Genomic DNA, 229,430 nt, shown 5'->3' on the forward strand with positions numbered 1-229,430 from the left:
GACGCCCGCCGACTATGCACGGCAGCTCGCTGCCACAGCGATATCATCAACTCACGGGCTCTAATCGAAACGCTACTCAACGCGGGGTAACGTCGGGCGCACAAGACCTCGATCGAGACTACCTCGGATACGAACAGATCGTTTTCTGGCTGAGGCGGTTTCCGCGCGATGCGCTTGAAAGCCGGCTGGTCTTCACGTCGAACCGAACGGAGTCTTGGCAACGCGGCACATCCTTGGTGATGGGCGGCGTAGAGAAGCTAGGCATTTTGCCGGTGATCGTAGCCCTATACCTCCAGTTCAAGGACACGAGTCGGATCTGGCCACCCGACATCACGGTAGCCGGAGGCCTTTTTGCGTTGCTGATCATCGGAATCTACGTCATCGGGATGTGGGCGGTCAGTCGCAGGCTCCAGGTCGCCCGTTTCGAGCGGCTGCTAAAGGTGGCACTCGATCCGACCTTCAAAGTCGCGGACCACGATTCCATCGCTCATGCAGACCGACAGGGATGCGAATCTTGTTAGGCGCCTACAGCGCGAGCACCCTGTGGCCCTAACTCATCAATGGTGAACAGCGTGATCGGCGCCGACCGTGGCAAGCAGCTCGAAAGTTACGTGCAGCAGCTCGTTGATTCCGGGCATTACAGCTCAAAGAGCGAGGTCCTATGCGAGGGCGCGCGCTTGGTGCAGGATCGTGAAACGACGCTCGCCGCGCTGGACGCGTCCATCAGACGGGGTATCGCTGATGCCGACGCAGGGCGTACGAAACCGGCTGAGGTGATCTTCCGCAGGCTGGCGAAGAAGTACGGCACGTGAGGGCTTGGATCATGTAAGCGAGCGTGATCTCGAGGGCTGCCGGGATTGCTGGACCACCCGAGTGATATGAATACGGCGCCCAATCGCATCACTGCGATGCGATCAGCGGCAGTCGCGCACGTTTCCTTGCAGCAAAAAAACCGCACCGGCGCATGTCGCGCCGGTGCGGCGAGTCGTTGCTACTTCAGCGCAGCCGCGCCTTCAGTTCTTCGCTGGCCTGGTGCAGGGCCGCCCGGGTGCCCGGCACCTTCGACAGGGCATTGAGCAGGCCGAAGTCGTGGATCATGCCGTTGTAACGGGTGACGACGACCGGGACGCCGGCGGCGTCGAGCTTGCGGCCGTAGGCCTCACCCTCGTCGCGCAGCACGTCCTTTTCCGCGGTCACGATCAGGGCCGGCGGCAGGCCAGCGAGCTGGTCCGGCGTGGCCTGCAGCGGTGAGGCGTAGATTTCCCGGCGCTGACGCGGATCGGTGGTGTACGCGTCCCAGAACCACTTCATCATGTTGCGGGTGAGGAAGTGGCCTTCGGCGAATGCGTCGTAGGACGCGTTCTCGAAGTTAGCATTGGTCACCGGCCACAGCAGGACCTGGCCACGCAGCGACGGTCCCTTCTTCTCCTTGGCCATCAGCGCGACGACCGCGGCCATGTTGCCGCCGACGCTGTTGCCGGCCACGGCGAGCCGCTTGCCGTCCACCTGGATCTGCGCGCCGTTCTCGGCCACCCAGCGGGTCGCGGCGTAGATCTGGTTGATGGCGACCGGATACCGCGCCTCGGGCGACGGGGTGTAGTCGACGTAGACGGCCGCGGCACCGGAGCCGGCGACGAGGTCGCGGATCAGGCGTTCGTGCGTCGGGTAGTCGCCGAGAATCCAGCCGCCGCCGTGGATGAACATGAAGGCCGGCAGCAGGCCCTTGGCGCCGGACGGGCGCACCACGACGAGCTTGAGCGGCTTGCCGTCGACGGTGATGATCTTCTCGCTGACGTCGGCCGGCGGCAGGTCCGCGCCCTTCTGGGCGTTGACCAGCACCTGACGGGCATCGGCCGGCGACAGGGTTTCGAGCGGCTGGCCGCCACCCTGGGCCAGGGCCTCGAGAAAGGCCTGGGTGTTGCGTTCGACCCCGGGGCTGCCGGCGGCAAACGCGGGGGTGGTGAGGACGGCCGCCGTGGCGGCCAGCAGCGTGGACTTGATGGACATGGCGTGACTCCTGTTCGGTTGGGGGCGGGAATCGCCCGACGGAGGTCACTTTACGGACGCCACAGATCTATAGATCATTAATCGTCCATAAAACATGATTGAGGATACAGAAATGGCGGCTGCCTGCACCGATCGGCTCGACGCGCTGCTCAACCACTTTCCGGTGCGGGCGCACCTGTTCCACGCCGGCGCGCTCTGCGGCATCACCGACTTCGACGCGCCGGATCACGGCGGGCAGTTGCATCTGGTGCGCGGTGGCGCGCTGGACGTGGTGCATCCCGGCTCGCCACCGCTGCAGATCCGCGAGCCGAGCCTGCTGCTCTACCCGCGGCCGATGGCGCGTCGCTTCATCTCCGATGCGGCGGACGGCGCGGTGACCACCTGCGCCAACCTGCATTTCGAGGGCGGCACGTCCAATCCGATCGCCGGCGCCCTGCCCGACGTGCTGTGCCTGCCGCTGGCCGGCATCGACGGGCTGGATCGCACCTTGGCACTGCTGTTCGAGGAGGCGCGCAGCGAATACTGCGGCCGGCGCGAGATGATCGACCGCCTGTTCGAGGTGGCGCTGATCCAGGTGCTGCGGCACCTGATGGAAACCGGCCGGCTCGAAGGCGGCATGCTCGCCGGGATGTCGCACCCCAAGCTGCGCAAGGCGCTGGTGGCGATCCACGAACAGCCGGCCGTGGACTGGTCGCTGGAGCGGCTGGGCGAGATCGCCGGCATGTCGCGCAGCGCGTTCGCCACTGCCTTTCACGACACCCTGGGCTGCACGCCCGGCGCCTACCTGCAGGCCTGGCGCGTGCGGCTCACGCAGAAGGCGCTGCGCAAGGGGCAACCGCTGAAGCTGATCGCCGCGGACGTCGGCTACGGCAGTGAGGCGGCGCTGTCGCGCGCCTTCAAGGCGCAGAGCGGCATGAGCCCGCGCGAATGGCGGCAGTCGCAGCCGGCCTGAGCGCAGCGGCGACGCAGGCCGGTCCGGCCATCAGTCTGACAATACTGTCCATTTGACATTATTTTTGATTTACACATTGTCTTTGTATCTGCTATATCTCCGGCACAGCCATCTGAGGAGATTGGCATGTCCCGGGAGATCTACACCCACTGCCACTACTGCGCGTCGCTGTGCGGCGTTGCGGTAGAAGTCGACGACACCGGCCGCGACATCGTCGATATCCGGCCCGACCGCGAGAACCCGTTCTCCTGGGGCGATTTCTGCCGCAAGGGCAAGGCGGCGGCCGGCATGCGCAACCATCCGCAGCGCATCACCACGCCGATGCGGCGCGTGGGCGACCGTTATGTGCCGGCCACCTACGAGGAAGCCATCGCCGACATCGCCGAGCGCATGAACCGGATCATCGAACGCCACGGTGCGGACGCCGTCGGCTCGTATCACGGCAATCCGCTGGGCCATAACTTCGGCGACTCGAACCTGCACAGCGGACTGCTGGCGGCCATCGGCACCGGCAACCGCTTCTGGGTCGGCTCGCTCGACCAGAATTCGCTGCACGTGGTGCAGGAGGAGATGTTCGGTTGCGAGCTGATGTCCGTGCCCACGGACATCGACGCCTGCGAATGCTTCCTGCTGATCGGCATGGACCCGGCGGTCAGCAAGTTCGGCTGGATCGAGGTGATTCCCAACGGCTGGAACCGGGTACTCGCCGCGCGCGACCGCGGGGCGGACCTGATCGTCGTGGACCCGCGCGTGACCAGCACGACGCGCGAGGCGCGCACGCACGTGCTCGTGCGTCCCGGCGAGGACTGGGCGTTCCTGCTGGCGCTGATCCGCATCATCGTCGACGAAGGCTGGAACCGCGCGCCGGAAGCGGTGCCGGTCAACGGCCTCGACGAGTTCTTCGCGCTGGTGCGCGAGGCGGACCTGGATGCCCTGTCGGCGCGCTGCGGCGTGCCGATACCGCAACTGCGCGACGTCGCGGAGCGTTTCGCCAAAGCGAACACCGCCGCCTGCGTGACGCACACCGGGCTTGCACATTCGGGCACCGGCACTGTCGGCGAGTGGCTGAGCCAGCTGCTCAATCTCATCACCAACCGCATGGACATGCCGGGCGGCAAGCGCTACGAGCGCGGCTTCGTCGATCTGCCGAAGGCCTGGGCGATGATGGCGCCCAAGTCCAAGCACCGCTCGCGCCTGCGCGACCTGCCGACGGTGGCCGGCTTCCACACCGTGGCCGAGATGGCCGACGAGATTCTCACGCCAGGCCCCGGACAGATCCGGGCGATGCTGATCTGCTCCGGCAACCCGGTAGTGTCCGGCCCCGACGGCGACACGCTGGACCGGGCGCTGTCGGAACTCGACCTGCTGGTTGCGGTGGACATCGTGCAGCGCGAGAGCCATCGCCATGCGCACTGGCTGATTCCCGGCACGCACTGGCTGGAGCGCGAAGGTCTGCATCTGGCCTTCGGCAGCATCATGGACCAGCCGTTCGCGCAGTACGCGCGGCGCGCCGTGGCGCCGCCCGAGGGCGTGCGCGAGGAATGGCGCTTCTTCGTCGATCTGGCGCTGAAGATGAAGCGCCCGCTGTTCGGCATCCGCGGCGTGAACGCGATCGTGCGCGCGAGCCGCGCGCTGGCGAAGCTGCTGGGCCTGAAGAAGTTCGAGTTCGGACCGGCGTGGTTCGAGTGGCTGATGGTCACCGCGGGCCGGCGCGTGAAGCTGCGCGACATCAAGGCGCGCGCGCACGGCCACCTCTACGACCGCAAGCGCTATGGCGACCTGGCCAAATCCCTGCGCACGCCGAGCCGCAAGATCGAATGCGCGCCGCCGGCGCTGATGGACGAATGCCGACGGCTGCTGAGCCTGCCGCCGCCGGCCTGCGACCCGGACTACCCGTTCGTGCTGCTGAGCCGGCGCAACCGCGAATCGATGAACTCCTGGATGAACGAGAACGCGCAGCTGTTCCAGCAGCATCGCGGCAACCAGGCCGAGCTGCATGCGGACGACATGCAGGCGCTGGGACTGGAGGACGGCGATCGCGTGCGCGTGCGCTCCGCGGTCGGCGAGATCGAGCTGACGGTGACGACGGGCAACGGCGGGCTGCCGGGCATCGTCACGATTCCGCACGGCTGGGGATCGCGGGTCTTCGACGCCCGCACGCCCGGCCGCTTCAGCCAGTGGGGCACCAACCGCAACCGTCTGGTCGACAACCGCGCCATCGATCCGCTGTCGCAGACCCCGCTGCTGAACATGACCCGGGTGCGCATCGAGCGTCTCGACGCGACCGCCGACGCCGGCCCGGATGCCGGCACGCAGGCGGCATCGCAGGGTGTTTCCGAAGGCGCGTCCCGCACGGTGGCCGCCGCATGAGCTACGTCATCGTCGGCTCCTGCGTGAACGACGCCGTGTGCACCGAGGTGTGTCCGGTCAACTGCATCCAGCCGACGCCGGACGCACGCGACTTCGCCACGGCGGAAATGCTCTACATCAACCCGGCGCTGTGCATCGACTGCCATGCCTGTGCCGAGGCCTGCCCGGTGGACGCGATCTACCCGGCGGAGCGCCTGCCGCCGGAGTGGTCGGCGTATCGCGAGATCAACGCCGCGTTCTTCAAGCCGGAGGCGCGCTCGTGAGCGCGGCGCCGCGGCGGCTCGACGTGGCCATCGTCGGCGCCGGCCCGTCGGCGCTCTACACCGCGGCGGCGCTGGCGCGGCTCGACGATCCGCAGGTGCACGTGAACCTGATCGAGCGCCTGCCGGTCATCGGCGGACTCGCCCGCTCCGGCGTGGCGCCCGACCACTGGACGCGCCGCCAGGTGATCGACGCCTACGAGACGCTGGCGCGCAGCAGCGGCCGCCTGCAGTTCTTCGGCAACGTGGACGTGGGCCGCGACATCACGATCGCCGACCTGCTGGCGCATCACCACGCGGTGATCCACGCAGTGGGCGCCTCGGGCAGTCAGCCGCTGGGCATTCCCGGCGAGGATCTGGACGGCTGCCACGCGTCGAGCCGCTTCGTCGGCTGGTACAACGGCCACCCGGATGACGCGGACCTCGAGGTGCGGCTCGACCACGAGCGGGCGGTGGTCGTCGGCAACGGCAATGTCGCGCTGGACATCGCGCGCATCCTGCTGCGCGCCGATGCCGACTGGGACCGCTCCGACATCGCTCCGCATGCGCGCGCGGCGCTGGCGGACAGCCGCATCCGCGAAGTCTGCGTGCTCGGCCGGCGCGGACCCGGCCAGGCCGCCTTCACCAACCCCGAACTGCTGGAACTCGCCGCCCTGCCTGACGTGCATCTCGATGTCGATGCGGCGGAGCTGACCGATGCGCCGTGGACCGACACCGGCTTTGCGGCCACGCTGCGCCGCAGAACGCTGGAGGCCTGCGCACGCGCGCCGGCGACACCGGATCGCAAGCGGCTGCGCCTGCGCTTCTGCGTATCGCCGGTCGAGATCCTGGGGCAGACGCGGGTCGAGGGCGTACGCCTGGTACGCAACCGGCTGGCCGTCACCGACGACGGCCGCGTGCGCGCCGAACCGCTCGGCGAGACCGAGGACCTGCCCGCCGGCCTGGTCGTGCACGCCGTGGGCTACCGTGCGCAGCCGCCGGCCGGCCTGCCCTTCGATGCGCAGGCGGGCGTCGTCCCGCAGTGGGAGGGCCGCGTGCTGCGGTCTGCGCACGGCGAGGTGATGGCCGGCCACTACGTCGTCGGCTGGATCAAGCGCGGGCCGCGCGGCGTGATCGGCAGCAACAAGAGCTGTGCCGCGCAAACGGTGCGCGCCCTGCTCGACGACTTCGCCGCCGGACGGCTCGCCGCGCCGGAACGGCCGGCCGCATCGTTCGAGGCTTTCGTGCAGAGCCGGCAACCGGAGCGGGTCTGCTATCGCGGCTGGCGGGCGATCGACCGTCACGAGCGCGCGCAGGCCCAGGCCGCGCAGCCGCGCCGCAAGCTGAGCCGCGTCGACGAGATGCTGCGCGTGGCGCGCATGTGACGCCGGTCGGGGTGGCGCGGCCGGCGCGCCATCGCCGACACTGCGCGGGCACGACACGCCGGAGCGCCGCACCGATGACCCGCTACGACCACGTCCCTGCCCGCACGGTCCGCTTCTGGGCCTGGCTCGATTCCGGCGTCACGCTGATGCTGGCGCTGCCGCCGCTGGCACCGAAGTTCATCGCGATGCTGTACTGGGCCAACGGCCTGATCGGCGGCACCGCCGAGGCACCGGCCTTCGAGCCGATCCATTACCTCTTCGTCTACCTCACCGGCACCCTCGTCAGCGTCTGGGTCATCGCGCGCCTGCTGCACCCGATCGGGCTGTTCGCGGTGATCGACGGCTGGGGCCGCCTGTACGTGGCGCTGGCGCTGGCCTGGGTGATTCTCGGCATGGGCGGACCGCCGATCCTGTGGCTGTTCGTGTTCACCGAGGGCGCCGGCACGGTCGGCCAGTTGCGCGCGGCCTACCGTCGGCCGAAGGCCGCGCTGCCCGGGACCGGTGCCGAACCGGCCGCCTGAGTTCCTTACGCCCCGGACCAGCGGGTCGGGAACAGCGCGCCGCTGCCGTCGAAGCGCGGCTGCAGCACCGCCGGGTCATCCGGCAGGTCGACGCAGCCGTCGATACCCGTCCGTGCCTCGCCACCGTTCCAGCGCAGGCCCAGGAACGGCAGACCCAGACGGTTGAAGGCATTGACGAGGCAGACGCGCGTGTCGCCGTCACCGCGCACGAGCTGTGTCGGCAGGCGGCGACGCGGATCGACCGCGGCCTGACGCGCGCGGATCACGTCGGGCTGGTCGGTCTGGGCGCCGTCGATGCCGAGCGCCCGCCCCAGCTCCCATTGCGCGGCTTCGACCTCCGGCCCCTCGTCGTAGGTGTGCGGCACGACGAGCATGCAGCCGTCGTGAATCGCGGCGATGTTGCCGGCGGTAAAGCGGTCGAGCCGCGAACCGAAGACCGTGGACTGCGCGGTCTGCGCGTGCAGATCCTCCGGCGTCTCGCTGCCCGAAAGGTTGTGGATGAAGCGGATGTCCGGATCGAGCGCGCGCAGTCCGGTCGCGCCGATACCGCTGGCGGCGTAGTACGAACGCTCGGTCAGGCCGTACTGCTCGACGAGGCGCACGAGCCGGGGATAGTCGAGAACGAATTTCATGTCGAGCTCGACGCCGCCACCGACCGACGCGGCGAGTTCCAGCACCTCCTCGAGCCGCGGAATGCGCGTACCGGCATAGGGGCCGCCGGCCCAGGGCGCGAAGTCGGCGGCATCGAGGCGGCTCAGTTCGGCCCAGGTCTTGGTCGCGGCGGCGCCTTCGCCGTCGGTGGTGCGATCGACGGTGTCGTCGTGCAGCGAGAACAGCACACCGTCGAGCGAGGTGCGCACATCCACCTCGACGGTATCGGCGCCGTAGGCAAAGGCATGCCGGTAGGCCCACAGCGTGTTCTCCGGCGCGAGATACTGCGCACCGCGGTGGGCGGAGACGAAGGGCGGCGTCGCGCCGGCATCGGGTGTGCCGGCATCGCGCCAGTGCGCCGGTTCCGGTGTCTGTGCGCAGGCTTCGTCCGGATGCCGCAGCCGCGTGCGCGCGGCGTCGGCCACGTCGCCGCGCTGGCGCCGCAGGAAGGCGGACAGACCGGCGAGATCGTTGGTGTTGAGATGGTCAACGCCGGCGTTGTACAGGCGTTGCCATACCGCCTCGCGCGCGGTGCCGGGCGCATCCGGCGTCGCCCAGAAACGCAGCCGATACCCGGCCGCTGCCGCCTGCGCCGTGATCGCGTCGAGCTTGGCCGATTCGTCCGCAGGCATTGCCCCGTTGCCGTCCCAGCCGAAGTGCGTGGTCCAGTTGTCCGAGATCAGCGGCACCAGCGTGGGCGGCGGCGGATCGTCGAGATCGGACAGCCGGCCGTCGATGAACGCGAGCCGATGATCCGTCTGCGCGAGCGTCGCCGTCGGCCGGTTGCCGGAGAGCACGATCTCGACCGCGCCGGGCACGACGGCGCCGTGGTCGTAGACGCTGAGCATCGGCGCGTAATCCGCCAGCGTGGCTTCGAGCGCGGCCCAGGTCGTCTGCGCCTCGGTCTTGATGTCGACCAGCAGCTGGAACGGCCGGGTCTGCTGCGGATGGATCGCGCCATAGCGCTCGAAGCGCGCCATCAGCGGGTCGAGGTAGAGCGTGCGCAGCGTGCGTGCCGCACGGATGTCGATCGCGTCGTGCGCGACGTAAAGCTCGCTGCCGCCGAGGAACCACACGTCGGCCTCGACACTCATGAAGCCATGATCGAGCGCATCGGCCAGCGGTCGCGGATGCTCGTAGTCGTTGTGCGCGTGGGCCTGATCCAGCGGCGCGGCGGAGGCCTCGGCGCCGGGCGTGGCGGAACCCGGCGCGGAAACCGGCGCCTCCGAGTCTCCGAGACAGGCCGTCAGCGGCAGGACCAGGGCAACGAGCAGCGTCCGGACAGCGATGTTCATCCGTTTCTGGCGGTGAGGAGCGGGCCGCGCAGTCTAGGAAGCGAAGGTTGCGGTTCGGATGCAGGCGTCGGCCCAGCGCCCGTGCCGTGGTTTCCGGCCCGATCGTCCCGCCGGGCGCGGCCGGGCTGCGTACACTAGGCGCCTCGCCTCCAGAGCCTGCCCCCGAGGACTCTTGAACATGTGGTTGGCTGCCATCGTCTTCGTCTTTGCCATCGCCGCGCTGCTGCTGGCCATCCGCCTGCTGCGGCAACTGCCGGACGACACCGCACCGGCGGAGCGCTACCGCAGCCGCGGCCCGCTGCTCAGTGCGGCGGAACGCTCGTTCTTCGGCGTGCTGCAGCAGGCGGCGGACGACGACAAGCTGGTGTTCGCGAAGGTGCGCGTCGCCGACGTGCTCAGCCCCGAGCGCGGTCTGCGCGGCGGCAAGTGGCAGCGCGCCTTCAACCGCATCAGCGCCAAGCATTTCGACTTCCTGCTGTGCGATGCCGCGGAGGTCAGCCCGATGATCGCGATCGAACTCGACGACGCCTCGCATGCCGGCGACAAGGCGCGGGCGCGCGACGCCTTCGTCGATGCCGCCTGCGCCTCGGCCGGGCTGCCGGTGCTGCGCATCCCCGCGCAGGAGGCCTACTCGGTCCAGGACCTCGCGGCGCAGATCGCCGAGCGCCTGCGCCCCCCGGAAGCGACCCTGCCCAAATCCGTGCCCACGGGCCGCAGCCAGCGCATCGAGCCACGGCTGTAGTCATGCGGCGTGTCGGGCGCCGCCCGACTGCCCGGCGGGCCCGTTCAGGCGCCAGCCAGCGCCGGCGCGGCTCAATGGTCGCCACGATGCACGATGGGGTGCAGCCGACGGAGGCCAACCAGCGATGAGCGGCCACATGACCACGCAGCAGTTCCTGATTCGCGATATCGATGCGCATGTCGCCCGCCCGGCGGTGGCGGAAGCCGATGCGCGCGAGGCACAGCGTGCGCTGCGCTCGCGGTATGCGGCACTGATCGCGCGGTTCTCCGACGCGGCGGAACGCGACAGCGAGGAAGGCGACATGGCGCGCCGGCGCTACGCCAAGATCATGGCGATGGACAACGCCCACCCGCTGCGCGCGGCGCTGAGCATGCTGCGTCACGGGCAGACGCTCACCGGTGCCGAAGTGGCGGCGATCGTCGTCGGCGCCGAGCGTGGCGAGGCGATCACCGGCGCGGTGCGCATGCTGATCGACGCGCCGCAGCAGCTGCCGGCACCGGAAGTGGCCGAAGAGATCCGCGCCTACGTGGCCGCATCAGACAGCCCCGCGTTCCACGAACTGCAGCGCGCGCTGCGGCATTGATCCGCTGACCCGCTCCACGATGCGTTCGTAGGAACGCCTTCAGCCGCCCCTGCGGGCTTCGCTACTCGACGTCGTCGCAGCTCCACTCGTTCTCGGGCTGCTGCAGCACCTCGATCATGCGCGCCGGACGGTCGCTCATGATGCCGTCGACGCCCATCTGCAGCAGCTCGACCATCTCGTCGCAGTCGTCGATCGTCCAGGCATGCACGGCCAGGCCGGCGGCATGGGCATCGTCGACGAAATCCTCGCTCAGGACGGTCAGCTCGATCGGCTCGGGAATCTGGCCGATGCTGGCGGTGCTGCGCGGTACCTGGAATGCCTGGTGGATGGCCAGCGGCAGCATCGGCAGCGGACCGCTGCTGGTCAGCAGCAGCGCCGCGACCTGCACCGTGGGCACTGAGGTACTGACGCAGGGCGCAGAGAGCTTGAACAGCGTCGCGGTGTGGTCGAGGAAGCTCGCGACCATCACGTCGGTGGCGCGGCCGTAGCGCAGGAGCAAGGACGCGACCTGTGCCTCGTAGGAACCGGTGCCGCTGACGCTGGGCTTGAGTTCGACATTGAGCAGGTGGTCCGGGAAGGCGCGCAGCGCCTCTTCGAGCGTCGGGATGCGGAAATCCTCGGCGCGATAGCCCGGCGGCGGCGCGCGCTCACCGGTGGCGATCCCGCGGAAGGCGTAGGCGCTGTCGGCGGCATCGTGCGGCGTACCCTGCCCCGGCACGAACCAGTACGCCGCGTCCAGTGCCTGCAACTCGGCGAGCGTCATCGACTCCACCGTGCCGCTGCCGTTCGTGGTGCGATCGACCGTGGTGTCGTGCAGCACCACCAGTTCCCCGTCCGCAGTGGCGTAGACGTCCATCTCCAGCACGTCGGCGCCCAGGCGCGCAGACTCGCGGTAGGCATACAGCGTGTTCTCCGGAAACTCGCGCACACCGCCGCGATGGGCGAAACCGATCGGCCGCCGCTCGAGCCACGGATTTTCGGTCGGCGGCAGCAGGCAGGGCATGTCGTCGTTGGCGATGATCCCCTGGGCGCTGCCGTCGGTGATCGCGGCGCCGCGCGCATCGTGCAGGTCGACTGCGAAACGCCGCGCCGGCGCGTCGGCATCATCGCCGATCAGCGTGATCCCGATGCTGCGCACGCGCTGGCCTGCGGCGAAGGCGAGCGTGCCGGACTGTGCGACGTAGTGCTGGCCCGCCAGCGCGTCGAGATCGCGCGTCGACCACGCCACCTCGGCCAGGCCGTCCGCAGTCCCGGAACGCACGACATCGAAGCGCAACACGCCGGGTTCGCCCGCCGATCCCTCCGGCGCCGCAGCGTCGAACACGTGCAGGGTCGCTTCGGAAAGCGCACTACCGGAACCGCCGTCGCCGCAGGCAGACAGCATCAGCGCCGCACCCAGCAGCGCGCCACGTGACATCGACATGTGCTCTCCCCCGACCGGTCGGTTTCGTTACGGCGCGGATTCTCGCAGCTGCACCACGCGCCCGTCTTCGGCATGGAGCACGGTGATGAAACCCTCGCCCAGGCGTCCGGCATACGCCCGCCCCGCCACCAGCCACAACTGCCCACGGCGGAACGCGCGGAACGGCGCCTGGTTCGCCGCCTGCTCGGCACCGTAGACCTCGGCCCACACCGCTCGCGCGGCGGCGATCGCCGCCCTGCCGTCGGCGAGCGCGCCACGCGGCGCGACATCCGCCACGGTCTGCTGCGCATCGACGTTGGCCAGGTAGTAGTCGGCCCACGGCAGCCATTCGGCGTTGTCGGCGGCATCGCTGAGCAGGCGCGACGGCCGCGCCTCGCGCAGGTGAAGATCGTAGGGCGGCGCCCAGGTCTCCGGCAGCGGCACCGCCCGCTCTCCGAGCAGCCGGTTGAGCGCCGTGCGCGCATCGCGGGCGACGTCGATCGGCGATGGCGGATCGGCCGGCCGCAGGTAGACGATGCGTTGCTGCCCGTCCGCCACAAGGAACCACGGCGTGCGCTCGATGCCGTAGCGGTCGATCAGCGCATCGCCATCGAGCAGCAGCGGGAAGCTCAGGCCGCGCTCGCGCATCGTCGCCACCGGGTCGCCGTTCTCCTTGATGTTGATCGTCCACAGCTTCACGCCGCGGTCGCGGTAGTCCTCCCAGATGTCCTGCACGTACGGCTGCAGCGCACGGCTGTACGGACACCACGACGGCCAGAACAGCAGCACCGTGGGCTGCCCCTGGGCATCGGCGGGATAGGAGACGGTCTCGCCGTCCGGCGTCTTCAGCGTCCACGCCGGCGCCCGCGACGCCGCGAGCGAGGCGGCCGGGAGCGTCAGCAGCAAGGCCGCCGCCGCGGCGAGCAACACCTCAGTGTGGTGCCTTGCTCGCATCGAACTCGCCGACGTGGGTCGCGAACGTCCAGTGATAGCCGTCCGGGTCGACGAAGATCGCGATACGGTCGCCCCAGAACTGGTCGGCCGGGGCCTGCTGCAGGTCGGCGCCGGCGCGCAGCGCGCGCGCCGCCAGCGCATCGACGTCCGCCACGTAGACGTAGAGCGACAGGCCGAAGCCGCCGCCGACCTCGACCGGCGCCCGCATCTGCGGGTCCATGCCCTGCGGCGCGAACATGATGCAGGCGTCCCCGAGCCGCATGCCGGCGTGCATGATCTGCCCGCTGTCGTCGCGCATCAGCTCGCCCTCGACCTTGAAACCGAACGCCGCCTCGTAGAAGGCGACCGACGCCGCGGCGTCACGCACGGTCATGTACGGCGACAGCGCCGGCCAGTTCGGCGGACGACCGTCCTTGGTCCTGGACGGCTTCTTCGCCGCCGGGCGCTTGCGGGACTTTGCCGGCCTGACGACCTTGGCGGCCGCCTTCTTCGCCGTGCGCGCGACCTTCTTCACGACACCGGCCGCCTTCTTCACCGGCGTTCTCGACGGCTTGCCTGCCGCCGACTTGCGCGCGGTCTTCGATGCCTTGACCGCCGTGCGCTTCTTCGCCGGCGCACGCTTGCCGCCTTTCGCCTTCTTGCCGGCCATGGACGACTCCTGCTGGAAACGGGACGGTCAGCTTAGCGCGGCAAAGATGAAGGCCACCACCGCAGCCACGGGCCCGGCGCTAAGATGCACGCCCCTTTTTGGTCCGCCGCACCGATGCAGCTCGCACTCGCCCCGATGGAAGGCCTGGTCGACGACGTCATGCGCGACGTGCTCACGCGCGTCGGCGGCGTGGACTGGTGCGTGACCGAGTTCGTGCGCGTGACCGACCGGCTGCTGCCGGCACGCTGCTTTCACGCGCTGGCGCCGGAGCTGCGTCGCGGCGCCCGCACCGCCGCCGGCACGACGATGCGCGTGCAGTTGCTCGGCTCGGACCCGGTCTGCCTTGCCGACAACGCGGCGCTGGCGTGCACGCTGGGCGCACCGGCGATCGACCTCAATTTCGGCTGCCCGGCGAAGACCGTGAACCGCTCGCGCGGCGGCGCCGTGCTGCTCGACGAACCCGAGCTGCTGCACGCGATCCTGCGCGCGGTACGCGCCGCGGTGCCGGCCACGATCCCGGTCACGGCGAAGATGCGGCTCGGGTACGCCGATACGCATCGCGCACTCGATTGCGCCCGCGCGCTCGTCGACGGCGGCGCGCAGCAGCTCGTGGTACATGCGCGCACCAAGCTCGACGGCTACCGGCCGCCGGCGCACTGGGAGTGGATCGCGCGCATCCGCGACGTCGTCGACGTCCCGGTGTTCGCGAACGGCGAGATCTGGAGCGTGGACGACTGGCGCCGTTGTCGCGCGGTCAGCGGCGCACACGACTTCATGCTCGGTCGCGGCCTCGTCGCCTGCCCCGACCTGGCACTGCAAATTGCTGCCGCGCAGGCCGGGCGCGCGTACACGCCGATGGACTGGCAGGCGCTGCACCCTTGCGTGCAGGACTACTGGCGGCAGGTCCGCGCCAAGCTCGCGCCGCGCTTCGCGCCCGGCCGCATCAAGCAGTGGCTCAAGGCGCTGTCGCGCAGCTACCCGCAGGCCGCCCGCCTGTTCGACGCCCTGCGCCGCGAGCAGGACTGCCGCGTGCTCGACCGCGCGCTGGGCATCGACGAAAACCTGCCGCGCGCCGCGTGAACAAAAAAAGGCCCGGGGGAGTCGACCGGGCCGGAGTTGCAGCATCGAAATGCTGCTCAGGGCACGCAGGGTTTCAGAAAGCCATCCATCCTTCTTCGTCGAGCGGCAGGTCGAGCTGATCCGGCCGCGCCCAGCCGATGCGACCGCTGGTCAGCGACAGCACCTGCTGGCGCCACGACCAGCGACCGTCGCTCGGTCCGATCAGGCGCAGGCCGGACAGCACCAGCAGCGGCTTGCCGCGCAGGCCGTCGTGGACGGCATTCATGTCCGCGTCCGGACGAAAGCGCAGGCGCACGCCGACCGGCCACTGACTGCGGGGACGGGTCGGGATCTGTTCGGTCGCGGGGACGATCTCGGGCTGGGCCATCGTAATGCTCGGCGGGTTGACGACGATGACATTGTCTCCGGGCCGGCCACGCGGCGGTTCCGTGCACACCCGGAAAACAGATGTAAGCCTTTGCCGACAGCTGGCATCGGTCCTGTCCGTCAGGGGTCAGGGCTGCCGATAGAATGCCGTCGGGCCTGTCGGAGCGACGCATCATGGAAGACTGGGTATACCGCGCGCTCGAGAAGTGGCCGAACGTGCCGGCCCTGTTCGGCTGGCTGGGCCTGGACCGGCGCGGCCGCTGGACGATCCGCGGCGAGATCATCAGCCGCCCGCAGATCATCGACACGATCAACCCGAACTACGCCGCCGACGAACACGGCCGCTGGTACTTCCAGAACGGACCGCAGCGCGGCTACGTGACGCTGGAGTCGGCGCCGCTGGTGCTGCGCACCGATGGCGCCGGCCGGCTGATAACGCATACCGGGCAGCGCGTCGACCGCGCCGAGGCCGGCTGGCTCGACGAGCACGGCGCGCTGTGGCTACGCACCGCGCACGGTCCGGCGGTGCTCGAAGGCGAGGACCTGCACTGGGTGCTCGAGCGTCTGCGCGGACCGCGCACGCCGGTCGACGAGGAGCTGCTCGCCGAAGCGCTGGCGCTGCCGTCGGGGGCGCAGACGACGCTGTCGCTGCGCTTCGACGACGGCACGCTGGCACTCGGCCGCCTCGACTTGGAGGCCGCGCCGCAGGCGCTCGGCTTCGTGCGCGAGCCGCAACCGTTGAGCGGCGAGTAGGAGCGCCTCTCGGGGATTCAGCCTGCCATGTGCGCGGCGATACGTGCCGCCAGTGCGTCCAGCCGTTCGCGCCGCGCCGTCGTCTCGGGCCGCGGAATCAGCAGGGTGCTGACGTGCCAGATCATCCGGCCCAGCGTGCGCACGGTGTCGCCGCCGTAACGCGGAATCATGTGGATGTGCACATGCGGCACGGTCTGGCTCGCCGCCTTGCCGTCGTTCAGCAGGAAATGCTGCGCCTTGCTGCCGAGTCCGGCGCGCTGGGCCGCGCCGACGCGACGCGCGACGTCCCACAGGTGGGCGCGCACGACCGGATCGAGCGCGTCGATCGTGGTGACCGACTGACGCGGAACGACCAGCACGTGGCCGGCGGTGATCGGGTTGATGTCCATGAACGCGACGCAGTGTTCGTCGCGGTGGGCAAAGCTGGCCGGCAGCCGGCCGGCGATGATGGCGTCGAATACGGTCATGGGCGCTCCTGTCGATCGCGGATCGTCGGCCTTTAGCGCTTGCGCAGCGCTTCCATCAGCGCCGCGCCGAGCGCGCCCTGCGGTGCCGCGGCCGGCGGCTTCTGCGGGCGCGCATCGCGCCGGCCCGCGGTCCTGCCACGCTCGCCGCCGGAAGCCGGCCGCGCGCTGCCGTCATCCTTGCGCATCGACAGCGCGATGCGCTTGCGCGCGAGATCCACATCGACCACGCGCACCTTGACGATGTCGCCGGCCTTGACCACGTCGTGGGGATTCTTGACGAAGCGGTCGGCAAGCTGCGACACGTGCACGAGCCCATCCTGGTGCACGCCGATGTCGACGAAGGCGCCGAACGCCGCGACATTGGTGACCGTGCCTTCGAGGACCATGCCGGGCTTGAGGTCGGTCAGCTCGTTCACACCGTCGGCGAAGCTCGCGGTGCGGAACTCCGGCCGTGGATCGCGGCCCGGTTTCTCCAGCTCGGCGATGATGTCGCGCACCGTCGGCAGACCGAAGCGCTCGTCGACGAACTGGCGTGCATCGAGCTGTCTGAGCGCGGCGCCGTCGCGCATCAGGCTGCGCACATCGCGACCGCAGGCCTTCACGATCTTCTGCGCCACGCCGTAGGCCTCGGGATGCACCGACGAGGCATCCAGCGGCTCGTCGCCGTCGCGGATGCGCAGGAAGCCGGCACACTGCTCGAAGGTCTTCGGCCCGAGCCGCCCGACCTCGAGCAACTGCCTGCGCGAGCGGAACGCTCCCTGCGCATTGCGGTGCGCGACGATGGCCTCGGCCAGCGACGTGCCCAGTCCGGAGACGCGCGCGAGCAGCGCCGCGGAGGCCGTGTTGAGATCCACGCCGACGGCGTTGACCGCGTCTTCGACGACGGCGTCCAGTGCCTTCGCCAGCCGGTAGGCGTCGACGTCGTGCTGGTACTGGCCGACACCGATCGACTTGGGCTCGATCTTCACCAGCTCCGCCAGCGGGTCCTGCAGACGCCGTGCGATGGATACCGCGCCGCGCAGCGAGACGTCGAGATCCGGGAACTCCGCCGCCGCGAGCGCGGACGCCGAGTACACCGAGGCACCGGCCTCGCTGACGACGAGCTTGAGCGGTCGCGGCTCGGGCAGCAGCGGCAGCAGGTCGGCGACGAGCTTCTCGGTTTCGCGGCTCGCGGTGCCGTTGCCGATGGCGATCAGGGCGACGCCGTGCTTCGCGATCAGGCGCGCAATCTCGGCCTGGGCACCGCGCACGTCGTTGCGCGGCTGGAACGGATAGACCGTCGCCGTGTCGACGAGCTTGCCGGTGCCGTCGACGACGGCGACCTTGACGCCGGTGCGGATGCCCGGGTCGAGGCCCAGCGTCGGCTTCGAGCCGGCCGGCGCGGCGAGCAGCAGGTCCTTGAGGTTGCGCGCGAACACCTCGATCGCCTCGGCCTCGGCACGCTGGCGCAGCTCGCCCATCAGGTCGACCGACAGCGTCGTGTTGAGCTTGACGCGCCAGGTCCAGCGCGCGGCATCCATCAGCCAGGCCTCCGCGGCACCGCCATCGGCGCGCGCACCGACGACCTCGGCCACCATGCGCTCGACCGGCTTGTACGGCGCCGGGTCGTCGGCGTCGACCTCCAGCTCCAGCATCAGGATTTCTTCGTTGCGGCCGCGCATCATCGCCAGCGCGCGATGACCGGCCACCTTGTGCCAGGGCTCGCGATGATCGAAGTAGTCGGAGAACTTGGCGCCCGCGGCCTCCTTGCCTTCCCAGACCTTCGAACGCAGCACCGCGTGCATGCGCAGGTAGCTGCGCAGGCGTCCGAGCAGATCGGCATTCTCCGCCAGACGCTCCATCAGGATGTCGCGGGCGCCCTCGAGCGCGGCCTTGGCGTCGGCCACCTTGTCGTTGACGTAGGCCGCGGCAAGCTCGGCCGGAACGCAGGAACGGTCGGCGAGCACGGCGTCGAGCAAGGGTTCGAGGCCGTTCTCGCGGGCGATCTCGCCGCGCGTGCGGCGCTTGGGCTTGTACGGCAGATACAGGTCCTCGACCTCGGCCTTCGTCGTCGCGGCACGCAGCCTGGCCTCGAGCGCGTCGCTGAGCTTGTCCTGACTGCGGATCGACTCGATCACCGCGGCGCGCCGGTCCTCGAGCTCGCGCAGGTAGCCGAGCCGGTCCTCGAGCTGGCGCAGCTGGGTGTCGTCGAGCCCGCCGGTCGCCTCCTTCCGGTAGCGCGCGATGAACGGCACGGTCGCCCCCTCGTCGAGCAGCGCGACCGCGGCCGCGACCTGACGCGGCTGGGCGGCGATGTCCGCGGCGATGGTGCGGGCGATCAGGGCGGCGGTTTCGGCGGCAACGTCGGTCATGCGCAGATCGGGGGACGGAGGAGGTGCGGGCCGCGACGATAGCCAAGCGCCCCGGCGCTGCCAATCTGGCGCGCGAGGGAAAAATGTGCGTATCGGCGACAAGTCGGCGTCAAAGGAATACGATCGGTCGCGGTCGGAGGAGAGACGAACATGAGCGCGACCAAGCGCCTGAATCCGCTGGACTGGACCTTTCTCGCCGCGGAGACGCGCGAGTCGATGATGCATGTCGGCTCGATGATGCCGTTCTCGCCGCCGCCGGACGCACCGGCGGACTGGCTGCGCGGGCTGATCGACGAGGTGCGCACGCAGGCGCGGGCCTATCCGCCGTGGAACCTCAAGCTGCGTCATCCGAACCTGATCGCACACCCGCTGCAGGCCTGGGTCGAGGACGAGCACTTCGACGTCGAATACCACGTGCGCCGCTCGGCGCTGCCGGCGCCGGGCGACGAGCGCGAGCTGGGCATCCTGGTCTCGCGCCTGCACAGCCATGCGATCGACTTCCACCGCCCGCCGTGGGAGGTGCATTTCATCGAAGGCCTCGAAGGCGGCCGCTTCGCGATGTACTTCAAGGTCCATCACGCGCTGGTCGACGGCTACACCGGCGTGCAGCTGCTCTCGCGCAGCCTGTCCCACCGCGCGGACGAGCGCGACACGCCGATGTTCTTCACGCGCAAACCGCCGGCGCGCGAAAAGCCGGCCGCGGCGACGCCGGTGCCGACGCTGTCCGCATTGCTCGCACTCGCCCGCGAACAGGCGGGCAGCACGCGCACCATCACCCGCGCGCTGGGCAACACCCTGAGCCGCAAGCGCCGCGGCGCGCTGGTGTCGCCGCTGCAGGCGCCGAAATCGATCCTCAACCAGCGCATCAGCCGCAACCGGCGGTTCGCGACGCAGCAGTTCGACGTCGCCCGCCTCAAGAACGTCGCCAAGCGTCTCGACGGCACGCTCAACGACCTCGTGCTCGCCCTTTGCGGCGCCGCGCTGCGGCGCCTGCTCTGCGAACAGGGCGAGCTGCCCGATGCACCGCTGACGGCGATGCTGCCGGTGAACATCCGCCCCAAGGACGATCCGGGCGGCGGCAATGCCGTCGGCGCCATCCTCGCGTCGCTGGCGACCGATGTCGCCGATCCGCTCGAACGCTTCGGCGCCATCGTCGCATCGACCCGCGTCGCCAAGGACCAGCTCGAAGGCATGACGCGCGCGGCGATCATGCAGTACAGCGCCGTGCTGATGTCGCCGATGCTGCTGTCGCAGATTCCCGGTGCCGTCGGGCGCGTGCGCCCGGCGTTCAATCTGGTCGTCTCCAACGTCCCCGGGCCGACGAAGCCGCTGTACTTCCGCGGCGCCCACATGGACGCCTACTACCCGCTGTCGATCCCCTTCCACGGCTACGGACTCAACGTCACCGTGATGAGCTATCTCGAGACGCTGAACTTCGGCTTCATCGGTTGCCGCGACACGATCCCGCATCTGCAGCGCCTAGCCGTCTACAGCCTCGAGGCCCTGGAGGAACTCGAAGCCGCGGCCTGACGGCTCGGGGCGACCGCTACGCGGCTCGCGGCAGCGTCAGCGCATCGAGCGTCACATGACCCTCGAACGCGCCATGGCCCTCGATCTTCTCGCCGCGTTCGATCGCCTGCGCGAAGCGCACGCCCGGATCGTCCGCCAGCCGCTGCAGGTAGCGGCCCAGCCGCGGAAACTCCGCGTCCACGTCGAACAGGCGGTGGTAGCCGATCCAGCGGCCGAGGCCCGAGAGATAGGCGTCGGCCAGCGAACGCTCGCCGAGCAGCCAATCGCGATCCGCGAACAGACCGTCGAGGTAGCGGCACTGTCGCGCCACGTCCTCGCGGCCGATGCGGCGCAGCAAGGCGGTCTGCGATTCGTCGAAGCCGCCTTCGTCGTAGAGCAGCCACAGCGGAGCGAACGCCGCGAAGAAGTCGGTCGCGAGGTAGGCCAGCATCTGTGCGAGGCGATCATGGGCGCGCGTCCCGGCACGCACGCCGCCGCGCCCGGCCAGGTGCAGCAGAATCGCGACGCTCTCGCTGATGGGCGCGCCGTCCGCCGTCAGCAGCGCCGGCGTTTTCAGCAAGGGATTGATCTGCGCGAAGCGTGCATCCCAGGGGTGCTCCAGCATCTCGATGCGGCACAGGCGGTATGGCTGGTTCAGCCATTCGAGTGCGACGATGGAGCCGAAGGAACAGCCTTGCGGCACGCCGTAGAACAGGACAGGGGTCATCGGAACGTCTCCAGTGGTGGTCGGATCGCCAGTGATCCGGGGCCTGAAGACCTTAGGGCCGATACAGGTCAGAATCCGCCCTGATTCGGAGACACGCTTCGCCGCGATGAGCCGCCCCGCCACCCGCGTTCTCGCCCTGCTCGAACTGCTGCAGTCGCGCGGCTTCGTCAGCGGCCGCGAGCTTGCGCAGCAACTCGACATCGACGGACGCACGCTGCGCCGCTACATCGGCGCACTTGAGGAACTCGGCATTCCGATCACGACCGAGCGCGGGCGCTACGGCGGCTACGGCCTCGTCGCCGGCTTCAAGCTGCCGCCGCTGATGTTCAGCAACGACGAGGCACTTGCCCTCGCACTCGGCCTGCTCTCGGCGCGCGCGCTCGGACTCGCCGACGCGGTGCCGGCAACCGCCGGCGCACTGGCGAAGATCGAGCGCCTTCTGCCCGACGACGAACGCCGACAGTTGCTGATGCTCGAGCGCAGCGTGGCCCTGGATCTGCCGCAGTTCAGGCCGCGTCGCAATGACGACTTGCTCAGGCGGATCGCGGGCGCCGCGCAGGCGCAGAGACGCGTGCAGGTGCGCTATGTCGCGGATCGCGGCGAGACGACCGAGCGCATGGTCGATCCTTACGCGCTGGTGTTCCGCAAGGGACACTGGTATGTCACAGGCCATTGTCATCTGCGCAAGGGCCTGCGCTCGTTCCGCCTCGATCGCATGGCCGCGGCGCAAGTCCTGAGCGCGCGCTTTCGCCGCCCCGCAAGCTTCGATCCCGTGCGGCACCTGCGTCTGAGCATCGCCACGCTGCCTCGCGCCATTCAGGTCCGGGTGCATCTGCAGGCCACCGTCGAAGCCGCCGCCTCCGAGCTCGGCGAAAGCCTCGGCGTGCTGGAGCCGGTCGCGACCGGCGTGCGGCTGCACGCGCGGACCGACAGCCTCGACTACTTCGCACGGCAGCTCGCGCGACTGCCCTTTCCGTTCTCCATCGATGAGCCCCAGGCGCTGCGCCGCGCGCTCACTCGACACGCGCGGCGCCTGCTGGCGGTCGGCAGCGACGATCCGCCCGCACTCCTCCCACGGTCATCCGAACGCACGAGGCCATGACGGCAAGCAGGTCTCACGATCCCTGACAGAACGATGGTTTCGGGGGAGAACGCATGACCGATGGCGATGCGCCGCGCATGCCGCAGCGCCGCGTGGTGCTGAAGGCGGGCGGCACGGCCCTGATGGGCGCCTGGCTGCTGTCCGGCTGCGAGTCCTCGCAGCCGGTGGATGACCGCCTGCGTGGACCGGACCGGCCGACACCGCGCGCACGCTTTCTCACCGACGCCGAGCTGCGCACGCTGCGCGCGCTGGTCGACCGGCTGATTCCGGCAGGGCTGCAACCGGGTGCCGCCGCCGCACATGCGGAAGAAGCGATCGACGCCCTGCTCGCCGCATTCATGACCGATCCGCCGCTGATCCACGCCGGCGGCCCCTACTCGGATCGCGCCGGCGGCACGCGCAACGACTTCGAGCGCTTCATGCCGCTCGACGACTACGAGGCGCTGGCCTGGCGCATCGTCATCGAGGGCTCGCTGGGACGGCCGGAGCGCGAGTTCAACGGTCCGGTCGTCGGCCTGCAGCAGATCTACCGCGACGGCCTTGCGCACCTGGAGGCGCGCGCGGCGCAGCTCGCAACCGGCGTGTTGCCCGCGGCGCTCGGCGACATCCTGCGCGAACGCCTCGGCGACACGCCGCTGTCCGACGTGCTCGATCTGGTCAACTCGCTCACCGGCACGGAAGGCTTCGCCGATCTGCCGGCGCTGCTGCGCGACGTGATCGTGCTCGACTACAGCGATGCCCAGGTACAGGCGCTGATCGACGTCGCCTTTCCCGGCACTCTCGACGGCACCTACGGCGCACCCGAGTACGGCGGCAACCGCGATCTCGTCGGCTGGACCTCGACCGGCTGGCCCGGCGACGTCCAGCCGCGCGGCTGGACCGACAGCGAGGTGATCCACCGCGATCCGCCCGGTCCGTTCGATGCCCTGCTGCCGCCGTCGTACGGCGGTGTCGATTTCGGTCCGCCGGCTGCCGGGGTCAGGGCAAGGCCGGAGTTCGAGCTGCCGCCGCTGCTGATCGCCGCCGGCGAAACCCTCGCGGCCACGATCATGAACGCCGAAGGCTCGCTCGCCGCCCTGCAACGCCGGCTCGCGGTGCAGGACCGCGTGCGCCCGGAGTGGATCTGGAGGGCGGCCCATGGCTGAGGCCGTCATCATCGGCTCCGGCCCTGCCGGCAGCATCGCCGCCCACGAACTCGCCCGCCAGGGCTGGTCGGTCACCGTGCTCGAACGCGGCCGCAACCTGCGGCCGGGCTTCGGCGAGGTCGAGAGCCGCGACCTGGGCACGCTGTACGCGAACGACGAGATCAAGACCACGCGACATTTCGGCTTTCCGCACCCGCGACTCGAGCCGGTCACCGGCCGCACGCAGAGCGAAGCGGCCGACGGCGTCGCGCGCAGCGTGCAGGGCACGCATGTCTCGCTGGGCGCCGCGGTCGGCGGCACGTCCCTGCACTACAACGCCAAGTTCCCGCGCTTCTGGCGGCAGGACTTCACGCAACGGTCGGATCTGGGCCCGGTGGACGGCGCGCAGGTGGCCGACTGGCCGATCAGCTACGACGAACTGGCGCCGTATTACGACGAGGTGGAACACACCATCGGCGTGCAGGGCGACGTGAACCAGATGCCCGCGCGCACACTCGAACAGGCGCCGCGCGCACGCCAGTTCGTGATGCCGCCGAATCCCACCGGCTACGCCGCGCGCCTGCTCGCGCGCGGCGCGATGAACGTCGGCTGGGAGCCGTTCCCCTACCCCGCAGCGGTGAACTCGCAGGTCTTCGACGGCCGCCCGGCGTGCAACTCCTGCGGCCTGTGCTCGTCATTCGGTTGTCCGATCAACGCGCGCGGCGATGCGATGGTCAGCTACCTCAACCCGGCCGTGCGCGGCGGCCGCGTGCGCGTGATCGAGCGCGCGCTGGTGTATCGCATCGACACGACGCCCGACGGCCGCCGCGCGACCGACGTGCGCTACTACGATCGCGACGGCCGCGCCCGCAGCATCAGCGCCGACAAGGTGCTGCTGGCCGCCAGCCCGGTGCAGACCGCACGCCTGCTGCTGCTGTCGGCGAATGGCGCGCATCCGCTCGGCCTGGGCAACGGCTCCGATCAGGTCGGCCGCAACATGATGTTCCACTACTTCACGCTCGGCGCCGCGGTGTTCCCGGACGACGTGCAGCCGTACCGGGCGCAGAGCACCACCGCGGAAGTCGACAACCTCGTCGGGCCGTTCACCGGCCCCGAGGTGCAGGCGCTCGGCGTGCCCTACATCAAGGGCGGCCTGATCCAGGTCGGCGGTTCGGTGCCGCTGCTGCAGGAGGCCTACCAGTACGCGGGCTTCGGCATTCCGCCGGGCGCGGCGCACAAGGCGGCGGTGCAACTCGGCCTGATCCGCAAGCGCATCGCCGCGATCCAGTTCGTCGGCGAGGATCTGGCACAGGCGAACAACCGCGTCGATCTCGACCCACAGGTGCGCGACTGGCGCGGCCTGCCGGCGCCGCGCGTGACCTGGGCACCGCACGCGCACGAGCGTGCCGGCGCCACCTACACCGCGCCGCTGCTGCTGGCGATGCTGCAGGCGACGCCGGGCGCGATCGCCTCGCTGGTGCTGCCGGACCCGCTGCTCTCGGACAGCCCGACGCTGTCGGCACACCATGCCGGCACCGCGCGCTTCGGCAACGATCCGGCGACCAGTGTCTGCGACCGCTGGGGCAAGCTGCACGAATGCGACAACGTGCACGTGGTCGACGGCTCGCTGTTCCCGACCTTTCCCGGCTTCAACCCGACGCTGACGATCCTGGCGAACTCGCTGCGCATCGCCCGCGCGATCGGCGCCGGCACGACCTGATGCGGAGAACCCGATGTCCAGAACGATGTCCGGCGTGATGCCCGCAGTGACGCGCACGCGCCTGATGTGCGCCCTGCTGCCGGCCCTGCTGGCGACGCCGCTGCTCACCGCCTGCGGCGACAGCAGCGACGATGGCGGCGCCGGTGCCGACGGCGATTTCCGCGTCCTCGTGTTCTCGCGCACGGCCGGTTTTCGCCACGACTCGATCGAGACCGGCGTCGACACCGTGCGCCAGCTCGGCGCGATGCACGGCTTCGGCGTCGATCACACCGAGGACCCGGCGGCGTTCAGCGCTGATAACCTCGCGCATTACGCGGCCGTGCTGTGGCTGAGCACCACCGGCACCGTGCTCGACGAGACGCAGAAGGCCGCCTTCGAACAGTACGTCCGCAGCGGTGGCGGCTACGCCGGCGTGCACTCGGCCTCGGACACCGAGTACGACTGGCCGTTCTACGCCGAACTGGTCGGCGCCTACTTCCACAGCCACCCGGTGTTTCCGCTCGGTGCCGAGGGCGGCCCCGGCGTGCAGCCGGGCGATCTGCACCTGGAAGCGCCGGATCATCCGGCGGTCGCGCACCTACCGGTGCCGTGGACGATCAGCGACGAGTTCTACTCGTTCCGCACCAATCCGCGCGGCACGGTGCGCGTGCTGCTGAATATCGACGAGGACAGCTACGACCAGGACCCGAACACCACCAACATCAGCGGCGGCACGTTCATCATCGGCGAGACCGGCACGATGAAAGACCATCCGATGAGCTGGTGCCACGACCGCTTCGAAGGTCGCGCCTGGTACACGGCGCTGGGGCATTCGACCGCCCTCTACGCCGACGCCAACTTCCGCCGGCACCTGCTCAACGGCATTCTCACCGCGGCACGACGCGTGGCCGCGGATTGCGTCCCGCGCGAGGACGGACCGCTCGCCGAGCGCGACACCGGCCCGGCCTTCCCGCCGCTGCTGCCCTAGCAGCCGCGCGCGGGCTCCGGCGCGGCATTCGGCGCGGACGGCTAGACCTGCTGGCCGCGCCGGTAGACGATGCGGCTGCGGCCGCCGTCGCAACTGCCGACGACTTTCTGCCCGCTGCCGACCCGATCGGCCGGCACGATCTCCAGTGTGTAGACCTGCACGCCGTTGGCATCTATCTTCGCGGCGATCTCAGCCTTGAGCGTCTCGCAGGACTTGGCCCCGTGCGCCGCCGTGGTTGACGCGATCGACAACACCGCTGCGAAGATCGCCCGCCCCCGGTCGCTCATCCCGATACTCCCGCTCGCCCCCCGGCAACCCCGCGCCGCCGGTTGACGCCACGCTAGCACGACGCCGGGCGTCGCCCGCAACCCTCCCGCAGACGGGTGATGCGGGGCCGGCGGCGGCGTCCGAGCATGCCGGCACAGGCATTGGTATCCGGAGAACGCAACATGGGCATCGGCCCGGAACAGGTCGCGGCGCGCGCAGCGGCGATGCAGGCCGCTTTCGTCGAGGCCGCGGCGCGCAACGAGTGGGAATGGATCGCGGACGCCCTCTACGCCGAGCGCTGCGAGTACGTCTGCGAGTACGCCGGCACGATGCTGGTGCGCGCGACCTCGCGCGACGAGATCCGCGCAACCCACTATGGTCGCGACATGAAGGTCGGCTGGGAGGGCTGGAGCTTTCCGATCGAGCGCTACGCCACCCACGGCAACCGCATCATCACGCACTGGTGGAACCGCGGCCCGGGCCAGCGCGCAGACGGCAGCTACTACCAGACGCCGGGCGTGTCCTTCATCACCGTCGGCGACGACGGTCTGTTCACCGAGCAGCTCGACCTGTTCGACCTCGCCCACCAGATGCACCTGTGCGACGAACTCGAGGACGCCGGCCTGCTGTCGCCGACGCTCAAGGCCAACTGGGTCGTGCCGATGAAGCGCAAGCTGATCGCGATGCTGGAACGCAAGCTGCCGGACTGACCGTCCCGCGCCACAGCCGCGTTCAACGCGGCTGCAGTGGCGGGCGCCGGATGGTCTCCTGCAGGTTGGCCTTGACCGCGCGTGCGTCGAAGGCCTGCACGTCGTCGGCCGGCTTGCTGCCCTTGCGCAGCTGGATGTCTGCCGTGGCGCGGTAGGCCTCGCCGCGGCCACTGCCGACCGGCGTGCTGGTGCCGACGCTGATGCCGAACCCGCCGCTGCCGCCGAAGCGAAAGCCACCCAGTCCGATACCGACGGTCGGTGCGCTGCCGGCTTGCTGCGTCCCCTGGGTCGAGCGGTCGACCATGACGAAATAGTCGTAGCCGTTGTCGAGCGTGATCTCCGCGGCGCGATAGAGCACGTAATCGGTCACGGTCTCATAGTCGGTCCGCGTGTTGCCGAAGAAGCTCACGCGGTAGCGATCCTCCTCAAGCTTCTGTTCGGAGTAGCCGTAGCCGTTCTTGACCGGCTGGTAGGGCGTCGCCTGGGTGGCACAGCCGGCAAGCAGCCATGCAACGGCAAGGAGCGGCAGAAACGAACGGCGCATGGTGATCTCCGGTCAGGACGCACGACGGCACGGACCGAAGAGTACGCCTTGGCGCCTCAGGGCACCCACAGGTCCGGCGGCGGCGGGAGCACTGCCTGCGGTTCCGGCACGACCACTCCCGATCCGCGATCGGCCGTCTCGATGCGCCGCATGATCCAGGTGCGCAGCGTCGCGCGGTTCTCGCCGATCACGGGATGCTCGGGCGCCAACCGCGCGGCACGGTCGAGCAGGTCGAACGCCGCGAAGACATCGTCCTCCCGCGCGCGCGTCACGGCAAGGTTGTTCAGCGCGATCGCATCGTAGGGATTCGAGCCGAGGCGCGCCTCGAACTCGGCGATCGCGCTGTCGACGTAGCCGGCCTCCAGCAGCGCGGTGGCCTCGTCGTCGGCATGGGCCGCCGTCGCGGCGAGCAGACACAGCCCGAGCAGGCGTCCGGTCATGGCAGGGCTCCACGGGTCAGGTCCGGCGCCAGCAGCGTACCCGGCTCCGCGCTGCGGTCGGCGAAGTCGTAGCGCAGGTAGAAGTGCACCAGGCTCTCCTCGTAGTCGCGCGCATTGTCGAGCGACAGGACGCCGCCGACGCTGAGCTTGGGGTTGACGCGGTACTGCAGCGCACCGCCGAACTTGTAGGCGAGGCCGGAGTTCTTCTGCGATTCGTAGCCCAGCGGAATCTCGTTGGTCGGTTCGAACTCGACGATCTCCTCGAGTTCCTGCTGCAGCGACGCGCGGCCCGGGAACAGCGGCGCACCATCCTCGCGGAAGGACTGCAGGCCCAGCGCCGCCTCGAGCCGGTAGTCCAGGCGCCCGCGATGGCCGGCCCAGGTCAGCGGCAGCGCCACCGTGGTGAAGAACTGCGGGCTGAAGTAACCGCCGTGACCGAACGTGAAATGCCGCAGGTTCTTGTCGTAGCCGAAGCTCGTCAGGTTCACGCCGACGGTCAGGTCGCCATGGCGAGCGCTCTGCACGACGCGGAAGAACAGGCCGCCGCCGAACTCGAGCACCGAGTTCTCCTCGACGTTGCGGCCGCTGAGCCCGTAGTACGCTCCGTTGACGTAGAGGCCGTAGCTGTCGAGGTCGTAGGCGTAGTCGAGACGCCCGCCGGTGCGCACGACGCCGCCCCAGCTGCGTCCGGTCAGCGGATCGTAGGCACCGGCGTACGAGACGTAGCTGTCGGTGACCGCGCGCCGCGCGAACTCGGCCGACAACTGCGACGCCTCGCCGAGGCGCGTCTGCCAGCGCAGGCCGCCGACCAGGCTTTCGACCTCGAAGCCCAGCGGCGTGGTACCGATATCGGCGCTGAACTCGCCGACCCGGTAGCTCAGCGACACGGCCACGCCGTCGGCCGACTGGTCGAGGTCGTCCGACTCGCCGTTGATCAGCGCCAGCGTGCCGAAGCGCAGCTTGTTGCGCTCGCCGGACACCTCGCCCGCGTCGAGCACGACCGGCTTCACGCGCAGCCCCAGGCGTCCCAGTTCCCATTCCGGGCCGACGAGATCCAGCGGCGTCTCGATGGCCAGCAGGCGCGACAGGCCGGATTCGCCGCGCCGGCTGCGGCTCGCCAGACCGGCCGATGCCCACGCTCCGACACTGGCCTCCAGCCGTCGCAGTTCCTCGTCGATCGTCGGCGCCGAGGCGCGCATCGCCGGCCGGCCCGGCCACGCAGCCGTCGCGGCGCCGTCGTCGAGCTGCAGGCGCAGCGGCGGCCTGCTGCCGGCGCGCATCGTGGACGCCGGCGACCTGGGCTGGTCGAGCGTCGCATCGAGACGGTAGCGCCGCCCGCTCAGCGGCATCGGCGCAGGCGTGGGTCCGCGGTCGCCGGCACGCGGCAGCAGCGGCCCGACGCTCTCGGCGCCGTCCTCGCGCAGCAGGTCGAAGACCGGTTGCGGCAGACCCTCGCGCGCAGCGCCGTCGCTGCCGATGAGCATCAGTTCCGGTACGGCGGACTCGCGCCGCACGCGATCCTCCAGCGCCGTGGCCTCGCGCAGCAGGCGCAGCGACTCGGCGCGGCTGCCGCGCTGTTCGGCCAGCCGCGCCGCCGCGCGCACGAAGGCCGGATCGTCCGGCCAGCGCTCGCGTGCGGTTTCGATCCACGTCGCCGCCGATTCGCGATCGTTGGCGGCCAGCGCAGCATCGATCGCATTGGCGCGCGCCACCGGATCGTCGGGCACGCTGCGCACCAGTGCGCGACCGATCGCCAGCGCCTTGTCGGTATCGCCAGCCGACGTGAACAGCCGCGCCAGCGCACTCTGCACGCGCGGCTGGTCCGGGTAGCGCAGCACGACTTCGCGGAGCTGGGCATAGGCCTCGGCGATCCGTCCGCCTTCGCGCAGCCGGTCGGCCAGCTTGATCCGGTAGCCGACGATCAGGTCTTCCAGTTCCAGACGCTGCGCCGCGCTCGTCCTGCCGGACTGGATCAGATCGGTCGTCACCGCCTCGAACTCGGCATCCTGGTTCAGCTCGAGCAGCAGGGCCGCATACTGGATCGACTGCCCGGCCGACGGCGGTCTCTGCGCGAAAGCGCGGCGCAGTGCCGCCACGGCGCGCGCCGGATCGCCGAGCGCCTGCCAGCCCTGGGCGATCGCCGAGGCGTGTTCGGGCCCGTTGCCGGCGGCGGCGATCGCCGCATTGAGGATCTCGACCGCGCGGCCGGGTTCGCCCAGCACGGCCGCCTGACCGGCACGCTGCAACTGGTACTGGATCCATGCGCGCCGCTGCAGGGACACCGCGTCGGCGCTGCGCGCCGATGCCGGCAGGCGTTCGAGCACGATCAGCGTTTCGTACCAGCGCTGCGCGTCGGCGAGGGCATAGGCCTGCGCGAACAGCGTGTCCGGGTCGCCGCCGTCCGGCGTTTCGCTGAGCGCCTGCAGCAGCGAGTCCGCCTCTGCCGTGCGTCCGATGTCGCGGTACAGGCGCGCCAGGTCCAGGCGCACCCAGGGGCTCTGCGGGTCGGCCGCGAGCGCCTGCTGCAGCAGCGCCTGGGCGCCGGCGCGATCGTTCCGCTCCAGCGCGCGCGCCGCCTTCGTGCGCAACAGCGACACGCGGACCTCGCGCAGCATCGTCGGATCGCGTCGGTCGGCTTCGGCGAGCAGAACGTCGAGTTCGGCCTCGCGATCCTGCGCCAGCAACAGGTCGGCGTACTCGCCGATCAGCGCGGCATCGCCCGGCGCCGCCCGCAGACCTTCGCGCAAGACGCGCTCCGCCTGCTGCACGTCGCCGGATTCGCGCAGCGCCTCGGCCCAGTCGCGGCGCACGTCGGAATCGCCGTCGGGCCGCTGTTGCACCGCGGCGGCGAACAGCGTCGCCGCCTCGCGCCACTGGCCGGCCTGGCGCGCGGCGCGCGCCTGTGTCACGCGCCGCCAGTACCGGCTGGTGTCGATCGCCTCGGTCAGATTGCCGCGCAGCGAAGGACGCGCCGCCACCGCACGGCCGAGCAGCGACTCGGCCTCGGCGAAACGCTGCTGGCGCAGCCGTACCAGACCGAGCCCCGCCAGGCTGTCCGCCTCGCGCGGGTGACTACCGAGCCGGTTGGAGAAGAAGGTATCGGCGGCGTCGAGATCATTGGCGTCCAGCGCCTCGTATCCCGCACGCAGGATCTCGGCGCGCTGCACGTCCGCCTCCGCGCGACGGCGCGCCTGCGCCGTGGCGTCGAGCCCGTCGAGCTTGGCCGCGATCTCGGCATCGTTGCCGGCCGACTGCAGGTAGCGCTCGTAGGCGGCGCGGTCCTGCTCGCCCGCCTCCAGCCACAGCAGCGCATTACGCAAGGCGACGCGCGCGTCGGCACGTACCGGCGACGGACTCTCGCCGAGTGCCTCCAGGCGACGGATGGCGTCGCGCCGCGTCGCCGCGCGATAGCTGAGTACGCGTGCATGCGCGAGCGCCGCGCGCCGGTCGTCGGGACGCGCGCCGCTGAGTCGCGCCAGCGCCTCGCGCGCGCGGCTCCAGCCTTCGTCGGTGCCGGCGAGCGTCTCGTAGTACTCCACCGCCAGCTCGGGTGGCGGCTCCCCCTGCGCGTCCAGCAGCGGCCGCCAGACGGCGATCGCCTCGGCGCTGCGTCCGGCGCGGGCGAGACTGCGTGCCTGCGCAAGGACCGTCTCGCGATCCGCGCCGGCCGGCAGGCCCTGTGCCCGGCGTTGCAGCGCCGCCGAGTCCGGCGCCACCGCACGCAGCCGTGCCTCGTATTCGGCCGCACGTTGCGCGCTGCCCTGCCGGGCCTCGAGGTCGATGAGCCGCTCGAGCGCCTGCACGTGGTCGGCGTCGGCTTCGATGACCCGCGTCCACGCGTCGCGGGCGAGGTCGGGGCGGTTGCGCGCTTCCCAGAACTGCGCCTGGCGGACGAGCTGCTCGACGGCGGCGGCATCCACCGCCGCTGCCGGCAGCGGTGCCGCAGCAGCGAAGGCCAGCGCCGCGGCGATCAGACTGCGCTTCAGCGCTTCCATTTCGGCACCAGCCTCCCTTCGCCGTCAAAGTGGTACTGACCGTCGTCGTAGCCCTTGCCGAACAGCACCAGGACCTGGTCGTAGTATCGCGCGGGACTGCCGTAGACGCCGTCCTGCCGTGCGGCGACGACGCGCGCGCGGGCACGCTCGAGCTGCGCCTGTTCGCCGAGCGCGCGATAGAACGGCAACAGTGCCGCGTCGAAGCCGACCGGACCGTCACCCTCGATCCAGGTGCTGCGCGCCGACCATTTCTCCGGCACGCGGCCGGCCTCTTCGGTCAGCACCGCGAAACCGGCGACGGCGGGCTGCAGCGCCTTGAGCGCCGGGTGCCCGGCCGGCCCGAGTCCCGCCCACAGATAGACGCGGATCGCGTCGTAACTGCCGACGCCGCCCTTGTCCGCATCGATCTCGTGCCGGCGCTCGCGGTACTGCGACCAGTCCGGCACGCGGCCCAGCGGCGAGAGCTCGGCGAGCATCGCCGGGAACTGTTCGACCATCGCCGACCACGGTCCGTCCGGATCGACGGCGTGAAAACGCAGGAACTGCGCCGGCATCGTGTACGAAGGATTCAGGCGCACGCGATCCTCGAGGCGAAAGCCGTCGGGCGCCGGCAACAGCAGTGCCGTGCCGTCGGCGCGGCGCTCGACCACCTGCCGGCGCACCAGCGCCAGGATCGCCTGCGCCTCGGCCGCGTACTGCGGTTGCTGCCACAGACGCGCCGCCTCGAGCAGGCTGTAGGCGATCCACAGGTCGGCATCGGTCGCCGGGTTGGCGTCGAGAACCTTGCGGGTGCCGTCATCCGCGGTGCCCCAGAGCCACGCCGGCAGCTTGCGCGACAGGTCGCCGTCGGCGAGGTTGCGCTCGGTCCAGCGCAGGATGCGCGCGAACGCTTCGCGGTCGTTGGCCACGAGCGCGAAGAACAGCCCGTAGGCCTGCCCCTCCGAAACCGTGCGCGCGCCCGTGGTCCAGTCGATGACGCGGCCGTCGTCGCTGACGAAAGCGGTCTTGAAGGCCTGCCAGTCCGGCCAGCCTGCGTCGGCGGCTCGCGCCGGACGCTCTGCGCAGGCGGGCTGCGTCAGCAGCACGCCCAGCAGCAGGAGCAGTCGCAGCCGCATCGGCGCTCAGGCACCCGTCTTCGGCTGACGGCCTGCCGCATGCCGCCGCAGCAGCCGCGAGGCGATCGCCGCGAACAACAGCGCGATGGCCAGCGCCAGCGGCACCAGCAGATACGGGTGATGCCGCATCCAGCGCGTGAGCGCATACCACCAGGGCAGACGGCCGACGCCATAGCTGTCGCCGACGCGGTAGCCGCTGACCTGCTGCGGCGTCACCAGCACGAGCCCTCCCTCGATGTACTGGTTGCGTCCGGGATCGGTCAGCGCCAGGGCGACATCGCGCGGGTCGGCGGCCGCCGTCGTCCGCAGCGCCACGATGCTGCGACCGCGCTGCCACGGCGATTCGAACTGCTGCAGCGAACCGAGCGCACCGCCGGACTGCACGAGCACGCGGGCCGCCACACGCTCGGCGTCGCGCAGCAGGCGCCCCTCGATGCGTCCCTGCAGCGCGGCGAGGCTCGATGCGGTCCGCAGCTCGGCGCCGTCCGCGTGCAGCTTCAGCACGCCGGCTTCGTCGAGCGCCGGCGGCAGGGTCGCCGCGCCGGCCGGGGCAATCAGCACGAGGTCGCGGTCGACCGCCTCGTCGAGCACGGACAGCGGCAGCACCTCGACGCGCGTCGCTGCATCCTGCGTCCAGCGGCCGATATGGCCGAGCACGATCAGCGCGGCGGACACTTCCGCCTCGGTGGGATTCTCCGGCAGCGCGAGCGCGGTCTGCGAGAGATCCGCGAACTTCGAGTACGGGAAACCGCCGTTGACGAGCTTCTCGAGGGCCGGCATCTCGGCGAAGTGCGCATGGCGGGCGATCTTCAGCGCGCTGCGCGGATCGATCCCGCCCTGCAGCGTCGCGGCGCGGAAATCCTCGCAGGCCTTGCTCGTGTCGCGCAGGAACTCGAACTGCGCGACGAGCCGGTTGTTGCCGCGCAGCAGCTGCGGCGGCACCTCGACGTCGAGCGCGCGGCTTTCGGTCTCGGCGCGCCGTTCGCCGCCGGCATCGAGCAGCGTCGAACCCAGGTACTGACCGTTGAGCAGCAGGTTGAGCGAGGACTTGGGATTGCCGGCGCGGCTGGCGCGGTAGTCGAGATCGACGAACGCACCGCTACGACCGAGGAAGAACACGTCCGGGGGCAGTGCGAACTCGTAGACGATCGGACCGGGCGCGAGACCGGCGACCGTCGACGGACCGAGCAGATAGGGTTCGAGCGCGAACGGCCGGTCGAGCGCCGGCCAGCGCCGCGAGGCCCAGGCCGCCTGCGGCGGCGGCAGCTCGATCCGCGTCAGGCGCGCGCTGTCGCCGCGCATCAGCACGTGGCCCAGCGCAAAGCCCTGCGCCAGTTGCACCAGTCCGGCTTCGTCCGGCGCCGAGAACACGAGTAGCCGGCCATCGGCATCGCCCGGGTTGCGGATCGCGCGCAGGGCCGGCTCCGTCCCGCCGAGCTGGAACAGCACCGCGTGCCCGGCGGGTGCCGCACCGAACTGCACCGGAAAATCCGCACCGCGATAGTCCGCCTGTGCGCCGAACCAGGCCGCGACGATGCCCGCGGCGCGCACCGTCTCCAGACCCGGATCGCCCGGCAGGACAAACGGCAGGCGCAGGCGACCGCGCTCGGCGGCGTCGAACCACGGCGCGGGCATCTTCTCCAGCGTCGGCGGCAGATCGAGCGTGCGCAGGCTCAGCCGCAGCACACTGTCGTTGGAGATGTCCGCCCACAGCGTCGAATGCGTCGGGTCCTCGCACTCGCCTTCCTTCGCGTAGTGCGCGACGAAGTCGAAGCGGATCTGGTTGCGGCTGACGAGCAGCAGCGGGTCCAGCGAAATCGTCACAACCTTGCCGGACGCATCCGCGGCTTCCAGCGGGCGTGTCCAGATGATCTGGTCGTTGACCGCCACGCTTAGATGGCTCAGGTCGAAGCGCAACGACGGCGAGTGCGCGATGCGCAGTTCCAGCTCGGCGCGGGTCACGATCTCGTTCGCACGCAGGTCCAGCGGCAGCGATGCCTGTCCGAACACCGTGCGCAGACGGATCGGGTAGTCGACGCCCAGATCCTCGAAACGCAGCTCGACCTCGCGTTCGCCGGCCGGGCCCTGGGCGATCGCCGCCTGCGCGCCCGCGGCCAGCAGCAGCCCTGCGCACAAGGTCCGCATGGCCGCCTTCTCGAATGCTCTGTGAATGCTCATACCGGTTTTCGAATCTGTGTGTACGGTTCGCTGCCCTGTCCGCCGCGTCGCGGTCGATCCGCCGCGGCACCTGCGCCCGGAGGCCGGTGCCGCGCTGGTTCAGCCATCGCCCTGAGTCGCTGTTCCCTGACGCCGCGGCGATACAAGCCGGACGATTTCGCCGCCGAGCCACCGCGTGAACTTGAAGCCGCCGAGCAGCCCGAAGCGCGCCACCTCGCGCAGGGCGAGCAGCGGCCGGTCGACGGCGCGCATGTCGCGCCACTGCAGCCAGGCGTCGGCGCGGCCGTAGAGCGCATTCACCAGGGCGCTCTCCTGCTCGATGTTCATCTCGCCGATCTCCATCGCCAGCATGCCGTGCCCGGCGCGGCGCACGGAGCCGTCGAGCCAGACGTCGGAGCGCTGCGGAATCAGCACGACCTGCACCGGCTCGCCCGGTTCGACGTTGAGCGCCTCCGGCAGGTCGAGCGCGATGCCGCGATCCGAGACGTCGAGCGTCGACACCTCGAAGGTCTGCTGCGCGCCGCGCCGGCGCAGCAGTGCCGGCAAGCGCACGCGCACGCGCACCGAGTGACGGACCTGGCGGCGCTCGGAAGCCACCGCCAGCGCACAGCCGATGATCAGCAGGTTGTAGAACGTCCAGCCGACGTTGAGCAGCACCGTGTCGGCATGCTCGGCGTCGGTGAAGAAGCGTACGAGGCCGACGGCGAAGCCCAGTGCGTTGAGCAGGAACAGGAAGTAGTAGGGCCGCGCGATGTCCTTGTCGAAGTAGTCGCGGTTGACGATGCCGCCCTTCGCGGTCACGTTGAACTTGCCGAGCCGCGGATTGATGAAGGCGAGCAGCGTCGGCCACAGGATGAACAGGGCCAGCACGGTCTCGTAGGCCTCCGACCAGAACGAATGCCGGAACCTGCCCTGCACGCGGCTGTTGGTGATGGTCGCCAGCAGCACGTGCGGCGCTGCGTAGGCCAGCACCATCCAGCCCTGCGCGGCGATGATGTCGGCACCGAGCAGCAGATAGCCCAGCGGCGACGTCAGGAAGATCAGCCGCGGCAGGCCGTAGAAGAAGTGCATCATCGCGTTGGCGTAGCAGATGCGCTGCCCCGCCTTGAGTCCCTTCATTAGGAAGGGATTGTCGACGCGGAAGATCTGCGCCATGCCGCGCGCCCACCGGATGCGCTGGCCCACGTGCGCGGACAGCGACTCGGTCGCCAGGCCCGCCGCCTGCGGAATGTTGATGTAGGCGCTGGTCCAGCCGCGCGCGTGCATGCGCAGCGAGGTGTGCGCATCCTCGGTGACGGTCTCGGTGGCGATGCCGCCGATCTGTTCGAGCGCGGTGCGGCGCAGCACCGCGCAGGAGCCGCAGAAGAACGAGGCATCCCAGAAATCGTTGCCGTCCTGGATCAGCCCGTAGAACAGCTCGCCTTCGTTGGGCACCTTGCGGAAGGTGTTGAGGTTGCGCTCGAACGGGTCCGGCGAGAAGAAGTGGTGCGGCGTCTGCACCAGCGACACCGTCGGGTCGGCCATCATCGTGCCGACGGTGAACTGCAGGAAGGAGCGCGTGGGGATGTGATCGCAGTCGAAGATCGCGATCAGCTCGCCATGGGTCTTCTTCAGTGCGGCGTTGATGTTGCCGGCCTTGGCGTGCTTGTTGTCGGCCCGGGTGACATGCACGACGCCGACGGTCTCGCAGAAGGTGCGGAACTCCTCGCGACGGCCGTCATCGAGCACGTGGATGCGCAGCTTGTCGCGCGGCCAGTCGAGCGCCAGCGCCGCCAGGACCGTCGGCCGCACGACCTTGAGCGGTTCGTTGTACGTCGGGATGAAGACATCGACCGTCGGCCAGCTCGACTCGTCCTCGGGCAGCGGCACCGGCTTGCGCCCGAGCGGCCACGCCGTCTGCACGAAGCCGAACAGCAGGATCACGTAGGCGTACAGCTCGGCGAACACGAGGCCGGATGCGAGGAACAGATCCCAGCCGTCGAACTGCGGACCGATCGGCAGCGTCTGCGTCAGGCGCCAGTAGAGATACCGGCTGCTGGCCAGCAGGGAGACGACCATCAGCGCGATGAGCATCTGCCGGCTCTTCGCGTGCCGCATCAGCAGCGCAGCGCCGATCATGACCACGGCACACAGGGCCTGCCATTCGAGCGCGAAGGGCGTGACCACCACCACGTAGGCCGGCACGGCGAACAGCACGGCCAGCAGCAGCCAGCCGACGCCGGTCAGCCGGCCGCCGCCATCGCGCGGTGCGGGCATGCGGATCAGCCGCCGCCTTGCTGCGGATCGATGTCCAGCGCCGCGAACAGCTCGCGCAGGGGCCGCGCGTTGCGCGGCAGACGATCAGCGTGGACGGCATGCCGCTCGGGCAGGTCCAGGACCAGCACCGGCGAGCGTACGTGGCTGGCGATCGATTGCCGTCGCAGGCGCTCGAAGGTGAAGGCCAGCGGGCTGCCCGCAGAGACGCTTCGCAACCGGCTCGTATCCGCAGCCGGCTGCGGTTCCGCCGCCTGCGGTCGCGCGGCGGTCGCGGACGGGTCGGGCGCCGAGGGCGCCGGCCGGTGCTCGGCGGGCTGGTGCTCGGCCGGCTTGCGCGCAGCACCGAACTCCCGGTAGCGCATGCCGCCGAGATCGAGCTGATTCACCAGCGAGCCGACGTCGTCGAATGCCTTGTCCTGCTTGCCGCTCATGCCTGTTTCCCTATTGGCCGAAACTCGACTCGTGTGCGAGCCGGAAGCGCATCACCTCGGCGGACCCGGTGCCGCCGAGAATCTGTCGCACGTCGAGGCGCTCGCCGGCACCGAGCTGTCGCATCCACTCGGCATACATGCCCTCGAAGAAGCCGGGGGCCCAGGGCACGCCGCCGTCGCCGAACCACCGCTGCAGCGGCGCGCAGCCATGAAGGATGTCGACCGCGCCGGTGCCTTCCTCGATGCTCATCCAGCCCCAGTCCAGCCGGCCGAGCACGTCGTTGGCGAAGGCCTCGAACTCGACCAGCGTGCGAATCTCGCCGATGGATTGCTGCGTCCCGAAGCGCCGGCCGGCCAGATAGGCCAGCGCGCGCAACTGGCCTTCGGGCACCTGCGTCGCGAGTTCCGCTGACAGCGCCCGCAACAGGGGCTCGACCGTCTCGGACGGTCGGCGCTGCTTCAGGTAGTCGAGACTGCGGGGGTCCATCTGCGAACGGGCTTCCTCGGGCATACTGCCGAATATGAAGCATTTTCCGGAAAACTGCTCGCAAAGGCATCGATTTCGTATGGATAAGACATACCGCCCTCGACGGGATCAGTGTCGTCCTTGGTAAATTCCATCGCCCTGCCGAGAGCCTTCGCATGCGCCCGACGTCCCGAACCAAGCCTCTGTCCGCCCTGTTGCCGGCGTTGCTGCTGACGGCCTGCGGTTCGCAGATCGACTCGATCGACGTGCCCGTCGTGCGCCCGCCGAGTCCGGCACCGGCCGGCATCTACACCGGGACACTGAGTTCGGTTGCCGCCGCACGTTCGATTCCGGTCACCGCGCTGGTGAATGCCGAGCGCATCTTTGCCTTCGACGCCGACGGCGACTTCATCGCCGGCGGGCGCTACGAAACCGGCGACCGCGATCTGGCGTGGCAGGCACGCGCGTTCGAGCGCAGCGAACCACCGCCCGCGGAGGACGAAGAGGAAGCCTCCGAGCAGGTGCGGATTCTCGCGATCACTGCCGAAGGCGGTTTCGATCCCGAGGAGCGCATCCTGATGAGCTATGCCGCCAGCGTCGAGGGCAGCAGCGGCGTCGTCGACAGCGGCAACATCTCCTGGGGCTATTCCGAAAGCCAGTACGAGCGACGGTCCGACCTGCCGCTGGTGGCCGGCACCTGGGTCAACGAGGACGACTTCGGCACGCCCACGGCCAGCTTCGGCATCAGCGAGGGCGGCGACCTGTTCGGCCAGGATGCCGACGGCTGCAACTACAGTGGCCGGCTGTCGCTGATCGACCAGCCGTACAACCTGTACGGCGCATCGCTGCAGGTGCAATGCGCGGGCTCGGCCACCGCACGCCTCGAATCCGGGCTCGCCACGCTGCGCCACGACGGCGACGACGTCACGCTGGTCATCGTCACGACCAGCGCCGCGAACGCTACGCTGTTCCAGCTCAATCCGGGCTGACTGCGCGCCCGCTCCGGCATCCGCTCCGGCAGGCGACTGCATCCGCGCAGCGGCCGCGCAACGTAGTGGTGGGCAGCCACGACTTGCGGCCCCCGCAGCGCTTGAGCAAGCTCTTCCGATGCAGCACGAAACCGACCCGCCGGCCGCGGACGACATCGCCACCTTGCAACGCCGGCTGGCGATGGAACCGCGACTCGCCTACGTCGACCTGAACCGGGATCGCGCCCTGGCGCAGGCGCTCGGGCGCTGGCCCTGGCTCGAGGCCGTGCGCGAACGCCACCGGCCGGAGCCCGGGACGGGCCCGGCATGAGCACAGTCGCCGGCATCGGCATCGACGGGCTGCCCGCACCGCTGGGGCAGGTGCTGCCCGGCCACCTCTACGCGCTGTCGGCGCCCGACCAGGCGCTCGCGACCGCGCTCACCGTCGGGGCGACGGGCGCCGCGCTGGCGACCCGGCGGCGGATCGCGCTGGTCGTGAGCGATCCCGAATCCACCTGCGCCGCCCTGAGCGCGGCCGGACTCGACCCGGTGCGCGCGCACCGGCGCGGCAGCCTGCGCGTATTCGGCTGGACACCGCGCAGCAGCCGGGCGGCACGCCTCGGCCCCGCGCAGCTGCTCGACGAACTCGACGCCTTCGGCTGCGGCGAGAACGCGCTGGTGTGGCTGTGGCCGGCGCATCCGGCCTTCCGCTGGGACGATGGCGCCGCCCTGGCCGGGTTCGCCCGGCTCTATCAGGCATGGGCCCGTCTGTGCCGGACCAGCATGGTGCTGCTGTTCGGCGGCCAGGGCTCGGGCGAAGGCCATGCCCAGCAACTCGCCGCGCGGCATCCCGCACTCGGCGGGCTCGCGCTCCTGCATGGCGACGCACGCGATGCACTCTGGGAGACCCGCCAATGGAGCGGAACGGACCCGCGCCAGACGGCGGGGCTGTTGCGGCTGGGCCTCGGCAGCGATGGCCGGCTGCGCTGCGAGCCGGACCTCGTTGCCGAAGCCGAGAACTGGCGGCGACGGATGCTCGCCGCGGACGATCGTCACGACGTGCTGATCACGCGCACCGCTGCCGGAGACACGCCGTCGCCGTCGTGGACGGTGCTGGACGACGATGCGACCGTCGAACGACGGATGGCCGGCGCGGTCGCCGCCAGTGCCGTCTTCGGCATCGCTTCGGGCAGGGAGCTGCGGACGCTGGCGCGTCGGCTGCACCGGCTGCGTATGGCCTGCGGACGCGGCGTGCGCCTGCTGGTCTGCGAGCAGGGCTTTCGCCTGCGCCACGGGCAGGTGCGGCTGCTGCTGTCACTGGGTGCCCACGCCATCGTCACCCCGCCGCAGCGTGTCGAGGCCGTCCTGACGCAGCTCGACGGCATCCCGTACTCGCGTCCCCTGTCCGACGACTTCGAGGCTGCCCTGCGCACCGCCATTCCGCCGCCGCTGGGCGGATTCCGCGAGCCTGCGGCGTTCGCCGTGCAGGCACGCGCGATGGCCTTGCAGGCACGCGACGCCGGCCTGGAGTGCGTCCTCGTCGGCCTGTCGCTGGCTCCTTCCACCGACGCCGCCCACGCCCGGGCGCAGTGTCGGCCGACGCGCACGGGCGACCTGTTCAGCATCGACGGCGACACGCTGCACCTGCTGCTGTACGGCTGCTGGCCCGGAGACGTCGACGCAGCTCTCGGCCACATCCTGCAGGCGCCGGTGGAGCAGCTGTTCGACGGCCAGCTGCGCCTGGCCGACACGCCTTCGATTCTCGCGGCACTGGAACGGATCGCGGCGCGCGCCGCCACGGCGACGCACAGGCCCGCAGTCCGCGCCGAGCCGGGCATGCGCAGCCTGCTGCAGTCGCCGCTGGCACTGCAGGAGAGCGCGCGGTGACGACGGCCATCGTCGTCTTCGGCCTGGTTCTCGGGCTGGCGGGGGGGCTGGCGCTGCACGCGCTCACGCGCCCCCGTCGCTGGCATCCCCGGCTCAGACGGCTTCGCCGGTATCTGCTCGGACGCGCCTGGCGCCCGGTACTGCTGATGCCCCATGTGCCTGCGGAGCCGGCGCCCGCCTCGCCGCCCGCACCGTCGGCCGACACCGCAGGAGCACGGACATCGTCCTCGTAAGCCTCGTGGCTGCCACCGGCGGCTGTGGCCGCAGCACGCTGGTGGCCGGGCTCGCCGATGCCCTGCACCGCCGCGGACGCGCGGTGCTGGCGCTGGACCTCGATCCGGCGAATGCGCTGGCCCTGCATCTGGGTGCGACCGCCGCACCGGAGCACGGCATCGGCCACGCGCCGGACGGCGACTGGCCGGCGACGGCACTGTCCAACAGCGACGGCGTGCGCATCCTGCCCTTCGGTACGCCGCCGCTGCCCATGCTGCTGCGCTTCGAGCGCGAACTCGCCGAACGGCCGGGCTGGCTGCGCGAGCAACTGGGACGCCTGGCCGTGCCCGACGACACGATCGTCCTCGTCGACACGCCGCGGCTGCCTTCCGTGCTCGCGCTGCACGCCGCCGGCGCGGCGGATCACGTCCTGGTGGTCGTCAGCGCCGAACCGATCGCCTACGCGACGCTGGACCGCGTCGAGCGACTGCAGGCGGCGAAAGCACGCTTCGTCGTCAACGCCTTCGATCCGCAGCGCCCCTTGCAGCAGGACCTGCTGCTGCTGCTGCGCGACCGGCTCGGTGCGCGCCTGCTGCAGGAGGTCGTGCACCGCGACACCGCGATCGCCGACGCGCAGGCGCGCAACCGGGCCCTGCCGGTCGACGCCCCGTACAGCCAGGCTGCCGAGGACCTGCAGCAGCTGTGCACGCGCCTGCTGCATCGGCTGGGGGCCTCGGCGCCATGACCGTCGTGCTCCGCGCCATGGCGACGCAACTCGGCGTGGCCGATCCGCGAAGCGCCCGTGCCTGGCTGCTGCGCCTGTTCGTGCTGCCCCCCGAACAGACGCGCGAGCTGCCGGGCTGGCTGAAGGCAGCAGCCATGCCGCTGCTCGTGTGGTTCGCACGGCCGCTGGGCGTCGAGTCGCCGTGGACCCTGCGCAACTGGCTGCGGGCTCTGTTCCTGCACAGACCGCCCCGCGCGCAGGACGGGGACGCGAGCCGCGTCTATCTGGTCCGGGCGCTGGCCGCCGTGTTCGATGGCGCCGCCGCCCTCGGTCACGCCGCGCTCGCGCCCTTGCGGGGATTCGAGCGCTGGCTCGACCGCTTCGATTTCTCCCGCGCCGATGCGCACGTCATGGCGATGGCCGGCCGCTTCGGGCGCATGCCGCGACTGGCCAGTGCCGCCGTGGCGATCGTGACGATCACGCTGCTGGCCGTCTGTGCGACCACGCCGCTGGCGCCACACGAACAGTTGGCGCTGTTCCTGCTGATGTGGCTCAGCGCGCTGGTGATCCGGCGGATGCCCGGCAACGTCGCGACGCTGATCCTGGTGTGCTTCTCGCTGGCGGCATCGAGCCGCTACATCTGGTGGCGACTGACCTCGACCATCGACCTCGAGCCGGGCTTCGAGTGGTTCTTCGGCATGGGACTGATCGCAGCCGAGTGCTACACCTGGCTCATCCTCGTGCTGGGCTACGTACAGAATGCGTGGCCACTCGGCCGCAAGCCCGTGTCGCTCCCCGCCGACACCGCGTCATGGCCGACCGTCGACGTCTTCATTCCGACCTACAACGAACCGCTCAAGGTCGTGCGGCCGACGGTCCTGGCCGCACTGGGCATGGACTGGCCGGCCGAGAAGCTGCGCGTCTACATCCTCGACGACGGCCGCCGCGACGAGATGCGCCACTTCGCCGAGCAGAGCGGGGCGCGCTACATGATCCGGCCCGACAACGCACACGCGAAGGCAGGCAATCTCAACCACGCACTCGGCAAGACCGACGGCGAGCTGGTCGTGATCTTCGACTGCGACCACATGCCGGTGCGGTCCTTCCTGCAGACCACGGTGGGCTGGTTCCTCAAGGACCCGCGGTGCGCGATGCTGCAGACGCCGCATCACTTCTTCTCGCCGGACCCGTTCGAGCGCAACCTGCACACCTTCCGCAAGATTCCGAACGAGGGCAGCCTGTTCTACGGCCTGGTGCAGGACGGCAACGATCTGTGGAACGCGACGTTCTTCTGCGGTTCCTGCGCGGTGCTGCGGCGCGGCCCGCTGATGGAGGTCGGCGGCATCGCCGTCGAGACGGTGACCGAGGATGCGCACACCGCGCTCAAGCTGCACCGGCGCGGCTGGCGCACCGCCTACCTCAAGCTGACGCAGGCCGCGGGCCTGGCGACGGAAAGCCTGTCCGGCCACATCGGACAGCGCATCCGCTGGGCGCGCGGCATGGCGCAGATCTTCCGCCTCGACAACCCGCTGTTCGGCCGCGGCCTGAGCCTGCTGCAACGGCTGTGCTACGCCAACGCGATGCTGCACTTCTTTCACGGCCTGCCGCGGCTGGTCTTCCTCACTGCGCCACTGGCCTACCTGTACGCCGAACTGCATGTGATCAATGCCGCGGCGACCACGCTGGCGGTCTACGTGCTGCCGCACCTGTTCCAGGCCGGCATCGCCAACTCGCGCATGCAGGGCCGCTACCGCCATTCGTTCTGGGCCGAGGCCTATGAGTCGGTCCTCGCCTGGTATATCGCCTGGCCGACGACGCTGGCTCTGATCAATCCCCGCGCCGGGAGTTTCAACGTCACCGCCAAGGGCGGGCTGGTCGACCGGACCTATTTCGACTGGCGCATCGCCCTGCCCTATGTCGTTCTGGCCACCGCGAACCTCATCGGCCTCGTCGTCGGCATCGTGCGCCTGTTCTGGTGGAACGCGGACGAACCGGGCACCGTCCTGATGAACCTGGTGTGGACGACCTACAACCTGATCATGCTCGGCGCCGCGCTCGGTGTCGCGGCCGAGACGCGCCAGGTGCGCGTGGCCCACCGCGTCCCGCTGCGCATGCCGGCGACGCTCTATCTCGCCGACGGTCGCGCGATCGCCTGCCGCACCGAGGACTACTCGACACAGGGACTCGGACTGCTGCTGCCACCCGGCGTCGACGTGGCACCGGCCACGCCGCTCGCCGTCGGCCTGCGCGACGGTCTGCGCGAACATGTCTTCCATGCGCATGCGGCGCAGCAGCGCGAACGCCAGCTCGGCCTGCAGTTCGCGACCATGGATCTCGCGCAGGAGCGCGCCCTGATCGCCTGCACCTTCGGCCGCGCCGATGCGTGGTCCGGCTGGAGCGACACGACGCCCGACGATCGTCCCCTGACCAGCCTGTTCGAGGTGCTCGGCTTCGGCGCGAATGCCTACGCGCGCGTACTCGGCAACGGCGCACGCCTGCTCAGGGACATGCTGCCGCCGCTGCGCTTCCTCTTCCGTCCCGCTGCCGACTGACGCGACGACCATGGGATTCTGGAGCTGCTACTTCCTGCTCAAGCTGTTCCTGTACTACGGCGGCTACATCGAGTTCGCGCTGTGGTGGAACCTCGGGCTGTTCGCGCTCGTCGCGTGGCCGCTGCGCATGCGCCTGCTGCGCGTCGCGCGCCTGTGCCTGGCCGTGGGCGCCGGCGCGGCGCTGCTCTATTCGGAAACCTTCCTGCCGCCGATCGGCCGCGTGCTGCAGACCGCCGGCGACGTCGCCACGTTCTCAGGCGCGTACCTGGTCGATCTGGCGATGCGCCTGGTCAACCCGGCGATGCTCGGCGGCATGGTCGTCGTGATCCTGGTCTGGCTGCTGCTCGCACACCGCCTGCGCATGAGCACCTTCGCGCTCATCGGCATCCTGACGACGCCGCTGCTGCCGCTGGTGCAGCAGTGGCTGGAACCGCGTGTGCTCATGGCCGAGGGTGGCGCCGCTCCGCAACCACTCAGCCGCGAGACGCTGACCACGCGCCTGAACAGCTTCTTCGTCTCCGAAGCACCGCGACGGGTCCGCTTTCCCGACGCGGCCGACGGGCCACCGTTCGACATCGTGCTGCTGCACATCTGTTCGCTGGGCTGGGACGACATGCAGCTCGTGGAGATGGCCGACGACCGCCTGATCCAGCGCCTCGACGTGCTGATGACGCAGTTCAATACCGCCGCCAGCTACAGCGGCCCGGCGGCGATCCGCCTGCTGCGCGGCACCTGCGGCCAGCCCCGCCACGAGTCGCTGTACGAAGCGCCCGCACCCGAATGCCAGCTCATGGCCCAGATCGAGCACGCCGGCTTCGAGGTGCAATGGGAGATGAACCACGACGGCCGCTTCGGCGGCTTCCACGGCGACATCGCCGGCAACCTCGGCACCGCGGCGACGATGACGCTCGATCCGGGGGCGCAGGTGACGCAGCGGGCCTTCGACGGCTCGCCGATTCTTGGCGACTACGACGTGCTCGCGAACTGGTGGCAGCGGCGCCTGCGCATGCCTGCCGATCGCGTTGCGCTCTACTACAACGGCGCCAGCCTGCACGACGGCAACCGCATCGAGGGTTATCGTGCGAGCAACGTCGTCGACAGTTACCGTCGGCGGCTGCGCACGTTCCTCGACGACACCAACCGCTTCCTCGACCTGCTCGCGCAGTCCGGCCGCCGCGTCGTCGTCGTGCTGGTGCCGGAACACGGCGCCGCCCTGCGCGGCGAGCGCCGGCAGATGTCCGGGCTGCGCGAGATTCCGAGCTGGCCGATCACGCATGCGCCGACGGGCATCGAGGTGCTCGGCCCCGCACGCGGCGAATCGCCGCAGCAGCGGATCGACGCGCCGATGAGCTACCTCGGCCTGTCGCAGCTGCTGGCGCAGCTGATCGCCGACAACCCCTACGCGGATGGCAGCGGGCTCGACCGCCATCTTGCCGGCCTGCCGACGACCGATGCGGTCGCCGAGAACGACGGCACCGTCGTGATGCGCGTCGGCGGCAGTTTCCACATGCGCACCCCCGACGGCAGCTGGACCCTGCTGGACTGAGTCTCAGTAGTCGCCGTAGCGCCGTGGCGGCCGCGGCGGCTCGCGCAGCACACCGCCGGGCTCGCTGAAGACCCGACGCAGGTAGAGCGCGAAGAAGTCCGGCTCGTAGTAGTCCGAACGGTCGAGCGCCGCGCGCGCGCCGAGCGCCCACAGCGGCGCGAGCCGGTATTCGAGCGCCGCGCGCAGGCTGTGTCCGGTGCCCGAGCCACCGCCGCCCTCATACACCGGCGTGTCGAAGCCCGCGGGCAGCGGCGACGTCAGTGCCTGCGCCTGCAGCGCCGGATCGGTCGGATAGAAGGGGACGCTCCGCTCGTCGCTGTCGGAATGCGAGATCGAGGCGAACAGCTCGTACGTCCAGCGTCCGCGCGCACCCAGCCACTGCAGCGGCAGCGCCACGTTCAGGTACGACTGCGGACTGTAGTAGCCGCCGTGGCCGTAGGTGTAGAAGCGCTGATTGCGCCGGTAGTTCCAGTAGCTCGCACTCACGCCGACGAACAGGCGGTCACCGGAACGGTCGAACACGCGCCAGTCGTAGGCCGCGCGCGCACCGAAGTACTCGTTGTCCGGCACCTCGCGGCCGTCGAACCGCGCCGCGTCGAGCGTCAGCGACGCGCTGTGGCGGGCGCCGTAGTACGCCGCGCGGCCGCTGACGCCATTGCGGCGCACGCCGCCCCAGATGCGGTCCGAGGCCGGATCGCGGGCGCCGGCATAGGACACGAGGCTGCTGGTCACGGGACGCCGCGACACATCGAACGTCCAGTCGATCGCCCCGCTGCGGGCGAAGACGCGCAGGCCGCCGACGACATCCTCCTCGTCGAAACCGATCGGCGTGCTGCCGATATCGACACGCACGCGCGCATTCTCGTAGCCGATGCCCAGCGCCGTTCCCTGCGCCCGGGGCGTGTAGCCGTCCGCGAAGCCGTCGAGCGCTTCGGGGCCGCGCGCCTGCACCGTCCCGTACAACGCAGCCTCGTCGTAGTCCGCCGGCAGCCGCCCGACGTCCAGGTGCACGCGATCGATCTGCCCGAACCAGTGCCCGCCGCCGGCCTGCGGCCAGCGCCACTCCACGGGCACCTGCAGCGTGAGAACGTCCGAGATACCCGGCGCGCCGGGCTTGGACTCGATGTCCACGCCCGCGCTGATCCAGCCCTGGCGGCGCGCATCGATGGCCTCGAGCGCCTCGGCGAGCGCCGGCTTGTCGGGCGCCTGTCGCTGCGCGGCCGCGAAATACCGCTGTGCCGCTGCGTCGTCGCCTGCCGCGCGCGACAGCCATCCGGATTCCTCGAGCACGCCGGCGTCGTGCGGAGCCTGCGTGCGCAGAACGGCGAGCAACGCCGCCGCTTCTTCCCGGTCGCCCGAGGCGCGCAGGCGCCGGGCCACGGACAGACGCAGATCGACGTCCTCGTCACGCGTGCGCGCCAGCGCCGCCCGCACGGCCGCACGCGCGGCCTGCGCCTGGCCGGCAGCCGCGAGCGCATCGGCACGGTCCAGATACAGGGCGGGATCGTCCGGCGCGCGTTCGATCAGCGTTGCGTAGGCGGACGCCGCCAGGTCCGGACGACCGAGCAGAGCCAGTGCCGCCGCGCGCTCGCGCAGCAAGGCCTCCTGCGCCGTGGCATCCGCGGTGCGGGCCAGACGCTCGTCGGCGAGCACCAGTGCGGCGGCCGCGTCGCCGCTGCGCCGCAGCGCCGCGATGCGCTGCAGATCGAGTGCGTGTGCGCGGGCATCGAGCTCGCGCGCCTCGTCCTCGCTCCAGTCCGCGCGCTCCTGCAGTGTCCGCAAGGCGTCGGCGTACGCGTCTTCGTCTGCGGAGGCCTCCAGCACGCGCAGCCGCGCGAGTTGCAGCGCCGGATCGTCGGACTGTCGCGCCAGGCGCTCCTCGACGAGCCCGCGGGCACGCGGCACGTCGCCCAGATCGATCCAGCTTCGCGCCAGAGACTCGACTGCCGCGGCATCGGTCGCGAGGGCTTCGGCCGCCGCGAGCGTGCGGCGGGCGGCGTCGATGCGGCCCTCGGCGGCCTCACGGGCGGCCGTTTCCCGCGCCACACGCAACCGCGCGCGTGCCTCCAGCGCCCGCATGCCGTCCGTGCGACGCGCCGACGGCACCGCGGCCAGCACGTCGATCAGCTCGCGTTCGCGATCGATGTTCTCCAGATACAGGGCGAGTGCGAAGCGCGCGTCGACGGAATCCGCACCTTTCCCCAGAGCCTCACGCATCAGCGCTTCGCCCTCTTCGGGCACGCCCAGTGCGGCGTACTCGCGCGCGAGGTCATAGCGCAACCACGGATCGTCCGGCTGCAAGGCCAGTGCGGTCTCGAAGTCGCGCAGCGCCAGACTCCGCTCGCCGCGGTCGAGTCTGGCGCGCGCGCGCGCCGCCAGCGCCTCGGCGCGCAGCCCGGCTCGGGCGCGCCGCGTAGCGGGGTCGGCGGCGCGCAACGCATCGGCGACGCTCACTGCCTCGTCCGCCCGTCCGAGGGCGATCAGTGCCTGGACGCGACCGCGGGCGGCGTCCACCGACGACGCATCGCGCCCGGCCGCACGTTCGAAGTACGCGAGCGCATGATCGGTCGCGCCTTGCTCCAGCAGGGAGCGGCCGCGCACGAGGGCCGGATCGTCCGGCACCGGTGATGCGGCGGTCACGGTCCGGCGCGGCAGCCGGCCCGCCTGCGCCCACGCCCGGGCCTCGGGGTCGTCCGGCACCAGCGCCGCGTACTGCTGCAGCATCTGCGGCGTGACCTCGTCCGCATCTGCCCGCTGGAGCGCTCGGCGCCACGCGGCGACCAGCGCGTCGCGCCGCAGGTCCTCGCGCGCGTCGAGGGCCAGCAGCCGGCGCAGCCCCTGCGGACGTGTCGACGCCTGCGCGGTCAGATGCTCGGCGAGCGCGAGCTCGTAGCGCGGATCGGTCGGATGCGCGTCGGCCAGTGCCGCGAAACCGTCGCGCGCCGCCGCCCAGCCGTCCGGCATGTCGGCGACGATGCGCCAGTACTCGAGGCCGAGCGTGTGCCGCGGCGGGCCGTCCGGAAACAGGCTGCGCAGTTCGGTCAGTGCCTCCTCGTGCCGCGACAGCTCCTGCAGGCGCCGGATCGAAGCCAGGCGGATGCGCTCGCGTCCGAGTACGCGGATCGCCGTGTCGAGTTCGTCGAGCGCGCGATGCCCCGGCGCCACGCGCTGCATGCGCGCCCGCATCTCCCGGGCCGCATCGACGCGGTTGGCCCGTAGCTCGATCAGTGCGATGTCGAGCATGAGTTCGACGTCCCGCGGCCGCGCCCGCAGGAGCTTCTCGAGTGCCGCTCGCGCCAGATCGCCGCGACCGCGCGCTTCCCAGGTCCAGGCGCTGCGCCAGAGATCGCGCTCCGCACCGTCCAGACGGTGCTCCGCCGGCGGCTCGCTGGCCCGGCCCTCCGCCATGCCGGCCATGCCCAGCGCGGTGATGCCCAGCGCGGTGCAGAGGGCCGTGACCACGAAGGACCCGTTCATCGCACGCAGGTCCGCAGCCAGGCCGGCTGCACGCGGCCATCCGGCGCAAAGCGATACCGCTGCTCATGCCAGCCCGCGCCGAACAGGCGCAGCACCTGGCTGTAGTAGTGGTCCGGCGATCGTGCGGAGGCCTGGTCGACGTGCCGGCGCATCTGCTGCGCGAGCGTCGGTTCCGCCGCCGCCATCGGCAGCAGCGCGGCGACGAAGCCGAACGGGCCGGCGTTCTCGGCCACGCCGCTGCGCGTGTCGACGCGTTCCGGCGGGATGCCCTCCGCCGCGCGCGTGCGCGCGAGCATCGGCGCGAAGGCCTCGACGAGCGCCGCCCGATGCGGATCGGCTGCATCGAGCATGCCGGCCCACAGGTAGGTCCGGATGGCGTCGTAGCTGCCGGCGGCGGCCGAGCGGGCGTCCGGCGCGAAGCCGCCTTCGCGACGCCACAGGACCCAGTCCGGCGCGAAGCCGTGAACCGCGGGCTCCACGTTGATGCGCAACGAGGACTCGATCAGCGCGTCCCAGCCCTGCCCGGGTCGCGCATCGTGCAGCCGTCGCAGCAGCATCAGCGGCACGTAGCTGGGGTTGAGTCGCCAGCCCTCTTCGGAAACGAAGCCGACCGGCGCCGGCAGCAGCGTCGGCCCCAGCCCCGGCAGCACGGCGACTTCCTCGTCGAGGATGCGGCGCGCGAGCACGGCCGACAGCACGCGGTACCGGCGCTCGTCCCACAGGCGTCCGGCCTCCGCGAGCGCGTAAGCGATCCACAGATCGGCATCGGACGCCGGATTGCGATCGAGAACGCCCCAGGTTCCGTCGTCTGCCTGCCCCCAGTGCCAGGCCGGCAGGTGACGGGTGAGGTCGCCTTGGGAAAGATTGTTCTCGGTCCACTGCAGCAGCCGGTCGAAGCGCGTGCGGTCATTGCCGACCAGCGCGAAGAACAGGGCATAGGCCTGCCCTTCGGACACCGTATGCCGGCGCGGCGAGTGCGGATCGACGATCCGCCCGTCCGCGATCATGAACGTGCGCGCGAACGTCCCCCAGTCCGGCCACGCACCGCACGGGGAGGCTGCGCTCGTACCGGACAGCAGCAACAGCACCGCCACCAGGCCCGCACGCCAGCCGGCGGTCATTCGGCGAGCCGGCGCTCCGCCGCGCGCCGCAGGTAGGCGTAGAGCACGAAGGCCAGCAGCACGCCCGCGCCGATCGACAGCAGCAGCAGCAACACCGGGTATTGCGCCATGTGGAACCACAGGCGCTTCCACCAGGTCAGCGTGCCGACGTAGTAGGTCGGTTCGCCGCGGTAGCTCGCGATGTCGTTGCCGCGAAGGATCGCCAGATCGCCGCGGATGCGGCCGAGGCGACCGGGATCCTCGATCGCATCGACCACGGCGCCGATGCCGCTGCGCTCGTTGGCGATCAGCGCCACGACGCTGCGCCGCTCGGCGAGCGGCGACTCGAAACCGACCAGCGCGGCGATCCTGCCGCCGGCCTCGATCGCGACGCGACGATCGCCCGGCACGACCGGCGTCACGCGAAGCGGGTTCTCGCGCGTCGTCGATGCGGCGGCCGGCGCGAGGAACACCCGCGCCGGGTCGGCGAGCTGCAGGCGCCGCTCGTCGCTCCAGCGCTGCACCAGCGCATTGCCGATCAGCAGCAGATCCCGGTCGGCCGGCGGCTCGGCGTCTCCGAGCAGCAGCTCGAAGCGCGTCGCCGGCACGCCAGTCATGCGGCCCATGCGGCCAAGCAGGAACAGCATGGCCTCGACCTCGCCGGCCTGCGGCGCCGCCGGCAGCACGATGGCGGACTCCGACAGATCGGCGCGGCGCGTGTAGGGATAGCCGGCGTTCGCGAACAGCGAGATGTCGGGCATGGCCGCGTAATGCGGAAAGTCGCTGAGATCGATCGTCGAGTCGCCGTCGATGCTGGCGCGCACCGGGTCGCCGAACGCGCTCTGGCACAGCCCTGCCTTGTCATGCTCGAACGCGAACTGGAACTGGAGACGGTTGTCGGTCCCGAGCTGAAAGGCCGGAATCAGCAAGGGGTTCGTGTCCTGCGCCAGCGCCTCGCCCAGCAGGGGCACCAGCAGCCTTTCGCTGCCGTCGGCGGCCGTGTGCGGTCTGAGCGGGAATGCGCGGATCAGCTGGCCGTTGATGCTCGCGGTCAGCAGCGAACCGTCGATCGCGGTAGGCGGCGAGTAGCGGTACTTCAGATCGATCGGAACGCCGCTGCGGTTCCAGGTCAACAGGTCGGGCGGAAGCCGCAGGTTGACGCCGATCGGCGACGGCGCACGCCCGCGCGCTTCGAGCTGCGACGGGTCGCCCACCAGCTCCGCCAGACGCACCGGCCGGTCGGTCCGCACCCAGTTCGGCGCGTCGTAGAGCGGCCGCGGCGCACCCGTATCGACGCCCGTGACCTCCACGACGCTGCCGGTCATCACCGCCTGTCCGAGCACCAGTCCCAGCGCGGCCTGCTCCAGTTGTTCGTCGTCGGCGCCCTGCAGTACCAGCAGCGCGATGCCGGGATCGCGCGGATGCGCCAGATAGCGCAGCGTCGGCGCATCGACCGCGGGAAGGTCCAGGCCCGCCGGCCGCCGGTCGTTGGTCGCGAAGACCAGCGCGTGGCGATCGGGCAGCCGGTCGGTGACGACCGGGAAGCGCGCGCTGCGATACTCGGCGAGCGACCCGAACCACGACGCCACGATCCCGGCGCTGCGAAGCATCGCGGCATTCGCCTGTGCCGGCAGCAGCACCGGCAGTTCCAGCCGCCGGCTGTCACGGCGATCGAAGAACGGCGCCGGCAGCAGGGCGAGGTCCGGGGCCGGCGGCAGCGCGGCGATGCTCAGGTCCAGCTCGCTGCGGTCGCTCACCGACACCCACAGGCTGGTGTGGGCGGGGTCCTCGCAATCGCGCGTGTAGTGGCCGATGAAATCGACGCGCAGCTGGTTGTAGTCGGTGAACAGGGCCGGATCGAGACTCAGCGTTCGCGTGACTTCCGTCCCCGCCTGCTCCTGCGGCAGCGGCAGGGCGGCGATCACCTGCTCGTTGAGCACGACGCGCAGATGGGAAAGCTCCGGCAGCAGCGACGGCGAGGCCGTATAGCGCAGCGTCAGCCGCGCCTCGGTGACGATCTCATCGAGCCGGATGCCCAGCGGCAGCCACAGCTGGCTGTCCGTGCCACGCAGCTGCGCCGAACCGCGCACGCCGAGCCGGGAAAACGGCACCGAGACCGCACGCACCGGCGGTCCGGCCGGTGCCTCCTCCGTGAACGGCCGCCCTTCGGGAGCCTCGGATGCCAGCGCCCCGCAGAAAAGGACCAGCCCGCATGCGGCTGAGGCAGCGCGCAGACCCCTGCACCAGCCAGCACGACTCACAGAGGAAGCCATGGGTCTCCTTCAGATCATCCTTCCGGTCCGACTCTACGTACGAAGTCCGACTGTCGATGCAACGCGTCTATTCGGATCGCGCCCCGCTGCGCTCGACGATCTGCGCGCGAATCTCGGCGAGCTTGCGCTTGACCGTCGCCGCGTGTGCCGGCCCCATGCGGATCAGGGTCTTGCGCCCCCACGACAGGTCCTCGATCTCGCGGTCGGCGAAGGTGTAGAGCACCTTCGGGCGCAGCAGCCGGAGCGGCCGGTCGACCTCGGGTGTCGCCAGCAGATGGTCGATGACGGCGACCACGCGGTCGTTGAAGTAACCCTGCGGATAGCCCAGTTCCTGGTAGGCCCGCTGGAACAGCGGGTAGTAGCGCAGATATCCGCCGACCAGGACGCTGCTGTCGACGGCGTCGAACGCCGAGACGTAGGCGTCGTAGCGCTCGTAGTTGCGCTCGCCGAGGTAGAGCGACTCCCCCGCCGTCTCGACCACGACCGGCCCGCGCACATGCACCACCGGACGCTGCTTGAGGCGCACCGGTTCGCGGTCGAGGCTGTCGACGGTGGCGACGATGTGCCGCACGAGTCGACCGGGCACGAGGAAGGCCTCCACCGGCGCCGCGCCATAGGCCCGCTCGAGCATCGCGCGCGCCTGCGCGTCGCTGTCGTCGAGCGGCGGCAGCGGTTCTGGCGCCGGCGTCGGTTCGGTGGCCTCGCCGGAATCTTCCTCGTCCGGCGTGACCGGATACTCGATGCTCGCCGGATCGAGCGTCGGCATCGCCGTGGGCGACGGCGACGCGGTCGGCGCGACGGTGTCGAAGTCCTGCGGCGGTCGGTCCCGGTACCAGTACCAGGCACCGCCGACCACCAGCGCGAACAGGGCGATCACCAGCGCGATCCAGGTGCCTTTGCTCATGTGACGGTGTCTATCGTCGGTCGATGGGAACAGTGTCGACCGCAGTTTCCCACAGAACGTTCGCGTCGGCGCAAGACCGGCTCATCCACACGGATGAGTCCGCTGTGCCTGTGCCCTGATACAACGTGCCCCAATTAACGAAACGGCTTCTCAAAATTAGCGGAAGCCCCCAGAAGGAGACGCCCAGATGACGTCCGCCGCCACCGCCCTTGCCCCGCGCGAGACCCCCAAGGTTCCCGGCCTGCCGTTGCTCGGCAGCGTGCTCGACATGGCCAAGGACCCTGCCCGGTTCTTCCTCGACTGCTATCGCAAGTACGGCCCGGTGTGCCGGCTCAAGGTGCTCGGCGAGAACTACGTGCTGATCTCCGGCGTCGAAGCGGCGAACCTGATGGGCACGCGGGACGGCAAGGAGTGCCTGCGCTCGAAGGAGTTCTGGGAGGGGCTGGTCGGGGAATACGGCGCGACCCGCGTGCTCACCGGCTCCGATGGCGAGGCGCACAAGCAGTTGCGCGACATCATGCGCCACGGCTACTCCAAGGAGTCGATCAAGGGCCGCTACAACGAACTGGTGAAGATCACCGACGGCGCCTTCGCCCGCGACTGGCCGGTCGGCACGGAGGTGCCGGTGCTGCAGGCGATGCAGTACCTGGTGGTCGACCAGCTCGGCACGATCCTGACGGGCGCCGCGCCGCTGGAGTACGTCAAGGACATCCGCATCACCATCCTGCACATCCTCAATGTGCTGGTGACGCGCCAGCGGCCGAAGATCCTGCTCAAGCGCCCGATCTACAAGAAGTCGAAGGCGCGCGTGTTCGAACTCGGATACACGATGATCGAGCAGGCCAAGGCGCGCTACGGCAAGGTGCCGGAGGATCAGCGCAACCTGATCGACGACATCTACGCCGCGCACGTCGAGACCCCGGAAGTGATGCCGGCTTCCGATCTGATCGTGTCGCTGACCGGCCCCTACGTCGCCGGTCTCGACACCGTGGCCAACACCATCTCCGCCGTGGTCTACAGCGTGCTCAAGCACCCGGAGGTCAAGGCACGCGTGCTCGCCGAGGTCGATGCCCTGTTCGACAAGGGCGAGATCAACGAAGAGACCTTCATGAAGGAGCTGCCGGCCCTCAACGGCGCGATCATGGAGACCATGCGCCTGTATCCGATCGCGGTCGCACAGATGCGCACGGCGACCAAGGACTTCGTCTTCGAGGGTCATCAGATTCACGAAGGCGAGATGATCTACATCGGCACTTCCGTGCCGCACTTCATGGGCGAGTACTGGCCCGAACCCGAGAAGTTCGACATCGACCGCTACGCCAAGCCGCGCGCCGAGCACATGCAACCCGGTGTCTATTCGCCGTACGGCCGCGGCCCGCACACCTGCCTCGGCAAGAGTCTCGCCGAAGTGCAGATGGCGATCTCGATGGCGCGCATCTTCTACAGGCTCGACATGGAGCTGGAGTCGCCGGACTACGTGCTCAAGACCAAGACCGCACCGACACCGGGGCCGGCCAACGACTTCAAGGTCCGGGTGAAGGGCCTGCGTCACTGAAGCGCCGTCACTGACGCACGGCATCGCGCCGGCTATGCTGGCGCGATGCTCGTGATCGATACCCGTCTGTCGCTGCCGCTGTCCGAGATCGAGGTCGTCGCGATCCGGGCGCAGGGTGCCGGCGGTCAGAACATCCACAAGACCGCCAGCGCGGTGCACCTGCGCTTCGACGTGCTGCGCTCGTCGCTACCGGACGAGGTCAAGCAGCGCCTGCTCGCGCGCGCCGACCGTCGTCTGAGCAAGGACGGCGTCGTCGTGATCAAGGCACAGCAGTTCCGTAGCCTGGATCAGAACCGCGATGCCGCCCTCGAGCGGCTCGCCGAGCTGATCCGCGGCGCCGCCCGGGTGCCGCGCGTGCGCAAGGCGACGAAGCCGACGCTGGCGTCGAAACGGCGACGCGTCGACGACAAGACCCGGCGGGGCCGCATCAAGACGCTGCGTGGCAGCGTCGACGACTGAGCCTCAGAAGCGCCAGCGCAACTCGACCTGCCAGGTGCGGCGGTCACCCGCGAGATCGCCGGGGCCGCGCCAGTAGGCATGCTGCAGGCGCAGTTCGGCGCAGCCATCGAAACCGGCGACGCGGTCGAGATCGAGCAGGAACTGCGGACTCACGACCAGGCGCCGGTCGCGGTACGGATGGCGCTCGCGTGCGGCATCCAGTGGCTCGTCGGGCATGCTGCGCACGACGTCGAAGCCGGCGCCGATGGACCACGGCAGCCATGCGCCGGAAACGTTGCCGAGGCGATGCTTCCAACGCCAGCCGCGCACCGAAGGATCGCGTGCCGGCACGACGTCCAGATGCAGGCGCGTCAGGCCGGCGATCCCCAGATCGAGACCCGCTCCGCCGCGAATCCGCGGGCGCTCGACCTCGAGCCAGGCCGATCCGTCATGTTGCAGCGTGCCGCCCTGCGGCCGTACGACGCCCGGGGTGCGGGGATCGGCGGCACTGGCCGGCAGCGACACCAGCGCGTGCAGGAACAGCACGCACAGTCCCGGCAGGACGCCAACAAACCGTGACATTCGATGCCGGTCCGGTGCGGGCACGCCTCGACTCTCCGATGCGAACGACACCCCCGTTATCGGCGATCCGCCGGCGCCGGGTCGTCATCGGCATCCGGGCGGGCCTGCGGCGCCGACGGATGGCAGACAACAAAAAACCGCGGCCCGGAGGCCGCGGTTCGGGTACGACGCTGTCGACCTTAGATCGCGCGGATCTGCGTCGCCTGCATGCCCTTCGGGCCGCGCTGCGCCTTGAACTCGACGCGCTGACCTTCGGTCAGGGTCTTGAAGCCCGTGCCCTGGATTTCCTTGAAGTGGGCGAAGAGGTCTTCACCGCCGCCCTCCGGAGTGATGAAGCCGAAGCCCTTGGCTTCGTTGAACCACTTCACGGTACCGGTCGAAACATTGCTCATTGATACATTCCTTGGATAGATGAAAGTACAGGCTTGCCCGCCTGCGGGGTGCATGCGATCAAGGAAGGCATCAGGGGACAACTTGCCGGCCGAACGATGGCCGCGCAACCACACGGTGTCTACTGCTTGAAACGACTGCGGCGCGCAGATTACGTGAACTCGCGCAAGCTGTCGAATTCGCAGGCCAGGGCCCGCAGGGCTAGCCCTGCGGGGAGCCGGACTCGAGCTCGTCGAGCAGGCGGCTGGCCATCGCGAGGTCGCCGACATCGACATAGGCCGAAACCACCGTCAGCGTGCGCTGCGAAGCACCGGGCTTCGCCGCCAGGCGATCGATCCGCTGCTGCACGGCGGTGACTGCCGGGTCCTTCTTTCCGTCCGGCTCGCGCCGGGGCGCCGGACGATCCGCCGGAGACGGCGGCTGCGTACGCGGTTGTGCCTGGGGTTGTGCCGGCGGCGGGATCGGCCCGGCCGATGGTGACGGTGGCGGCGTGCGATACCGCCACCAGCCGAACGCCAGGGCAGCGCATGCCATCGGCAGGAACCACCACCAGAGACTGGTCGAACGCGCCATCGCCGTGCCGTCGTTCGCGGTCTCCTCGACATCGACGGGAGCCTCGTCCCGGTCCGTGGGCGCCGAGGCCACGGGGTCCGCCACGTGTTCCGCAGCGGCGTCTTCCCGGCCCGGATCAGATTCGGGCTCGAAACCCGGATCGCCTGCCGGCTCGGCGGTCGATGGGAAAGCGTCTCCCCCCGGCGCCTGCTCCGACCCGCTGTCCGGCCCGGCCAGCACCTCGCGGGATGCCGCGGACAGCCGCAGGCTCAGGCGCAGGCCGGCGTGGCCATCGGCCGTCACGGCTTCGGTGGCGCGCGGGCCGGTCGGCGGCGCAAGCGGCGGCGGGGTGGCCGTCGGCGTCGGCGGCGTCGATCGCGCGGCAGCGCCGGCGCGCGGGCCGACGGTCGCGGTGATCGTTTCCGCGCTCAGGTCCAGCATCTGCCGCGGCGAGGGCACGATCAGGTACCCGCCGGCGCGGGGTTGCCGTCCGGCGTCGAAGCCGTCCGGGTTGGCCAGCAGCAGCGCCGTCATGACGCGGCGAATGCCGTACTTGGGCTCGGGGCGCACCCGCTCCGCGATGGCGCGCAATGTGTCGCCGTCGGCCACGGGGCCGTAGCGCCGTTGGCCCGCGGTCAGTGGGGCGGGCGTCGGTTCCGCCGCTTGCGGCGTCTCGGCCGGCGCCGGCGCCTGAACGACGGGCATTCCGCCCGGCTGGGGCTCGCGCGGCATCTCCGCCTCCGCAGCCACGGCAGGCGCGGGCGCCACCGGCTCGGGCATCAGCGCGAGTTCGTGGACGAGCCGCACGGCACCCAGCCGGGTTTCGACCAGCAGCACGAGGAGCGGCTCGTTCACCCGTCGGCTCGAACGCAGGCTCAGCCAGGTCTCGTCCCCCTCGCTGACGAGCTTCACGCTGATGGCCCCCGGATCGAGCCTTGGCGCTTCCAGCCCCAGCGGCGCATAGGCGGCGAACGGCAGCAGGCGGGCCTGCAGCTCGCCCGCCGGCTCGTTGCCGTCGAGCCGGATCGGCACGCGGACGTCCAGTGGTTCGCCCAGCCGGGAGCGCAACTCGGCGGTGCCGACGCCGAGTGCCATCACCGGCCACGTCTGCAGCAGTCCCAGCGCGAACAACAGCGCAAGCACCAGACGCCGTGCAGCCACCCCCGGGAGTCCCGGCGCGGCGGGGCTCGCCGTGCGCCTCACGAGATCTGCTCCTGTGTCGCGACGGCGGACTCGAGGCGGGAGATGTCGATGGTGGCGCCGCGCAGCGTGACGGCGGCGCCCTGCCCGTCTCGCTCGACGACGCCACGGGCGAGCATCCGGTGCACGCTGCCATCGGGCCACACGGCGCGGTGCTCGAGGCTGATCGTGTCGCCGCCCTCGACCAGGGCGCGGAAGTACGCAAGCAGGCTTTCGCGATCGTCCGGATGGACGCGCTCGAGAATCCGCTCGACGTCGTAGCTGGCGTTTGCCGGTGCGAAACCGAACATCACCTCGAGTCGGTCGTCCAGGCGGACGGTGCCGTCGGCGACGTCGTACCGCCAGCTGCCGACCCGCGCAGACTCGCTGAAGCTGCGCAGGCGCTCGACGGCGGCCCGCAACTGCGACTGGTCGCGACGTTCGCGAGTGACGTCGATCGCGGCGCCGATGATCGAGCCCTGCCCCGACTGCCCCGGGACGCGCACGGCCTGCCCGGCCGCGCGGATGACGCGCTCCTCACCATCCGGACGATGCGCCCGGTACTCCGCGCGAAAAGGCACGCCCTGCTCGATCGTCTGCCGGAGCAGGCCGTTGACGGCGCCGCGATCGCCTTCGCCGATACGGGACACGAAGTCCTCGTAGCTGCGGGTGGCCGGCTCCTGCGGCAGGCCGAAGAACCGCAGCGTCTGCGCATCGGCATCGACGCGGTTTCCATCCAGATGCAGCGACCAGTAGCCGATGCCGGCGACGGCCGCCGCCGTGCCGGCCCTCGCACTGGCCTCGACCATCGTCCGATAGTCGCGTCTCATGTGCGTGGTATCCCAGGACACTCCGACCATCTGGCGCGGCCTGTCTCCAGTCTCGCGATCCACGATACCGCGCGAAGAGATCAGGTGCTCGCTGCCATCCGGCCAGATCACCTCGTACTCCTGTTCCCATGGCGTGCCGTTTGCCAGTGCCTCGGCGGTCATGCGCTGGAGGCGTTCGGCATCACCTGCCTTGAGCATGCGCAGAAAATCGCCGAAACGACCGCTGAAGCTGCCGGGCACGAGCCCGGCGAGCCGCTGGGTGTTGGCGTCCCAGTCGAGCAGGCCGGTCTCGTAGTCGTAGCGCCAGATGCCGATGCCCAGGGCTTCGACCGTCAATGCGATGCGCGCCTGGGCGTCGCGCGCCCGGTCGTCGGCCCGGTCGCGCTCGGCGATCAGGCGCAGCCCGTAGAGAGCGCTCGCGGCAACGAGCAGCAGCAACCACAGCGCTGCCGGATCGGTCGGCGCATCGAAGTAGGCCGCTCGCAACACCAGAAAGAACGCCGCCGCGAGGACGAAACCGACGCCAGCCACCAGATAACCGCGCAAGCCGAAGCGCATGCCGTGATCCAGCATGCCGACCAGCCACAGCAGCTGCAGCGGCACCTGCGGGTTGGGATCGTGCGCGACGATCAGGCCGATGGCCGGCGCGTCCAGCAGCGTCAGACTGCGTCCGACCCAGCTTGGAAGCACGCGCAGGACCGACGCCACATGCAAGCCGCCGATCAGCAGCGCATAGATGGCGATCAGTCCGTAGATGCCGGAGAGCGTGGCCATGCCCTCGGCAACGCGGCCCAGCGCCCAGAAGTAGACGGCAGCAACCAGCGCAAAGAAGTAACGCACGCCGTAGCCGGAGCCGAGCAGGGCCCCGGCCACGCCGGCGACGGTCTGGTCGATACGGACGCGATGCAGGCCGGCCAGGATGCTCATGCCATCAATGGCCCCATCTTGTTGACGATGACGCCTTGGGCGTAGTCCACACCCATGGCCTTGAGCCGATCGAGCATGCCGGCATCCTCGACGCCGCACACAACGGTGCGCAGGTCCAGCATCGCCGCCGCCTGCAGCAGCCACTGCAGCTGGGCGCGATCGAAATCGTCGCTCATGGCGCGCTTGCCGACGCTCTCATGAAACTTGACGTAATCGACGCGGACCTCGCGGATGAGGTCGGGATTGATCGTCCAGCGGCAGCGGTCGAGCGCGAGCGCCGCGCCGGCCGTGCGCACCGATTCGGCGAAGCGACGGAACGCGGCCGGGTGCAGGGCCAGGGAGCGCTCGTCGAACTCGAAGCAGAAGCGGGAGCCCGGCACCGACGAAGTGACCAGAATCTGGAACACGCTGTCGATGAAGTCCGGCTCGAGCAGCGACTCGACCGAAAAGTTGACGCAGATGTGGGCGTAGTTCTCGACCAGTTCCGGCTGCCGCTCCACTTGGTCGATGACGGCACGCAGGATCCACAGGTCGACCAGCGAGGTCTGCGCCCTGCGCTCGAGCGCCGGCAGGAAGCTGCCGGGCGTCAGCCAGATGCCGTCATCGTCCTCGACGCGCAGATAGCACTCGAGCAGCGGTGCGCCATCCTCCGCCAGTGGCGCCGCGTGCTGTGAGATGAAATGCGCGCGCCCGTCGCCCAGCCGCGGCCCGATCCAGTCGAGCCACTCCTGGTCCTGCCGACGCCGGTCCACGAGCTTGCGATCCGGCTCCAGCGCGCACACCCGGTTGCCGCCGCTGGCCGCGGACGCCAGCACCGTCTCCGCCTGCCCGATCAGCACGCGGCGCGCCTCGGCCTGCGGCGTGATGGCGACGGCCGCGACGCTGACGGTGACCGCGATGCGATGCCCGTTCCAGGTCAGCTCCCGGCTGGCCACCGCCTCGCGCAGGGCCTCGCCGACGCCGGCCGCCCGATCCAGACCTTGGAACGGCAGCAGCACGGCGATGCGATCGGCAGCGAGAACGAAGGATTCGCCGTCTCCCAGCAGTTGCTCGGCGACGATCTGCGCCGCCCGTCGCAGCAGCTCCTCGGCCGCGGCGTAGCCATGCGCGTCGGACACGGAGGCCAGATGATCGATGCGCATCAGCAAGAAGCCGTGCGAAGCCTGACGGCTGCGCGCCAGTCGCAGCAACTCGTCGAAGCGACGTTCGAACTGGCTGACGATCGCGGCGGGCTCGAAGCGCGGGACGCCCGTCGCACCCGTGGCGATGTCCTCGTGCTCCGGCGGCGTGCTGCGCACGATGCGCACGGTTCCGCCCACGCAGTGGCCATCGTGATCGACGATGGCGGTCAGCGTGAGAACGACACCGACCTCCCGGTCCGAGCGGTCGATCAGCAGTGCCGTCTGCACGCGCGGCAGCGTCGACAGCGACTCCAGGACCTGCAGGGTCAGTCCGTCCAGCGGATACTCGCGCGGATTGGCCTTGCGCTCGTCGACCAGGCGCATCATCTGGTCGATCGGACGCCCGGTGGCCGACTCGCGCGAGCAACCGAGCATTTCGCAGGCGAAGGCGTTGAGGTCGACGATGCGCGCGTCGGGGCCGACGAGGATCAGCGCATCGGTGCACGCCGCAACGGTCGCCCCGAGCGCTGCCTCGCAGCGCCTCTCCAGCGCGCGATAGTCGCGGGCGGCTTCGCGCAGCTCCTTGTTGTCCTCCAGCGCGGCCGACAGCAGCCGTGCTTTCGTCTCCAGATCACGCTCGAGCGCCTCGAGCGCCTCGTGCAGGGACCGGTCCTCGAGCTGGGCGCGCGCACGGGTGCGGAAGGCCTCGAACGGGCGGACGATGCCCGCCCAGATTGCGAAAAATGCGGCGACGCACAGCAGCGCCACCAGCAACCACGCGTTGTGCCAGGCGGCACGGGCGAGCGGGGCCAGATCGACTTCGGTCAGCCCGTCGTAGTGGCGGATACGGGCCTGCACGAGCATCGTCGTCGCCAGCGACGTCGCGCCCACGGCAACGGCAACGAAGGCCGCATAGCCCATGGCGACGTTGACACGCGTCGCGCCGAAACGCGACCGCTGTGATCGAAGCCACTCCTGAACGATCCTCAAGTCCCCCCCGATCGCCGTCGCTCATTGCGCGGGGGCGCACCGGACAGGCCAGAAAACCAGCCCGGGATGGTCTCCGATTGGAGCCGCTTGGTGTATCCCCCAGTCAGGGGGGAGGATCAACTGCCCGGCGTACTGCGCTGCGGCCGCCTGCCGTGTCCGGACGCCGCGCCCGGGTCACCGCACCGTCGCTCAGCCGGCAGCCCGGACTGTGGCGTCGGCAAGCCCGGTCCACGCCTGCGCATCGACGCCGCAGAGCAGCAGCGAAAGGCAGATCAGCAGCTTGCAGGTCGTCGCTTTCATCGTCGTGTCCGGGATCGGGGGAGCGCCACTCTAGACGCCGCCACCTGCCCGTTTGCTGACGCGGTTCTCGTTTCCCTGCTTGCACGATGCCGCGCTGCGACACGCGTCACAGCCAGCAAAAAAGGCCGCCCCTTCCGGGGCGGCCCTTCGGCCAAGCTCAGCCGTCTCAGTTGCCGGTGACGGGGGTGCCGTTGATGCTGGCGGCGGTGGTGACGACTTCCTCGCCGTCGTCATACACCGAGCGCAGTGGAATGCCGGAGCCCACGGCCAGCCAGTTGGTGATCGACCCGGATGTACCTTCGCTGCTGTAGTTTTCCTGGAAGCGGCAGGCATTGAAGGTGCCCAGCGGCACGGTCACCGACTCCTGCCCCGAGTACGTGATCTGGCTGGTCTCGGAGAACGTGGAGGTGAACGGCTGCCCGTTGAACGTCGACGTCGTCGTGATCGTGTTCGTCTGCGAGTAGCTCTGCCCCGGATTGAGTCCGTAGCGGTTCTCGAACGGCGGCTCGAACGTGGTCTCGCCGGTGACCGTCGTACCGTCGACTGTCTCCTCGAAGGTGACGCCGAAGAACAGCAGCGTCGTGCCATCGACACGCACGTACTGGTTGAACGACTCGAACGTGAACACCTCTCCGTTCGACTCCTCGGACAGCTCGCCGGCCACCTCGATGGCATTGTTGCCATTGAAGGTGGTCTGCCGCATCGGCATCAGTTCCTGGTTGATCGTGTAGACCTCCCCGTCAAAACTGCCCTGCTGCGTCAGATTCAGGCGGTTGCCGACGGCGAACAGGTCGGTATTCAGACAGTCGGTTGCGCTGCCGGTGGTCGGATTCGGTGTCGGTGTCGGCGTCGGTGCTGCCGTCGGCGTGGGCGTCGGCGCCGCGGTGGGCGTCGGTGTCGGGGCCGCCGTCGGCGTGGGTGTCGGCGCCACGGTCGGTGTGGCCGTGGGCGTCGGCGTCGGCGTCGGCGTCGGCGCGCTGCCGACCACGATGCAGACGGTCTCGACTCCCGAGGTCAGTTGCTCGACGTCGCGTGCAGAAAACTCGAAGCAGAAGCGCCCGGCCGGGAAGTTCGCCGGCAGGTCGACCTCGAAGGCGATCGTGAACAGGCCCTTGCCACGGCGCAGACCGGTCGGCTTGAACAGGGACTTGAATCGCAGATCCTTCATCGCCTTGGCGCCACCGCCGAAGGCCGCATCGAAGTAGGACGAGGCGCCCGGAACCTTCGCGAACAGGTTGGCGAGATCGGTCGTCGTCGTCACGGAGACCGGAATCGTGACCTTCTGTCCCGGCGTACCATTGATCTCATCGGCATCGGGTTCGACGACCGGCGCGGACTCCTCGCTGCCCTGCGGGTTGTCGGCGGCGCTCGGCGGGGTGCCCGTCGGCTGCGTCACGGTCGCCCCGGGCACGTTGATCTTGTCGGTCAGGTTGCCCATGACCTGATCCGGGGTCTGTCCGTTGTCTCCGCCACCACCGCCGCCGCAGGCGGCGATCAGCAGCGCCGCGGCGAGCGCCGTCCACGCGGGTCGGTACAACCGGCGCCCGGTGGCGTCGTGCGTCTTGTTCGAATGTTCCATGGTGTTCTGCCCCTCGAAATTTGGCTGCGTGCAGGTGGCACAAGCATACCGATCCTGCAGCATGCCTCCAGTACCCGCGCGCCGCAAACGTGATTCAGGTCACCTGCGCCTCGGACCAGGAGCGCTCAGGATGTGCTCGCGAGCACACGTTCGACCGCGCCGGAGCGATAGAAGCCCTGCAGGCTGCGTCGCACGAGCGGTTCCAGCAGCTTCTTGCGCTTGAGCGCCTTGAGCACATGCGGGGCGTAGTGCATCGCCTCGCCGAGCATGATCTCGCGGGTGACGCCGATCTCGTCGAGCAGCGCAGCAAGCGTCGTGTCGCCGTACATGTCGAAGAACACGTCGATGCCGGCATCGATCAGCGTCGCGTAGATCTCGGTCGTGCGCAGCTCGCGCCAGAACTCGTAGCCGATGACGAACAGGTCCTCGATGTCGTCCTCGGCGAGGTCCTCGCGCAGGCTGCCGAAACGCTCGAACTTGAGCCGGTCCCAGATCTCGCGCGTCATCCTGCGCAGCGTATCCTCGTTGAGATGCTGCAGCACGAACTCGGCACTGGTACGCGAGGTCGCCTCGACGCTTCTGGCCACGTATTTGCGCAGGTTGTCGTCGAGCGTGGTCTCAAGGCCGGGCGAGGCCCTGTTCAGCACGCTGCGGCCGAGCTTCATCATCGAGCCGGCGCCGGGCATGCCACGCGTGATCTCGCTGCCCCGGGCGATGTAGCCCTTGATGCCGTGGTAGAGCAGGTCCGATGCGAACGCGATGTAGATCGGGCTGGTCGCCGCGGCGCGCACGAGCTTCTCGCGCAGCGACTCGAGTTCCAGCAGCTTGTCGACGAACTCTTCGTAACGCGCGTGCACGACGACATCCTTGAGCGCGGTGCGGTCATGGATCTTGTGCGCATACAGCGCCCGTGCAATGGCCGAGACCAGCTCGGGCAGTCCGGCGCCCAGCTCGATCTCGGCGGCGTAGGTGCGCGCGGTGTCCTTGATCATGCGCGCGGTCACCACGTCCTTGAGCTTGAGCCGTGCGGCGTCCGCCAGCAGGGCATCGAGGTGATCGCCGATCAGGTCGCGCAGGCCGTCGCCGGTCAGCTCCTCGACGAGGTAGGCGACATGGGCATCGAGCAGGGCCTCGGCAGCGCCGACAGCTGACTTCTTCTTGGGCATGACGGAACCGGTAGCAAGTGGCGGGAGCCAACGTTAGCGACCGCACCGGCAGCGCGCATTGACGGCGCTTCTCGGGTGCATGGCGCTGCGGCAAGCGCCCGATCCTAAGGCACCGTGCACAAGGCCGCGTGTGCGTGCTGCCACAGGCCGTTTCCCGTCTCCCGGATCGATCCGACCGGATCCGCTGGCTGCCGCGTCGCACGCGGTCACCGGTGCAGTGACCGGAATGACCCTCTTGTGGCCGGCATGACGCCAGCCCCCTGGACGAGACGGCCCTACAGTCGCCGGCGTCAATTCCCTTGCCATACCAGGAGCCTGTGCATGGATGACCTTGCCCCCACCGCCACCCCTCCGGATCCGGCGCAAATCGAGGCTTTCGCCGGCCGGCTCGGCCAGGCGCTCAACGATGCCGCGCTGGTGCAGATGTGCTCGATCGGGCACCGCACCGGCCTGTTCGACACACTCGCGCGGCTGCCGCCGTCGACCAGTGTGCGGATCGCGACCGCGGCCGCGCTCGACGAACGTTACGTGCGCGAATGGCTGGCCGCACTGGTGACCGCGCGCGTCGTGAGCTACGACCCGCACGAGCAGACCTACGCGTTGCCGGCGGCGCATGCGGCCTGCCTGACGCGCGCCGCGACGCCCAACAACATCGCCGTCACCTGCCAGATGATGCCGCTGATGGGCGCGATGGAAGACCGCATCATCGACCGCTTCCGGCACGGCGGCGGCACCTGCTATCACGAGTACCCGCGCTTCCACGAGGTCATGGCCGAGGACAGCGGCCAGACCATCGTCGCCGGGCTATTCGATGGCGTGCTGCCGCTGGTCGACGGCCTGCAGCCGCGGCTGCAGGCCGGCATCGACGTGCTGGATGCCGGCTGCGGCCGCGGTCACGCACTGATGGCCATGGCGGCGCGCTATCCGCGCTCGCGGTTTGCCGGCTGCGACCTGTGCGAGGACGCGATCGAATGGGCAACCGACGAGTCGCGCCGCCGCGGCCTGCAGAACCTGCGCTTCGAAGTCCGCGACCTGAGCGACTTCACCTCGCCGTCGGCATTCGACTTCATCACCACCTTCGACGCCGTACACGACCAGAAGGACCCCGCCGGTCTGCTCGCCGGCATCGCCCGCAGCCTGCGACCCGGCGGCGTCTACCTGATGCAGGATATTGCCGGGTCGAGTCATCTGGAGCGCAACCTCGACCATCCCTTCGGCACTTTCATCTACACCGTTTCCTGCATGCACTGCATGCCGGTCTCGCTCGGTCAGGGCGGCGCCGGGCTGGGCACGATGTGGGGGGAGGAGCTGGCCGTGCGGATGCTGCACGATGCCGGGTTCCCGTCGGTCGAGCGGCGTCTGCGCGCCGAGGACCCACTGAACGTGTACTTCGTGGCGCGCATCTAGCGGCGGCGCAGCGCCGCCCGTCTCAGGCGAACGCGAAGCTCAGCGCCGACTGCTCGGCGACCGCATCGCCGCCGAACCGCGTCCAGCTCGCGCCCGCGGCGGTCACCGTCAGCCACCAGTTCTGCTCGTCGAGCAACCCGCCGTCGAAGGCCCGACAGGCCAGCACGGCCGCGCAGGCTCCGTGCTGCGGATCGCGCACCGAGGCGTAACGGATCAGGTCGATGCCGGCATCGCGCGCCCGTTCGGCGAGGGCGTGGCAGGCCTCGTAGTCATCGGGCGCCATCCAGCGCTCGCGCGCCTGAATCCACGGCGCAACGAGCAGATCGAGCGCCGGCCCGCGGACCTGGGCGCGGAACACCGTGTGCGCGACGGGCGGCAGCCGTTCGAGTCCGTCGCTGTCGGCGACGAAACGCCAGCGCCACCAGCCGAGTTCGGCCAGGCTGGTGGCGCGCTGCTCGGCGCCGTACCAGACCCCCGCATCGAAGGCGCGGCGAAAGCGCGACGCCACCGGCGACGGATAGCGGAAGGGCGTGTGCAGCAGATAGTGCAGGTGCCGGCACTCGGCGGGGAGCGGCGGTTTGCTCGCTTCGAGGATGTCCTCGAGCAGCGCCTGTTCCCCGGCATCGTCGACCAGGGCCATGGTCGCCACCAGGTGCTGCGCCTCGACGGCGCGCCACAGCCGCAGCTTGAGCGGCCGCGTCTCAGTTGCGACCGCGCGCCGCGTCCAGATAGGCAAGGACATGCACGAGACCCTCCACGGTCTGCAGGCGCTCGGCCGGCACGCCGCCGATCGCACGATTGTGGCCATGGAGCCAGGCGCGCATCGCCGTGACGTCGCCGCCGGTCACGGCGGCCAGCGCGCGATAGATGCGTACCAGCATCGCGGCCAGCTCCCAGTGCTTGCTGCCGGCCTCAAGTGCGCGGCTGCCGCTGGCAATACGCGAGAAGGTCGCCGGACTGGCGCCGATGATGCCGGCGAGCGCGCGCTGGCTCAGGCCGAGCTGCCGGCCTGTCCGCAGCAGCGCCTTGACGAGTACCGCGGCCGGTTCGGGCGCGGCTGGCGAGTGCGCGATCCGTGTCATGACAAATGAAACGATACGCCGTTTTTGTTTCATTTGGAACATCTGACGAAAAGCCCGCCGTCCGGGATTTCGCTCAGGCCGGGGCCGTCGGCCGATGCTACCGTCCGGCCTGCCCTGCCCCGTCCGCCGCCTTGGAGTGCCTGATGAAGTTGCGCCACGTCGTCCCGCTGCTGGCTCTGGCCCTGTCTGCGTGCGCCACTTCCGCGCCGCGCGATCCCGCGCCATCGCCCGATGTCGCGCCGCTGTTCGCACAGTTCTGGGACGAGTACCTCACGCTGTATCCGCTGCAGGCGACCTTCGTCGGCGATGCCCGCTTCAACGACCGCCTGCCCAACGGGCTGACCGACGCGTACCGGGCCCGCGAACGCGACTTCAACACGCGCTGGCTGGCGCGTATCCGCAGCGTCGATACCGCCGGCCTGTCGGCGCAGGACCGGCTCAGCGTCGACATCTTCGTCCGCGCACGAGAGGAGGAACTGCAGCGTCTGGAATACCCCGAACATCTGATCCCGCTGAACCAGTTCTACAGCTTTGCGAACATCTTCGCGCAGCTCGGGTCGGGCACCTCGGCACAGCCGTTCGCGACCGTGGCCGACTACGACGCCTGGCTCGTGCGCATGGCACGGCTTCCCGGGCTGTTCGATCAGGCGATCGTGAACATGCGTGAGGGCGCCGGAAGGGATCTGGTGCAGCCGCGGGCGCTGATCGACAAGGTGCTGCCGCAGCTCGACGCGCTGATTCACGACGACCCGCAGCAGACCCTGTTCTGGCAGCCCGTCGCCAACATGCCCGACACGATCCCGCCGACCGATCGCGAGCGGCTGCAGGCCGCCTACGCCGAGGCGATCGACACGCAGGTGATGCCGGCATACCGGCGCCTGCGCGACTTCGTGCGCGACGAGCATCTGCCGCAGACGCGCGAAACGCACGGCATGCGCGATCTGCCAGGCGGCGAGGACTGGTACGCCTACTACGTGCGTCGCTACACCACCACGGACCTGACGCCGGAGCAGATCCATCGCATCGGCCTCGACGAGGTCGCGCGCATCCACGGCGAGATGCGGCGCGTCATCGCCGAGCTGGGCTTCGACGACGACCTGCAGGCCTTCTTCACGTTCCTGACGACCGATCCGCAGTTCCAGTTCGACAGCGAGGAGGACCTGCTGGCGCGCTACAACGCGCTGCGCGAACGCGTCGAGGCCGGCGCCGCGAAGCTGTTCTCGATGACACCCAAAGCACCGTTCGAGATCCGTCCGGTCGAGGCGTTCCGCGCACGCTCGGCGGCCGGCGGCTCGTACATGCGGCCGAGCGAGGACGGCAGCCGCCCCGGCGTCTTCTACGTCAACACCTACGATCTGCCGTCGCGCAAGACCTGGGACATGGAAGACCTGTTCCTGCACGAGGCGATTCCCGGCCATCACTTCCAGCTCGCGCTGCAGCAGGAGCTCGACGGCATTCCGGCGTTCCGTCGCTTCGGCAGCTTCACCGCCTACATCGAAGGCTGGGGCCTGTACGCCGAGTCGCTCGGCAAGGAGCTGGGCGTCTACACCGACCCCTACATGTACTTCGGCTACCTGCAGAACGAGCTGTGGCGCGCGATCCGCCTGGTCGTCGACACCGGCCTGCATGCCAAGGGCTGGACGCGCGAGCAGGTGATCGACTACATGCTCGCCAACTCCGCCGAGAGCGAAACCCAGGCCATCGCCGAAGCCGAGCGCTACATGGCGATTCCCGGCCAGGCGACCGCGTACAAGATCGGCGAGCTGCGCATCAAGGCCTTGCGCGCGAAGGCCGAGGACGCGCTCGGCGACGACTTCGACATCCGCGCCTTCCACGCCGAGGTGCTGAAGGACGGAGCGGTGCCGCTCGACGTGCTCGAAGCCAAGATCGAACGCTGGATAGCCGCGCAGGCCCGCTAGGGGAAGCGTGCGACGAGATTGTCGAGTGCGCGATTGGATTCGCGGCGCACACGGCGCCACATCAGCACGTCGTTGAGCCAGCGCAGCAGGGGTAGTGCGAGCCGGTAGTCGAGCGTGCGCACGAAGCGCGTGCCATCCCCGTCCGCCATCAGTTCATAGCGCAGGTGCACCGTGCTGCCGTCGTCCATCACCGCTTCGGCGCACCAGCGCTGCGGCGGCTCCGCCTCGCGCACGGTCCAGCGCAGATGCCGGGTGAAGCCGGACGAGCGGATGTCCTCCTCGAAGCGGGCGCCGGCGGCGAGCGATTCCATCGCCTGCGCGTCGGCGCGGATCGAACTCGGATGCCACTCGTGCCAGCGTGCCGGACGGGTGACGAGGTCGTAGACCGCCGCCGGCGCGGCGGCGATGCGGCGTTCGAGACGGATCGTGGTCATCTGCCGCATGCTATCAGCGAATGTCCGTCGATCTGTTCACCTCCCCGGCCTACCTCGATGCGCTCGAACGCCACGGCAGCGTCGGCCACGGCAGCGGCTGGACGCCCGTTGTCGTCGCGCCGGAACGGGACCGGTGCGCACCGGCGTATCTGAAGACGCACTCCTGGGGCGAGTTCGTCTTCGACTTCCAGATCGCGCAGGCCTACGCCCAGCATCGGCTCGCCTACTATCCGAAGCTGGTCTGCTGCGTGCCGTACACGCCGGTCCCGGGGCCAAGGTTGCTCGCGACCGACGATACCGGCCGCACGGCCCTGGCCCACGCCCTGATCGAGACGGCGCAGGTGCACAAGGCCTCGGGCGCGCACGTGCTCTATCCGCATGCGCCGGATGCGGCGATCCTCGATGCGCTCGGCTGGCTGCGCCGCGAACAGCTCCGCTATGTCTGGCACAACCGCGGCTACGCCGACTTCGACGCCTTCGTCGGCGCGCTGTCGTCCAGGCGCCGGAAGAACATCCGCCGCGAGCGGCGCCTGGTCGGCGAACAGGGTGTCGATATCGGCTGGCAGCGTGGCGACGAACTCGGCGACGACGCGTGGGATCGGGTCTACGCCCTGTATGCGCGCACCTACCACCAGCGCGGCCAAGCACCCTATCTCGCCAGCGGCTGTCTGCGCGACTGGGCCGTGGCGTTCGGACCGAAGATGCCGTTCTGCATCGCCCGACGCGGCGGCGAGATCGTGGCGATGGCCTTCTTCTTCGTCGACGGTGACCGACTCTGCGGCCGGCACTGGGGCGCGTCGGTGGACGACGAGTTGCTGCACTTCGAGCTGTGCTACTACCAGGGCATCGACTACGCGATCCGCCACGGTCTGACGGTGTTCGATGCCGGCGTGCAGGGCGAGCACAAGCTGCTGCGCGGCTTCGACCCGGTCACCGTGCCGTCATTCCACTGGTATGCGCACGCGGGCTTTGCGTGCGCGATCGCCGATTTCTACGCCGAGGAGCGCACGCACGTCGCCGCACAGTGCCGTGCGCTGGCCGCGCACAGCGCCTATCGAGTGGCCGACTAAGGCGACTTCGGCCAGCTGAGCACCGCGAAGGCGACGAGCAGCGCCGCCATCAGCGCCAGCCAGGTCGCGAAGCCGAACTCGCCGGCGGCACCCGCGAGCGCCGCAAGCACCGCGAACACGACGGCGAGGCCCGCCTCGATCTGCTGGCCGAGCGGCCATTCGCCGAAGCGGAAATGAATCTGCCGGGCGCGGATGCGCGTGACGATCAGCGCAAGCGTGCCGAGCACGACGATGGCGGTGAGGAGCTGGGCCATGTCGCGCATGGTGCACGATCCTGGCCGCTGCCGTCAGAAGCGCAGCAGGACCGAACCCCAGGTCATGCCGCCGCCGACGCCCTCGAGCAGCACCAGATGACCCGGCTGGATGCGTCCGTCCCTCACCGCCTTGTCCAGCGCCAGCGGCACCGAGGCCGCCGAGGTGTTGCCGTGGCGCGCGACCGTCGTCACGACGCGCTCGCGCGGCACGCCCATCTTGTCGGCAGTGGCATTGATGATGCGCAGGTTCGCCTGGTGCGGCACGAACCAGTCCAGATCCGTGCCCTTGAAGCCGTTGTGTTCCAGCGCCTCGCGCGAGCACTCGTCGAGTACGCGCACGGCGAGCTTGAACACGGCCTGCCCATCCATCTCCAGGTAGGGGTTGCCGCGAATCTGCCCCTCGGCGATACCGCTGGCCACACGCAGGATGTGGCTGTAACTGCCGTCCGAGTGCAGATGGCTCGAATAGATGCCGGGTTCGTCGGACGGCCTGAGCACGACGGCGCCGGCGCCGTCGCCGAACAGCACGCAGGTGCGGCGGTCATTCCAGTCGAGCAGACGCGAGAACACCTCGGCACCGACGACGAGCGCACACTTGTGCGCGCCGCTGGCGACGAACTTGTCCGCCGTCGCCAACGCATAGATGAAGCCGGTGCACACGGCCTGCACGTCGAAGGCCGCGCCGCGCTTGATGCCGAGCTTGGCCTGCAGCAGGCAGGCCGTCGACGGAAAGACCATGTCCGGCGTCGTCGTCGCGACGACAATCAGGTCGATGTCGTCGGCCGCCACGCCGGCAGCGGCCATCGCGTTCTTCGCCGCGTTGAGCGCGAGATCGCTGGTCAGCTCGCCCTCCGCTGCAACGTGTCGCGCCTCGATTCCGGTGCGCGAGACGATCCACTCGTCGCTGGTGGAAATCCGCGACTCGAGTTCCTGGTTGGTGACGACGCGTTCCGGCAGATAGCTGCCGGTGCCGGCGATGCGGGAGTAGATCATAGGCGGCGCAGCTTACCCGATCCCCGGCAGCGCGCGGAGCGCACCGCCGGAGACAGGGAGCCGGCGCCCGATCAGAAGCGGAAGCCGGCCCTCAGATAGCCGAAGCGGCCCGGTGCGTCGTAGTGGTTCGGGTCGTAGTTGTACCAGTACAGCGACGCGAGGCTGCGCGAGACGCGCGGATCCTGGTCGAAGACGTTGTTGACGCCGATTGCGATCTCCGCGTCGTAGTCGGCGAAGTCGTAGCTCAGCTGCACATGGTGATAGAACAGCGTGTGCAGGCGGTTCTCCGGCGCCGGGTTGCCGTCGGCATCGACGACGTCCGGATTGCTGCACAGGCCCAGGTCCTTGAGCGAAGGCGTCGGGAAGAGATCGCCACAGGGCTCGGTCATGTGATAGGCCATGCGCGTCGTCCAGCTTGCCGTGAAGCGCTCCACTTCCCAGCTCAGATAGCCGGCTGCCTTCCAGCGGGGATAACCGAAGAACTGGCCATCGACGGTGCCGACCTCGCTGGTCACCTCGTCTTCCTGTCCGGGCCGCGGCGCGGTCGACTCGAACTTCTCGAGGTAGGACGCTTCCAGACGCAGCTTGAGGCGGCCGTAGTCCGCCATCGGCAACGCGTAGTCGATCCCGAAGTCGACGCCCGCCGTCTCGACCTTCGCGAGGTTGAAGTACGGCGTGTCGATGTAGGTCAGCGTGCCGGTGGCATCGCGGTGGATGTAGTCGCAGTAGTTGCGCTGCTCGGTCTTGTAGCAGGAGTCGAGGAAGAACTGTCCCTGGCCGATGACGACGAAGTCGTCGATGACGATGTTGTAGAAGTCGACGCTGAAGTTCAGGTCGGTCACCCAGCGCGGGGAGAAGATCAGGCCGTAGGTCAGGTTGCGCGAACGCTCGGGCTCCAGGTCCGGATTGCCCTGCCACAGATCGTAGGGCGTCGCGACATTGCTGCCCGATCCGCCGCCCGGCGTGCCGTCCTGCAAACAGTTGGCGTCGGCCGTCGGGTCCGCGCCCGGATCGGCGCACGGATCGCTAAGCGGGTCGTAGCTCTGCGATTCGCCCAGATACAGTTCACCGATGCTCGGTGCGCGGAAGCCGGTGGAGTACGTCGCGCGCAGCATCAGATCGCTGACCGGCTGCCAGCGCAGGCCGGCCTTGCCCGTCGTCACCGCGCCGATGCGCGGATAGTGCGAGTAGCGCCCGGCGAGTTCGAGATCCAGGGCCTGTGCGAGCGGTGCGTCCTTGAGCAGCGGCACGCCGAACTCCATGTACGCCTCGCGCGCATACGTCCGACCGCCCAGCGGCTTGATCAGGTTCATGCGCACCAGGCCACGCTGGAGCGAGTCGTCGACCTCGCTCTCGAACTCCTCGCGGCGGAACTCGCCACCCACCGCGACCGCCAGCGGGCCGGCGAGCACGCCGTCCAGCACCGGCAGCTCCGTGGAGAAGTTCAGGTAGGCGATCTCCTGCTGCGTACGGTTGCGCTGCCAGTTGTCGGTGAGGATGAAGTCGATTGCGGCCTGGGTGAGGCCGGCCGATCCCTGGAAGACGTTGAGCGGCGCGCAGTCGCCGTCGCAGGTGCCGAAGTTGCCCAGCGCGATGCCGGCCAGCTCGTAGTTCACCGACGGCAGGTTCTCCTCGATGCGGCTGCGCGAATAGATGTAGCCCGCGTCCCAGAACACCAGCTGCGAGAACAGGTCGAAGTCGCCGCTGAAGCCGCCGCCGGCGCGGATCGTCTCCACCGAGGCATAGAAGCTCTGGTTGTTGAGCCCCGGGCCGCGACGGATCGCCCACGCGCCGCTGCCGTCGCCGATGCCGGTGCAGGTCGGGCTGTTCGGATCCCCCCCCGCGTCGGCCGGCCCGCCGCAGGTCGAATCCCAGCCGATGTCCTGCGCGAACGGGTTGTTCGGATTGCTCGCCGAGATGTGGGCGAGATAGCCGAGCGCGCCGCCGTCGAGGTTGCCGCCGCCGAGGTAGGCGTTCTGGCCGACGCTCGTCGACTCGCGCCGGTTGTACAGACCCTCGAAGTTGAAGTGCATGCGCTCGAACACCTGCTGGTTCAGCTGGGTGAAGAATGCGATGCGCTCGTTGGGCTGCTTGAGCGTGCCGTCGGCGAAGCGGTTGTAGACGTCGTCCGGATTGCTGCGGTCGATCTGGTGGTAGTCCAGCGGATTGCCGGCGCCGCCCTCGGCACCCGGGTTGAGGGTCAGGTCGCAGAGCACCAGACCTGCCGGAATCATGCTGGTCATCTGCACCGGGCCGCCGAGCGGCGAGCCGCCCAGCGCGCCGGCGGCGATGCCGGCTTGCAGGTTGGGACAGCCGTAGAGCAAGGCGTTGCGCGAATCCAGCTCGACGAAGCGCAGCAGCGCATTGGGCGTGACGATGCTGTCGCGCGTCGGGCCGGCGCTGGGCCGCGCGGTGAACGAGCGGTTCTCGTTGGGCGCCTCCGCCTGGTCGGTGTAGCTGAAGTTCATGAACAGGTTGGTCAGCGGCCGGTTCATGCCCCAGGACAGCGACAGCTGCTGGGCCGTGCCGTCGCCCTGCTCGAAGAACTGCCCGACGTGGTACGACAGGTCGCCGCCATCGAAATCCTTGCGGGTGATCACGTTGACCACGCCGCCGATGGCATCGGAGCCATAGATCGCCGAAGCGCCGTCCTTGAGAATCTCGACGCGCTCGATGATCGCGGTGGGGATCGTGTTGTAGTCCGACACCGAGGTCTGCGTCGGGATCAGGCCGGTCACCCAGCGGCGCCCGTTGACCAGCAGCAGCGTGTGGTTGGCGCCGAGGTTGCGCAGGTCGAGATTGGTCTCGCCCTGGGTCAGTGCGAAGCGCCCCTGCGCACCCGTGAGGCTGTTGTTGCCCGCCGCGGTGATGTTGCGCAGGATCTCGGAGATGTCGGTCAGGCCGCTGCGCTCGATGTCCTCGCGCGAGAGTACGAACACCGGCTGCGCCGTCTCGTAGTCCGCGCGGCGGATGCGCGAACCGGTGACCTCGATGGTGTCGAGCCGCGCCAGGCCATCGTCGATCGCCGGCTCGGGCGCCGGCGAAGCCTCGCGCAAGGGCTCGACGGCGATCACCTCGGCGTCGGTTCCGGCTTCCAGTGTCGCCTCGGCGGCTTCGTCCTGAGCCCCGACCGTTGCAGAGCCCACCAACAGACAGGCCGCCGCGTACCGCGCCGCGCGCGCTCGAATCCCCATGCCTCTCTCCCAATCCCCGAAGTCTTTGTCCCCGCGCGACAACCCCTTGCCGCGAGTAGGCCATTGCCTACATTAACGTAGGATAATCTTACGTTCGCCGGGGTTTTCCCTCAGTCCGTCCCGAATCGGATCGCGGAACGCCGCCGGCAGAAACCGGTGTTGCGACTATCATGCCGCCACCCCCCGCTTCGACCGCGTCCGCATGATCTACTCCGACTTACTCGCCGGCCTGCAGCGCACGGATGCCGGCTGGTCCATCGCGCTGGGCGACGACTGGCTGCAGGGACGCACGGCCTTCGGCGGCCTGCAGTCGTCGATGTGCGTCCGCGCCCTGCGCGACCTGGTTCCCCCGGACCTGCCGCTGCGCACGCTGCAGACCACCTTCATCGCACCCGTGCCCGCCGGCACGGTCCACCTGCGCGCGCAGGTCCTGCGGACCGGCGGTTCCACCGTCCATGCCGAGGCCCGCATCGTCGATGGCGACCAGACCCTGTGCCTGGTCGTCGCCGTGTTCGGACGCAATCGCAGCTCCGCCGTGAGCGTTGCGGCCACCCCGGTCGATCCCGGCGAAGCCGCCGATCCGAAACGCGAGTTCCCCTACATCGAAGGGGTCACCCCGGCCTTCACACGACACTTCGTCATGCGCTGGACGCGCGGCGGCTTCCCGTTCCAGGGCAGCGCCGAGCCCTACACCCGGATTCACGTGCGCCACCGCGAACCGCAGCCAATGGACGAGACTCACCTGATCGCCCTGGCCGATACGGTGCCTTCGCCCGGCCTGTCGATCCTGCGCAAGCCGGTGATGGCCAGCTCGATGACCTGGACGCTGGAGCTGTTCGACCAGCGCACCGACTTTGCCGCCGAGGCGTTCTGGCGCATGGATACCGAGGTCACGGCCGGCGCCGATGGCTACCTCGGCCAGAGCGCGCAGATGTGGACGCCGGACGGTCGCTTGGCGGCGCTGAGCCGGCAATCGGTCGTCGTCTTCGGCTGACGTTCCGCCAGTCCCGCCGGCGCATGCGCTGCTCCCGTCGATCCCCCTGTCCCAGGAGAAACCGATGCCCCTCAAGATTCTTGCACGCCTGCTGCTGGCCGCCGGCACGATGAGCGCGATGCCCGTGTCCGCAGCCGTGGTCGAGAAGGCCGTCGACTACGACATCGACGGCCACCCCCACCGCGGCTTCTTCTACTACGACGATGCCGTGAAGACGGCGCGCCCGCTCGTGGTGCTGGTGCCGAACTGGCTGGGCACCACGGAAGCCAACCGCCGACAGGCCGCCGAAGTCGCCGGCGAGCGCTACGTCGTCTTCGTGGCCGACATGTACGGCGCCGAGCGCCAGCCGGCCGACGGCGAGGCCGCCGGCAAGGCCGTCGCTGCGCTGTACGGCAATCGCGCCCTGCTGCGCGAACGCGCCGGCGCCGCCCACGCCACCGCCGTGCGGCAGGTCGCGGCGCTGCGTCTTCCTGCGGACGTCTCCAAGGTCGCCGCAATCGGTTTCTGCTTCGGCGGGGCGACGGCGCTGGAACTGGCGCGCACCGGTCTGGACATTGACGCCGCGGTATCGCTGCACGGCAACCTGTCATTGCCCGGCACGATCGGGAGCGAGCCGATCCGCGCGCGCATCCTGGCCCTGCATGGCGATGCGGACCCCTACGTCCCGCAGGAACAGGTGGACGCCTTCCTCGAGGAGATGCGCGCGCTCGACGCCGACTGGCAACTCGTCCGCTACGGCGGTGCCGTGCATTCGTTCACCGATCCGGACGCCAACACGCCGGGCAAGTCGATGTACGACGCCCGCGTCGCGCGGCGCGCCTTCGCGACGATGCACGACTTTCTCGCCGAAGCCTTCGCCGACGAGCGTTAGGCGCCTGGGCGGCAGGAACGCGCGCGGCTGCAACTTCGCCATTTCAGCCATCTTCCGCCCTGCTTCTCGGCCAATAGTCCCTGCTATCGGCCTCGAATCAACGCGAAACCTGTCTCGAAATGGCTTTGCTTCGCCTGCGCGGTGCCTACCGCCCAGGCTCCTGGCGTCGACGGGTCCGGCTACTCCAGCAGCGAATCGATGACGGCCTGTTGCAGCGTCATCCACGTGGCGCTGCCGGGCGCGGCCGGTTCGTAGTGCCCTGCGGCGCTGGTGATGCCCACCGTCACCGCGTCGCCCCGGCGACGGGCGCGCTCGACGTAGGCCATGATCTCGGCTTCCGGCACGCGCGTGTCGAGGGCGCCATGCACGAACCACTGCGGCACGCCGAGCGGCAGCAGGCTGGCCGGCGACACGCGCTTGAGCGCGTCATCGGGCGCGCCGGCGAGCAGCGCATCGACGGCATCGCCACAACCGGCGTCGCCGGCATCGCGCTGCGCATCGAGATCCGTGATCGCCGCAAGGCCGATCACGCCGCGCACCGCGAGCGGGTCGCGGATGAACAGCGCATCGCCCTGCTTGAGCCGTCGTCGCGTCGCCAGCCACAGCGCAAGCTGACCACCGCTCGCGTGACCGGCGACGACGACACGCCCGAGATCGAGCGGATAGGTCTGCGCCAGAACCCGCAGATGGTCGGTGGCGCGCGCGACATCGAGGAAAGTCCCCGGCCAGCCGCCGCCGTTCTCCGGAGAGCGGTAGTCGACGGTCCAGGTGGCGACGCCCAGCGTGGCGAGCGCGTCGGCCAGCGGCCGCAGGTAGTCGCGGTCGACCGCGGCCTCCCAGCACAGTCCGCGCACCAGCACGAGCACCGGGAAGGGTCCGGGAACACCCGGCGGCAACCGGAGCTCGCCCGTCTGATGCGGCTCGGTGCCGTAGGACAGTGGCGGAACCGGGGCCGGCTGCGGCAGGCGACGCAGATCGCGCCACTCGAGCACTCCGGCATCCACCGGCCCGCCAGGCGGACCGGAATCGGTCACGGCGCAACCCGCGAGCGCCGCGCTCGCGAACACGGCGGCAAGGGCTGGTAGCTTCATCCTGGGTGCGATCCGGCAGTCGGTCGGGGCAAGTATGCCCGCGCCCCGCGGCTAGCGCACCAGATCCTGCAGTCCGTCCGCGAACGCCGCGTGGCTGCGTCCGAGTTCGTCCGCAGTCATGAATTCGTGGTCGGCGTAGTCGAACCCGGGCACGACCACCTCGCTGACCAAGGCATGCGTGGCATCGCCCGTCAGCCGCGATCCCTTCCAGCAACCGCCGTCGACCGCCAGGAACAGGTCCTGCCCGTCGCCGTATCCGAGCACGATGCGCCGGCACACGCCGGGCGCCGGCAACAGCACGTATTCGACCGGACCGCCGTGCTGCAGGTAGTGCAGGATCGTCGACCGGTTGCGGTGCAGCCGGCCGACCGGCGCATCGCGCGTCAACAGGTAGTGGATCGACGTCGCCCAGGGCCTGGCATCGTCGCCGCGCCCCTGCGAGCGGTGATCGGTGTAGATGCGCCGGAAGTAGCCCCCTTCGGCATGCGCGGCGAGGTCGAGTCGGCTCGCCCAGTCAATCGTCCGTTCCATGGCACCCGTGGTCGCTGGCGGTCGGCATCCAGCCTACCGCAGGCGGGGAGCCGGTCGCCCGGCTCCCCGTCCACGCTACTCGACTTCGGCGATCGCCTCTCCGTCGTCGATCCGCAGCGTCACCGCGGAGATCTCCGTCAGCTTGAGCCGGTACCACTGGATGTTGCTGCCCTCGCCGTCGACCACCATCAGGTCCCAGTAGTCGGCGTCCTCGTCGCGGTCGAAGCTGATGTCGACCGCATCGCCGTCCTCGAGCACGTCGACGCCGAGCACGTCCTCCTCCCACTGGTCGGTCGACGCCGGCGACACGTAGAGCTGGTAGATGTCGACGCCGGTTTCGTTGTACAGGGTGAAGTCCTGCTGACCGGCCGCTACCGGCGCTGCTGCGAGAACGCCACCGTACAGTGCCGACGCCAGCAGCGCCGCACGAAAGTTCAAAACGCCTGCCCATTGCATGACACACGCTCCGACATGAATGCGCCCGAAGCGGGCGCGCCGGATTCTAGGCAGGTTCCGGGCGCAGCCCCAATCCCCGCTTCGAGGGGAACGATGGACAGTCCCGATCCTGTCCCCAAGAATGCGGTCGCACATCCGATGGAGCGGAACACATGGACAGACAGCAGTTGCAGCGGCACGTGGACGAACTCAGGCAGGAACTCGACCGCCTGCCGGCCGACGCCCCCGGTCGCGAGCGCCTGCAGCAGCTGGTCGCGAGAATCGACGCGCAGCTCGACGAGCATCACCCTAGCGAACCGCAGGAGTCGTTCCAGCAGGGCATGCAGGAAGCAGTGACCGAGTTCGAGGCGGATCATCCGCGTGCCGCGGCGCTCCTGCGTCGCTTCGTCGACACGCTCAGCTCGATGGGAATCTGAGGTCCGTCGCGCCTGCCCGATGCTGGCGGGCGGCACACAAACTGCATATGCTCAAAACTCCACTGCAAAGGGAGTCCGTCGCATGGCCAAGCAAGCGTTCGAATCGCAACTCAAGGCGTTTCGCAAGAAACTCGATTCCGCCGCCGCATCGCGCAAGAAGCAGATCGGCGCACTGCGCAGCAAGGCAGCCGAGGCGGCGCTGAACTGGGTGATGTCGCACGAGGATCGCGTCAATCAGTTCAAGAGCGCGGTGAAGGGCACGCCGGTGGCCTCGGCCGTCGACAAGCTCCTCGACCTGCTCAAGTCCGAAGTTACGCCCGCCAAGGCGCCGGCGAAGAAGGCTGCGAAGAAGACGACGAAGAAGGCCGCAAAGAAAGCGCCTGCCAAGAAGGCGGCAAAGAAGGCCACGAAGAAATCCGCGAAGAAGTCCTGACCGGGCTGCGGCGGTCTACGCAAGCCGTCGCTCGCCGACGGCTTTTTTGTTTCGTTCAGCCGCGCGAGCGCAGACTAAACACGCCCGCGACCGCGATGGCGCCGGCGGCGACGGACAGCCACAAGGCGGCGTCGCCCCAGCGATCGAGCAGCACGCCGAACACCATCGGCGCAGTGGCCTGAGCGACGCGCGCGGGCGCCTCAAGCACGCCGGCACGCCGGCCGAAGCCGGCCGGGCCGAACAGCGCGAGTGGCAGTGTGCCCTTGACGATGGTCATGATCCCGACGCCGGCCCCGTGCAGCGCGGCAAACACGAAGGCCAGCGGTGCGCCGAACAGGCCGAGCAGCGTCGCCCCCAGCGGGTGCAGCACGCTGGACAGGCGCGCCGTCCACAGCGGGTGCAGCCGCGACAGCCAGCCGGCTTCGGCGACCCGCCCGATCACCTGCGCGACACCGACTAGAGACGCGGCCGCCACGGCGACCGCCGGCGTGCAGCCGCTGAGTTCAAGCACGCGCGGCAGGTGCGTGGCCATGGACGCGAACACGAACCCGCTCGCGGTGAACACCACCGCCAGGGTCCACAGCGTGCGCGCCGGCGGCGCGCCCGCAGCCTCGGCGGGCGCGGAGGCGCTGCCGCCCGCATGCGCGGTGGCGGCTGCCGCCGACGGCAGCAGCCAGGCGTGGATCCCCGCGCCCACCGTCACATGCAGCATCGCCCAGCTCAGGCATGCGGCGCGCCAGCCGGCGTGCGCCTCGATCGCCGCGGTCAGCGGCCAGCCGACAGTGCTCGCAAACCCGGCGATCAGCGTGATGCCGACGATGGCGCGACGCGCCTTCGCCCCGTAGAACCCGACCATGGTCGAGAACGCGGCGTCGTACAGGCCCATCGGCATCGCCGCCCCCATCAACAGCCAGCCCGCCAGCAGCGTCCACCGATCCTGCGCGAGCGCGAGCACCAGCAAGGCCAGCGCGAACAGGCCGTTCGACGCCAGCAGTACGCGACGGCCGCCATGACGATCGATCCGTGCGCCCACCCAGGGCCCGAGCGCCGCGGCCACCAGCAGCGCCGCGGAGAAGCTCGCGTACACCCATAGCGGCGGCAGTTGCAGCGATGCGGCCATCGGCCGCGCGAGGATCGCGAGCAGGTAGTAGCTGCTGCCCCAGGCCAACAGCTGCGCGACACCGGTGGCGGCGACGATGCGCCACGCCGGCTGCATGGTCATGCCATTCAAGCGGAGCGGCGCGACTGCGATTCGCCTGCGCTGATGCCGACGTGCTCGAGAATCATCTGCTCGATGCGCGGCAGCAGTGCACGCGGCATGTCGTGCCCCATGCCTTCGATCACTTCCAATCGCGCCTGCGGCAGACGCTTCTTCAGGTCGTAGGCTGCCGCCACCGGCACCAGCGGATCGGCCTTGCCGTGGATGATCAGCGTCGGCGCGCGCACCTGGGACAGCAGCGGTGCACGGCTGCCCGACGCCATGATCGCGCTGATCTGGCGAACGAAACCCTGCGGGTGCACGTTGCGGTCGATCTGCCGAGCGACCTTGTCGCGCAGATCGGCCTCCGTTTCGGGATAGCCCGGGCTGCCGATCATCCGCCAGGTCTGCATGCCATGTGCGATCAGACCCTCACGGTCGAGGCGCGCCGGGCGCTTCATCAGGCGCAGCTGCACGTCGAAGCGCGGCCCCGGCAAAGCGCGATGTCCGCTGCTCGACATGATCGACGTCAGGCTGGCGACGCGGCCGACGTGCCGGGCCGCGAGCAGCTGCGCGATCATGCCCCCCATCGACACGCCGACGACGTGTGCCCGTTCGATGTCGAGCGCATCGAGAACGCCGACGCTGTCCAGTGCCATGTCGTCGAGTCGGTATGGTGCGCGCACCGGCAGTCGCAGCGTGTGCGCGATGCCGTTGCGCAGCAGCGGCGGCCTGCCGAGCCCGTCGAGCTTGGTCGACAGGCCGATGTCGCGATTGTCGAAGCGCACGACGCGATAGCCGGCGCCGGCGAGCCGCTCGCAGAAGTCGTCGGGCCACAACACCATCTGCCCGCCCAGCCCCATGATCAGCAGGATCGCGGGATCCCGGGCCTGGCCGAAGGACTCGACTTCGATCTCGATACCGTTGGTCTTGACGCGGGGCATGCGCAGCGCTCGGGAAAGGCCGGCGCGCATTCTGGCACGCGCCCCCACCCGCGCCGCATTGGCTGGCGTGTCACCGGCTTCAGGCGCTGGGTCCGATGGCGTGCCTGCGCGATCGGTCAAGGGACCAGCAGTTCCGGCAGCGCCGAGGCCGATGCCCGCAGCACCCGGTCGAAGCGCGCCGAGCCGTCGGTCGGCTCCGGATTGATCTCGACCAGATGCGGGCGTTGGCGAACGTCGAAGGGAATCAGGCCGGCCGCCGGCCAGACGACGGCCGATGTGCCGATGCAGACGAACAAGCTGCACATCTCGATCAGCGCACGCGCCTGCGCGAACACCGCCTCGTCGATCATGTCGCCGAACCAGGTGATGTCGGGCCGCAGCGGCCTGCCGCACTGGGTGCAGTCGCGTCGGACGAAGCGTCCGGCGGCGGCGTCCTCGACGACGCCGTGCTGCGCACAGCGCAGGCGCCAGAGGCTGCCATGCAGTTCCGCCGCGACGGCGCCACCGGCACGCTGGTGCATGCCGTCGATGTTCTGGGTGACGATCGACAGCGACGGATGCGTGCGCTGCAGCGACGCCAGATGGGCGTGACCGGCGTGCGGCTCGCAGCCGAGCACCTGTTCGCGACGCAGTTCGTGAAAATCGAGAACCCGCTGCGGATGGCGGCGGAACGCCGATTCGCAGGCGTAGTCCTCGTAGTCGTACTGCTGCCAGATGCCGCCGCGCCCGCGGTAGGTCGGCACGCCGCTCTCGGCCGACATGCCTGCCCCGGTGAAGACGACGACCCGCGCGTAGTCCGACAGCGCGATCATGCGGTCCCTCTGCCCTCAGCCGCGCTCCAGCTCGCGCAGTTCGCGCTTGAGGTCGAAGCCGTGGTCGGTGACCACCGTCTCCAGCGCCCGGACCCGCTCCTCCAGCTTCGCGATCCGCGCGTCCTGCGCGCTCGATCCGCGCTCCGACTGCCCTCGCGTCTTGATGTACTTCTGTGCGGCCGTGCCGACCGACACGATCAGCACGATGAGCACCACCATCGTGAACACATCCATGACGACCCCTCGCCCCGGTTCCGGCCCCTAGTGTAGCCAGCGATGGCCGGGGGCACCGTGTCGGGTTCTGCCCGACGACGCGCAAGGCGCGTCCGTCGGCGGTTCCCCGGGTGTGGCCGACAGGCCGCCTTTCGCCGGCGACCAGCGGCCTTGACGTCGACGCAATCGACCACTGATGCGCCCGTCGATGCCGTTCGCAGGCGATGGCAATCGTCCTACGCCCTGTCCCTCGTAGAGTCGATTCACCGACGCAGCACCCTACAACGCATCACCTACGAGGAGTTCACCATGTCCCAGAAGTTTGCGACCGCCGCAATCGCCGGCGCCGGCCTGTTGCTCGGTGCCTGTGGCGGAGGCGGCGGGGGCGGAGGCGACAACACCCCGCCACCCCCCGAAGGCACCGGCACCGACTACATCGTCGTCTCCCGTGTCGCCGGCCCGCTCGACCCGGTCCAGGATCAGGTCAGCTCGGGCGTGTTCGGCCCGCTGGCCGACGCCGCTGCCGGCACGCCGCTCGAAGGCGTGATCCAGTGCGCCGACGAGACCGTCACCTACAACGTGCTCGACCTCGGCGACACCGTGCTCGCACAGTTGCAGGCCACCCTGCTCAGCGGCGGCGGCACGCCGCTCAACCCCGACCCGGCCGCACTCACTGCCGCGCTCGGCTCGCTGGCCGCCAACCTGACCCAGCTGCTCGAATCGCTGGCCGGTCTCGGTGAGGGCTGCACGGCCGACATCCTCGCCCTCGATCGCATCGACTCCGGGGTCAATCCGCTCGAGGGCACACCGCTGGCGCCGCTCGGAGCCGCACTGGGCCCCGTGCTCGACCAGATCGCGTCGGTGGTGAACGGCAGCGGCAATGCCGGTCAGGACCTGCAGCTGACGACGGTGGCCGCTGCCATCTCGCAGCTCAACCTGGCCTTGCAGAGCGGCCTCGCCCAGGTCCCCGCCGAGGCCTATGAGGCACCGGTGGCCGGCGCCGCGCTGACGACGTTGTCGACGGCACTCGACGACACCGCCGCCCTGCTCGAAGCCGCGCTGGCCTACGACGGCGTCGCCACCGGCAACGGTTTGCAGGTGCTGTTGGAGAACACCCTGGTCAATCTGCTGACCAACGTCGTGCCGGTACGCGACTTCGAGGCACAGGCCGGACAGCCGGGTCTGATCAGCAGCCAGATCGAAGGCGGAGCCGCGCAGCTCGCCGCGCTGCTCGGGCAGACCGTCGGCACGGTCAGCACGCCGGTGCTCGCGAACACGCTGGGGGGTGCCCTCGACCCGCTGCTCGACCCGATCGAGAACGAGTTGCTGCCGGCCCTGCTCGGGCCCCTGACCGATGCCCTCGCCGGCGTCGGCAGCGGTGACCCCGGCAATCCGCTGGCCCCGGTGCTCGACATCGTCGAGACCGTGATCGGTTCGCTCGCCGGCGGCATCGGCGGCGGCGGTCTGGGCGGAAGCGAGTGCCCCTTCGCCGGCTTGCCGCTGCTGTCGGTGCTCTGCGGCAACGGCGGCTGATCGCCTCCAGGCGGTTCTCCCCGGGCCACCCCGCTCAACGGCGGGGTGGCCCGTTCGTTTGGCACGGCTCACAATCCGCGGCGGGCACACTCATCGGGCACCCCCATGAAACCGGCCAGACTGCTGGTCCTCGCCGCGGTCGCCGCACTGGTCGCGGCCTGGTTCGCGTTCGATCTCGGCCGGTACCTGTCGCTCGATGCGCTCAAGGCGCAGCGGGAGGTCATCCTGGCGTGGCGCGACGCGCAGCCGTTGACCGCGAGCCTCGCGTTCGTGGCGATCTATGTCGCCGTCACCGCCTTGTCGCTGCCGGGCGCGGCAATCCTGACGCTGGCCGCCGGCGCGATCTTCGGACTGGGCTGGGGACTGGTGCTGGCGTCCTTCGCATCGAGCATCGGTGCGACACTGGCCATGCTGGTTGCACGCTTCGTCGCCGGTGAGGCGGTCCAGCGGCGCTATGCGGAGCGTCTGCGCGCCATCAACGCCGGCATCGAACGCGACGGCGCCTTCTACCTGTTCACGCTGCGGCTGGTGCCGTTGTTCCCGTTCTTCGTCATCAATCTGCTGATGGGGCTGACGCGCATCCGCGTGTGGACGTTCTACTGGATCTCGCAGATCGGCATGCTCGCCGGCACCGCGGTCTACGTGAATGCCGGCACCCAGCTCGCGCAACTCGAGTCGGTCGGCGGCATCCTCTCGCCGGGACTGCTCGGCGCCTTCGTACTGCTGGGCCTGTTCCCGCTGATCGCGCGCAGGCTCGTCGATCTCGTCCGTGCGCGCCGCGTCTATGCCCCTTACCGTCGGCCCCGACACTTCGACCGCAACCTCATCGTCATCGGCGCCGGCTCGGCCGGGCTCGTCAGCGCGCTGATCGCGGCAACGGTCAGAGCACGGGTCACGCTGATCGAACGGCATCGCATGGGCGGTGACTGCCTGAACACGGGTTGCGTGCCGTCCAAGGCATTGATCCGCTCGGCGAAGCTGGCGGCCCAGATGCGCCGCGCCGAGGAGTTCGGCCTCGCGCCGGTGGACGCGCGCCCGGTATTCGCGCAGGTGATGGAGCGCGTGCAGGAGGTCGTCCGCGCGATCGAACCCCACGACTCCATCGAGCGCTACACCGGGCTCGGCGTCGAGTGCATAAAAGGTCGCGCGCGCCTCGTGGACCCGTGGACGGTCGACGTCGACGGCCGGCGCCTGACCGCGCGCGACATCGTCATCGCCACCGGCGCCGAACCGCTCGTGCCGCCGATACCGGGACTCCGGGAAGCCGGGTACCGCACGTCCGAAGACCTCTGGGACCTGCGCGAGCTGCCGGCACGACTGGTCGTGCTCGGTGGCGGGCCGATCGGCTGTGAACTGGCGCAGGCCTTCGCGCGTCTTGGCAGCAAGGTCACACAGGTGGAGATGCTGCCGCGGCTGATGATGCGCGAGGACCCGGAGATTTCCGCCACTGTCCAGGCCCGCTTCGCCGCCGAGGGCATCGACGTACGCGTCGGCACCAGGGCCACGTCGGTGGTGATCGAGAACGGTCAGAAGTGGCTGGTCTGCGAAGCGGACGACGGGCCGCTGCGCGTCGGCTTCGACGAGATTCTGGTCGCCGTGGGGCGCGTCTCCCGCCTCGGCGGCTACGGCCTGGAGGAACTCGGCGTCAGGACCGGCCGCACGCTCGAGGTCAACGAGTACCTGCAGACCAGTTTTCCCAACATCTGGGCCTGCGGCGACGTCGCGGGCCCCTACCAGTTCACGCACACGGCCTCGCACATGGCCTGGTACGCCGCGGTCAACAGCCTCTTCGGACCGCTGCTGGCCTTGCGCGGAGGCCGCTTCCGCGTCGATTACCGCGTGATTCCCTGGGCGACCTTCACCGAGCCCGAGGTGGCCCGCGTGGGCCTCAACGAAACCGAGGCGCGCGAAAAGGGCATTGCCCACGAAGTCACGACCTACGGCCTCGACGATCTCGATCGTGCGATCGCCGATGGCGAGGCACATGGCATGGTCAAGGTGCTGACGGTCCCGGAGAAGGACCGCATCCTCGGCGTCACTATCGTCGGTGAGCACGCCGGCGAGCTGATCGCCGAATACGTGCTGGCGATGCGCCACGGCATCGGCCTGAACAAGATTCTCGGCACGATCCACATCTATCCGACGCTGGCGGAGGCCAACAAGTACGCTGCCGGCCGCTGGAAGCAGGCCCATAAACCGGAACGGCTGCTGCGCTGGGTCGAGCGCTGGCACCGCTGGCGGCGCGGCTGATCGCGCTCAGCGCGTCTGCAGCGCGGCCAGTGCGGTGATCGCCTTTTGCGTGCGCGGGTGCTCGTCGCCCAGATCGCGACGCAGTACCGGAATCGAATGCTCGTAGGCGGCGCGCGCCGCCGCCGTGCGACCCAGGTGCACCAGCCCGTCGGCATAGTTCATCTGGAACAGCGCGTAGTGCAGATGGTCGGTACCGACCAGCGGCTCGGCATGCCGGAGTAGCGTCTCGAACACCGCGACCGACTCGTCGTAGCGGGAGAGATGCTTCAGGGCATTGCCGAGATTGTTGTAGTCCGGCAGATCGGTGACCGTGGGACCGTCGGGATTCGCCTCGGCCTGGGCGATCAGGCCACGGTAGATGTCGGCCGCCTCCGTCCATTCGCCGGTCTCGCTGACGGTGTAGGCCCGCAGCGAGGCGACGTTGCGCGTCAGCTCTGCGTCCTCGCCCAGCTGACGCCGCAGACTTTCATGGGCCACGCGTGCCACCGACGCCGCCTCGCCGGCGCGGCCGTCGAGCGCGAGGATCGCGGCGAGACTCACCTCCGCGGCGCGCGTCTGCGGATGATCCTCGCCGAGCACGCGCTGGCGGGTGGCGACCGTCTCGCGATAGATCGCCTCGGCCTCGGCATAGCGCGCCTGCTCGCGGTAGTTCAGGGCGATGACGTCCCGCGCGAGCTGCACGCGCGGATGGCCCGCGCCGTAGCGCGACCGCAGCCGCTCGATCACCTGCTGCGCCTGTTCGGCGGACTCGTCGTAGCGGGTCAGGTGATGCAGGGTCAGTGCGAGGTTGTAGCCTGCCTGCAGCGTGACGTCATCGTGCGTGCCGAGGGCGGACTCGGCCTCGGGCAGGGTCTGCCGCAACTGCGCCTCGGCCTGATCCGGATAGCCCTGCAGCGCAAGGATCTCCGTGAGTTCGGTTTCCGCAGCCAGGCGCAATCGCCGTGCCGGCGCACCGGCGGCGGTCAGTTGCGGCAGCCATTCCTCGAGCTGCGCACGCGCCTCCGCTTCGCGGCCCGCTGCCTTCAGCGCCTGCGCCTGCTCCAGCCGCAGGCGGTCGCGGGTCTCCGGATCGCGCGTGGCGCCGGCGGCAGCCTCCAGCAGTTCGAGCCCGCGCGCTGCCAGCCCGAGGCTGACGTAGGTATTGCCCAGCGTGCGCTGCAACTGTGCCTGCACCGCTGCCGGCAGCGACGGATCGGCCTCAATCTCGCCGCTGGCGACATCGAGCACGTCGCGTACCGTCAGACGTTCGCCGAGTGCGCGTTCCGGGTCGGCCGCCGCAAACATGTCGCGCAGGAAGTCGTTGACGGCGGCAAGCTCCGCCGAGCGCTCCTCGGCCTCGGCGCGTGCGCGCGCCTCCGACCACGCGAACCGCAGCGAAACCGCCGTGGCCGCAAGCAGCGCCACCGCCATCATGCCGGCGGCGGCGGTCAGCGCGCGATGCCGGCGCACGAACAGGCCCAGCAGATAGCGCGCCGTCGGCGGTCTCGCAGTGATCGGCTGATGCGCGAGATGGCGCTCGATGTCGGCGGCCATTTCGGCCGCGGACCCGTAGCGCCGGGCCGGTTCGCGCGCCAGGGCCTTCATGACGATGGTTTCGACATCCCCGGCGGCCGACGGTACCGCGCGCGACAGACGTGGCGGGTCGCTGTTGCGCACGATCTCGATCGCGCCGAGCAGCGTGGTCTGCGACAGGCCCGGATAGGGCGGCGCGCCCGAGAGCAGTTCGTATCCGACGGCACCCAGCGCGTAGACATCGCTGCGTGCGTCGAGGCGTGCATCGCCGATCAACTGCTCCCAGCTCATGTACGGCAGGGTGCCGAGAATCTCACCCGCTGCGGTCATCCGCGTGAACTGCTCGTGGCCGATAACGCGCGCGACGCCGAAGTCGAGGATCTTCGGCTGATCCTGATCGTCGACGAGGATGTTCGCCGGCTTGAGATCGCGGTGGATCACGCCTTGGGTGTGGGCGTGGTGCACCGCCCGGCACACCGCAGCCAGCAGGTGCAAGCGCTCCGGCAGTGGCAGCGCATGCTCGCGCGCGTGAGTGATCAGATCGCGGCCGCGGACGTATTCCATGGCGAGATACGGCAGCGGCCCGGCCGGCGTCTGCGCGGTACCGCTGGCGTAGATCCGCGCGATGCCCGGGTGCTCCAGACCGGCAAGCAACTCCGCCTCCCGTTCGAAGCGCGGCTGCGCGTCGGGCCCGGCCGTGGCACGCAGGACCTTGAGGGCCAGCTCCCGTCGCGGGTGGTCCTGCTCGGCCAGATAGACGCGGCCCATGCCGCCCTCGCCGAGCAGCTGCAGGATGCGAAACGGGCCGATCTGGGGCGGGAGCGCGGCGTGGGAGTCGTCGGACATGGCCGGGCGATGCTACTGCAGTGGCGCAGGCGCCGCTGCCCGTGAAAACGGACAACGTTCAGAACAGCGATACAATGTGCCATGGGCCGACGCAACCAGCATTCCCGCGAACAGCAGCGCGACATGGCGATCGCCGCCGCGGAGCTGATCCTCGTGCGCGAAGGCTTCGGCGGCCTGTCGATGCGCAAGGTGGCGGATGCCATCGGCTACACGGTCGGCCAGCTGTACCTGATCTTCCAGAACCAGGACGACCTGCTCGCCACCATCAACGAACGCACCACCGACGCCATCTACGGTCACCTGCGCGACCGCAGCGAGGCGATCGACGAGCCGCTCGCCCGCCTGCGCGCGCTGGCCGCAGCCTACATCGAGTTCGCGCAACGCCACCCGCACCGTTTCCGGATGCTGTTCGAGCACCAGCTGCCGCCGGCCATGGAGCCGCGCGTCAGTGGCGAGCTGCGCATCAAGCGCATGTTCGAACTCGTCGAGTCCAATCTCGCACCACTGCTGCCAGGCGCGCCGCCCGCGCGCCTGCGCCAGACCGCAGCGACGCTGTGGGGCGGCGTCCACGGCATCGCCGCGCTTGCGGTCAGCGGCAAGTTCAAGTGGGCCGGCAACCGCGACTTCGAGCGCTACAGCGACGAACTCGTGTCGACCTTCGCCGCGGGACTCGCCGCCGGCTGAGGCGCTCCCAATCCGCCGGGCGCCTCACCGCTCCACGCCGTACTCCTTCAGCAGCTTCTCGGTGCGTGCCTGCGCGAGCTGGTTGATCAGCTTTCCCGCCTCGAACTGGTCCCGGAGCGTCTTCGCCAGCGTGAAGGTGGCGCCGGTCAGGAACAAGGTGCCGAGCACCAGATAGCCGCGCATCCAGATCGGGACGTCACCCATCATCACGACGCCGAACAGCATGCCGCCCAGCGCGCAAGCGAAGGACACCTTGACGAAGAACACCCAGGCCGGGGAATCGAATCGGGTGCTGTCGTACTGCATCTCCATGATCGGGCTCCTGTCAGAAATGTGCGATCAACGCGCCGAACCAGCGGCCCGGCGCCTGCGCATCGGCACACAGCACGCACAGACCCGCGAGGATCAGCGTACCGATCAGCAGGCGCAGCGTACCGTGCAGGGCGCGTGCGCCGTGTCGGGCGCTTTCCACCATGTTGTGAACAATATTCATTTCAAGCTCACGAAGAGGGCGATGCCGCGTTCACGCGAGCCCTGAGCGCCGCCATCGCGGCCTCGACCTCCGCGGCGGAGGTCACCCGGTCGGCGTCCCGCTCAAGGCTCTGGGCCTCCTCGACCAGTTCGGCCGCCGCGGCGGCCTCCGCTTCGAGGCCGCCGGCCCGGCGGGCCAGACGATCCATCTTCTGCGCACGTTCCATCGCGCGGCTGTAGTGGTCACGAAACTGCAGCGCTGCTCCCGCGGCGTCGGCGGCGTGCTGGCTGGCGCGAATCTGCGTGGCGCGGGCCTGCGCCTCGACAAGTTCCCGCTTGAGTTGCTCGACCTGCAGCCGTACGCGCTGCACCGACTGGTCGGCGGACGTCAGCGGACGTTCCAGGGATTGCGCCTGCGCGCGGGACGCCACGGCGCGTTGCAGCGCCTGGCGAGCGACCGTTTCGTCGCCGGCGCGCAGCAGGGCTTCGGCCCTGGCTTCCCAGGCGTCGGCGTCCTCCATGAGTTGCGCACGTTCCTGCTCGAGGCGCTTTTTCGCCCCCATCGCCACCACCCGTGCGCGCTGTGCCGACTGCAGATCGTCAGTCAGATCGCGCAGGACCTGCTGGGCCATGACGTCCGGGTCCTCGATCTCGTCGAGGCCGTGGTGGGCCTGCGCGCTGAGCATCTCGCGGATTCTTGCCATCAGACTTGCCATCATGATTCCTCGTAGCACGGTAATGAACGCCGCTCACTACAGCTTTATATGAACGGCGTTCAGTGTCAAGCGGTGGCGCATCGGATTCCGCACGTGTCACACAATCTTCATGCAACCGTCATCGACCGCACACCCGCGCTCGGGATCATGAGATCAGTGAAATCAGGAACATGCGGATGAGCGCAACAGGCAAGCGACGCCCCACGAACCGCCGCAAGGAACAGGGCAAGACGCACTACCGGGCGATCTGGATCTCGGACGTGCACCTCGGAACCCCCGGCTGCAAGGCCGAGCACCTGGTCGATTTTCTCAAGCACCACACCTGCGACCGTCTCTACCTCGTCGGCGACATCATCGATGGCTGGAAACTGCGCTCCGGCTGGTACTGGCCCCAGGAGCACACCAACGTGGTCCGCAAGGTCCTGACCAAGGCCAAGCGGCAGACCAAGGTGTTCTACGTCACCGGCAACCACGACGAGTTCCTGCGCAAGTTCGTCGACTACAAGCTCGAGATCGGCAACATCCGGCTGGTCAACGAGGCGGTGCACGAGACCGCCGACGGACGCCGCCTGCTCGTCATCCACGGTGACCTGTTCGACGTGATCACGCGGTATCACCGCTGGATCGCCATGGCCGGCGATGCCTTGTACGAAGGGACGATGCGCTTCAACTTCTGGTTCAACCGTGCGCGTGCGATGCTGGGCATGCGCTACTGGTCGCTGTCGGCCTTCGCCAAGCAGCACGTGAAGACGGCCGTGAACATCGTCTCGACCTTCGAGGACTCCCTGGCTCGCGAGTGTCGCCGCCGCGGCTTCGATGGCGTGGTCTGCGGTCACATCCATCACGCCGACGCCCGCGACATCGGCGGCGTGACCTACTACAACTGCGGCGACTGGGTCGAATCCTGCACGGCGCTGACCGAGGACATGAACGGCCGCATCCAGGTCGTGCGCTGGGTCCAGCTCGATCATCTGAACCAGGCCTCTCAGAAGGTCACGCCACTGAGCGGCGCACGCAAGGCCGCCTGACGCCGCGCTTGCGCACGGGACACAGGTCGGCAGACTAGTCGCCTGGACCCCACAGCAGGCGCCCCATGCGCACCTCCCTGACCATCGGCCTGACCGGTGGCATTGCCAGCGGCAAATCCACTGTCCAGAACGCATTCCTAGAGCTGGGCGTTCCCGTACTCGACGCCGATCAGGTGGCGCGCGAGGTCGTCGAGCCGGGATCACCTGCCCTTGCCGAGATCACCCGCGAATTCGGCGCGCAGATGCTGCTGCCCGACGGCACGCTCGACCGCCGCCGCATGCGCGAGCACGTCTTTTCCGACGCGCAACAACTGCGCCGGCTCGAGACGATCACTCACCCGCGGATCCGCGAGCGGATGAACACGTGGCGGTCTGCCCAGACGGCGCCGTACTGCGTGCTCAGCGTCGCCATTCTCGTCGAGGCCGGCATGATCGATCTGGTGGATCGCGTCCTGGTCGTTGACGTCGCCGAGCAGACCCAGAAGGCGCGGCTCTGCAGCCGCGACGGCATCGACGTCGTGCTCGCCGAGCGCATGCTCGCTGCGCAACTGCAGCGCAGCAGCCGGCTGGCGGCGGCCCACGATGTGCTCCTGAACGAAGGCGCGCTGACACTGGTCCGCGCCCAGGTGGAGCGCCTGCACCGCTTCTATCTGCAGCTTGCCGCACGGGGGACGCCCACAGCGCCGGGCTTGCGTTTGCCCGACCCCGTGATCTAGTTCACAATGAATTTTTGTGGCGAATCGGGCCTCTGCGTGTCTCAGGCGGGAGAATCTATTGCCTTCGAGCAGCCGCTGACCGAGCGGGTGCGGACGTTCCTGCGGCTGGAATTTCTGTTCGGCCAGCATGAGCACCACCGCCGGGACCACAGCGAATTCGGCGTGCGCGCGACACTGCACACGATGCTCGATACGCTGGTGGTGCTGTCCCGCTCCGATCTGAAGAACGACATCCTCAAGGAACTGACCGATCAGCATACGCACCTGACGCGGCTCGCCGCCCGCCCGAACATCGACCGCGACCGGCTCGGCGACATCCTCGGCGAGATCACCCGGGCGCAGAACGGTCTGCAGCAACTCGCCACCCAGTTCGCCGGCTCGTTGCTGCGCGAAAGCGACTTTCTGAACGGCATTCTCAACCGCTCCGGCATCCCCGGCGGCACCTGCGGTTTCGACCTGCCGCACTATCACTTCTGGCTGTCGCAGCCTTACGAGCGCGTGCGCCGCGACCTCGACGCGTGGCGCGCCGACATCAAGCCATTCACCGATGCGATCGGGCTGTACCTGCGCCTGCTGCGCGCCAGCGTCGAGCCGCAGCCGGCCGAAGGGCGCGGTGGCATGTATATCGTCACCCCGCCCGGTCCGTGCCAGCTCATCCGCGTCCTCGTCGCACAGCAGTCCGGGGTGTATCCGGAGATCAGCGCCGGCAAGCATCGCTGCACCGTGCGCTTCATGAACGCGCGCGACGCGGCGGCGCGTGCCCAGCAGGCGACTACGGACGTCGGCTTCCAGATCCAGTTCTGCGCGTTGTGAACCCCTCACGAGGCAAGGGCAACACGGCGCGCATCGCCGCTTGCCCGCAGTGCGGCAAGTCCGCGCGGCTCGACGCGAACAATGCCTGGCGCCCGTTCTGCAGCGAACGCTGCAAGCTGGTCGATCTGGGGGCCTGGTTCAGCGGCGAGCGAGCGATCCCGGCGGACGAGGAGCCCCTGGCCGACCCCTCCCGCTCAGGTTGAGAACGGCGCCACGCGCAGGTGCCCCCCGCATGTGAGGTGAGTCTGCCTCCGCCGGACCAGCGATCTGCCTGAACCATGAAGAAAGCCGGCGCCCGCAAACGGGCGCCGGCTTCGAGCGAACACTCAGGGGCCGTTGTCGCGCTGGATCGTGAGCGCGTTGCTGGTCACCCCGCCCGCGCTGGCCGTGATGTCGGCCTCCGTCGGCGGCATCGGATCGTCTTCATCGACCGCCACCACGGTAGCCCTGCCGCGCGCCCCATCAGTATTGCTGATCGTCGCGACCGCGACGTCGGACGACGTCCAGGTGGCACTCTCGGTGATGTTGACCCCGTCGCTACCGTCGGAGAAGTCGGCCAAGGCAGTGAAGTTGACGACGGTCCCTTCGCCCAATTCACCGCCCAACTCCGAGTCCGCCTGGATCACGATTGACTCGATATCGCCGTCGATCACGGAGATCGTATACGTGCCCGCTGCGGTGATGCCGTCATCGGAATAGCTGGCCCGGATCACACCCTGCTCACCCTCATCGCCAACCGCTGCCGCGCGACCCTTGATCGCACCGGTATTGCCCATCGTGACGACGTTGGTCGCCTGCGACGTCCACTGTGCGTTGGCAGTGACATTGACGACCGTGCCGTTGAAGTACCTCGCGCAGGCGAAGAACCGACGAGCAAACCCGCTCGGCACACGCTCCAGGGGCGCGGTGTCCCCCGCGCAGCCCTCCGGGCTCTGCGGCACGATGACTACGTCGGCCAGTGCATAGCCCGACACCCTGAGCTGGGCACTGCCGGAAATACTGCCGCGCGTCGCGGTGATCTGCACCGGGCCGCCCTGCGCTCGACCGGTCGCCACACCGGTTGCCGCGTCAACGACCGCTACATTGGCGTCCGACGAGGACCAGGCAACGCCATTGAAGCGACTCAGATCCAGCGTCGAGTTGTCGCTGAAGCGTCCGTTGGCGGCGTAGCCGAGGGTTTCGCCCTGACGGATCGACGTGTTGCCCGGTAAAACGCTGATCTGCTGGAGCACGGCATCGGTGACCGTGAGCTGCACGCTATCCTCGACCGTCGAGCCAGGCCTCTTCGCGGTGATGGTCACCGTCCCCTTTGCGCCGCCTTTGACCACGCCCTCCTGCCCGGCGACATTGCTCACCGTTGCCACGTTGGAGTCACCGGTCACCCAGGTCACCTCCGTCGTAACGTCTGCGGTCGAGCCATCACCGAAGGTACCCATGGCCGTGAGCGGGGTGCGGAAGCCGCCCGCCAGCTTCTGCGTCGACGCGCTGACGTCGAGCGAGACCAAGGCTGCATTGCTTACGGTGAGATCCAGCGATCCTCTGCGCGTCACGCCGCCAATAGTGATCGTTGCCGAAATCTCGACAGCCGTCGCGCTCGGTGACTGGGTCACCAGGCGCCCCTTCGACGATGAAGCGTTGCTGACCGTCGCCACTTCGTCGTTTTCGGAAGCCCAGGTCACCGATTGCGTGATGTCTCGACGCGAAGTCGTTCCGCCACCGAACAGCCCGCCCGAACCGGTCGAGAACACACCCACTGCGCGCAGATTGACCGTCCTTCCTAGACTCAGGAACAGCTCCGTCTCCGGCTCGTCATCGTCATTGGCGTGCAGTTCGACCGACTGCAGGGTCGCTTCGGTAACCGTGAGTGTCGCCGGTGCGCTGGTGACGTCTCCGACCGTCGCAGTGATCTGGCTCGTCCCGGCGGTGTCGCCGGACGTCGCGACGCCACGTTGACCTTCGCTGTTGCTGATCGTGGCGATGTCCTCGTCCGCCGAGGACTCCCAGATCGCCTGGGACGTCAAATCGACGGTCTCACCATCGCTGAACGTTCCCGTCGCGGTGAACTGCGCCTGGAACCCGAAGCGAGGGAGCGAAACGCTTGCGGGCTGGACATCGATCTGCTGCAGCACACCCGAGGTGACCGTGACCTGCGTGGTGCCAGTCACATCCCCAACCATCGCCGAGACCGTGATCGGATCGGGATCCGCCGACACGGCCGTCAGCAGGCCCTTGTCATCCGCCTCATCGCCGATCGTGGCGACGGTCGGGTCGGAGGAACCCCACTCCGCCGTGTCGGTAACGTCCTGCGTGCTGCCGTCGGTAAAGATCGCAGTTGCATTGAACTGCTCGGTCAGACCACTCGGAACCTCGACGTTTGCCGGGGAAATCTGGATCTCGTCGAGCAGTGCCTCGGTGACGGTGACATCCGCCGAATCCGAGAACGTGCCGAATGTTGCGGTGATCGTGATCGGCGTGGAGGTCAGTGCGAGGGCCGTGACCTCTCCCTTGCCCGCATCGCTGTCTCCGACCGCCACGACGGCCGGCGCCGCGGAACTCCACTCCGCCTCGTCGGTGATGTCCTGGGTGCTGTTGTCCGTGTAGACAGCCGTCGCCGCCAACTGCCCGGAGGTGCCGTTCGGTAACGACAAGGTCGTGGGCGCCACCTCGATGCGAACGACCAGCGGCGGGCCAACGGTCACTGATGCGCTCCCCGTCAGTCCTTCCAGTGCAGCCGAAATCGTGACTGGTGCGTCGCGCTGCTCGACTCCGGTGACCAGCCCCTTGCCTCCGGCGCTGTTGCCAACGGCCGCGAACTGCGGGGCATTCGACGTCCAGGTCGCCATGGTGGTGACGTTCTGGGTGGAGTCGTCCGTGTAGGTCGCAACTGCCTGCAGTTGCGTCGCAGTACCCTTGGCAACCGTCGACTCCGCTGGCGACACCTCGACACTGACCGGCTCGGCCGGTCCCACAGTGATGCTTGCGGCGCCCTGCACCTGATCGAAGTTCGCGCGGATCGAAACCGCGGTCGCGCTCTGCTGCACACCGGTGACGAGCCCCTTGCCGGTGCCGGCGTCGCTGACCGTGGCGACACCCGGATTGGTCGAGGACCACGTCGCCTGCGTGGTGACGTTGCGCGTCGTGTCGTCAGAGTAGGTGGCCACCGCCTGCAGTTGCAGCGTCGCACCCTTGGCAACACTGGCGGAAGCAGGTGTGACGTCGATGCGCACGACATGCACGACATTGATCGTCGCAGTTCCGAGCACGCCGTCGAAGGTCGCGCTGATCGTGACAGGCGCGGCGGTCTGCTGCACGCCGATGACGGTCCCCTTGTTCACCGCAACGGCGCTGGGGTTGGAGGTCGTCCACTGCGCCTGGGCGGTGACGTCGGTCTCCGTCCCGTCGGAGTAGACCGCCTTGGCCTGCAACTGGGTCGATTCGCCCGGTGCGACCGACGCGGTGGCCGGCGTGACCTGGACACTCACGACGAACAGAGAAGTGCTGTCGCTGCCGCAGGCCGACAGGCCAAGCGCAACGAAGCCGAACAACCACAGCGAAACGGCCTTGAGTAACCCGCGCATGCTTTCCCCCAACCTTGGTAACGCCGGATGCCTTAGCGTCCGATTCTAACTGTGATTCCTGCAGGATACACGCCAACCCGTACGACGGGACGACTCAGCGCCGGGGCCAGTACGCCGAGATCGCCGCGACGCCCTGCCCCCATGCCCGGAATGCATCGGCCAGCGCACCCGGCCCGACCCCACCGATGGCGAAAACCGGGAGTGCGGCGTGCGCGCGAACGGCGAAGAACCCGCCCCACCCCAGCGTCGCCGCACCCGGATGGGTGGCGGTCGGCAGAACCGCTCCGAGCACGGCCGCGTCGAATCCGAGATCCTGGGCGCAGCGCAGGTCCTGCGCGTCGTGGACCGATGCCAGCCGCAACCCCGGCGCCGCCGGCAGCGCGTACATCCGGCGCAGGACCGCGGCGGTCGCATGCCAACCCGCAGCCCCCAATGAGGCCGCCTCGGACGCGCTCCGGTCCAGGACCAAGCGCAACCCCGCGGCAGCCACGTGGGGCGCGACCGTTTCGGCGATGCGGTGATAGTGAAGATCGTCCAGGTCCGGCAGTCGCAAGCGCAGCAGGCTCCCGGCCGGCAGTCGCGACAGGCCGTTGACGATGTCGTCCGCGCCGGCGCCCGGCGGCGTGAACACGTACTCGACCGGCAGGGTCAGCGCCCGAACGATCGGCAGTACCGTCGGCAGGGCCTGGGGCCACGCCGTCAGTGCCTCCGGGACCACCCAGCGCAGGGCCTGTGCCTCGCGGGACTGCGGCTCGCCGTCGTAGGCGGTCACCAGCCAGGTCTCCAGCAGCACCGTGCGGTTGCTGTAGTCGTGGCGGAAGCGGATCAACGGGTGCGCCTCGCGCACCCGCACGCCGAGCTCTTCTTCCAGTTCGCGGGTCAGCGCATCGAAACCGGCCTCGCCACTCTCGATCTTGCCGCCCGGAAATTCCCACCAGCCTGCCGCGATCTTGCCCTCGGGCCGCTGCGTGAACAGGACCTCGCCGGTCGGGCGCTTGAGCACACCGGCGGCGACACGGATGACGGGACGCGACGACGATGCTCCGGGCGGGACCTCAGGTGCGGTACTCGGCATTGATGCGCACATAGTCGTAGCTGAAGTCGCAGGTCCAGATGCGTGCGCGCGCCTCGCCGCGACCAAGGTCGACGCCGATCGTGAACTCCGGCTTCGCGACCACGGCGGCGCCGCGCGCCTCCTCGTAGTGCGGGTGCGGCTCGCCGTTCTCGAGCAGGATCACGTCGTCGAGACGCACACCGACGCGCGCCGGATCGAGTCCGTCCACGCCGGCCTTGCCGATCGCCATGATGATGCGACCCCAGTTGGCATCGCCGGCAAACATGGCGGTCTTCACCAGCGGCGAATTGGCGATCGCATAGGCGACGCGGCGCGCTTCGGCGACGCTGGCGGCACCGTCGACGCGGACCGTGATGAAGCGCGTGGCGCCCTCTCCGTCACGCACGATCGCCTGGGCCAGTTCGATGCACAGCGCCCGCACGGCCTCCAGCACGAGACCATAGTCGGCATCGCCCACGTCGATGTCGCTGCTGCCCGATTGCGCCGTGGCGCACAGAACGCAGGCGTCGTTGGTCGAGGTATCGCTGTCGACGGTCACGCAGTTGAACGAGTCGTCGACGGCGGCGCGCAGCATCGCGTCGGCCGCAGCCGCGGTCAGGCGTGCATCGGTCGCGATGAAAGCCAGCATCGTCGCCATGTGCGGCTCGATCATGCCGACACCCTTGGCGATGCCGGTGACGGTGATCTCGCCCTGCGATGTCGCGACGCGGCGGCTCGCCCCCTTGGGCACCGTGTCTGTCGTCATGATCGCCCGCGCAGCGGCATTCCACGCATCCGCCGTCAATGCAGCCGTCGCCTTCGGCACGGCCTCCAGCATGCGCTGCACCGGAAGCCGCTGGCCGATGACGCCGGTCGAGAACGGCAGAACCTGCTCAGGTCCGCAGCCGATGGCGCTGGCGACCGCAGCGGTCGTCTTGCGCGCGTCCTCGAGCCCGCCGTCGCCGGTGGCCGCGTTGGCGTTTCCGGCATTGATCAGCAGGGCACGTTGCGCCGACGTCATTGCCAGACGCTCCCGGCAGAGACGCACCGGAGCGGCGGCGAAGGCGTTCTGCGTGAACACGCCGGCCACGCGGCTACCCGGCGCCAGCTCGATCACCAGCAGATCCTGTCGCCCGGGCTTCTTGATCGCGGCTTCGGCCGTGCCGAGCCGCACGCCAGGCACGGGCAGCAGCGCAGGGGGGTCAGCGAGGTTGACGGCCATGTGGGCAGTTTCCGGTTTCCGGTATCCGGTTTCCAGTCGAAGAACCCGCCGCTGCGTTTTCCGGAAACTGGAAACTACACGCTGGAAGCTACGCCTAGATCAGCGCGCCGTGGCAGTGCTTGAACTTCTTGCCGCTGCCGCAGGGGCACGGGTCGTTGCGCCCGACCTTCGGCACCTCGCGCACGACGGTCTGCGGACGCGGCGGTGGCGGCGGGGCCTGCTGCAGCCGCCGTGCACCGGTGTCGGCCTCCTGTGCACCGGCCGCCTCGGCGGCAGGCGCCGCCGCGGACTCGACGCCGGGCGCCGCTTCGTGCTGCATCTGCATCTGCCGCTCGCGGGCCTCGGCCTGGCGCCGACGCTGCTCCTCGACCTCGCGCACTTCCGCCTCGGTCTGGATGCGAACGCGCGCCAGCATCGAGGTCACATCGTGCTTGTAGCGCGCGAGCATCTCGTTGAACATCGCGAACGCCTCGCGCTTGTACTCCTGCTTCGGGTCCTTCTGCGCATAGCCGCGCAGGTGGATGCCCTGGCGCATGTAGTCCATCGACGCCAGATGCTCGCGCCACAGGTTGTCCAGAACCTGCAGCATGATTGCCTTCTCGAAGTGCTCCAGCACCGGCGCGCCGACCTGCTCCTTCTTGGCCGCGTAGCCCTGCGCCAGACGCTCGACGATACGGGCACGCAGGCCCTTCTCGTTGAGGTCGTGCTCGTCGTCGAGCCACTGCCGGATCGGCAGGTCGAGCACGAAGTCGCGCTTGAGCGTTTCCTGCAGACCGTCGATGTTCCAGAGATCTTCCGGGGTCTGCGGCGGGATGTAGGCGTCGATCACCGCGTTGACCACGTCGGGCCGGATCTCGTCGACCATCGCCGTCACGCGTTCCGAACCCATGACGCTGTCGCGCAGCTCGTAGATCGCCTTGCGTTGGTCGTTGGCGACGTTGTCGTACTCGAGCAGATGTTTGCGGATGTCGAAGTTGTGGGCCTCGACCTTGCGCTGCGCCGTCTCGATCGCCCGCGTCACCCAGCGGTGCTCGATGGCCTCGCCCGGCTCCATGCCCAGCCGCTGCAGCATCGCGCGCATGCGCGGCGGCGTGAAGATACGCATCAGCGTGTCGTCGAGCGACAGGAAGAAGCGCGAGGCGCCGGGGTCGCCCTGGCGGCCGGAACGGCCGCGCAGCTGGTTGTCGATGCGACGAGACTCGTGGCGCTCGGAGCCGATCACGTACAGACCACCGGCCTGCAGCACGAGCTGATGCCGCTGCACCCAGGCCGCCTTCGCCGTCTCGCGCGCTGCCGTGTCGTCTTCGGGGATCTGCGCCAGCTCGGACTCGAGGCTGCCACCGAGCACGATGTCCGTACCGCGGCCGGCCATGTTGGTGGCGATGGTCACGGCGTCCGGTCGACCGGCCTGCGCGACGATCTCGGCCTCGCGATCGTGCTGCTTGGCGTTGAGCACCTCGTGGCGGATGCCTTCCTTCTTCAGCAGCCCCGAGAGCAGCTCGGAAGTCTCGATGCTGGCCGTGCCCACGAGCACCGGCTGGTGACGCTCGTGCGCGCCCTTGATCTCGGCGATGACGGCGTCGAACTTCTCCTTGGCGGTCATGTAGACCAGATCGCCCTGATCCTTGCGGATCATCGGCTTGTTGGTCGGCACGACGACGACTTCGAGCTTGTAGATGCTCTGGAACTCGAAGGCCTCTGTATCGGCCGTGCCGGTCATGCCGGACAGCTTGTCGTAGAGGCGGAAGTAGTTCTGGAAGGTGATGCTCGCCAGCGTCTGGTTTTCCTGCTGGATCTGCACGCCTTCCTTGGCCTCGACCGCCTGGTGCAGGCCGTCGCTCCAGCGCCGGCCCGGCATCATGCGACCGGTGAACTCGTCGATGATGATGACCTGGCCGTTGCGCACGATGTACTCGACATCGCGCTTGTACAGATGATGCGCGCGCAGCAGCGCGTTGAGGTGATGCAGCAGGATGATGTTGGCCGCGTCGTAGAGGCTGTCGTCGTCACCCAGGAGCTTGGCCTCGCGCATCAGCGCCTCGACCTTCTCGTGCCCGTCCTCGGTCAGGTGGACCTGCTTGGACTTCTCGTCGAGCGAGAAATCGCCCGGCCCGTCCTCCTCGGCTTGGCGCACGAGGCGCGGGATCAGCGCGTTGATCTTGCGATACAGCTCCGGATCGTCGTCGGTCGGACCGCTGATGATCAGCGGCGTACGCGCCTCGTCGATCAGGATCGAGTCGACCTCGTCGACGATCGCGTAGTTCTGTCCGCGCTGGACCTTGTCCTTGAGCGAGAACGCCATGTTGTCGCGCAGGTAGTCGAAGCCCAGCTCGTTGTTCGTGGCGTAGGTGATGTCGCAGGCATAGGCCTCACGCTTCTCCTGGCCGGACTGCCCGGAGCTGATCACGCCGACCGTCAGTCCGAGGAAGCGGAAGATGCGTCCCATCCAGTCCGCATCGCGCCGTGCGAGATAGTCGTTGACGGTGACGATGTGCACGCCCTTGCCGGGCAGCGCATTGAGATAGGCCGCGAGCGTCGCGACCAGCGTCTTGCCTTCGCCGGTGCGCATCTCGGCAATCTTGCCGTCATGCAGCACCGCACCGCCGATCAGCTGGACGTCGAAGTGGCGCATGTTGAGCACGCGCCGGCCCGCCTCGCGCACCACGGCGAAGGCATCCGCCTGGACCTGATCGAGCGTCTCGCCCTTGCCCAGACGCTCACGCAGCACGCGCGTCTGGTCGGCGAGTTCGGCATCGCCCATCGCGGCATAGCGCGTTTCGAGGGCCCCGACCGCGGAAACGAGACGGTCGAGACGCTTGAGAATGCGCTGATTCCGGCTCCCGAAGACGCGAGCCAGCAGATTGTTGACCATAGTTTTGGCTTTGAGCCGCGTGCAGCGGCGTGGAACGACCGGAGCCCCCTATTATGCCCTCGACTTGGGGGCGGGGTCCGGACGATTCAAGGCCGGCGGACCAGGGTCCGCTTCAGCGCGCCGCGCGGATGTACTGCTCCGGGTTCACCATGACGCCGTTGAAGAGCACCTCGAAGTGCACATGCGGCCCGGTGGCGCGACCCGACGAGCCGACGCGCGCGATCGACTGCCCCTTGGCGACGCGATCACCCGGCTTCACGAGGATCGCGCTGTTGTGCCCGTAACGCGTGGTGTAGCCGTTGCCGTGGTTGATCTCGACCAGGTTGCCGTAGCCGTCGCGCGACCCGGCCTCGGTCACGATGCCGGCGGCGACCGCGAGAACGTTCGACCCTTCGCGCCCGGCGAAGTCGATGCCCATGTGCCGCGTCCGCCGTCCCGTGAACGGATCGGTGCGCACACCGAACAGCGAGCTGATCCAGCCCCCCTCGATCGGCCAGCCCGAGGGGCGGACTTCCTTCTGCAGGCGGCTTGCCAGCAGCAGGTCCTCGAGCACGCGGAACTGGCGCTCGCGATCGGACAGCTGGCGCTCGAAGCTGCCCAGGGATGCCAGCAGCGAATCGAGTCCGGTTTCGGGCAGCGCGGCAGACTCCGGGCCACCGATCGGCGGCTGGTCGCCGAAGCTGAACTCGCCGCTGTCGAGGCCGGCGATCTCAGTCAGACGCTGGCCGGCCGCATCCAGCCGGATGACGTGCGCCTGGAGCTGGGCGATGCGACGTGCCAAGGCCGCCGAATTGCGCTCGGCTTCGGTGCGCGCCTGCTCCAGGGCGGTGCGCTGCGTACGCACTTCGCTCGACCACGTGGCCAGCAGGCTCGACGGCAGGCTGGAGGGGCGTTCGGGATCCGGGGAGCGTCCGCCGATCAGCATGCCCGCGCCGAAGCCCAGAGACAGTACGATGGTGGTCACGGCGACCAGCGGCAGCCAGCAGATGATGCGGCGTGGGTCCAGCGCAATGCGCCAGGTACGGCCACGCGTGTGGCTGACGACAATGATGTCCATTACTGCTCCATGTGCCCCGAACGAACCGATCCCCTTCCCCTCAGGCAATTCCTGAACCAACACACGCCGCCTGCGGGCGCTCTACTGGCGCGCGCTCAGCGGCTGGCTCAAATCAATCGCGCCTTGCGCGACTGGTGCGACGAACCATGGGTACGCCACGTCCGCATCGCCAACATGCGCGGCGACACCGTCGTGGCTTACGTCGCTTCCGCCCCTGCACTGATCCCGCTGCGCGGCCACGGCCCGTCCCTCTTGGCCTGGCTGCAAAAGCACCATCAGTGCGCCTGTACCCGCATCGAAATGAAGGTACGCCCGATCCCCGCGGACGCGACTGCCCGAGTGTATCGGCCAGTCGCTGTCCAGCGCAAGCCAAGTGGCTGAAACTGCGGGTTTTCCCTGAATGACCGCGATGGCGGTGTTCAGGCGGCGGCGGCGGCTCCGCGGACGAAGCTGATCGGCGCCGGCCGGGCGGCATCCTCGAAGGTCACGATCTCGTAGGCAGCCGGGTCTTCCAGCACCGCCCGGACCAGCTTGTTGTTGAGGGCGTGACCGGACTTGTAGGCCGTGAACGCGCCGATGACCGGATGTCCCAGAAGGTACAGGTCGCCGACCGCATCGAGGATCTTGTGGCGCACGAACTCGTTGTCGTAGCGCAGCCCGTCATGGTTGACGACGCGGTAATCATCGAGGGCGACGACATTGTCGAGGCTGGCACCGAGGCCCAGATTGGCCGCGCGCAGGGTGTCCAGTTCGCGCATGAAGCCGAAGGTGCGCGCGCGGCTGACCTCGCCGATGTAGCTCACCGTGGAGAAGTCGACCGTCGCGCTCTGCGCGCTTGCACGAAAGGCCGGATGACGGAAATCGATGGAAAACGACAGACGGAACCCGTCGAAGGGCTCGAAGCGTGCCCACTTGTCGCCGTCGGCGACCTGCACCGGCTGGCGGATGCGCAGGAAGCGCTTCGGCGCATCCTGCTCGTGGATGCCGGTCGACTGGATCAGGAACACGAAGGGCCCCGAACTGCCGTCCATGATCGGAACCTCCGGCGACGACAGCTCGACGATGCAGTTGTCGATGCCGAGGCCGGCGAACGCCGACATCAGGTGCTCGATGGTCATGACCTTGGCGCCGTCGTCCGCGACCAGCGTGCTGCACATCACCGCCTCGCGCAGCAGGTGCGCGTCCGCGGGGACCTCGGCCACGGGCTGCAGGTCGGTGCGGCGGAAAACGATGCCGGTATCCGGCCCGGCCGGCAGCAGCGACATGTAGACCTTGCGCCCGGAGTGCAGGCCGATGCCGCTGGCGCGAACCGCCTGCTTGAGTGTTCGTTGTCTGACCATTCGACAGATGGTACCCGGTCAAAAAAAGCGCAGTGCGGTGGTGCACTGCGCTCCTGTGACCGATAACTTTAACACGGGTTCGCACACCCGCCGTTCATGGCGCCGGCAGCGGGCGGACTGCCGGTTGGCCATGAACCGCGTCTGAACCCGTTGCCGGGGTCAGTCCGTCGGGCCCTCGGTGCGTCGGGCCCTGTTCGCTCGGGCCTTCAATCGGCCTGGTTCCGCAGGAAGGCGGGGATGTTGATGATGTCCTCGTCCAGGCCGAGCGGGAACGCGCTGCCGCCGCCGGCGGCGTACTTGCGCTGCTGGCGATGGACGGCGGGGATGTCGAGCTTGGGCGAACCCAGCGGCGGCATCGCCGGTCCGGCCGGCACGTTCAGCTCGGGCCGCACGAACTGCGCGACCTTCGGGTTCTGCTGCGGCGCGACGGCAGCCGCCGGCATGTGCTTGTTGCCCGGCAGGCCGGTGGCGACGACCGTCACACGCAACACGCCGTCGAGGTTCGGGTTCATCGACATGCCGCACTTGGCGTCGGCCTCGTCGGAGGCGATCTCCGAGACGCGGGAGTTGATGTACTCCAGCTCCTCCATCGTCAGGGACTCGTCGCAAGTCACGTTGACCAGCAGGCCACGGGCGCCGTGCAGTTCGATGTCGTCGAGCAGCGGGCTCGACAGCGCCATCTCCACCGCCTTCTCTGCACGCCCCTCGCCGCTGGCCTCGCCGATACCCATCATCGACATGCCGCGGTTGGTCATCACGGTGCGCACGTCGGCGAAGTCGACGTTGACCAGGCCCGGTCGCGTGATCAGGTCGGAGATGCCCTGAACGGCGTTCTGCAGCACGTCGTTGGCCGCCTTGAAGCAGTTCAGGACCGTGATCTTGGTCCCCAGCACCAGGCCGAGCTTCTCGTTCGGGATCATGATCAGCGAATCGGTGTACTGGCGCAGATCGTCGACGCCCTTCATCGCCACGGCCATGCGCTTCTTGCCCTCGTGCGTGAACGGCTTGGTGACCACCGCCACGGTGAGGATGCCGAGTTCCTTGGCGATCTCCGCGATCACCGGCGCGGCGCCGGTACCGGTACCGCCACCCATGCCGGCGGTCACGAACAGCAGGTCGGTACCCTCGATCATCTCTCGGATGCGATCGCGGTCTTCCTCGGCCGCCTGCCGGCCGATCTCCGGATTCGAGCCAGCGCCCAGCCCGCGGGTGATCTCGACGCCCAGCTGCAGCTGGTTGGTCGGTACGCAACGTTCCAGGTGATCGCGGTCCGTGTTCGCGCAGACGAAGTCGACGCCCTCGATCCCCGCCTGCGCCATCTGGTTGACCGTATTGCAACCGCCGCCACCGACGCCGATGACGCGGATGACCGCGCGCTTGCGCTGGCCGTCTTCCAGTTCGAATACCTCTCGTGCTTGTCCGCCCATTTCACTGCTCCTGCGCCGCCCGGCGCGTTGTGTTGCATTCACCCACCGGGATCTCCGATGAGGGAGTCCGCGGCCCGGCCCGATGTTTTTTTCTATCTATTACGCCGTGAATCTATACTAAAATCCAACTGTGCTAATGTCAATAAAAATTCATTAATTATTTCTAATTAAAAACTGCCCTTGAACCAGTCGCCCGCACGCTGCAACCAGTAGCCGACGCCCTGCATCGGCGTCGGTGCCGGCTGCGGCCGGCTCTGGCGTCCGTAGAGCAGCAGTCCGACCGCCGTCGCGTAGGCGGGATCGCGCGTGATGTCCTTGAGTCCGTCGACGTTGTGCGGCGCGCCGAGGCGCACCGGCAGGTCGAACACCTCTTCGGCGAGTTCGACGACGCCCGGCATCTGCGCCGATCCGCCGGTGAGGACGATGCCGCCGGCGATCACGTCGAACCAGTCGGCCCGCTGCAGTTCCTTGCGGATGAAGTGGAACAGCTCCTCGTATCGCGGCTTGATGACCTCGGCCAGCGTCAGCCGCGACAGCCGCCGCGGTGGCTGGTCGCCGACACCCTTGACCTCGATTTCCTCGTGCCCGGCGGCGTACTGCGGAAGCGCCACGCCGTATTTGACCTTGAGTTCCTCCGCGTGAGGCCCCGGGGTACGGAACGCGACGCTGATGTCGTTGGTGACCTGGTTGCCGGCAATCGGCAGCACCGCGGTATGGCGGATCGTGCCGCCCTTGAACACCGCGATGTCGGACGTGCCGCCGCCGATGTCGACCATGCAGACGCCGAGGTCGCGCTCATCCGGCAGCAAGGTCGAATAGCTCGATGCCAGGTGCTGCAGGATCAGCTTGTCGATCTTCAGCCCGCAGGACTCGACGCACTTGTAGATGTTCTGGGCCGCCGAGATCGAGCCGGTGACGATGTGAACCTTCGCCTCGAGGCGCACCCCGTGCATGCCGACCGGATCCTGGATGCCCTCGCGGCCGTCGACGACGAACTCCTGGGGAATCACGTGCAGGATCTTCTGGTCCGCCGGAATCGCGATCGCGCGCGCCGCATCCATCACGCTGTCGACGTCGCGCTCGGAGACGCTGCCCGCGCGCACCGGCGCCACGCCGGTCGAGTTGAGGCTGCGGATATGCGTGCCGGAGATGCCGACGTAGACCGACTTGGCGCTGCAGTTGGCCATCAGCTCCGCCTGCTCGACGGCGCGCTTGATCGCCTGCGTGGTCTGCTCGATGTTGACGACATCGCCGCGGTTCATGCCGCGCGAGGCATGCACCCCGCTGCCGACCACCTCGACGCGCCCGTCGGGCGTGACCTGCCCGACCACCGCCACGCACTTCGACGTGCCGACATCCAGTCCGACCAGCAGGCTGCGTTCTTCTCGTCGTGCCATGGTGTTCAGTTCCTCTTCGTAGCGGCAGCCGGCTCCCGCCAACCCACCGAGAATCCGTTCGTGTAGCGCAGGTCGATGTGCCGGACGTCGGCGAGCTGCGGCCCCAGCGCCCGTGTTGCCGGCCCGAGCAGCACGTCCACGCCCAGCAGCGGGTCGGTGCGCCCGAAGCGCAGTTCGATGCCGTCGGCCGTGGTCGCCGTCCAGTCGCCGCGGGCGTCCTGCTGCAGGCCGGCAAGTGCGAAGGGCGTGCCGTCCAGGCGCGCCGACAGCTGCGTGTACATCGTCAGCACGCGGCGCTCGCTGCCTTCGGGACCCGCGAGACGCGGCAGCGCATCACCGACCTCGCGACCTGCGGGGTCGAAACGCGCGGCGTTCTCGTCGAGGAGCACGTCGCCGCTCCAGCGCGCCGCCGGTACGCGTTCCCAGATGCGCACGCGCACGGTCGCCGGCCATTCGCGCTCGGCGCGGGCCCGCGCGACCCAGGGCAAGGCGCCGGCGGCCCGCTGCACCGCCTGCAGATCGACTTCGACGAAGCTGGTCTGCAGCAGCGGCCGCAGCGCAGCGTCGAGCTCTGCGGTGTCGACACGCTCGAAGCGCGCCTGAATCTGCAATCGCGCCACCGGCTCCAGTCCGGTGAAATGAAAGAACGCCCACACGGAAGCGATGGCCGCGAACAGCGCCGCCGTGCCCAGCGCGAACCGCGAGAGCCGCGACGACATCGGTACGTCGTCATCGCGGTCATAGGCGTCTGCAGTCATGACCATGGCCGTCACTGCCCGACTCCCGCCACCGGCGGCAGCGTCGTCTCGAGCACGGCCCAGCACAGATCGGCGTAGTCCATGCCCTGCACGCGAGCGGCCATCGGCACGAGACTGTGTGCCGTCATGCCGGGCACGAGGTTGACCTCGATCAGCCACGGCTGGCCGTCGCCGTCGAGCATGAAGTCCACGCGTCCCCAGCCGCGGGCACCGATGAGCTCGAAGGCCTGCAGGCAGATCGAGCGGATGCGCGTCTCGAAGGCCGCGTCGAGGCCGCTCGGGCAGTGGTAGCGCGTCGCGTCGGAAACGTACTTGGCGTGGTAGTCGTAGAACTCACCGTCCGGCTCGATGCGGATCGTCGGCAGCGCCTCGCCGGCGAGAATCGCGCAGGTGAACTCGTGGCCGAGTGCACAGCCGCTGACGAAGCGCTCGGCCATCGCCGCGCGCCCGTGCTCGCCCAGGGCCGCCTGCCAGGCCTCATCGAGCTGTGCTGCCGACTTCACCTTGGTGACCCCGACGCTGGAGCCCTCCTCCGACGGCTTGACGATGAACGGGTAGCCGAAGCGGCGTGCGGCGGCGTCCAGGTCGGCGCGTTCGCGCAGCCACGCGTAGTCCGGCGTCGGCAGCCCTTCGGCCTTCCACAGTCGCTTGGTCCGCAGCTTGTCCATGGCCAGCGCGGAGGCGAGCACGCCGCTGCCCGTGTAGGCGATACCCAGCAGGTCGAGCACTGCCTGAACCGTCCCGTCCTCGCCGCCGGTGCCGTGCAGCACGTTGAACACGCGGTCGATGCGCTGCTCGCGCAGGCGCAGGATGTTGTCGCGCGTCGCATCGATGGCCGTCACGTCCACACCCCGGGAGCGCAGTGCTTCCACGACGCCCTCGCCCGACCACAGCGAGACCTGCCGTTCGGAGGACCAGCCGCCCATCAGCACGCCGACGCGACCGAACTCCGCGGGGTCAATCACGCGCCTGCGCTGGCCGGTGAGGACGGAGGCGCCCGTCATGGCGCGTCCTCTCCGCTGCGTGCGTCGCCGACGATCCGGACTTCGGTCACCAGCTCGATGCCGGTCTGCGCCCTGACGGTCAACGCGATGTGCGCGATCAGCGCTTCGACGTCCGCCGCACGGGCCGTCGCGTCTGTGATGATGAAGTTGGCATGCTGCGTCGAGACTTCGGCGCCGCCGATCCGATGCCCCTTGAGGCCGCAGGCCTCGATCAGACGCGCGGCGTGGTCGCCCGGGGGATTGCGGAACGTGCTGCCAGCACTCGGCTTGCCCACCGGCTGCGTGGCCTTGCGCTGGGCCAGCGAGGCGCGGGTGTAGCGAGCGTGCTCGCCGTCGGCATCGGTTTCCACCTCGAAACGGGCGGCCAGAAAGCCGAGCGCGTCGGACGGCAGCTCGACGTAGCGATAGCGGTAGCGCACGGCGTCGCGGGCGATCCAGTCGGTGCGCCCACCGCGGAACAGCAGCTCCGCTTCGGCGACCCGCGGCCAGGTCTCGCCCCCCCAGGCCCCGGCGTTCATCGCCAGTGCGCCGCCGACGGTGCCGGGGATGCCGGCCATGAAGCCGAGACCGGCAAGCTGCTCGCGCTCCGCGAACTTGGCCAGACGCGCACAGTGCACGCCGGCCTGCGCATGAAGCCTGCGGCCTTCGCTGCCTTCTTCGACCCGCAGTTCGTCGAGCGCGTTGTGCAGGCAGATCACCGTCCCGCGAAAGCCGCCGTCGCGGACGAGCAGGTTGCTGCCCAGTCCGAGCCAGAGGACCGCCTCGTCGGCCGGCAGCGCCCGCACGAAAGCGATGAGATCGTCCCGGTCGGCCGGCTCGAAGTAGCGGTCCGCCGCACCGCCCACGCGCCACGACGTGTGCCGCGCCAGCGGCTCGTCGCGCAGCAAGCGCCCGCGCACCGGTGCCGTCGCGAGGGCGTTCACGCCGCACCTCCGAAGCGCTGGACCAGCTGCGGCGGGAGCGACCCGACATCGCCGGCGCCGAGGGTCAGAATGACATCGCCATCTGCGATCACGCGCTCGAGCACGTCCGGCACTTCGACGAGACCGCCGGGGAGCAGCAGCGGTTCGACCTTGCCGCGGGCGCGGATGCAGCGCGCCAGCGCGCGTGCATCGGCGTTGTCGATCGGCGTCTCGCCGGCGGCATAGACCTCGGCGAGCAGCAGCACGTCGGCCTGCGACAGCACCGCACAGAAGTCGTCGAACAGGTCGCGGGTGCGCGAGTAGCGATGCGGCTGGAACACGACCACCAGGCGGCGCTCGGGATGCGCGGCGCGCATGGCCTGGAACGTGGCCGCGATCTCGCGCGGGTGATGGCCATAGTCGTCCACCAGCACCGCGTGACGGGTGCCGAAGTGCAGCGCCCCGTGCTGTTCGCAGCGCCGGCCGATGCCCTCGAAACCGGAGAGCGCGCGTTGCATCGCGTCGATTCCGACGCCCAGTTCGCGGCCGATCGCCACGGCGACCAGCGCGTTCTGCACGTTGTGGCGTCCGGGCAGGTTGAGGTGGAACTCCGCACGAAAGCCGTCGCTGCCCACCGCGGTGAAGTGCGCGCCGTTGCCCTCGGGACGGACGTCGACGCCGCGCAGATCGGCATCCTCGGCAAACCCGTAGGTCAGCAGCGGTCGCCCGATCTCCGGCAGCGTCTGCCTCACGACAGCGTCGTCGACGCAGGCGACGGCGAGCCCGTAGAACGGCAGGCGATGCAGGAACTCGACGAAGGTCGCCCGCAGCTTCTGGAAGTCGTTCCCGTAGGTCTCGAGATGATCGGCATCGATGTTGGTGACGGCGGCGATCATCGGCGACAGGTGCAGGAAGGAGGCGTCGCTCTCGTCGGCCTCGGCGACGAGATAGGCCCCCGAACCGAGGCGCGCGTTGGTGTCGGCGGACTTGAGCTTGCCGCCGATGACGTAGGTCGGGTCGAGATCCCCTTCGGCGAGCACGCTGGCGACCAGACTCGTGGTCGTCGTCTTGCCGTGCGTGCCGGCAATCGCGATGCCGTAGCGGAAGCGCATCAGCTCGGCGAGCATCTCGGCCCGCCGGACGATCGGAATGCGGTGCTCGCGCGCGTACCGATACTCCGGGTTGTCGGCCTTGACCGCGGTCGAGACGACGACGGCATCGGCACCCGCGGTGTAGGCGGCGTCGTGACCGAAACGGATCTGCGCTCCGAGCGACGTCAGCCTGCGTGTCGCCGCGCTCTCGCGCAGATCGCTGCCGCTGACCGCATAGCCGAGATTGAGCAGCACCTCGGCGATGCCGGCCATGCCGGAACCGCCGATACCCAGCATGTGGATGCGGCGCACGCGGCGCATCGGTCGCGTGGTCAGCGCATGCTGGTCGGCGGGTCTGCCGGTCGTGCTGCTCACGAGTCGCTCTCCCCCGCCGCCTCGAGACAGGCCCCGGCGATCCGCCGGGTCGCGTCGGTCCACGCCACGGCGCGCGCCGCCTCTCCCATGCGCCGCAGGCACTGACGGTCGCCCAGCAGTTCGCGCAGCAGCGCGGCGAGCTGTGCCGGCGTGGCATCCATCTCGGGCAGCAGCGCGGCGGCGCCGGCGCGAAGCAGGTACTCGGCGTTGCGTGTCTGGTGGTCGTCCACGGCATGCGGAAACGGCACCAGCACCGAGGCCACGCCCGCCGCGGCCAGCTCGGCGATGGTCGACGCGCCGGCACGGCAGATCACCAGATCGGCCCATCCGAGCGCTGCCGGCATGTCGTCGATGAAACCCTCCACCGAGGCCTCGACGCCGCTGTCGGCGTAGGCGCGCTGCGCGATCTCCAGCGTGCGGCCGGCCTGGTGGCGCACTTCGGGCCGCTCGACCGGCGACAGCAGCGCGAGCGCCTGCGGCACCCGCTCGTTGAGCGCCCGGGCCCCCTGGCTGCCGCCGACGACCAGCAGCCGCGGCGCGCCATCGTGATCCAGCCGCCGCGACGGCGCCGGCAGGTCGACGAAGCCGCGGCGCACCGGATTGCCCACGGCGAGCGCGCCGTCGAAGGTCTGCGGGAAGGCCTCCATGACCACACGGGCGAGGCGCGCGAGCCAGCGATTGGTCATTCCGGGCGCGGCATTCTGTTCGTGGATCAGCAACGGCCGGCGCGTCATCCACGCCGCGAGACCGCCGGGGCCGGCGGCAAAGCCGCCCATGCCGAGGACCGCATCCGGCCGCTCGCGCCGCAGTGCGCCCAGCGCCTGAAGCAGCGCCCGCAGCAACTGCAGCGGCGCCTGCAGCAGGCGCAGCAGCCCCTTGCCGCGCAGGCCCGAGACGCTGACGAAGCACATTGGAATCCCGCGTGCCGGCACGACGCGCGACTCGAAGCTGTCCGGCGCTCCCATCCACACGACCTGGTGCCCGCGTTCGCGCAGGTAGTCCGCCACGGCGAGCGCCGGGTAGACGTGACCGCCGGTGCCGCCGGCCATGATCATCAGCTTCATGACCGCGCCTCCGCCGCCCGATAGCGGCGCCGCGGCCTTGCGGCGCTGTCCTGATCCTGCGCGGACGCCGCACCGAAGCTTTCGCTGCGGTTCTCGTAGTCGACGCGCAGCAGCAGGCCGACCATGGCGCAGACCGTGAGCAGCGAGGAGCCGCCATAGCTCAGCAGCGGCAGCGTCAGGCCCTTGGTCGGCAGCAGCCCCAGGTTCACGGCCATGTTGATCAGCGCCTGCAGACCGATCCAGCCGGTCAGACCGTAGGCGAGGAAGGCGGGGAACTGCCGTCCGGCGAGCTCCGCCGCGCGACCGATCGCCAAGCCGCGCGCGACGACGACGCCGAACAGCAGCAGCAGCGCCAGGATTCCCAGCAGGCCGAGCTCCTCGGCGAGGATCGCGAAGATGAAGTCGGTGTGCATCTCAGGCAGGTACAGCAGCTTCTGCACGCTGTTGCCCAGCCCCACGCCGGTCCATTCGCCGCGGCCCACGGCAATCAGCGACTGCGCCAGCTGCCAGCCGCCGTTCTCCACGTCCGCCCAGGGGTTGGTGAAATTGAGCAGGCGCTTGAGACGGTACGGCGCCGCCACCGCGATGTAGGCCAGGCCGGCAACCGCAACCGCCAGCATCCCGGCGTAGTAGCCCACGCGGGCACCGCCCAGGAACAGCATCACGAACACCACGCCCATCAGGATCGCGGTCGCGCCGAAGTCCGGCTCGAGCAGCAGCAGCAGGCACGGCAGCAGCATCGCGCCGAGCGGCAGCAGCAGGCCCTTGAGCGTGTGCTGCAGCGGCGCCTGGCGGCGCGCGATGTAGTTGGCGATGAAGACGATCAGGGCAAGGCGCGCCGGTTCGGAGGCCTGGAGCCGGAACACGCCGACATCGATCCAGCGCCGTGCCGAGTTCACCTCGACACCGATGCCCGGCAGCAGCACCGCGGCGAGCAGCAGCACCGCCAGCAGATACAGCAGCAGGTGCAGCCGCGCCCAGGCGGCAAGCGGCACGCAGTACATCGCCGCACCGATGCCGATGCCGAGCACCGCGAACATCACCTGCCGGTAGAAGAAGTAGAACGCGTCGCCGGTCATCTTCTCGGCCTGCGCGACGGACGCCGAGGCCACCATGATCAGCCCCCACAGCAGCAGCACGGCGATCGCGCCGCACAACCAGGCGTCGAGGCCGTAGCGCGCACGCGGCAGCGGCAGGCGGCTCTGCAGACCTTCCAGCGCCGCGTTCACGAGGCATGCTCCGGAAGGGCGAGGACCGCCTCGCGAAAGCGGTCGCCGCGCTCCAGATAGTTGCGGAACTGATCGAAGCTGGCGCAGGCCGGCGACAGCAGCACCTGATCGCCGGCGACCGCCAGCCGGTGCGCGCGCGCCAATGCACCGGACAGATCATCGCTGCGATAGACCGGCACCGCCCCGGTAACCGCCGACTCGATACGCGCCGCGTCCTCGCCGAACAGCACGGCGGCCCGGCCCTTGCGCGCCAGCGGCTCGCGCAGATCGGCGAAGGACTGCCCCTTGCCCTGTCCGCCGCCGAGCCAGATGATCGGCGCCGGCAGACCGTTGAGAGCGGCCAGCGTCGATCCGACGTTGGTGCCCTTGGAGTCATTGAAGTAACGGACGCCGCCGAGTTCGCGCACGAACTCGCAGCGGTGCGGCAGCCCGGCGAAGGCGCGAAGCGCCGCGCACTGCGCGTCGCGACCGATGCCGACCGCGTCGGCCAGCGCAACCGCGGCCAACGCATTGGCCCAGTTGTGCGAGCCGAAGATCTTCAATGCCGAAACCGGTAGCAGCGGCGCATCGGCCGACAGCCAGATCTCGCCGTCGCGCTCGACCAGGCCGTAATCGTCGCCGGAACCGGGCGCGTCCAGGCCGAAGCTCGCGCAGCGCACGGTGCCGGACGGTGGCTGCGGATCGTCACGGTTGATGACCGCGACCCCGCATCCGTCGTAGATCCGGCGCTTGACGGCCGCGTAATGCGCCATCGTGCCGTGGCGATCGAGATGGTCCTGCGACAGGTTCAGCACGGTCGCGGCCGCGCAACGCAGGCTGCTCGTCGTCTCCAGCTGGAAGCTCGAAAGCTCGAGCACGTAGAGCGCCACGTCGTCGGCGAGCAGGTCCAGCGCCGGCGTCCCCAGGTTGCCGCCCACCGCCACGCGGATGCCGGCCACCCGCGCCATCTCGCCGACCAGCGTCGTCACCGTGGACTTGCCGTTGGAGCCGGTGATGCCGACCACACGCGGCGTGGGGCCCGAGCCGGCTGCCCGCAGCGCGCGGGCGAACAGTTCGATGTCGCCGACGATCTCGACGCCTGCGGCAGCCAGCATGCGCACGAAGGGTTCGTCGAGCGAGATGCCCGGCGAGACGACGGCCATCGCGAACTGCGCCTGCGGCTCCGGCGCGCTGAAGGCCCCGAGCCGGAACTCGACCTGCGGGTACTCGGCGCGCAGCGCATCGATGCCCGCGGGAGCGGCGCGCGAGTCGGTCACGACCACCGAGGCGCCTTCGCGCACGAGATGGCGCAGCGCCGACGCCCCGGACAGGCCGAGACCGACGACGAGAATGCGCTGTTCCGAATCGCTCACGACGGCGTCCCCATCCGGCGACCGCAGGCCGGAGACTGGAAACAGGCGAAGGCAGCGGGCGTCATCACCGCACCTTCAGCGAGGCCAGGCCGACCAGCACCAGGATCAGCGTGACGATCCAGAAGCGCACGATGATCTTCGGTTCGGGCCAGCCCTTGAGCTCGAAGTGGTGGTGCAGCGGTGCCATGCGGAAGATGCGCTTGCCGCCGCTGTACTTGTAGTAGAGCACCTGGATCGCGACCGACAGGGTCTCGGCCACGAACACGCCGCCCATGATCGCCAGCACGATCTCCTGACGCACCAGCACCGCGACGACGCCGAGCGCCGCGCCCAGCGCCAGCGCGCCGACATCGCCCATGAACACCTGCGCGGGGTAGGCGTTGAACCACAGGAAGCCGAGCCCGGCGCCGGCAATCGCCGTGCAGAAGATCGCCAGCTCGCCGACGCCGGCGATGTACGGAATGCCGAGGTAGCGGGAGATCACCGCATTGCCGCTGGCGTAGGCGAACACCGCCAGCGCCGACGCCACCAGCACGGTCGGCATGATCGCCAGCCCGTCGAGGCCATCGGTGAGATTGACCGCGTTGCTGGCCCCGACGATGACGAGGTAGGCCCAGGGGATGAAGAAGATGCCGAGCGTGATCGACACGTCCTTGAGGAACGGGAAGATCAGCGTGGTCTCGATCGGCGCGCGCGCGGTGGCGAAGATCAGCGTGGAAACGCCGAACCCGGCCAGCGACAGCCAGAAATACTTCTTGCGCGCCGGCAGCCCCTTCGGGTTCTTGTGCTTGATCTTGATGTAGTCGTCGGCGAAGCCGACCGCGCCGAATGCGATCGTCACCATCAGTGCAAACCAGACGAAGCGGTTGCCGAGGTCCGACCACAGCAGCGTCGCCACCGAGATCGCGCACAGGATCAGCACGCCGCCCATCGTCGGCGTGCCGGTCTTCTTCAGATGCGTGGCAGGCCCGTCGTCGCGCACCGGCTGGCCGAACTTGAAACGGTAAAGGCGCTCGATCATCCACGGCCCGAACGCGAACGAGAAGGCGAGCGCGGTCAGCACGCCCAGCACGCTGCGGAACGTCAGGTACGAAAAGACGTTGAAGCCGCTGACGTACCGCTGAAGAAATTCCGCGAGTTCGTACAGCATCAGTGTGTGCCCCCTTGCGCCCCGCCGGTCAGCTGCTCGACCACGCGTTCCATTCGCGCCGAGCGCGACCCCTTGACCAGCACCACCGTGTCGGCGTCGAGCCGGGCGCGCAGCGCACCCGTCAGCGCCGCCACGTCGTCGAAGACCTCGGCGCCGGGTCCGAACCCGTGCGCCGCTTCGGCGGCGAGCCGCCCCAGCGCGTAGAGCCGCTCGACACCGAGCGACCGCGCTTGCCGCCCCGCCTCGAAATGCAGTTGCGGCGCCTCGGCACCGAGCTCGGCCATGTCGCCGAGCACGAGGCAGCGATGGGCGCGCAGCTGCGACAGCAGCTCGATGGCGGCGCGCAGCGAACCCGGGTTGGCGTTGTAGCTGTCGTCGAGCACGCGCGCGCCCTCGGGCGTGCGCTTCCAGATCAGGCGTCCGCCCGCAGGTTCGACCGCCGCCAGCCCGCGGGCGATGTCCTCGGCGCCCAGACCGAGGGCCACGCCGCAGGCGGCTGCCGCCAGCGCATTCATCACGTTGTGCCGGCCCGGCAGCATCAGACGCACCGTCGCGCGTCCGGACGGCGTCAGTAGGACGAAGCGACTGCCGGCACCGTCGCCCGACGGCTCAATCTGCTGCGCGCGCACGTCGGCTTCGGCGTCGATACCGAACTCGATCCGCGACACCCGCGAGGCCAGCCCCCGCCACAGCGATGCATAGCGGTCGTCGGCGTTGATCACTGCAACACCGGCATCGCCGAGTGCCGCGAACAGTTCGCCCTTGGCATGCGCGACACCCTCGCGCGAACCGAAACCCTCGAGGTGGGCGTCGCCGGCCTGGGTGACGACGCCGACGTCGGGACGCGCAAGCGCCGCCAGAGTCGCGATCTCGCCGGCATGGTTCGCGCCCATCTCGATCACGGCGGTCCGGTGCTCGGCGCGCAAACCGAGCAGCGTCAGCGGTACGCCGATGTGGTTGTTCAGATTGCCGCGGGTCGCATGGACCGGGCCGCGCGCGGTGAAGACCGCCGCCAGCATCTGCTTGGTCGTGGTCTTGCCGTTGCTGCCGGTCACCGCAACCACCGGCGATGTGAAGCGCGTCCGCCAGTGCGCCGACAGGCGTTGTAGTCCATCCAGCGTGTCGTCGACCCGCAGTTGCGGCAGTGCCACGTCGCACCACCGCGACACCATCGCCGCGGCCGCGCCCGCCGACCGGACCTGCGCGAGGAAATCGTGGGCATCGTGACGCTCGCCGCGCAGGGCGACGAACAGTTCGCCACCGGCGATCGTGCGGCTGTCGATCGTCACGCCGTCGAAGGCCGCGTCGCCATTGCGCAGCTCTCCGCCGAGCAGGCCCGCGAGTTCGCCGAGCGCCATCATGCGGCGCCCCCCGGCACGGCCACGCCGGTCAGCCGCGCGGCAAGTGCGCGGTCGCTGAACGCCCGGACCTCGCTGCCATAGGTCTGCGTCTGCTCGTGGCCCTTGCCGGCGACGACGACGACGTCGGCCGCACCGGCCTCCTCGACGGCGCAACGGACCGCCTCGGCGCGGTCGTGGATCACGCGCACCGCGTCGCGCATCGCGTCCGGAATCCCGGCCAGGATCTCCTCGACGATGGCCTGCGGCGACTCGCTGCGCGGATTGTCGTCGGTGACGATCAGGTGGTCAGCCAGCGACGCAGCGGCGGCCCCCATCAATGGGCGCTTGCCGCGATCGCGATCGCCGCCGCAGCCGAAGACGCAGTACAGGCGTCCGCGCGCATGCGCGCGGACCGCGGAAAGGATCTGGCGCAGGGCCTCGGGCGTGTGCGCGTAGTCGACCACGATCAGCGGTGCCGCGGCCGGGCCGCGAAAGGCCTCGATGCGACCCGGCACCGTCTGCACCTGCGCCAGGGCATCGACGGCCGTCTTCAGCGCCGCGCCGCGCGCCAGCAGCACGCCAAGTGTCGCCATCAGGTTGTAGGCGTTGAAGCGCCCGAGCAGTCGGCTGCGCAGCGTGGCGCTGCCCCAGCTCGTGTCGAGCGCCATTTCGATGCCGTCCGCCCCGAGGCGCAGTTCGCGCCCGATCACGTGGGCGTCGCCCGCCGGCACCGGGCCGTCCAGCCCGTAGGCGATCCGTTGCGCGCGCGTCTCGAGCGCCGTCGTCCAGGCCGCGCCGTGCGCGTCGTCGCGGTTGAGCACCACCGCCGTCAGGTCCGGCAGCTCGAAGAGGCGACGCTTGGCTGCCGCGTAGGCCTCGACGGTGCCGTGGTAGTCGAGATGATCGCGCGTGATGTTGGTGAGGACGGCGACGTCGAAGTGCATGCCGGCGATGCGCGACTGGTCGAGCGCATGGGACGACACCTCCATCGCCAGCGCCTGCGCCCCCTCGTCGCGCAGCGTGGCGACTCGCCGCTGCAGGCTGACCGCGTCGGGCGTCGTGTGCGTCGATGCCTCCAATGCGCCGACGCGGCCGCTGCCGATGGTGCCGATGTACGCACAGGGCAGGCCCAATCCGTCGAGCGCCTGCGCGACCAGATACGCCGTCGAGGTCTTGCCGTCGGTGCCGGTGACGCCGGTGCAGAACATGCGCTGCGACGGCCGGTTGAAGAACCGCGCCGCGATCTCGCCGGCGCGCGCCGACAAGCGCGGCACCGCGATCTCCGGCACGTCCACCTGCGGCTGCGACCAGCCGGCCGCCGGTTCCCAGGCCACCGCCGCCGCTCCGCGCTCGATCGCCTGATCGAGATGCGCGAGCCCGTGCGTGCCGCGACCGCTGCAGGCCAGGAACAGGTCGCCGGGCGATACGCGACGCGAGTCCGTCTCGACGCCGGCAACCTCCACGTCCGGCGCGGGCACGCCGAAGTCGGCGAGCAGCGCCTGCAGCGAGCGCTGCGCATTGCCGGGCGCCCCGGCCATCCCCCGGCCGGCCTGACCGGCCGTCTGCGTCGTGGCGGACCGGCTCACGAGCGCGGCCCCGCGACGTTGGCACCGAGCGGAAGGGCCACCGTGCGCGGCACCGCCGGCGCCAGCTCCGGCGCATCCGTGCCTTCCGGGGAGATCTGCAGCAGCCGCGCCGCATCCTGCATGACCCGCGAGAACACCGGTGCCGCGACGAGCCCGCCGTAGTAGCCCTCGGCGCCCGGCTCGTCGATCATCACCAGCCCTACCAGTCGCGGACGCTCGGCGGGCACCATGCCGACGAACAGCGACTGGTGGCGGTTGCCGTCGTAGCCACCGGTATCCGCGACCTTGCGCACGGTGCCGGTCTTGCCGGCGACGCGATAGCCGCTGATCGCGGCGCGACGCGCAGTGCCCTGCGGCGTGACCACCTGCTCGAGCATGCGCCGCACTTCCCTGGCGGTGGTCGCCGACACCGCCCGCTGCGGCGGCATCGGCAGCCCGCCGCGCACCAGCTTGATCTGCGGCATCAGCCCGTCGTTGGCCAGCGCCGCGTAAGCGCGCAGCAGGTGCATCGCCGACAGCGAGAAACCGTAACCGTAGGACGCCGTCGCGGTCGCGATCTGGCCCCAGTCGGTGAAATGCCGCAGGACCGGGTTCACCTCGCCGGGAAAGCCCGTGTACATCGCCTCGCCGAGGCCGAAGCGCTGGTAGCCGGACCACACCGCCTCGGGCCCCAGCGTCATGCCGATCTTCGCCGCACCGACGTTGCTCGACTTGCTGAGCAGCTTGGTCATGTCGACGATGCCCTGGGGATGCACGTCGCGCACGGTGAGCGCGCCGACCTTGTAGGTGCCCGGGCGGGTGTCGATGATGCTCGACGGCTGGAAGATGCCGAGCTCCAGCGCCTGCGCGACCAGCAGCGGCTTGACCGTGGAGCCCGGCTCGAACGAGTCGATGATCGCGCGATTGCGCGCGCCCTTGGACATGCGCTCGCCGGAATTGTTGGGGTTGAACCCGGGCTGCGCGGCGATGGCAAGCACGTCGCCGGTGGCGCTGTCGGCGACGACGATGACGCCGCCGCGTGCCTTGTGCTCGGCCACCGCGTTCTTCAGTTCGCGGTAGGCGAGATACTGGATGCGCAGGTCGATCGTCAGCCGCACGTCCTCGCCGGACTGCGCCGCCCGGAACTCCAGGTTGTCCTCGACGACGCGCCCGGTGCGGTCGCGGATCACGCGCCGCTCGCCGTCGTGGCCGGCGAGCACCGTCTCCTGCGCCTTCTCGATACCTTCGAGCCCGGTGCCCTCGCGTCCGGTGAAGCCGACGAGCTGACCGGCGATCTCGCCTGCCGGGTAATAGCGCGCGTATGACGGCTCGGAGAACACGCCGGGCGCCCCGAGCGACAGGATGCGCTTGGCGTCGGCCGGCGACAGCGGATCGCTGACGTAGACGAACTTGCGATCGGCGCGCGCCTTGAGGAACCGTTCGAGTTCCGACGGCCGGCGGTCGAGCATCTTCGCCAGCGCCGTCAGATGCGGCGGTGAGTCGAGCAACGCCGAAGGCACGACCCAGATCGTCTCCACCGGCGCCGACAGCGCCAGCGGCTCGCCGCGGCGGTCGAGGATCGCGCCGCGATGCGCCGGAATCGTCATCGTGCGGATGTGGCGCTTGTTGCCCTCGCGCGTCAGAAAATCGCGCTCCAGAACCTGCAACTGGAACGCGCGCCCGAAGACGATGAAGGCGCCGATCGCCATCGCCCCGATGACGAAGCTGCGGCGCCAGCTGCCGACCGGCTCGGCGACGGGATGACGGACGGCGGTCACCGGATCGCTCCCGGCCGGAGGCGGGGGACGTGCAGCGCGCTCACGGCCCGCTCCCGACGATGACGTAGTCGCGCGGCTCGGTCATGCCGAGTTGCTCGCGCGCGATCTTGTCGACGCGGTTGTTGTGCGCGAGTGTCGCCTCCTCGAGCTGGAGCTGCGCCCATTCCATCTCAAGGCGCTCGTGCTCCTGGCGCAGGTTTTCGATCTCGGCCACCAGTGCGCGGTTCTCGTGCTTGGTCCGCACGACGGCGAGCGCGGAGACGAAGACGGCGACGATCAGCGCCAGCGGCAGCAGCAGGACGCCGGACTTCATGGCTGCTCCCCGAGCCGCTGCGCGATGCGCAGGACCGCGCTGCGCGCGCGCGGGTTGGTCGCACGCTCGTCATCGCCCGGGAACTGCTTGCCGAGCAGGCGCACCCGCGGCGTCTCGCTGCGGGCATCGTCGCGCAGGCGGTGCTTGACGATGCGGTCCTCGAGCGAATGGAAGCTGATCACCACCAGCCGTCCGCCGGGCGCCAGGACGTCGATCGCCGCATCGAGCGCTGCGGTCAGCACCTCGAGCTCGCGGTTGATATGGATGCGGATCGCCTGGAAGCTGCGCGTGGCCGGGTGGATCTTGCGGCTGCGCGGGCCCGGCACCGATGCAATCAGTGCCGCGAGCTGCGCGGTCGTCTCGATCGGCGCCGTCTTGCGCGTCTCGACGATGCGGCGCGCGATGCGCCGGCTGTTGCGCTCCTCGCCGAAGCGCCAGAGGACGTCGGCGATCTCGGCCTCCTGCGCCCGCGCCAGCCATTGCGCGGCCGACTCGCCGGCCTGCGGATTCATGCGCATGTCCAGCGGGCCGTCCTTGGAGAAGCTGAAACCGCGCGCGGCATCGTCGAGCTGCGGCGACGACACGCCCAGGTCCATCAGCACACCGTCGACGCGACCGGCGATGCCGATCTCCTGGGCAAACGCCGCGATGCCGGCGAAGTTGCGGTGATGGATCGCGAAGTTGCCGACGTCCGCGAACGCCTCGCGGGCGTGGGCGACGGCCTGCGGATCCTGGTCGAGCGCATGCAGCATCCCGTTGCCGCCGATGCCATCGAGGATCGCGCGACTGTGGCCGCCGCGACCGAAAGTGGCGTCCACGAAGACCGGATTCGTCAGGGGGGCACCAGAACGCAGGCCCAGTCCGGCCAGCGCTTCGTCGAGCATCACCGGCCGGTGCAGATCCACGGTCCGATCAGCCCAGTCGCGATGCAGTGCGGGCGCGATATCGAATGGCATCGCCGCGCCTCACCGCCGGATGGTCCGGAATGCCGACTGCAACGCCGGCATGCGATCGACGGCTTCGCCGAAACGCTGCTCCCATTCCGTGGCCGCCCACAGGTCGAAGCGGCTGTCCTGGCCCATCAGCACCGCCGCGCCATCGAGCTGGACGCGCTTGCGCAGCATCGGCGGCAGCAGCACGCGACCCTGCTTGTCGATCTCGGTGTCGGCCGCGAAGCCGACGAACCATTGCTTGAGCGTCTCGGCCTGTTCGCGATCTTCCATCGCCTGGATGTCGCGGACGATGCGCTCGAACTCGGGCAGCGGGTAGATCTCCAGGCAGGGGTTCGGGCCGACCGTGATCACCAGCTGCGAATCGCACTGTTCGGCGAGCGCCAGGCGATAACGCGCCGGGATCGCCAGGCGACCCTTGTCGTCCACCGCCAGGTGATGCACGCCCTTGAACATGACTGACGCAGGGTCTTACCCCACTTTCTCCCACTTTCCACCACTTCGTGGGAACTATACGCCACCACCTGTCCACCCGCAAGACAGCGAGCCGACAAAAATCCCGCCAAAACAGAGGCTTATGACCAACCGCTGAACGATCGGACGAAATACATAAAAAACAAGGGATTAAAAGGTGTTGTTGATGTATTACCTGCGGTCGTGGCCGGGTATCGGCCCCGATCGACCCGCGAGGTGTGCTCTTCAAGAAGACAAAATAACTAAAGCATATACATCATCACAAATGCGACGACCGGCGGACGCGACGAGAAAGGTGGGAGCCGGCCTGTAAGCCGGGTTCTGTGCCGGACGCTTGCGCGCCCACGGCAGCCATTCCTCTAGGCGCGGCGTCACCGCCGCGCTCCAGCAACCTACCCGGAAGGCACGCGGGCCACGCGTCGTACGGACGAGCCGTACACCTTCCCTATTTGGTCTTGCTCCAGGTGGGGTTTGCCGTGCCGGTCCGTTGCCGGACTCGCGGTGCGCTCTTACCGCACCGTTTCACCCTTGCCTGTGCCCTGACACGTCGTGTCGGGGCCATCGGCGGTCTGCTCTCTGTTGCACTTTCCGTCGGCTCGCGCCGCCCAGGCGTTACCTGGCACCCTGCCCTGCGGAGCCCGGACTTTCCTCCCCCGCATTGCTGCGGCGGCGGCTGCCCGGCCGACTCCCGGCGGCATTATCGCCGATCGCGATTGGGTAGAGTGCGCGACTCGTTCAGGTTTCTTGAGGGGGTTTCGATGTCGCAGCAGCAGATTCGTCAGCACGTGCGCGTGCGTGCGCCGGTCGACCGCGTCTTCGCGTTCTTCGCCGACCACGAGCGTTTCATCAGGTTGATGGGCGGGCGCTGCCGACGGATCGTCGACGGACAGGAAGAGCCCAACGGGCTGGGGTCGGTCCGTCGCATCGGGCCGGGTCTGCTGTCCTTCGACGAGACCATCGTGACTTTCGACAAGAATGCCCGCATCGAGTACGCGATCACCCGTGGCAGCCCGATCCGCGCCCATCGCGGCACGATCGACTTTCGCGACGACCGTGGCGCGACCGTCGTCGACTACGTGATCCGCTTCGAGCCGAAGATCCCGCTGACCGGCGGCCTCATCGCCCGCGGCCTGAAGCTGGCCTGGAATCTCAACGCACCGAAGGTCCTCGCGCGGCTCGAACAGGCGGCATGAGCCTGCGCGTCGTCTCGCACACCTGCTCGAACACCGAGATCGTCTGCGCGCTCGGCTGCGCGGACCTGCTGGTCGCGGTCGACAGCGACTCGGACTTCCCGCCCGAGGTCGTCGGCGCGCTGCCGCAGCTCGGTCGCGATCTCGCGCTGGACACCGAAGCCGTGCGCGCACTGTCGCCGGACCTCGTGCTGACCTCGCTGACCGTCCCCGGCCACGAACGCGTCGTCGACGGCTTGCGCGACGCGGGGCTGCGCTGCCTGGTCATCGAACCGTACTCGCTGCACGACGTCTATCGCAGCATCCACGACGTCGCCGCGGCACTCGGCGTGCCGGCGCGCGGCGCGGCGCTGGTCGAAGGGATGGAAGCAGCGATGCCGGCCCGGCCGGCGCGACCGGATGCGCCGCGCGTGCTCGTCGAATGGTGGCCGAAGCCGGTGATCGGCGCCGCACGCCGCTCCTGGGTACACGACCTGATCGAACGCGCCGGTGCGCGCAACGCACTCGACGCGCACAACGCCCCGACGGCGACGCCACCAACGCCGCCGGCTGCCGATGCGATCGTCATGTCCTGGTGCGGCGTGAAGGTCGAGAACTACCGCGCCGACGTCGTCCTGCGACGCGAGGGCTGGCAGGAAGTTGCCGCCATCCGTGAGGCCCGCGTGCAGGCCGTATCGGAGGCCTTTCTCGGCCGTCCGGGACCGCGCCTGGTCGACGGCTACCGCGCGCTGCGCGATCTGGTCGAGCGTTTCCATGCGCGCACACCGGCACACTGAGGGCTCTGCCATGCCACGCCCGTCCCTGCGTATTCTCGGCGCCAGCCTGCTGCTCGCCGCCTGCGGCACCTCGACGCCGCCGGATACCACGCCCGCGGGACCGACGACTCCGGCCCAGCGCGACGCACCGACACTCGCGTCGCGCTTTCCCGGCATTCGCACCGTGCCCGATGTGCTGTGCCCGGAAGACTACCTCGGCACCACCGGCCTGCTGACGCCGGCGCTGCTCGACGCGGGACGCTACAGCCCGCTCGACGGCGGCCCCGAGGCGCCGGCCGAGATCGTCGCGCTGCTGCCGCGCGACGTGCACCTGCGCGGCGGGCAGCAGTCCTTCGACGGCGGTCACTACTACGCCGTGCACGCCGGCCGCATCTACGTGAAGGCCAACCGTGAGGTCACCGGTATCGACGAACCGTGGCGCCAGTTGCGCATCCCGCGCTGCCTGGACGGCCAGGTCTCGGAAATCTCCGCCGACGGTACGGTGCTGATTGCGCTGGACGCCGGGCGCGGCATGTATACGCTGGACTACGCCAACGGCGCACTCGGAACCGGCGGCTGGACCCGCCGATGGGGGCCGCACTTCTGGCTCGACCTCGGCGGCTGGGTGTTCGACGACGTGCGGGACTGGGCGACGACCCACCTCACCGCTCCGGACGACGAGTACTTCGTCGACGGTGGCGGGCGGCGGCAGACGCCTGCCGGCATCCTCAACGTCTTCCAGCTGCGTGGCGACGGACTGCGCATCACCTACACCGATCCGTGGCTGCCGATGGACGAAAGCCGCGAGGTCTGTGGTCCCGACCGCGGCACGCTGGTCATGGCGGGCCTGAGCGGCAGCGGCTCGACGGCGATGATCGTGACCGCACAGGGCGACATCCATACGCGCCTCTACGAGTTCGACGTCTCCGGCGGCAATGCCGTGTTCCTCGACTACAGCTGGCAGGACCAGGACGCGGCGGCATCGCCGAAGATCCAGTTGCCGCCGCCGCAGTGGGTGCGCCACCCGCGCGTTCCGGGCGCGATCACCGATCGCATCAGCCTGCGCAAGCTATCTCCGGGCACCGAGCATCGGGTCATGCGCGTCGAGGGACGCGACGCCGGCGGCAACGACGGCTACTGGGAGAAGGATCTCGCGCAGATGAGCCAGGGCGACTGGCGCTTCGTCGTCACCGGACAGCCGTTGCAGGGCCGCATGCTGCCGCTGCCGCCACCGCACCGCGGCCTGCCCGAGGACTTCCGCTACGAGGGCCGCATCGACGGACACGCGGCCGAACTGCCCGACTTCAATCCGTACTGCTCGCCGGCAAGCCTGCGCATCGAAATCGACGGCAGCGCACTGGAACTGGAGCTGCACACCACCGACGGGCTGCGACAGGAGCGGCGCGCGCGCGGGCTCGACCACTATCCGCGCTACTACCGCGCTGGGGTGATGGTGCCGCGCGCGTTGTGGTCGGCCCGTTCGCAGCAGCCGGCCGCCGTGCAGGCGTTCATCGCCCGCCACTTCGGCGAACGCCGCGTGCTGGAAACCGAGGTCTACGCCACGCTCGGACGCATCGACATCGCGCAGGCCTGCTGGTCGCTGACACGCGACGGCGGTGGACTCACGGACGACCCGACGCAGCCGCCGCTGCCCGATCCGGGCACCGCACTCGCGATCCTGCTCGCGCAACAGGAGGACGGTCGCAGCCCGCCGTTGTGCCTGCCGCCGTGATCCGCGCTGCGCGCGGCGGCCGCGCTCAGGCGCGGTCGCGTGCGGACTGGGCGTGTGCCTGCAGGCCTTCGGCGTCGGCGATGCGACCGGCGATCGCGGCCAGCGGTCGCGCACCCTCGGGCGTGCATTCGATCAGACTCGAGCGCTTCTGGAATTCGTAGACGCCGAGCGGATTCGAGAAGCGCGCGGCGCGCGAGGTCGGCAGTACGTGGTTCGGACCGGCGCAGTAGTCGCCGAAGGCCTCCGGGGTGTGGCGGCCGATGAAGATCGCGCCGGCGTGGCGGATCTTCGGCAGCAAGGCCCGCGGCGCGTCGACCGCCAGCTCCAGATGTTCCGGCGCGATGCGGTTGGAGACCGCGCAGGCCTCGTCGAGATCGCGCACCAGGATCAGCGCACCGCGCTCGCGGATCGAGACTTCGACGATGCCGGCGCGCGGCAGCGTGGCGACCCGCTCGTCCATCGCCGCGGCGACGCGATCGAGAAAGGCCGCGTCGGTCGAGATCAGGATCGACTCGGAATCCTCGCCGTGCTCGGCCTGGGAGAACAGGTCCATCGCGATCCAGCGCGGATCGGACGCCCCGTCGCTGATGACGACGATTTCCGACGGTCCGGCGATCGAGTCGATGCCGACCTTGCCGAACACCGCGCGCTTGGCGGCCGCAACGAAGGCGTTGCCGGGCCCGACGATCTTGTCGACCGAGGGAATCGTCTGCGTGCCGTAGGCCAGCGCAGCCACCGCCTGCGCCCCGCCGAGCGTGAACACGCGATCGACACCGGCCAGGTGCGCGGCCGCGAGCACGACCGGGTTCAGTTCGCCGCCCGGCGCGGGCACGACCATGACGATCTCGTCGACACCGGCAACCCGCGCCGGAATCGCGTTCATCAGTACCGACGACGGATAGGCCGCCTTGCCGCCGGGCACGTAGAGCCCGACACGATCGAGCGGCGTGACCTGCTGGCCGAGACGGTTGCCGAGCCCGTCGGTGAACTCGAAGCCCTGCAGCTTCTGGTGCTCGGCATAGGCGCGGATGCGCGTCGCCGCCTGCTCAAGCGCGTCGCGCAGCGCCGGGTCGAGCGCATCCCAGGCGTGTTGGCGCGTCTCGCGCGGAACGCTCAGTTCCGCCGCGGACGTCAGCGTGCGGCGGTCGAAGCGGTTCGTCAGCTCGACGAGCGCCGCGTCTCCGCGCTGGCGCACGTCGGCGATGATCTGGTCCACCGCGCGCACGACCTCGGCGCCGGCTTCCGGGGCACGATCGAGCAGCGCGTCGAGTCGAGCATCGAAGTCCGCGTCGCGGGTGTCGAGGCGGTGAACCTGCATCACTTCACCAGCGCGGCGACGCGCGCCAGCAGCGACTGGATCGCCGCGTGCTTCATCTTCATCGCCGCCTTGTTGACGACCATGCGCGAGGTCACCTGGCAGATCGTTTCAATCTCGACCAGGCCGTTGGCCTTGAGCGTACCGCCGGTCGCCACCAGGTCGACGATCAGGTCGGCAAGGCCGACCAGGGGCGCCAGCTCCATCGAGCCGTAGAGCTTGATGATCTCGACCTGCTCGCCCTTGGCCGCGAAATGCCGGCGCGTGATCGCCGGGTACTTGGTGGCGATGCGCAGGCGCTGCACCCCGTCCGGACGCGGCCCATCCTTCTTCGCGGCCACCGACAGCCGGCAGCGTGCGATACCGAGGTCCAGCGGCTCGTACAGCGCCGCGCCGCCGTGCTCCATCAGCACGTCCTTGCCGACGATGCCCAGATCGGCCGCGCCATGCTCGACATAGGTCGGCACGTCGGCCGGGCGCACGATCAGCAGCGACACCGCCTTGTCGCGCGACGGCACGCGCAGCAGGCGATCGATGTCGCCCGCAGGATCGAGGCCGAGCTTGGCCAGCAGCGGCAGGCTCTCCTCGAGAATGCGGCCCTTGGACAGGGCGATGGTCAGCGCAGTCATGGCGGCAGCGCGCGAACGGGGACGGCGGATGGGGGCGTGATTGTAGCGGTGCCGGCTCAGTTCTTCCTGCGCTTGTCGCGGAGATACAGGGTTTTCTGCTTGCCGTCCGCGGACTTGCGCTCGTCAATCTCGAACAGTGCGGTCGCGACGACCAGTTCGCTGAGCTTCTTGAAACCGTAGTTGCGCGAGTCGAAGTCGGGCGCCTGCTTGCTGATCAGGCTGCCCACGGCGCCCAGACCCGCCCAGCCCTCGTCGTCGCTGGCCGCATCCACCGCCTCGCGCAGCAGGCGCACCAGCTTGGCGTCCTGCTTGAGCGTGGCCGCCGGCTTGGGTTTCGGACGCGCCTCGGCCTCGTCGGACGCGGATTCGCGCAACACGTCGAGATAGACGAACTTGTCGCAGGCCGACACCAGCGAACCCGGCGTCTTGCGCTCGCCGAAACCGAAGACCGTCATGCCGGACTCGCGCAGGCGCGAGGCAAGACCGGTGAAATCGCTGTCGCTGGAGACTAGGCAGAAGCCGTCGAAGCGCTCGGTGTAGAGCAGATCCATGGCGTCGATGATCATGCGGCCATCGGTCGCGTTCTTGCCGGTGGTGTAGCGGAACTGTTGCACCGGCTGGATTGCGTGCTCGGCGAGCATTTCCTTCCAGCCCTTGAGGTTGGGCAGCGTCCAGTCGCCATAGATGCGTTTGACGCTGGCGACGCCGTACTTGGCGATCTCGGCGAGCAGGGCCTCGGCGATGCCCGGCTGCGTATTGTCGGCATCGATCAGCACCGCGAGCTTTCGGGTCGGTTCGGCCATGCCGGTTCTCCTGGTCAGATCAGCTTGGATACCCGTTTGATCTTCGCACCCAGCGCCGAGAGCTTGCCTTCGATGTCCTCGTAGCCGCGATCCATGTGGTAGATGCGGTCGATGAAGGTCTCGCCGTCGGCGGCAAGTGCGGCGATCACCAGCGATGCCGAGGCGCGCAGGTCGGTCGCCATGATCGGCGCCGCCTGCAGGCGCTCGCGGCCGGTGACGACCGCGGTGTTGCCCTCGATCTGGATGTCCGCGCCCAGACGCATCAGCTCGACCGCGTGCATGAAGCGGTTCTCGAAGATCGTTTCCTTGATCACGCCGACGCCGTCGGCGACGCAGTTCAGCGTCATGAACTGCGCCTGCATGTCGGTCGGGAATCCCGGGTGCGGCATCGTGTGGATGTTGACCGCGTCCGGACGCCTGCCCTGCATGTCGACTTCGATGAAGTCGGTGCCGGTGGCGATCTTCGCCCCCGCCTGCTGCAGCTTGACCAGCACCGCGTCGAGCATCGCCGGGTCGGTCCTGTCGACGCGCACGCGGCCGCGCGTGACGGCGGCCGCGACCAGGTAGCTGCCGGTCTCGATGCGATCCGGCAGCACGCGATGCGTCGCCGCGTGCAGCTTGGCTACGCCCTGCACGCGGATCGTCGTCGTGCCCTCGCCTTCGATCTTCGCGCCCATCGCGCGCAGGCAGCGGGCGAGATCGACGACCTCGGGCTCGCGTGCGGCGTTCTCCAGGACGGTTTCGCCGTCGGCGAGCACCGCCGCCATCATCAGGTTCTCGGTGCCGGTGACGGTCACCGTGTCGAAGACGATGCGCGCACCGCGCAGCCTGCCGGCCTTTGCGTGGATGAAGCCGCCTTCGAGCGTGATCTCGGCGCCCATGGCTTCGAGACCCATCAGGTGCAGGTTCACCGGGCGCGCGCCGATCGCGCAGCCGCCGGGCAGCGAGACGTGTGCCTCGCCGCGCGCGGCCACCAGCGGTCCGAGCACGAGGATCGACGCGCGCATCGTGCGCACCAGTTCGTACGGCGCGACACAGGTGGTGATCGGCCGGGCGTCGACCACCATCTCGTGCGCGCCGGGCTGCTCGACGGTACAGCCCATCTGCGCCAGCAGCTTGCGCGTCGTGGCGATGTCCCAGAGCCTGGGCACGTTGGTGACGTGCAGCGGCTCGTCGGACAGCAACGCCGAACACAGGATCGGCAGCGCGGCGTTCTTGGCGCCGGAGGCCTCGATCGCCCCGTTGAGCGGGCCGTTGCCGGCTACGACGAACTTGTCCATGACTCGGGTCGGTAAGAAGGATCGGGGCCGCAGCCTAGCGCGCCGGCGTGCAGATACGGTGCAGGCCTGGGTGCGAGCTCGGATGCAGGCGCGGTGGCGATCAGCTCGCGCGCGTACGCAGCTGGAGCGCGTGGATGTCGCGGCCCATGCGGTCGCCGAGCGTCGCATAGACCATGCGGTGCTGCGCCAGCGGCGCCTTGCCGGCGAACTCGCCGCAGATCACCTCGGCCTCGAAGTGCTGGCCGTCGTCGCCGATCACGGTGGCCACCGCTCCCGGCAGGCCGGCCTCGATCAGCTGCTTGATCTCGTGCTTGTCCATGCTCACCTCTTGATCTTGTAGCCGGTCACCAGCATCCACAGGCACACCGCGGACGCCACGACGAAGAAGCCGCCGCACCAGGCCAGACTCTGCCAGATCGGCACGTCGGCGTGGCCGAAGAAGCCGTAGCGGAATCCGTCGATCATGTAGAAGAACGGATTGAAGTGGCTGGCGTGGTACCACAGCGGCGGCAGCGCATGTACCGAGTAGAACACGCCGGACAGGAACGACAGCGGCATGATGAAGAAGTTGGTGAACGCCGCGATGTGATCGAACTTCTCGGCGACGATCCCGGCGATCATGCCGACCGCGGCAAGTCCGGCGCCGGACAGCAGGAACACCGCCAGCAGCGCCAGCGGCGCTTCCACCGGCAGCGGCACGAACAGCGTCGTCACCGCCAGCATCGCCACGGCGACCAGACACACGCGCACCAGCGCGGCGAGCACGTAGGCACCGAACCATTCCAGCGGCCCGATCGGCGCCATCTGCAGGAACACCAGATTGCCCATGACCTTGGACTGGGTCAGGCTCGACGAGGTGTTGGCGAAGGCGTTCTGGATCACCGTCATCATCACCAGGCCCGGCAGCAGGAACTCGGTGTAGCTGATGCCCTCGTAGGCCGAGGCGCGGTCCTTGAGTGCCTGCGCGAAGACCAGCAGGTAGAGCATCGCCGTGATCACCGGCGCGGTCACGGTCTGACCGAGCACGCTCCAGAAGCGCTTGATCTCCTTCTTCAGCAGCGTGACGAACGCGATCCGGTCCGGGCTCATGGACGGGCCTCCGCACGCTCGCCGGTCAGGTCGATGAAGATGTCCTCGAGGTCCGGCTCGCGCGTCTGCACGTCTTCGATCGCCACGCCGGCGTCGCGCAGCGCGGTGAAGACGCTGCCGATCGGGTGCCGCGCCGTCTCCAGCTTGAGTTCGACCACCCCATTGACCTCGCCGGCGATCAGCGGCTGCAGCGCCTCGGGCAGTTGCGCGCCGTCCGCCAGCTTGAGCCGCAGGAAGCGGAACGGGTGGCGCGCGAGCAGCTCGCGCGTGGTCTCGACGACCTGCAGCGCGCCGTGATCGAGGATCGCGATGCGCCCGCACAGCTCCTGCGCCTCCTCCAGGTAGTGCGTGGTCAGCACAACCGTCGTGCCGTTGCGGTGCAGATCGGTCATGAAGCGCCACAGCGTGCGTCGCAGTTCCACGTCGACGCCGGCGGTCGGCTCGTCGAGGATGACCACCGGCGGCCGGTGCACCAGGGCCTGTGCGATCAGCACCCGGCGCTTCATGCCGCCGGACAGCGCGCGCATCGAGGTACCGGCCTTGTCGGCGAGGTCGAGGCGTTCGAGCATCTCGTCGATCCACGGCCAGGATTCGCGTCCGCACCCGTAGTAGCCGGCCTGGATGCGCAGCATGTCGCGCACGTTGAAGAACGGGTCGAACACCAGCTCCTGCGGGACGACGCCCAGACTGCGCCGCGCAGCGCGGAAATCGCGCACGATGTCGTGTCCCATGACCGCGATCTGCCCGGCGTTCATGCGCACGAGTCCGGCGATGATGTTGATCAGCGTCGATTTGCCGGCACCGTTGGGACCGAGCAGTCCGAAGAACTCGCCCGCGGCGACCGACAGGTCGATACCGCGCAGGGCGTCCAGACGGCCGTAGGATTTGCGGACACCGGCGATGGAGAGGGCCGCAGTCATAGGGCGCGGATTATAGGGCCGGCCGCATCCGTTCGCCGGCCGACACGTACATACTCCCCGAACAGCCGAAGCCCGCCATGACCGCCTGCCTGCTCTGGTTCCGCCGCGACCTGCGACTGACCGACAACCCGGCACTGATCGCCGCGCTCGAGCGCGGCACGCCGGTGATCCCGGTCTATGTCCACGACCCTGCCTCCGAAGACCCCTGGGCGCCGGGGGCCGCTTCGCGCTCCTGGCTGCATCACAGCCTCACCGCGCTGGCCGAGGACCTGGCCCGACGCGGCAGCCGCCTGGTCGTGCGCAGCGGACCGGCGCTCCAAACCCTGCGGGCCCTGATCGGCGAGACCAGCGCCGGCGCGGTGGCCTGGAACCGGCTCCACGAGCCGGCCATCGCGGCCCGCGATGCACGGATCGAAGCGGCGCTGGCATCGGACGGGATCGAAACGAGCAGCCACAACGCGGCCCTGTGGAGCGAACCCGGGCAGATCGCCACCGGCAGCGGCGGCCCGTACCGCGTGTTCACGCCGTTCTGGCGCGCCCTGGCCGCGCGGCTGCCGGATGCCCCGGTGAGCCCGGCACCCGAGCGGATACCCGGCCCACGGCAATGGCCTGCCGGGATCGCCGTCGAGACCCTGGCGCTGCGCCCGTCGATCGCCTGGGACCAGGGTTTCTACGACCCCTGGCAGCCCGGAGAAGCCGGGGCCTACCGGCGCCTGCGACGCTTTCTCGACGAGGACCTGCGCGGCTACGGCGACGCCCGCGACCGCCCCGCCGATGACGGTTGCTCGCGGCTGTCCCCGCATCTGCATTTCGGCGAGATCGGGCCGCGCCAAGTGCTGCAGGCGGTGCGGCGGGCGCAGGCCGGCGGCGATCTGCCCGAACACGACGCCGAGCACTTCCTGCGTGAGCTGGGCTGGCGCGAGTTCGCCCACCACCTGCTGCACCATTTCCCGCAGACACCGGACCAGCCCCTCAACGCCGCCTTCGCCGCGATGCCGTGGCGCCGCGATCGCGATCACGCCGCCGACCTGCAGGCCTGGCAGCGCGGCCGTACCGGCATCCCCATCGTCGACGCCGGCATGCGCGAGCTCTGGGCCAGCGGCTGGATGCACAACCGCGTACGCATGATCGTCGCGTCCCTGCTGACCAAGAACCTGCTGATCCCCTGGCAGCAGGGCGCTCGCTGGTTCTGGGACACGCTGGTCGATGCCGACCTGGCCAGCAATACGCTCGGCTGGCAGTGGGTCGCCGGCTGCGGTGCCGACGCCGCGCCGTACTTCCGCATCTTCAATCCGGTGCTGCAGTCGCAGAAGTTCGATGCCGGCGGCCGCTATATCCGCCGCTGGGTGCCGGAGCTGGCGCACCTGCCGGACAAGGCGGTTCACGCGCCATGGACGATGCGCGACGCCGCGCCGCGCGACTATCCGGCGCCGATCGTCGACCTGGCGGCCAGCCGGCAGCGCGCGCTCGATGCCTTCGCCCGCATGCGCGAGGACGGCTGAGAACGCGGGGACCGGCCTGCTAAGCTTGCCGCCCCGTTTCACCAGGCACCCCCATGCTGCTGTCCGCTGCCGCCGTCGTCGCCGGCCTGATCCTGCTCGTCTGGTCCGCGGACCGCTTCATCTTCGGCGCAGCCGGGCTCGCCCGTGCGGCCGGCATCTCGCCACTCGTCGTCGGCATGGTCATCATCGGCTTCGGCACCTCGATGCCGGAGGTCGCCGTGTCGACGCTGGCGGCGCTGCAGGACGCCTCCGGCATCGCCATCGGCAACGCGGTCGGCTCCAATATCTGCAACGTCGCGCTGGTCATCGGCATCAGCGCGATCGTGCGGCCGATCGCCGTCACCTCGGGCGTCCTGCGCCGCGAGATCCCGATCACCGTCGCCGCCAGCGTCCTACTGGTGCTGCTCGTCATCGACGGCGCGCTGACGCGCATTGACGGCGCCGTGCTGGCCGCCGGCTTCGTCGCGATGCTGCTGTGGATGCTGCGCACCGCGCGCACCCAGGGCGACGATCCGCTGCTGGTGGAGCAGCAGGCCGAGATGCCGCCCGCGATCGGCAGCGGCCGCGCGATCGGCTGGATCGCCGTCGGCCTGCCGCTGCTGGTCGGCGCCTCGCAGCTGCTGGTCTGGGGTGCCGCCAACATCGCCCGCGAGTTCGGCGTGTCCGATCTGGTCATCGGCCTGACCATCGTCGCCGTCGGCACCAGCCTGCCCGAGCTGGCGGCCAGCATCACCGGTCTGCTCAAGGGCGAGAACGACCTCGCCGTCGGCAACATCCTCGGCTCCAACCTGTTCAACATCCTGTTCATCCTGCTGGCGCCGGCCTTCATCGCCCCGGGGCCGATCCCGGACCCGATGCTGCTGACGCGCGACCTGCCGGTCATGGTCGGCCTGATGCTGATGCTCTGGGCCACGGCCGTCGGCCTTCGCGGCGCACCGCCGGGCATCCAGCGGGTCGAAGGCGGCCTGCTGCTGACGGTCTACGGCGGCTACACGCTTATACTCGCGCTCACCGCCAGCACCTGACGCACGACCGCTTTGGACGTCGATACCCTCAAGGCTCTGGGCCGCCGCGCCCTCGAGATCGAGCGCGACGCGCTCGCAGGCCTGCTGCCGCGCGTCGACGAGCGCTTCGCCCAGGCCTGCCGGCTGATGCTGGACTGCCGCGGCCGCGTCGTCGTCATCGGCATGGGCAAGTCCGGTCACATCGGCGGCAAGATCGCGGCGACGCTGGCCTCCACCGGCTCGCCGGCGTTCTTCGTGCACCCGGGCGAGGCCAGCCACGGCGACCTGGGCATGATCACGCGCCTGGACGTGGTGCTGGCCATCTCCTACTCCGGCGAAACGGCCGAGATCGTCACCCTGCTGCCACTGCTCAAGCGCCTGCAGGTGCCGATGATCGCGATGACCGGCAAGCCGGCTTCGACGCTGGCGCAGTCTGCAGAGGTCCACCTCGATGTATCTGTGGCCATGGAGGCGTGCCCGCTGAACCTGGCGCCGACCGCGAGCACGACGGCCACGCTGGCGATGGGCGATGCCCTCGCCGTCGCCTTGCTCGAGGCCCGCGGCTTCACGCCGGAAGACTTCGCGATGTCGCATCCGGGCGGCTCGCTCGGCCGCCGCCTGCTGCTGAAGATCGCCGACGTGATGCACGGCGGCGCCCGCCTGCCGACGGTTCCCGAGAACGCCAGCCTGTCCGAGGCCCTGCTCGAGATGACGCGCAAGGGACTGGGCATGACCGCCGTGGTCGATGCGGCCGGCGGCGTCGTCGGCGTGTTCACCGACGGCGATCTGCGTCGCGTCCTCGACGCCGGGGTCGACGTGCGCAGCGCGCCGATCCGCGAGGTGATGACCCCGGGCGGCAAGTCCATCGGACCGCAGCAGCTCGCCGCCGAGGCGGTGGCGATGATGGAACAGCACAAGATCACGAGCCTGCTGGTCCGGGACGAGCACGGCACCCTCGTCGGCGTCGTGCACATGCACGATCTGCTGCGCGCGGGAGTCGTCTGAAGATGAGCGTGCTCCCCCGCGATCAGGTCGACACGCGCGCCCGCGACATCCGCTGCCTGTTCCTCGACATCGACGGCGTGCTCACCGACGGCCACCTGTACATCGGCCCGCACGGCGAGGAGACCAAGACCAACTTCGTGCGCGACGGCTACGGCATCAAGCTGGCGTTGCGTCAGGGGCTGGAACTCGCGGTGATCAGCGGACGCCCCTCAGAGGCGATGCGCAAGCGCCTCGAATGGCTGGGCATCCGCCACATCGCGCTCGACACCGAGGACAAGGAGCCGGCCTATCTGCGCATGCGCGACGCCATGGGCCTGACTGACGCGCAATGCGCGCACATCGGCGACGACGTGCCGGACGTGCCGCTGCTGCGCCGGGTCGGCCTGGCGATGACCGTCGCCGACGCGCACGACAGCGCGCGGGCCGTCGCGCACTGGATCAGCCGGCACGACGGCGGTCGCGGCGCCGTGCGCGAGGCCATCGACCTGATCCTCGCCGCCCAGGACCGCCTGCCACGATGAGCAGCAGCGATCGCGGCAACCTGTGGCTGCCCCTGCTCGGGGCGCTGGCGCTGCTGGCCGGCTGGCTCGCGTTCAAGGGCTTCCAGGCCCCGACCGACCTGCGCGAGGAGCTGGTCGAACAGCGCCCGCGCTATCACCTCGAGGACGCGCGCTGGCGCCGCTACGACGACACCGGCGCACCGATCTTCGTGCTGGCGGCCGCCAACATCGACTATTTCGACGACGCGTCGATGCAGCTCGACAGCGTGCGCTTCGACACCTACGCCGAGGCCGGACGCTGGCAGCTCGAAGCCGACCGTGGCCACGTGCCGGCCGGTGAGACGCGGCTGAAGCTGCAGCCGCTCGTCGACGTCCACGGCGTCCGCGCGCCCGACGGCAGCATCGACCTGCAGACGCCTTCGCTGTGGGTCGACTGGACCGAGCGCACGCTCAAGACCGACGATCCCGTCGAAGCCCGCACCGCCGCCGGCAGCACGCTCGAGGCCACCGGCATGCGCGGCGACTGGACCGGTCGTCACGTCGAGTTCCTCGATGCCGTACGAGTCCGTCATGTCCTGCGCGACTGACCGCCCGCGCGCCTCCCGGATCGCTGCCCTGCTGATGCTGGCGGCGTTCGCGACGCAGGCGCAGCAACCCGCGGCCGTCGACGACGCCCAGGCGCTGCGCCCGAGCGGCCCGGTCACGCTGACCGCCGACCGCGGCGAGTGGATCGACGGCGGCGAGATGCGCTACGAAGGCAACGTCGCTCTCGAATCGGACACCCTGCGGCTCACCGGTCAGAGCATGACCGTGATGCAGCACGCCGACGGCAGCTTCGACGCGCGGATACTGGGCACGCCGGCGCGGCTCGATCACCGCGCGCGCGCGGGCGCGCAGGGCGTCGCCGGCCAGAACGTCACCGCCGAAGGCCAGCGCATCGACTACGACTCGCGCACCGGCGTGATCCAGCTTCAGGGCCAGGCCCGGCTGCTGCGCGGCGGCGACGAGGTCGAAGGCGAGCGGATCGACTACGTCGTCGCGGAACGCCGCGTGCGCGCCAGCGGCGGCAGCGGCGGCCAGGTGCGCATCGTGATCCAGCCGCCGGCCCGCGACGACGGCGCGGTTACACCCTCGCCTGCGCCCGCACGCACACCTGTCCCCACCGGGGAACCCTCTCCGTGAGCGTCTCCACGCTGCGCGCCGACGCGCTGGTCAAGCGCTTCAAGAAGCGCACGGTGGTGCGCGAGGTCTCGCTGCGCATCGAAGCCGGAGAGATCGTCGGCCTGCTCGGCCCCAACGGCGCCGGCAAGACCACCTCGTTCTACATGATCGTCGGCCTGATCGCGGCCGACAGCGGGCGCATCGAACTCAACGGCCGCGACATCACGCGTCTGCCGATGCACGCGCGCGCACGGCTGGGCATCGGCTACCTGCCGCAGGAAGCCAGCGTGTTCCGCACGCTGTCGGTCGAGGACAACATCAAGGCCATCCTCGAGCTGCGCGACGACCTCAAGCGACCCGAGCGCAAGCGCGAGCTCGAACGCCTGCTCGAGGAACTGCACATCGCGCACATCCGCGACGCCGAGGGACAGGCCCTGTCCGGCGGCGAACGGCGGCGCGTCGAGATCGCCCGCGCACTGGCCGCGAATCCCCACTTCATCCTGCTCGACGAGCCCTTTGCCGGCGTCGATCCGATCGCCGTCGGCGATATCCAGGGCATCGTGCGCCAGCTCAGCGAGCGCGGCATCGGCGTGCTGATCACCGACCACAACGTGCGCGAGACGCTCGGCATCTGCTGCCGTGCCTACATCCTCGCCGAAGGCCGCGTGATCGCCGACGGCAAGCCGGATGCGCTGCTGCACGACGAGACCGTGCGCAAGGTCTACCTCGGCGATTCGTTCAAGCTGTAGCGCTCCGCCTCAGCGGCGCTGCTGCGACAGGAATCCGATCACCTCGTCGGCGAAACGCTGGGGTTGCTCGCAATGCATGAAGTACCGACACGAGCAGCGCGCAGGGCGATGGCCCGGCCGCGAGCTGACTGGCGTCAGCTCAAGGTAAGACATCGCCGCGCAGCGGGGATGCAAGCGACCGCGAGTGGCGGGGCATTTCACTGACGGCACTGCGACAGGAAGCTGATCACCTCGTCGGCGAAGCGCTGGGGTTGCTCGCAGTGCATGAAATGCCCGGCACCGTCGAAGCGGACGAGCTCGAAGCCGGCGCCGAAGTACCGCGCCTGATCCTCGAACATCTCCACGCCGATGCAGCCGTCATCGGCGCCGCAGATCACCTTCGCCGGCACCGGGAGCGGAGCGAACAGCAGCCGCCAGGCCTCGCGGTCGGCAAGCGCACGGGGCAGCGCCCGGTAGTAGGCCAACGCCGCCGAGCAGTGCGCCGGTTGCGACAGCGTCGCGAACACCGGCGCCAGGTCGGCATCGGTGCAGTCCCATCCGGGCGACCAGCGCCGGATCAAGGCCCGCAGCCAGGCGAAATCGTCGCGCACGATGCGCGCCTCGGGGATGCGCCGGAGCTGGAAGTAGGCCATGTAGCGCGAACGGGCCAGCTGGCGCAGCGTCGGACGCAGCAGGAAGCGCCGCAGGTGCGGCACGGCGGCGGTGACGATGGCACGGACGCGGTCCGGCGCACGCGCCGCGGCGACGTAGCTCGCCGCCGCCCCCCAGTCGTGCCCCACGACAAATGCCTGCCGCTCGCCCAGGGCGCCGATCAGTCCGATCAGATCGTCCGCCACCGTCGTCAGCCGGTAGTCGCCGTCCGCCGCCAGCCCGCTCGGGGCATAGCCGCGCAGGAACGGCGCCACGGCGCGGTAGCCGGACGCGGCGAGACCTTGCATCACCGGCGTGAAGCTGTGGGCCGTGTCCGGAAAACCGTGCACGCAGAGCACCAGCGGACCGTCGCCGCATGCCAGATATGCGAGCTCGACATCGCCCACCCGCGCCCTGCCGATGTCGTCCGCCAATGCCATGCGCCTGCCTCGTCCGGAGATGGGTTTGCAGGGCCGGCATCCGGTCCGGCGCGACCCCTGTGCGATAATGCCGCCCCTTTCGCGCTCGCGCATCCGCCTGCACCGCACCTGCGTAAGCACGCCTGGCCGCGCGTGACCTGTCGCCCCGCGACGCCCCCTGAAGATCACCTCACAAGGAGGCTGCAATGAAACTTTCCCTCGAAGAACTCAAGAACCCGGAAAGCTGGCTGGAGATCGGCCTGCCGATCCTCGGTCACGTGGTGGCGGCGCTCGCCGTCTTCTTCATCGGCAAATGGGTCGCCGCCGCGCTGGTGCGCGTCGTACGCGCGGCGATGATGCGCGCCAAGATGGACGAGACGCTCGCGAGCTTTCTCGGCACGGTGCTTTACGGACTGGCGCTGGCCGTGGTCATCATCGCGGCGCTCGGCCAGCTCGGCGTCGAAACGACCTCCGCCGTGGCCATTCTCGGCGGCGCCGCGCTGGCCGTCGGCCTCGCGCTGCAGGGACAGCTGTCGTCCTTCGCGGCCGGTGTGATCCTGATCCTGTTCCGCCCGTTCAAGCGCGGCGACTTCGTCAACATCGGCGGCACGATGGGCATCGTCGAGGAGACCAAGATCGTGCACACGATCCTGCGGACACTCGACAACCAGCTCGTCTACGTCCCGAACTCGAACATCACCACCAACACCATCACCAATTTCAGCGCGATGCCGACGCGGCGCATCGACCTGACCGTCGGCATCGGCTACGGCTCGGACCTGCGCAAGGCCAGGGCAGTGCTGCAGCAGCTGATCGACGAGGAGACGCGCAAGCTGCCGGAGCCGGCACCGACGATCCAGGTCAAGGAACTGGCCGACAACTCGGTCAACTTCGCGGTGCGCTTCTGGGTCAACTCGCCGGACTGGTGGACGACGCTGTGCGACACGACCGAGCGCATCAAGCTCGCCTTCGACGAGAACGGCATCGAGATTCCGTTCCCGCAGCGCAGCCTGCACATCGAGGGACTCGCGGACCTGCTGCCCAAGCGCGCCGCCTAGTTCGGCGCGCAAGAGAAAGCCCGCGTTTCGGCGCGGGCTTTTTCATGCATGCCCGGCGAGGCCGGGCGCGGCGGTTCGGGCTCAGCGCTGGTCGCGCTTCGCGCCGGTGCGCAGCCGCAGGCCGTTGAGGCGAATGAAGCCCTCGGCGTCCTTCTGGTTGTACGCGCCGCGATCGTCCTCGAAGGTCGACAGCGTGGCGTCGAACAGCGAGTCCTTCGACCGGCGGCCGGCGTTGTAGACGTTGCCCTTGAGCAGCTTCAGGCGCACCTCGCCGTTCACCTTTTCCTGGGTGTCGTCGATCAGCGCCTGCAGGGCGCGGCGTTCCGGACTGAACCAGTAGCCGTTGTAGATCAGCTTGGCGTAGCGCGGCATGATCTCGTCCTTCAGGTGCACCTGCTCGCGGTCGAGGCACAGCGACTCGATCGCACGGTGTGCCTTGAGCAGGATCGTGCCGCCCGGCGTTTCGTAGCAGCCACGCGACTTGATGCCGACGTAGCGGTTCTCGACGATGTCGAGGCGGCCGATGCCGTGCTTGCCGGCCAGACGGTTGAGCGTGTCGAGCACCGCGTAAGGCGTCATGCGCTCGCCGTTGACGGCCACCGCATCGCCGCGCTCGAATTCGACGGTGATCAGCTCCGCCTCGTTCGGCGCATCCTCCGGGTTCACCGTGAGGCGCCAGATGTCGTCCGGCGGGCACCACCACGGGTCCTCCAGGCCGCCGCCCTCGTAGCTGATGTGCAGGGCATTGGCGTCCATCGAGTACGGCGACCCGCCGTCCTTCTTCTTGGCGATCGGAATGCCGTGCTGCGCGGCATAGGCCAGCAGCTTCTCGCGCGAATTCAGGTCCCATTCGCGCCACGGCGCGATGACCTTGGCCTCTGGCCATAGCGCGTAGGCGCCCAGCTCGAAGCGCACCTGGTCGTTGCCCTTGCCGGTGGCGCCGTGGGCGATCGCATCGCAACCGGTTGCGCGCGCGATCTCGACCAGGCGCTTGGCGATCAGCGGACGCGCGATCGAGGTGCCGAGCAGGTATTCGCCTTCATAGATCGCATTGGCGCGGAACATCGGGAAGACGAAGTCGCGAACGAACTCCTCGCGCAGGTCGTCGATGAAGATCTCCTTCACGCCGAACTGCTGCGCCTTCGGACGCACGTGATCGAGCTCCTCGCCCTGCCCGATGTCGGCGGTGAAGGTCACGACCTCGGCGTCGTAGACGTCCTGAAGCCACTTGAGGATCACGGAGGTATCGAGGCCGCCGGAATAGGCGAGCGCGATCTTGCGCGGTTGACTCATGAGGAAAGCTCGCGGGGTGGTACAGCGGGGCGCGCATTATACGCGCCGCTGCCGCCCAGCCTGCGGATGCCCCTTGCGCCCGAACCGGGCCGCCGGACGCGCCGGCCGGAGGCGCCCGTAAGAAGCGCCGATCAGAAGCGATAGTGCAGACCGATCATCAGCACCGGCCAGAGATCGAAGTCCTTCGCATCCTCCTCGAGGTTGCGGACCTCCTGCTCCTTGTCGGCCTGGAACTGCTGTGCCCGCGGATCGCTGCCGCTGACATCGAACCCGGACGCTCCGTCCGGATCGCAGGGGGCCGCAGTGGAGTCGCAGGCACGGCCAGTCACGTCGAGAGACACGTCGGGCGACTTTGCGAAGATCACGCCGATGTCGAAGCTCACGCCCAGACCACGGTCGTTGGTCGTGCCACCCCAGCCCAGACCGAGATACGGCGCCGCGGAACCCAGATCGGCCTTGCCGTCGAGGACCAGGTCACCGGTGTAGCGGCGATCGCCCACCTCGTACTCGTCCATTCCGTCCGCGTACAAGGCGAGTTCCGGCGGTGCGTGGATACCGGCGCTGATGCGAAAGCCGCCCTTGAACGGCTTGATGTCGACCATCGCCGAAAGCGCACTGAACTCGAGTTCGGCGTCGTATTCGATGTCGTCTTCCTCGGCCGTGGTGTCGATGCTGCCGAAGTAGTAACCCGCGCGGACGTCGACATATCGGTTGATGCCGTAGGTGTAGTCGATACCCAGACCACCCGTCCCCAGACGCAGGCCGATGCCCCCGTACAGGGCGGTATCGGCATCGTCGGCCGCATGAGCCGGCTGCGCGAGCGCGGCCAGCAGGCCGGCAGCGATGAGTCGCTGAAGCATGTGTTTCCACTCCCTTGCTGGCGCTGCCGGACGCTCGAAGGCCGGCGCGCCTCCCCGAAAAAAGGCGGGCGGGGCGTCGGGCGCCCCGCCCGCCATCCGATCCTCTCAGGCGGTCCCGGTCTCAGTACACCGTGACGCCGTTGATCGTCGCGCCGACCAGTTCATCGCGATCGGTTTCGACACCCGTCGCCGGATCAGTCTCGTAGAACAGCACTTCCAAGCCTGTGCCGACGCCCAGGAACTCGGTGAACGGATCGTCCTCTCCGTCATCGCCACCCGGAACGAAGAACTCGAATCGACAGGTCTCGATCGCCCCGGCTGCGACGTTGACAACCTCGCGGCCGGCGTAGGTCACCGTCAGTGGGAACGTGCCGGAAGATTCCTCGAGCTCACCCGTGTCTTCGTTTATGTCGACTTCGTTGAAACTGATGGTGTAGGTCAGCGACTCCCCCTCCTGCAGATTGAAAGGGAACAGGATTGGCGGATCGTAACTCTCCCGAACCTGCGAGACGTACTGAACGCCGGCGAATCCCAATGAGGGGGCCGCCGCATCCACTTCGACGTACTCCGTTCCGGACTCTTCACCTTCGTAGATCACGCTTGCGTCGCCGACTTCATCGAACTGCAACTCGACAACGTTCCGACCGTTGAAGCTTCCCGGCCCGAGTGTGTTGGTCGTTCTCGTAAATTCTCCCTGCCCGATGATGCCGCCGACCGGAGTCGGCCCTCCCGGATCCTGCTCGCGGAAGGTACGCCGCACCTGCTCGACAACCTGGGTTCCTGTCTCGTAGAGCACCGGATTGAAACATGCCTTGGCGCTGCTTTCCGGCTCGCGCGTGAACTCGTTCTCGAGCACCGTCGCACGGACGGATTCGTCGCCGCAGCCGAGCAGGAAGCGGCTCTGCTCGACACGGATCAGGCACAGCGCCGTGCCACCCTCGCTCAGGTTGGTGATGTCGATCTCGAAGGCATCGCCACCGTCGCTGGCTTGCGCCTGGGCACCCACTGCGAACTCCAGGGTCTCCTGGTAGCTGTCGACGGGGCTGCCGGAGCAGTCGGTGTTCAGGTAGAGCGATTCCGTCGTCGTGATCGTATTGCCGGAGACTTCCAGCGATCCGGAGAACGACTCGCCGTCACCGACGTTGCACGCGAGGTACCAGGTGCCCTGCAGCGCCTCGACGACCTGCGCGCCGGAATCGTCCGGCTCGCCGACGTCGACGCAGACTTCCGCGAGGTTCGAGATCAGGCCGGTGGAGTCCGCCACCTTGATCGAGAAACAGAAGCGGCCGTCGCGGACGTTCTGCGGCAGCGTCACCGAGACGACCAGTGCCGTCAGCAGCTTGCCGCCCGGAAGCCGCTTGGACCCGCCCGGGGCCAGCGTCGCCTGGAAGTAGTCGGCCGCGCCGGGCACCTTGGCGAACAGCGCGGACAGGTCGGCGCCGTCGCTCGACGTCACATCGACCGCCAGCTCCACCGTGGAACCGGCGCGCGCATCCACGGCCTCGTCGCCGGGTACGACCACGGGTGCTGCGTCGTCTTCGGAGCTTGCCGGCAGGTCGCCCGCCACGAGCACCGCCTGCGAGTCGCTGACCTTGACCGCCAGGGCTTGGGTGAGCGCATCGGCGTCCGCCGGATCGATGGCATTGTCGCCGTCGCCCCCGCCACCGCCGCCGCAGGCCCCCAGGAACAGGCTCGCGCCCAAGAAGACCCCTGCGGGCAGCGCCCGCCAGACTGGTTCGAATCCCTGCATGAACTGAGATCTCCCTTTTTCTTCTGGATCTCGTGAATGTCCGGGTCGCGCTGACCGCTGGCTGGGACCCGCCGCCACCCGAGTATCCCTACCCCTTACCGGTCTGTTGACCCCCCCTATGGGGGGACTGCGCACGAAACCCTGCGTACGATGTGACCCGGTTGGCGGTATCCTGTCGCGCCTCTTCGCATCCACCCCGATGGATTCCAGCCCGCCCAAGTACAAGATCGGCCACCGTTTTCGCGGGTTCCTGCCCGTGGTCGTGGACGTGGAGACCGGCGGCTTCAATGCGCAGACCGATGCGCTGCTGGAGATCGCCGCGGTGATTCTCGGTATCGAGGAGGATGGCTCGCTGGTGCGCCGGCAGACCGTTTTCGCCCATGTGGTGCCGTTCGAGGGCGCCAACATCGAGAAGGCGGCGCTGGAGGTCAACGGCATCAAGATCGACAATCCGCTGCGCCTGGCACTGGCGGAGCGCGAGGCGCTCGACCATGTCTTCCGCCCGATCCGCAAGGCCGTCTCCGAAAACGGCTGCAAGAGAGCGGTGCTGGTCGGCCACAACGCGCACTTCGACCTGGGCTTCGTCAATGCCGCGGTGGCGCGCACCGGCTACAAGCGCAATCCCTTCCATCCGTTCAGCGTCTTCGACACGGCGACGCTGGCCGGCGCGGCGCTGGGTCAGACGGTGCTGGCGCGGGCCCTGCAGGCCTGCGGCCTGAGCCACGACGCCGCGGCGGCGCACTCTGCGATCTACGACGCCGAGCAGACGGCAGACCTGTTCTGCCTGCTGGTCAACCGCATGCGCCCGCTGTTTGCCGATTTCGGCGCGCCAGCCGTCACCGAATCCGAGGGGTCCGCGAGCGGCGACTGAGATCCGGACCGCCTCCCGGCGGGCTCGCGGTTCAGTCCTTGCTCAGTCCACGCCGTCCATACTGGCACGGTTCCTGTGCCCGGTCGTCTTTCGTGATGCTCCTGCGTCTGTGCCTGTGCGTCGCTGTGCTCTCCTGCCCCCCGGCCATGGCATTCGGTCTGGATGATGTCGACCGTCTGGCCCGCGAGCGCGCGGCGTCGCCGTACCGCGCGCCCGACAACCGCCTGCCGGCGGTGCTCGCCAACCTCACGCACGAGGCCTACGCGCAGATCCGCTACCGCGACGAGCAGTCGGTCTGGCACCGCACGAAGCTGCCGTTCGAACTGCAGTTCCTGCACCCGGGCATGGGCTACGACCGCCGCATCCGCATCAACATCGTCAGCGCCGACGGCGTGCACGAGGTGCCGTTCCGCGCCGGTGATTTCGACTACGGCGGCAGCGGCGTGAACCCGGACGAGGTCGGCGACATCGGCTTCGCCGGCCTGCGGGTTCACTATCCGGTTGACGGCGACGACCGGCATCGGCAGGTGCTCGCGTTTCACGGCGCCAGCTTCTTTCGCGCGCTCGGCCGCGGCCAGCGCCAGGGGCTGTCGGCGCGCGGCCTGGCGGTCGATACCGGCGAGCTGTCCGGCGAGGAATTTCCGCAGTTCACCGAGTTCTGGATCGAATGGCCGCGGCCGCAGGATCACGTGCTGACGATCTACGCGCTGCTCGATTCGCCGCGGATGACCGGCGCCTACCGCTTCCGCCTGGCCCCCGGCGAAACCACCGAGACGCTGGTCGGCGCACGCCTGCACTTTCGCGCGGATGTGGCCAAGCTCGGCATCGCGCCGCTGACGAGCATGCACTTCTACGGCGAGAACCAGCCGCGCCCGCCGCAGGCGCAAGGCGATCACCGTCCCGAGGTCCACGACTCCGACGGCCTGTCGATCCACGCCGGCGACGAGTGGATCTGGCGGCCCCTGACCAATCCGCGCCGGCTGTTCATCACCGCCTTCGGCGCCAGCGCACTGCGCGGCTTCGGCCTGATGCAGCGCGACCGCGCGTTTGCGCACTACGAGGACCTGGACGCGCGCTTCGACCTGCGGCCCAGCGCCTGGATCGAGCCGCGCGGCGACTGGGGCCGCGGCCGCGTCGAACTGGTCGCGATCCCGACGCCGGACGAGACCAACGACAACATCGTCGCGTTCTGGGTGCCCGAACGGGCGCCGCGCACCGGCGACGCGCTGTCGTTCGAGTACGCGCTCAAATGGCAGATGCAGGCGCAGACGCAGCCGCCGCTGGCGCGCGTCGTGCAGACGCGCCGCGGCCACGGCACCGCAGCCGACGACAGCAGCCTGCACTTCCACATCGACTTCGAGGGCCCGCCGCTGCAGACCTTGGCCGCCGACACCAAGCCGGTCGCCGGCGTCTGGGTCGGCGACGGCGGCGAGCTGCTCGAACGCAGCCTGCGGCGCAACGACGTCACCGGCGGCTGGCGCCTGAGCCTGCGCGTGCGCCGCGACGACGACGCCAGGCCGCTGGAGATGCGCGCGATCCTGCGCGACGGCGAGCGCACGCTGTCGGAGACCTGGGCCTACGCGCTGCCGCCGAGCAGCGGGCGCTGACCATGGACGACAGCCCGCTTCCCGCCCCCGCCGCGCCGATCGAAAGCTATCGGGCGCGGCTGCGAGCCGCCGGCGTCGACATCCCCGCACACGCAACGACCGAGATCGACGCAGCACCGCCGGGCCGCGCTTTCGCGCGGCTGCACGCCGGCCTCGGCGGGCGGCCGCAGGCCGAGGGCGCCGATGCCGTCCGCGCATCGGCGGCGACGCGGCTGCGGCAGCATCTGCATGCAAAACCACGGCGCGGCGATGAAGCACTGACCGGTCGCCTCGAGCGCGATATCCACGGCGAGGACCGCCTGGCGACGACCCCGCCGCTGCTGCGCGCATCGATGACGCCGCGGCCGTGGAACCACAATCCGCTGCGCCGGCTGTGGCGCTGGCTGCGCGCACGCACGCTCGGCACGCGCGGCACGATGCGCGCACGCGACGACGGCGGCGCCGGTCCGGCGCGGCGCGACACGCGCTGGCGCGGCGCCGGCACCCGTCGCCGCGTGCTGCTGATCGCGCTGGTGCTCGCGCAGACCGTCGCCGCGACCTATCTGATGACCGCGGTGCTGCCGTACCGCGGCCAGCATCCGCTGGAACTGGCGATCCTCGCCGTCTATGCGGTGCTGTTCGCGTGGATCTCGGCCGGCTTCTGGACCGCGCTGATGGGCTTCTGGACGCTGCTGCTCGGCCGCGACCGCCATGCAATCTCGGCCAGTGCGCCCGACGACACGCCGCTGCCGGAATCCGCCCGCACCGCGCTGCTGGTGCCGATCTGCAATGAGGACGTGCCGCGTGTCTTCGCCGGCATCCGCGCGACCTGGGATTCGATCTGCCGTGCCGGTCTGCGCGACCGCTTCGACGTGTTCTTCCTGAGCGACAGCAACGACGCCGACGTGCGTGTTGCCGAAGTCGACGCCTGGCTCAAGCTGTGCCGCGAGGTCGACGGCGCCGGGCGCATCTTCTACCGGCGGCGCACACACCGGATCAAGCGCAAGTCCGGCAACATTGCCGACTGGTGCCGGCGCTGGGGCAGCGGCTACCCGTACATGGTTATCCTCGACGCCGACAGCGTGATGTCGGCGGATTGCCTGAAGCGGCTAGTCCAGCTCATGGAGGCAAACCCGGACGCGGGCATCATCCAGACCGCGCCGCGCGCCGCCGGACGCGAGACGCTGTACGCGCGCATCCAGCAGTTCGCGACGCGCGTCTACGGTCCGCTGTTCACCGCCGGCCTGCATTTCTGGCAGCTCGGCGAGTCGCACTACTGGGGCCACAACGCGATCATCCGCGTCGCGCCGTTCATGCAGCACTGCGCGCTCGGCCGCCTGCCGGGCAACGGCGCGCTCGGCGGCGAGATCATGAGCCACGACTTCGTCGAGGCCGCGCTGATGCGCCGCGCCGGCTGGGGCGTGTGGATCGCCTACGACCTGCCGGGCTCGTACGAGGAGATGCCGCCGACGCTGCTCGACGAACTGCAGCGCGATCAGCGCTGGTGCCGCGGCAATCTGCAGAACTTCCGACTGTTCTTCACCCAGGGCCTGCACCCGGCGCACCGCGCGGTGTTCATGACCGGCGTGATGGCCTATCTGTCGGCGCCGCTGTGGTTCGTGTTCCTGTTGCTGTCGACCGCGCTGCTCGCGGTGTTCGTGCTGTCCGAGCCGCAGTACTTCACGCAGCCCTACCAGTTGTTCCCGAACTGGCCGCGCTGGCACCCGGAATGGGCGATGCGCCTGTTCGCCGGCACGATGACCCTGCTGTTCCTGCCCAAGCTGCTGGCGCTGCTGCTGCTGATCTGCAAGCCGCGCGAATGGCGCGGTTTCGGCGGTCCCGGCAAGCTCGCCCAGGGCGTGCTGCTCGAAAGCCTGTTCGCGGCGGCACTGGCACCGATCCGCATGCTGTTCCATGCGCGCTACGTCGCCGGCGCGCTGGCCGGATTCGCCAGCGGCTGGAAATCGCCGCCGCGCGACGACGCGCAGACGCCGTGGAGCCAGGCGATCCTGCGCCACGGCGGCGGCACGGTGCTCGGTCTGGCCTGGCTCGCCGGCGTCTGGTGGCTCAATCCGAGCTTCCTGTGGTGGCTGCTGCCGGTGGCCGGCAGCCTCGTGCTGGCGATCCCGCTGTCGGTCTACAGCTCGCACACCGGGCTGGGCCGCAGCGCCCGCAACGCGCGCCTGTTCGTGATTCCGGAGGAGTCGATCGCACCGCGCGAGCTGCGCAGCCTGCGCGCCCTCCTGCGGCGCAAGCGCCCGCCCCCGGACTTTCGCGCCGCCGTCGTCGATCCGGCGACGCATGCGCTGGTCACGCTCACCGCCGGCCGGCGACGGCGCCTGCCGCCGCCGTTCCGCGAGCAGCGCGACGCGGCCGGCGAAGCCTTGCTGTCGCAGCCGCCGCAGCACGCCGACAACGCAATGCGCCTGCGCATCCTCGGCGATCCGGACACGCTCGCGCGGCTGCACCGGCGGGTCTGGACCGGCACCGACGTGCATCGCGACTGGCTGCGGTTGTCATAAAGCGGACATGCCGGCGTCATCTTGCGTTGATGGCGGCTTCATAGAGTGCGCGGCATTCGAAAACGGAGTTTCGCCATGTCTGCACGCATCGACGGTGATCTGCCGCGCCGCCCGCGCTTCGAGGTTCGCTTCGCCCGCTCGCGCGACGAGATTCTCGCCACGCAGCAGCTGCGCTATCGCATCTTCGCCGGTGAACTGGGCGCACAGATCGACGGTGGCATCGATCACGACCAGTACGACCCCTTCTGCGAACACCTGATGGTGGTCGAGCCCGACAGCGAACGCATCGTCGCCTGCACGCGCATCCTCACCGACCGCATGGCCCCGGGCGCCGGCGGCTTCTACTCCGCCAGCGAGTTCGACCTGGCGATGCTGGACATGCTGCCGGGCCGGATGATGGAGATCGGCCGCACCTGCGTCGATGCGGAGTTCCGCTCCGGCGCGGTGATCGCGACGCTGTGGCAGGGCATCGCCGCCTACATCACCAACGAGGGCTACGACTACCTGTTCGGCTGCGCCAGCATCGGCCTCGAGGACGGCGGCTGCAGCGCGCACGCGATCCTCGACCAGATCCGTGCACGCTACCTCGCGCCGGAGTTCCAGCGCGTGCGGCCGTACATCCCGCTACCGGCCGCCGATCGTCGCCCGGGCGACACCACGCAGGCACGCGCGCCGAAGATGCCGCCGCTGCTCAAGGCCTACCTGAGCCTGGGCGCTCGCGCCTGCGGCGAAGCCTACTGGGATCGCGACTTCAACTGCGCCGACGTGTTCATGCTGCTCAATGTCAGCGACCTGCAGCCCCGCTATGCACGCCACTTCCTCGGCCGCGGCGCCGACACCGCCCGCGACACCACGGTCCCGGCGTAGGGCCGCGATGCCCCCGCGTCTGCAGGCGTGCCTGCGCGGCGCGCACCTGATCGTGCACCTGATCGTCGGGCTCACGGCGGCGCTCGCAGTCCGTCTCGATCCCACCGGCCACCTGCATCCGGAACTGATCGCGCAACGCTGGTCGCGGCGCCTGCTGCGGATTCTCGACATCCGCGTGACCGTGCGTGGCACACCGGTCGACGGCGCGCGCATCACCGTGGCCAACCACGTCTCGTGGCTCGACATTCCGCTGCTCGCCGCCTGCGCACCCACGCGCTTCATCGCCAAGTCGGAAATCCGTGACTGGCCGGTCGCCGGCTGGCTCGCGAACGCTGCGGGCACGTTCTACATCCGGCGCGGCAAGGGCGGTGCGCGCCCGGTCGCCGAGCGGCTCGTGCCGCATCTGTCCGGCGGCGGCACAGCCGAACTGAGCCCCAACGTCACGCTGTTTCCGGAAGGCACAACCACCGACGGCCATCAGGTCCTGGCCTTCCATGCACGTTTGTTCGCCGCCGCGATCGATGCCGCGGTGCCGGTGCAGCCGGCCGCGCTGCGCTATGGCCCCGACGCGCAGGGCCGCGAGATCGCGCCCTTCATCGGCGACGACGATCTGCTGCACCACATCCTGCGACTGCTGGGCGCCCGCGGGCTCACGGCCGAACTGATCTGGTGCGCGCCGCTACCGCTGCCTCATACCGACCGCAGCACGCTGGCGGCGCAGTCCGAACAGGCCGTGCGCGAAGCGCTGTCGACAAGCACCTCGCCAGCAGTCCGCACACCGGTCCGTCCGCCGGCCGCGCTCGCGGCCTGAAGACCGCTGCCGCGGGCGGCGTGGCGACCGTGCTAACGTCGGCGCCGATTTCCGCCCCGCGTGTCCGCCATGCTGCGCTTCCTGCCTCTGTCCGTCGCCCTGCTCCTGTCCGCGCCGTCGCTGGCCCAGCCGCCGGCGCCGGCCGAACTCGCACGCTGCACCGCCATTGCCGATCCCGCCGAGCGTCTGGCCTGCTTCGACGCGCTGGCGCAGCCCGCGACACCGGCCCCGCCGGCAGCCGATCCGGAGCCCGTGAAGGAGCCCGCGGCGGCGTCCGTGCCCGCGCCCGAACCGACCGGTGTCGCGCCAGCCGCGCCGCCCCGGCAGGCGGTGGCACCGGCACCGGTCGATCTCGACGAGCAGCGTTACGGAATCGAGCGCTTCGGCGCCGAGAGCCTGCCGCCGACGGCCGAGCAGCGCACCACGCCGGCGTCCATCGAGTCGCGACTCAAGGGCGAGTTCACCGGCTGGGTCGAGGACACCGTGTTCGAACTCGAGAACGGCCAGGCCTGGCAGTGCCGCAAATGCCGCTCGGTCTATCACCGCGCCGAATCGCCGCGGGTCACGATCCGGCGCAGCTTCACGGGCGTCTACTGGCTCAAGGTCGACGGCCTCAACCAGCAGGCCAAGGTGCACCGGATCAGGTGATCGCGGCGGCGGCGTTACAATGACGCGTCATGCCGGAGATCTCATGAGCGACATCCCCGCCTCTGCCGTACCGCCGGCCGCCCCGCGTCGCGTCGTCCAGGGCGAGAAATTGCGCGGCGCCGAGAAGATGGCGCGCATCCCGATCAAGATCGAGCCTACCGTCCAGCCGCTGCGCAAGCCGAACTGGATCCGCGCCAAGACCCAGGGCACGCCCGAGGTCGCGCGCATCAAGGAAGCGCTGCGCGCCAACAAGCTGCACACGGTCTGCGAAGAAGCCAGTTGCCCGAACCTCGGCGAGTGCTTCGGCAAGGGCACGGCGACCTTCATGATCATGGGCGACATCTGCACGCGGCGCTGCCCGTTCTGCGACGTCGCCCACGGCCGTCCGAACCCGCTCGATGCGGACGAGCCGGTGAATCTCGCGCGCACCATCCGCGACATGCGCCTGCGCTACGTCGTCATCACCAGCGTCGACCGCGATGACCTGCCCGATGGCGGCGCCGCGCACTTTGCGTCGTGCATCCGCGAGTCGCGCGCGCTGTCACCTGAACTCACGATCGAAGTGCTGGTCCCGGACTTCCGCGGCCGCATGGACCCGGCGCTGGTGATCTTCAAGGACACGCCGCCCGACGTGTTCAACCACAACCTCGAAACCGTGCCGCGGCTGTACAAACAGGCGCGGCCGGGCTCCGACTACGCGTGGAGCCTCGACCTGCTCGAACGCTTCAAGACCCTGCATCCCGAAGTGCCGACCAAGTCCGGCCTGATGCTCGGCCTGGGCGAGGAGATCGACGAGATCGAGCAGGTCATGCGCGACCTGCGTGCGCACAAGGTCGACATGCTCACCCTCGGCCAGTACCTGCAACCCTCGCGCAACCACCTGCCAGTCGCGCGTTACGTGCACCCGGACGAGTTCGAGCGGTTGCGCATCGTCGGCGAGCAGATGGGCTTCTCGCATGTCGCCAGCGGCCCGATGGTGCGCTCCAGCTACCACGCCGACCTGCAGGCGCACGGCGTGCTCGCGCAAACGCCGTAGCCGGTATCGCAACATGCGTCCCCTGCAGGCCGCGCCGTCCCTGGTCCTGCCTCTGGGGCTCGCCGTCGGCGCCTGTGCCGGCCTGACGCCGTCCGCACCGTACGTCCAGATCGATGACCGTTACCAGCCTGCGGCGGCGCTCAATGTCGCGCCGGCAGAAATCCTGGGCGTGGACGGGGAGATGTTCCTCCGCCAGAGGCCGCTCACACTGGAACCCGGACCACACGCGATCCTCGTGGAGTCGCGCAAGACCGGCGTGGGCCGACGAGGCCCGAAGCCGGCATCGATGACGCTGTATCTCAAGACCGAGCCGTGCACGCTGTACGCGATCGCCGCAGTGCATGCCTGCGCCATCTGTGCGGAATGGGCACCCCAGGTGGTTCACCACGAACCGATCCCGGGCTGCATCGCGACGTCGCAGCCTACCGCCCCGGCGGGATGAGCGTGCCGGTCCAAGGGCCGCTGCCCAGCGCCGAGTGGCTGGAAGTCGTCGCGCGCGCGCCGCTGGTCTCCATCGACCTGATCGTCCGCGATGCGCAGCAGCGCATTCTTGTCGGGCTGAGGCGCAACGAACCGGCAGCGGGATTCTGGTTCGTGCCCGGCGGCGTGATCCGCAAGAACGAAACACTGGATGCTGCGTTCGCGCGCATCACCCACGCCGAACTCGGCCGTTCGACCGCGCGGCGCGACGCGACCCTGCTCGGCGTCTACGAGCATCACTACCGCGAAAACTTCCTGCGCACACCCGGGATCGGTACGCACTACGTCGTTCTCGCGCACGAGCTGTCGATCGACGACGCGCCCGAGCTGCCCGGCGACCAGCACGACGACTGGCGCTGGATGACTGCCGTCGAGCTGCGCGAGCACCCGCGCGTGCATCCGTACACGCGGGCCTATCTTCGCTGAGGTCTAAGGCTCTTCCGGCTGCGGCAGCGGATCGAGCACGTCGATCGGTGCGTCCTCGACCGGCGCCTCCAGCGGCGCGGCGTCCATGCCGCCGGCACTCTGCGGCGGGACATCGATCGGGCCGTACTCGTCGACCACCGGCGCGGGCGTGGGCTGCGGTGTCGCCGGCGTCACGCCCGGCGGCGGCCATGGCGGCCCCCAGACCGGACCGTCCTGCGGCTCGGGCAGCAGGTGCTCGCGCAGGAACAGGGCGACCGCATTGTTGTAGAGATCGCGGTTGGACTTCTTGCGGAAGCCGTGCCCCTCGTCGCGGGCGAGGAAGTACCAGACTTCTCCGGCCTCCGGGTTCTCGCGGATGGTGTGCACCATCTGGTCGGCCTCCGACTGCGGCACGCGCGGATCGTTGGCGCCCTGGGCGATGAACAGCGGACGGCGGATGCGGTGGGCATTGGTCGTCGGCGAGATCGCCTGCAGCAGCGCGCGCATCTCCGAGTCACGCTCGTCGCCGTATTCCTTGCGCCGCAGATGGCGGCGGTAGTCCTTGGTGTTCTCGAGGAAGGTGACGAAGTTGCTGATGCCGACGACGTCGATGCCGGCACGCAGACGGTCGCCGAAGTGGATCAGGCTGGCCAGCACCATGTAGCCGCCGTAGGAGCCACCGATGATGCCGACACGGCGCGGATCGAACTCTTCCTGCCAGCCGATCCAGTCGAGCAGGCTGCCGACGTCGCGCAGCGAGTTCTCGCGCAGCGCGCCGTTGTCGAGCTGCTGGTAGGTCTTGCCGTAGCCGGTCGAGCCACGCACGTTCGGCGCGATGACGGCGATGCCGAGTTCGCGCACCCAGTACTGCAGCACCGGGTTGAACGTGGGCTTGGTCTGGCTCTCCGGTCCGCCGTGCATCAGGATCAGCACCGGATGCGGGCCCTCGCCCTCGGGGCGGTAGACCAGTGCCGGGATCGTGCGTCGCTGGCCGTCCTCGGTCTCGTCGAAGGCCGGGTAGCGGATCAGCTCGGGCTCGACGAACTGCGTCGTGTCGAGCCCGCCGACCTCGCTCTGCGTCCAGCGCGTGAGCTGCGTCTCGGCGACGCGGAACGAGTAGACATCGCCGGGACTGCGCGGCGAGTTGAGCGTGAAGCCGATGCGCCAGCCGTCCTCGGAGAAGCGCAGGCCGCTGACGACGCCCATCGGCAACCGCGGTGCCGGCAGCTTGCGCCAGCCGCGCACGGCGCGCACGTGCATCTCGGAGCGGCCGTCGGCGTTGACCACGAAGGCCAGGTAGCGGCCGTCGCGCGACAGCGCAAAACTCGACACGTCCCACGGAATGTCGCCGGACAGCAGCTTGCTCTCGCCGGTCGCGAAGTCGTGGAAACGCAGCTGGCGGAACTCGGTGTCCTCGTCCGAGGTGTAGTAGATGCCGCTGCCGTCGCGCGCGAAGCGACCGCCGCCGAAGGACACGCTGTCGTTGCTGGGGCGGAACGGCAGGAGCAGGCCGCTGTCGAGGTCGAGTACGTGCGGATAGCTTTCCGACCGCGATGCGTAGCGCAGCACCAGCAGGCGGCTGTCGTCGGGCGACCAGTCGAGCGCGTACCAGAGCCCTTCGCGCTCGAGCACCGGCCGGCTCTCGCCGCTGTCCATGTCGTAGACGCGGATGTCGGTGTCGCGGCCGTTGCGCGCGGTCGTCGAGTAGGCGAAGCGGTCGCCCAGGTTGGACCACAGCGGTGCGGTGTTGCGCGCGCCGTCGGTGAGCCGCCGCTGGCGCCCGGTGGCGACGTCCTGCACGTAGAGCTGATACAGCTCGTTGCCGCCGTCGTCCTTGCCGAACAGGAACGTCGAGCGCTCGGGATCCGGCGACGGCGCGATGTTGCTGATCGGCTCCGGGAAGAACGTCAGCTGCTGACGGTCGCCGAGCGGTTCGCGTACGCGGTGCACCTGTTTGGTCTGACCGAAGCGGGTCGTGATCAGCAGGCCCTGCGGCGCCGGCAGCCAGCCGGCGAACGAGGCGCCGCGCGCCTGCTGGTACTGGAACAGGGTATCCGCGACGTCCGCCGGGATTTCCGGGATGTTCTCGAGCACCAGCGCACCGAGCACGCGCCGGTCGACCGCCGGCGGCGCGTCCTGCGGCGGCGGCTCCGTGGCCCGCACCGTTCCGGCGAGCAGCATCAGCCCCGCAGCCGCGCAGCATCCGTGCCTGATCATCTGGAGAAACCCGGAAGAACGCCTCATGCCTTGCGCGGATCGTCGACGGCCGCCGATGCGCTGTCAACGAGGGCGCGCAGGATGCGCCCGTGCACCCCGCCGAAATCGCCGTTGGACATCACCAGCACGCGGTCCTGGTCTCGCGCGGCGGCGGCGATGGCCGCCACCAGCGAATCGAGGTCGGCGTGCACGCTCAGGCGCGGGCCCAGCCGGGCGAGCGCCTGCGCCGCGTCCCACTTCAGGTCCGGACGCGCGTAGACGAAGCACAGATCGGCATCGCGCAGGCTGGCGGCGAGTCCGCTCGCATGCGTGCCCAGGCGCATCGTGTTCGAGCGCGGCTCCAGCACGGCAAGAATCCGCCCCTGCCGCTGCGTGCGCAGTGCATCGACGGTCACGGCGATCGCGGTGGGGTGATGCGCGAAGTCGTCGTAGACGGTCACGCCGCGCGCGCTGCCGACGACTTCCAGACGGCGGCGCACGTTGCGGAACGCGGCAAGTCCCTCGACCAGAGTCGGCACGGGGACGCCGACATGATCGGCCGCGGCGAAGGCCGCGAGCGCGTTGTCGCGGTTGTGGCGACCGGCCAGCGGCGAGGCGACGACGCCGTGGTCGTGCCCGCGGACACGCAGCGTCCAGCCGCCCTCGGCGGGCTCGGCCTCCCAGCCGCCGGGCTCGTTGAACGCGACCCGCTCGCTCCAGCAGCCGGCCGCCAGCACCCGCGCGAGATCGGCGTCGGCGCCGTTGACCACCAGCCGCCCGCTGCCCGGCACGGTGCGCACGAGGTGATGGAACTGGCGCTCGATGCTCGCCAGATCCGGAAAGATGTCGGCGTGGTCGTATTCGAGGTTGTTGAGAATGCAGGTCCGCGGCCGGTAGTGGACGAACTTCGAGCGCTTGTCGAAGAACGCGGTGTCGTACTCGTCGGCCTCGATGACGAAGTACCTTGAGCGGCCGAGGCGCGCGGAGATGCCGAAGTTCTGCGGCACGCCGCCGATCAGGAATCCGGGCGCCAGTCCGGCGTGCTCGAGCAGCCAGGCCAGCAGCGCGCTGGTCGTGGTCTTGCCGTGGGTTCCGGCGACGGCGAGCACGTGCCGGCCCTGCAGCACGTTCTCCGCCAGCCACTGCGGCCCCGAGGTGTACGGCAGCCCGGCGTCGAGCACATGTTCCATCGCCGGATTGCCGCGGGTGACGACGTTGCCGACGACGACGATGTCGGGCGCCGGATCGAGATGCGCCGGCGCATAGCCACGCATCACCTCGATGCCCAGCGCCTCGAGCTGCGTCGACATCGGCGGCCAGGCGTTGGCATCCGAACCGGTGACGCGGTGGCCGGCCTCGCGCGCGATCGCGGCGATACCGGCCATGAAGGTGCCGCAGATGCCCAGGATGTGCAGGTGCATCGATGCCGCTGGCGCTAGCCGAGAACCGCGGGCGGCGTCGGCGAGCCGCCGGTGCCGAACAGCATGCCGGCGAACAGGCCGGCGAAGATCACGCAGAACAGCACGACGAAGGCCAGGATCAGCGCGATGATCACCCCCAGCCACAGCTGCACGTTGGCGGCGTGGCGGAACACGAAGGCGGTGACGGCGAAGTTCCAGAAATTGATCAGGTTCATCAGGAACGCGAGGCCCTGCGGCAGCCGCACCCCGCTGTCCTGCTCCAGCAGCTCGGGGTTCTCCGCCACCTGACGGAGGATCGGCGCCACCTGCGCGAACAAGGGCAGCATGACCAGTGTCAGCGCCGCGGCGGTGGCGAGCAGGGCGTTGAAGGTCTGGTTGAAGCGCTCCGGCACCGCGCGTGCACGCAGCACCGAGCGCGTGACCAGCGCGGTGCCGCCGACCATGGCCGCGGCCATCAGCAGGGCGGTGGCCAGCGGCAGCACCTGACCGAACAGCGCCGCGTTGGCGCCGCCCGCCACCAGGATCAGCGGCAGCGTCAGGCGGGGGTCGTAGGGGAAATCCTGCGGACCGGCACGAAAGCCGAGAATGCGCAGGGTGGCCGCGATGACTTGCGCGTACATGGACGGGATTCGGGAGTCGAGCGGCTATTCTACGTACCTTCCCTCCCCCGCCGCAGCGCACATCCGCCTCCCGTGTCACAAATCCCCGCCGCGCCACACGCCCTGATTGCCGACCCCGAAGCGCTGTCGCGCACGATCGAGAGCTGGGCGCACAGCCCGTTTCTCGCGCTCGACACGGAGTTCATCCGCGTCGACACCTACTATCCCAAGCTGTGCCTGGTGCAGGTGCGCGGCCAGCGCGAGGCCGCGCTGATCGACGCCGTGAACCTGCCCGCGCTCGACAGCCTGCTCGACGCGCTGTACACGCCGGACAAGGTCAAGCTGTTCCACGCCGCCGGGCAGGATCTCGAGATCCTCGTGCGCCTGCGCGGTGCGGTGCCGCAGCCGATCTTCGATACGCAGATCGCCGCGACCTTGCTCGGTTACGGCGATCAGCTCGGCTATGCCGGACTGATCGAGAGGCGGCTCGGCGTCGTGCTCGACAAGAGCCTGTCGCGCACCGACTGGTCGCGGCGGCCGCTGCGCCCGGCGGAACTGGCCTACGCCGCCGCCGACGTCGAGCATCTGGCGGAGATCTACCCCGCGCTCCAGGACGAGCTGGTGGCGCGCGGGCGTATCGCCTGGCTGGCCGAGGACTGCGTTCGCCTGTGCGATCCGGCGCAGTACCGCACCGAGCCCGCCGACGCCTGGCGCCGGCTGCGCGGCCTTTCCCGGCTGAGCCCGCGCGAGCAGACGATCGCGGCGGCAATCGCCCACTGGCGCGAGGAGGAGGCGCAGCGGCGCGACCGCCCGCGCAAGTGGATCGTCGATGACGATGCCGTCTACCGGCTGGCGCAACGCCAGCCGCAGACCCGCACCGCGCTCGAATCCCTGGCCGTGCTGCCGCCGAAGACCCTCGAGCGCCACGGCGAGAGCCTGCTGGCGCTGATCGACTCGGGACTCAAGGCGCCGGAGCAGCGGTATGCGATGGACGACGAGTTTGGCGACGCCGACAAGCGCCTGCTCAAGGCGCTGCAGGCTCATGTGGCGGCGCGCGCCGCCGCGCTGGAACTGCCGGCGAGTTATCTGGCGCCGCGCGCGGACCTCGCGAAACTGGTGCGCGACCGCGGCGACGCCGACGTCAATGTCCTGCGCGGCTGGCGCCGCGAGGTCTGCGGATCCGGCTTGCTGGAGCTGTTGCCTTGAGGACGCGCTGCGTCGCTAGGCCAGCGCCTTGACGATGCGGTCGAACACCGTATCGAGTTCGCCGACGCCGTCCACCGTCACGACCTTGTTCTGGGCGCGGTAGTAGTCGAGCAGCGGATGGGTCTCGGCGTTGTAGATGTCGATGCGCCGGCGGATGACATCTTCCTTGTCGTCGGCCCGGCCTTCCTTCTGCGCCCGGTCGAGCAGACGCTTGATGATCTCTTCGTCGGCAACGGCCAGATGGACGGCCTTGTCGACCGCAGGCTGGCCGAGCCGCTGCAGCATCGCGTCGAGCACCTGGGCCTGCGCGGTGTTGCGCGGAAAGCCGTCGAGAATGAAGCCCTTGCGGGCATCGTCCTGGGCGAGGCGCTCCTCGACGATGCCGATCACGATGTCGTCGGCCACCAGCTGGCCGGCGTCCATCGTCGCCTTGGCCTTGCGGCCCAGCTCGGTTCCGGCAGCCACCGCCGCGCGCAGGGCATCGCCGGTGGAGATCTTGGGGATGCCGTAGTGGGCCACCAGCTTCTCGCCCTGCGTGCCCTTGCCGGAGCCGGGCGCGCCCAGCAGAACCATTCTCATCGTGGATAAACCTCTGTAACCAATAAGGAATCGCAGCAGGCCGTCGCATCCCCCGGGGCCGTGCGAACCCGGGAAAGTAAAGCGCGCCGGGCGTCGCGTCAATCACGGCGCGCTGCACGGACGGGTGTGTCGGTGCATCATTTGACCGAACTGCGAGAGACCACGGAAACATGAGCGCCAGACCCCGTCATGCGCTGTATGCGCAGTCCGGCGGCGTGACCGCCGTCATCAATGTCTCCGCGCAGGCGGTGATCGAGACCGCTCGCGCGCACCCCGGGCATTTCGCGCGGCTCTACGCCGGCCGCAACGGCATCCTGGGCGTGCTCGACGAGGACCTGATCGACACCGGCGCCGAATCCGCCGGAGCGATCGCGGCGCTGCGGCACACACCGGGCGGTGCCTTCGGCTCCTGCCGCTACAAGCTCAAGGGGCTGGACCAGCACCGCAGCGAGTACGAGCGCCTGATCGCGGTGCTGCGCGCGCACGACATCGGCACCTTCTTCTACAACGGCGGCGGCGATTCGGCCGACACCTGCCTGAAGGTCGCGCAGATCGGCCGCGAGCTGGGCTATCCGCTGCAGGCGATCCACATCCCGAAGACGATGGACAACGACCTGCCGCTAACCGACTGCTGCCCGGGCTTCGGCTCGGTGGCGAAGTACAGCGCCGTGTCGATCCGCGAGGCCGGCCTGGACGTCGCCAGCATGGCCGCCAGTTCCACCCAGGTGTTCATCCTCGAAGTCATGGGCCGGCATGCCGGCTGGACTGCCGCGGCCGGCGGACTCGCGGCGACGCGCGCCGGCGAAGCGCCGCAGCTCATCCTGTTTCCGGAAATCGTGTTCGACGAGGACCGTTTCCTCGCGGCGGTCGAGGCATCGGTGAAGCGCTGGGGCTACTGCGCGATCGTCGCCAGCGAGGGCCTGCGCGACGCCGAGAACCGTTTCCTGTCCGAGGCCGGCGGCAGCGACGCCTTCGGACACGCCCAGCTCGGCGGCCTTGCACCCCTGCTCGCGCAGCGCATCAAGCAGCGCCTCGGACGCAAGTGCCACTACGCCGTGGCCGACTACCTGATGCGCGCCGCGCGCCACATCGCATCGGCCACCGACGTCGAGCAGGCCTACGCGGTCGGACGCGCCGCCGTCGAGCAGGCCATGGCCGGTGCATCCGGCGTGATGGTCACCATCGAGCGGCTCGCGGACAGCCCCTATCGCTGGACCACCGGGACCGCGCCGCTCGAACAGGTGGCCAACGTCGAGAAGAAGATGCCGCGCGATTTCATCACCGCCGACGGCTTTCACATCACCGAGGCCTGCCGCCGCTACCTGCTGCCGTTGATTGCCGGCGAGGACTACCCGCCTTACGCCGACGGGCTGCCGCTGCACACCGAACTGGCCAACACCGCGGTGCCGCGCCAGCTGCCGCCGCGGCGTCTCTAGCTTCTGACAACCCGCATTGCCGGTCGCGCGGGCTTCATGCCATAGTCGGGCGGCCTTTCACGGGCCCGAACACAACAAGCGGGGAGTTTCAACCAGAAGAAAACGCCGAAGACGGCAGCCATGCCGCGGGCACGTTGCACAGACATTTCCATCCGAACGCTCCAGAGGAGGTTACTCCGATGTTGGTCGAGTACGGCTTATGGATCGCCATTGCCTGCGCCATTCTGGCGCTGGTGTACGGCGTGGTTTCAGTGCAGTGGATTCTTGCCAAGCCCAGCGGCAACGACCGCATGCGGCAGATCGCGGCGGCGGTACAGGAGGGCGCCAGTGCCTACCTGAACCGGCAGTACACCACGATCGGCATCGTCGGCGGCATTCTCTTCGTCGTCCTCGGCTTCGCGCTCGACTGGCTCACCGCCATCGGCTTTCTCGTCGGCGCGGTGCTGTCCGGTGCGGCCGGCTACGTCGGCATGAACGTGTCGGTGCGCGCCAACGTGCGCACCGCCGAGGCGGCGCGCAGCGGTCTGAATGCCGCGCTCGCCGTCGCGTTCCGCGGTGGTGCGGTCACCGGCATGCTGGTCGTCGGCCTCGGCCTGCTCGGCGTCGCCGGCTACTACATGGTCGCGGTCGGCATCGCCGGCCCCGACAAGGCCCTGCATGCGCTGATCGGCCTCGCCTTCGGCGGCTCGCTGATCTCGATCTTCGCGCGACTGGGCGGCGGCATCTTCACCAAGGGTGCGGACGTCGGCGCCGACCTCGTCGGCAAGGTCGAGGCCGGCATTCCGGAGGATGACCCGCGCAATCCGGCCGTCATCGCCGATAACGTCGGCGACAACGTCGGCGACTGCGCCGGCATGGCGGCCGACCTGTTCGAGACCTACGCGGTCACGGTGATCGCGACGATGCTGCTCGGCAGCCTGATGGCGGCAACGGTCGGGCCCAACGGCGTGCTCTACCCGCTGGTGCTCGGCGGCGCATCGATCATCGCGTCGATCGTCGGCACCTTCTTCGTCAAGGCCAGTCCCGGCGGCAAGATCATGACCGCGCTGTACAAGGGCGTGATCGTCTCCGGTGTGCTCGCGGCGATCGCCTTCTACCCGATCACGACGATGATGATGGGTGAAGGCGCCATGGACCTGTACTGGGCAGCGCTGATCGGCCTGGGCCTGACGGCGGCGATGGTGGTGATCACCGAGTACTACACCGCCACCGAGTACAAGCCGGTGCAGCACATCGCGGCGGCGTCGGAAACCGGGCACGCCACCAACATGATCGCCGGCCTGGGTGTGTCGATGAAGTCGACCGCGCTGCCGGTGCTCGCGGTCTGCGCCAGCATCTGGGGCGCGTACGAGCTCGCCGGCCTGTACGGCATCGCCATTGCCGCGACGGCGATGCTGTCGATGACCGGCATGATCGTCGCGCTCGACGCCTACGGACCGATCACCGACAACGCCGGCGGCATCGCCGAGATGGCCGAGCTGCCCAAGGAAGTGCGCGACGTCACCGATCCGCTCGATGCCGTCGGCAACACCACCAAGGCCGTGACCAAGGGCTATGCGATCGGCTCGGCGGGCCTCGCGGCGCTGGTGCTGTTCGCCGACTACACGCACAACCTCGAAGCGGTCGGCAAGCTCGTCACCTTCTCGCTGTCGGATCACATGGTGCTGATCGGCCTGCTGATCGGCGGCGCCGTGCCCTACCTGTTCGGGGCGATGGCGATGGAAGCCGTCGGCCGTGCCGCCGGCAGCGTCGTCATCGAGGTACGCCGCCAGTTCCGCGAGATCAAGGGGATCATGGAAGGCACGGCCAAGCCGGACTACGCCAAATCCGTAGACCTGCTGACCAGCGCGGCGATCAAGGAGATGATCGTGCCGTCGCTGCTGCCGATCCTGGTGCCGGTGCTGGTCGGCTTCATCCTCGGCAAGGCGGCGCTCGGCGGCCTGCTGATCGGCACCATCGTCACCGGCCTGTTCGTCGCGATCTCGATGACTACCGGCGGCGGCGCCTGGGACAACGCCAAGAAGTACATCGAGGAAGGCAACCACGGCGGCAAGGGCAGCGAGGCGCACAAGGCCGCGGTCACCGGCGACACCGTCGGCGATCCGTACAAGGACACGGCCGGACCGGCGATCAATCCGCTGATCAAGATCATCAACATCGTCGCGTTGCTGATGATTCCGTTGCTGTAGAGGCAGGCTCACGAAGCAGGCGGTAAAACCGCCTGCTTCGCCCTCACCCCGCCGCCCGCTACCGCGGGCGGCCCTCCCCTCTCCCGCCGTGCGGTAGAGGGGTTTTGGCCGGCGACTTGCGTCGCCGCATCCTTGGTCTGGCCGCCCTTTTTCATGTCGCGCCGCTATAATTGCGCCCCATTTTTGCAGTGCAACACGGGAGCGACTCAATGAGCTGGGACCTGGTACCGACCGGCAAGGATGTGCCGAACGACATCAACGTCATCATCGAAATCCCGATGAACGCCGATCCGGTCAAGTACGAGGTGGACAAGAAATCGGGCGCGATCTTCGTCGACCGCATCCTCACCACGCCGATGCGCTACCCCTGCAACTACGGCTTCGTCCCGCACACCCTGTGCGGCGACGGCGATCCGCTCGACGTGCTGGTGATGACGCCGATGCCGTTGCTGCCGGGCTGCGTGATCAATTGCCGGCCGATCGGCATGCTGGAGATGGAAGACGAGTCCGGCACCGACGAGAAGCTCGTTGCGGTGCCGAACAACAAGATCTTCCCGATGTACAAGAACATCAGCAGCGTGCGCGAGCTGCCGGACCTGTTCCGCGACCAGATCCAGCATTTCTTCGAGCACTACAAGGATCTCGAGAAGGGCAAGTGGGTCAAGATCAAGGGCTGGCACGGCCCCAAGGACTCGCTCAAGGCGATCGAGGCCAGCGTCGAGATGTATAACAACGCGAAGACCAAGCCGGCATTCTGATCCGGCGTCGAAAACACGGCATCATCCGGAGGCGGGCGCGAGCCCGCCTCTTTCGTTTCCGGGAGCCGTACGCATGTCCGCCGAATCCCACTGCGACGTCGCCGTCATCGGTGCCGGCTTCGCCGGCCTGCGGACCGCCCTGCGCCTGCGCGAGGCCGGCCTGTTGGTACGCGTGCTCGAAGCGCGCGATCGCGTCGGCGGGCGTTCTGCAGCGGCGACGCTGAACGGCCGCACGATCGACGTCGGCGGCCAATGGGTCGGCGTGGGCCACGAACGCCTGCGGGCGCTGGCCGAATCCTGCGACACATCCCTGGTGCCGCAGTACACGGCCGGCAGCAAGCTGCTGGAACTGGGCGGCAGGATGCGCCGTTACGACGGGCTGATCCCACCCGCCTCGGTGACGGCACTGGTCGAGATGCAGAGCGCGCTGTGGCGGCTGCGCGCGCTGCAGCGGCGCGTGCCGCCGGATGCGCCGTGGGATGCGCACGGCGCCGATGCGCTGGACCGTCTCAGTGTCGATGCCTGGCAGGCGCGCTGGCTGCGCAGCCGCGGCGCGCGCGCCCTGTTCGACATCGGCGTGCGCGCGGTCTTCTGCGGCACGCCGCGGCAGCTGTCGATGCTCGGTTTCCTGCACTACCTGCGCGCCAACCGTGACTTCGACGCGCTGCTGTCGACCACCGACGGCGCGCAGGCCTGGACCGTGGACGGCGGCATGCACGCGCTCGCCGTGCGCATGGGCGCCGCGCTCGGCGATGCGCTGCAGCTCGATACGCCGGTGCGGCAGATCGAGCAGCAGGCCGACAGCGTCGTCGTGCACACACCGCGAGGTGCGCTGCGCGCGAGCCGCGTCGTGGTGGCGATGGCACCGCCCGCCGCGGGCCGCATCGACTACGCGGTAACGCTGCCGGCGCGCGAACAGCTCGCGCAACGCATGCCGATGGGATCGGTGATCAAGGTACTGGTCGCCTACGCGAAGCCGTTCTGGCGCGCCAACGGGCTGTCCGGCGAGTTCGTCGGCGACGCCGCCGCGTTCTCGCCCGTGTTCGATGCTTCGCCCGCGGATGCCTCGCACGGCGCGCTGATCGGATTCTTCGACGGCCCCGAGGCGGTGCACTGGAGTGGCGATGCGCAGGCGCGCCGGCGCGAAGTGATTGCCACGCTGGTCCGCGCCTTCGGTCCCGAAGCGGCAGAACCCCTCGACTACGCCGAGAAGGACTGGATTGCCGATCCCTGGAGTCGCGGCTGCTACACGGGCCTGTGGACGCCGGGCACGCTGACCGAAGTCGGCTCCGCGCTGCGCGCGCCCTGCGGTCGCGTCCACTGGGCCGGCACCGAAACCGCGACCGAGTGGTGCGGCTACATCGAGGGCGCGCTGGCGTCGGGCGACCGCGTCGCCGACGAACTGCGCCACGCTATGGCAAGCTGACGGCGAGCCGCCCAGGAACGCCGCGCATGACCGAGCTGCAGACTTCCGACGCCGAGCTTGCCGAATCCGGCGAGCGCACGACCCTGATCATCGCCTACGCGCTCGACCTGATCGCGCCATTCACGGGGTTCCTGATCGCGATCGTCAGCGTCATCATCAGCCACATCAAGGCCGCGGAAACGCAGAACGCCTTCATCCGCAGCCATCATCGCTGGCTGATCCGCACGTTCTGGTGGAACCTTCTGTGGGTGATCGTCTTCGGCGTGCTGACGCTGGTCTTCATCGGCTACTTCGGCCTGCTCGCGCTGGTGATCTGGTGGTATTACCGCATGGTGCGCGGCCTGATCGACTACTCGAACAACCGGTCGATGCCGGCGTAGAAACCGGCCGATGCGTCATGGCCGTCCATGGCGCAGCCGCGTGCGGCGGTTCGAGATCGCGACGCGAACTCCTTGCGAACGCAGACGGCGCCCTTCAAGGCATCGTCAAGGCGCGTTCGCTCTCCCACAGCCAGGCCGCACCGCGCACACCGCTGGCATCGCCATAGCGCGCCGGCACGAGACGGGTCGCGACGCGATCGGAGAACACCCAGTCGCCCCACAGCCGGGGCACGTTCTCGTACAGGCGCTCGAGTCGTGAGAGCCCGCCGCCGACGACGATCACGTCGGGATCGAGCAGGTTGATCACCGACGCGAACGCGCGCGCAAGCCGGTCCTCCCAGCGTGCCAGCGTCGCCTCCGCCGCGGCGTCGCCGTTGCGCGCGCGCTCGGCGATCTGTTCGCTGCGCAGGCTTTCGCCGTGAACGCGCTGGTGATCGGCGGCAATGCCGCCGCCGCAGCACCACACCTCGATCGTGCCGTGCCGGCCGTCCCAGCCCAGCGGCCCCGGCACCTCGCCCCACTCCGGGCGCGGCCACGGCAGCGCGTTGTGCCCCCACTCGCCGGCGATCGCGTTCGGCCCCTCGAGCAGGCGGCCGCCGATGCACACACCGCCGCCGACGCCGGTTCCGAGGATCGCGGCGAACACGCCGTGAGCGCCCGCCGCGGCACCGTCGGTGGCCTCCGACAACGCCAGGCAGTCGGCATCGTTGGCGATGCGCACGCGCGGGCCGAGGCGTGCTTCCAGATCCTCGAGCAGCGGCCGGTCGTTGAGGCAGGTGCTGTTGCAGTTCTTCATGCGCCCGGTCAGGCGCGATCGCGCCCCCGGGGTGCCGGCACCCACCGGCAGGTTGCGCCCCCCGACCTCGGCCTCGAGATCGGCAACCAGTCCGCAGATCGTCTGCAACGCCGCCTCGTAGTCGTCCGGCGGCGTCGGCACGCGCCGTCGTGCCAGGACCTGCGAAGCGTCGTCGATGACGACGCCTTCGGTCTTGGTGCCGCCCAGGTCGATGCCGATACGCATCGCGCGATCTTCGCGAGGCGTCTGCCGAAGATCAAGGGCGAGAGCCTTCAGAGCGACTCGAACGGCCCCCTGATCGCCAGCGTCAGCCCGGCCCACTGCACGTTGACGAACAGCGTGCGGCCGTCCGGCGCGAAGCAGGCGCCGGCCAGCTCGGAGTCGTTGTACGGATTGCGGGCCAGCGCGTAGAGGCTGCCGTCGGGGCGCACGCCGAGCAGCCGGCAGGCACGGTTCGTGTCCTCGCACACGATCAGATCGCCCCACGGCGCCACCGTCAGGTTGTCGGCATTGGCGAAACGTGCCGGATCGGTGGACTCGACGAACAGTGTCAGGCTGCCGCCGCGTGCATCCGGCCGGAAGCGGAAGATCTGGCCGGCCTGCGCCGCACCGCCGCTGGTACAGGCGAACCAGCAGGCATCGCTCCCCCACCACAGTCCCTCGCCGCGCGCGAACAATGCCGCGCCGCCTGCGTGTCCACGCAGGCGCAGATCGTCGCCGGGCGCGTCGACACCGTCGAGATCGATCCAGCGTACGCGCAGCGCGCAACCGGGCTCGCAGATTGCCGTCTGCGCCTGCCAGCCGCGGGTATCGGCCGAAGCCCGCTCCGCGATGGCAAGGGCCTGCAGACGTCCGCCCGCAGCCAGCCGGCCGCGTTCGTGCGGAACGAAGCGGTAGAACAGGCCGTCCGGCCGGTCTTCGGTGAGGTAGACGATGCCGGTGGCGGGATCGACTGCGGCGGCCTCGTGATTGAAGCGCCCGAGCGCGGCCAGGGGCCGTGCGTCGACCAGCCCGCGATGACTCGACGGCACCTCGAACACCCAGCCGTGGTCGCGCGTATGCCGGGTGTCGGCGGACTGCAGGCTTTCCTCGCAGCTCAGCCAGGAACCCCAGGGCGTGGGCCCGCCGGCGCAGTTGCGCAGGGTGCCGCCGAGGCTGAGGAACTGGGCCTCGACTTGCCGCGCCCCGGGCGCGAGCACCAGCGTCGTCGTGCCGCCGTACGACGGCCCTTCACCGCCGGCGTCGTACAGCCGCGCGCGGTCGACGTTCGCGAGCCGCGCATCGCCGGCGCCGAACGCCGTACCGAACACCGGCCCGCTCCGCGCATCGAGTTCGTGGTTGCGCACCAGCACGACACGCCCGCCCTCGCCGGGGAAGGCCGCCATGCCGTCGCAGCCACCCGGGACCAGCAGGCCGTCGTCCATGAGCGTGCCGGCACGCGACAGCACGGTGTAGTCGAAGCCCTCGGGCAGATCGAGAACGCCGTCCGGGTCCGGACGCAGGCGGTCGGCCACGAGCGGCGGTGCGACGGCCGCGAGCGCCCGTTGCCAGCCGCCGAATGCCGCGGCGACGGCACCGCCCGCCTGCAGCAGGAAGCGTCGTCGATCGATCATCGCGGCCATGGCGCCGTCAGTCCGTGCAGCGCGCCGCGCCGACGCCGTCGAGCAGCTCGCCCAGATCGAAGGCGGCGACATTGCCGTCGTCGTGCACGGCGTAGAACGCGCCGTGATCGAACCCCGGCATCGGCGTCTGCGTCAGCCAGATGCCGTCGGTGTTGAGCACCGTCGGGCTGCCGACGCTGCCGCGGTATTCCAGCGTCTGGCGGTCGAACAGGTGGAAGAAGTTCTCCCGCTTGCCCTGGTCGGTGGCAAACCACCAGCCGCTGCCATCGGCACAGGCGTACAGCGCGATGCCCTCCGGCTGGAAGTGGAACACGCCGGCGCCGACGCGGCGGCCGGTGAACCGGCCGTCGAAGCCGTAGACCTTGATGTTGCGCTGGCGGTATTCCTCCTCGTCGGCAACCAGCAGGCGGCCGTGCCGCGGATCGCCCCAGATCGACTCGACGACGTGGAGCACGCCGAGGCCGGAGGTCTCGCCGAACGCCCGCTCGCGCAGTACCGTCCAGCCGTCCGCCGTGCGGCGTACCAGGAACTGCTGCACGCGCCGGTCGAGCTCGGCAGGCGGCGGCACCGCTTCGTCCGCCGTCTCGTAGTTGTCGGTCACGTAGACCCGGTAGTCGCCGCCGGCGAGTCCGTGCACCCACAGACCGTAGGGTTTGCGCAGCGGTCCGTCGCCGTCGTTGCCGAACGTGAGCAGGGGCTCGAGGTCCGGAAGCTGCAGCACCTGCACGCGCCGGTTGTCGCGCTCGACGACGAAGGCCAGGTCGTCGATCACGAATACCCCGTTGGGCCGGTCGAACTGCGCGGGGCCGGTGCCGGACTCGCCGAACTTGCGCTTCAGGGTGCCAGTGGCGGCGTCGTAGACCAGCAGGCGGTCGGTCTGCTTGGCCGTCGCGATCAGCAGATGCCGGCCGTCCGGCGCATGCCAGGTCGCCACGGAATCGGTGTTGTCGACCTCGTCGCGCACCGTCTGCCAGCGTTCGGACAGGCTCACGGCGCCGGCGACCGTCGGCAGCGGCGGCTCGCCGTCCATCGCGCGCTCCAGACCGGCACAGCCGCCGAGGCCGAGCGCCAGCGGGATTGCGGCGAGCGCAACCAGACGTCTTGCGATCATCGCGCGCCTCCTCAGAAGCGACCGCGCAGCGTCAGGATCGCGATGCGCCCGACACTTTCGGTCTCGACTTCGAACTCCTCGAGCTGGCCGTCCGGCAGGTCATCGTCGAACACGCGGAAGGTCTCGTCCTTGTGCGCGTCGAGCAGGTTGGTGCCGTTGAGCTTCACCCAGAGATTCTCGCTGATCTGATATTCGACGAAGGCCTCGAGATTACCGTCGTAGCGCACGTCCGCAATCTCGTCCGATTCGTATTCGAGCGCGCGCCCCTGCTTCTGGAAGCTGGCGCCCCAGGTGATGCGCTGCGGCAGCTTGTGCGTGAAGCCGAGGTTGAACACATAGACCGGCTGCAGCTGGAAGCGACGCTGCTGACCGGTGAACGGGTCGGTGATTTCCGATTTCTGGTAGCTGTAGTTGCCGTAGACGTTGACGCCCGGCAGGCCGAGCATCACCAGCGGGAAACTCGCGTCGAACTCGATGCCGTAGACCTCGCCGTCGCCGGTGTTCGACGGCGATTCGACGTCGTCCTCGATCTCGACGACCTCGATCAGATCGCTCACGTCCCGGTAGAACAGGTTCACGCCGACGATGCCGGCCTGATCGGCGAAGCGATGTTCGTAACCGAGGTCGTAGCCGATGGCCGTTTCCGGTTCGAGTTCCGGATTGCCGACGAAGAACTCGCCGTCGTCCTCTTCGAGAAACGGCACCAGAGCGCTGAAGTCCGGACGGCGCACGGTGCGCGCGACGCTGGCGCGGATCTGGTCGTTCGCGGTGAACAGCCAGCGATAGTGAAGATTCGGATTGAGCTCGGTCTGGCTGTCGTCGGCTTCGTGCCGCTGGCCGTCCGAGTCGAAGCCCTCCTGCTCGAGCTCCGTGGTCTCCAGACGCAGGCCGGCGTCGATCGCGTGGCGGGCGTTCAGCGTCCAGGTGTACTGCGCGAAGGCGTCGAAGCGCTGCTCGCGAATCTCGTAGACGCCGTTGATCTCCGTCTCGTCCTCGAACTCGCCCGAGTCCTCGTCGAACTCCGCAGTGCGTGTGGCGGCATCGCGGGCCTTGCGTCCCAGGTCGAGGCCGACGAGCAGACGATCGTTCAGACCGAGCGGCAGTTCGAAGCTCGGCGACAGCCGCATCTCGGTATCGTCGGTGTCGATGGTCTCGGTCTCCAGCGCGATCTCGACGTCGTCCTCGACCTCGCCGGCGACGTTGTCGATGTCGACATCGAAGCGGTTGTAGTCGAGCACGATGTTGAAGCGCGCCTCGCCGAACGGCTGCATGAAGCTGAGCGCCAGCCCGTGACTGTTCTCCTCGATGTCCTCGTGCTCGAACTCGATCGCGTCGAGCTCGGCGACGCCGTCCTCGACCTCGAAGTTCGGGGAGAACTGGTCCTCGTCGCGCCGGGTGCCGACCGAGTAGCCGTCCACCGAGAAGGTGCCGCCGGTGGTCAGCAGCCACGACAGCCTCAGGTTGCCGGCGAGATCGCGACTGTCCCGCACGTCGTCCTCCTGCGCGAAGGCGATCAGGTTGCCATCGGCGTCGTACAGGGTCTCGCGCTTGTCCTTGGCGTTGTAGCGGCCCTGGTAGTTGAGCGCGCCCATGTAGCTGAAGCGCCCGCTCTGGCCGCCGTAGCCGAGGTAGCCGCTGCCGCGCAGCGTGTCGTCGCCGCTGCGGTAGAGCCCGCTGCGGTACTGGCCGCCGGAGAACTCGCCGGCGTTCTTGAGCACGATGTTGATCGTGCCGCCGATGCCCTGCGCGTCGAGGTCGCCGGTCGGCGCGCGGATGATCTCGATGCGCTCGACCAGTTCCGCCGGAATGCGGTCGACGAAGACGCTGCGATCGTCGCCGGCGCCTGCCACGCGCTCGCCGTTGATCAGGATCTGCGTGTACTGCGTGCCGATGCCGCGCAGCTGCGGCGCGTCGTACTCGCCGACGTCGCTGGTGAAGGCCACACCCGGCACCTGCTTGAGCATGTCGCCGACCGACAGCGGTTCGAAGCGCGAGAAGTACGCGGCGTCGTAGATCAGGCGCGGCGACACCGACTCGCTGCGATATCGGAAAAAGTCGGCGCTGTCGGTCACGGTGATGGTGTCGAGCGGCGTCGGCGCGGTGTCGGCTTGCGCCGCGACCAGCGCCGGCCACACGCCGGCCATGACTGCGATGAGTGTCCTGCCGCCCTGCCGCCGCGGCACGATCGTACGGATGCGCATCGATGTCCCCCTCGAAGAACGCCGGCACGGGCGCCGGCCATTGGTCGAGGCGGGACTCTATGGACCCAATGTGACAGCGAGGCACGGCGGAACGCAGCCACCCGATCCGGCGCGACCCGGGTCATTTCGGCTCAGCGGGCGCGGGCAGGTTCACGGAACCGTCACGAACTTCGACGACCGTTCTGCGGTTGAATCCACCGGCATTCCTGCGCTCATGTGGCGACAACACCTCCCGTCCCTGCTGCTGCTGTGCGCGGCCCTGTGCGTCGGCTGCACGCTGGCGCTGTCGCTGGGCCAGCCCAAACCGCTGTCGGCGATCGCCTGGTATGACGTGCTCGGCGAGGCGGTGACCCTGCTGGTCGCCTGCGGCTGGCTCGGCCTGGTCGTCGCCTACCGCCCGAGGGGCTGGGTCAGCCACTGTCTGATCGCCGGTACCGGCCTGCTCATCTGGTCCTACGCGCTCGACCTGTTCGACGAGTTCTTCAAGTACGTCGGCGTCGATCATCCGCAGAGCCTGCTGGAGTCCGCACCGGCGCCGTTCGGCATGCTGCTGCTGACGGTGGGTGTCGCGGGCTGGATGCGCGAGCAGCGGATCGTCCATCGCCAGCTCACCGGCCGCGAGCATTTCCTGCGCGACCACCGCCTGCTCGACCCCCTGACCAAGCTCTACAACCGCCGTTACCTGCAGCATGCGCTGGAGCGCGAGCTGGAACTGCGCAAGCCGGACGAGCCGCTGTCGCTGCTGGTGATCGACGTCGAGGGCTTTGCCGGCTACAACCATCGCCGTGGGGCGGCGGCCGGCGACCGGCTGCTGGTGCGGATCGCCGAGTGGGTGCTGATACGCATGCGACCGTCGAGCCTGCTGTGCCGCTACGGCGGTGATCGCTTCGTGATGCTGCTGCCCGACACGCCGCTGGCCCGGGCCGCCCGCCTGGCCCGTCACCTGCAGACCCGCTTCCCCGGGGCGCACGACGATGCCGAGGACTGCACGCTGCGTTGCAGCGCGCACGTCATCGACGGCGAGGCGCGCCCGCCGGCGCCTGCCGAACTGATGAGCGCGCTCGAACGGCATGCGCGAACCGACGAACGCCCGCAGTGGAACCCTGCGTGACCGCACCGTTCGACAGCGAGGACAAGTGCCTGTGGCTGGCGTCCTCCTGCCAGGACCTGATCGCCCTGTGCCTGCGACGCGACGCCGACCTGAACCGCCTGCTGTCCGGAACACGGATCTTCCCGGCGAACCTGGCCGTCGAGCACCATCGCATCGCCGCGCGCGACTGGCTGAACCTCGTGCGCAACTGCCGCAGACAGGTGCCGGTCGACGATCTGGCGTTCATGACCGCCGATGCGATGCTCGCCAATCGCGACCATGCGTTCCTGCAGATGCTGCAGTGTGCCCCGGACCTGGGCAGTGCCCTGCGCGCATGGCACCGCCATCGCGCCGGCTTCCTGCCGTTGGTGCAGGTCAGTCCCGCCGGCAGCGACCGGGACCTGAGCCTGCATCTGCGACCGGCAATCGGACTGCAGGGTCAGGATGCCTTCGTCACCGAGCTGACGGTTTCCCTGCTGATCGGCCTGGTCCGCCACCAGCTCGACGACGCCACGTCGGGCATCAGCATCGAGCTGACCACGCAGCGCCCGGCCGACATCGAATCGTACCGGCTGCACTGGCGCATAGAGCCGAGCTTCGATGCACCGGTCAACCGCGTGCGCATTGCCTATCCGCTGCTGTTCCGCCCGTTCGCCGGTAGCGATGCACAACGCTTCGCGCAACTGCAGGCAGGCCTGCGCGCGCTCAGCCGACATAGCGGCCGTCGCATCGGTCTGCTCGAATTCCTGCGTCGACGCATGCGGCGCGCACTGCCGCAGTTGCTCGGCCTCGAACAGGCGGCGGCCGCGTTGTCGATGAGTGGCAGCTCGCTCAAGCGCCTGCTCAAGCAGCATGGCGTCAGCTATGGCGAGCTGATCGACGAGGTGCGCAGCGAACTCGCGTGGACGCTGCTGCGCGAGCAGCGCTGGTCGAACCCGCGCGTCGCCGAACGCCTCGGCTACGCCAACGAACACAACTTCCGCCGCGCGTTCAAGCGCTGGACCGGACGCCCGCCGAGCGCCGTCCTGGCACCGTGACGGCGACGGCGGTACGGGCACGCCGTAGACTGGCGCGCGATGCCCTGCCCGATCGTGTCCTGATGTCTGCCACCGCCGCACCGCATGAAGCCGCAAGCCCGGCGGAACCCGACGTCGTGCCCTGCGGTGCGCTGGCGGACGGCACGCTGGACGCGTTCGTCGCGGCACAGGGCATGCGCCTGCAGTGGATCGCCGATGGCGAACCGATTCCCGGCAGCTACTGGGGCGAATCCGAAGCCGGGCTGCAGAAAGACACCCTGTTCGTCCGGCGCGACACGCCGGTGCACTCGGCACTGCACGAGCTTTGCCACTGGCTCTGCATGGACCCGTCGCGGCGCCAGCGCCTGCAGACCGACGCAGGTGGCGAGGACATCGAGGAAGCGGGCGTCTGCTATCTGCAGGCCCTGCTTGCCGAGACCGTCCCCGGTTACTCGCGGGCCCGCCTGTTTGCCGACATGGATGCCTGGGGCTATCACTACCGCCTCGGCAGCGCCCGGGCGTGGTTCGAGCAGGATGCCGAGGATGCGCGGGCCTGGCTGCGCCGGCACGGACTGATCGACGCCGAAGACCGCCCCTGCGGGTAGTCGCGAGGCTTGACAGGCCCGTTACAATGCCGCTCATGCGTCGGCACCTGCCCAGACACCTGCTGCTGATCCTGACCCTGGTCCTCGGCCAGTGGCTGGCGATCGCGCATGCGCACGAGCACGCCGCGCTCTCGGTCGATCAGGTCTGCCAGATCTGTCTGCATGCGCCGGGGATCGACACCGGCGCCCTCGGCGGCAAGCCCGCCTTCCTGCCGCCCCCGCCAAGCGGCGAAGCCCCCGGCTACCTGCCGCCGCCGGCAACGGCGCGGGCGCACCATCACCACACCCGTATCCGCGGTCCTCCGGCCGTCACCCGCTGACGCCCGCTTTCGGAGCGCGCCGCCGCGATGTTGCGGCGTGCAGCGTTCCGCCGTGAATCGGCGCGTGCCCGCGCGGCACGTGCCCTGTTCCAGGACCCATGATGGATACCCCTATTTGCATCCGCGTTTCGTGCGCGCTGTTCGCAGCCGCATTGCCCGCACTGGCTCACGGCCAGTCGCCACCCCCTGAAGAACCCGTAGAACTCGAGGAAATCATCGTCCGCTCCGGCCCGTTCGAGCGAACGGCCGATGAGCTTGTCCAACCTGTCGACGTCCTCAGCGGCGAGGCGCTCGAACGCCGCCGTCGCGGCACCGTCGGCGACGTGCTCGCCGACCGCCCCGGCATCGCCAATGCCAGCTTCGGCCCGGGCGTCGGCCGGCCGGTGATCCGCGGCCAGGGCGGCCCGCGCGTGCTGCTGCTGGAGAACAGCATCGCCTCGATGGACGCCTCGTCGATCAGCGCCGACCACGCGGTGACGGTCGACCCGCTCGACGCCGACCAGATCGAGGTCATCAAGGGCCCGGCGACGCTGATCTATGGCGGCGCCGCGTCGGCCGGCATCGTCAACGTCATCGACGACCGCCTGCCGGACATCGTCGTGCCGGGCCTGCGCCTGCGCGGCAACCTCTCCTACGGCGACAACGGCGACGAGCGCAATGGCGCCCTGCGCGCGCGCTACGGCGTCGGCGAGTTCCAGCTCGGCGCCAACGTGGCCCGGCGAGAAGCCGGCGAGTTCGACATTCCCGGCTACGCGACACGCGCCGGTGCCGACGCGCACGAGGGACATGACCACGCCGAGGAGGAGGAAGAGGAGCGTTACGGCGTGCTCGATAACAGCGATCTGCGCACCGACAGCTACGGCGCATCGGCCGCCTGGGTCCGCGACCGCAGCATGCTCGGCGTGGCGGTGACGCGCTTCGAATCCAACTACGGCATTCCCGGACACGGGCACGCCCACGAGGAAGACGCCGGCGAAGAAGAGGAGGCGCACAGCCACGACGGTGTGCGCATCGACATGGAGCAGACGCGCACCGACCTGCGTGGCCTGCTCTACGACCCGCTGCCGGGATTCGACCGTCTGGAGCTGCGCGCCGGCGTCAACGACTACCGGCACCGGGAGATCGAGCCCGGCGGCGAGGTCGGCACGACCTTCGACGTGCAGGAGACCGAAACCCGCATCGAACTCGCCCATCGGCCCCTCGGCGAATGGGTCGGCGTCGCCGGCCTGCACGTCAGTCACCGGGACTTCGAGGCCGTGGGCGAGGAAGCGTTCGTCCCGCCCGTCGTCACCCGTGGCCTGGGGCTGTTCCTCGTCGAGAGCCGCAAGATCGCCGGCCACGAGTTCGAGATCGGCGCCCGCGTCGATCAGGTCGAACACGAACCGCAGTCCGATGCGCTCGCGGACACGGACTTCACGCCGCTGAGCCTGTCGACCGGCATCAACTTCCTGTTCGGCGATCACCTGCACCTGCGCGTCAACCTGCAGCGTGCGCAGCGTGCACCGGCGGCCGAGGAGCTGTACGCCTTCGGCCCGCACCTGGCGACACTGGCCTTCGAGCGGGGCGATGTCGCGCTCGATGTGGAGACGGCGAACAACCTCGATCTCAGCTTCGGCCGCGACCGCGGTCGCTGGACCTGGGAAGTCGGCGCGTTCTACAACCGCATCAACGACTATGTGTTCCTGCGCGAAGTCGACGAGGGTCTGAACGCGGACGGCAGCGGCACGCCGTCATCCGACGGCGTCGCCGACCGGGTCGACGAGTCGGGCACCTTCGAGGCCGACGGCGAGCTGCTGCTGGTGGATGTGACGCAGCAGGATGCCGAGTTCTACGGCGCCGAGATCTGGCTGCGCCACCAGCTTATCGACGAAGGACCGTTGCGCCTCGCCGTTCGCGGTTTCGGCGATACCGTTCGCGGGCGCCTGCGGTCCGGCGGACAGAATCTTCCGCGCATCTCGCCGTCGCGCCTGGGCATCAGCGCCGACGCCGAGTTCGGCGACTGGTCCGCGGCACTGGGCTACACGCGCGTGTTCGAACACGATCGTCTGGCGCCGCTGGAGACCAACACGCCCGGACACGATCTGGTGTCGGCCGACCTGGAATACGCGCTGCCGTTCCAGAACGTACGCACCACGATCTACCTGCAGGGCCGCAACCTGCTCGACGAGAAGCAACGACTGAGCACGTCGTTCCTCAAGGACGTGGCGCCTCAGCCCGGACGCTCGCTGTTCGTCGGGCTGCGCTTCGATTTCCTCTCGCCGGTCTGAGCCCTGTCGTTGCCCGGCGCCCTGCGCCACACCCTTCCACTGCATGTCGCGGTGCTTCGCTGCCTGCGCGCGAAGACCGCCAAGGAGTCATCCCATGTTGAATGCCCTTCGTACTGCTTCCTTTCTGCGCCTTTCGCTGATCGCCGTCGCAGCGTCGCTCGCTGCCTGCAACGATGACGACGCCCTGCGCGGCGGCGACGATCACGACCACACCGAATCCGGCGGCCGTCTTGCCTTCGCCACTGTCGAGGGCGATCCGCAGCTGCTGGTCCACGATCTCGACAGTGGCCAGACCACCGCCATCGCTCTGAGCAACGCGCCCACCGCCGTCTACGCCAGCCCCGAGGGACGCTACGCCGTCGTCGTGCAGTCCGGGGCAGGCCAGGTCAACTTCGTCGACGGCGGCATCTGGCTGCACGACGATCACGCCCATGCCGACGAACCCGAACTGCTCGACTTCACCCTGTTCGGCGCCAAACCGGCGCACTACCAGACGCACGAGGAGCAGGCGGCACTGTTCTACGACGGCGAGGGCGGCACGCCGGCCAAGTTCGACATCTTCTCCGACGAAAGTCTGGCCGACGGTGGTGTGCTGGCCTCACAGACACTCCCGGCTGCCGTGCACGGCGTCGCCGAACCGCGCGACGGCTACGTGCTGGCCGTCGACTACTCCGCCGAGGAAGCGGCCGCCGGTGCACCGCGCAGCGCCGTCAAGCTCTACGAACTGCATGACGACCACTTCCACGACGAAGGCCGCTTCGAGACCCTCTGCGAGAACCTGCACGGCAGCGCCACCAACGAGGACTATGTAGCGTTCGGCTGCCAGGATGGCGTGCTCGTGATCGAACAGGACGGCAGCAGCTTCACCGACAGCAAGATCGCGATCGACCGCCGCATCACGCAGATGGCCGGCCACCACGCGGTCCCGTTCCTGGTCGCGTTTGCCGGTGCCGCCGACGACGACGCGCTGTTCGTGATCGATCCGGCGGCGGGATCAGCCGAAGCGTTCGACTGGAAAGACGGCGCCGCCGTGAACCGCCGTCAGCACACCTTCGATGCGCACGGCGAACATCTGCTGATTCTCGACAGCGCGGGCACGTTGCACGTGCTCGAAGTCCACGACGATCACTTCGACGTTGCCGGCCGCATCGACGTACTGACCGGCGACGACACCGCCGCGCGCATGGCCACCAGCGCCGGCGGCGATCTCGCCTTCGTGACCGACAGCGCCGGCAAGTCCGTCGTGGTGGTCGATCTGGAAGACCTCGAGGTCGTCGACCACATCGACCTCGGCTTCGCGCCAGTCGGCATCGCCTGGCTCGGTATTGCCGAGGAGGAGCACGGGCACGACCACTGAGGCAGCCTTGGTAAATGAAGAAAGGCCGGTGCGATGCTGCACCGGCCTTTTTCGTGTCGCCGACCGCTGTCCTTTGGATCTTTCGCCCCAGCCATCCATGGCGCAGCGGCGCGCTACCTAGACCGACCGGCCCGGCCATCCGTGGCCGGGCCGGTCGGGATCGCAGCGAGTGCCACTGGCACTCGCTGCGATCCCTCACCCCCGCGTCTTCGCCTGGTTCGCGACGGCCTCGGCGGCCTTCTTCGCCGCCTCGGCGTCGCCGAGATAGCGGTGAGCATGCACGCTCAGGTCCTCGCGCAGTTCGAACAGCAGCGGGATGCCGGTCGGGATGTTGAGATCGATGATGTCCTTGTCGGACACATGGTTCAGATACTTGTAGAGCGCGCGCAGCGAGTTGCCGTGGGCGGTCACGAGCACGGTCTGGCCGGCCTTGAGCTGCGGTGCGATGGCGTCGTGCCAGTAGGGCAGCACGCGATCGAGCGTCGTCTTCAGCGACTCGGTCGCCGGCAGCACGGCGGCGTCGAGCCGACGGTAACGGCGGTCATAGCGGGGATGGCCGCCGTCGTGCTCGTCGAGCGGCGGCGGCGGAATGTCGTACGAGCGGCGCCAGATCTTGACCTGCGCCTCGCCGTGCTTGGCCGTGGTCTCGGCCTTGTCGAGGCCCTGCAGCGCACCGTAGTGGCGTTCGTTGAGCCGCCAGGTCTTGTGAACGGGCAGCCACATCTGGTCCATGACGTCGAGCGCGGTGTACATCGTGCGGATCGCGCGGCGCAGCACCGAGGTGTGGGCCACGTCGAACAGCAGACCCTCCTCGCGCATCAGTTCGCCGGCCTTGACCGCTTCCTGGCGGCCCTGTTCGGTGATGTCGACGTCCACCCAGCCGGTGAAGCGGTTGTCGAGATTCCATTGGCTCTGGCCGTGGCGCAGAAGAACGAGTTTTCTGGTCATTGCGGTTCTCTGGTGGAAGGCGGACGCACGGTCACGCCAGGACGGGCGCGCCGGTCTTGGTCCGGACTTCGTCGATGCCGACACCGGGCGCCAGTTCGACGAGCTTCAGGCCCAGCGGCGTCACGTCGAGCACGCACAGGTCGGTGATGATGCGGTTGACCACGCCCACGCCGGTCAGCGGCAGCGTGCATTGCTTGAGGATCTTGTGCTCGCCGTTCTTGGCGGTGTGCTCCATCAGCACGACGACGCGCTTGACGCCTGCGACGAGGTCCATCGCGCCGCCCATGCCCTTGACCATCTTGCCGGGGATCATCCAGTTGGCGATGTCGCCGCTGTCGGTCACCTGCATGGCGCCGAGGATCGACAGGTTGATGTGGCCGCCGCGGATCATGCCGAAGGAGTCGGCGCTGCTGAAGAACGCGCTGCCGGGCACCGTGGTGATGGTCTGCTTGCCGGCGTTGATCAGGTCGGCGTCGACTTCGTTCTCCCGGGGAAACGGTCCGATACCCAGCAGGCCGTTCTCGCTCTGCAGCCAGACGTCCATGCCCTCGGGGATGAAGTTGGCCACCAGCGTCGGCAGGCCGATGCCCAGGTTCACGTAGTAGCCGTCCTGCAATTCCCTGGCGGCGCGCTGCGCCATTTCGTCGCGTGTCCAGGCCATGGCTGTTCTCCGGTCGGATGACGCCTGCGACGTCATGGGCTCACCGTGCGCTGTTCGATGCGCTTTTCGGGGTTCGGGTTGTGTACCAGCCGCTGCACGAAGATGCCCGGCGTGTGGATCTGGTCGGGGTCGAGCGCACCGACCTCGACGATCTCCTCGGCTTCCGCAACCGTGACGCGACCGGCCGTGGCGATCATCGGATTGAAGTTGCGCGCGGTCTTGCGGAACACCAGGTTGCCGGTCCTGTCGGCCTTCCAGGCCTTGACCAGCGACACGTCGGCGCGCAGTGCGCGCTCCATGACGTAGTGCTCGCCATCGAACTCGCGGGTTTCCTTGCCTTCGGCCACCAGCGTGCCGTAGCCCGTCTTGGTGTAGAACGCGGGGATGCCCGCGCCGCCGGCACGCAGCTTCTCCGCCAGCGTGCCCTGCGGCGTGAACTCCAGCTCGAGCTCGCCGGACAGGAACTGGCGCTCGAACTCCTTGTTCTCGCCGACGTACGACGAGATCATTTTCCTGATCTGGCGCGTGGTCAGCAGCATGCCGAGCCCGAAGCCGTCGACGCCGGCGTTGTTCGAGATGACCGTCAGGTTCTTCTTGCCGGTATCGCGCAGCGCCGCGATCAGCGCTTCCGGAATGCCGCACAGGCCGAAGCCGCCCACCGCGAGGGTCTGGCCATCGGCGACGATGTCGGCCAGCGCCGCAGCGGCACTGGGATAGAGCTTGTTCACGAGATCCTCCTGATGGCGGGCGCCGATTCTAACCCTGAGCGCAATCCGGGTTACCGCGCCCGCGCGCGGGCAAGCCGGCTCGCGGGCGGCCGTTCCAGCACGCCGCTGATCCACTGGGCGGTGTCGACGAGTGCATCGAGATCGATACCGGTGGAGCATCCCAGTCCGTGCAGCATGTAGACCAGATCCTCGGTCGCCAGATTGCCGGAGGCGCCCTGCGCATAGGGACAGCCGCCCAGGCCGCCGACGCTGGCGTCGACGACCCGTGCGCCGGCTTCGAGGCAGGCATAGACATTGGCGAGCGCCTGTCCGTAGGTGTCATGGAAATGCACGGCCAGGCGCTCGTGGCCGACGGCATCGGCGCACGCGCGGTACATCTCGCGTGCGGCGCGCGCGGTGCCCACGCCGACGGTGTCGCCCAGCGAGATCTCGTAGCAGCCCATGTCGGCGACGGCGCGGGTCACGCGCACGACCTCGTCCAGCGGCACCGCACCCTGGTAGGGGCAGCCGAGCGCGGTGGACACATAGCAGCGCACGCGCAGGCCGGCCGCGAGGGCCTGGGCGACCACCGGCGCGAGCCGCTCCAGCGACTCGTCCACCGACGCGTTGATGTTGCGGCGATTGAAGGCGTCGCTGGCCGCCGTGAACACGGCGATCTCGTCGGTGACCCCGGCCTGCCGGGCGCGCTCCAGCCCCTGCAGGTTGGGCACCAGCACCGGGTAGCTGACACCGGGCGCACGCTGCAGGCCGGCCAGCACCTCGGCGGCGTCCGCCATCTGCGGCACCCATTTGGGCGAGACGAAGCTGGTGGCCTCGATCGTGCGCAGGCCGGCGCGGCCCAGGCGTTCGATCAGTTCGATCTTGACCGCGGCCGGCACCTGCCGCGCCTCGTTCTGCAGACCGTCGCGCGGCCCCACCTCGACGACGCGCACGTACTCAGCCATGGGCATCGTCGTCCAGATAGTGATTCTTCAGGCGCACGTAATGATGTGCCGAGTACTGAAGCTGCTCGCGCTCCGCGGCATCGAGTTCGCGCACCGGCTGCGCCGGCGCACCGCGGTACAACCAGCCGGACTTCAGATGCTTGCCCGGCGGCACCAGGCTGCCAGCGGCAACGAAGACCTCGTCGTCGATCCGCACCTTGTCCATGACCGTCGCGCCCATGCCGATCAGGCAGCGATGCCCGATGTCGCAGGCATGCAGGATCACGCCGTGGCCGACAGTGACGTCATCGCCGATCGTCAGCGCCGCACCACCCGGCGAGTAGGGCCCGTCGTGGGTCACGTGCAGCACGCTGTTGTCCTGGACATTGGTGCGGGCACCGATGCGGACATGATTCACGTCGCCGCGGATCGCCACCAGCGGCCATACCGAGGCGTCGTCGCCGATCGTCACGTCGCCGATGACCTGCGCCGAAGGATCGACCCACACCCGGGCGCCGAGTCGCGGCCGCCGGCCGAGATAGGGCCGGATCATGGCGACGCGGAGACCTGCTCGGCCGGCGCGTCGAGAAACGCCCAGGGATCGTCGGCATCCGCTTCCGGTTCGGAGCGTTGCGGCGTCAGCTCGATCGGCGGCAGCTCCAGCGGCTGCGGCGCCGACAGGTCCGGCTCGTCGATGACCTCGCTGCCCGCATCGGGCAAGGGCTCGGCGATCAGCGGCGTGCCGCGGATCTCGGTCTCGCGCTTGGGCGGTCGCGGCTTGCTGCTGATGCGGTTGACGAACTCCTCTATGTTGTCGAGCACGTCGGCGCGGCCGCGCAGATACGAGGCCAGCGAGCCGATGATCATGTTGTGCGACAGGGAGTCGTACAGCACCGTCTCGACCGCACCGCCGGCCTTGGCGACACGCTGCGCCAGATTCACGGTGTTGCTCGCCCACAGCACCTCGTCGTTGCGGCCGTGGATCAGCAGCAGCGGCGGATTCTGGCCGTCGACGTAGAACACAGGCTGCGAATACGGGAAGCGGTCGACCGGGCCGAAGAGGTCGCGCAGGTCGGGAGCCGTGATCGGCATGAAGTCATAGGCGCCCGCCAGACCGATCATGCCGCGCAGCCACTCGCGCGAGCCGCCGGCAGCCTTGAGGTACTCGGGATTGAGCGCCAGCAGGGCGGCGATGTGCGCGCCCGAGGAGTGTCCCATCACGAACAGCTTGTCAGCATTGCCGCCGAACTGCGCCGCGCTCTGCCGCGCCCAGCGCACGGCCTGCGCGGCGTCCTCCATGAACGCGGGGAAGCGGACGTCCGGATACTTGCGCACGTTCGGCAGCACGGCGACATAGCCGCGCGAGGCCAACGCCTGACCGACGAACCGGTACTCGGCCTTGTCGCCCTGCTGCCAGCGACCGCCGTAGAAGAACACCACCACCGGCGCGTCCGCCGCCTGCGGCGGATAGTAGACATCGGCGTCGAGGCCGCGACTGCGCTCGTAGGGCACGTTCTCGACCCGCTTGTAACCCTCGTCGGACGCCATGCGATTCATCATCGCCGGCGAGCCGCAGGCACCGAGGACCAGGACCAGCACAAGAGCAAGGCTGCGTGAAATCATGATGTTGCGTCGCTGTAAGGACACCGTTCCGAGCGGCGTATGGTAGCGTGCACCGTGCAAATGCAGCATTCTTTGCGTCTGCCTGATCCGCATTCGAACCGGTGGGGGCCGGTTCCTCCATGATCACGACCTTCATCTGGCTGGCCATCGTGGCGGCGCTCGCCGTCTACGTGATCATCCTCTACAACGGGCTGGTGACGCTCAAGCACGGCGTTTCCAAGGCCTGGAGCAACATCGACGTGCTGCTCAAGCAGCGCCACGACGAGCTGCCCAAGCTGGTGGAGACCTGCAAGCAGTACATGCAGTTCGAGCGCGACACGCTCGAGAAGGTCATGGCCGCGCGAGCCGCCGCGAACAGCGCGCGCGAGAAGGGCGATGTCCGGGGCGTCGGCCAGGCCGAGAATGCGATGCGCCTGGGGCTCGGCAACATCGTCGCCACGGTCGAGGCCTATCCGGAACTCAAGGCCAACCAGTCGATCCAGCAGCTGCTCGCCCGCATCACCGGACTGGAGAACGCGATCGCCGATCGCCGCGAGTTCTACAACGAGTCCGTCAACCTGAACAACGTGCGCATCGAGCAGTTTCCGGACGTGGTCGTCGCGCGTCTGCTCGGTTTCGGCGCGGCCGATCTGCTGGTGTTCTCCGAAGAACAGAAAAAGGACGTGGATCTGCGCGCGCTGTTCCGCGCCTGATCGATGGCCGTCGACGGATCGCCCTGGCTCTCGCTGGCGCAGGAGTTCTCCGAAGCCGCAGCCGGCCCGTTCTGGCTCGGGACGGCGCTGGCCCTGGCCGCTTCGCTGGCCTGCTTTGTCATGGCCTTCCTGTGGCTGCGCAAGGCGCGGCTGATCGAGGACACGCCGACCTCGCGCATCCGGTCGGCAGCGCAGGGCTATGTCGAACTCGAAGGCCTCGCGCACCTGCTGCCGGGACCGGACATCGTCTCGCCGCTGACCGGCACGCGCTGCTGCTGGTGGCGCTACCGCGTGCAGAAGCGCGAAAGACAATGGATCGACGGTCGCCGTCAGGACCGCTGGCGCACGATCGAGTCCGCGACCTCCGACGATCTGTTCATGCTCGCCGACCAGACCGGCGACTGCGTGGTCGACCCGGCAGGGGCGAAGGTCTACCCGAGCCTGCAGCGGCGCTGGCGCGGCCACGGGCGGCGGCCACTGCACGTGCCGGAAAAGACCCCCTGGCTGCAATTCGGCGACTACCGCTACGAGGAGGCCCTGATCGGCGCCGGCGATCCGGTTCATGCGCTCGGCTGGTTCCGCACGCAGTCGGGCACCCCGACATTCGACGAAAGCGCCGATCTGACGGCCCTGCTGCGCGAATGGAAGCGCGATCAGGCCACGCTGCTCGAGCGCTTCGATGCCGACGGCGACGGCCGTATCGACCTGCAGGAATGGGAGGCGGCACGGCGGGCGGCCCTTGAACAGGTGCGCCGCGCGCATGTCGAGCATGCCGTGGACCCGGACGTGCACGTGCTGTGCCGGCCCCGCGACCGCCGCCCCTTCGTGCTGTCCACGCTGCCGCAGGAGCAACTGGCCCGACGCTACCGTCTGGGCGCCTTCGGACTGTTGATCTGCTCCCTGATATCAGGCACTTGCGGCACTTTTGCGCTGACCGCGAGGGGGCTGATGTAGCGGCCGCCGGCGGCGCCTCCTAAGCCTTGCTCAATCAGCAGCTTAGAAAAAAACGACTGGAAATCGGCGAGCGCCGTCCCCACGATAGCGGGCCGTCCGTCGTCGTCGTTCCCCATGCAAAACCCCCTGCTGCTCGACCCGGCCGCCGCGCCGCTGCCGCCCTTCGACCGGATCCGCCCCGAGTTTGCCGAGGCGGCCCTCGACGAGGTCCTGGCCGCCAACCGCTCGGCGCTGGAAACCTTGCTGGCGGCGCAGCAGACGCCGACCTGGGAAGGCCTCGTCGAACCGCTGGAGGATCTCGGCGACCGCCTGCAGCGCGTGTGGGGGCCGGTCTCCCACCTGTTCAGCGTCAACAGCACCGCCGAGTGGCGCAAGACGTACAACGCCTGCCTGCCCAAGATCACCGCCTACAGCATCGAGCTGTCGCAGTCCGAGCCGCTGTTCCGCGCCTACCAGGCGCTCGCCGACAGCCCGGCTTTCGCGTCGTACACGCCGGCGCGGCGCAAGGTGGTGACCGACGCCCTGCGCGATTTCCGCCTGTCCGGCATCGGCCTGCCGCCGGAGCAGAAGGAGCGCTACAAGGCGCTGTCGCTGAGGCTTTCCGAACTGCAGACCAAGTTCGAAGAACATCTGATGGACGCGATCCAGGCGTGGAGCCTGCCGATCGACGACGAGTCGCGCCTCGCCGGCATGACCGAGGCCGCCCGCCACGCCGCGCGCGAGAAGGCGCAGGTGAAGAACCTGGAGGGCTGGCTGCTGACACTGGACTTTCCCAGCTACGACGCCGTCATCACCTATGCCGACGATCGCGAGCTGCGCCGCGAGATCTACACCGCCTACGCGACGCGCGCCTCCGACCAGGGCCCGCAGGCAGGCCGGTTCGACAACGGTCCGCTGATGGAGCAGATCCTCGCCGCGCGCTTCGAGCTGGCGCGGCTGCTCGGCTTCGACAACTACGCCGAGCTCTCGCTGGCGACGAAGATGGCCGAGTCGCCGGCGCAGGTCGACAAGTTCATCACCGACCTCGCGCAGCGCGCCCGGCCGCGTGCGCAGGCCGAGCTCGACGCCCTGCGCCAGTTCGCGCGCCAGCGCGACGGTCTCGACGACTTCCAGCCGTGGGATGCGCCCTACTACGCCGAGAAGCTCAAGACCGAGACGCTCGGCCTGTCGGAAGAAGCGCTGCGTCCCTACTTCCCACTGCCCGGCGTGCTCGACGGCCTGTTCGCACTGGTGCAGCGTCTCTACGGGATTCGCGTCGCGCGCGCCGAGGGCATCAGCACCTGGCATGCGGACGTCAGCACCTGGCAACTCACCGACGCGGCAGGCGACCCGGTCGGCGTGTTCTACCTGGACCCCTACGCGCGCGACGACAAGCGCAGCGGCGCGTGGATGGACGAATGCCTGGGGCGCCGCCGCAGTCCGGCCGGACTGCAGCGACCCTCCGCCTACCTGGTCTGCAATTTCACGCCGCCGCGCCCGGGGCAGCCGGCGCTGCTGACCCACGACGAGGCACTGACCCTGTTCCATGAATTCGGTCACGGCCTGCACCACCTGCTGACGCGGGTCGACGAGGCCTCGGTCTCCGGCATCCGCGGCGTCGCCTGGGATGCGGTCGAACTGCCGAGCCAGTTCATGGAGAACTGGTGCTACGACCCGGCGACGCTGCGCGGCTTCGCGCGGCACTGGCAGACCGGCGAAGCGCTACCCGACGAGCAGATCGACAAGCTGCGGGCCTCGCGTCATTTCCAGACGGGCCTGGCGACGGTGCGACAGCTCGAGTTCGCGCTGTTCGACCTGCGTCTGCACCGCGATTACGACCCGGCGCGCGGCGCCGACGTCGCCGCCGCGATCGATGCCGTCCGCGACGAGGTCGCGGTGATCAAGCCGCCGGCGTTCAACCGCATGCCGTGGAGCTTCTCGCACATCTTCGCCGGCGGCTATGCCGCGGGTTACTACAGCTACAAGTGGGCCGAGGTACTGTCGGCCGACGCCTTCGCCGCCTTCGAGGAAAGCGGCTTTGCGCCCGAAACCGGCGCCCGCTTCCGCGACACGGTGCTGGCGCAGGGCGGATCGCGCGAGGCCATGGAGCTGTTCGTCGAGTTCCGCGGCCGCAAGCCCAGCGTCGAGGCGCTGCTGCGTCACAGCGGGCTGGTGGAGGACACGGCCGCCGCCGCGTAGCACTGGACGCGCGCGCCCGGCATCGACGCCGGGCACACCGCGTCCTAGGAGTCTGGGCGGTAGGAACCGCGCAGGCGAGGCAAAGCCATTTCGAGACAGGTTTCGCGTTGATTCGAGGCCAATAGCAGGGACTATTGGCCGAGAAGCAGCGCGGAAGATGGCCGAAATGGCGAAGTCGCAGCCACGCGCGTTTCTGCCGCCCAGGCTCCTATGATTTGATCTCGCGGCTGGCGACTTCCTTGTCGTTCTCGTCGACGGTCACCAAGCGCACCGCGAAGCCCCAGAGCCGGTGCAGGTGGCGCAGCACCTGCTCGGCGTCGTCGTCGAGCGGACGCCCGCGATGGCGGCGGTGTCGCAGCGTCAACGAACGATCACCGCGGCGGTCGTAGCGCAGCACCTGAATATCCGGGATCTGGTTGTCGCGGTTGTACTGCGCGGCCATGAGACGGCGCACGCGGCGGTAGCCGTCGTCGTTGTGGATCGCATCCACCAGGTACGCGTCCTCGCTCTGGCGGTCGGCCACGGCGAACAGGCGGAACTCGCGCATCAGGCGCGGCGACAGGTACTGCCCGATGAAGGACTCGTCCTTGTAGTTGCGCATGGCGAAATCGAGCACGCTGCGCCAGTCGCTGCCGGCGATGTCCGGAAACCAGCTGCGGTCCTCCGCCGTCGGCGCCACGCAGATGCGCTTGAGGTCGGAGAACATCGCGAAACCCAGCGCATACGGGTTGATGCCGCCGTAGCCGCGCTGGTCGTAGCCGCGCTGGGACACCACGTTGGTATGCGCGCTGATGAACTCGAGCATGAAGCCGGTATCGACCAGTCCCTTGTCGAACAGCCGGTTGAGGATCGTGTAGTGCCAGAACGTGGCCCAGCCCTCGTTCATGACCTTGGTCTGGCCCTGCGGGTAGAAGTACTGGGCCATCTTGCGCACGATGCGCACGATCTCGCTCTGCCACGGCTCGAGCCGTGGCGAGTGCTTCTCGACGAAGTACAGCAGGTTCTCCTGCGGCTCGGCCGGATAAATGCGTTCGGAACGCCTGGCGCGACGCTCCGCGTCGCGCCCCGCCTTGGGCAGCGTGCGCCAGATGTCGTCGTACTGCCGCCACGCGTGCCGCTCGCGCTCGATCTGGCGCTTGCGCTCGTCCTCCACGGACAGTGGCGCCGGATGGTGGTAACGGTCGACGCCGTGCTGCATCAGCGCATGGCAGGAGTCCAGCACCTCCTCGACCGCCTGCTCGCCGTAGCGCTCCTCGCACTGCATCACGTACTTCTTCGCGAACACCATGTAGTCGATGATCGCGTCGGCATCGGTCCACTGCCGGAACAGGTAGTTGCCCTTGAAGAAGGAATTGTGGCCGTAGCAGGCGTGGGCGATGACCAGCGCCTGCATCGGCATCGTGTTCTCCTCCATCAGATACGCGATGCAGGGATTCGAGTTGATGACGATCTCGTAGGCCAGCCCCTGGTGTCCCTTGCGGTACAGGTGCTCGTTGCGGATGAACTCCTTGCCGAAGCTCCAGTGCGCATAGCCGATCGGCAGGCCGAGCGAGGCGTAGGCATCGAGCATCTGCTCCGAGGCGATGATCTCGATCTGGTTCGGGTAGCAGTCGAGTCCGAACTCGCCGACGGCGATCTCGCGGATCGCCCGGTCGTAGGTATCGATCAGCTCGAAACTCCACTCGCCGCCGGCAGACAACGGCTGCACGCTCGGCGGCTGGACGCGCGCACCGCTGCGCGGTGTGGCGGATCGATCCGCGCGGGCCCCGGACGGCTTGCTCATGCAGCCTCCTTGGAAAACAGCTCACGCAGCACCGGGTAGATCTCGTTGCGCTCGGTGACGCTCTTCATCGCGAAGTCGGGATGATCGATGCGGGCATAGGCGTGCGCGAGCAGGCCGAGCGCCTCCGGTTCGTCCGGGATCTCGACGTAGGCGAAGTAGCGCAGGTCGGGCAACAGCCGGTCCTCGAGGAAGGCGCGGCTCTTCTCCGGGTCGGCGCCGAAGGCATCGCCGTCCGACACCTGCGCCCCGTAGATGTTCCACGTCGCCGGATCGAAGCGGGCCTCGATGATCTCGTCCATCAGCCGCAACGCCGACAGCACGACGGTGCCACCGCTCTGGGTGCCGTAGAAGAAGGTCTGCTCGTCGACCTCCTGCGCGTTGTCGGTATGGCGGATGAAGACCAGCTCGACGCGTTCGTACTTGCGGCTCAGGAACAGGTACAGCAGCGTGAAGAAGCGCTTGGCCAGATCCTTCTTGTCCTCGGTCATCGACGCCGAGACGTCCATCAGGCAGAACATCACCGCGCGCGCGACCGGCTGCGGCTCGCGCACGCGATGGCGGAAGCGCAGGTCGATCTCGTCGAGAAACGGCAGCCGCGACAGCCGCGCGCGCAGGGTCTCGATGCGCTCGGCCAGCGCCGTCGTCGGCGAGCGTGCGTACTCGGCCTCGGCCTCCTCGAGTTCACGTCGGATCGGCGCGCCGATGGCGATGCGCCGCGCCTGTGCGTTGCGCAGCGAGCGCAGCACCGAGAGATTCGACGGCACGCCGCTGGGCGTGTAGCCGGCACGACGCCACTTGTAGTCGCGCACGTCGCCGAGCACGTTGCGGATCAGGTGCGGCAGTTCCAGGTCGTCGAAGAACAGGTTCATGAATTCTTCGCGCGACAGCTTGAAGACGAAGTCGTCTTCCGCCTCGCCCTGCCCCTGACCACCGGCGCCGCCCTCCTCCGCCGGCGGTCGCGGGATGCGATCACCCTGCTGGAAGCGATGATTGCCCGGGTGCACGACCTCGCGGTCGCCGCCGCTGCCGTGCCGGAATGCCGGCTCGGAGATGTCCTTGACCGGCACCTTCACGTCACCGCCCTGCTCCATGTCGGTGATCGAGCGACGCGACACCAGATCGTCGACGGCGCGCCGGATCTGCTCCTTGTAGCGACGCAGGAAGCGGGCACGGTTGACCGCATTCTTCTTGCGGTCGTTGAGCCTGCGGTCGATGATGATCGACATCCCAGGTCTCCGGGCAGACGGGCTACTGCGACTTGCGCACGCGCAGATACCACTCCGACAGCAACCGCACCTGCTTCTCGGTGTAGCCCTTGGCCACCATGCGCCCGACGAAGCTCTCGTGCTTCTTCTGGTCTTCCGCGGACGCCTTGGCGTTGAACGAGATCACCGGCAGCAGCTCCTCGGTGGACGAGAACATCTTCTTCTCGATGACTTCGCGCAGCTTCTCGTAGCTGGTCCAGTGCGGGTTCTTGCCGCCCTGCTGCGCACGCGCGCGCAGCACGAAGTTCACGATCTCGTTGCGGAAGTCCTTGGGATTGGCGATGCCGGCCGGCTTCTCGATCTTCTCCAGCTCGGCGTTGAGCGCCGCGCGGTCGAAGGACTCTCCGGTCTCCGGGTCACGGTAGTCCTCGTCCTGGATCCAGTAGTCGGCAAAGGTGACGTAGCGGTCGAAGATGTTCTGGCCGTATTCGCCGTAGGACTCCAGGTACGCGGTCTGGATCTCCTTGCCGATGAACTCGGCGTAGCGCGGCGCCAGCCATCCCTTGATGAACTCGAGGCAGCGGCGCTGCTTGTCCTCGGACAGGTGCTCGCGCAGGATGCGCTGCTCCAGAACGTACATCAGGTGCACCGGATTGGCCGCCACCTCGGTCTGGTCGTAGTTGAACGTGGCTGACAGCACCTTGTACGCGAAGCGCGTCGACATGCCGTCCATGCCCTCGTCGACGCCGGCGTAGTCGCGGTATTCCTGCAGCGACTTGGCCGCCGGGTCGGTGTCCTTGAGCGTCTCGCCGTCGTAGACGCGCATCTTCGAGTAGATGCTGGAGTTCTCCGGCTCGACCAAGCGCGTGAGCACCGACCACTGCGCCATCATGTCGAGCGTGCCCGGCGCACACGGCGCCGTCGCCAGCGAGCTGTTGCGCAGCAGCTTCTCGTAGATCTTGACCTCTTCCGAGACCTGCAGGCAGTACGGCACCTTGACGATGTAGACGCGGTCGAGGAAGGCCTCGTTGTGCTTGTTGTTGCGGAAGCTCTGCCACTCGGACTCGTTCGAGTGCGCCAGCACGATGCCGTTGAACGGGATCGCCGAGAACCCCTCCGTGCCCTTGAAGTTGCCCTCCTGCGTCGCCGTCAGCAGCGGGTGCAGCATCTTGATCGGCGCCTTGAACATCTCGACGAACTCGAGCAGTCCCTGGTTGGCCAAGCACAGGCCGCCCGAGTAGCTGTAGGCGTCCGGATCGTCCTGCGCGAATTTCTCCAGCTTGCGGATGTCGACCTTGCCGACCAGCGAGGAGATGTCCTGGTTGTTCTCGTCACCGGGTTCGGTCTTGGTGATCGCCACCTGTCGCAGCACCGAGGGCTGCACACGCACGACCTTGAACTGGGTGATGTCGCCGTCGAACTCCGCGAGCCGCTTGATCGCCCACGGCGAGGCAATGCCGGTCAGGTAGCGCCGCGGGATACCGTATTCCTTTTCCAGCGCCGCGCCATCGCGCTGCGGGTTGAACAGGCCCAGCGGCGACTCGTTGATCGGCGAGCCCTTGAGGGCGTAGATCGGATGCGCCTCCATCAGCACCTTGAGGCGCTCGGCGATCGACGACTTGCCGCCGCCGACCGGGCCGAGCAGGTAGAGGATCTGCTTGCGCTCCTCGAGCCCCTGCGCGGCGTGCTTGAAGTAGGCCACGATCTGCGCGATCACGTCCTCCATGCCGAAGAACTCGCGAAACGCCGGATAGCGGCGGATCAGCCGGTTGGAGAAGATGCGCGACAGCCGCGGATCGTTGCGCGTGTCGATCGTTTCCGGTTCACCGATCGCGGCGAGCATGCGCTCGGCGGGCGTGGCGTAGGCCATCGGCTCGCGTTTGCACAGTTCGAGGTAGTCGTACAGCGACATTTCCTCGTCGCGGGCCTTGAGGTAGTGACTGCGAAAACTCTCCAGGACACTCATCAACGATCTCCGATCTGTTAGCGAGGCCTCCCCGTGCACCTTCAGGGTACGCCTGTTGACATCGATCTGGCACGTGCCCCGGACGTCGATTTTCCGACCCGCCGGCACGTTCCCGACCCTCTCTTCACATGACCATGCAATTTCCGCGCAGTTTCGCGCGCATGGGGACAGCAGGTCGCCGCGGAACGATCAGCGGTGCCGCGCCGAGACCGCCCACCACCGCCGCCGGCCCGCTATGCTGCAGGGCCCATGATCGAAGCCCGCACGATGAAGATTGCGACCTGGAACGTGAACTCGCTGCGGGTGCGCCTGCCGCATCTGCTCGACTGGCTCGCCGCCAGTCCCGTCGACGTCGTCGGCATCCAGGAGACCAAGCTGGTCGACGACGCCTTCCCGCATGCCGAGCTGGCCGCGGCCGGCTATCAGGCCGTGTTCAACGGGCAGAAGACCTACAACGGCGTGGCGCTGCTCGCGCGCCAGCCGCTCGAGGACGTGACACGCGACCTGCCCGGATTCGAGGACGAGCAGAAGCGCGTCATCGCCGCGACCATCGACGGCGTGCGCGTGATCAACGTGTACGTCGTCAACGGCCAGGCGGTCGGCAGCGACAAGTACGGCTACAAGCTGCGGTTTCTGGAGGCCTTGCGTCACTACGTGGCCGACGAACTGTCGCGCCATCCCGAGCTGGCGGTGGTCGGCGACTTCAACATCGCCCCTGCGGTGGAGGACACCCATGACCCGGCCGTCTGGGAAGGCCAGATCCTGTGCTCGGAGGCCGAACGCGACGCTCTGCGCGCGCTGCTGGCACTCGGCCTCAAGGACAGCTTCCGCCTGTTCGAGCAGCCGCCGAAGAGCTTTTCCTGGTGGGACTACCGACAGGCCGCGTTCCGACGCAACATGGGCCTGCGAATCGACCACGTGCTCATCTCCGGGCGCCTCGCGCAGCGCTGCGTGCAGTGCCAGATCGACACGGCACCGCGGCGCCTGGAGCGGCCGTCCGACCATGCGCCGGTGGTGGCAGAATTTGTCGCGTCAAGCCCGAAATGAGCAAGGGTTCACTGTTCAGGCTCGCCCCGACGGGTCTAACATTGAACCCGTTCACACGGACCGTCACCGCCACGCGCCGGAGGAGCCTGATGACCGCACAGCGGCGCAATCATTACGACGTCACCAACACCGTGCGCATCTCGCATCCGCACGACGTCGAGATCGCGGTCTGCGGGCTGTTGTCCGATCTGTATCCCAATGTCGACCTCGCCCCGCTGAGGCAGGCCTTCGACACCTTCGGCCGGCTATACGCCGGCCTGCTTCCGGGCTATTCCGGCTGCGACACCTGGTATCACGACGCCCAGCACAGCCTCGATTGCGCGCTGGCGATGGCGCGCCTGCTCGACGGTCACGAGCGCAGCGTCCCGGCGGCCACCCAGCTGGGCGCACGCCGCGCCGTGCTGGGGCTGATCATCGCGCTGTTCCACGATGCCGGCTACATCCGTCGCGAGGGCGACACGGCCACCAACGGCGCCGAATACACCCTCACCCACGTGCACCGCAGCGGCGAATTTCTCGCCGGGTTCCTGCCGACCGTGGGCTTCGCCACCGAAGCCAGCCTCGCACACCGCATCGTGCACTTCACCGGCTACGAGATCGCGCTGGACCAGATCCGCGTCGCCAACACCAAGGACCGCCTGCTCGGCTTCATGCTCGGCAGCGCCGACGTGCTCGCACAGACGGCCGATCGCTGCTATCTGGAGAAATGCCGCGACTTCCTCTACCGCGAGTTCGCGCTCTGCGGCCTGGCCGGTGACGGCCATCAGGCGGTGTACAGCTCGGCGGACAACCTGCTGGAGAAGACCTTCGAGTTCAACCAGCGGCTGTGGGAGGAGCGCCTCGACGGCTACTTCGGCGGCATCCACCGCTTTCTCGACGCGCATTTCGGCGGTCCGAATCCCTACGTCTCCGCGATCCGCGAACACATGGAGCGCATCGACCGGCTCAGCCGCAAACGCCGGTACGGCGAGCTGACGCGTCGCCCGGTCGCGATCAACGCCCAGCGCCTGCAGCGCATCCTGGGCCGCAGCGCGCGGCGTCGCGGAAACGCCGCCGGCCGCCGCGGTCAGCGGCTCGCGGCCTAGCGCCGCGCCCTACTACTGCCGCGCTTCGGGCTGCCGCACCTGCGCGGCGCCAACACCGCGCGGATCGCTCGCCGCGTCGAGAGCGCCACTGGCGGCATCCCGGGTCACGACCTGCAGATTGCCCCAGTGTTCGAACACGCGCAGCTCGTGTCCGAGCGCCTTGAGTGCCGCCTGCCGCCGGGCATCGGCGGCGTCCGCCTCGAGCTGGATGAAGTCCGGCAGGTACTGGTGATGCAGGCGCGGCCGCGCGACGACTGCCTGCGCGTCGGCGCCGCCGATCCAGCTCAGGATGCCCTGGATCACCATGGTGACGATGCGGCTGCCGCCGGGCGTACCGATGACCAGCAGGCCGCGCGGTCCTTCGACGAAGCTCGGCGTCATCGATGACAGCGGCCGCTTGTGCGGCGCGATCGCGTTGGGCGCCGTGCCGACGAGGCCGTAGGCGTTCGCCACGCCGACCTGTGCGGCGAAGTCGTCCATCTCGTCGTTGAGCAGCACGCCGGTGCCCGGCGCCATGTACCCGGAACCGAAAGGCAGGTTGATCGACAGCGTCGCGGCCACGCGGTTGCCCTCGGCATCGAGTACCGACAGGTGCGTGGTATCGGTCCCTTCGGCGGCCGGCACCACGGGCGGCAGGTCGGCACTGGGGGTCGCCCGCTGCGGATCGATGCCGGCCGCCAGCCGCAGCGCATGGCTGCGCCCGGTCAGCATCGTCAGCGGCAGCGTGACGAAGTCCGGATCGCCGAGCCACTCGGCGCGGTCGCGGTAGGCGCGGCGCAGCGTCTCGACGAACAGATGCTGGCTGCGCAGGCTGCCGTCGTCCTGCCAGCCGAGGGCTTCGAGTTGCTGGAAGACCTGCGCGATCGCCACACCGCCGGCCGAAGGCGGCGGGCTGGTGACGATGCGGTGGTCACGGAAGTACGCGATCAGCGGCTCGCGTTCGACGATGCTGTAGTGGCGCAGGTCCTCGGCCGTCCAGATGCCGCCGCCCGCCTGCGCACCGCGCAGCAGACGCTCGGCCACGGCCCCGTCGTAGAAGCCCCGATGTCCGTGGCGGGCAAGCTGCTCGAGCGTCCACGCCAGATCCGGCTGCCGCAGCGGTTCGCCCTCGGCCAGCGGCTTGCCGTCCGGGGCGAAGACCGCCGGGGCATCGCCCGAGAGCCGCGGCAGATGTCGCGCGATCGCCGCCGCCAGTTTGGGGTCGACGGCGAAGCCCTCGCGCGCATAGGCGATCGCCGGAGCCAGCAGCTCGGCCAGCGGCTTGCGACCATAGGTGCGCGCGATGTGCACGAGGGCCGCCGGCTCACCGGGAATGCCGGCGGCCAGCGCCCGGTCGCGCGAGAGCAGCGGATCGACCTTGCCGTCCGCCGTGACGTACATGTCGGCGTGGGCCGCGCCCGGCGCGGTCTCGCGTCCGTCGACGAACACCTCGAAACCATCGTGCGCGCGGTGCAGCAGCCAGAAGCCGCCGCCGCCGATGCCCGAACCCGTGGGCTCGACCACCGCCAGCGCCGCGCTGGCCGCGACGGCGGCGTCGAAGGCGTTGCCGCCATCGTCGAGCACCTGCATGCACGCACGGGTCGCCAGCGGGTGCGCCGTCGCGCAGGCGTGCCCGGGCAATTCCGCCGCCCACGCGGTCGCGGCCGTGACGGCGAGCAGCAGGCCGGCGAACAACGGCACCGGCTTCACGCCTTGGTCACTCCGCCCAGATCGGTCAGCCGGCGGTATTTCTGCAACAACTGATCCGGCGTTTCCGCATGCGCCGGGTCGAGCGGGATGCAGTCGACCGGACACACGGTCTGGCATTGCGGCTTGTCGAAATGTCCTACGCATTCGGTACACAGGTCGGGATCGATCTCGTAGATCTCGATGCCTTGGTAGATCGCATGGTTGGGGCACACCGGCTCGCAGACATCGCAGTTGATGCACTCGTGCGTGATCTTCAGCGCCATGCCACCGAAGACCTCACTTCAGGCCGATGCGTTCGCGCAGGGCCGGGATCACCGCTGCGGGCACCAGCTTCTCGACCGGCGCGCCGAGCGCGGCCAGTTCGCGCACCAGCGACGACGACAGGTGCGCGTACTCCGGGGACGGCGCCAGCATCACCGTGTCCAGGTCGGGATACAGATCGCGGTTCATCACCGCCATCTGCTTCTCATAGTCGACATCGCCGACCGTGCGCACGCCGCGCACGAGCACGGTGATGCCGTTGTCACGGGCGAAGTCCACGACCAGCCCCGAGAAGCCCTTGACCTCGACATTCGGCAGTTTCCTGACGACGTCCCGGATCAGGGTCACGCGTTCGTCGAGATCGAAGCGCGGGTTCTTCGACGGATTCAGTCCCACGGCGACGATCAGGCGCGGAAACATGTGTGCCGCACGCTGGATGATGTCGTAATGCCCGTAGGTGATCGGGTCGAAGGTGCCGCTGTAGGCCGCGATGACCATGTCTGCTTCCCGTACGCTGTGATGCCGAGGACGATCCGCTTCGGGGCAATATACGCGTCCGCGCGCTCAGCCGTCGGCCGCCGGATGACGATAGCTCGCCAGTCCGTAGCCGACCTGGCCGGCCTGCTTCTCGCGCAGCCACTCGAAGCGCTCCGGCAGTTCGGGCCGTTCGCCGCCCCACTCGAGGAACACGCGGTTGTGCGGATGCAGCACCTTGGGCAGTTCCAGCAATGCGCGGGACAGCAGGTCGGACTCGAACGGCGGATCGAGAAAGACCACGTGGAAGCGGTGCCAGGTCTGCTGCAGGAAGTAGATGGCATCCATCGGCACCACGTCCGTGTGCTGCGCCTTGAGCGCCTGCAACGCGTTCTTCACGCGCGCGCACTGGCGCGCACCCTGCTCGACGAAGGTGCAGTGCGCGGCCCCGCGCGACAGCGCCTCGATGCCCATCGCACCGCTGCCGGCGAACAGGTCGAGACAGCGGGCGCCTTCGATCACCGGCGCCAGCCAGTCGAAGGTGGTCTGCCGTACGCGATCAGGCGTCGCGCGCACGCCGTCGCCGGCATCGAACTCGATCAGCCGCGAGCGCCACTGGCCGCCGATGACCCTCAGCTTTCCCGCTTCGCGGGTCATTGCACGTCCTGCATCGGCCTGCGCCATGCCTGGCGCAGGCTTTCCGGACGAGCGGCAAGATCGGTCAGGACCTTCATGTCGCCGACTTTAGCGACGGCGACAACGGCGTCAACCGGTCAGCGCGCCGAAGCGTTGCCGCAGCCGGCGATGACGGTGATCGAAGAGCTGCGCGACCAGCACACGGACCAGCGGCGCGGCGATGCGCAGCCGCGGCTCGATCCGCAGCTCGTCGATCACGCGGGCGCCACCCGCCACCGGCTCGACGCGGCGATGGTGGATCCAGCGACGCTGCAGCCACGAGGTGGAATCCTCGTCAAAACGCATGCCCGGCCCGACGCGGCGCAGGCACAGCGCGTGACGGTCGAACGGTAATACGCCGAAGGCGAGCAGCCAGCTGCGGAACAGCACCCCGTCCGGCAGCTCGCCGGCATCCGGCAGCCGTGCGCGATCGGACGGATGGGTCATGCGCACCAGCGGCATCAACTCGAAGTTGACGCCCGCCATCGAGGTCGCGTGCTGCCACAGCGCATCGGGCGCGGCGGCCAGCCGCGACTCGACGCGCAGATCGATCACGCCGTGCCGCCGACGGTCAGGCCGTCGATCTTCAGCGTCGGCTGGCCGACGCCCACCGGTACGCTCTGACCGTCCTTGCCGCAGACGCCGATGCCGGCATCGAGCTGCAGGTCACTGCCGACCATCGACACCCGCGTTAGCACCTCGGGACCGTTGCCGATCAGCGTCGCCCCCTTGACCGGACGGGTGATCCTGCCGTTCTCGATCAGGTAGGCCTCGGACGCCGAGAACACGAAGTTGCCGCTGGTGATGTCCACCTGGCCGCCGCCGAAGTTCGCGGCGTAGATGCCGTTGTCGACGGAGGCGACGATCTCCTGCGGATCGTGCGGCCCGGGCAGCATGTAGGTATTGGTCATGCGCGGCATCGGCAGCGCCGCGTAGGACTCGCGCCGGCCGTTGCCGGTCGGCGCCACGCCCATCAGGCGCGCATTGAGCTTGTCCTGGATGTAGCCGCGCAGCACGCCGTTCTCGATCAGCGTCGTGCACTGCGAAGGCGTGCCTTCGTCGTCCACCGACAGCGAGCCGCGACGCCCCGGCAGCGTGCCGTCGTCGACAACGGTGCACAGCGGCGATGCCACGGTCTGCCCGATGCGGCCGGAGAACGCCGAGGAGCCGCGCCGGTTGAAGTCCCCTTCGAGACCGTGGCCGATCGCCTCGTGCAGCAGCACGCCGGGCCAGCCGGGGCCGAGCACCACCGTCAGCGTGCCGGCGGGAGCCGGCACCGCCTCGAGCGCCACCAGCGCCATGCGCACCGCCTCCTGCGCGAGCCGCTCCGGCCGGTCGCTGCCGAGAAAATCGAGATAGGCGCCGCGACCGCCGGCGCCCGCATGTCCCTGCTCGCGACGACCGTTGTGCTCGACGATGACACTCACGTCCATGCGCACCAGCGGCCGCACGTCGGCGCTGCGCGTGCCGTCGCTGCAGGCGATCAGGACCGTCTCGGCATTCGCGGCCAGCGACGCCATCACCTGCACGACCCGGCTGTCGGCCGCGCGGGCGGCACGGTCGGCACGCTGCAGCAGGTCGAGCTTGTCCGGTACCGCCAGCGTTCCGACGGGATCGATCGCCGGATACAGCGCGCCGGCGCTGCGCGGCGCGACGGCCTGCACCCGCCCCTGCTGACCCTGGCGCACGATGGCGCCGGCGGCCTGAGCCGCATCGATGAGCGCCGGCAGTTCCAGCGCGTCCGAGTATGCAAGTCCCTGCTTCTCGCCGGCACAGGCACGCACGCCGACGCCCTGCTCGGCGTGGTTCGCACCGGACTTGACGATGCCGTCCTCCAGCGACCAGGTCTCCGTCAGCGACTGCTGGAAATACAGGTCCGCGGCATCCACGCCCGGCTTCATCAGTCCGTCGAGCACGCGGTCGATCGATCCGGAATCGAGCTGCGCGGTTTCGAGCAAGGTGCGACGGGCAATGGCGAGCGTATCGGTCATGAGACGGTCAGTGATCAGGTGAGACGACGGTGGTCGAGTGCGGGGAAGCTGCGGCGCTGCGCCTGGCGCGCCTGGGCGTCGAGTTCGGCGACGACGACGCCGGGTGCGTCGCCGGCATCGTCCAGCACGCGGCCCCAGGGGTCGATGATGCAGCTGTGTCCCCAGGTACGGCGGCCGGCGGCGTGCGTGCCGCACTGGTTGGACGCCAGAACATGGCAGAGGTTCTCCACGGCGCGGGCGCGCAGCAGCATCTCCCAGTGCGCTTCGCCGGTGCGCGCCGTGAACGCCGACGGCACGCACAAGACCTCCGCCCCCGCGGCGAGCAGGCGACGGTACAGCTCGGGAAAGCGCAGGTCGTAGCACACCGACAGCCCGAGCCGGCCCAGCGGCGTGTCGACGACCACCGGTTCCGGTGCCCCGGGCGCGATCGTCGCCGACTCGCGGTAGCGCTCGCCGCTGCCGTCGGGGACTTCGATGTCGAACAGGTGGATCTTGTCGTAGCGTGCCACGCGCACACCTTGCGGATTCCAGACGCCGCAGGCGGCATGGACGCGACCGCTGTCCCCGGGCACGGCGAGCGGGATCGTTCCGCCGACGATCCACAGCGACAGCGCACGCGCCTGCGCGGCGAGAAAGTCCTGGATCGGCCCGCTGCCGTCGCCTTCGGCCAGCGCCAGCTTGTCGGACTCGCGCTCGCCCATGCAGGCGAAGTTCTCGGGCAGGACCGCGAGGCTGGCGCCGGCGTCGGCCGCGGCGCGCAGACCGCCGGCGGCGGCCGCGAGATTGGCGTCGCGGTCGGCGCCCGAGTTCATCTGGATGACGGCAGCGCGGCTCATCGGCACATCATCCCGCGCCCTGACCGGCAGCGCCATCGCTGGATTCGATCCGTTCCACGCGCGGATTGTCCCAGGAACCGCTGACGCGATAGCTGAACTGCGTGACCTGCTCCAGCGGCTTGTCGAGCAGCTCCTGCGCCAGCAGCACCAGCGCGCCGACCGCCGGGCCGCCGAGCAGGACGGCCCCGAGCGTGACCCCGGACGAGACGTCCGGATACACGGTGATGCGTTGATCGTAGTCGCGTGCGAGCAGACCGACGCTGCCGCGCACGTCCATGCTCAGCGAGGAACCGTCGACGCGCAGGTCCTGCGTCGTCGCCTGCCCGCCGGCGAGCGTGAACCGGCCACCGATGCGGTCGAAGGCCAGGCCCTCGCCGACGACATCGTCGAAATTCAGCGCCAACCGCCGTGGCAGCGTGTAGAAGTTCAGCAGCGCCAGCGCGCGGCTGGCGCCGGGTTTGACCGCTCGCAGCTGGCCGTCGCGGAAGTCGAGATCGATGCGCCCTTCCGCCAGCTCCCAGCGCAGGCCGTCGGCATGGGGCGCCCAGCTCAGGGTCGCCGACAGTGCCGCCGAGTCGGCCTCGACGTTGGGCGCGTAGCCCAGCGCCACGAGCAGGCGGTCGGCGTAGCGGGTCTGCAGTTCGAAGGCCAGCTCACCGGAGGAACGGCCGTCCTGCCGCTGCCAACGTCCGTCGCCGCTCAACTCGGCGTCACCACCAGCGAAACGGATGCGCGCCGTCTGGCCGCCGGGGATGCGCTGCGTCGACAGTTCGCCGCGACCCATTTGCGTCTCGCCCAGTCCCAAGGCGTCGGTGAGCAGGTCGAGCGTCGGCAATCGCGATGGATCGATTGGCTCGGCGGCCGCACCCGCGCCGGCGTCCGGCGCCTGTTGGGGTTGCAAGGACTCGAAGTTCAGGTGCTGCAGGCGCGCCACCAGGTGACCTTCGCCAGCCGGCAGCCAGCGCAGCTCGCCGCGCGCGCCGGCGCCATCAAGGTCTACGCGCCAGCCGTCACCCTGCGGCGCGTACTTCAGGCGTGTCGCCGCCACTGCGGTCTGTCCCCAGATCACGCGACCGGCATCGATGTCGATCGCGTCGATACGCGGCACGGCGGCGACCGCTGGTCCGGCGCCCGAATCGTCCGCGCCCGCGGGCGCAACCGACGGTGCGGGGCCGTTCAGCACGCGTTGCCAGCCGGCGAGATCCAGCGTTTCCACCTGGCCGTCGATCTCGATCCGTCCGGGCTGCGCACGCGGCGCCGTGCCGGCGCCCAGGCGCAGATACAGACCGCCGAGGGTCGTCGCTGCATCGTCGGCGTTGCGCTGCAAGCTGAGGTCGAGGCCCGCGCGTTCGGCATAGTCGAGACCGACGCGCAGGCCGGCCTCGTCGTCGGCACCGATGCGCAGTTGCACCGGCGCCGTTGTGTCGGCGTCCTTGGCCAGCGGCGGCGGCAAATCGACCGTGGTCCCCTGCAGCGCCGATGCCAGGGTCAGGCGGGTGTCGGCCTGCAGCGGCAACGTGGCCTGCCAGGCACTGCGTCCATGCAGCGCCGCGCGCACGAACGCCGGCAGGAAGCGCGACAGTCCGCCGCCGTCGGCCTGTGGCGCGAACTCGAAGTCCGCGCGCACGATTCCGAAGCTGCCGTCCCGTGCGTCGATGCGCAGCGCCAGCGGCACATCGGCGAAACTCGCGCGCAGCGCTTCGGCCGTCACGCCTTCGTTGTTGAAACCGACGACGCCACCGAGGGCCTCGATCGGCGGCTCCAGTCCCTGGTAGTGCAGCGTCGCACCATCGAGCGCGACCGTGCCCTCGACCTGCGTCGCCGCCGTCTCGCGCAGCGGCACGTCGAGCCGCAGCGTCACGCGCGCATCACCCTGCGCACGCGTGCGGTCGAGCAGTACGGCGAGACGCTCGCGCAACGGCGACGCCTCGAGAAAGGCGTAGTGACCGGGCAACGTGCCGTCGACCAGGGCATCGACACCCAGGCGCTGTTCCTTGAAGTCGTCGATCCATACCCGCGCCTCGCTGATGCGACTGTCGAGCGCCCGGCCGGCGAGCACGTCGGCGCGCAGGCCGTTGCCGCCGAAGATCAGCCGCGCGCGCAGATCCTCCAGGCGCGGCCATCGGGGCGCATAGTCGAGCGCCGCGTCCGCCACTTCCAGCTCCAGCGACCATTCGCCGGTCGGCCGCCGGTGATACGGAAAGTCGCGCAGCGGCCCGCGGATGCGCAGGTCGCCATTCGGAATGCGGGCCGCAACGATCGCGCGCTCCAGCCAGGACTTGAGACTGTCCGGCCAGTGCTGCGGCATGTAGGGAGCGGCGTCGAGGACCGTGCCCGCCTGCAAGGTCGCGGCGAGATCGATCTGCGGCGCAGCGTTCTGCGGCAGCAGGATCTCGACGCGCCCGTCGGCGCTGATGCTCGCCAGCTGCGCCGAGAAATCCTCGCTGGCGACGCGCCATCCCTGCGTCGTGCGCGACCAGCCCAGCTCGGCGCGCAACTGCCCGATCGGCACGTCCCGCTCCAGCGTTTCGGGGAGCGTCACGGTCAGCGGCCCGGGCGTGAGCCGCAAGGTGCCGCCGTTCTCGTCGGCGCCGAGTTCCCCGTCGAGCCCGCTGAAACCGAAGGCGCGATGCGTGCGCAGGGCGATGTCGTGCAGCCGCGCGCGCAGGGCGTAGCGCGGCGCACCGGCACCATGCCGGTAGCGCAGCACCAGGCCTTCGACCTCGCCGCTGGCGCCGGACACCATCTGCAGCCACGACGGGGTCGCCCGCCAGACGCCGGCCCATGCCGCCAGTCGCGTCAGTTCGAGCCGGTCGGCATCGAAGTCGTAGGCCGTGGCGTCGTCCGCCCCCTCGATGCGCAGACTGCCGCGCAGCAGCGGCGCCTCGTCGAAGCTCAGGTCAGCGACGTCGACGCGCCAGCCGCGCGGCTCGCGCACCGCCGCGAGCACGGCGCTGCTGCTGCGCGCGCTGGACAGCACGCCGGCACGCGACAGCACGAGGCCGCCGGAGCCCAGCTCGAGGCGCGCACGCACGGGCATCCCGCGCACGATCTCGCCTTCGAGCCGGCCGTCGAGGTCGGCGGCCAGAATCTGCGCGCCGGGCAGGAGCCAGTGACGCAGCCAGCCCTGCGGCTGCAGATCGTCGAACTGCACCTCGAAGCGCCCGGCCCAGTCCTGTGGCTGCGCCGCCGGCCCGTCGATCTGCGCCTGCAGCTCGATGCTACCGCCCCGGTCCGCCGGCAGCCGGATATCGGCCTCGACGCTCAAGCCGCTGCCGGAGCGGTCGATCTGCGCCTCGGCCAGGCGCAGCTGCGTGGGCAGCTCGCCCAGCAGCGGGTGACGCACACGCAGCTCGCAGTTCTCCAGGCGCACGCGATCGAAGCGCTCGAGCCCCTCTTGCCACTGCCCCCGCCGCAGGCTTTCCTCTGCGCCGACTTCGAACCCGGCGACGCGCAGCTTGCCGTCTTCGTCGAGGTAGGCGGACAGGCGCAGTCCGGACAGCTCCAGTCGCGACGGCATCCATTCGCCGCGCAGTGCACGCTCCAGGCTGAAGCCGAGGCTCAGGCGGTCGACGCTGATCTGCGACTGGCCATCGTCGCTGTACAGCGTGATGCCCGACAGATCGAAGCGTGGCGCCAGGCCGCGCCACGACAGGCTGATGCCGCCGATCTGCACTGGCCGGCCGGTGGCGTCGCCGACCCAGGCGGCGAGGTCCTCGCGATAGCTCGGGACCGCCAGGACCGCGAGCTGGAACGCACCGCTGGATACGGCGCCCACGATGACCGTGGCGGCGATCAGCGAGACCGCCCAGGTCCACCAGCGGCGCTTGGTACGTTCCATCGGAGGAGAATCGCTCTCGAAAGGCGCAGTTCAGGGAGGCGTATTGTCGCGCCCGCGGCAAGAAGGGGCCAAACCCGGCGCGGCGCGCGGGTGTCTTGCCGCCGGGAGACGGTCAGAGCGGAACGACGTCGAAGCTCTCCTGCCCGTAGGCGCTCTCCGCCTGCAGGCGGATGGGTCGCTCCAGCGCGGTTTCCAGGTTCGCGAGCCCCAGCGACTCCTCCTCGACCAGGCTGCGGATCACGTTCGGTGCCGCCAGCACCAGGAAGCCCTTGGCCTCGAACTGGCGCGCCGCGCGCTGCACCTCGCGTGCGATTTCGTGACAGACGGTCTCGACGGTCTTGATCGTCCCGCCGCCGTTGCAGGTCGGGCACGGCTCGCAGAGGATGTGGCCGAGCGATTCGCGGGTGCGCTTGCGCGTCATCTCGATCAGCCCCAGCGGCGAGAACGCGTGCACCTGGGTGCGGGCGTGATCGGCAGCGAGCGCCCGCTCGAGCGCGCGCAGCACCTGCGCCCGGTGGTCCTCGGATCTCATGTCGATGAAATCGAGAATGATGATGCCGCCGAGATTGCGCAGCCGCAGCTGCCGGGCGATCGCCTGCGCCGCCTCGAGATTGGTCTTGAGCACCGTCTCTTCGAGGTTGCGGTGACCGATGTAGGCGCCGGTGTTGACGTCGATCGTGGTCATCGCCTCGGTCTGGTCGATCACCAGGTGCCCGCCCGACTTGAGTTCGACGCGCCGGTTGAGCGCACGGTTGATGTCGTCCTCGACGCCGTAGAGGTCGAAGATCGGTGCCGCACCCTCGTACAGCTCGATCAGCGGCGCGGCGTGCGGCACGAACAACTGGGCGAACTGCTTGACGCGGCGGCATTCCTCGGGGTCGTCGATGCGCACCCGCTCGACGTCGGTGCCGAGCAGGTCGCGCAGGATGCGCATCGACAGCGGCAGATCGCCGTGCACGAGGGAGCCGGGCTTGCTGCCTGCCGCCTGGTCGCTGATCGCCTTCCACAGCCGCAGCAGGAAGGCGACATCCGCCTCCAGCGCCTCGGCGTCGGCGCCCTCGGCCGCCGTGCGCGCAATCAAGCCGAACTCTGGTGCCATGCGCTGCTGCAGCGCGTCGAGCACCTCGCGCAGGCGGTCGCGCTCGCCGTCGTCCTCGATGCGTGCGGACACGCCCACGTGCTTTTCGTGCGGCAGCAGCACCAGATAGCGCGACGGGATCGACAGCAGCGTCGTCAGCCGCGCCCCCTTGCTGCCGATCGGATCCTTGAGGATCTGCACCAGCACCTGCTGGCCGTCCTGCAGCAGCTGCGAGATGCTCGGCATGCCGTCGCCATTGACCGGCAGCGGCACCATGTCGGCGACGTGCAGGAACGCCGTGCGTTCGAGGCCGATCTCGACGAACGCCGCCTGCATGCCGGGCAGCACGCGTTGTATCGCGCCCTTGTAGATGTTGCCGGTCAGTCCATGCCGCGACGCGCGCTGCATGTGAATCTCCTGCGCGGCGCCGCCCTCGACGAGCGCTACACGGGTCTCCTGCTGGCCGATGTTGACGAGGATTTCAGTGCTCATGGCGTGGAACGTGAGCCTTCGGGCGCGAGAACGTCGATGCCGGACGCGCGCAGCAGCTCGCAGGTTTCGAAGATCGGCAGGCCGACGATGCCGCTGTAGCTGCCACGGATGCCGCGGACGAAGGCGGCGCCCAGGCCCTGGATCGCGTAGCCGCCGGCCTTGTCGGCCGGCTCGCCGGTATCCCAGTAGGCGGCAGCCGCCTGCGGCGTGACCGGACCGAACTCGACCTCGCTCACCGACAGGCGCACCGCCTCGCGATCGCCATGCACCAGCGCCACCGCCGAGTAGACCTCGTGCGCGCGGCCGGACAGTCGCAGCAGCAGCGCGATGCCGTGGTTGCGGTCGGTCGGCTTGCCGAGAATCTCGCCGTCGAGCACGACGTCGGTGTCGGCACCGAGCACCGGCAGCGCCGCCGTGCCGCGCGCGCGTGCGGCACGCGCCTTTTCCAGCGCGACGCGGCGGGCGTAGTCGGCCGCCGGTTCGCCGGCCGTGGCACTTTCGGCCACGTCCGCCGGGTTCACGGCAAAACGCAGCCCGAGCTGCCGCAGCAGCTCCTGGCGACGCGGCGAGCGCGACGCGAGCACCAACTGGTCCTTCACCGAACCTCCTCAAGATCGTGCCGGCACCGAAGACGCCGGCCGCAGCTTGAGCTAGGTTACCCGGGCGGCGGGTATGCCGCACGCCGCCACCGCGAGGAGAATCCCCCAATGACCGACATCCGCAGCCGCGTCTCGCCCGAGGAATGGCAGGCCCGCGTCGATCTCGCTGCCGCCTACCGGCTGGTGGCCGACTTCGGCTGGGACGACCTCGTGTTCACGCACATCTCCGCACGCGTGCCCGGCCCGGCACCGCACTTCCTGATCAACCCTTACGGCTGGCTGTTCGAGGAGATCACCGCCAGCAGCCTGGTCAAGGTCGACCTCGATGGCCGCAAGGTCATGGAATCGCCGAACGAGATCAACCCGGCCGGCTTCACGATCCACAGCGCCATCCACGCGGCCCGCGCCGACGCGCACTGCGTGATGCACACCCATTCACTGAACGGTGTCGCCGTGTCGGCGCAGAAGAACGGCGTGCTGCCGGTCTCGCAGCAGTCGACGCTGGTGCTGGCCTCGCTGGCCTATCACGACTACGAGGGCATCGCCCTGCGCGACGACGAGAAGCCGCGTCTGGTCGCGGACTTCGGCGACAAGACCTTCCTGATGCTGCGCAATCACGGGCTGCTGACCGTCGGCGCCAGCGCTGCCGACGCCTTCCTCGCCATGTACGTCTTCGAGGCCGCGTGCACGATCCAGGTGCGCGCCCAGTCCGGCGGCGGCGAACTGGTGCCGGTGAATCCGCAGATCGTCGCGGGCGTGCAGCAGGCTGCCAGCGCGGTCACGCGCGGGCTGGGCGGCCAGCTCGCTTGGCCGGGACTGCTGCGGCGGCTGGACCGGCTCGACCCGTCGTACAAGACCTGAGGCGGCGCCGGAACGCTCAGCCGCCCGCGCGCACCCCGCGCACGGCAAGCACGACGAAGAACAGCAGGACGCCGGTCAGCAACGCGACGGTGGCGCCGCCATTGCGCAGTGGGCCGAGCCGAACGCGACTGCCGTTCATGACCAGCAGCGCCAGTGCGAGCACGGGGATGAACGCGGCGCCGACCATCGCGTAGAGCTTCTGCATCCGCTCGAAGCCGGACAGCAGCCCGAACGTCGGCAGCAGGGCCAGTGCGAGCAGGTAGGCCCGGTAGGCCGTGCTGCTGTCCAGGCCGGCCGGCCGGATGCGGATCCAGCCGAGCACGCGGCCGACATCGGCGAACAGGTAGGGCACCGCCTGCCAGACACCGAGCAGGCTGGAGAACAGCGCGCCCCAGGCGCCGATCAGGAACAGCAGGCGCGCGCCCGGTCCGAGCGCGGCCTGCAACTGGTCGCCGAGATCGACGATCAGGTTGGCGCCGCTGCCGCCAACGGGTACGCGGCTGCCGATGATCACCATCGCCATCCCGAACAGCGCGGTCGCCGCGTAACCCACCGCCAGATCGATGCGGGTGACGCGCATGGCCGCGGCACCTTCGCGGCCGGCCGCACGCATCCAGTAGCCGTAGCACAGCACCGTGAGCGTCCCGCCGACACCGCCGATCAGCGCGAGCGTCCAGCTCAGCCCCTGCGCATCGTGCGCGACGGACGGCACCAGGCCCGCGGCAACCTCGGCGGTGCCGGGCCACAACCGCACCGCCGTCACCAGCACGACGGCGAACATCAACACGATGCAAGCACGCATGACCCGTTCGAACACGGCGAAGCCGCCGACCCACACCAGCGCGAGACCGGCCACGGCGTGCACGACACCCCAGATGCGCTTGCCGCCGGCAAGGTCGTCTCCGATCGGCAACAGCGCCTGCGCGGCGACGCCACAGGCGCTGACCAGCGCGGCGCCGACGAAGTAGCTCCACAGCAGCAGGTACGGCAGAAACAGCCACAGCGCGATCCGCCCGAAGCGCGCAGCGACGCCCTCGAGAAAGCTCAGCCCCGTCGCCAGCTGCCAGCGGGCAAGCCCCTCGTTGAGGACGAACTTGAACAGCGCGCCGACGATCACGGCCCACAGCACCGCCACGCCCAGATGGCCGCCGGCGAAGGCCGCCGTGGCCAGATCGCCGGCGCCGACACCGGTCGCCGCCAGCAGCATGCCGGGCCCCAGCACGGCGAGGACTGCAGCCGGCCTCACCGGCCGCGCCGCAATCCGTACAGCACGGCCAGGCCCGGCGGCAGCAGCAGGCCGACCCAGTGCAGGTTCGGCTGCGTCCCGTAGAGCGCGAGCGGCAGTGCGGCAATGCTGGCGACCGCGATCACCACGGCGATGCCGCGCGCGAAAACCGTCTGCCGCGGCTGGCGCGACCCTGCGCGTCGCGCCAGCGCCGGCAGCAGCCCCCACCACAGCGGATGGATCAGCAGCAGGTTGTGGTTGCGCGCCATGCTCCAGTGATCGGTCGCCAGCCAGCCCAGCAGCAGTACCAGGCCGCCAAGACCGGCGAGCGTCGCGTACAGCGTCGCCAGCAGGGCGAAGCTGCCGCGCGCCCACGCGCGAGCGCCCGCCCGCGCGAGCAGCAGCAGCGCGCCGGCCAGGATCAGGCCGCCGCACAGAAACGGCAACGTCAGCGCCGGCGGGGCCGGTGCCGGCGCCTCGGCTGCGGCGACCAGTGTCCGCTCGGCCGCGACCAGTGCCCGCGTGCCACCGTCGCCGTCGCCGTCGTCGACCCGCACCTCGCGCAGCGACTCCATGAGCCGCTGGGGGATGAAGCCCTCGGCCCACTGGTCGAGCGGCGGGTCGACGCGCGGCCCCAGCCCGAGATCCATCGCCGCCATCAGCGACGGCATCGGCGCCATCAGCCGCAGTACCTCGCCGCGATAGGTTCCGGTCCCGGGCCGCGCCTCGAGGTGCCGGCGTAGCGTGCCGCCGAGCGCCCGGTCGATCGCGTCGCGCGCCTTGGTCGAGCAGTTGGCGAGAAAGTAGTCGTAACGGTAGTCGGCGTGCTCCGGCCGGGCATTCCACGCCAGGAAATCGGCCAGCGCGCGCGCCTGGTCATCGTCGAGCGCGAGCCGCTGCTCGATGGCCCAGCGCCGCTCTGCCGCGTACTGGCGCAGGGTCCAGTCCAGCGGCGCGACGTCGAGCCGGTACAGCATGCGACCGCGCGCGAAGTTGAGAAAGAAATTCTCCTGCGCGAAATCGAAGATGCCGTAGTTGTAGACCTGCGGCGCGACCCCGTCCTCGCGCACCAGCAGCGCGTTGTGACCGAAACGCTGCCAGTAGATCTCGCCGGGTGCGAACGTCAGCAGGCTGACCTGCGGCGGCGCCTGCGCGTGCACCGGCGCGGCGACGGCGGACGACACCAGCGCCAGCAGCGCGGCCGCCAGCCCCCTTGCGGACGGCATCAGCCCGGCGCCAGGGTGACCTGGAACTGATGGACGCGCCGACCGTCGGCGCGCTGCACGTTGAAGTTGAAGCGGTCGATGCGCACGCTCTCTCCGCGCTTGGGCATGTGACCGAAGCGGTGCAGCACGAAACCGCCGACGGTGTCGAACTCCTCGTCCGGGAAGTCGGTCCCGAAGTATTCGTTGAACTCCTCGATCGGCGTCAGCGCGTTGACCAGATAGCGGCGCTCGTCCTGCTTGAGGATCGGCGCGCTCTCGGCCTCGTCGTACTCGTCGTCGATCTCGCCGACGATCTGCTCGAGCACGTCCTCGATCGTCACCAGTCCGGCGACCCCGCCGTATTCGTCGACGACCAGCGCCATGTGGTTGCGCCCTCGACGGAAGTCTTTGAGCAGCACGTTCAGCCGCTTGGACTCGGGCACGAACACCGCCGGCCGTGTCAGCCGGCGCATGTCGAAGCTGGCGACACCGAAGCCGGGGGCACCACCGCTGAACTTGAGCAGATCCTTGGCCAGCAGGATGCCGACGACCTCGTCGCGCGACTCGCCGATCACCGGGAAGCGCGAATGGCCGGACTCGACGACGACTGCGAGAATTCGCTCCAGCGGCCAGGCCTGGTCGACGACGACCATCTGCGCGCGCGGCACCATGACGTCGCGCACCTGGGTCTCCGCGGTCTCGAGAATGCCCTCGAACATCCCCAGCGCATCGGCATCCATCAGCTCGGCGGCCTGGGCCTCGCGCAGCAGTTCGAGCAGATCGTCGCGGGTTCGCGGGCCGGTGCCGGCCAGGCGCTGCGTGACGCGCCGCCACCAGTTCGACAAGCCGCCGTCGTCGGCCTTCGTGCCGTTACTGTCGTCTTCGTTCATTGGTAAGGGTCGTCGAAACCCAGCCTCCTGAGAATACGGGTTTCGCGCGCTTCCATGCGCCGCGCATCGCTGTCGCGCTCGTGATCATAGCCGCGCAGATGCAGGCAGCCGTGCACGACCATGTGCGCCCAGTGGGCGCGCCGTGTCTTGTTCTGCTCGCTCGCCTCGCGGGCGACGACGGGCGCGCAGATCACGAGGTCGCCCAGCACCTCGCCCTCTCCGGCGAAGGACAGCACGTTCGTCGGCTTGTCCTTGCCACGGTAGTCGCGGTTGAGCGTGCGGCTCTCGGCCTCGCCGACGATGCGGATCGTCAGCTCGCCATGGCGCGCCGGCAGCGCGGCCCGTGCAAAATCCCGCAGACTCGACGCGGCCGGAATGCCGGCGGCCGGTACCGCACGCTGCACGACGATCGGCGTGACGCAGGCAGGCATCGCGTTCACTCGCCCGGCGCCCGGCGCTGGTCGAAGTCGTCGTAGGCCTGGACGATCGCCTGCACCAGCGGATGGCGCACGACATCTTCCTTGCGAAAGTGCGTGAAGCTGATGCCCGGCACGTCGCGCAGCACCTCCAGGGATTGCCGCAGGCCGGAGGTCTGGTGCTTCGGCAGGTCGATCTGCGTCATGTCGCCGGTGACCACCGCGACACTGCCGAAGCCGATGCGCGTCAGGAACATCTTCATCTGCTCGACCGAGGTGTTCTGCGCCTCGTCGAGAATCACGAAGGACTCGTTGAGCGTGCGCCCGCGCATGAACGCCAGCGGCGCGATCTCGATGACACTCTTCTCGATCAGGCGCGCAACCCGTTCGAAGCCGAGCATCTCGTAGAGCGCGTCGTACAGCGGACGCAGGTAGGGATTGATCTTGTCCGCCATGTCGCCGGGCAGGAACCCGAGCTTCTCGCCGGCCTCGACCGCCGGACGCACCAGCACGAGGCGCCGCACGCGATCGCGCTCCAGCGCCTGCACCGCGCTGGCGACGGCCAGATAGGTCTTGCCGGTGCCGGCGGGGCCGACGCCGAAGTTCAGGTCATGGGTCGCGATCGACTTCAGATACGCCTTCTGCTGCGTGCCGCGGCCGCGCACGACGCCGCGCTTGGTACGGATCACGACCTCGTCGTGCGTGCTGCTCGGCGCGGCATCGTCGGCGGCATCGGCCGAGGCGCCGCCGTGTTCCGCCAGCGCGAGGTGCACGTGCTCGGACGTGACCGTGTCGTCGAGGGTCTGGTTGAACAGCTGTGCCAGTACCGCCTCGCCGGCCGCGATGTCGCGACGCGCACCGACCAGCTGATAGCGGTTGCTGCGGTTGCGGATCTCGATACCGAGGCGCAGCTCGATCTGGCGCAGGTGGGCGTCGAACGGGCCATTGAGATTGGCCAGGCGCTGGCTGTCGTCGGGCTCGAGGACGAGGTCGGCACGTGCCTGGGCGGGACGCGTACTCACGTCAGGCCACCCTGGGCGAGGCTGCGAGGCCATCGTCGGTGCGTCGGAGCACGCCCCGCAGGGAGTTGTTCAGGGCCTCGGTCACTTCGACGTCGACGAACTGTCCGATCAGCTCCGCCGTACCTTCGAAATTGACCCAGCGGTTGGTCGAGGTGCGGCCGGCCATCTGGCCGGCCCAGCGCGCCGGCCGCTCGACGAGCACACGCTGGGTGGTGCCGACCAGTTTGCGCTTGAACGCATCGTCGAGCGTCCGGATGCGGGTCTGCAGGATGCCGAGCCGCTGGTGCTTCTCCGCATCGCTGACGGTATCGCGCAGGTTCGCCGCCGGCGTACCCGGCCGCGGGCTGTAGATGAAGCTGAACGCGCAGTCGAAGCCGGCTTCGTGGATCAGATCCATCGTCATCGCGAAATCGGCGTCGGTCTCGGTGGGATAGCCGACGATGAAATCGGAAGACAGCGAGATGTCGGGACGAGCCGCGCGGATCCGGCGGATCTGGTCGAGATAGCGCTCGCGGGTGTAGCCACGCTTCATCATGCCGAGGATGCGGTTCGAGCCGGACTGCACCGGGAGATGCAGATAGCTCGCCAACTTCGGCTCCTCGGCGAAGGCGTCGATCAGCGCGTCGCTGAACTCCGCCGGATGCGAGGTCGTGTAACGGATGCGCGCGATGCCCGGCATGCGCGCGATGAAATTGACCAGCAGCGCCAGATCGCAGATCTCGCCGCCGGAGCCCATGCCCCCACGATAGGCATTGACGTTCTGGCCCAGCAGCGTCACTTCGCGCACCCCCTGCTCAGCCAGCTGGGCGATCTCGGCAAGCACGTCGTCGAGCGGCCGGCTCACCTCCTCGCCGCGGGTGTACGGCACCACGCAGAAGGTGCAGTACTTGGAGCAGCCTTCCATGATGCTGACGAAGGCGCTCGGCCCTTCTGCGCGCGGCTCCGGCAGCCGGTCGAACTTCTCGATCTCGGGAAAGCTGACGTCGACCACCGGCTTGCGCGCCTCGCGCGTCGTGTCGAGCAGGGTCGGCAGGCGGTGCAGGGTCTGCGGTCCGAAGACGATATCGACCAGCGGCTGGCGCTCGGTGATGGCCTGGCCTTCCTGCGAGGCCACGCAGCCGCCGACGCCGATGACCCGGTCCGGCGCGGTCTGCTTCCATTCCTTCCAGCGGCCGAGCTCGGAGAACACCTTCTCCTGCGCCTTCTCGCGCACCGAGCAGGTGTTGAGCAGCAGCAGGTCGGCCTCGTCCGGGTTCCGGGTGCGCTCGTAGCCGTGCGAGGCAGCGAGCACGTCGACCATCTTGGCCGAGTCGTACTCGTTCATCTGGCAACCGTAGCTGATGAGGTACAGCTTCTTGGACATCGGGACCGGAGGTGACGCGGCCGGCCATTATAAGCGAGTGAAAACGCGCCTATTTTTACAGCTTGCGCAGCCAGTCCTCGACCCCGGCCTCGATGTCGTCGAAGGCCTTGACGAAGGCTTGGCGCGGCCGCTGGTAGGGGTCGGCCACGTCGGCGTTTTCCCGCCATTTCAGCAGTTTGTGCACGCGGCCACGCAGCTGGGGGTACTGGCGATTGAGCCAGTCGCTGTGCGTCTGGTCGAGCGTCAGCACCAGATCCATCGACGCCAGCAAGGGCAGCGTCGCCTGCTGGGCACGGTGCGCCGACAGGTCCAGCCCGTGTTCGGCGGCGACGTCCACGGCCGTCGGATCGGCCGGATAACCGACCAGGGCGCCGGTGCCGGCAGACAGGACCCGCTGCACGCGGCTGCCCAGGCGCGCACGCAACAGGGCCTCGGCAATCGGACTGCGGCAGATATTGCCGGTGCAGATGACGATGAGGTGATTGAACATGTCGACGCGAGTGGCGGGAAAGGTCCCCGCGCCACGCGCAGGGATGATGCGGCCGCCCGGTCGGCAGGACCGCGGGCGCCGCGAAGGTTTCGAGCGGTCGCATATTGTACGCGGCTCACGGTTCGCACCCGCATCATGGCGCTATAGTCGCCCGACTCACCCCCGTATCGCGACCATGCCGCAGCCCGGACAGATTCTCGGCAACTATCGCATCGTGCGCCTGCTCGGTACCGGCGGCTTCGCCGAGGTCTACGAGGCCGAGGACCCGCTGCTGAGCCGCAAGGTGGCGATCAAGGTGCTGCTGCCGGAGTTCACGCGCACCGGCGACGTGCTCGCCCGCTTCCAGCGCGAGGTGCGGGCCGCCGCCGCTCTCGAGCATCCGGGCATCGTCCAGATCTATGCCGTCGGGGAAAGCGAAGGCATCAACTTCTACGCCATGCGCCTGCTCGCCGGCGGCGACCTGCGCAGGCGCATCGCCGAAGGGCTCAAGCCGCAGCAGGCGCTGAAGATCCTGGAGCAGCTCGCCTCGGCGCTGGAGCACGCACACGCGCAGGACATCGTGCATCGCGACATCAAGCCCGAGAACATCCTGTTCGACGCCGACGACAATCCGGTGCTGACCGACTTCGGCATCGCCAAGGTGCTGCGGGCGCAGGAACAGCTGACGGCGGCCGGCACCTCGGTGGGCACGCCGCGCTACTTGAGCCCGGAACAGGCGCGCGGCGGCACCGTGGATGCGCGCAGCGATCTCTACAGCCTCGGCGTGATCCTGTTCGAGATGCTCGCCGGCAGGCGGCCGTTCGATGCGCCCGATCCGCTGTCGGTCATCATCATGCACGCGACCGAGCCGGTGCCGAAGCTGCCGCCGGAACATGCCGGCCTGCAGCCGCTGATCGACAGCCTGATGGCCAAGCACCCGGGCCAGCGCCCGGAGTCGGCGACGGCGCTGCGCGCCCAGCTCCGCAGCCTGCTGCAGTCCGTCGCACCGCCGCGTCCGGCGGCACCCGTGCCGAGCACGGCGCCGGCAGCGATGCCGGCCAGCCCGCCACCGCCACCGGCTGCAGCACTGAGCCCGCCACCCGCAGCGGCGCCCGGGGCCGCGACGCCGGAAGCCGGCCCGAAGACCGAAACCGGCGGATCGGCGATGCGGCGCCTGCTCACCGGTACCGGCAGCATCGCATTCGTCCTGCTCATCGCCGCGCTCGCGTGGCGACTGCTCGCACCCGCGCCGCAGCAGCCCGCCGCCGTGCAAGACCGCACCGCGACGGCGACACCGGTGCCGGTCACCGATACCGGCGCCGCAGGCGAGGAGGCGACGGCGACCGAGAGCCGGGCAGAGCGCATCGCCCGCGAAAAACGTCGCTGCGCCCTGCATGTCTCGGCGCTGACCGCGGAAGGGGACTTGGTCTACGATGACGCCTTGCGGTTTCCAGGCGCTCGCGCCGAGGCCGATGGCTCGGGCATCTGGGTGCCGAACGTCCAGCTCGGCAACGGCCAGTGGGTCAATGCGCTGGTCACGCCGGAAGGCTGCGTGCTGATCCGCAGCCTGGCCGCCGGCGCCGGCGCACCGGCCTCGCCGTAAGCGTCGACACGAAACGGGATATTGGGGGGAACCATGCACGCAAGCTCGCTGTTTCGCCAGCTCGGTTTCTGCGGCCTCGTCGCCTTCGGCCTGCTCGGCGCGATGGCGCATGCGGCACCGCCGATGCCATTCGAGGACCAGTGGCAGCACATCGGCGTCGCCACCTGTGCCGGGAGCAACTGCCACGGGTCGCAGCGACCGTTCGACGACTCGCCGGTGCTGCAGAACGAGTACTTCCTGTGGCAGCGCGACGACGCGCACTCCAACGCCTACAAGCTGCTGCTGACGCCGGACGGCAAGCGCATCGCCGCCAATCTGGGCATCAAGGACGCCGCCTCGGCGCCCGAGTGCCTCACCTGTCATACCGACTACGTGCCCGCGAACCTGCGCGGCCGGCGCTACTCGATGACCGAAGGCGTCGGCTGCGAGGCCTGCCACGGCGGCGCACAGGAGTGGCTGGGGCCGCACGTTTCCGGCAACACGCATGCGCAGAACGTCGCGCAGGGCCTGTATCCGCTCGAAGACCCGGTCGCGCGCGCACGGCTGTGCCTGCACTGCCACATGGGGACCAAGGACAAGCCGATCGACCACCGCATCATGGGCGCCGGCCATCCGCCGCTGGAGTTCGAGCTCGACACCTTCACCAACATCCAGCCGGCCCATTTCCGCGTCGATGCCGACTACCGCCAGCGCAAGCCGGCGTATGCCCCAGGCGCCAAGGTCTGGGCGATCGGACAGCTGCTGGCGGCCGAGACTTTCCTCGACGGCCTGCTGGGCGACCGTTTCACCGATCGCGGCATGTTCCCGGAGCTGGTGTTCTTCGACTGCAACGCCTGCCACCACCCGATGCAGGCGCCGCGCTGGAGCGCCGGCACCGGCGGCCCGCTCGGCCCCGGCGAGCCGCGACTGGCCGATGCCTATCTGGTGATGACCGGCGTGGTGCTCAACACGCTGCAACCCGACGCCGGCGCCCGCTGGACCGCCGCGCTCGCCGACCTGCATCGCGCCTCGATGCAGTCGGTCGCGAAGACCCGGGAGGCGGCGAAGACCCTGCGCGACATCGCCTCGGCGACGCTGCCGCAGATCGGCAAGCTGACGCTGAGCAAGGCGCAGGCGCTGGAGCTGATCGACCGCATCGCGGCCGCCGGGCTCGAAGGCAAGGCCGGCGACTACACCGCGGCCAAGCAGATCTACTACGCGTCCGACGCGCTGTTCTACTATCTGCGCCAAGATCACGGCGTTCCGGCGTCTGCGTTGCAGGGGCCGATCGACGAGCTGTTCGCTGCGGTCGACGCAGGCCAGTCCTATAATCCGGACTCGCTGCGCAGCGCGTTGCGCAAGCTGCGCAGCGGCGCGCAGCAGCTGCGCTGAGCCTGTGCGCATGTTTCGCTTTCTACGCCCGAGCGGGAGGCGTCAGCTGAATATCACCATTGCGGGTGCCACGCACCAGGGCAAGCAGCGCGACCACAACGAAGACGCGTTCGTCGTCATTCCGGCGAGCCTGTCCGCGGCCGTGGCCGACGGCATGGGCGGCCTCGCGCGCGGCGAAGTGGCGAGCCGCATGGTCGTCGACGTGCTGGCCGAAGCGCTCCAGCAGGGACAGGGCACGGCCGAAGCTCTCCAGGACGCGCACCGCCGTATCCGCGAGACCAGCATGACCGGCACCGATCGCATGGGCTCGACGGCCGTCGTGCTGACGATCGAGGGCGCCAGGGCCATGCTGCACTGGGTCGGCGACAGCCGCGCCTATCTCTGGCGCGACGGTGCGCTCAAACAGGTCACCAAGGACCACTCCTTCGTCGAGGAACTGATCGATGCCGGGGCCATCAGCGCCCACGAGGCCGAAAGCCACCCGAACCGCAACGTGCTCACGCGTGCCGTGGGCATCCGCGACACGATGGAGATCAAGGTCGATGCGGTGAAGGTCGACCTGCAGGCCGGCGACTGCGTGCTGCTGTGCACCGACGGCCTGCACGGCTACCTGCCGCAGCCGGCGATCGTCGACTGCCTGAAACGCGGGGGCAGCGCGAAAGAGATCGTCGAACGCCTGATCGAGCGCACGCTCAGCGACTCCGAAGCCGGGGACAACGTCACGGCCGTCTGCGCAATCGTCGAGGGCTGATCGCTCGTGCTGCCTGCCGGTACCCTGCTGGGCAACTACAAGATCCTGCGCCAGCTCGGCTCCGGCGGGATGGCCGACGTCTACGAGGCCGAGGACCAGACGCTGGGCCGGCGCGTCGCGCTCAAGGTGCTGCCCCCGGAGTTCGGCCGCAACCCGCAACTCGTCGCGCGCTTCGAGAAGGAAGTGCGCTCGTCGGCCTCCCTCAACCACGCCGGCATCGTCACCGTCTTCGAGGTCGGACGCGCCGAGGGCGTGCACTACTACTCGATGCGCCTGCTCACCGGCGGCGACCTGCGGGCGCGCATCGAGCAGGGGCTGACCGACATCCAGGCGCTGTCGATCCTGCGCGAGATCACCGACGCCTTCGTGCATGCCCACGCGGCCGGCTTCGTGCACCGCGACGTCAAGCCCGAGAACATCCTGTTCGACGAACAGGGCCGTGCGGTGCTCACCGACTTCGGCATCGCCAAGGCGATCTCGTCGGAGTCGAAGATGACCGCTACCGGCGTGTCGATCGGCACGCCGCGCTACATCAGTCCCGAACAGGCGCGCGGCAAGTCCGTCGATGCGCGCGCGGATCTCTACAGCCTCGGCTGCATCCTCTACGAGATGCTCACCGGGCAGCCGCCGTTCGACGCGGAAGAATCGCTGGCGCTGATCTTCAAGCACGTGACCGAGCCGGTCCCGCGCCTGCCCGAGGCGATGGCCCGCTACCAGCCGCTGGTCGACTCGCTGATGGCCAAGGAGCCGGATCAGCGCCCGGGTTCCTCGACCGAGCTGCTCGGACTGATCGACGCACTGCTGCCGATGCAGCGCACGGGCGCCCTGCCCCAGTACGCCACGGGCGCTTTCGGGGCCATGCCGACGGCCTCGGGCGTCGGCACCGGGAACAGCCTGCCGACGGTCGTCACCGGTGAGCGCGGCGACCTGGAACGCCTCGAGCGCGAGAAGCGGGAAAAGGACGAAGCCGAGCGCCAGCGCCGCCAGCAGGAGGACGAGGCGCGTCGCCAGCAGGAAGCCGCAGAGCGCGAGCGCGTCGAGCAGCAGCGACGCGAACAGCAGGCGCGCGAACGTCAGCAGGCCGAGGAGGCCCGGCGCCGCGCCGAGGAAGAAGCCGCCCGCAAGCGCGCCGCCGACGAGGCCGCGGCGCGGGAACGGGCCGAGGCCGAGAGAAAGCGGCAGGAAGAACTCGACCGGCAGCGCGCCGAGCAGGACGCTCAACGCCGCGCCGCGGCCGAGCAGGCCGAGCGCGAACGGGCCGAAGCCGAGCGCCAGCGGCGCGAGGAAGAGGAGCGCCGCAAGGCCGAGGAAGCCGAACGCAAGCGTCAGCAGGCCGAGGCGGAACGGCAGAAGCGCGAGGAAGAACAGCGCATCAAGGCGGAACAGGCTGCCACGCGCAAGGCCGAAAAGGAGCGCCAGGCGCGCGAAGCCGCCGAGCGCAAGCAGGCCGAGGCCGAGGCGGCGCGGCAGAAGCGCGAGGTCCAGGCGCGGATCAAGGCCGAGGAAAAGGCGCGCAAGCAGGCTGAGAACGAAGCCGAGCGCCAACGCCGTGCCGCCGAAAAACAGCGTGCACAGGCCGAACAGGCCGCCCTCAAGCGCGAGGCCGCGGCGCGCGGCGAGGCTCCGGCCGAGAAGCGCACCGGCCTGATCGTCGCCGCGGTCGCCGTCGGGCTCGGCGTCGTGATTCTGGTGTGGTGGCTGCTGCGCTCACCCGCGGACGAGGCCGAGGCGCAACCGCAGCCCACGGCCGCCGCGACGGCCCGACCCACCGAAGCGCCGGACCGGACCTTCGGCTCGCAGCCGGCCCGCGAGCAGGAACGGCTGCGCCAGGAACTCGAGGCGCAAGCCACGCCCCGTGCGACCCCGCCGCCGGCTCCGACGCCCGCGCCGACTCCGTCAGCGACGCCCCGCCCGACAGCAACCCCGTCACCGACGGCGGCACCGACACCCGAACCGCAACCCTCGCCGACGCCGGTCGCCACGCCGCGGCCGACGCCGACGCCTGCACCGACGCCGGATACCCGCGCCGCCGAGGCGGAGGCCCGCCGGCGCGCCCAGGAAGAGGCGCGGCAACGTGCCGCCGAGGAAGAGGCGCGCAAGCAGCGGGCCGAAGAGGATGCACGCATCCTGCGTGAGGCGCAGGATGCGGCTGCGGCGGCCCAGCGGCAGCGCGAGGCCGAGGCGGCGGCCGCCGCCGAGCGCGAGCGCCTGGAAGAAGAGGCGAGAAAGGCCGCGGAAGAGGAAAAGAAGCCCGACGAGCGCCTGAGGCGGCCGTTCGGGTTCTGACCGGCAGGGCCGTTGCGGCCCGGTGGTTGCTGCAGTCTCTTCAGGGCGCCGACCGCGACCCGCCCGGCCCGCGCCGAGGTCTTCCGCGGACGCTCAGGAGACTTCGTAGCTCAACAGGTGCGCCAGACCTTCGTCGGGACGCTCGCCGAGCGCAAACACGCCACGCCCGAGCAAGGTGAAGACCTCGCGGCGGATGTAGACGAACTTGTCGGCATCGGCGCCCTCTGGACGCACATAGGTGCCGTTGGTGCTCTCGTCCACCAGCGTGTACTTGCCGCGATGCATCTCGATGCGCGCGTGCACGCGCGATGCGAACGGCGACGGGACGACGAGACTGCAGCCCTCCTCGCGGCCGATCGTGTACGGCATCTGCTGGGCGGCGATGAGGATGCTGTGTGCCCCATACTTGAGTAACAGGCCGGTGCTGGCCGGCAACGCCACCTCGCTCGGTGCGATGAAGATCTGCGTGGCTGCCCGGCGGTCCCAGAGCAACTGCACGATCATCAGCGACTGGGTGATGCCCTTGACCGGTGTCTGGTCGAACAGGCGGACCGAGCCCCGCAATTCCGGCGACAGCAGTGCCGAGGTCGCCTCCGTCGTCAGCACCTGTTCGGCCTTGGCCATGTCGCACAGGCGCGCAGCGACGTTGACGGCGTCGCCGAAGACATCGTCCTCGCGCGACACGACCGGTCCCAGCGTGAACCCCACCCGGAACTGCACCGGCAACTCGCCGTCCTGCCGGGGCTCGCGCGCCTGCCGCTGCACCTCGATCGATGCATGCGCGGCGGCATCGGCATCCGGCAGCTCGCACATGGCGCAATCGCCGATGGTCTTGATCAGACGACCGCCGCGCCGGATCGCCGCGTCCGCCACGCGTTCGAGCGCGCCGCGGATCAGGGCCTCGGCGCGCTCGTCACCCAGTCGTCGATAAAGCGCCGTACTGCCGACGACGTCGGCGAACAGTACGGCTCGTTGCTCCATCTCGATGATCGGCCTCCACCGGCAGCGGGCCGGCGCCCGCTCAGCCGGAGCAGCATCCTTGTGCTTAGAACGAGTACAGGTACGTGAGCTGCATGTAGCTTTCGGTCAGATCCACGTCGAGCCGCAGGTTGCCGTCGGGCACGCCGTCGCCGTCCACGTCCACCGGCTGGACATCGGAAGAGTCGCCGGTGAAGCGCTGGTAGCGGAACTGCAGGCTGTGCTGCGGCATGCTCTTGAGCGAGCCGCTGAGCTTGAAGCTGATGCCTTCGTAGTCGAACTCCTCGCCCTCGAACGGGAAGTCCTTGGCTTCGGAGAAGTTGTACGCGAGCGAGGAGCCGACGACGAAATCGCCGACCTCGACGCCGCCGATGCCGGCGCCGAGGAAGAAGCCGGACTCGTTGAAGGTGTCGTCGTCGAAGAAGCCGTCGCCCTGCATGCCCTTGCGATAGCCGACGAATGCCGACCAGTGCTGGCCAATCAGATAGCCCAGAGAGACGAGCACGTCCGTGCGGTCGAGATCCGCGTCCGAATCCACGGCCAGGAACTCGATGCCGATGTCGCCGAAGAAGTTGCCATAGGCCGCGCTGGCACCGACCTGGGCGCCGTAAGCCGTCTCCCAGCTGTCGTCCGACTGCCCTTCCACGATGACGTCGCCGGTATCGGCGTCCGCGATCACGAACGTCGCATCCTGCTGATACATGCCGAGCGTGGGCCCGACGCGCGCGGAGAAGTACATTTCTTCGGCCATCGCCGTGTTTGCCACCGCCAACAGTCCCGCCGCCACCGCAATCTTCAGTTTCATGCTCAGATCCCCTGTTGCCCGCAAAAAGCCTATGCGTCGCGCCGACATCATAGCGCGAACGCCCCGCCGGCAGGCCGTGCCGACGGCGTTCTAATCGAAGGGCCACACCACTGCCGTGATGTGGCCCCCGTACCGCCTATCCTTCGTGCCGGCGCGCGGCTACTGCTTGCTGAACGGCAGCGACGTCAGCACGTAACCGGGTCGGGTGTCCTCTGCACGGCAGTCGTCCGGCAGCGCGTTCGCCTGGCCCGGATACGAAGTGCGGGGCACGCCGAGGAACAGCAGCTCGTAGTTGTCGTCGCCATCCTCGTCGGCGATGCGCAGACGGTTGAAGCACGGCACCGGCGTATTCGTCTGCGGATCGACCGTCGGTTCGAAGTCGATCGCCCGGGTACGCAGGCTGTTCTGGTTGCTGTCGATCTCGCCGCCGATCACGTAAGTGCCGGACACCTGGGGCGTGATCGCCTCGCCGGCACTGCAATCGTCCGCGGTATAGGTGTACGCCGCCTCCGTGTAGGTCGTCCCTTCGGCCGTGAAGATCAGGCCCAGGCGGGCCGCCCGGATCGTCGCCTCGCCTGCGGCGAAATCGACGATGTCGAGACAGCTGCTGAGCCAAGTGCCGTCGAGCCGCTCCGGCATCTCGGCGCCAGGCGGCTGATCGTCGATCACGGCCGGACGCTGCGCTCCGATGCTGATGCAGGGGTTCGCCACCGTCGAGATACTGCCGTCGCTGCCCTCCACGGACAGGTCGAAGCAGATCTCGTTACCGGTCGCCAGGTCGAGGTTCTCCGGAAGCTCGGCGCGAAAATCGAGCGTTGTCAGCGCGATGAAGCCGAATTCCTGCTTGCGCACGGAGATCCAGGGCTTTTCTCCCGACTTGCCCCCGCCGTCGCCGCCTACGGGCACGTTGAAGTAGAAGTTGGTCGCACCGGTGATCTTCGCGTAGAGATTGCTCAGATCGGGCCCGCCATCGATGCGGACCGGCACCGCCACCATGTCGCCGGGCACGGCGGTCGACTCGGAAATGCCCTCGGTGACCTTGGGGCCTTCTTCGCCGGCGTTGGCCGGCGGCACGCCGTTCTCGATCTCGATCATCAGGGCGCCGGCATCGACCTTGTCGGCGAGCGCCTGCATCAGCGCGTTGGGATCGTTGAGCGGGACGGGATTGTCGTTGCCCCCGTCGCCGCCACCCCCTCCGCCGCATCCACCCAGCAGCAGGGTCGCTGCGCAGAGGACCGGCGCGAGATGGCGCGCCGAGGCCGGTACCGTCACATTGTTCATCGCCGTTACCTCTCGATCAGTTGCGTCGCAGCGGTCTGTTCGCTGCGGCTCATTTTCCCGAGCCTGCCCCGAAACGCCTTCCGTGGCGCGGGCCCGCCAGAACCACAGGCTAGCCGATGCAGCCCTGCGCAGGCGATACCTGGGTCGCAATGGGCGTCAGCGACAGGGCCTCCCCGCAGGCGCCACTGAGACGCAGGTCACCGTGCGGGCCATCAGTTCTCCACGAACCAGGGCTTGCCCTCTTCGTCCAGGTACAGCGCCTGCTGCTCTTCGAGTGTGAAGGGCCGCGAACCGATGCGCCCGAAGACGGCGATCTGTCCGCCGGTCTCGTCGACGGCGCGATCCCGGTGCAGGCCCTCGGACACCGCCAGCGCCGGCCGGTCGGTGCGGCGGCTCGCGATGAGCTGCGGCTTCGGATCAGGTGAGAACCCGTAGAAGCCCGGCTGGGTCTCGGGGCTCATGAGCTGCACCACCTTGAGGCCCTGGGCGCCATCGGCCACGTAGGCGAACAGCGAGGCATTGGTCGCACCGACCTTCACGTCACGGGCATCCGTGATCTGGCCCTCGGCGTTGAACTGCTGGTACAGCAGCGGCTGCTCCGGATTGGTAATGTCGACGATGCCCAGCCCCTCGGCGCCGGCAGCGACGTAGGCGTAGGTGCGCACGAGATAGACGCGATGCGCGTCGCTGAACGGCACCAGCGCGCCTTCGACCACCCGGGGGCGCTCGGGCTGGGTGACATCGACGGCCTGCAGTCCTTTGCCGGTGACCGCGAACAGATAGCGGAACTGCACGGCCGTGCCGCGCACGTCCTGCAACGGAATCGTCGTCGCCACCTTCGGCTGCAGCGGATCGGCGAGATTGAGCACGACGATGCCGGCATCGGCCGCGACGTACACCCAGTCGCCGGCCACGGTCAGGTGGCGTGCGCCGTTGAGGATGCCGCCTTCATTCCAGGTGAGGGCGCGCTCCAGGAAGTTGTTGCGCGGCTCGCCGTCCGACAGCGTATTGATGTCGACGAGAATCAGCCCTTCCTCGCTGTCGCTGATCAGCGCGTAGTTGTAGATCGGATGGAACGGCTGTTCCATGTTGATCTCGCGCATCAGCTCACCCTGGTTGCGGTCCGGGTGGATCGGCTGGTTCGACGGCAGGGCGACACAGGTCGCATTGCGCGTCTTGACGTGGATGTCCTGGCCCAGCGGCGAGAACGGCGCGGAGATGATGCGCTGCGAGAAGCCCTTGTTGGCGATCGCGTTGACGTCGTAGACCTCGAAGCCGTCGCTGCCCTGCGCCGCATAGAGGTACTCGCCGCGCAGCTGCAGGCAGTTGACCGCATCGCCCGCCCCGTGGGAGTGCTCGGTCTCGAGCTCGCGCCCGCGCATCTCGTGCTTGCCGTAGCGCTCCGGATAGGCATAGCGATGCAGGTAGCTGCCGATGACCGCCTGCGGCTCGTCCCACTCCGTCACCGTCACGGCCGAAACGCCGCCATCGGTTCCGAGCCAGGCGTTGTAGCCGATGAAGTTCATGAAGTTGGTGCCGTGCAGCAGCAGCTGCGCCATGATGGCGTTGTTGTCGTTGGCCTTCGACAGATGGCAGTCCTCGCACTGCTTGGTCTCGGTCTTGCGCTCGGTGTGCGCGTAGTGCGGCGCAAAGGCCTGCGAGGAATAGCCGCTGGCCGCCACCGGCGGCTGCTGGATGTAGATCTTCTCGCGGTTGACGTTGGTCGACGACAGCACCAGCGCGCTCGACGAACGCACCGGCGCGATGCGGCCGCCCTTGGCCGGCCCGTGCTTGCCGAGCTGGAACACGTCGTCGCGCGCAACCTGCGGGTTGTAGGTCGCGAAGTTACGCGACTCGGTGCCGTCGTAGTGCTGGTCCGGCGTCTTCCAGTTGGCCTCGATCGGCAGATGGCAGCCGCCGCAACTCGTCGTCCACGAGGTGTGGCAGGTCACGCACATCATCTCCTCTTCCTTGTGTGCGCGGTCGGCCGGCTTCACGTCCGTGCCCCAGTTCTGCTTGGCCGTGTTCGCCGCCATCGTCTTGGCGCGCGCCGCCTTCTCGTTGTAGTGCGGGTTGCCCTTGGTCACCGAGTCTTTGACCAAGCTCATCTCCCACTCGAGCCCCTCGGTCACGCTGGAGCGCTGGATCAGCTTGCCGTTGACCCACTCGAAGCGCAGCTGGCCGAAAGCCGTGCGCATCAGCGACAGGTCGTTGCCGCCTTCGGGCGCTGCCGGGCCGCTGGTCAGCAGGCTCGGATAGGCGTCCGCGGTGCCGTGACAGTCCGCGCACTCGATCTCGATCGCCTGCGCGACCTCGCCGTAGATATGACCGTCACCGTGCATGTCCTGCGAGAAGTGGCAGTCCACGCAATGCATGCCGACGTCGACGTGGATCGACGACATGTGCACAGCTTTCTTGAACTTGTCCGGATCGTCGTCGGAGACGATGTTGCCGTCCTCGTCGAGCAGGCGGCCCTTGCGGTCGCGCTTGAAGATCGCGCGGAAGTTCCAGCCGTGGCCGTGGTAGTCGGCGAACTGCGTGTCGCGCAGCAGCGGATTCATCTCGCTGACCTGCTTGAGGAACTCCGGGTCGCCCCACTTGCCGCGCACCGCAGCGCCTTCGGGATTGCGCTGGTTGATCTTGCGGATCTCGTCGAAGCTCGGCTTCTTCTCCTCGACCGGCCACATGAACGGCGCGTCGGACTCGTAGTCCCACATCGTGTAGCCGAGGAAGCTGTTCACGAACACGTTCGGCTGGTGCATGTGGCAGCTCATGCACTGGCTGGTTGGGATCGCCGAGGTGAACTGGTGCTGCAGCGGATGGCCGGAGCGGTTCTTCGGAATCGTCGGATCGGCGCTCTGCGACAGGCCGGTATGGCCGGCCACGGCATACGGGCCACTGTGGCGCGGATCGCGGTCGTTCGCGTAGACGACGTGGCAGGCGGCACAACCCGAGGAGCGGTAGTCACCCGGCTGGTCGTTGGTGCCGAGGAACCACATCAGCGGATCGTTCAGGCGCGTCTTGTGGACGTTGAGCACGGGCACCGAGATGCGCAGGCCGGTACCGGGGCCGCGATTCGACTGGCGCTGGTCGGGACGACCCGGCTCCTCGAGCCGCTGGATCGTGCCGACGACGTTCGGCACCGCCGTCTCGGCGAACAGGTTCACGATGTTGCGACCACCGCGCTCGAACACGCGGAAGACGTCACCCGGCGGGGTCGTCTGCCAGCTCGGCAGCGGATAGAGCTTCTCGATGACGCCCTTGGCCTTCATGTCCTCGTCGGGCACGACCGGGCCGAGCAGCGTCGTCGCCTCGCCTTCGCGCGAATACGACTCGCCGAGGATGTAGTGCTTGAACGGCAGGATGCCGTTGTTGTACGAGGCGCCGCCCCAGAGCATCGCGCCGGTGGCCATGATGCTGCGCTCGGCGGCCTCGATGATCGGCAGGTGGCAGGAGCCGCAAGCCTCGCGCGCCACGCGGTAGTCGCTCGGATTGACGAAGCGCACGTACTCCGGGCTCTCGCGGTTGAGCAGCGCGTAGCTGTGCTCCGGGTTCGCCGAGCTGGGCCATTCCCAGGTCTTGGGGAACATCGGCAGCACGTGCGCCTGCGCCAGCATGTCGGCATAGGGGGTGCTGCCCACGTCGAAGCCGTCGGGCTTCATCACCGTCGCGTTGCCGCCGTGGCAGTCGGTGCAGCCGAGGATCACGCCCGGCTGCCGGTGCATGGTCTTCTGATCCGTTCCGGTATGGCAGGAGACGCAGCCGACGCTCTTCGCGTCGGCCACCGCCTGCGCCTGCGAGCGCGGCGCCGGCGGGGCCACCTCGTAGACGATGTCCTGCGGCTTCTCACCGCCGGCGGCGAGCGCCGGCACATTCGCGAGAGCGGTCATGCTGCCGATCAGTGCGACAGTCAGCTTCATGGCTAGGGCTCTGCTCATGGCTACCAGGTCAGCGTCAGATTGAGGAGGACGGAGTACGGCAACTCGTCGTCGCCGAACAGCGCCTTGTAGCCGTCGCCGGGCAGAAGCACGGCACCGGACGCGCGGAACACCACGTTCTGCGTGAAGAACGGCCGCCAGATCGTCGCCACCGACAGATCGGTGCCGATGTTGTTGCCCACGTTGGCCTGCTGGCGCGCGGCCTCGATGACCTCGGTGGTCGCAAAGGCGATCTGGTTGACGTTGGTCGAGATGCGGAACTGCGGCGTCAGGTCGAAGTCCGCACCGACACCGAGAATCACGGTGCCGGGATTGGTGAAGTTCGACTGCCCCTCTTCCTTGGAACTACGCAAGGTGTTGAGGATGCCGTTGCGGCCGGACAGTGCGACGCCGCCGCCACCGATCAGCGGCACGTTCTGGCGCACCCAGAAGCTGGTGTCGGCGCCGGCGAACAGCGCGTTCTCGAACACCGCATCGAAGCCGTTCTCGACGTCGTCGTAGGGATCGTCGTCGCCTGAGGCGTACAGCGCGGTGAAGCGCAGGCGCCGCCAGTCGAAGTCGAAGCCGACTTCGGTCGCCAGCAGGAAGGCGCGGATGTCGGTCGCGCGGTCGACGAACACACCGCGGTCCTGGTCGCCGAACAGCAGGTAGGCCGATCCGGTGAAGTTCAGGCGGCCGAAGTGGCCTTCGCCGTTGAGGCCGGCGTAGTACGCGTCGTAGTTGCGCGGCTTCTCGATGCCCAGCGACGCCGGACGCTCGATGAACCCGTTGTTGTTGAAGTACAGGCCTTCGTCGCCTTCGCGATTGCGGTTGTAGAGCAGCACCGCCTCGCTGACCATGCCCAGGACCGGGAAGTCCTGCCAGTAGAAATTGGTGACGAAGACGTCGTCCTTGCGCAGCGGCTTGCCGAGATCGTTCAGGCCGGAATTGGTGTCCTTCTCGACGCGGCGGAACCAGGCGACGTTGTAGAGGTAGATGTTGTTGTTGCGGTTGCCGAACAGGCGGATGCCGAGCTGCTCGTCGCGGAACAGGAAACCGCGGAAGTCGGCGTTGAACGGCTGGATACCGACGCGCAGCGAATCGAAGTCGTAGCGCTTGGTCCAGTCCCACAGATGCTTGTCGATGAACAGGTCCTGCACGCCGATGTGCTGGTCGTCGCGCGTATCGCCCTTGGTCGGATCGATGAACAGCGCGCGGTTCTGCTCGGCAGTCACGCGGTTGACGTTGAAGACCGGCGTGAAGCGGAACTCCCAGTCCGGCGGCATGAAGGTCGTGTTGCCCTTGTACAGCACCAGGCCGACGCCGAGATTCTGCTGCAGGATGAGCTGGTCGCCGTCACCGATCAGGCCCGGGGCGCCGGGACGGTTCTCGCCCTGCGGCGCCACCGGCGTCGGCAGGCGCCGCGGTTCGACGACGGTGTCGGAGATGACCGTGGCGTTGAAGAACCAGTCCTTGCCGATCACCGGCCGGTCGGCCTTGAGCGTGTTCTGGTTGTACGGGTCGTACCACGGATAGTCGGTGACCCCGAGCGCGCGCGTGAGCTGCCAGCGATCCGGCACGACCTCCTTGCGGAACTCGGCATCGGCGCCGGGCTTGGCCACCGGCTTGAGCCCGCTGGCGCGGTTGGGCGAGAACGGCACGCGCTGACCGCGCGCCGGAGCACCCGGCTCGGCCCGCTCGCCGCTGGCATCCGGACGCGTGTAGTCCGGCTGGCCGGGACGACGACGCCCCTGGACGGCCGGCTGCGTCGCGGCAGCAGGTACCGGCTTGGCCGGCGCCGGCGCCTCTGCGCGGGCCGGTGCCTCGCCGGGGCGGCGACGGTCGACCCCGATGCTCGGTGCCGGCAGGGGCGCCGGCCGCGGCGTGGCCGTCGGCTGCGGCAGTACGTCGGCGGGCAGCTGGGTGTCACGCTCGGCGCGATCGCCCGGGCGCCGGCGTTCCTCCTGCGCCTGCGCGCCCACGGCGCACAGCGAGAGCAGCAGGACCGCGCAGATCGAGAGGCGCTTAGAGACCATCGCAAACCCCCTGTTCGTCCGAATCCAGGAACG

General features: G+C 69.2%; 199 protein-coding genes, 1 other RNA gene and 2 pseudogenes (1 of these 202 running past the window's edge). 81 read left to right on the forward strand and 121 right to left on the reverse strand.

Features of this window, described 5'->3' with window-relative positions; all coding sequences use genetic code 11:
- Positions 1–521, forward strand: a pseudogene (locus tag C8D93_RS20905) (hypothetical protein); the annotation flags it as partial.
- 51 nt (positions 522–572) lie between these two features.
- On the forward strand, positions 573–812 hold the full coding sequence (locus C8D93_RS06530; protein WP_110264769.1) for a type II toxin-antitoxin system ParD family antitoxin: 240 nt from the start codon (positions 573–575) through the stop codon (positions 810–812).
- Between the two features lie 184 nt (positions 813–996).
- On the opposite strand, the gene C8D93_RS06535 is transcribed toward C8D93_RS06530, so the two are convergent.
- Positions 997–2,007: an alpha/beta hydrolase gene (locus tag C8D93_RS06535; RefSeq protein WP_110264379.1), complete on the reverse strand. Its 1,011-nt coding sequence runs from the start codon at positions 2,005–2,007 to the stop codon at positions 997–999.
- A 112-nt stretch (positions 2,008–2,119) separates the two neighbouring features.
- Here C8D93_RS06535 and C8D93_RS06540 point away from each other — a divergent pair, with 112 nt between their 5' ends.
- From C8D93_RS06540 to C8D93_RS06555, 5 genes are all read left to right on the forward strand, one after another.
- A complete protein-coding gene (locus C8D93_RS06540; protein WP_110264380.1) occupies positions 2,120–2,959 on the forward strand; it encodes an AraC family transcriptional regulator in 840 nt (279 codons plus the stop codon).
- Between the two features lie 126 nt (positions 2,960–3,085).
- A complete protein-coding gene (locus C8D93_RS06545; protein ID WP_110264381.1) occupies positions 3,086–5,329 on the forward strand; it encodes a molybdopterin-containing oxidoreductase family protein in 2,244 nt (747 codons plus the stop codon).
- The gene (locus C8D93_RS20910; protein ID WP_211307234.1) at positions 5,326–5,592 is read left to right on the forward strand and encodes a 4Fe-4S dicluster domain-containing protein; all 267 of its coding nucleotides are present in this window, start codon (positions 5,326–5,328) and stop codon (positions 5,590–5,592) included. Before C8D93_RS06545 ends, C8D93_RS20910 begins: the two co-directional genes overlap by 4 nt.
- Positions 5,589–6,953 carry an FAD-dependent oxidoreductase gene (locus C8D93_RS06550; protein ID WP_211307235.1) on the forward strand — a complete coding sequence of 455 codons (1,365 nt, stop codon included), beginning with the start codon at positions 5,589–5,591 and terminating at the stop codon, positions 6,951–6,953. Before C8D93_RS20910 ends, C8D93_RS06550 begins: the two co-directional genes overlap by 4 nt.
- A gap of 74 nt (positions 6,954–7,027) precedes the next feature.
- Positions 7,028–7,474, forward strand: coding sequence for a hypothetical protein (locus tag C8D93_RS06555; protein ID WP_110264382.1), 447 nt, complete (start codon positions 7,028–7,030; stop codon positions 7,472–7,474).
- Between the two features lie 5 nt (positions 7,475–7,479).
- Here the strand turns inward: C8D93_RS06555 and C8D93_RS21425 are convergent, their stop codons facing one another.
- Both C8D93_RS21425 and C8D93_RS21430 read right to left on the reverse strand, forming a co-directional pair.
- Positions 7,480–8,550: a glycerophosphodiester phosphodiesterase gene (locus C8D93_RS21425; protein ID WP_380732805.1), complete on the reverse strand. Its 1,071-nt coding sequence runs from the start codon at positions 8,548–8,550 to the stop codon at positions 7,480–7,482.
- Positions 8,551–8,565: 15 nt separating this feature from the next.
- Positions 8,566–9,420 (reverse strand): annotated as a pseudogene (locus C8D93_RS21430) (phosphatidylinositol-specific phospholipase C/glycerophosphodiester phosphodiesterase family protein); the annotation flags it as partial.
- A 178-nt stretch (positions 9,421–9,598) separates the two neighbouring features.
- Between C8D93_RS21430 and C8D93_RS06565 the strand changes: the two are divergent.
- Complete coding sequence (locus C8D93_RS06565) at positions 9,599–10,162, forward strand: DUF2726 domain-containing protein (RefSeq protein WP_110264384.1); 564 nt, start codon at positions 9,599–9,601, stop codon at positions 10,160–10,162.
- 136 nt (positions 10,163–10,298) lie between these two features.
- Complete coding sequence (locus tag C8D93_RS06570) at positions 10,299–10,745, forward strand: hypothetical protein (protein ID WP_146216531.1); 447 nt, start codon at positions 10,299–10,301, stop codon at positions 10,743–10,745.
- Positions 10,746–10,806: 61 nt separating this feature from the next.
- Here the strand turns inward: C8D93_RS06570 and C8D93_RS06575 are convergent, their stop codons facing one another.
- From C8D93_RS06575 to C8D93_RS20915, 3 genes are read right to left on the reverse strand one after another with little or no spacing between them, the layout of a single operon-like run.
- Entirely contained in the window at positions 10,807–12,168 is a 1,362-nt protein-coding gene (locus C8D93_RS06575; RefSeq protein ID WP_110264386.1) for a glycerophosphodiester phosphodiesterase family protein, read from the reverse strand.
- A 27-nt stretch (positions 12,169–12,195) separates the two neighbouring features.
- The gene (locus C8D93_RS06580) at positions 12,196–13,101 is read right to left on the reverse strand and encodes a peroxiredoxin family protein (protein ID WP_110264387.1); all 906 of its coding nucleotides are present in this window, start codon (positions 13,099–13,101) and stop codon (positions 12,196–12,198) included.
- On the reverse strand, positions 13,079–13,750 hold the full coding sequence (locus C8D93_RS20915) for a VOC family protein (RefSeq protein WP_211307236.1): 672 nt from the start codon (positions 13,748–13,750) through the stop codon (positions 13,079–13,081). Before C8D93_RS20915 ends, C8D93_RS06580 begins: the two co-directional genes overlap by 23 nt.
- A 114-nt stretch (positions 13,751–13,864) precedes the next feature.
- Here C8D93_RS20915 and C8D93_RS06590 point away from each other — a divergent pair, with 114 nt between their 5' ends.
- Positions 13,865–14,830 carry a tRNA dihydrouridine synthase gene (locus C8D93_RS06590; RefSeq protein ID WP_110264388.1) on the forward strand — a complete coding sequence of 322 codons (966 nt, stop codon included), beginning with the start codon at positions 13,865–13,867 and terminating at the stop codon, positions 14,828–14,830.
- Positions 14,831–14,903: 73 nt separating this feature from the next.
- Here C8D93_RS06590 and C8D93_RS06595 read toward each other — a convergent pair whose 3' ends face one another.
- Complete coding sequence (locus C8D93_RS06595) at positions 14,904–15,197, reverse strand: hypothetical protein (protein WP_110264389.1); 294 nt, start codon at positions 15,195–15,197, stop codon at positions 14,904–14,906.
- A gap of 173 nt (positions 15,198–15,370) precedes the next feature.
- On the opposite strand from C8D93_RS06595, the gene C8D93_RS06600 reads away from it, so the two are divergent.
- Positions 15,371–15,949, forward strand: coding sequence for a DUF2946 family protein (locus C8D93_RS06600; protein ID WP_110264771.1), 579 nt, complete (start codon positions 15,371–15,373; stop codon positions 15,947–15,949).
- A 17-nt stretch (positions 15,950–15,966) separates the two neighbouring features.
- On the opposite strand, the gene C8D93_RS06605 is transcribed toward C8D93_RS06600, so the two are convergent.
- The gene (locus tag C8D93_RS06605; protein WP_110264390.1) at positions 15,967–16,416 is read right to left on the reverse strand and encodes an HIT family protein; all 450 of its coding nucleotides are present in this window, start codon (positions 16,414–16,416) and stop codon (positions 15,967–15,969) included.
- Between the two features lie 32 nt (positions 16,417–16,448).
- Complete coding sequence (locus tag C8D93_RS06610) at positions 16,449–18,767, reverse strand: Tex family protein (protein WP_110264391.1); 2,319 nt, start codon at positions 18,765–18,767, stop codon at positions 16,449–16,451.
- 150 nt (positions 18,768–18,917) lie between these two features.
- Between C8D93_RS06610 and C8D93_RS06615 the strand changes: the two genes are divergently transcribed.
- Positions 18,918–20,297: a WS/DGAT/MGAT family O-acyltransferase gene (locus C8D93_RS06615; protein ID WP_110264392.1), complete on the forward strand. Its 1,380-nt coding sequence runs from the start codon at positions 18,918–18,920 to the stop codon at positions 20,295–20,297.
- 16 nt (positions 20,298–20,313) lie between these two features.
- On the opposite strand, the gene C8D93_RS06620 is transcribed toward C8D93_RS06615, so the two are convergent.
- On the reverse strand, positions 20,314–21,003 hold the full coding sequence (locus C8D93_RS06620; protein ID WP_110264393.1) for a glutathione S-transferase family protein: 690 nt from the start codon (positions 21,001–21,003) through the stop codon (positions 20,314–20,316).
- A 106-nt stretch (positions 21,004–21,109) separates the two neighbouring features.
- Between C8D93_RS06620 and C8D93_RS06625 the strand changes: the two genes are divergently transcribed.
- Genes C8D93_RS06625 through C8D93_RS06640 form a run of 4 tightly spaced genes read left to right on the forward strand, consistent with a single transcriptional unit; the run spans position 21,110 to position 25,916 of the window.
- Positions 21,110–22,105 (forward strand): helix-turn-helix transcriptional regulator, encoded by a 996-nt coding sequence (locus C8D93_RS06625; protein WP_110264394.1) that lies wholly within the window; start codon positions 21,110–21,112, stop codon positions 22,103–22,105.
- Positions 22,106–22,158: 53 nt separating this feature from the next.
- Positions 22,159–23,250 carry a gluconate 2-dehydrogenase subunit 3 family protein gene (locus tag C8D93_RS06630; protein ID WP_110264395.1) on the forward strand — a complete coding sequence of 364 codons (1,092 nt, stop codon included), beginning with the start codon at positions 22,159–22,161 and terminating at the stop codon, positions 23,248–23,250.
- A complete protein-coding gene (locus tag C8D93_RS06635; protein ID WP_110264396.1) occupies positions 23,243–24,949 on the forward strand; it encodes a GMC family oxidoreductase in 1,707 nt (568 codons plus the stop codon). The genes C8D93_RS06630 and C8D93_RS06635 overlap by 8 nt, the downstream gene beginning before the upstream one ends.
- Before the next feature lie 13 nt (positions 24,950–24,962).
- Positions 24,963–25,916, forward strand: coding sequence for a ThuA domain-containing protein (locus tag C8D93_RS06640; protein ID WP_211307237.1), 954 nt, complete (start codon positions 24,963–24,965; stop codon positions 25,914–25,916).
- 41 nt (positions 25,917–25,957) lie between these two features.
- Here C8D93_RS06640 and C8D93_RS06645 read toward each other — a convergent pair whose 3' ends face one another.
- Positions 25,958–26,203 (reverse strand): DUF1161 domain-containing protein, encoded by a 246-nt coding sequence (locus C8D93_RS06645; protein WP_110264397.1) that lies wholly within the window; start codon positions 26,201–26,203, stop codon positions 25,958–25,960.
- A gap of 162 nt (positions 26,204–26,365) precedes the next feature.
- Between C8D93_RS06645 and C8D93_RS06650 the strand changes: the two genes are divergently transcribed.
- Positions 26,366–26,893 (forward strand): nuclear transport factor 2 family protein, encoded by a 528-nt coding sequence (locus tag C8D93_RS06650; protein WP_110264398.1) that lies wholly within the window; start codon positions 26,366–26,368, stop codon positions 26,891–26,893.
- A 22-nt stretch (positions 26,894–26,915) separates the two neighbouring features.
- Here the strand turns inward: C8D93_RS06650 and C8D93_RS06655 are convergent, their stop codons facing one another.
- The 8 genes from C8D93_RS06655 to bcsD all read right to left on the reverse strand — a co-directional run bounded on the left by C8D93_RS06655 (position 26,916) and on the right by bcsD (position 38,339).
- Complete coding sequence (locus tag C8D93_RS06655) at positions 26,916–27,437, reverse strand: CC0125/CC1285 family lipoprotein (RefSeq protein WP_211307238.1); 522 nt, start codon at positions 27,435–27,437, stop codon at positions 26,916–26,918.
- A gap of 56 nt (positions 27,438–27,493) precedes the next feature.
- The gene (locus C8D93_RS06660; protein ID WP_110264399.1) at positions 27,494–27,877 is read right to left on the reverse strand and encodes a tetratricopeptide repeat protein; all 384 of its coding nucleotides are present in this window, start codon (positions 27,875–27,877) and stop codon (positions 27,494–27,496) included.
- Positions 27,874–31,872 (reverse strand): cellulose biosynthesis protein BcsC, encoded by a 3,999-nt coding sequence (locus C8D93_RS06665; RefSeq protein ID WP_110264400.1) that lies wholly within the window; start codon positions 31,870–31,872, stop codon positions 27,874–27,876. The genes C8D93_RS06660 and C8D93_RS06665 overlap by 4 nt, the downstream gene beginning before the upstream one ends.
- Positions 31,860–32,987, reverse strand: coding sequence for a cellulose synthase complex periplasmic endoglucanase BcsZ (gene bcsZ / locus C8D93_RS06670; RefSeq protein WP_110264401.1), 1,128 nt, complete (start codon positions 32,985–32,987; stop codon positions 31,860–31,862). Before bcsZ (C8D93_RS06670) ends, C8D93_RS06665 begins: the two co-directional genes overlap by 13 nt.
- Before the next feature lie 6 nt (positions 32,988–32,993).
- On the reverse strand, positions 32,994–35,165 hold the full coding sequence (locus C8D93_RS06675; protein ID WP_110264402.1) for a cellulose biosynthesis cyclic di-GMP-binding regulatory protein BcsB: 2,172 nt from the start codon (positions 35,163–35,165) through the stop codon (positions 32,994–32,996).
- Between the two features lie 99 nt (positions 35,166–35,264).
- Complete coding sequence (bcsA, locus tag C8D93_RS06680; RefSeq protein ID WP_110264403.1) at positions 35,265–37,421, reverse strand: UDP-forming cellulose synthase catalytic subunit; 2,157 nt, start codon at positions 37,419–37,421, stop codon at positions 35,265–35,267.
- A 5-nt stretch (positions 37,422–37,426) separates the two neighbouring features.
- Entirely contained in the window at positions 37,427–37,852 is a 426-nt protein-coding gene (locus C8D93_RS06685; protein WP_110264404.1) for a hypothetical protein, read from the reverse strand.
- Positions 37,853–37,862: 10 nt separating this feature from the next.
- Positions 37,863–38,339, reverse strand: a complete 477-nt coding sequence (gene bcsD, locus C8D93_RS06690) for a cellulose biosynthesis protein BcsD (RefSeq protein ID WP_146216532.1) — start codon at positions 38,337–38,339, stop codon at positions 37,863–37,865.
- Between the two features lie 155 nt (positions 38,340–38,494).
- Between bcsD and C8D93_RS06695 the strand changes: the two genes are divergently transcribed.
- From C8D93_RS06695 to bcsG, 6 genes are all read left to right on the forward strand, one after another.
- Positions 38,495–39,307: a hypothetical protein gene (locus tag C8D93_RS06695; RefSeq protein WP_110264406.1), complete on the forward strand. Its 813-nt coding sequence runs from the start codon at positions 38,495–38,497 to the stop codon at positions 39,305–39,307.
- A gap of 118 nt (positions 39,308–39,425) precedes the next feature.
- A complete protein-coding gene (bcsR, locus tag C8D93_RS06700) occupies positions 39,426–39,617 on the forward strand; it encodes a cellulose biosynthesis protein BcsR (protein ID WP_110264407.1) in 192 nt (63 codons plus the stop codon).
- Positions 39,614–41,173, forward strand: a complete 1,560-nt coding sequence (locus tag C8D93_RS06705) for a BcsE family c-di-GMP-binding protein (protein ID WP_110264408.1) — start codon at positions 39,614–39,616, stop codon at positions 41,171–41,173. The genes bcsR and C8D93_RS06705 overlap by 4 nt, the downstream gene beginning before the upstream one ends.
- Positions 41,174–41,411: 238 nt before the next feature.
- Complete coding sequence (bcsQ, locus tag C8D93_RS06710; protein WP_170123932.1) at positions 41,412–42,131, forward strand: cellulose biosynthesis protein BcsQ; 720 nt, start codon at positions 41,412–41,414, stop codon at positions 42,129–42,131.
- Entirely contained in the window at positions 42,128–44,662 is a 2,535-nt protein-coding gene (gene bcsA / locus C8D93_RS06715) for a UDP-forming cellulose synthase catalytic subunit (RefSeq protein WP_110264410.1), read from the forward strand. Before bcsQ ends, bcsA (C8D93_RS06715) begins: the two co-directional genes overlap by 4 nt.
- Before the next feature lie 10 nt (positions 44,663–44,672).
- On the forward strand, positions 44,673–46,208 hold the full coding sequence (gene bcsG, locus C8D93_RS06720; protein ID WP_170123933.1) for a cellulose biosynthesis protein BcsG: 1,536 nt from the start codon (positions 44,673–44,675) through the stop codon (positions 46,206–46,208).
- Positions 46,209–46,211: 3 nt separating this feature from the next.
- Here the strand turns inward: bcsG and C8D93_RS06725 are convergent, their stop codons facing one another.
- From C8D93_RS06725 to C8D93_RS06740, 4 genes are all read right to left on the reverse strand, one after another.
- The gene (locus C8D93_RS06725; RefSeq protein WP_110264412.1) at positions 46,212–49,685 is read right to left on the reverse strand and encodes a cellulose biosynthesis protein BcsC; all 3,474 of its coding nucleotides are present in this window, start codon (positions 49,683–49,685) and stop codon (positions 46,212–46,214) included.
- Positions 49,682–50,806 carry a cellulose synthase complex periplasmic endoglucanase BcsZ gene (gene bcsZ, locus C8D93_RS06730; RefSeq protein ID WP_110264413.1) on the reverse strand — a complete coding sequence of 375 codons (1,125 nt, stop codon included), beginning with the start codon at positions 50,804–50,806 and terminating at the stop codon, positions 49,682–49,684. The genes C8D93_RS06725 and bcsZ (C8D93_RS06730) overlap by 4 nt, the downstream gene beginning before the upstream one ends.
- Positions 50,803–52,911 (reverse strand): cellulose biosynthesis cyclic di-GMP-binding regulatory protein BcsB, encoded by a 2,109-nt coding sequence (gene bcsB, locus C8D93_RS06735; RefSeq protein WP_170123934.1) that lies wholly within the window; start codon positions 52,909–52,911, stop codon positions 50,803–50,805. The genes bcsZ (C8D93_RS06730) and bcsB overlap by 4 nt, the downstream gene beginning before the upstream one ends.
- A 214-nt stretch (positions 52,912–53,125) precedes the next feature.
- Positions 53,126–53,962 carry a DUF3014 domain-containing protein gene (locus C8D93_RS06740; RefSeq protein ID WP_110264415.1) on the reverse strand — a complete coding sequence of 279 codons (837 nt, stop codon included), beginning with the start codon at positions 53,960–53,962 and terminating at the stop codon, positions 53,126–53,128.
- A 187-nt stretch (positions 53,963–54,149) separates the two neighbouring features.
- Here C8D93_RS06740 and C8D93_RS06745 point away from each other — a divergent pair, with 187 nt between their 5' ends.
- Both C8D93_RS06745 and arfB read left to right on the forward strand, forming a co-directional pair.
- Positions 54,150–55,517 carry a cytochrome P450 gene (locus tag C8D93_RS06745; RefSeq protein WP_110264416.1) on the forward strand — a complete coding sequence of 456 codons (1,368 nt, stop codon included), beginning with the start codon at positions 54,150–54,152 and terminating at the stop codon, positions 55,515–55,517.
- A gap of 45 nt (positions 55,518–55,562) precedes the next feature.
- On the forward strand, positions 55,563–55,976 hold the full coding sequence (gene arfB, locus C8D93_RS06750; RefSeq protein WP_110264417.1) for an alternative ribosome rescue aminoacyl-tRNA hydrolase ArfB: 414 nt from the start codon (positions 55,563–55,565) through the stop codon (positions 55,974–55,976).
- Positions 55,977–55,979: 3 nt separating this feature from the next.
- Here the strand turns inward: arfB and C8D93_RS06755 are convergent, their stop codons facing one another.
- The 7 genes from C8D93_RS06755 to C8D93_RS06785 form a co-directional block, all read right to left on the reverse strand.
- Positions 55,980–56,537, reverse strand: coding sequence for a hypothetical protein (locus C8D93_RS06755; protein ID WP_110264418.1), 558 nt, complete (start codon positions 56,535–56,537; stop codon positions 55,980–55,982).
- Positions 56,538–56,716: 179 nt separating this feature from the next.
- On the reverse strand, positions 56,717–56,929 hold the full coding sequence (locus C8D93_RS06760; protein WP_110264419.1) for a cold-shock protein: 213 nt from the start codon (positions 56,927–56,929) through the stop codon (positions 56,717–56,719).
- Between the two features lie 199 nt (positions 56,930–57,128).
- Complete coding sequence (locus C8D93_RS06765; protein ID WP_146216533.1) at positions 57,129–58,574, reverse strand: type IV pilus assembly protein FimV; 1,446 nt, start codon at positions 58,572–58,574, stop codon at positions 57,129–57,131.
- A gap of 104 nt (positions 58,575–58,678) precedes the next feature.
- On the reverse strand, positions 58,679–60,415 hold the full coding sequence (locus C8D93_RS06770) for a PAS domain-containing protein (RefSeq protein ID WP_110264421.1): 1,737 nt from the start codon (positions 60,413–60,415) through the stop codon (positions 58,679–58,681).
- Positions 60,412–62,526, reverse strand: a complete 2,115-nt coding sequence (locus C8D93_RS06775) for an EAL domain-containing protein (protein ID WP_146216534.1) — start codon at positions 62,524–62,526, stop codon at positions 60,412–60,414. The genes C8D93_RS06770 and C8D93_RS06775 overlap by 4 nt, the downstream gene beginning before the upstream one ends.
- A gap of 466 nt (positions 62,527–62,992) precedes the next feature.
- Positions 62,993–64,405 carry a hypothetical protein gene (locus C8D93_RS20920; protein ID WP_211307239.1) on the reverse strand — a complete coding sequence of 471 codons (1,413 nt, stop codon included), beginning with the start codon at positions 64,403–64,405 and terminating at the stop codon, positions 62,993–62,995.
- Between the two features lie 125 nt (positions 64,406–64,530).
- Positions 64,531–65,571 carry a hypothetical protein gene (locus tag C8D93_RS06785; protein WP_110264423.1) on the reverse strand — a complete coding sequence of 347 codons (1,041 nt, stop codon included), beginning with the start codon at positions 65,569–65,571 and terminating at the stop codon, positions 64,531–64,533.
- A gap of 321 nt (positions 65,572–65,892) precedes the next feature.
- On the opposite strand from C8D93_RS06785, the gene C8D93_RS06790 reads away from it, so the two are divergent.
- Entirely contained in the window at positions 65,893–66,978 is a 1,086-nt protein-coding gene (locus C8D93_RS06790; protein ID WP_110264424.1) for a class I SAM-dependent methyltransferase, read from the forward strand.
- 22 nt (positions 66,979–67,000) lie between these two features.
- On the opposite strand, the gene C8D93_RS06795 is transcribed toward C8D93_RS06790, so the two are convergent.
- Both C8D93_RS06795 and C8D93_RS06800 read right to left on the reverse strand, forming a co-directional pair.
- A complete protein-coding gene (locus tag C8D93_RS06795; protein ID WP_170123935.1) occupies positions 67,001–67,720 on the reverse strand; it encodes an RES family NAD+ phosphorylase in 720 nt (239 codons plus the stop codon).
- Positions 67,680–68,060 (reverse strand): antitoxin Xre/MbcA/ParS toxin-binding domain-containing protein, encoded by a 381-nt coding sequence (locus C8D93_RS06800; RefSeq protein ID WP_110264426.1) that lies wholly within the window; start codon positions 68,058–68,060, stop codon positions 67,680–67,682. The genes C8D93_RS06795 and C8D93_RS06800 overlap by 41 nt, the downstream gene beginning before the upstream one ends.
- Before the next feature lie 143 nt (positions 68,061–68,203).
- Here C8D93_RS06800 and C8D93_RS06805 point away from each other — a divergent pair, with 143 nt between their 5' ends.
- A complete protein-coding gene (locus C8D93_RS06805) occupies positions 68,204–69,979 on the forward strand; it encodes a DUF885 domain-containing protein (protein WP_110264427.1) in 1,776 nt (591 codons plus the stop codon).
- Here C8D93_RS06805 and C8D93_RS06810 read toward each other — a convergent pair.
- Positions 69,976–70,413: an SRPBCC family protein gene (locus tag C8D93_RS06810; RefSeq protein ID WP_170123936.1), complete on the reverse strand. Its 438-nt coding sequence runs from the start codon at positions 70,411–70,413 to the stop codon at positions 69,976–69,978. The two genes, C8D93_RS06805 and C8D93_RS06810, sit on opposite strands and share 4 nt — an antisense overlap.
- Before the next feature lie 20 nt (positions 70,414–70,433).
- Between C8D93_RS06810 and C8D93_RS06815 the strand changes: the two genes are divergently transcribed.
- Positions 70,434–71,483: a GNAT family N-acetyltransferase gene (locus C8D93_RS06815; RefSeq protein WP_110264429.1), complete on the forward strand. Its 1,050-nt coding sequence runs from the start codon at positions 70,434–70,436 to the stop codon at positions 71,481–71,483.
- On the opposite strand, the gene C8D93_RS06820 is transcribed toward C8D93_RS06815, so the two are convergent.
- The 3 genes from C8D93_RS06820 to C8D93_RS06830 all read right to left on the reverse strand — a co-directional run bounded on the left by C8D93_RS06820 (position 71,480) and on the right by C8D93_RS06830 (position 75,924).
- On the reverse strand, positions 71,480–71,746 hold the full coding sequence (locus tag C8D93_RS06820; RefSeq protein WP_110264430.1) for a hypothetical protein: 267 nt from the start codon (positions 71,744–71,746) through the stop codon (positions 71,480–71,482). The two genes, C8D93_RS06815 and C8D93_RS06820, sit on opposite strands and share 4 nt — an antisense overlap.
- Before the next feature lie 24 nt (positions 71,747–71,770).
- Positions 71,771–72,730, reverse strand: coding sequence for a beta-ketoacyl-ACP synthase III (locus tag C8D93_RS06825; RefSeq protein WP_110264431.1), 960 nt, complete (start codon positions 72,728–72,730; stop codon positions 71,771–71,773).
- A gap of 71 nt (positions 72,731–72,801) precedes the next feature.
- Complete coding sequence (locus tag C8D93_RS06830; protein ID WP_110264432.1) at positions 72,802–75,924, reverse strand: TonB-dependent receptor domain-containing protein; 3,123 nt, start codon at positions 75,922–75,924, stop codon at positions 72,802–72,804.
- Between the two features lie 202 nt (positions 75,925–76,126).
- On the opposite strand from C8D93_RS06830, the gene C8D93_RS06835 reads away from it, so the two are divergent.
- Complete coding sequence (locus C8D93_RS06835; protein ID WP_110264433.1) at positions 76,127–76,918, forward strand: acyl-CoA thioesterase; 792 nt, start codon at positions 76,127–76,129, stop codon at positions 76,916–76,918.
- A gap of 64 nt (positions 76,919–76,982) precedes the next feature.
- Positions 76,983–77,789 (forward strand): dienelactone hydrolase family protein, encoded by an 807-nt coding sequence (locus C8D93_RS06840; RefSeq protein WP_110264434.1) that lies wholly within the window; start codon positions 76,983–76,985, stop codon positions 77,787–77,789.
- A gap of 179 nt (positions 77,790–77,968) precedes the next feature.
- Here C8D93_RS06840 and C8D93_RS06845 read toward each other — a convergent pair whose 3' ends face one another.
- The 3 genes from C8D93_RS06845 to C8D93_RS06855 form a co-directional block, all read right to left on the reverse strand.
- Positions 77,969–78,880 carry an alpha/beta hydrolase gene (locus C8D93_RS06845; protein WP_110264435.1) on the reverse strand — a complete coding sequence of 304 codons (912 nt, stop codon included), beginning with the start codon at positions 78,878–78,880 and terminating at the stop codon, positions 77,969–77,971.
- Between the two features lie 51 nt (positions 78,881–78,931).
- Positions 78,932–79,411 carry a cupin domain-containing protein gene (locus tag C8D93_RS06850; RefSeq protein ID WP_110264436.1) on the reverse strand — a complete coding sequence of 160 codons (480 nt, stop codon included), beginning with the start codon at positions 79,409–79,411 and terminating at the stop codon, positions 78,932–78,934.
- Positions 79,412–79,486: 75 nt separating this feature from the next.
- Positions 79,487–79,867, reverse strand: coding sequence for a hypothetical protein (locus tag C8D93_RS06855; RefSeq protein ID WP_146216535.1), 381 nt, complete (start codon positions 79,865–79,867; stop codon positions 79,487–79,489).
- Positions 79,868–80,019: 152 nt separating this feature from the next.
- On the opposite strand from C8D93_RS06855, the gene C8D93_RS06860 reads away from it, so the two are divergent.
- A complete protein-coding gene (locus C8D93_RS06860) occupies positions 80,020–80,283 on the forward strand; it encodes a DUF4404 family protein (RefSeq protein ID WP_110264438.1) in 264 nt (87 codons plus the stop codon).
- Between the two features lie 19 nt (positions 80,284–80,302).
- The gene (locus C8D93_RS20925; RefSeq protein ID WP_211307240.1) at positions 80,303–80,716 is read left to right on the forward strand and encodes a hypothetical protein; all 414 of its coding nucleotides are present in this window, start codon (positions 80,303–80,305) and stop codon (positions 80,714–80,716) included.
- A 55-nt stretch (positions 80,717–80,771) separates the two neighbouring features.
- Here C8D93_RS20925 and C8D93_RS06870 read toward each other — a convergent pair whose 3' ends face one another.
- The 4 genes from C8D93_RS06870 to C8D93_RS06885 form a co-directional block, all read right to left on the reverse strand.
- Complete coding sequence (locus C8D93_RS06870) at positions 80,772–81,932, reverse strand: MFS transporter (protein ID WP_380732807.1); 1,161 nt, start codon at positions 81,930–81,932, stop codon at positions 80,772–80,774.
- Between the two features lie 11 nt (positions 81,933–81,943).
- On the reverse strand, positions 81,944–82,858 hold the full coding sequence (locus C8D93_RS06875; RefSeq protein ID WP_245903839.1) for an alpha/beta fold hydrolase: 915 nt from the start codon (positions 82,856–82,858) through the stop codon (positions 81,944–81,946).
- 116 nt (positions 82,859–82,974) lie between these two features.
- Positions 82,975–83,670: an SIR2 family NAD-dependent protein deacylase gene (locus C8D93_RS06880; RefSeq protein ID WP_110264441.1), complete on the reverse strand. Its 696-nt coding sequence runs from the start codon at positions 83,668–83,670 to the stop codon at positions 82,975–82,977.
- Positions 83,671–83,685: 15 nt separating this feature from the next.
- Positions 83,686–83,904 (reverse strand): hypothetical protein, encoded by a 219-nt coding sequence (locus C8D93_RS06885; RefSeq protein ID WP_110264442.1) that lies wholly within the window; start codon positions 83,902–83,904, stop codon positions 83,686–83,688.
- A gap of 288 nt (positions 83,905–84,192) precedes the next feature.
- On the opposite strand from C8D93_RS06885, the gene C8D93_RS06890 reads away from it, so the two are divergent.
- Both C8D93_RS06890 and C8D93_RS06895 read left to right on the forward strand, forming a co-directional pair.
- Complete coding sequence (locus tag C8D93_RS06890; protein ID WP_110264443.1) at positions 84,193–85,416, forward strand: hypothetical protein; 1,224 nt, start codon at positions 84,193–84,195, stop codon at positions 85,414–85,416.
- Between the two features lie 105 nt (positions 85,417–85,521).
- Positions 85,522–87,666 (forward strand): dihydrolipoyl dehydrogenase family protein, encoded by a 2,145-nt coding sequence (locus C8D93_RS06895; protein WP_110264444.1) that lies wholly within the window; start codon positions 85,522–85,524, stop codon positions 87,664–87,666.
- A gap of 6 nt (positions 87,667–87,672) precedes the next feature.
- On the opposite strand, the gene C8D93_RS06900 is transcribed toward C8D93_RS06895, so the two are convergent.
- Positions 87,673–90,024, reverse strand: coding sequence for a serine/threonine-protein kinase (locus C8D93_RS06900; RefSeq protein WP_110264445.1), 2,352 nt, complete (start codon positions 90,022–90,024; stop codon positions 87,673–87,675).
- Positions 90,025–90,105: 81 nt separating this feature from the next.
- On the opposite strand from C8D93_RS06900, the gene C8D93_RS06905 reads away from it, so the two are divergent.
- Positions 90,106–90,708, forward strand: coding sequence for a TetR/AcrR family transcriptional regulator (locus tag C8D93_RS06905; protein ID WP_110264446.1), 603 nt, complete (start codon positions 90,106–90,108; stop codon positions 90,706–90,708).
- Between the two features lie 24 nt (positions 90,709–90,732).
- On the opposite strand, the gene C8D93_RS06910 is transcribed toward C8D93_RS06905, so the two are convergent.
- From C8D93_RS06910 to C8D93_RS06915, 3 genes are read right to left on the reverse strand one after another with little or no spacing between them, the layout of a single operon-like run.
- The gene (locus C8D93_RS06910) at positions 90,733–91,020 is read right to left on the reverse strand and encodes a YiaA/YiaB family inner membrane protein (RefSeq protein WP_211307241.1); all 288 of its coding nucleotides are present in this window, start codon (positions 91,018–91,020) and stop codon (positions 90,733–90,735) included.
- 13 nt (positions 91,021–91,033) lie between these two features.
- Positions 91,034–91,201: a hypothetical protein gene (locus C8D93_RS20625; protein WP_170123937.1), complete on the reverse strand. Its 168-nt coding sequence runs from the start codon at positions 91,199–91,201 to the stop codon at positions 91,034–91,036.
- 7 nt (positions 91,202–91,208) lie between these two features.
- Complete coding sequence (locus tag C8D93_RS06915) at positions 91,209–91,883, reverse strand: PspA/IM30 family protein (protein WP_170123938.1); 675 nt, start codon at positions 91,881–91,883, stop codon at positions 91,209–91,211.
- Positions 91,884–92,071: 188 nt separating this feature from the next.
- On the opposite strand from C8D93_RS06915, the gene C8D93_RS06920 reads away from it, so the two are divergent.
- The 4 genes from C8D93_RS06920 to C8D93_RS06935 all read left to right on the forward strand — a co-directional run bounded on the left by C8D93_RS06920 (position 92,072) and on the right by C8D93_RS06935 (position 94,655).
- Positions 92,072–92,923, forward strand: coding sequence for a UDP-2,3-diacylglucosamine diphosphatase (locus tag C8D93_RS06920; protein WP_110264448.1), 852 nt, complete (start codon positions 92,072–92,074; stop codon positions 92,921–92,923).
- A gap of 65 nt (positions 92,924–92,988) precedes the next feature.
- On the forward strand, positions 92,989–93,639 hold the full coding sequence (coaE, locus tag C8D93_RS06925; RefSeq protein WP_110264449.1) for a dephospho-CoA kinase: 651 nt from the start codon (positions 92,989–92,991) through the stop codon (positions 93,637–93,639).
- Between the two features lie 36 nt (positions 93,640–93,675).
- Positions 93,676–94,452: a cell division protein ZapD gene (zapD, locus tag C8D93_RS06930; protein ID WP_245903840.1), complete on the forward strand. Its 777-nt coding sequence runs from the start codon at positions 93,676–93,678 to the stop codon at positions 94,450–94,452.
- Positions 94,449–94,655 carry a DNA gyrase inhibitor YacG gene (locus tag C8D93_RS06935; RefSeq protein WP_110264451.1) on the forward strand — a complete coding sequence of 69 codons (207 nt, stop codon included), beginning with the start codon at positions 94,449–94,451 and terminating at the stop codon, positions 94,653–94,655. Before zapD ends, C8D93_RS06935 begins: the two co-directional genes overlap by 4 nt.
- Before the next feature lie 123 nt (positions 94,656–94,778).
- On the opposite strand, the gene C8D93_RS06940 is transcribed toward C8D93_RS06935, so the two are convergent.
- From C8D93_RS06940 to rnpB, 23 genes are all read right to left on the reverse strand, one after another.
- The gene (locus C8D93_RS06940; RefSeq protein ID WP_110264452.1) at positions 94,779–98,030 is read right to left on the reverse strand and encodes a beta strand repeat-containing protein; all 3,252 of its coding nucleotides are present in this window, start codon (positions 98,028–98,030) and stop codon (positions 94,779–94,781) included.
- A 94-nt stretch (positions 98,031–98,124) separates the two neighbouring features.
- Positions 98,125–99,105, reverse strand: a complete 981-nt coding sequence (locus tag C8D93_RS06945) for a Nudix family hydrolase (protein ID WP_170123939.1) — start codon at positions 99,103–99,105, stop codon at positions 98,125–98,127.
- Positions 99,086–100,306: a bifunctional glutamate N-acetyltransferase/amino-acid acetyltransferase ArgJ gene (argJ, locus tag C8D93_RS06950; RefSeq protein WP_110264454.1), complete on the reverse strand. Its 1,221-nt coding sequence runs from the start codon at positions 100,304–100,306 to the stop codon at positions 99,086–99,088. The genes C8D93_RS06945 and argJ overlap by 20 nt, the downstream gene beginning before the upstream one ends.
- A gap of 94 nt (positions 100,307–100,400) precedes the next feature.
- Positions 100,401–103,178, reverse strand: coding sequence for a preprotein translocase subunit SecA (gene secA / locus C8D93_RS06955; protein ID WP_110264455.1), 2,778 nt, complete (start codon positions 103,176–103,178; stop codon positions 100,401–100,403).
- A gap of 112 nt (positions 103,179–103,290) precedes the next feature.
- Positions 103,291–104,235 (reverse strand): M23 family metallopeptidase, encoded by a 945-nt coding sequence (locus tag C8D93_RS06960; protein WP_245903841.1) that lies wholly within the window; start codon positions 104,233–104,235, stop codon positions 103,291–103,293.
- A 419-nt stretch (positions 104,236–104,654) separates the two neighbouring features.
- Positions 104,655–105,575, reverse strand: coding sequence for a UDP-3-O-acyl-N-acetylglucosamine deacetylase (lpxC, locus tag C8D93_RS06970; RefSeq protein ID WP_110264457.1), 921 nt, complete (start codon positions 105,573–105,575; stop codon positions 104,655–104,657).
- A 206-nt stretch (positions 105,576–105,781) separates the two neighbouring features.
- Positions 105,782–107,002, reverse strand: coding sequence for a cell division protein FtsZ (gene ftsZ / locus C8D93_RS06975; protein WP_110264458.1), 1,221 nt, complete (start codon positions 107,000–107,002; stop codon positions 105,782–105,784).
- A 167-nt stretch (positions 107,003–107,169) separates the two neighbouring features.
- Positions 107,170–108,399 carry a cell division protein FtsA gene (gene ftsA / locus C8D93_RS06980; RefSeq protein WP_110264777.1) on the reverse strand — a complete coding sequence of 410 codons (1,230 nt, stop codon included), beginning with the start codon at positions 108,397–108,399 and terminating at the stop codon, positions 107,170–107,172.
- A gap of 5 nt (positions 108,400–108,404) precedes the next feature.
- On the reverse strand, positions 108,405–109,163 hold the full coding sequence (locus C8D93_RS06985; protein ID WP_110264459.1) for a cell division protein FtsQ/DivIB: 759 nt from the start codon (positions 109,161–109,163) through the stop codon (positions 108,405–108,407).
- A 5-nt stretch (positions 109,164–109,168) separates the two neighbouring features.
- The gene (locus C8D93_RS06990) at positions 109,169–110,161 is read right to left on the reverse strand and encodes a D-alanine--D-alanine ligase (protein ID WP_110264460.1); all 993 of its coding nucleotides are present in this window, start codon (positions 110,159–110,161) and stop codon (positions 109,169–109,171) included.
- Positions 110,158–111,084 (reverse strand): UDP-N-acetylmuramate dehydrogenase, encoded by a 927-nt coding sequence (gene murB / locus C8D93_RS06995; protein WP_110264461.1) that lies wholly within the window; start codon positions 111,082–111,084, stop codon positions 110,158–110,160. Before murB ends, C8D93_RS06990 begins: the two co-directional genes overlap by 4 nt.
- Complete coding sequence (murC, locus tag C8D93_RS07000; protein WP_110264778.1) at positions 111,081–112,475, reverse strand: UDP-N-acetylmuramate--L-alanine ligase; 1,395 nt, start codon at positions 112,473–112,475, stop codon at positions 111,081–111,083. The genes murB and murC overlap by 4 nt, the downstream gene beginning before the upstream one ends.
- 50 nt (positions 112,476–112,525) lie before the next feature.
- Positions 112,526–113,593: an undecaprenyldiphospho-muramoylpentapeptide beta-N-acetylglucosaminyltransferase gene (murG, locus tag C8D93_RS07005; RefSeq protein WP_110264462.1), complete on the reverse strand. Its 1,068-nt coding sequence runs from the start codon at positions 113,591–113,593 to the stop codon at positions 112,526–112,528.
- On the reverse strand, positions 113,590–114,822 hold the full coding sequence (gene ftsW, locus C8D93_RS07010; RefSeq protein WP_245903842.1) for a putative lipid II flippase FtsW: 1,233 nt from the start codon (positions 114,820–114,822) through the stop codon (positions 113,590–113,592). The genes murG and ftsW overlap by 4 nt, the downstream gene beginning before the upstream one ends.
- Positions 114,819–116,174, reverse strand: a complete 1,356-nt coding sequence (gene murD / locus C8D93_RS07015) for a UDP-N-acetylmuramoyl-L-alanine--D-glutamate ligase (protein ID WP_110264463.1) — start codon at positions 116,172–116,174, stop codon at positions 114,819–114,821. The genes ftsW and murD overlap by 4 nt, the downstream gene beginning before the upstream one ends.
- 64 nt (positions 116,175–116,238) lie before the next feature.
- A complete protein-coding gene (gene mraY, locus C8D93_RS07020) occupies positions 116,239–117,324 on the reverse strand; it encodes a phospho-N-acetylmuramoyl-pentapeptide-transferase (RefSeq protein WP_110264464.1) in 1,086 nt (361 codons plus the stop codon).
- Positions 117,324–118,685 (reverse strand): UDP-N-acetylmuramoyl-tripeptide--D-alanyl-D-alanine ligase, encoded by a 1,362-nt coding sequence (locus C8D93_RS07025; protein WP_110264465.1) that lies wholly within the window; start codon positions 118,683–118,685, stop codon positions 117,324–117,326. Before C8D93_RS07025 ends, mraY begins: the two co-directional genes overlap by 1 nt.
- A complete protein-coding gene (locus C8D93_RS07030) occupies positions 118,682–120,250 on the reverse strand; it encodes a UDP-N-acetylmuramoyl-L-alanyl-D-glutamate--2,6-diaminopimelate ligase (protein ID WP_245903843.1) in 1,569 nt (522 codons plus the stop codon). The genes C8D93_RS07025 and C8D93_RS07030 overlap by 4 nt, the downstream gene beginning before the upstream one ends.
- Complete coding sequence (locus tag C8D93_RS07035) at positions 120,247–122,007, reverse strand: peptidoglycan D,D-transpeptidase FtsI family protein (RefSeq protein ID WP_110264466.1); 1,761 nt, start codon at positions 122,005–122,007, stop codon at positions 120,247–120,249. Before C8D93_RS07035 ends, C8D93_RS07030 begins: the two co-directional genes overlap by 4 nt.
- Positions 122,008–122,047: 40 nt before the next feature.
- Complete coding sequence (ftsL, locus tag C8D93_RS07040) at positions 122,048–122,320, reverse strand: cell division protein FtsL (RefSeq protein WP_110264467.1); 273 nt, start codon at positions 122,318–122,320, stop codon at positions 122,048–122,050.
- On the reverse strand, positions 122,317–123,276 hold the full coding sequence (rsmH, locus tag C8D93_RS07045) for a 16S rRNA (cytosine(1402)-N(4))-methyltransferase RsmH (RefSeq protein WP_110264468.1): 960 nt from the start codon (positions 123,274–123,276) through the stop codon (positions 122,317–122,319). The genes ftsL and rsmH overlap by 4 nt, the downstream gene beginning before the upstream one ends.
- A gap of 9 nt (positions 123,277–123,285) precedes the next feature.
- A complete protein-coding gene (mraZ, locus tag C8D93_RS07050) occupies positions 123,286–123,726 on the reverse strand; it encodes a division/cell wall cluster transcriptional repressor MraZ (RefSeq protein ID WP_110264469.1) in 441 nt (146 codons plus the stop codon).
- A 312-nt stretch (positions 123,727–124,038) separates the two neighbouring features.
- Positions 124,039–124,433, reverse strand: an RNA gene (gene rnpB, locus C8D93_RS07055) — RNase P RNA component class A.
- Between the two features lie 69 nt (positions 124,434–124,502).
- Between rnpB and C8D93_RS07060 the strand changes: the two genes are divergently transcribed.
- From C8D93_RS07060 to C8D93_RS07070, 3 genes are read left to right on the forward strand one after another with little or no spacing between them, the layout of a single operon-like run.
- On the forward strand, positions 124,503–124,937 hold the full coding sequence (locus C8D93_RS07060) for an SRPBCC family protein (RefSeq protein ID WP_110264470.1): 435 nt from the start codon (positions 124,503–124,505) through the stop codon (positions 124,935–124,937).
- The gene (locus tag C8D93_RS07065) at positions 124,934–125,710 is read left to right on the forward strand and encodes an ABC transporter substrate-binding protein (protein ID WP_245903844.1); all 777 of its coding nucleotides are present in this window, start codon (positions 124,934–124,936) and stop codon (positions 125,708–125,710) included. Before C8D93_RS07060 ends, C8D93_RS07065 begins: the two co-directional genes overlap by 4 nt.
- 10 nt (positions 125,711–125,720) lie before the next feature.
- Positions 125,721–127,421 carry a hypothetical protein gene (locus tag C8D93_RS07070; RefSeq protein ID WP_110264471.1) on the forward strand — a complete coding sequence of 567 codons (1,701 nt, stop codon included), beginning with the start codon at positions 125,721–125,723 and terminating at the stop codon, positions 127,419–127,421.
- Positions 127,422–127,446: 25 nt separating this feature from the next.
- Here C8D93_RS07070 and hisD read toward each other — a convergent pair whose 3' ends face one another.
- The 7 genes from hisD to C8D93_RS07105 all read right to left on the reverse strand — a co-directional run bounded on the left by hisD (position 127,447) and on the right by C8D93_RS07105 (position 133,457).
- Complete coding sequence (hisD, locus tag C8D93_RS07075) at positions 127,447–128,742, reverse strand: histidinol dehydrogenase (protein ID WP_110264472.1); 1,296 nt, start codon at positions 128,740–128,742, stop codon at positions 127,447–127,449.
- Positions 128,739–129,365: an ATP phosphoribosyltransferase gene (hisG, locus tag C8D93_RS07080; protein ID WP_110264473.1), complete on the reverse strand. Its 627-nt coding sequence runs from the start codon at positions 129,363–129,365 to the stop codon at positions 128,739–128,741. The genes hisD and hisG overlap by 4 nt, the downstream gene beginning before the upstream one ends.
- A 56-nt stretch (positions 129,366–129,421) precedes the next feature.
- Positions 129,422–130,168 (reverse strand): NYN domain-containing protein, encoded by a 747-nt coding sequence (locus tag C8D93_RS07085; RefSeq protein ID WP_110264474.1) that lies wholly within the window; start codon positions 130,166–130,168, stop codon positions 129,422–129,424.
- 14 nt (positions 130,169–130,182) lie between these two features.
- A complete protein-coding gene (murA, locus tag C8D93_RS07090) occupies positions 130,183–131,448 on the reverse strand; it encodes a UDP-N-acetylglucosamine 1-carboxyvinyltransferase (RefSeq protein WP_110264475.1) in 1,266 nt (421 codons plus the stop codon).
- Between the two features lie 100 nt (positions 131,449–131,548).
- Positions 131,549–131,767 carry a BolA family protein gene (locus C8D93_RS07095; RefSeq protein WP_110264476.1) on the reverse strand — a complete coding sequence of 73 codons (219 nt, stop codon included), beginning with the start codon at positions 131,765–131,767 and terminating at the stop codon, positions 131,549–131,551.
- A 2-nt stretch (positions 131,768–131,769) separates the two neighbouring features.
- Positions 131,770–132,537, reverse strand: a complete 768-nt coding sequence (locus C8D93_RS07100) for an ABC transporter permease (RefSeq protein ID WP_110264477.1) — start codon at positions 132,535–132,537, stop codon at positions 131,770–131,772.
- On the reverse strand, positions 132,534–133,457 hold the full coding sequence (locus tag C8D93_RS07105) for an ABC transporter ATP-binding protein (RefSeq protein WP_110264478.1): 924 nt from the start codon (positions 133,455–133,457) through the stop codon (positions 132,534–132,536). Before C8D93_RS07105 ends, C8D93_RS07100 begins: the two co-directional genes overlap by 4 nt.
- Positions 133,458–133,534: 77 nt before the next feature.
- Between C8D93_RS07105 and C8D93_RS07110 the strand changes: the two genes are divergently transcribed.
- From C8D93_RS07110 to lptB, 7 genes are read left to right on the forward strand one after another with little or no spacing between them, the layout of a single operon-like run.
- A complete protein-coding gene (locus C8D93_RS07110; protein WP_110264479.1) occupies positions 133,535–134,959 on the forward strand; it encodes a cryptochrome/photolyase family protein in 1,425 nt (474 codons plus the stop codon).
- Positions 134,960–135,012: 53 nt separating this feature from the next.
- Positions 135,013–135,984 (forward strand): calcium/sodium antiporter, encoded by a 972-nt coding sequence (locus C8D93_RS07115; protein WP_110264480.1) that lies wholly within the window; start codon positions 135,013–135,015, stop codon positions 135,982–135,984.
- Between the two features lie 12 nt (positions 135,985–135,996).
- The gene (locus C8D93_RS07120) at positions 135,997–136,968 is read left to right on the forward strand and encodes a KpsF/GutQ family sugar-phosphate isomerase (RefSeq protein ID WP_110264481.1); all 972 of its coding nucleotides are present in this window, start codon (positions 135,997–135,999) and stop codon (positions 136,966–136,968) included.
- Between the two features lie 2 nt (positions 136,969–136,970).
- Complete coding sequence (locus tag C8D93_RS07125; protein WP_110264482.1) at positions 136,971–137,489, forward strand: KdsC family phosphatase; 519 nt, start codon at positions 136,971–136,973, stop codon at positions 137,487–137,489.
- Positions 137,486–138,055, forward strand: coding sequence for an LPS export ABC transporter periplasmic protein LptC (gene lptC, locus C8D93_RS07130; RefSeq protein WP_110264483.1), 570 nt, complete (start codon positions 137,486–137,488; stop codon positions 138,053–138,055). Before C8D93_RS07125 ends, lptC begins: the two co-directional genes overlap by 4 nt.
- On the forward strand, positions 138,039–138,650 hold the full coding sequence (locus tag C8D93_RS07135; protein ID WP_170123940.1) for an LptA/OstA family protein: 612 nt from the start codon (positions 138,039–138,041) through the stop codon (positions 138,648–138,650). Before lptC ends, C8D93_RS07135 begins: the two co-directional genes overlap by 17 nt.
- Positions 138,647–139,378 carry an LPS export ABC transporter ATP-binding protein gene (gene lptB / locus C8D93_RS07140; protein ID WP_110264485.1) on the forward strand — a complete coding sequence of 244 codons (732 nt, stop codon included), beginning with the start codon at positions 138,647–138,649 and terminating at the stop codon, positions 139,376–139,378. The genes C8D93_RS07135 and lptB overlap by 4 nt, the downstream gene beginning before the upstream one ends.
- A gap of 197 nt (positions 139,379–139,575) precedes the next feature.
- Here the strand turns inward: lptB and C8D93_RS07145 are convergent, their stop codons facing one another.
- Entirely contained in the window at positions 139,576–140,448 is an 873-nt protein-coding gene (locus C8D93_RS07145) for an alpha/beta fold hydrolase (protein ID WP_170123941.1), read from the reverse strand.
- A 185-nt stretch (positions 140,449–140,633) separates the two neighbouring features.
- Here C8D93_RS07145 and C8D93_RS07150 point away from each other — a divergent pair, with 185 nt between their 5' ends.
- Positions 140,634–141,485, forward strand: coding sequence for a mechanosensitive ion channel family protein (locus C8D93_RS07150; protein ID WP_110264487.1), 852 nt, complete (start codon positions 140,634–140,636; stop codon positions 141,483–141,485).
- Between the two features lie 81 nt (positions 141,486–141,566).
- Here C8D93_RS07150 and C8D93_RS07155 read toward each other — a convergent pair whose 3' ends face one another.
- The 3 genes from C8D93_RS07155 to C8D93_RS07165 form a co-directional block, all read right to left on the reverse strand.
- Complete coding sequence (locus C8D93_RS07155; protein WP_110264488.1) at positions 141,567–142,778, reverse strand: argininosuccinate synthase; 1,212 nt, start codon at positions 142,776–142,778, stop codon at positions 141,567–141,569.
- A 131-nt stretch (positions 142,779–142,909) separates the two neighbouring features.
- Positions 142,910–143,638, reverse strand: coding sequence for a hypothetical protein (locus C8D93_RS07160; protein ID WP_110264489.1), 729 nt, complete (start codon positions 143,636–143,638; stop codon positions 142,910–142,912).
- 121 nt (positions 143,639–143,759) lie between these two features.
- The gene (locus tag C8D93_RS07165; RefSeq protein WP_146216536.1) at positions 143,760–145,466 is read right to left on the reverse strand and encodes a hypothetical protein; all 1,707 of its coding nucleotides are present in this window, start codon (positions 145,464–145,466) and stop codon (positions 143,760–143,762) included.
- 121 nt (positions 145,467–145,587) lie between these two features.
- Here C8D93_RS07165 and rnt point away from each other — a divergent pair, with 121 nt between their 5' ends.
- The 9 genes from rnt to C8D93_RS07210 all read left to right on the forward strand — a co-directional run bounded on the left by rnt (position 145,588) and on the right by C8D93_RS07210 (position 154,635).
- A complete protein-coding gene (rnt, locus tag C8D93_RS07170; RefSeq protein ID WP_110264491.1) occupies positions 145,588–146,259 on the forward strand; it encodes a ribonuclease T in 672 nt (223 codons plus the stop codon).
- A 146-nt stretch (positions 146,260–146,405) separates the two neighbouring features.
- Complete coding sequence (locus C8D93_RS07175; protein ID WP_245903845.1) at positions 146,406–147,866, forward strand: glucan biosynthesis protein G; 1,461 nt, start codon at positions 146,406–146,408, stop codon at positions 147,864–147,866.
- Between the two features lie 2 nt (positions 147,867–147,868).
- Positions 147,869–150,367 carry a glucans biosynthesis glucosyltransferase MdoH gene (gene mdoH / locus C8D93_RS07180; RefSeq protein WP_110264493.1) on the forward strand — a complete coding sequence of 833 codons (2,499 nt, stop codon included), beginning with the start codon at positions 147,869–147,871 and terminating at the stop codon, positions 150,365–150,367.
- 75 nt (positions 150,368–150,442) lie between these two features.
- Positions 150,443–151,234 (forward strand): GNAT family N-acetyltransferase, encoded by a 792-nt coding sequence (locus tag C8D93_RS07185; RefSeq protein ID WP_110264494.1) that lies wholly within the window; start codon positions 150,443–150,445, stop codon positions 151,232–151,234.
- Positions 151,235–151,241: 7 nt separating this feature from the next.
- Positions 151,242–152,045: a lysophospholipid acyltransferase family protein gene (locus tag C8D93_RS07190; protein WP_170123942.1), complete on the forward strand. Its 804-nt coding sequence runs from the start codon at positions 151,242–151,244 to the stop codon at positions 152,043–152,045.
- A 60-nt stretch (positions 152,046–152,105) separates the two neighbouring features.
- The gene (locus C8D93_RS07195; protein ID WP_146216537.1) at positions 152,106–152,693 is read left to right on the forward strand and encodes a hypothetical protein; all 588 of its coding nucleotides are present in this window, start codon (positions 152,106–152,108) and stop codon (positions 152,691–152,693) included.
- 43 nt (positions 152,694–152,736) lie between these two features.
- Positions 152,737–153,729 carry a lipoyl synthase gene (gene lipA / locus C8D93_RS07200; RefSeq protein ID WP_110264782.1) on the forward strand — a complete coding sequence of 331 codons (993 nt, stop codon included), beginning with the start codon at positions 152,737–152,739 and terminating at the stop codon, positions 153,727–153,729.
- Positions 153,730–153,742: 13 nt separating this feature from the next.
- Complete coding sequence (locus C8D93_RS07205; RefSeq protein ID WP_110264497.1) at positions 153,743–154,171, forward strand: hypothetical protein; 429 nt, start codon at positions 153,743–153,745, stop codon at positions 154,169–154,171.
- A 2-nt stretch (positions 154,172–154,173) separates the two neighbouring features.
- Positions 154,174–154,635 (forward strand): GDP-mannose mannosyl hydrolase, encoded by a 462-nt coding sequence (locus C8D93_RS07210; protein WP_211307243.1) that lies wholly within the window; start codon positions 154,174–154,176, stop codon positions 154,633–154,635.
- A gap of 3 nt (positions 154,636–154,638) precedes the next feature.
- Here the strand turns inward: C8D93_RS07210 and C8D93_RS07215 are convergent, their stop codons facing one another.
- The 3 genes from C8D93_RS07215 to C8D93_RS21105 are packed head-to-tail and all read right to left on the reverse strand — an operon-like array spanning position 154,639 to position 158,851.
- On the reverse strand, positions 154,639–156,831 hold the full coding sequence (locus C8D93_RS07215) for a S9 family peptidase (protein WP_211307244.1): 2,193 nt from the start codon (positions 156,829–156,831) through the stop codon (positions 154,639–154,641).
- A 23-nt stretch (positions 156,832–156,854) separates the two neighbouring features.
- Positions 156,855–158,231 (reverse strand): UDP-N-acetylmuramate:L-alanyl-gamma-D-glutamyl-meso-diaminopimelate ligase, encoded by a 1,377-nt coding sequence (gene mpl / locus C8D93_RS07220; RefSeq protein WP_110264500.1) that lies wholly within the window; start codon positions 158,229–158,231, stop codon positions 156,855–156,857.
- Between the two features lie 14 nt (positions 158,232–158,245).
- Positions 158,246–158,851 (reverse strand): hypothetical protein, encoded by a 606-nt coding sequence (locus C8D93_RS21105; protein WP_245903846.1) that lies wholly within the window; start codon positions 158,849–158,851, stop codon positions 158,246–158,248.
- 72 nt (positions 158,852–158,923) lie between these two features.
- On the opposite strand from C8D93_RS21105, the gene rnd reads away from it, so the two are divergent.
- Positions 158,924–160,036 carry a ribonuclease D gene (rnd, locus tag C8D93_RS21110; protein WP_245903847.1) on the forward strand — a complete coding sequence of 371 codons (1,113 nt, stop codon included), beginning with the start codon at positions 158,924–158,926 and terminating at the stop codon, positions 160,034–160,036.
- Between the two features lie 15 nt (positions 160,037–160,051).
- Here rnd and C8D93_RS07230 read toward each other — a convergent pair whose 3' ends face one another.
- A complete protein-coding gene (locus C8D93_RS07230; protein ID WP_110264502.1) occupies positions 160,052–160,615 on the reverse strand; it encodes an adenylate kinase in 564 nt (187 codons plus the stop codon).
- Positions 160,616–160,785: 170 nt separating this feature from the next.
- On the opposite strand from C8D93_RS07230, the gene C8D93_RS07235 reads away from it, so the two are divergent.
- The 5 genes from C8D93_RS07235 to C8D93_RS07255 all read left to right on the forward strand — a co-directional run bounded on the left by C8D93_RS07235 (position 160,786) and on the right by C8D93_RS07255 (position 166,804).
- Positions 160,786–162,051: a 6-phosphofructokinase gene (locus tag C8D93_RS07235; RefSeq protein ID WP_110264503.1), complete on the forward strand. Its 1,266-nt coding sequence runs from the start codon at positions 160,786–160,788 to the stop codon at positions 162,049–162,051.
- 179 nt (positions 162,052–162,230) lie between these two features.
- The gene (locus tag C8D93_RS07240) at positions 162,231–164,240 is read left to right on the forward strand and encodes a sodium-translocating pyrophosphatase (RefSeq protein ID WP_110264504.1); all 2,010 of its coding nucleotides are present in this window, start codon (positions 162,231–162,233) and stop codon (positions 164,238–164,240) included.
- A gap of 209 nt (positions 164,241–164,449) precedes the next feature.
- Positions 164,450–164,998, forward strand: coding sequence for an inorganic diphosphatase (gene ppa, locus C8D93_RS07245; RefSeq protein ID WP_110264505.1), 549 nt, complete (start codon positions 164,450–164,452; stop codon positions 164,996–164,998).
- Between the two features lie 73 nt (positions 164,999–165,071).
- Positions 165,072–166,424, forward strand: coding sequence for a flavin monoamine oxidase family protein (locus tag C8D93_RS07250; RefSeq protein WP_110264506.1), 1,353 nt, complete (start codon positions 165,072–165,074; stop codon positions 166,422–166,424).
- A 26-nt stretch (positions 166,425–166,450) separates the two neighbouring features.
- A complete protein-coding gene (locus tag C8D93_RS07255) occupies positions 166,451–166,804 on the forward strand; it encodes a DUF4870 family protein (protein ID WP_110264507.1) in 354 nt (117 codons plus the stop codon).
- A 94-nt stretch (positions 166,805–166,898) separates the two neighbouring features.
- Here C8D93_RS07255 and C8D93_RS07260 read toward each other — a convergent pair whose 3' ends face one another.
- From C8D93_RS07260 to C8D93_RS07275, 4 genes are read right to left on the reverse strand one after another with little or no spacing between them, the layout of a single operon-like run.
- Positions 166,899–167,825, reverse strand: coding sequence for an ROK family protein (locus C8D93_RS07260; RefSeq protein WP_110264508.1), 927 nt, complete (start codon positions 167,823–167,825; stop codon positions 166,899–166,901).
- Between the two features lie 47 nt (positions 167,826–167,872).
- Positions 167,873–169,222, reverse strand: a complete 1,350-nt coding sequence (locus C8D93_RS07265) for an alkaline phosphatase PhoX (protein ID WP_211307245.1) — start codon at positions 169,220–169,222, stop codon at positions 167,873–167,875.
- Between the two features lie 7 nt (positions 169,223–169,229).
- Entirely contained in the window at positions 169,230–170,333 is a 1,104-nt protein-coding gene (locus C8D93_RS07270; protein WP_110264509.1) for an NHL repeat-containing protein, read from the reverse strand.
- Positions 170,334–170,344: 11 nt separating this feature from the next.
- Entirely contained in the window at positions 170,345–172,534 is a 2,190-nt protein-coding gene (locus tag C8D93_RS07275) for a TonB-dependent receptor plug domain-containing protein (protein WP_110264510.1), read from the reverse strand.
- Positions 172,535–172,748: 214 nt separating this feature from the next.
- On the opposite strand from C8D93_RS07275, the gene C8D93_RS07280 reads away from it, so the two are divergent.
- The 6 genes from C8D93_RS07280 to C8D93_RS07305 all read left to right on the forward strand — a co-directional run bounded on the left by C8D93_RS07280 (position 172,749) and on the right by C8D93_RS07305 (position 179,189).
- Positions 172,749–173,645 (forward strand): GGDEF domain-containing protein, encoded by an 897-nt coding sequence (locus tag C8D93_RS07280; protein ID WP_170123943.1) that lies wholly within the window; start codon positions 172,749–172,751, stop codon positions 173,643–173,645.
- Positions 173,642–174,661 carry a helix-turn-helix domain-containing protein gene (locus tag C8D93_RS07285; RefSeq protein ID WP_146216538.1) on the forward strand — a complete coding sequence of 340 codons (1,020 nt, stop codon included), beginning with the start codon at positions 173,642–173,644 and terminating at the stop codon, positions 174,659–174,661. The genes C8D93_RS07280 and C8D93_RS07285 overlap by 4 nt, the downstream gene beginning before the upstream one ends.
- Positions 174,662–174,723: 62 nt before the next feature.
- Positions 174,724–175,245, forward strand: coding sequence for a hypothetical protein (locus C8D93_RS07290; RefSeq protein WP_211307246.1), 522 nt, complete (start codon positions 174,724–174,726; stop codon positions 175,243–175,245).
- A gap of 35 nt (positions 175,246–175,280) precedes the next feature.
- A complete protein-coding gene (locus C8D93_RS07295) occupies positions 175,281–175,565 on the forward strand; it encodes a hypothetical protein (protein ID WP_146216539.1) in 285 nt (94 codons plus the stop codon).
- Between the two features lie 101 nt (positions 175,566–175,666).
- Positions 175,667–177,832 carry a TonB-dependent receptor gene (locus tag C8D93_RS07300; RefSeq protein ID WP_170123944.1) on the forward strand — a complete coding sequence of 722 codons (2,166 nt, stop codon included), beginning with the start codon at positions 175,667–175,669 and terminating at the stop codon, positions 177,830–177,832.
- A gap of 94 nt (positions 177,833–177,926) precedes the next feature.
- Positions 177,927–179,189, forward strand: coding sequence for a YncE family protein (locus C8D93_RS07305; RefSeq protein WP_110264514.1), 1,263 nt, complete (start codon positions 177,927–177,929; stop codon positions 179,187–179,189).
- Positions 179,190–179,384: 195 nt separating this feature from the next.
- On the opposite strand, the gene gpmA is transcribed toward C8D93_RS07305, so the two are convergent.
- From gpmA to C8D93_RS07335, 6 genes are read right to left on the reverse strand one after another with little or no spacing between them, the layout of a single operon-like run.
- Positions 179,385–180,137 (reverse strand): 2,3-diphosphoglycerate-dependent phosphoglycerate mutase, encoded by a 753-nt coding sequence (gpmA, locus tag C8D93_RS07310; RefSeq protein WP_110264515.1) that lies wholly within the window; start codon positions 180,135–180,137, stop codon positions 179,385–179,387.
- A 31-nt stretch (positions 180,138–180,168) separates the two neighbouring features.
- Positions 180,169–180,798 carry a CoA transferase subunit B gene (locus C8D93_RS07315; RefSeq protein WP_110264516.1) on the reverse strand — a complete coding sequence of 210 codons (630 nt, stop codon included), beginning with the start codon at positions 180,796–180,798 and terminating at the stop codon, positions 180,169–180,171.
- A gap of 32 nt (positions 180,799–180,830) precedes the next feature.
- Positions 180,831–181,526 carry a CoA transferase subunit A gene (locus C8D93_RS07320; protein WP_110264517.1) on the reverse strand — a complete coding sequence of 232 codons (696 nt, stop codon included), beginning with the start codon at positions 181,524–181,526 and terminating at the stop codon, positions 180,831–180,833.
- A 50-nt stretch (positions 181,527–181,576) separates the two neighbouring features.
- Positions 181,577–182,470, reverse strand: a complete 894-nt coding sequence (locus C8D93_RS07325) for a hydroxymethylglutaryl-CoA lyase (RefSeq protein WP_110264518.1) — start codon at positions 182,468–182,470, stop codon at positions 181,577–181,579.
- Positions 182,463–183,002: a gamma carbonic anhydrase family protein gene (locus tag C8D93_RS07330; RefSeq protein WP_110264519.1), complete on the reverse strand. Its 540-nt coding sequence runs from the start codon at positions 183,000–183,002 to the stop codon at positions 182,463–182,465. The genes C8D93_RS07325 and C8D93_RS07330 overlap by 8 nt, the downstream gene beginning before the upstream one ends.
- Entirely contained in the window at positions 182,999–184,072 is a 1,074-nt protein-coding gene (locus tag C8D93_RS07335; protein WP_110264786.1) for an alpha/beta hydrolase, read from the reverse strand. Before C8D93_RS07335 ends, C8D93_RS07330 begins: the two co-directional genes overlap by 4 nt.
- Positions 184,073–184,191: 119 nt before the next feature.
- Between C8D93_RS07335 and C8D93_RS07340 the strand changes: the two genes are divergently transcribed.
- The 3 genes from C8D93_RS07340 (at position 184,192) to C8D93_RS07350 (ending at position 187,896) form a co-directional block, all read left to right on the forward strand.
- Complete coding sequence (locus C8D93_RS07340; protein ID WP_110264520.1) at positions 184,192–184,764, forward strand: LemA family protein; 573 nt, start codon at positions 184,192–184,194, stop codon at positions 184,762–184,764.
- A 3-nt stretch (positions 184,765–184,767) separates the two neighbouring features.
- Positions 184,768–185,718: a GIDE domain-containing protein gene (locus C8D93_RS07345; RefSeq protein WP_110264521.1), complete on the forward strand. Its 951-nt coding sequence runs from the start codon at positions 184,768–184,770 to the stop codon at positions 185,716–185,718.
- A gap of 114 nt (positions 185,719–185,832) precedes the next feature.
- A complete protein-coding gene (locus C8D93_RS07350) occupies positions 185,833–187,896 on the forward strand; it encodes a M3 family metallopeptidase (protein WP_110264522.1) in 2,064 nt (687 codons plus the stop codon).
- Between the two features lie 208 nt (positions 187,897–188,104).
- Here C8D93_RS07350 and C8D93_RS07355 read toward each other — a convergent pair whose 3' ends face one another.
- From C8D93_RS07355 to C8D93_RS07365, 3 genes are read right to left on the reverse strand one after another with little or no spacing between them, the layout of a single operon-like run.
- Positions 188,105–189,679: a SpoVR family protein gene (locus tag C8D93_RS07355; protein ID WP_110264523.1), complete on the reverse strand. Its 1,575-nt coding sequence runs from the start codon at positions 189,677–189,679 to the stop codon at positions 188,105–188,107.
- Positions 189,676–190,905, reverse strand: a complete 1,230-nt coding sequence (locus tag C8D93_RS07360) for a YeaH/YhbH family protein (RefSeq protein ID WP_110264524.1) — start codon at positions 190,903–190,905, stop codon at positions 189,676–189,678. Before C8D93_RS07360 ends, C8D93_RS07355 begins: the two co-directional genes overlap by 4 nt.
- 22 nt (positions 190,906–190,927) lie before the next feature.
- Positions 190,928–192,850 carry a PrkA family serine protein kinase gene (locus C8D93_RS07365; protein WP_110264525.1) on the reverse strand — a complete coding sequence of 641 codons (1,923 nt, stop codon included), beginning with the start codon at positions 192,848–192,850 and terminating at the stop codon, positions 190,928–190,930.
- A 267-nt stretch (positions 192,851–193,117) separates the two neighbouring features.
- On the opposite strand from C8D93_RS07365, the gene xth reads away from it, so the two are divergent.
- Complete coding sequence (gene xth, locus C8D93_RS07370; protein ID WP_110264787.1) at positions 193,118–193,897, forward strand: exodeoxyribonuclease III; 780 nt, start codon at positions 193,118–193,120, stop codon at positions 193,895–193,897.
- Between the two features lie 89 nt (positions 193,898–193,986).
- Positions 193,987–194,982 (forward strand): hypothetical protein, encoded by a 996-nt coding sequence (locus C8D93_RS07375; RefSeq protein WP_110264526.1) that lies wholly within the window; start codon positions 193,987–193,989, stop codon positions 194,980–194,982.
- Between the two features lie 12 nt (positions 194,983–194,994).
- Here C8D93_RS07375 and ggt read toward each other — a convergent pair whose 3' ends face one another.
- The 10 genes from ggt to C8D93_RS07425 all read right to left on the reverse strand — a co-directional run bounded on the left by ggt (position 194,995) and on the right by C8D93_RS07425 (position 206,918).
- Complete coding sequence (gene ggt / locus C8D93_RS07380) at positions 194,995–196,671, reverse strand: gamma-glutamyltransferase (RefSeq protein ID WP_170123931.1); 1,677 nt, start codon at positions 196,669–196,671, stop codon at positions 194,995–194,997.
- Entirely contained in the window at positions 196,668–196,934 is a 267-nt protein-coding gene (locus C8D93_RS07385; protein WP_110264528.1) for a YfhL family 4Fe-4S dicluster ferredoxin, read from the reverse strand. The genes ggt and C8D93_RS07385 overlap by 4 nt, the downstream gene beginning before the upstream one ends.
- Before the next feature lie 13 nt (positions 196,935–196,947).
- On the reverse strand, positions 196,948–197,430 hold the full coding sequence (coaD, locus tag C8D93_RS07390) for a pantetheine-phosphate adenylyltransferase (RefSeq protein ID WP_110264529.1): 483 nt from the start codon (positions 197,428–197,430) through the stop codon (positions 196,948–196,950).
- Between the two features lie 66 nt (positions 197,431–197,496).
- Positions 197,497–198,063 carry a 16S rRNA (guanine(966)-N(2))-methyltransferase RsmD gene (gene rsmD / locus C8D93_RS07395; protein ID WP_110264788.1) on the reverse strand — a complete coding sequence of 189 codons (567 nt, stop codon included), beginning with the start codon at positions 198,061–198,063 and terminating at the stop codon, positions 197,497–197,499.
- A 108-nt stretch (positions 198,064–198,171) separates the two neighbouring features.
- Positions 198,172–198,636, reverse strand: a complete 465-nt coding sequence (locus C8D93_RS07400) for an Rv1443c family protein (RefSeq protein ID WP_110264530.1) — start codon at positions 198,634–198,636, stop codon at positions 198,172–198,174.
- Positions 198,633–200,072, reverse strand: coding sequence for a metalloprotease TldD (gene tldD / locus C8D93_RS07405; RefSeq protein WP_110264531.1), 1,440 nt, complete (start codon positions 200,070–200,072; stop codon positions 198,633–198,635). The genes C8D93_RS07400 and tldD overlap by 4 nt, the downstream gene beginning before the upstream one ends.
- 14 nt (positions 200,073–200,086) lie before the next feature.
- On the reverse strand, positions 200,087–200,908 hold the full coding sequence (locus C8D93_RS07410) for a carbon-nitrogen hydrolase family protein (RefSeq protein WP_110264789.1): 822 nt from the start codon (positions 200,906–200,908) through the stop codon (positions 200,087–200,089).
- 7 nt (positions 200,909–200,915) lie between these two features.
- Entirely contained in the window at positions 200,916–204,749 is a 3,834-nt protein-coding gene (locus tag C8D93_RS07415; RefSeq protein ID WP_110264532.1) for a YhdP family protein, read from the reverse strand.
- 112 nt (positions 204,750–204,861) lie between these two features.
- The gene (gene rng / locus C8D93_RS07420; protein ID WP_110264533.1) at positions 204,862–206,319 is read right to left on the reverse strand and encodes a ribonuclease G; all 1,458 of its coding nucleotides are present in this window, start codon (positions 206,317–206,319) and stop codon (positions 204,862–204,864) included.
- Positions 206,316–206,918 carry a Maf family protein gene (locus C8D93_RS07425; RefSeq protein ID WP_110264534.1) on the reverse strand — a complete coding sequence of 201 codons (603 nt, stop codon included), beginning with the start codon at positions 206,916–206,918 and terminating at the stop codon, positions 206,316–206,318. Before C8D93_RS07425 ends, rng begins: the two co-directional genes overlap by 4 nt.
- 108 nt (positions 206,919–207,026) lie before the next feature.
- Between C8D93_RS07425 and C8D93_RS07430 the strand changes: the two genes are divergently transcribed.
- Positions 207,027–207,779 carry a class II aldolase/adducin family protein gene (locus tag C8D93_RS07430; RefSeq protein WP_110264535.1) on the forward strand — a complete coding sequence of 251 codons (753 nt, stop codon included), beginning with the start codon at positions 207,027–207,029 and terminating at the stop codon, positions 207,777–207,779.
- 16 nt (positions 207,780–207,795) lie between these two features.
- Here C8D93_RS07430 and C8D93_RS07435 read toward each other — a convergent pair whose 3' ends face one another.
- From C8D93_RS07435 to C8D93_RS07465, 7 genes are read right to left on the reverse strand one after another with little or no spacing between them, the layout of a single operon-like run.
- Positions 207,796–209,025, reverse strand: a complete 1,230-nt coding sequence (locus C8D93_RS07435) for an Nramp family divalent metal transporter (protein ID WP_146216540.1) — start codon at positions 209,023–209,025, stop codon at positions 207,796–207,798.
- Positions 209,022–210,230: a lipoprotein N-acyltransferase Lnb domain-containing protein gene (locus tag C8D93_RS07440; RefSeq protein WP_110264537.1), complete on the reverse strand. Its 1,209-nt coding sequence runs from the start codon at positions 210,228–210,230 to the stop codon at positions 209,022–209,024. The genes C8D93_RS07435 and C8D93_RS07440 overlap by 4 nt, the downstream gene beginning before the upstream one ends.
- Complete coding sequence (locus C8D93_RS07445) at positions 210,230–211,099, reverse strand: CorC family transporter (RefSeq protein WP_110264538.1); 870 nt, start codon at positions 211,097–211,099, stop codon at positions 210,230–210,232. The genes C8D93_RS07440 and C8D93_RS07445 overlap by 1 nt, the downstream gene beginning before the upstream one ends.
- Positions 211,096–211,530: an rRNA maturation RNase YbeY gene (gene ybeY / locus C8D93_RS07450; protein ID WP_110264790.1), complete on the reverse strand. Its 435-nt coding sequence runs from the start codon at positions 211,528–211,530 to the stop codon at positions 211,096–211,098. Before ybeY ends, C8D93_RS07445 begins: the two co-directional genes overlap by 4 nt.
- Before the next feature lie 5 nt (positions 211,531–211,535).
- Positions 211,536–212,537 carry a PhoH family protein gene (locus C8D93_RS07455; protein ID WP_245903849.1) on the reverse strand — a complete coding sequence of 334 codons (1,002 nt, stop codon included), beginning with the start codon at positions 212,535–212,537 and terminating at the stop codon, positions 211,536–211,538.
- A gap of 1 nt (position 212,538) precedes the next feature.
- Positions 212,539–213,900: a tRNA (N6-isopentenyl adenosine(37)-C2)-methylthiotransferase MiaB gene (miaB, locus tag C8D93_RS07460; RefSeq protein WP_110264540.1), complete on the reverse strand. Its 1,362-nt coding sequence runs from the start codon at positions 213,898–213,900 to the stop codon at positions 212,539–212,541.
- A 55-nt stretch (positions 213,901–213,955) separates the two neighbouring features.
- Entirely contained in the window at positions 213,956–214,390 is a 435-nt protein-coding gene (locus C8D93_RS07465) for a low molecular weight protein-tyrosine-phosphatase (RefSeq protein WP_110264541.1), read from the reverse strand.
- Positions 214,391–214,565: 175 nt separating this feature from the next.
- On the opposite strand from C8D93_RS07465, the gene C8D93_RS07470 reads away from it, so the two are divergent.
- Genes C8D93_RS07470 through C8D93_RS07485 form a run of 4 tightly spaced genes read left to right on the forward strand, consistent with a single transcriptional unit; the run spans position 214,566 to position 220,380 of the window.
- On the forward strand, positions 214,566–215,972 hold the full coding sequence (locus C8D93_RS07470) for a serine/threonine-protein kinase (protein ID WP_170123945.1): 1,407 nt from the start codon (positions 214,566–214,568) through the stop codon (positions 215,970–215,972).
- A gap of 33 nt (positions 215,973–216,005) precedes the next feature.
- Positions 216,006–217,343 (forward strand): multiheme c-type cytochrome, encoded by a 1,338-nt coding sequence (locus tag C8D93_RS07475; RefSeq protein ID WP_110264543.1) that lies wholly within the window; start codon positions 216,006–216,008, stop codon positions 217,341–217,343.
- Positions 217,344–217,353: 10 nt separating this feature from the next.
- On the forward strand, positions 217,354–218,094 hold the full coding sequence (locus tag C8D93_RS07480) for a PP2C family protein-serine/threonine phosphatase (protein ID WP_110264544.1): 741 nt from the start codon (positions 217,354–217,356) through the stop codon (positions 218,092–218,094).
- A gap of 6 nt (positions 218,095–218,100) precedes the next feature.
- A complete protein-coding gene (locus C8D93_RS07485; RefSeq protein WP_110264545.1) occupies positions 218,101–220,380 on the forward strand; it encodes a serine/threonine protein kinase in 2,280 nt (759 codons plus the stop codon).
- Between the two features lie 93 nt (positions 220,381–220,473).
- Here C8D93_RS07485 and C8D93_RS07490 read toward each other — a convergent pair whose 3' ends face one another.
- The 6 genes from C8D93_RS07490 to C8D93_RS07515 form a co-directional block, all read right to left on the reverse strand.
- Positions 220,474–221,361: an adenylate/guanylate cyclase domain-containing protein gene (locus C8D93_RS07490; RefSeq protein WP_110264546.1), complete on the reverse strand. Its 888-nt coding sequence runs from the start codon at positions 221,359–221,361 to the stop codon at positions 220,474–220,476.
- Between the two features lie 64 nt (positions 221,362–221,425).
- Positions 221,426–222,163: a hypothetical protein gene (locus tag C8D93_RS07495; protein ID WP_110264547.1), complete on the reverse strand. Its 738-nt coding sequence runs from the start codon at positions 222,161–222,163 to the stop codon at positions 221,426–221,428.
- 159 nt (positions 222,164–222,322) lie between these two features.
- Positions 222,323–223,444 carry a hypothetical protein gene (locus tag C8D93_RS07500; protein ID WP_110264548.1) on the reverse strand — a complete coding sequence of 374 codons (1,122 nt, stop codon included), beginning with the start codon at positions 223,442–223,444 and terminating at the stop codon, positions 222,323–222,325.
- A gap of 212 nt (positions 223,445–223,656) precedes the next feature.
- Complete coding sequence (locus C8D93_RS07505; protein ID WP_211307249.1) at positions 223,657–227,364, reverse strand: LVIVD repeat-containing protein; 3,708 nt, start codon at positions 227,362–227,364, stop codon at positions 223,657–223,659.
- A 20-nt stretch (positions 227,365–227,384) separates the two neighbouring features.
- Entirely contained in the window at positions 227,385–229,397 is a 2,013-nt protein-coding gene (locus C8D93_RS07510; RefSeq protein ID WP_110264550.1) for a hypothetical protein, read from the reverse strand.
- On the reverse strand, positions 229,387–229,430 hold the 3' portion of the coding sequence (locus C8D93_RS07515) for a heme-binding protein (protein WP_110264551.1). It continues 2,104 nt past the right edge of the window; only the last 44 of its 2,148 coding nucleotides appear in the window; its start codon lies beyond the right edge, outside the window — the gene reads right to left on this strand; its stop codon occupies positions 229,387–229,389. Before C8D93_RS07515 ends, C8D93_RS07510 begins: the two co-directional genes overlap by 11 nt.

Source organism: Sinimarinibacterium flocculans, assembly GCF_003201205.1.
Taxonomy (GTDB): Bacteria; Pseudomonadota; Gammaproteobacteria; order Nevskiales; family Nevskiaceae; genus Solimonas; species Solimonas flocculans.

Bases quoted from the DNA above. Each gene is read 5' to 3' on its own strand.
- C8D93_RS06535 (WP_110264379.1), bottom strand. From the start codon at position 2,007: ATGTCCATCAAGTCCACGCTGCTGGCCGCCACGGCGGCCGTCCTCACC.
- C8D93_RS06540 (WP_110264380.1), top strand. From the start codon at position 2,120: ATGGCGGCTGCCTGCACCGATCGGCTCGACGCGCTGCTCAACCACTTT.
- C8D93_RS06545 (WP_110264381.1), top strand. From the start codon at position 3,086: ATGTCCCGGGAGATCTACACCCACTGCCACTACTGCGCGTCGCTGTGC.
- C8D93_RS20910 (WP_211307234.1), top strand. From the start codon at position 5,326: ATGAGCTACGTCATCGTCGGCTCCTGCGTGAACGACGCCGTGTGCACC.
- C8D93_RS06555 (WP_110264382.1), top strand. From the start codon at position 7,028: ATGACCCGCTACGACCACGTCCCTGCCCGCACGGTCCGCTTCTGGGCC.
- C8D93_RS06565 (WP_110264384.1), top strand. From the start codon at position 9,599: ATGTGGTTGGCTGCCATCGTCTTCGTCTTTGCCATCGCCGCGCTGCTG.
- C8D93_RS06570 (WP_146216531.1), top strand. From the start codon at position 10,299: ATGACCACGCAGCAGTTCCTGATTCGCGATATCGATGCGCATGTCGCC.
- C8D93_RS06575 (WP_110264386.1), bottom strand. From the start codon at position 12,168: ATGTCGATGTCACGTGGCGCGCTGCTGGGTGCGGCGCTGATGCTGTCT.
- C8D93_RS06580 (WP_110264387.1), bottom strand. From the start codon at position 13,101: ATGCGAGCAAGGCACCACACTGAGGTGTTGCTCGCCGCGGCGGCGGCC.
- C8D93_RS20915 (WP_211307236.1), bottom strand. From the start codon at position 13,750: ATGGCCGGCAAGAAGGCGAAAGGCGGCAAGCGTGCGCCGGCGAAGAAG.
- C8D93_RS06590 (WP_110264388.1), top strand. From the start codon at position 13,865: ATGCAGCTCGCACTCGCCCCGATGGAAGGCCTGGTCGACGACGTCATG.
- C8D93_RS06595 (WP_110264389.1), bottom strand. From the start codon at position 15,197: ATGGCCCAGCCCGAGATCGTCCCCGCGACCGAACAGATCCCGACCCGT.
- C8D93_RS06600 (WP_110264771.1), top strand. From the start codon at position 15,371: ATGGAAGACTGGGTATACCGCGCGCTCGAGAAGTGGCCGAACGTGCCG.
- C8D93_RS06605 (WP_110264390.1), bottom strand. From the start codon at position 16,416: ATGACCGTATTCGACGCCATCATCGCCGGCCGGCTGCCGGCCAGCTTT.
- C8D93_RS06610 (WP_110264391.1), bottom strand. From the start codon at position 18,767: ATGACCGACGTTGCCGCCGAAACCGCCGCCCTGATCGCCCGCACCATC.
- C8D93_RS06615 (WP_110264392.1), top strand. From the start codon at position 18,918: ATGAGCGCGACCAAGCGCCTGAATCCGCTGGACTGGACCTTTCTCGCC.
- C8D93_RS06620 (WP_110264393.1), bottom strand. From the start codon at position 21,003: ATGACCCCTGTCCTGTTCTACGGCGTGCCGCAAGGCTGTTCCTTCGGC.
- C8D93_RS06625 (WP_110264394.1), top strand. From the start codon at position 21,110: ATGAGCCGCCCCGCCACCCGCGTTCTCGCCCTGCTCGAACTGCTGCAG.
- C8D93_RS06630 (WP_110264395.1), top strand. From the start codon at position 22,159: ATGACCGATGGCGATGCGCCGCGCATGCCGCAGCGCCGCGTGGTGCTG.
- C8D93_RS06635 (WP_110264396.1), top strand. From the start codon at position 23,243: ATGGCTGAGGCCGTCATCATCGGCTCCGGCCCTGCCGGCAGCATCGCC.
- C8D93_RS06640 (WP_211307237.1), top strand. From the start codon at position 24,963: ATGTCCAGAACGATGTCCGGCGTGATGCCCGCAGTGACGCGCACGCGC.
- C8D93_RS06645 (WP_110264397.1), bottom strand. From the start codon at position 26,203: ATGAGCGACCGGGGGCGGGCGATCTTCGCAGCGGTGTTGTCGATCGCG.
- C8D93_RS06650 (WP_110264398.1), top strand. From the start codon at position 26,366: ATGGGCATCGGCCCGGAACAGGTCGCGGCGCGCGCAGCGGCGATGCAG.
- C8D93_RS06655 (WP_211307238.1), bottom strand. From the start codon at position 27,437: ATGCGCCGTTCGTTTCTGCCGCTCCTTGCCGTTGCATGGCTGCTTGCC.
- C8D93_RS06660 (WP_110264399.1), bottom strand. From the start codon at position 27,877: ATGACCGGACGCCTGCTCGGGCTGTGTCTGCTCGCCGCGACGGCGGCC.
- C8D93_RS06665 (WP_110264400.1), bottom strand. From the start codon at position 31,872: ATGGAAGCGCTGAAGCGCAGTCTGATCGCCGCGGCGCTGGCCTTCGCT.
- bcsZ (WP_110264401.1), bottom strand. From the start codon at position 32,987: ATGCGGCTGCGACTGCTCCTGCTGCTGGGCGTGCTGCTGACGCAGCCC.
- C8D93_RS06675 (WP_110264402.1), bottom strand. From the start codon at position 35,165: ATGAGCATTCACAGAGCATTCGAGAAGGCGGCCATGCGGACCTTGTGC.
- bcsA (WP_110264403.1), bottom strand. From the start codon at position 37,421: ATGCCCGCACCGCGCGATGGCGGCGGCCGGCTGACCGGCGTCGGCTGG.
- C8D93_RS06685 (WP_110264404.1), bottom strand. From the start codon at position 37,852: ATGAGCGGCAAGCAGGACAAGGCATTCGACGACGTCGGCTCGCTGGTG.
- bcsD (WP_146216532.1), bottom strand. From the start codon at position 38,339: ATGGACCCCCGCAGTCTCGACTACCTGAAGCAGCGCCGACCGTCCGAG.
- C8D93_RS06695 (WP_110264406.1), top strand. From the start codon at position 38,495: ATGCGCCCGACGTCCCGAACCAAGCCTCTGTCCGCCCTGTTGCCGGCG.
- bcsR (WP_110264407.1), top strand. From the start codon at position 39,426: ATGCAGCACGAAACCGACCCGCCGGCCGCGGACGACATCGCCACCTTG.
- C8D93_RS06705 (WP_110264408.1), top strand. From the start codon at position 39,614: ATGAGCACAGTCGCCGGCATCGGCATCGACGGGCTGCCCGCACCGCTG.
- bcsA (WP_110264410.1), top strand. From the start codon at position 42,128: ATGACCGTCGTGCTCCGCGCCATGGCGACGCAACTCGGCGTGGCCGAT.
- bcsG (WP_170123933.1), top strand. From the start codon at position 44,673: ATGGGATTCTGGAGCTGCTACTTCCTGCTCAAGCTGTTCCTGTACTAC.
- C8D93_RS06725 (WP_110264412.1), bottom strand. From the start codon at position 49,685: ATGAACGGGTCCTTCGTGGTCACGGCCCTCTGCACCGCGCTGGGCATC.
- bcsZ (WP_110264413.1), bottom strand. From the start codon at position 50,806: ATGACCGCCGGCTGGCGTGCGGGCCTGGTGGCGGTGCTGTTGCTGCTG.
- C8D93_RS06740 (WP_110264415.1), bottom strand. From the start codon at position 53,962: ATGAGCAAAGGCACCTGGATCGCGCTGGTGATCGCCCTGTTCGCGCTG.
- C8D93_RS06745 (WP_110264416.1), top strand. From the start codon at position 54,150: ATGACGTCCGCCGCCACCGCCCTTGCCCCGCGCGAGACCCCCAAGGTT.
- arfB (WP_110264417.1), top strand. From the start codon at position 55,563: ATGCTCGTGATCGATACCCGTCTGTCGCTGCCGCTGTCCGAGATCGAG.
- C8D93_RS06755 (WP_110264418.1), bottom strand. From the start codon at position 56,537: ATGTCACGGTTTGTTGGCGTCCTGCCGGGACTGTGCGTGCTGTTCCTG.
- C8D93_RS06760 (WP_110264419.1), bottom strand. From the start codon at position 56,929: ATGAGCAATGTTTCGACCGGTACCGTGAAGTGGTTCAACGAAGCCAAG.
- C8D93_RS06765 (WP_146216533.1), bottom strand. From the start codon at position 58,574: ATGGCACTCGGCGTCGGCACCGCCGAGTTGCGCTCCCGGCTGGGCGAA.
- C8D93_RS06770 (WP_110264421.1), bottom strand. From the start codon at position 60,415: ATGAGCATCCTGGCCGGCCTGCATCGCGTCCGTATCGACCAGACCGTC.
- C8D93_RS20920 (WP_211307239.1), bottom strand. From the start codon at position 64,405: ATGGAACATTCGAACAAGACGCACGACGCCACCGGGCGCCGGTTGTAC.
- C8D93_RS06785 (WP_110264423.1), bottom strand. From the start codon at position 65,571: ATGCCCAAGAAGAAGTCAGCTGTCGGCGCTGCCGAGGCCCTGCTCGAT.
- C8D93_RS06790 (WP_110264424.1), top strand. From the start codon at position 65,893: ATGGATGACCTTGCCCCCACCGCCACCCCTCCGGATCCGGCGCAAATC.
- C8D93_RS06795 (WP_170123935.1), bottom strand. From the start codon at position 67,720: ATGTCCTTGCCTATCTGGACGCGGCGCGCGGTCGCAACTGAGACGCGG.
- C8D93_RS06800 (WP_110264426.1), bottom strand. From the start codon at position 68,060: ATGACACGGATCGCGCACTCGCCAGCCGCGCCCGAACCGGCCGCGGTA.
- C8D93_RS06805 (WP_110264427.1), top strand. From the start codon at position 68,204: ATGAAGTTGCGCCACGTCGTCCCGCTGCTGGCTCTGGCCCTGTCTGCG.
- C8D93_RS06810 (WP_170123936.1), bottom strand. From the start codon at position 70,413: ATGACCACGATCCGTCTCGAACGCCGCATCGCCGCCGCGCCGGCGGCG.
- C8D93_RS06815 (WP_110264429.1), top strand. From the start codon at position 70,434: ATGTCCGTCGATCTGTTCACCTCCCCGGCCTACCTCGATGCGCTCGAA.
- C8D93_RS06820 (WP_110264430.1), bottom strand. From the start codon at position 71,746: ATGCGCGACATGGCCCAGCTCCTCACCGCCATCGTCGTGCTCGGCACG.
- C8D93_RS06825 (WP_110264431.1), bottom strand. From the start codon at position 72,730: ATGATCTACTCCCGCATCGCCGGCACCGGCAGCTATCTGCCGGAACGC.
- C8D93_RS06830 (WP_110264432.1), bottom strand. From the start codon at position 75,924: ATGGGGATTCGAGCGCGCGCGGCGCGGTACGCGGCGGCCTGTCTGTTG.
- C8D93_RS06835 (WP_110264433.1), top strand. From the start codon at position 76,127: ATGATCTACTCCGACTTACTCGCCGGCCTGCAGCGCACGGATGCCGGC.
- C8D93_RS06840 (WP_110264434.1), top strand. From the start codon at position 76,983: ATGCCCCTCAAGATTCTTGCACGCCTGCTGCTGGCCGCCGGCACGATG.
- C8D93_RS06845 (WP_110264435.1), bottom strand. From the start codon at position 78,880: ATGAAGCTACCAGCCCTTGCCGCCGTGTTCGCGAGCGCGGCGCTCGCG.
- C8D93_RS06850 (WP_110264436.1), bottom strand. From the start codon at position 79,411: ATGGAACGGACGATTGACTGGGCGAGCCGACTCGACCTCGCCGCGCAT.
- C8D93_RS06855 (WP_146216535.1), bottom strand. From the start codon at position 79,867: ATGCAATGGGCAGGCGTTTTGAACTTTCGTGCGGCGCTGCTGGCGTCG.
- C8D93_RS06860 (WP_110264438.1), top strand. From the start codon at position 80,020: ATGGACAGACAGCAGTTGCAGCGGCACGTGGACGAACTCAGGCAGGAA.
- C8D93_RS20925 (WP_211307240.1), top strand. From the start codon at position 80,303: ATGCTGGCGGGCGGCACACAAACTGCATATGCTCAAAACTCCACTGCA.
- C8D93_RS06870 (WP_380732807.1), bottom strand. From the start codon at position 81,932: ATGCAGCCGGCGTGGCGCATCGTCGCCGCCACCGGTGTCGCGCAGCTG.
- C8D93_RS06875 (WP_245903839.1), bottom strand. From the start codon at position 82,858: ATGCCCCGCGTCAAGACCAACGGTATCGAGATCGAAGTCGAGTCCTTC.
- C8D93_RS06880 (WP_110264441.1), bottom strand. From the start codon at position 83,670: ATGATCGCGCTGTCGGACTACGCGCGGGTCGTCGTCTTCACCGGGGCA.
- C8D93_RS06885 (WP_110264442.1), bottom strand. From the start codon at position 83,904: ATGGATGTGTTCACGATGGTGGTGCTCATCGTGCTGATCGTGTCGGTC.
- C8D93_RS06890 (WP_110264443.1), top strand. From the start codon at position 84,193: ATGTCCCAGAAGTTTGCGACCGCCGCAATCGCCGGCGCCGGCCTGTTG.
- C8D93_RS06895 (WP_110264444.1), top strand. From the start codon at position 85,522: ATGAAACCGGCCAGACTGCTGGTCCTCGCCGCGGTCGCCGCACTGGTC.
- C8D93_RS06900 (WP_110264445.1), bottom strand. From the start codon at position 90,024: ATGTCCGACGACTCCCACGCCGCGCTCCCGCCCCAGATCGGCCCGTTT.
- C8D93_RS06905 (WP_110264446.1), top strand. From the start codon at position 90,106: ATGGGCCGACGCAACCAGCATTCCCGCGAACAGCAGCGCGACATGGCG.
- C8D93_RS06910 (WP_211307241.1), bottom strand. From the start codon at position 91,020: ATGGAGATGCAGTACGACAGCACCCGATTCGATTCCCCGGCCTGGGTG.
- C8D93_RS20625 (WP_170123937.1), bottom strand. From the start codon at position 91,201: ATGAATATTGTTCACAACATGGTGGAAAGCGCCCGACACGGCGCACGC.
- C8D93_RS06915 (WP_170123938.1), bottom strand. From the start codon at position 91,883: ATGGCAAGAATCCGCGAGATGCTCAGCGCGCAGGCCCACCACGGCCTC.
- C8D93_RS06920 (WP_110264448.1), top strand. From the start codon at position 92,072: ATGAGCGCAACAGGCAAGCGACGCCCCACGAACCGCCGCAAGGAACAG.
- coaE (WP_110264449.1), top strand. From the start codon at position 92,989: ATGCGCACCTCCCTGACCATCGGCCTGACCGGTGGCATTGCCAGCGGC.
- C8D93_RS06940 (WP_110264452.1), bottom strand. From the start codon at position 98,030: ATGCGCGGGTTACTCAAGGCCGTTTCGCTGTGGTTGTTCGGCTTCGTT.
- C8D93_RS06945 (WP_170123939.1), bottom strand. From the start codon at position 99,105: ATGCCGAGTACCGCACCTGAGGTCCCGCCCGGAGCATCGTCGTCGCGT.
- argJ (WP_110264454.1), bottom strand. From the start codon at position 100,306: ATGGCCGTCAACCTCGCTGACCCCCCTGCGCTGCTGCCCGTGCCTGGC.
- secA (WP_110264455.1), bottom strand. From the start codon at position 103,178: ATGGTCAACAATCTGCTGGCTCGCGTCTTCGGGAGCCGGAATCAGCGC.
- C8D93_RS06960 (WP_245903841.1), bottom strand. From the start codon at position 104,235: ATGGACATCATTGTCGTCAGCCACACGCGTGGCCGTACCTGGCGCATT.
- lpxC (WP_110264457.1), bottom strand. From the start codon at position 105,575: ATGGTCAGACAACGAACACTCAAGCAGGCGGTTCGCGCCAGCGGCATC.
- ftsZ (WP_110264458.1), bottom strand. From the start codon at position 107,002: ATGGGCGGACAAGCACGAGAGGTATTCGAACTGGAAGACGGCCAGCGC.
- ftsA (WP_110264777.1), bottom strand. From the start codon at position 108,399: ATGGCACGACGAGAAGAACGCAGCCTGCTGGTCGGACTGGATGTCGGC.
- C8D93_RS06985 (WP_110264459.1), bottom strand. From the start codon at position 109,163: ATGGTCATGACTGCAGACGCCTATGACCGCGATGACGACGTACCGATG.
- C8D93_RS06990 (WP_110264460.1), bottom strand. From the start codon at position 110,161: ATGACGGGCGCCTCCGTCCTCACCGGCCAGCGCAGGCGCGTGATTGAC.
- murC (WP_110264778.1), bottom strand. From the start codon at position 112,475: ATGCGCCGCGTGCGCCGCATCCACATGCTGGGTATCGGCGGTTCCGGC.
- murG (WP_110264462.1), bottom strand. From the start codon at position 113,593: ATGAAGCTGATGATCATGGCCGGCGGCACCGGCGGTCACGTCTACCCG.
- mraY (WP_110264464.1), bottom strand. From the start codon at position 117,324: ATGCTGTACGAACTCGCGGAATTTCTTCAGCGGTACGTCAGCGGCTTC.
- C8D93_RS07025 (WP_110264465.1), bottom strand. From the start codon at position 118,685: ATGATGGCGCTCGGCGAACTCGCGGGCCTGCTCGGCGGAGAGCTGCGC.
- ftsL (WP_110264467.1), bottom strand. From the start codon at position 122,320: ATGAAGTCCGGCGTCCTGCTGCTGCCGCTGGCGCTGATCGTCGCCGTC.
- rsmH (WP_110264468.1), bottom strand. From the start codon at position 123,276: ATGCCATTCGATATCGCGCCCGCACTGCATCGCGACTGGGCTGATCGG.
- mraZ (WP_110264469.1), bottom strand. From the start codon at position 123,726: ATGTTCAAGGGCGTGCATCACCTGGCGGTGGACGACAAGGGTCGCCTG.
- C8D93_RS07060 (WP_110264470.1), top strand. From the start codon at position 124,503: ATGTCGCAGCAGCAGATTCGTCAGCACGTGCGCGTGCGTGCGCCGGTC.
- C8D93_RS07065 (WP_245903844.1), top strand. From the start codon at position 124,934: ATGAGCCTGCGCGTCGTCTCGCACACCTGCTCGAACACCGAGATCGTC.
- C8D93_RS07070 (WP_110264471.1), top strand. From the start codon at position 125,721: ATGCCACGCCCGTCCCTGCGTATTCTCGGCGCCAGCCTGCTGCTCGCC.
- hisG (WP_110264473.1), bottom strand. From the start codon at position 129,365: ATGACTGCGCTGACCATCGCCCTGTCCAAGGGCCGCATTCTCGAGGAG.
- C8D93_RS07085 (WP_110264474.1), bottom strand. From the start codon at position 130,168: ATGGCCGAACCGACCCGAAAGCTCGCGGTGCTGATCGATGCCGACAAT.
- murA (WP_110264475.1), bottom strand. From the start codon at position 131,448: ATGGACAAGTTCGTCGTAGCCGGCAACGGCCCGCTCAACGGGGCGATC.
- C8D93_RS07095 (WP_110264476.1), bottom strand. From the start codon at position 131,767: ATGGACAAGCACGAGATCAAGCAGCTGATCGAGGCCGGCCTGCCGGGA.
- C8D93_RS07100 (WP_110264477.1), bottom strand. From the start codon at position 132,537: ATGAGCCCGGACCGGATCGCGTTCGTCACGCTGCTGAAGAAGGAGATC.
- C8D93_RS07105 (WP_110264478.1), bottom strand. From the start codon at position 133,457: ATGACTGCGGCCCTCTCCATCGCCGGTGTCCGCAAATCCTACGGCCGT.
- C8D93_RS07110 (WP_110264479.1), top strand. From the start codon at position 133,535: ATGACCGCCTGCCTGCTCTGGTTCCGCCGCGACCTGCGACTGACCGAC.
- C8D93_RS07115 (WP_110264480.1), top strand. From the start codon at position 135,013: ATGCTGCTGTCCGCTGCCGCCGTCGTCGCCGGCCTGATCCTGCTCGTC.
- C8D93_RS07125 (WP_110264482.1), top strand. From the start codon at position 136,971: ATGAGCGTGCTCCCCCGCGATCAGGTCGACACGCGCGCCCGCGACATC.
- lptC (WP_110264483.1), top strand. From the start codon at position 137,486: ATGAGCAGCAGCGATCGCGGCAACCTGTGGCTGCCCCTGCTCGGGGCG.
- C8D93_RS07135 (WP_170123940.1), top strand. From the start codon at position 138,039: ATGTCCTGCGCGACTGACCGCCCGCGCGCCTCCCGGATCGCTGCCCTG.
- C8D93_RS07145 (WP_170123941.1), bottom strand. From the start codon at position 140,448: ATGGCATTGGCGGACGACATCGGCAGGGCGCGGGTGGGCGATGTCGAG.
- C8D93_RS07150 (WP_110264487.1), top strand. From the start codon at position 140,634: ATGAAACTTTCCCTCGAAGAACTCAAGAACCCGGAAAGCTGGCTGGAG.
- C8D93_RS07155 (WP_110264488.1), bottom strand. From the start codon at position 142,778: ATGAGTCAACCGCGCAAGATCGCGCTCGCCTATTCCGGCGGCCTCGAT.
- C8D93_RS07160 (WP_110264489.1), bottom strand. From the start codon at position 143,638: ATGCTTCAGCGACTCATCGCTGCCGGCCTGCTGGCCGCGCTCGCGCAG.
- rnt (WP_110264491.1), top strand. From the start codon at position 145,588: ATGGATTCCAGCCCGCCCAAGTACAAGATCGGCCACCGTTTTCGCGGG.
- C8D93_RS07175 (WP_245903845.1), top strand. From the start codon at position 146,406: ATGGCATTCGGTCTGGATGATGTCGACCGTCTGGCCCGCGAGCGCGCG.
- mdoH (WP_110264493.1), top strand. From the start codon at position 147,869: ATGGACGACAGCCCGCTTCCCGCCCCCGCCGCGCCGATCGAAAGCTAT.
- C8D93_RS07185 (WP_110264494.1), top strand. From the start codon at position 150,443: ATGTCTGCACGCATCGACGGTGATCTGCCGCGCCGCCCGCGCTTCGAG.
- C8D93_RS07190 (WP_170123942.1), top strand. From the start codon at position 151,242: ATGCCCCCGCGTCTGCAGGCGTGCCTGCGCGGCGCGCACCTGATCGTG.
- lipA (WP_110264782.1), top strand. From the start codon at position 152,737: ATGAGCGACATCCCCGCCTCTGCCGTACCGCCGGCCGCCCCGCGTCGC.
- C8D93_RS07205 (WP_110264497.1), top strand. From the start codon at position 153,743: ATGCGTCCCCTGCAGGCCGCGCCGTCCCTGGTCCTGCCTCTGGGGCTC.
- C8D93_RS07215 (WP_211307244.1), bottom strand. From the start codon at position 156,831: ATGATCAGGCACGGATGCTGCGCGGCTGCGGGGCTGATGCTGCTCGCC.
- mpl (WP_110264500.1), bottom strand. From the start codon at position 158,231: ATGCACCTGCACATCCTGGGCATCTGCGGCACCTTCATGGCCGGTATC.
- C8D93_RS21105 (WP_245903846.1), bottom strand. From the start codon at position 158,851: ATGTACGCGCAAGTCATCGCGGCCACCCTGCGCATTCTCGGCTTTCGT.
- C8D93_RS07230 (WP_110264502.1), bottom strand. From the start codon at position 160,615: ATGAGAATGGTTCTGCTGGGCGCGCCCGGCTCCGGCAAGGGCACGCAG.
- C8D93_RS07235 (WP_110264503.1), top strand. From the start codon at position 160,786: ATGAGCGCCAGACCCCGTCATGCGCTGTATGCGCAGTCCGGCGGCGTG.
- C8D93_RS07240 (WP_110264504.1), top strand. From the start codon at position 162,231: ATGTTGGTCGAGTACGGCTTATGGATCGCCATTGCCTGCGCCATTCTG.
- ppa (WP_110264505.1), top strand. From the start codon at position 164,450: ATGAGCTGGGACCTGGTACCGACCGGCAAGGATGTGCCGAACGACATC.
- C8D93_RS07250 (WP_110264506.1), top strand. From the start codon at position 165,072: ATGTCCGCCGAATCCCACTGCGACGTCGCCGTCATCGGTGCCGGCTTC.
- C8D93_RS07255 (WP_110264507.1), top strand. From the start codon at position 166,451: ATGACCGAGCTGCAGACTTCCGACGCCGAGCTTGCCGAATCCGGCGAG.
- C8D93_RS07260 (WP_110264508.1), bottom strand. From the start codon at position 167,825: ATGCGTATCGGCATCGACCTGGGCGGCACCAAGACCGAAGGCGTCGTC.
- C8D93_RS07265 (WP_211307245.1), bottom strand. From the start codon at position 169,222: ATGGCCGCGATGATCGATCGACGACGCTTCCTGCTGCAGGCGGGCGGT.
- C8D93_RS07270 (WP_110264509.1), bottom strand. From the start codon at position 170,333: ATGATCGCAAGACGTCTGGTTGCGCTCGCCGCAATCCCGCTGGCGCTC.
- C8D93_RS07275 (WP_110264510.1), bottom strand. From the start codon at position 172,534: ATGCGCATCCGTACGATCGTGCCGCGGCGGCAGGGCGGCAGGACACTC.
- C8D93_RS07280 (WP_170123943.1), top strand. From the start codon at position 172,749: ATGTGGCGACAACACCTCCCGTCCCTGCTGCTGCTGTGCGCGGCCCTG.
- C8D93_RS07290 (WP_211307246.1), top strand. From the start codon at position 174,724: ATGTCTGCCACCGCCGCACCGCATGAAGCCGCAAGCCCGGCGGAACCC.
- C8D93_RS07295 (WP_146216539.1), top strand. From the start codon at position 175,281: ATGCGTCGGCACCTGCCCAGACACCTGCTGCTGATCCTGACCCTGGTC.
- C8D93_RS07300 (WP_170123944.1), top strand. From the start codon at position 175,667: ATGGATACCCCTATTTGCATCCGCGTTTCGTGCGCGCTGTTCGCAGCC.
- C8D93_RS07305 (WP_110264514.1), top strand. From the start codon at position 177,927: ATGTTGAATGCCCTTCGTACTGCTTCCTTTCTGCGCCTTTCGCTGATC.
- gpmA (WP_110264515.1), bottom strand. From the start codon at position 180,137: ATGACCAGAAAACTCGTTCTTCTGCGCCACGGCCAGAGCCAATGGAAT.
- C8D93_RS07315 (WP_110264516.1), bottom strand. From the start codon at position 180,798: ATGGCCTGGACACGCGACGAAATGGCGCAGCGCGCCGCCAGGGAATTG.
- C8D93_RS07325 (WP_110264518.1), bottom strand. From the start codon at position 182,470: ATGGCTGAGTACGTGCGCGTCGTCGAGGTGGGGCCGCGCGACGGTCTG.
- C8D93_RS07330 (WP_110264519.1), bottom strand. From the start codon at position 183,002: ATGATCCGGCCCTATCTCGGCCGGCGGCCGCGACTCGGCGCCCGGGTG.
- C8D93_RS07335 (WP_110264786.1), bottom strand. From the start codon at position 184,072: ATGATTTCACGCAGCCTTGCTCTTGTGCTGGTCCTGGTCCTCGGTGCC.
- C8D93_RS07340 (WP_110264520.1), top strand. From the start codon at position 184,192: ATGATCACGACCTTCATCTGGCTGGCCATCGTGGCGGCGCTCGCCGTC.
- C8D93_RS07345 (WP_110264521.1), top strand. From the start codon at position 184,768: ATGGCCGTCGACGGATCGCCCTGGCTCTCGCTGGCGCAGGAGTTCTCC.
- C8D93_RS07350 (WP_110264522.1), top strand. From the start codon at position 185,833: ATGCAAAACCCCCTGCTGCTCGACCCGGCCGCCGCGCCGCTGCCGCCC.
- C8D93_RS07355 (WP_110264523.1), bottom strand. From the start codon at position 189,679: ATGAGCAAGCCGTCCGGGGCCCGCGCGGATCGATCCGCCACACCGCGC.
- C8D93_RS07360 (WP_110264524.1), bottom strand. From the start codon at position 190,905: ATGTCGATCATCATCGACCGCAGGCTCAACGACCGCAAGAAGAATGCG.
- C8D93_RS07365 (WP_110264525.1), bottom strand. From the start codon at position 192,850: ATGAGTGTCCTGGAGAGTTTTCGCAGTCACTACCTCAAGGCCCGCGAC.
- xth (WP_110264787.1), top strand. From the start codon at position 193,118: ATGAAGATTGCGACCTGGAACGTGAACTCGCTGCGGGTGCGCCTGCCG.
- C8D93_RS07375 (WP_110264526.1), top strand. From the start codon at position 193,987: ATGACCGCACAGCGGCGCAATCATTACGACGTCACCAACACCGTGCGC.
- C8D93_RS07385 (WP_110264528.1), bottom strand. From the start codon at position 196,934: ATGGCGCTGAAGATCACGCACGAGTGCATCAACTGCGATGTCTGCGAG.
- coaD (WP_110264529.1), bottom strand. From the start codon at position 197,430: ATGGTCATCGCGGCCTACAGCGGCACCTTCGACCCGATCACCTACGGG.
- rsmD (WP_110264788.1), bottom strand. From the start codon at position 198,063: ATGACCCGCGAAGCGGGAAAGCTGAGGGTCATCGGCGGCCAGTGGCGC.
- tldD (WP_110264531.1), bottom strand. From the start codon at position 200,072: ATGACCGATACGCTCGCCATTGCCCGTCGCACCTTGCTCGAAACCGCG.
- C8D93_RS07410 (WP_110264789.1), bottom strand. From the start codon at position 200,908: ATGAGCCGCGCTGCCGTCATCCAGATGAACTCGGGCGCCGACCGCGAC.
- C8D93_RS07415 (WP_110264532.1), bottom strand. From the start codon at position 204,749: ATGGAACGTACCAAGCGCCGCTGGTGGACCTGGGCGGTCTCGCTGATC.
- rng (WP_110264533.1), bottom strand. From the start codon at position 206,319: ATGAGCACTGAAATCCTCGTCAACATCGGCCAGCAGGAGACCCGTGTA.
- C8D93_RS07430 (WP_110264535.1), top strand. From the start codon at position 207,027: ATGACCGACATCCGCAGCCGCGTCTCGCCCGAGGAATGGCAGGCCCGC.
- C8D93_RS07440 (WP_110264537.1), bottom strand. From the start codon at position 210,230: ATGCCGTCCGCAAGGGGGCTGGCGGCCGCGCTGCTGGCGCTGGTGTCG.
- C8D93_RS07445 (WP_110264538.1), bottom strand. From the start codon at position 211,099: ATGAACGAAGACGACAGTAACGGCACGAAGGCCGACGACGGCGGCTTG.
- ybeY (WP_110264790.1), bottom strand. From the start codon at position 211,530: ATGCCTGCCTGCGTCACGCCGATCGTCGTGCAGCGTGCGGTACCGGCC.
- miaB (WP_110264540.1), bottom strand. From the start codon at position 213,900: ATGTCCAAGAAGCTGTACCTCATCAGCTACGGTTGCCAGATGAACGAG.
- C8D93_RS07465 (WP_110264541.1), bottom strand. From the start codon at position 214,390: ATGTTCAATCACCTCATCGTCATCTGCACCGGCAATATCTGCCGCAGT.
- C8D93_RS07470 (WP_170123945.1), top strand. From the start codon at position 214,566: ATGCCGCAGCCCGGACAGATTCTCGGCAACTATCGCATCGTGCGCCTG.
- C8D93_RS07475 (WP_110264543.1), top strand. From the start codon at position 216,006: ATGCACGCAAGCTCGCTGTTTCGCCAGCTCGGTTTCTGCGGCCTCGTC.
- C8D93_RS07480 (WP_110264544.1), top strand. From the start codon at position 217,354: ATGTTTCGCTTTCTACGCCCGAGCGGGAGGCGTCAGCTGAATATCACC.
- C8D93_RS07490 (WP_110264546.1), bottom strand. From the start codon at position 221,361: ATGGAGCAACGAGCCGTACTGTTCGCCGACGTCGTCGGCAGTACGGCG.
- C8D93_RS07495 (WP_110264547.1), bottom strand. From the start codon at position 222,163: ATGAAACTGAAGATTGCGGTGGCGGCGGGACTGTTGGCGGTGGCAAAC.
- C8D93_RS07500 (WP_110264548.1), bottom strand. From the start codon at position 223,444: ATGAACAATGTGACGGTACCGGCCTCGGCGCGCCATCTCGCGCCGGTC.
- C8D93_RS07505 (WP_211307249.1), bottom strand. From the start codon at position 227,364: ATGAAGCTGACTGTCGCACTGATCGGCAGCATGACCGCTCTCGCGAAT.
- C8D93_RS07510 (WP_110264550.1), bottom strand. From the start codon at position 229,397: ATGGTCTCTAAGCGCCTCTCGATCTGCGCGGTCCTGCTGCTCTCGCTG.